194 protein-coding genes and 5 pseudogenes are annotated in these 227,131 nt (G+C 71.5%); 101 read left to right on the top strand and 98 right to left on the bottom strand.

What is annotated here, in order from left to right; translation table 11 throughout:
* Positions 1-261: 261 nt before the first annotated feature.
* Both ACFYZJ_RS09005 and ACFYZJ_RS09010 read left to right on the top strand, forming a co-directional pair.
* A complete protein-coding gene (locus ACFYZJ_RS09005) occupies positions 262-1,131 on the top strand; it encodes a universal stress protein (RefSeq protein ID WP_388564569.1) in 870 nt (289 codons plus the stop codon).
* A 124-nt stretch (positions 1,132-1,255) separates the two neighbouring features.
* Positions 1,256-2,731 (top strand): AAA family ATPase, encoded by a 1,476-nt coding sequence (locus ACFYZJ_RS09010; RefSeq protein ID WP_388565555.1) that lies wholly within the window; start codon positions 1,256-1,258, stop codon positions 2,729-2,731.
* Positions 2,732-2,795: 64 nt separating this feature from the next.
* Here ACFYZJ_RS09010 and ACFYZJ_RS09015 read toward each other — a convergent pair whose 3' ends face one another.
* Positions 2,796-3,107: a hypothetical protein gene (locus ACFYZJ_RS09015; protein ID WP_388564571.1), complete on the bottom strand. Its 312-nt coding sequence runs from the start codon at positions 3,105-3,107 to the stop codon at positions 2,796-2,798.
* Between the two features lie 140 nt (positions 3,108-3,247).
* A complete protein-coding gene (locus tag ACFYZJ_RS09020) occupies positions 3,248-5,617 on the bottom strand; it encodes a glycoside hydrolase family 65 protein (protein WP_388564574.1) in 2,370 nt (789 codons plus the stop codon).
* Positions 5,618-5,840: 223 nt separating this feature from the next.
* On the opposite strand from ACFYZJ_RS09020, the gene ACFYZJ_RS09025 reads away from it, so the two are divergent.
* Positions 5,841-6,809: a rubrerythrin family protein gene (locus ACFYZJ_RS09025; RefSeq protein WP_388564576.1), complete on the top strand. Its 969-nt coding sequence runs from the start codon at positions 5,841-5,843 to the stop codon at positions 6,807-6,809.
* A gap of 115 nt (positions 6,810-6,924) precedes the next feature.
* Here ACFYZJ_RS09025 and ACFYZJ_RS09030 read toward each other — a convergent pair whose 3' ends face one another.
* Genes ACFYZJ_RS09030 through ACFYZJ_RS09040 form a run of 3 tightly spaced genes read right to left on the bottom strand, consistent with a single transcriptional unit; the run spans position 6,925 to position 11,057 of the window.
* Positions 6,925-7,599 (bottom strand): helix-turn-helix domain-containing protein, encoded by a 675-nt coding sequence (locus tag ACFYZJ_RS09030; protein WP_388564579.1) that lies wholly within the window; start codon positions 7,597-7,599, stop codon positions 6,925-6,927.
* Positions 7,600-7,615: 16 nt separating this feature from the next.
* Positions 7,616-8,350, bottom strand: a complete 735-nt coding sequence (locus ACFYZJ_RS09035; protein ID WP_388564581.1) for a CBS domain-containing protein — start codon at positions 8,348-8,350, stop codon at positions 7,616-7,618.
* 13 nt (positions 8,351-8,363) lie between these two features.
* The gene (locus ACFYZJ_RS09040) at positions 8,364-11,057 is read right to left on the bottom strand and encodes a GNAT family N-acetyltransferase (RefSeq protein WP_388564583.1); all 2,694 of its coding nucleotides are present in this window, start codon (positions 11,055-11,057) and stop codon (positions 8,364-8,366) included.
* 363 nt (positions 11,058-11,420) lie between these two features.
* On the opposite strand from ACFYZJ_RS09040, the gene ACFYZJ_RS09045 reads away from it, so the two are divergent.
* A complete protein-coding gene (locus ACFYZJ_RS09045; RefSeq protein WP_388564586.1) occupies positions 11,421-12,809 on the top strand; it encodes a nicotinate phosphoribosyltransferase in 1,389 nt (462 codons plus the stop codon).
* Positions 12,810-13,228: 419 nt separating this feature from the next.
* Positions 13,229-13,459, top strand: coding sequence for a hypothetical protein (locus ACFYZJ_RS09050; RefSeq protein ID WP_388564589.1), 231 nt, complete (start codon positions 13,229-13,231; stop codon positions 13,457-13,459).
* A gap of 120 nt (positions 13,460-13,579) precedes the next feature.
* Here the strand turns inward: ACFYZJ_RS09050 and ACFYZJ_RS09055 are convergent, their stop codons facing one another.
* From ACFYZJ_RS09055 to ACFYZJ_RS09070, 4 genes are read right to left on the bottom strand one after another with little or no spacing between them, the layout of a single operon-like run.
* A complete protein-coding gene (locus ACFYZJ_RS09055) occupies positions 13,580-14,578 on the bottom strand; it encodes a Gfo/Idh/MocA family protein (protein ID WP_388564592.1) in 999 nt (332 codons plus the stop codon).
* Between the two features lie 3 nt (positions 14,579-14,581).
* Positions 14,582-15,601: a Gfo/Idh/MocA family oxidoreductase gene (locus tag ACFYZJ_RS09060; protein WP_388564595.1), complete on the bottom strand. Its 1,020-nt coding sequence runs from the start codon at positions 15,599-15,601 to the stop codon at positions 14,582-14,584.
* Between the two features lie 50 nt (positions 15,602-15,651).
* Positions 15,652-16,413: an SDR family oxidoreductase gene (locus tag ACFYZJ_RS09065; protein WP_388564598.1), complete on the bottom strand. Its 762-nt coding sequence runs from the start codon at positions 16,411-16,413 to the stop codon at positions 15,652-15,654.
* Between the two features lie 11 nt (positions 16,414-16,424).
* Positions 16,425-17,588 carry a phytanoyl-CoA dioxygenase family protein gene (locus tag ACFYZJ_RS09070; protein WP_388564600.1) on the bottom strand — a complete coding sequence of 388 codons (1,164 nt, stop codon included), beginning with the start codon at positions 17,586-17,588 and terminating at the stop codon, positions 16,425-16,427.
* A 135-nt stretch (positions 17,589-17,723) separates the two neighbouring features.
* On the opposite strand from ACFYZJ_RS09070, the gene ACFYZJ_RS09075 reads away from it, so the two are divergent.
* The 7 genes from ACFYZJ_RS09075 to ACFYZJ_RS09105 all read left to right on the top strand — a co-directional run bounded on the left by ACFYZJ_RS09075 (position 17,724) and on the right by ACFYZJ_RS09105 (position 26,407).
* Positions 17,724-18,761: a LacI family DNA-binding transcriptional regulator gene (locus ACFYZJ_RS09075; protein ID WP_388564603.1), complete on the top strand. Its 1,038-nt coding sequence runs from the start codon at positions 17,724-17,726 to the stop codon at positions 18,759-18,761.
* Positions 18,762-18,935: 174 nt separating this feature from the next.
* Complete coding sequence (locus ACFYZJ_RS09080) at positions 18,936-19,361, top strand: hypothetical protein (protein WP_388564605.1); 426 nt, start codon at positions 18,936-18,938, stop codon at positions 19,359-19,361.
* Between the two features lie 203 nt (positions 19,362-19,564).
* Entirely contained in the window at positions 19,565-20,452 is an 888-nt protein-coding gene (locus tag ACFYZJ_RS09085) for an oxygenase MpaB family protein (RefSeq protein ID WP_388565558.1), read from the top strand.
* Positions 20,453-20,510: 58 nt separating this feature from the next.
* Positions 20,511-22,121, top strand: a complete 1,611-nt coding sequence (locus ACFYZJ_RS09090; protein WP_388564609.1) for a phytoene desaturase family protein — start codon at positions 20,511-20,513, stop codon at positions 22,119-22,121.
* Positions 22,122-22,183: 62 nt separating this feature from the next.
* Positions 22,184-23,293: a nitronate monooxygenase gene (locus tag ACFYZJ_RS09095; protein WP_388564611.1), complete on the top strand. Its 1,110-nt coding sequence runs from the start codon at positions 22,184-22,186 to the stop codon at positions 23,291-23,293.
* Positions 23,290-24,840 (top strand): acyl-CoA synthetase, encoded by a 1,551-nt coding sequence (locus ACFYZJ_RS09100; protein ID WP_388564614.1) that lies wholly within the window; start codon positions 23,290-23,292, stop codon positions 24,838-24,840. Before ACFYZJ_RS09095 ends, ACFYZJ_RS09100 begins: the two co-directional genes overlap by 4 nt.
* Positions 24,841-24,910: 70 nt before the next feature.
* On the top strand, positions 24,911-26,407 hold the full coding sequence (locus tag ACFYZJ_RS09105; RefSeq protein ID WP_388564617.1) for an acyl-CoA synthetase: 1,497 nt from the start codon (positions 24,911-24,913) through the stop codon (positions 26,405-26,407).
* Between the two features lie 7 nt (positions 26,408-26,414).
* Here ACFYZJ_RS09105 and paaK read toward each other — a convergent pair whose 3' ends face one another.
* Entirely contained in the window at positions 26,415-27,710 is a 1,296-nt protein-coding gene (gene paaK, locus ACFYZJ_RS09110; RefSeq protein ID WP_388564620.1) for a phenylacetate--CoA ligase PaaK, read from the bottom strand.
* Between the two features lie 149 nt (positions 27,711-27,859).
* Between paaK and ACFYZJ_RS09115 the strand changes: the two genes are divergently transcribed.
* Positions 27,860-28,705: an alpha/beta fold hydrolase gene (locus ACFYZJ_RS09115; protein ID WP_388564623.1), complete on the top strand. Its 846-nt coding sequence runs from the start codon at positions 27,860-27,862 to the stop codon at positions 28,703-28,705.
* Positions 28,706-29,367: 662 nt separating this feature from the next.
* On the opposite strand, the gene ACFYZJ_RS09120 is transcribed toward ACFYZJ_RS09115, so the two are convergent.
* The gene (locus ACFYZJ_RS09120) at positions 29,368-30,993 is read right to left on the bottom strand and encodes an acyl-CoA synthetase (RefSeq protein WP_388564626.1); all 1,626 of its coding nucleotides are present in this window, start codon (positions 30,991-30,993) and stop codon (positions 29,368-29,370) included.
* Between the two features lie 184 nt (positions 30,994-31,177).
* Here ACFYZJ_RS09120 and ACFYZJ_RS09125 point away from each other — a divergent pair, with 184 nt between their 5' ends.
* From ACFYZJ_RS09125 to ACFYZJ_RS09160, 8 genes are all read left to right on the top strand, one after another.
* Positions 31,178-31,978 (top strand): crotonase/enoyl-CoA hydratase family protein, encoded by an 801-nt coding sequence (locus tag ACFYZJ_RS09125; protein ID WP_388565560.1) that lies wholly within the window; start codon positions 31,178-31,180, stop codon positions 31,976-31,978.
* A gap of 21 nt (positions 31,979-31,999) precedes the next feature.
* Complete coding sequence (locus ACFYZJ_RS09130) at positions 32,000-32,941, top strand: Zn-ribbon domain-containing OB-fold protein (RefSeq protein ID WP_388564628.1); 942 nt, start codon at positions 32,000-32,002, stop codon at positions 32,939-32,941.
* On the top strand, positions 32,938-33,987 hold the full coding sequence (locus ACFYZJ_RS09135) for a thiolase domain-containing protein (protein WP_388564631.1): 1,050 nt from the start codon (positions 32,938-32,940) through the stop codon (positions 33,985-33,987). The genes ACFYZJ_RS09130 and ACFYZJ_RS09135 overlap by 4 nt, the downstream gene beginning before the upstream one ends.
* Positions 33,984-35,150 (top strand): thiolase domain-containing protein, encoded by a 1,167-nt coding sequence (locus ACFYZJ_RS09140; protein WP_388564633.1) that lies wholly within the window; start codon positions 33,984-33,986, stop codon positions 35,148-35,150. The genes ACFYZJ_RS09135 and ACFYZJ_RS09140 overlap by 4 nt, the downstream gene beginning before the upstream one ends.
* Positions 35,151-35,233: 83 nt before the next feature.
* A complete protein-coding gene (locus ACFYZJ_RS09145) occupies positions 35,234-35,476 on the top strand; it encodes a DUF397 domain-containing protein (RefSeq protein ID WP_388564636.1) in 243 nt (80 codons plus the stop codon).
* Between the two features lie 123 nt (positions 35,477-35,599).
* Entirely contained in the window at positions 35,600-36,508 is a 909-nt protein-coding gene (locus ACFYZJ_RS09150; protein ID WP_388564638.1) for a universal stress protein, read from the top strand.
* The gene (locus ACFYZJ_RS09155) at positions 36,505-36,975 is read left to right on the top strand and encodes a nuclear transport factor 2 family protein (protein WP_388564641.1); all 471 of its coding nucleotides are present in this window, start codon (positions 36,505-36,507) and stop codon (positions 36,973-36,975) included. The genes ACFYZJ_RS09150 and ACFYZJ_RS09155 overlap by 4 nt, the downstream gene beginning before the upstream one ends.
* 102 nt (positions 36,976-37,077) lie before the next feature.
* Positions 37,078-37,575 carry a hypothetical protein gene (locus ACFYZJ_RS09160; RefSeq protein ID WP_200419591.1) on the top strand — a complete coding sequence of 166 codons (498 nt, stop codon included), beginning with the start codon at positions 37,078-37,080 and terminating at the stop codon, positions 37,573-37,575.
* 79 nt (positions 37,576-37,654) lie between these two features.
* Here ACFYZJ_RS09160 and ACFYZJ_RS09165 read toward each other — a convergent pair whose 3' ends face one another.
* Together ACFYZJ_RS09165 and ACFYZJ_RS09170 are read right to left on the bottom strand one after the other, a co-directional pair.
* Positions 37,655-39,628, bottom strand: a complete 1,974-nt coding sequence (locus ACFYZJ_RS09165) for an N-acetylmuramoyl-L-alanine amidase (protein WP_388564643.1) — start codon at positions 39,626-39,628, stop codon at positions 37,655-37,657.
* A 288-nt stretch (positions 39,629-39,916) separates the two neighbouring features.
* Positions 39,917-41,056, bottom strand: coding sequence for an aminoglycoside phosphotransferase family protein (locus ACFYZJ_RS09170; RefSeq protein WP_388564646.1), 1,140 nt, complete (start codon positions 41,054-41,056; stop codon positions 39,917-39,919).
* Positions 41,057-41,289: 233 nt separating this feature from the next.
* Between ACFYZJ_RS09170 and ACFYZJ_RS09175 the strand changes: the two genes are divergently transcribed.
* The gene (locus tag ACFYZJ_RS09175) at positions 41,290-42,789 is read left to right on the top strand and encodes a hypothetical protein (RefSeq protein ID WP_388564649.1); all 1,500 of its coding nucleotides are present in this window, start codon (positions 41,290-41,292) and stop codon (positions 42,787-42,789) included.
* 87 nt (positions 42,790-42,876) lie between these two features.
* Here ACFYZJ_RS09175 and ACFYZJ_RS09180 read toward each other — a convergent pair whose 3' ends face one another.
* The 3 genes from ACFYZJ_RS09180 to ACFYZJ_RS09190 all read right to left on the bottom strand — a co-directional run bounded on the left by ACFYZJ_RS09180 (position 42,877) and on the right by ACFYZJ_RS09190 (position 46,822).
* A complete protein-coding gene (locus tag ACFYZJ_RS09180; protein WP_388564651.1) occupies positions 42,877-44,262 on the bottom strand; it encodes a PP2C family protein-serine/threonine phosphatase in 1,386 nt (461 codons plus the stop codon).
* Positions 44,263-44,549: 287 nt separating this feature from the next.
* Entirely contained in the window at positions 44,550-45,575 is a 1,026-nt protein-coding gene (locus tag ACFYZJ_RS09185; protein ID WP_388564653.1) for a Gfo/Idh/MocA family protein, read from the bottom strand.
* Between the two features lie 149 nt (positions 45,576-45,724).
* Positions 45,725-46,822, bottom strand: coding sequence for a chemotaxis protein (locus tag ACFYZJ_RS09190; protein ID WP_388564656.1), 1,098 nt, complete (start codon positions 46,820-46,822; stop codon positions 45,725-45,727).
* Positions 46,823-47,074: 252 nt separating this feature from the next.
* Here ACFYZJ_RS09190 and asnB point away from each other — a divergent pair, with 252 nt between their 5' ends.
* Positions 47,075-48,916: an asparagine synthase (glutamine-hydrolyzing) gene (asnB, locus tag ACFYZJ_RS09195; RefSeq protein WP_388564658.1), complete on the top strand. Its 1,842-nt coding sequence runs from the start codon at positions 47,075-47,077 to the stop codon at positions 48,914-48,916.
* Here asnB and ACFYZJ_RS09200 read toward each other — a convergent pair.
* Positions 48,909-50,519: an alpha/beta hydrolase gene (locus ACFYZJ_RS09200; RefSeq protein ID WP_388564661.1), complete on the bottom strand. Its 1,611-nt coding sequence runs from the start codon at positions 50,517-50,519 to the stop codon at positions 48,909-48,911. The genes asnB and ACFYZJ_RS09200 overlap by 8 nt on opposite strands.
* A gap of 261 nt (positions 50,520-50,780) precedes the next feature.
* Here ACFYZJ_RS09200 and ACFYZJ_RS09205 point away from each other — a divergent pair, with 261 nt between their 5' ends.
* On the top strand, positions 50,781-51,422 hold the full coding sequence (locus tag ACFYZJ_RS09205) for a chaplin (protein ID WP_388564664.1): 642 nt from the start codon (positions 50,781-50,783) through the stop codon (positions 51,420-51,422).
* Between the two features lie 59 nt (positions 51,423-51,481).
* On the opposite strand, the gene ACFYZJ_RS09210 is transcribed toward ACFYZJ_RS09205, so the two are convergent.
* Together ACFYZJ_RS09210 and ACFYZJ_RS09215 are read right to left on the bottom strand one after the other, a co-directional pair.
* On the bottom strand, positions 51,482-52,015 hold the full coding sequence (locus ACFYZJ_RS09210; RefSeq protein WP_388564666.1) for a GNAT family N-acetyltransferase: 534 nt from the start codon (positions 52,013-52,015) through the stop codon (positions 51,482-51,484).
* A gap of 177 nt (positions 52,016-52,192) precedes the next feature.
* Positions 52,193-52,459 (bottom strand): GlsB/YeaQ/YmgE family stress response membrane protein, encoded by a 267-nt coding sequence (locus ACFYZJ_RS09215; RefSeq protein ID WP_388564669.1) that lies wholly within the window; start codon positions 52,457-52,459, stop codon positions 52,193-52,195.
* 281 nt (positions 52,460-52,740) lie between these two features.
* Here ACFYZJ_RS09215 and ACFYZJ_RS09220 point away from each other — a divergent pair, with 281 nt between their 5' ends.
* The gene (locus tag ACFYZJ_RS09220) at positions 52,741-54,213 is read left to right on the top strand and encodes a hydrolase (protein WP_388564672.1); all 1,473 of its coding nucleotides are present in this window, start codon (positions 52,741-52,743) and stop codon (positions 54,211-54,213) included.
* Positions 54,214-54,374: 161 nt separating this feature from the next.
* On the opposite strand, the gene ACFYZJ_RS09225 is transcribed toward ACFYZJ_RS09220, so the two are convergent.
* From ACFYZJ_RS09225 to ACFYZJ_RS09235, 3 genes are read right to left on the bottom strand one after another with little or no spacing between them, the layout of a single operon-like run.
* The gene (locus tag ACFYZJ_RS09225) at positions 54,375-54,842 is read right to left on the bottom strand and encodes a hypothetical protein (protein ID WP_388564674.1); all 468 of its coding nucleotides are present in this window, start codon (positions 54,840-54,842) and stop codon (positions 54,375-54,377) included.
* A 12-nt stretch (positions 54,843-54,854) separates the two neighbouring features.
* A complete protein-coding gene (locus ACFYZJ_RS09230) occupies positions 54,855-55,394 on the bottom strand; it encodes a hypothetical protein (protein WP_388564677.1) in 540 nt (179 codons plus the stop codon).
* Positions 55,395-55,396: 2 nt separating this feature from the next.
* Entirely contained in the window at positions 55,397-56,617 is a 1,221-nt protein-coding gene (locus ACFYZJ_RS09235; protein ID WP_388564680.1) for an aminoglycoside phosphotransferase family protein, read from the bottom strand.
* A 29-nt stretch (positions 56,618-56,646) separates the two neighbouring features.
* Between ACFYZJ_RS09235 and ACFYZJ_RS09240 the strand changes: the two are divergent.
* Positions 56,647-56,952 (top strand): annotated as a pseudogene (locus ACFYZJ_RS09240) (SRPBCC domain-containing protein); the annotation flags it as partial.
* A gap of 253 nt (positions 56,953-57,205) precedes the next feature.
* Here the strand turns inward: ACFYZJ_RS09240 and ACFYZJ_RS09245 are convergent.
* Both ACFYZJ_RS09245 and ACFYZJ_RS09250 read right to left on the bottom strand, forming a co-directional pair.
* The gene (locus ACFYZJ_RS09245; RefSeq protein ID WP_388564682.1) at positions 57,206-57,652 is read right to left on the bottom strand and encodes an SPW repeat protein; all 447 of its coding nucleotides are present in this window, start codon (positions 57,650-57,652) and stop codon (positions 57,206-57,208) included.
* 147 nt (positions 57,653-57,799) lie between these two features.
* Positions 57,800-58,744: a LysR family transcriptional regulator gene (locus ACFYZJ_RS09250; protein WP_388564684.1), complete on the bottom strand. Its 945-nt coding sequence runs from the start codon at positions 58,742-58,744 to the stop codon at positions 57,800-57,802.
* Positions 58,745-58,887: 143 nt separating this feature from the next.
* Between ACFYZJ_RS09250 and ACFYZJ_RS09255 the strand changes: the two genes are divergently transcribed.
* The 5 genes from ACFYZJ_RS09255 to ACFYZJ_RS09275 all read left to right on the top strand — a co-directional run bounded on the left by ACFYZJ_RS09255 (position 58,888) and on the right by ACFYZJ_RS09275 (position 63,218).
* Complete coding sequence (locus tag ACFYZJ_RS09255) at positions 58,888-58,965, top strand: putative leader peptide (protein ID WP_353962852.1); 78 nt, start codon at positions 58,888-58,890, stop codon at positions 58,963-58,965.
* Positions 58,966-59,137: 172 nt separating this feature from the next.
* Positions 59,138-60,265 carry a dimethylsulfone monooxygenase SfnG gene (sfnG, locus tag ACFYZJ_RS09260; RefSeq protein WP_388564687.1) on the top strand — a complete coding sequence of 376 codons (1,128 nt, stop codon included), beginning with the start codon at positions 59,138-59,140 and terminating at the stop codon, positions 60,263-60,265.
* Between the two features lie 39 nt (positions 60,266-60,304).
* Positions 60,305-60,859 carry an NADPH-dependent FMN reductase gene (gene ssuE / locus ACFYZJ_RS09265; RefSeq protein WP_388564690.1) on the top strand — a complete coding sequence of 185 codons (555 nt, stop codon included), beginning with the start codon at positions 60,305-60,307 and terminating at the stop codon, positions 60,857-60,859.
* Positions 60,856-62,043, top strand: a complete 1,188-nt coding sequence (locus ACFYZJ_RS09270; protein WP_388564693.1) for an SfnB family sulfur acquisition oxidoreductase — start codon at positions 60,856-60,858, stop codon at positions 62,041-62,043. The genes ssuE and ACFYZJ_RS09270 overlap by 4 nt, the downstream gene beginning before the upstream one ends.
* A gap of 32 nt (positions 62,044-62,075) precedes the next feature.
* Positions 62,076-63,218: an LLM class flavin-dependent oxidoreductase gene (locus ACFYZJ_RS09275; protein ID WP_388564696.1), complete on the top strand. Its 1,143-nt coding sequence runs from the start codon at positions 62,076-62,078 to the stop codon at positions 63,216-63,218.
* Here the strand turns inward: ACFYZJ_RS09275 and ACFYZJ_RS09280 are convergent.
* Positions 63,195-64,253 (bottom strand): acyl-CoA dehydrogenase family protein, encoded by a 1,059-nt coding sequence (locus ACFYZJ_RS09280; protein WP_388564698.1) that lies wholly within the window; start codon positions 64,251-64,253, stop codon positions 63,195-63,197. The two genes, ACFYZJ_RS09275 and ACFYZJ_RS09280, sit on opposite strands and share 24 nt — an antisense overlap.
* 179 nt (positions 64,254-64,432) lie before the next feature.
* Here ACFYZJ_RS09280 and ACFYZJ_RS09285 point away from each other — a divergent pair, with 179 nt between their 5' ends.
* Both ACFYZJ_RS09285 and ACFYZJ_RS09290 read left to right on the top strand, forming a co-directional pair.
* Positions 64,433-65,797: an RICIN domain-containing protein gene (locus tag ACFYZJ_RS09285; RefSeq protein WP_388564701.1), complete on the top strand. Its 1,365-nt coding sequence runs from the start codon at positions 64,433-64,435 to the stop codon at positions 65,795-65,797.
* 42 nt (positions 65,798-65,839) lie between these two features.
* A complete protein-coding gene (locus tag ACFYZJ_RS09290) occupies positions 65,840-66,748 on the top strand; it encodes an oxidoreductase (RefSeq protein ID WP_388564704.1) in 909 nt (302 codons plus the stop codon).
* 3 nt (positions 66,749-66,751) lie between these two features.
* Here ACFYZJ_RS09290 and ACFYZJ_RS09295 read toward each other — a convergent pair whose 3' ends face one another.
* Positions 66,752-67,432: a phosphatase PAP2 family protein gene (locus tag ACFYZJ_RS09295; RefSeq protein ID WP_388564706.1), complete on the bottom strand. Its 681-nt coding sequence runs from the start codon at positions 67,430-67,432 to the stop codon at positions 66,752-66,754.
* A 176-nt stretch (positions 67,433-67,608) separates the two neighbouring features.
* On the opposite strand from ACFYZJ_RS09295, the gene ACFYZJ_RS09300 reads away from it, so the two are divergent.
* The 4 genes from ACFYZJ_RS09300 to ACFYZJ_RS09315 all read left to right on the top strand — a co-directional run bounded on the left by ACFYZJ_RS09300 (position 67,609) and on the right by ACFYZJ_RS09315 (position 70,555).
* On the top strand, positions 67,609-67,980 hold the full coding sequence (locus ACFYZJ_RS09300; RefSeq protein WP_388564709.1) for a BlaI/MecI/CopY family transcriptional regulator: 372 nt from the start codon (positions 67,609-67,611) through the stop codon (positions 67,978-67,980).
* Positions 67,977-68,906, top strand: coding sequence for a M48 family metalloprotease (locus ACFYZJ_RS09305; RefSeq protein WP_388564712.1), 930 nt, complete (start codon positions 67,977-67,979; stop codon positions 68,904-68,906). Before ACFYZJ_RS09300 ends, ACFYZJ_RS09305 begins: the two co-directional genes overlap by 4 nt.
* A 138-nt stretch (positions 68,907-69,044) precedes the next feature.
* On the top strand, positions 69,045-69,437 hold the full coding sequence (locus ACFYZJ_RS09310) for a VOC family protein (RefSeq protein WP_388564715.1): 393 nt from the start codon (positions 69,045-69,047) through the stop codon (positions 69,435-69,437).
* A gap of 47 nt (positions 69,438-69,484) precedes the next feature.
* On the top strand, positions 69,485-70,555 hold the full coding sequence (locus ACFYZJ_RS09315; RefSeq protein ID WP_388564718.1) for an adenosine deaminase: 1,071 nt from the start codon (positions 69,485-69,487) through the stop codon (positions 70,553-70,555).
* On the opposite strand, the gene ACFYZJ_RS09320 is transcribed toward ACFYZJ_RS09315, so the two are convergent.
* Both ACFYZJ_RS09320 and ACFYZJ_RS09325 read right to left on the bottom strand, forming a co-directional pair.
* Positions 70,537-71,052 carry a DUF664 domain-containing protein gene (locus ACFYZJ_RS09320; RefSeq protein ID WP_388564720.1) on the bottom strand — a complete coding sequence of 172 codons (516 nt, stop codon included), beginning with the start codon at positions 71,050-71,052 and terminating at the stop codon, positions 70,537-70,539. The genes ACFYZJ_RS09315 and ACFYZJ_RS09320 overlap by 19 nt on opposite strands.
* 138 nt (positions 71,053-71,190) lie before the next feature.
* Positions 71,191-72,090: a LysR substrate-binding domain-containing protein gene (locus tag ACFYZJ_RS09325; RefSeq protein ID WP_388564722.1), complete on the bottom strand. Its 900-nt coding sequence runs from the start codon at positions 72,088-72,090 to the stop codon at positions 71,191-71,193.
* 125 nt (positions 72,091-72,215) lie between these two features.
* Between ACFYZJ_RS09325 and mgrA the strand changes: the two genes are divergently transcribed.
* Both mgrA and ACFYZJ_RS09335 read left to right on the top strand, forming a co-directional pair.
* Positions 72,216-73,205 carry an L-glyceraldehyde 3-phosphate reductase gene (mgrA, locus tag ACFYZJ_RS09330; RefSeq protein WP_388564725.1) on the top strand — a complete coding sequence of 330 codons (990 nt, stop codon included), beginning with the start codon at positions 72,216-72,218 and terminating at the stop codon, positions 73,203-73,205.
* 225 nt (positions 73,206-73,430) lie between these two features.
* Positions 73,431-75,962: an ATP-dependent Clp protease ATP-binding subunit gene (locus ACFYZJ_RS09335; RefSeq protein WP_388564728.1), complete on the top strand. Its 2,532-nt coding sequence runs from the start codon at positions 73,431-73,433 to the stop codon at positions 75,960-75,962.
* Here the strand turns inward: ACFYZJ_RS09335 and ACFYZJ_RS09340 are convergent.
* Positions 75,959-76,348, bottom strand: coding sequence for a nuclear transport factor 2 family protein (locus ACFYZJ_RS09340; RefSeq protein ID WP_388564730.1), 390 nt, complete (start codon positions 76,346-76,348; stop codon positions 75,959-75,961). The genes ACFYZJ_RS09335 and ACFYZJ_RS09340 overlap by 4 nt on opposite strands.
* A 296-nt stretch (positions 76,349-76,644) precedes the next feature.
* Between ACFYZJ_RS09340 and ACFYZJ_RS09345 the strand changes: the two genes are divergently transcribed.
* Positions 76,645-77,055 (top strand): hypothetical protein, encoded by a 411-nt coding sequence (locus ACFYZJ_RS09345; RefSeq protein ID WP_388564732.1) that lies wholly within the window; start codon positions 76,645-76,647, stop codon positions 77,053-77,055.
* Positions 77,056-77,072: 17 nt separating this feature from the next.
* Here the strand turns inward: ACFYZJ_RS09345 and ACFYZJ_RS09350 are convergent, their stop codons facing one another.
* Positions 77,073-78,356: a streptophobe family protein gene (locus tag ACFYZJ_RS09350; RefSeq protein ID WP_388564734.1), complete on the bottom strand. Its 1,284-nt coding sequence runs from the start codon at positions 78,354-78,356 to the stop codon at positions 77,073-77,075.
* Positions 78,357-78,487: 131 nt separating this feature from the next.
* Here ACFYZJ_RS09350 and ACFYZJ_RS09355 point away from each other — a divergent pair, with 131 nt between their 5' ends.
* Entirely contained in the window at positions 78,488-78,919 is a 432-nt protein-coding gene (locus ACFYZJ_RS09355; protein WP_388564737.1) for a helix-turn-helix domain-containing protein, read from the top strand.
* A gap of 102 nt (positions 78,920-79,021) precedes the next feature.
* Here ACFYZJ_RS09355 and ACFYZJ_RS09360 read toward each other — a convergent pair whose 3' ends face one another.
* The 3 genes from ACFYZJ_RS09360 to ACFYZJ_RS09370 form a co-directional block, all read right to left on the bottom strand.
* Positions 79,022-79,624, bottom strand: coding sequence for a ClpP family protease (locus ACFYZJ_RS09360; RefSeq protein WP_388564740.1), 603 nt, complete (start codon positions 79,622-79,624; stop codon positions 79,022-79,024).
* A gap of 1 nt (position 79,625) precedes the next feature.
* The gene (locus ACFYZJ_RS09365; RefSeq protein ID WP_388564742.1) at positions 79,626-80,264 is read right to left on the bottom strand and encodes a ClpP family protease; all 639 of its coding nucleotides are present in this window, start codon (positions 80,262-80,264) and stop codon (positions 79,626-79,628) included.
* Between the two features lie 111 nt (positions 80,265-80,375).
* On the bottom strand, positions 80,376-81,572 hold the full coding sequence (locus tag ACFYZJ_RS09370) for an epoxide hydrolase family protein (RefSeq protein WP_388564745.1): 1,197 nt from the start codon (positions 81,570-81,572) through the stop codon (positions 80,376-80,378).
* Positions 81,573-81,694: 122 nt separating this feature from the next.
* On the opposite strand from ACFYZJ_RS09370, the gene ACFYZJ_RS09375 reads away from it, so the two are divergent.
* From ACFYZJ_RS09375 to ACFYZJ_RS09385, 3 genes are read left to right on the top strand one after another with little or no spacing between them, the layout of a single operon-like run.
* Positions 81,695-82,177 carry a VOC family protein gene (locus ACFYZJ_RS09375; protein ID WP_388564748.1) on the top strand — a complete coding sequence of 161 codons (483 nt, stop codon included), beginning with the start codon at positions 81,695-81,697 and terminating at the stop codon, positions 82,175-82,177.
* A gap of 34 nt (positions 82,178-82,211) precedes the next feature.
* Positions 82,212-82,394 (top strand): hypothetical protein, encoded by a 183-nt coding sequence (locus ACFYZJ_RS09380; protein WP_388564750.1) that lies wholly within the window; start codon positions 82,212-82,214, stop codon positions 82,392-82,394.
* 26 nt (positions 82,395-82,420) lie between these two features.
* Positions 82,421-82,951 carry an SRPBCC family protein gene (locus ACFYZJ_RS09385; protein WP_388564753.1) on the top strand — a complete coding sequence of 177 codons (531 nt, stop codon included), beginning with the start codon at positions 82,421-82,423 and terminating at the stop codon, positions 82,949-82,951.
* A gap of 3 nt (positions 82,952-82,954) precedes the next feature.
* Here the strand turns inward: ACFYZJ_RS09385 and ACFYZJ_RS09390 are convergent, their stop codons facing one another.
* From ACFYZJ_RS09390 to ACFYZJ_RS09405, 4 genes are all read right to left on the bottom strand, one after another.
* Positions 82,955-85,771, bottom strand: coding sequence for an NHLP bacteriocin export ABC transporter permease/ATPase subunit (locus ACFYZJ_RS09390; protein ID WP_388564756.1), 2,817 nt, complete (start codon positions 85,769-85,771; stop codon positions 82,955-82,957).
* A gap of 2 nt (positions 85,772-85,773) precedes the next feature.
* Positions 85,774-88,008, bottom strand: coding sequence for an NHLP family bacteriocin export ABC transporter peptidase/permease/ATPase subunit (locus ACFYZJ_RS09395; protein WP_388564759.1), 2,235 nt, complete (start codon positions 88,006-88,008; stop codon positions 85,774-85,776).
* The gene (locus tag ACFYZJ_RS09400; RefSeq protein ID WP_388564761.1) at positions 88,005-88,811 is read right to left on the bottom strand and encodes an HlyD family efflux transporter periplasmic adaptor subunit; all 807 of its coding nucleotides are present in this window, start codon (positions 88,809-88,811) and stop codon (positions 88,005-88,007) included. The genes ACFYZJ_RS09395 and ACFYZJ_RS09400 overlap by 4 nt, the downstream gene beginning before the upstream one ends.
* Positions 88,812-88,903: 92 nt before the next feature.
* A complete protein-coding gene (locus ACFYZJ_RS09405) occupies positions 88,904-89,119 on the bottom strand; it encodes a type A2 lantipeptide (protein WP_388564764.1) in 216 nt (71 codons plus the stop codon).
* A gap of 661 nt (positions 89,120-89,780) precedes the next feature.
* On the opposite strand from ACFYZJ_RS09405, the gene ACFYZJ_RS09410 reads away from it, so the two are divergent.
* The 6 genes from ACFYZJ_RS09410 (at position 89,781) to ACFYZJ_RS09435 (ending at position 99,504) form a co-directional block, all read left to right on the top strand.
* On the top strand, positions 89,781-91,235 hold the full coding sequence (locus ACFYZJ_RS09410; protein WP_388564767.1) for a S1 family peptidase: 1,455 nt from the start codon (positions 89,781-89,783) through the stop codon (positions 91,233-91,235).
* A 264-nt stretch (positions 91,236-91,499) separates the two neighbouring features.
* Positions 91,500-93,923 (top strand): SpoIIE family protein phosphatase, encoded by a 2,424-nt coding sequence (locus tag ACFYZJ_RS09415; RefSeq protein ID WP_388564770.1) that lies wholly within the window; start codon positions 91,500-91,502, stop codon positions 93,921-93,923.
* 32 nt (positions 93,924-93,955) lie between these two features.
* Positions 93,956-94,477, top strand: a complete 522-nt coding sequence (locus ACFYZJ_RS09420; RefSeq protein ID WP_388564773.1) for a metallophosphoesterase family protein — start codon at positions 93,956-93,958, stop codon at positions 94,475-94,477.
* A gap of 25 nt (positions 94,478-94,502) precedes the next feature.
* A complete protein-coding gene (locus ACFYZJ_RS09425) occupies positions 94,503-95,417 on the top strand; it encodes an aminoglycoside phosphotransferase family protein (protein WP_388564776.1) in 915 nt (304 codons plus the stop codon).
* A 136-nt stretch (positions 95,418-95,553) separates the two neighbouring features.
* The gene (locus ACFYZJ_RS09430; protein ID WP_388564777.1) at positions 95,554-97,566 is read left to right on the top strand and encodes a GTP-binding protein; all 2,013 of its coding nucleotides are present in this window, start codon (positions 95,554-95,556) and stop codon (positions 97,564-97,566) included.
* A 69-nt stretch (positions 97,567-97,635) separates the two neighbouring features.
* A complete protein-coding gene (locus tag ACFYZJ_RS09435; protein WP_388564780.1) occupies positions 97,636-99,504 on the top strand; it encodes a cellulase family glycosylhydrolase in 1,869 nt (622 codons plus the stop codon).
* On the opposite strand, the gene ACFYZJ_RS09440 is transcribed toward ACFYZJ_RS09435, so the two are convergent.
* Positions 99,497-100,750: a YncE family protein gene (locus tag ACFYZJ_RS09440; protein ID WP_388564783.1), complete on the bottom strand. Its 1,254-nt coding sequence runs from the start codon at positions 100,748-100,750 to the stop codon at positions 99,497-99,499. The two genes, ACFYZJ_RS09435 and ACFYZJ_RS09440, sit on opposite strands and share 8 nt — an antisense overlap.
* Before the next feature lie 155 nt (positions 100,751-100,905).
* On the opposite strand from ACFYZJ_RS09440, the gene ACFYZJ_RS09445 reads away from it, so the two are divergent.
* Positions 100,906-101,565 (top strand): TetR/AcrR family transcriptional regulator, encoded by a 660-nt coding sequence (locus tag ACFYZJ_RS09445; protein ID WP_388564785.1) that lies wholly within the window; start codon positions 100,906-100,908, stop codon positions 101,563-101,565.
* A gap of 53 nt (positions 101,566-101,618) precedes the next feature.
* Here ACFYZJ_RS09445 and ACFYZJ_RS09450 read toward each other — a convergent pair whose 3' ends face one another.
* Positions 101,619-102,395 (bottom strand): hypothetical protein, encoded by a 777-nt coding sequence (locus ACFYZJ_RS09450; protein WP_388564788.1) that lies wholly within the window; start codon positions 102,393-102,395, stop codon positions 101,619-101,621.
* A gap of 127 nt (positions 102,396-102,522) precedes the next feature.
* Between ACFYZJ_RS09450 and ACFYZJ_RS09455 the strand changes: the two genes are divergently transcribed.
* Positions 102,523-103,041 (top strand): MarR family winged helix-turn-helix transcriptional regulator, encoded by a 519-nt coding sequence (locus tag ACFYZJ_RS09455; protein ID WP_388564791.1) that lies wholly within the window; start codon positions 102,523-102,525, stop codon positions 103,039-103,041.
* Between the two features lie 44 nt (positions 103,042-103,085).
* On the opposite strand, the gene ACFYZJ_RS09460 is transcribed toward ACFYZJ_RS09455, so the two are convergent.
* Positions 103,086-103,451, bottom strand: coding sequence for a nuclear transport factor 2 family protein (locus ACFYZJ_RS09460; RefSeq protein ID WP_388564793.1), 366 nt, complete (start codon positions 103,449-103,451; stop codon positions 103,086-103,088).
* A 183-nt stretch (positions 103,452-103,634) separates the two neighbouring features.
* On the opposite strand from ACFYZJ_RS09460, the gene ACFYZJ_RS09465 reads away from it, so the two are divergent.
* From ACFYZJ_RS09465 to ACFYZJ_RS09510, 10 genes and pseudogenes are all read left to right on the top strand, one after another.
* Complete coding sequence (locus ACFYZJ_RS09465; RefSeq protein WP_388564796.1) at positions 103,635-103,928, top strand: hypothetical protein; 294 nt, start codon at positions 103,635-103,637, stop codon at positions 103,926-103,928.
* 120 nt (positions 103,929-104,048) lie between these two features.
* Positions 104,049-105,506, top strand: a complete 1,458-nt coding sequence (locus tag ACFYZJ_RS09470; RefSeq protein ID WP_388564798.1) for an aldehyde dehydrogenase family protein — start codon at positions 104,049-104,051, stop codon at positions 105,504-105,506.
* Positions 105,507-105,632: 126 nt separating this feature from the next.
* Complete coding sequence (locus tag ACFYZJ_RS09475; protein WP_388564800.1) at positions 105,633-106,484, top strand: alpha/beta fold hydrolase; 852 nt, start codon at positions 105,633-105,635, stop codon at positions 106,482-106,484.
* A gap of 74 nt (positions 106,485-106,558) precedes the next feature.
* On the top strand, positions 106,559-106,792 hold the full coding sequence (locus ACFYZJ_RS09480; protein WP_388565602.1) for a hypothetical protein: 234 nt from the start codon (positions 106,559-106,561) through the stop codon (positions 106,790-106,792).
* Positions 106,780-107,234: pseudogene (locus ACFYZJ_RS09485) on the top strand (MarR family winged helix-turn-helix transcriptional regulator). The gene ACFYZJ_RS09480 and the pseudogene ACFYZJ_RS09485 overlap by 13 nt, the downstream one beginning before the upstream one ends.
* A 154-nt stretch (positions 107,235-107,388) precedes the next feature.
* Entirely contained in the window at positions 107,389-108,477 is a 1,089-nt protein-coding gene (locus ACFYZJ_RS09490; protein ID WP_388565562.1) for an S-(hydroxymethyl)mycothiol dehydrogenase, read from the top strand.
* Positions 108,477-109,106 (top strand): MBL fold metallo-hydrolase, encoded by a 630-nt coding sequence (locus tag ACFYZJ_RS09495; RefSeq protein WP_388564802.1) that lies wholly within the window; start codon positions 108,477-108,479, stop codon positions 109,104-109,106. The genes ACFYZJ_RS09490 and ACFYZJ_RS09495 overlap by 1 nt, the downstream gene beginning before the upstream one ends.
* A gap of 103 nt (positions 109,107-109,209) precedes the next feature.
* On the top strand, positions 109,210-110,124 hold the full coding sequence (locus tag ACFYZJ_RS09500; protein ID WP_388564804.1) for an SDR family oxidoreductase: 915 nt from the start codon (positions 109,210-109,212) through the stop codon (positions 110,122-110,124).
* A 156-nt stretch (positions 110,125-110,280) separates the two neighbouring features.
* Entirely contained in the window at positions 110,281-111,249 is a 969-nt protein-coding gene (locus ACFYZJ_RS09505; protein WP_388564806.1) for an aldo/keto reductase, read from the top strand.
* A 274-nt stretch (positions 111,250-111,523) separates the two neighbouring features.
* Positions 111,524-112,183: a DUF4232 domain-containing protein gene (locus ACFYZJ_RS09510; protein ID WP_388564809.1), complete on the top strand. Its 660-nt coding sequence runs from the start codon at positions 111,524-111,526 to the stop codon at positions 112,181-112,183.
* A 45-nt stretch (positions 112,184-112,228) separates the two neighbouring features.
* Here ACFYZJ_RS09510 and ACFYZJ_RS09515 read toward each other — a convergent pair whose 3' ends face one another.
* Positions 112,229-114,136, bottom strand: coding sequence for an ArnT family glycosyltransferase (locus tag ACFYZJ_RS09515; RefSeq protein ID WP_388564812.1), 1,908 nt, complete (start codon positions 114,134-114,136; stop codon positions 112,229-112,231).
* A 419-nt stretch (positions 114,137-114,555) separates the two neighbouring features.
* A complete protein-coding gene (locus ACFYZJ_RS09520) occupies positions 114,556-115,224 on the bottom strand; it encodes a 1,4-alpha-glucan branching protein (RefSeq protein ID WP_388564814.1) in 669 nt (222 codons plus the stop codon).
* Between the two features lie 139 nt (positions 115,225-115,363).
* Here ACFYZJ_RS09520 and ACFYZJ_RS09525 point away from each other — a divergent pair, with 139 nt between their 5' ends.
* The 3 genes from ACFYZJ_RS09525 (at position 115,364) to ACFYZJ_RS09535 (ending at position 121,271) form a co-directional block, all read left to right on the top strand.
* Positions 115,364-117,031 (top strand): NAD-dependent malic enzyme, encoded by a 1,668-nt coding sequence (locus ACFYZJ_RS09525; RefSeq protein WP_388564816.1) that lies wholly within the window; start codon positions 115,364-115,366, stop codon positions 117,029-117,031.
* A 221-nt stretch (positions 117,032-117,252) separates the two neighbouring features.
* A complete protein-coding gene (locus ACFYZJ_RS09530) occupies positions 117,253-120,141 on the top strand; it encodes a CDP-glycerol glycerophosphotransferase family protein (protein WP_388564819.1) in 2,889 nt (962 codons plus the stop codon).
* Positions 120,138-121,271 (top strand): glycosyltransferase family 4 protein, encoded by a 1,134-nt coding sequence (locus ACFYZJ_RS09535; RefSeq protein WP_388564821.1) that lies wholly within the window; start codon positions 120,138-120,140, stop codon positions 121,269-121,271. Before ACFYZJ_RS09530 ends, ACFYZJ_RS09535 begins: the two co-directional genes overlap by 4 nt.
* Positions 121,272-121,340: 69 nt before the next feature.
* On the opposite strand, the gene ACFYZJ_RS09540 is transcribed toward ACFYZJ_RS09535, so the two are convergent.
* A complete protein-coding gene (locus ACFYZJ_RS09540) occupies positions 121,341-121,637 on the bottom strand; it encodes a hypothetical protein (protein WP_388564824.1) in 297 nt (98 codons plus the stop codon).
* A 141-nt stretch (positions 121,638-121,778) separates the two neighbouring features.
* Between ACFYZJ_RS09540 and ACFYZJ_RS09545 the strand changes: the two genes are divergently transcribed.
* Both ACFYZJ_RS09545 and ACFYZJ_RS09550 read left to right on the top strand, forming a co-directional pair.
* Positions 121,779-122,456 carry a response regulator transcription factor gene (locus tag ACFYZJ_RS09545; RefSeq protein WP_388564826.1) on the top strand — a complete coding sequence of 226 codons (678 nt, stop codon included), beginning with the start codon at positions 121,779-121,781 and terminating at the stop codon, positions 122,454-122,456.
* A 2-nt stretch (positions 122,457-122,458) separates the two neighbouring features.
* Positions 122,459-123,826 (top strand): ATP-binding protein, encoded by a 1,368-nt coding sequence (locus ACFYZJ_RS09550; RefSeq protein WP_388564829.1) that lies wholly within the window; start codon positions 122,459-122,461, stop codon positions 123,824-123,826.
* A gap of 21 nt (positions 123,827-123,847) precedes the next feature.
* On the opposite strand, the gene ACFYZJ_RS09555 is transcribed toward ACFYZJ_RS09550, so the two are convergent.
* The gene (locus ACFYZJ_RS09555) at positions 123,848-124,180 is read right to left on the bottom strand and encodes a helix-turn-helix domain-containing protein (RefSeq protein ID WP_388564831.1); all 333 of its coding nucleotides are present in this window, start codon (positions 124,178-124,180) and stop codon (positions 123,848-123,850) included.
* Positions 124,181-124,288: 108 nt separating this feature from the next.
* Here ACFYZJ_RS09555 and ACFYZJ_RS09560 point away from each other — a divergent pair, with 108 nt between their 5' ends.
* The gene (locus tag ACFYZJ_RS09560; protein ID WP_388564834.1) at positions 124,289-124,984 is read left to right on the top strand and encodes a L,D-transpeptidase family protein; all 696 of its coding nucleotides are present in this window, start codon (positions 124,289-124,291) and stop codon (positions 124,982-124,984) included.
* 32 nt (positions 124,985-125,016) lie between these two features.
* Here ACFYZJ_RS09560 and ACFYZJ_RS09565 read toward each other — a convergent pair whose 3' ends face one another.
* Genes ACFYZJ_RS09565 through ACFYZJ_RS09580 form a run of 4 tightly spaced genes read right to left on the bottom strand, consistent with a single transcriptional unit; the run spans position 125,017 to position 129,490 of the window.
* On the bottom strand, positions 125,017-126,219 hold the full coding sequence (locus ACFYZJ_RS09565; RefSeq protein WP_388565565.1) for a Gfo/Idh/MocA family protein: 1,203 nt from the start codon (positions 126,217-126,219) through the stop codon (positions 125,017-125,019).
* A gap of 14 nt (positions 126,220-126,233) precedes the next feature.
* Positions 126,234-127,577 carry an ABC transporter substrate-binding protein gene (locus ACFYZJ_RS09570; RefSeq protein WP_388564837.1) on the bottom strand — a complete coding sequence of 448 codons (1,344 nt, stop codon included), beginning with the start codon at positions 127,575-127,577 and terminating at the stop codon, positions 126,234-126,236.
* Positions 127,578-127,587: 10 nt separating this feature from the next.
* Positions 127,588-128,505 carry a carbohydrate ABC transporter permease gene (locus tag ACFYZJ_RS09575; protein ID WP_388564840.1) on the bottom strand — a complete coding sequence of 306 codons (918 nt, stop codon included), beginning with the start codon at positions 128,503-128,505 and terminating at the stop codon, positions 127,588-127,590.
* 19 nt (positions 128,506-128,524) lie between these two features.
* Entirely contained in the window at positions 128,525-129,490 is a 966-nt protein-coding gene (locus ACFYZJ_RS09580; protein ID WP_388564843.1) for a carbohydrate ABC transporter permease, read from the bottom strand.
* 167 nt (positions 129,491-129,657) lie between these two features.
* Between ACFYZJ_RS09580 and ACFYZJ_RS09585 the strand changes: the two genes are divergently transcribed.
* Together ACFYZJ_RS09585 and ACFYZJ_RS09590 are read left to right on the top strand one after the other, a co-directional pair.
* Complete coding sequence (locus ACFYZJ_RS09585; protein ID WP_388564845.1) at positions 129,658-130,818, top strand: ROK family protein; 1,161 nt, start codon at positions 129,658-129,660, stop codon at positions 130,816-130,818.
* Between the two features lie 90 nt (positions 130,819-130,908).
* Positions 130,909-131,097, top strand: coding sequence for a hypothetical protein (locus ACFYZJ_RS09590; RefSeq protein WP_388564848.1), 189 nt, complete (start codon positions 130,909-130,911; stop codon positions 131,095-131,097).
* A gap of 135 nt (positions 131,098-131,232) precedes the next feature.
* Here ACFYZJ_RS09590 and ACFYZJ_RS09595 read toward each other — a convergent pair whose 3' ends face one another.
* Both ACFYZJ_RS09595 and ACFYZJ_RS09600 read right to left on the bottom strand, forming a co-directional pair.
* Complete coding sequence (locus ACFYZJ_RS09595) at positions 131,233-132,645, bottom strand: S1 family peptidase (protein WP_388564850.1); 1,413 nt, start codon at positions 132,643-132,645, stop codon at positions 131,233-131,235.
* 159 nt (positions 132,646-132,804) lie between these two features.
* The gene (locus tag ACFYZJ_RS09600; RefSeq protein ID WP_388564852.1) at positions 132,805-133,776 is read right to left on the bottom strand and encodes a DUF3800 domain-containing protein; all 972 of its coding nucleotides are present in this window, start codon (positions 133,774-133,776) and stop codon (positions 132,805-132,807) included.
* Positions 133,777-134,014: 238 nt separating this feature from the next.
* Here ACFYZJ_RS09600 and ACFYZJ_RS09605 point away from each other — a divergent pair, with 238 nt between their 5' ends.
* From ACFYZJ_RS09605 to ACFYZJ_RS09630, 6 genes and pseudogenes are all read left to right on the top strand, one after another.
* Positions 134,015-134,656 carry an HAD family acid phosphatase gene (locus ACFYZJ_RS09605; RefSeq protein ID WP_388564855.1) on the top strand — a complete coding sequence of 214 codons (642 nt, stop codon included), beginning with the start codon at positions 134,015-134,017 and terminating at the stop codon, positions 134,654-134,656.
* Between the two features lie 167 nt (positions 134,657-134,823).
* A complete protein-coding gene (locus ACFYZJ_RS09610; RefSeq protein WP_388564857.1) occupies positions 134,824-135,594 on the top strand; it encodes a sulfite exporter TauE/SafE family protein in 771 nt (256 codons plus the stop codon).
* A gap of 181 nt (positions 135,595-135,775) precedes the next feature.
* A pseudogene (locus tag ACFYZJ_RS09615) lies at positions 135,776-137,112 on the top strand (gluconate:H+ symporter).
* A 47-nt stretch (positions 137,113-137,159) separates the two neighbouring features.
* Positions 137,160-138,491: an enolase C-terminal domain-like protein gene (locus ACFYZJ_RS09620; protein WP_388564860.1), complete on the top strand. Its 1,332-nt coding sequence runs from the start codon at positions 137,160-137,162 to the stop codon at positions 138,489-138,491.
* An 88-nt stretch (positions 138,492-138,579) separates the two neighbouring features.
* Entirely contained in the window at positions 138,580-139,167 is a 588-nt protein-coding gene (locus ACFYZJ_RS09625) for a TetR/AcrR family transcriptional regulator (RefSeq protein ID WP_388564862.1), read from the top strand.
* Positions 139,168-139,183: 16 nt separating this feature from the next.
* On the top strand, positions 139,184-140,353 hold the full coding sequence (locus ACFYZJ_RS09630; RefSeq protein ID WP_388564865.1) for a GDSL-type esterase/lipase family protein: 1,170 nt from the start codon (positions 139,184-139,186) through the stop codon (positions 140,351-140,353).
* A 262-nt stretch (positions 140,354-140,615) separates the two neighbouring features.
* Here the strand turns inward: ACFYZJ_RS09630 and ACFYZJ_RS09635 are convergent, their stop codons facing one another.
* Positions 140,616-141,794, bottom strand: coding sequence for a permease (locus tag ACFYZJ_RS09635; protein ID WP_388564868.1), 1,179 nt, complete (start codon positions 141,792-141,794; stop codon positions 140,616-140,618).
* A gap of 201 nt (positions 141,795-141,995) precedes the next feature.
* Between ACFYZJ_RS09635 and ACFYZJ_RS09640 the strand changes: the two genes are divergently transcribed.
* Positions 141,996-142,661 carry a peptidoglycan-binding protein gene (locus tag ACFYZJ_RS09640; RefSeq protein ID WP_388564871.1) on the top strand — a complete coding sequence of 222 codons (666 nt, stop codon included), beginning with the start codon at positions 141,996-141,998 and terminating at the stop codon, positions 142,659-142,661.
* Positions 142,662-142,797: 136 nt separating this feature from the next.
* Here ACFYZJ_RS09640 and ACFYZJ_RS09645 read toward each other — a convergent pair whose 3' ends face one another.
* The 3 genes from ACFYZJ_RS09645 to ACFYZJ_RS09655 form a co-directional block, all read right to left on the bottom strand.
* The gene (locus ACFYZJ_RS09645) at positions 142,798-144,720 is read right to left on the bottom strand and encodes a phosphatase PAP2 family protein (RefSeq protein WP_388564873.1); all 1,923 of its coding nucleotides are present in this window, start codon (positions 144,718-144,720) and stop codon (positions 142,798-142,800) included.
* Between the two features lie 195 nt (positions 144,721-144,915).
* Entirely contained in the window at positions 144,916-146,025 is a 1,110-nt protein-coding gene (locus ACFYZJ_RS09650; protein ID WP_388564876.1) for a Gfo/Idh/MocA family protein, read from the bottom strand.
* Positions 146,026-146,129: 104 nt separating this feature from the next.
* Positions 146,130-147,308 carry an ROK family protein gene (locus tag ACFYZJ_RS09655; RefSeq protein ID WP_388564879.1) on the bottom strand — a complete coding sequence of 393 codons (1,179 nt, stop codon included), beginning with the start codon at positions 147,306-147,308 and terminating at the stop codon, positions 146,130-146,132.
* Positions 147,309-147,548: 240 nt separating this feature from the next.
* Here ACFYZJ_RS09655 and ACFYZJ_RS09660 point away from each other — a divergent pair, with 240 nt between their 5' ends.
* From ACFYZJ_RS09660 to ACFYZJ_RS09675, 4 genes are all read left to right on the top strand, one after another.
* On the top strand, positions 147,549-148,871 hold the full coding sequence (locus ACFYZJ_RS09660) for an extracellular solute-binding protein (protein ID WP_388564882.1): 1,323 nt from the start codon (positions 147,549-147,551) through the stop codon (positions 148,869-148,871).
* A gap of 124 nt (positions 148,872-148,995) precedes the next feature.
* Complete coding sequence (locus ACFYZJ_RS09665) at positions 148,996-149,907, top strand: carbohydrate ABC transporter permease (RefSeq protein ID WP_388564884.1); 912 nt, start codon at positions 148,996-148,998, stop codon at positions 149,905-149,907.
* Positions 149,904-150,806, top strand: a complete 903-nt coding sequence (locus ACFYZJ_RS09670; RefSeq protein WP_388564887.1) for a carbohydrate ABC transporter permease — start codon at positions 149,904-149,906, stop codon at positions 150,804-150,806. The genes ACFYZJ_RS09665 and ACFYZJ_RS09670 overlap by 4 nt, the downstream gene beginning before the upstream one ends.
* An 8-nt stretch (positions 150,807-150,814) precedes the next feature.
* A complete protein-coding gene (locus ACFYZJ_RS09675; RefSeq protein WP_388565567.1) occupies positions 150,815-152,515 on the top strand; it encodes a hypothetical protein in 1,701 nt (566 codons plus the stop codon).
* A gap of 87 nt (positions 152,516-152,602) precedes the next feature.
* Here the strand turns inward: ACFYZJ_RS09675 and ACFYZJ_RS09680 are convergent, their stop codons facing one another.
* Positions 152,603-153,295, bottom strand: a complete 693-nt coding sequence (locus tag ACFYZJ_RS09680) for a nucleoside/nucleotide kinase family protein (protein ID WP_388564890.1) — start codon at positions 153,293-153,295, stop codon at positions 152,603-152,605.
* Between the two features lie 178 nt (positions 153,296-153,473).
* Here ACFYZJ_RS09680 and ACFYZJ_RS09685 point away from each other — a divergent pair, with 178 nt between their 5' ends.
* The 3 genes from ACFYZJ_RS09685 to ACFYZJ_RS09695 all read left to right on the top strand — a co-directional run bounded on the left by ACFYZJ_RS09685 (position 153,474) and on the right by ACFYZJ_RS09695 (position 157,545).
* Entirely contained in the window at positions 153,474-154,331 is an 858-nt protein-coding gene (locus tag ACFYZJ_RS09685) for an ANTAR domain-containing protein (protein ID WP_388564893.1), read from the top strand.
* A gap of 119 nt (positions 154,332-154,450) precedes the next feature.
* Positions 154,451-155,191, top strand: a complete 741-nt coding sequence (locus ACFYZJ_RS09690) for a beta-phosphoglucomutase family hydrolase (RefSeq protein WP_388564896.1) — start codon at positions 154,451-154,453, stop codon at positions 155,189-155,191.
* Positions 155,188-157,545 carry a glycoside hydrolase family 65 protein gene (locus ACFYZJ_RS09695; protein ID WP_388564899.1) on the top strand — a complete coding sequence of 786 codons (2,358 nt, stop codon included), beginning with the start codon at positions 155,188-155,190 and terminating at the stop codon, positions 157,543-157,545. The genes ACFYZJ_RS09690 and ACFYZJ_RS09695 overlap by 4 nt, the downstream gene beginning before the upstream one ends.
* Before the next feature lie 62 nt (positions 157,546-157,607).
* Here ACFYZJ_RS09695 and ACFYZJ_RS09700 read toward each other — a convergent pair whose 3' ends face one another.
* From ACFYZJ_RS09700 to ACFYZJ_RS09720, 5 genes are read right to left on the bottom strand one after another with little or no spacing between them, the layout of a single operon-like run.
* Positions 157,608-159,350, bottom strand: a complete 1,743-nt coding sequence (locus ACFYZJ_RS09700) for an RICIN domain-containing protein (RefSeq protein WP_388564902.1) — start codon at positions 159,348-159,350, stop codon at positions 157,608-157,610.
* A gap of 60 nt (positions 159,351-159,410) precedes the next feature.
* Positions 159,411-160,244 carry a carbohydrate ABC transporter permease gene (locus ACFYZJ_RS09705; protein ID WP_388564905.1) on the bottom strand — a complete coding sequence of 278 codons (834 nt, stop codon included), beginning with the start codon at positions 160,242-160,244 and terminating at the stop codon, positions 159,411-159,413.
* A complete protein-coding gene (locus tag ACFYZJ_RS09710; protein ID WP_388564907.1) occupies positions 160,241-161,224 on the bottom strand; it encodes a carbohydrate ABC transporter permease in 984 nt (327 codons plus the stop codon). Before ACFYZJ_RS09710 ends, ACFYZJ_RS09705 begins: the two co-directional genes overlap by 4 nt.
* Before the next feature lie 49 nt (positions 161,225-161,273).
* Positions 161,274-162,527: an extracellular solute-binding protein gene (locus tag ACFYZJ_RS09715; protein ID WP_388564909.1), complete on the bottom strand. Its 1,254-nt coding sequence runs from the start codon at positions 162,525-162,527 to the stop codon at positions 161,274-161,276.
* A 59-nt stretch (positions 162,528-162,586) separates the two neighbouring features.
* Positions 162,587-164,536: a glycoside hydrolase family 127 protein gene (locus tag ACFYZJ_RS09720; protein WP_388564911.1), complete on the bottom strand. Its 1,950-nt coding sequence runs from the start codon at positions 164,534-164,536 to the stop codon at positions 162,587-162,589.
* Positions 164,537-164,787: 251 nt separating this feature from the next.
* On the opposite strand from ACFYZJ_RS09720, the gene ACFYZJ_RS09725 reads away from it, so the two are divergent.
* A complete protein-coding gene (locus ACFYZJ_RS09725) occupies positions 164,788-165,807 on the top strand; it encodes a LacI family DNA-binding transcriptional regulator (protein WP_388564914.1) in 1,020 nt (339 codons plus the stop codon).
* A gap of 98 nt (positions 165,808-165,905) precedes the next feature.
* On the opposite strand, the pseudogene ACFYZJ_RS09730 reads toward ACFYZJ_RS09725, so the two are convergent.
* The 4 genes and pseudogenes from ACFYZJ_RS09730 to ACFYZJ_RS09745 form a co-directional block, all read right to left on the bottom strand.
* A pseudogene (locus tag ACFYZJ_RS09730) lies at positions 165,906-166,274 on the bottom strand (peptidase M15); the annotation flags it as partial.
* A gap of 214 nt (positions 166,275-166,488) precedes the next feature.
* A complete protein-coding gene (locus tag ACFYZJ_RS09735) occupies positions 166,489-166,794 on the bottom strand; it encodes a YkvA family protein (RefSeq protein ID WP_388564917.1) in 306 nt (101 codons plus the stop codon).
* A gap of 125 nt (positions 166,795-166,919) precedes the next feature.
* Positions 166,920-167,306, bottom strand: coding sequence for a hypothetical protein (locus ACFYZJ_RS09740; protein ID WP_388564919.1), 387 nt, complete (start codon positions 167,304-167,306; stop codon positions 166,920-166,922).
* A gap of 308 nt (positions 167,307-167,614) precedes the next feature.
* Positions 167,615-168,535 (bottom strand): MurR/RpiR family transcriptional regulator, encoded by a 921-nt coding sequence (locus tag ACFYZJ_RS09745; RefSeq protein ID WP_388564922.1) that lies wholly within the window; start codon positions 168,533-168,535, stop codon positions 167,615-167,617.
* Positions 168,536-168,742: 207 nt separating this feature from the next.
* Here ACFYZJ_RS09745 and ACFYZJ_RS09750 point away from each other — a divergent pair, with 207 nt between their 5' ends.
* Positions 168,743-169,132: a hypothetical protein gene (locus ACFYZJ_RS09750; RefSeq protein WP_388564924.1), complete on the top strand. Its 390-nt coding sequence runs from the start codon at positions 168,743-168,745 to the stop codon at positions 169,130-169,132.
* A gap of 535 nt (positions 169,133-169,667) precedes the next feature.
* Positions 169,668-170,681 carry an alpha/beta hydrolase gene (locus ACFYZJ_RS09755; RefSeq protein ID WP_388564926.1) on the top strand — a complete coding sequence of 338 codons (1,014 nt, stop codon included), beginning with the start codon at positions 169,668-169,670 and terminating at the stop codon, positions 170,679-170,681.
* A gap of 167 nt (positions 170,682-170,848) precedes the next feature.
* On the opposite strand, the pseudogene ACFYZJ_RS09760 reads toward ACFYZJ_RS09755, so the two are convergent.
* Positions 170,849-171,082, bottom strand: a pseudogene (locus ACFYZJ_RS09760) (cholesterol oxidase substrate-binding domain-containing protein); the annotation flags it as partial.
* A gap of 22 nt (positions 171,083-171,104) precedes the next feature.
* Between ACFYZJ_RS09760 and ACFYZJ_RS09765 the strand changes: the two are divergent.
* Positions 171,105-172,088, top strand: a complete 984-nt coding sequence (locus ACFYZJ_RS09765) for an aldo/keto reductase (protein WP_388564928.1) — start codon at positions 171,105-171,107, stop codon at positions 172,086-172,088.
* Between the two features lie 165 nt (positions 172,089-172,253).
* On the opposite strand, the gene ACFYZJ_RS09770 is transcribed toward ACFYZJ_RS09765, so the two are convergent.
* The gene (locus ACFYZJ_RS09770; protein ID WP_388564931.1) at positions 172,254-172,541 is read right to left on the bottom strand and encodes a hypothetical protein; all 288 of its coding nucleotides are present in this window, start codon (positions 172,539-172,541) and stop codon (positions 172,254-172,256) included.
* Between the two features lie 252 nt (positions 172,542-172,793).
* On the opposite strand from ACFYZJ_RS09770, the gene tgmA reads away from it, so the two are divergent.
* Together tgmA and tgmB are read left to right on the top strand one after the other, a co-directional pair.
* Positions 172,794-172,985 (top strand): putative ATP-grasp-modified RiPP, encoded by a 192-nt coding sequence (gene tgmA, locus ACFYZJ_RS09775; protein ID WP_388564933.1) that lies wholly within the window; start codon positions 172,794-172,796, stop codon positions 172,983-172,985.
* Between the two features lie 13 nt (positions 172,986-172,998).
* The gene (tgmB, locus tag ACFYZJ_RS09780) at positions 172,999-173,955 is read left to right on the top strand and encodes an ATP-grasp ribosomal peptide maturase (protein ID WP_388564934.1); all 957 of its coding nucleotides are present in this window, start codon (positions 172,999-173,001) and stop codon (positions 173,953-173,955) included.
* 56 nt (positions 173,956-174,011) lie between these two features.
* Here the strand turns inward: tgmB and ACFYZJ_RS09785 are convergent, their stop codons facing one another.
* From ACFYZJ_RS09785 to ACFYZJ_RS09795, 3 genes are all read right to left on the bottom strand, one after another.
* Entirely contained in the window at positions 174,012-175,634 is a 1,623-nt protein-coding gene (locus ACFYZJ_RS09785) for a protein kinase (protein WP_388564935.1), read from the bottom strand.
* Positions 175,635-175,747: 113 nt separating this feature from the next.
* Complete coding sequence (locus ACFYZJ_RS09790; protein WP_388564937.1) at positions 175,748-177,028, bottom strand: 4-hydroxybenzoate 3-monooxygenase; 1,281 nt, start codon at positions 177,026-177,028, stop codon at positions 175,748-175,750.
* Between the two features lie 78 nt (positions 177,029-177,106).
* The gene (locus ACFYZJ_RS09795; RefSeq protein WP_388564939.1) at positions 177,107-178,078 is read right to left on the bottom strand and encodes an LLM class F420-dependent oxidoreductase; all 972 of its coding nucleotides are present in this window, start codon (positions 178,076-178,078) and stop codon (positions 177,107-177,109) included.
* A 187-nt stretch (positions 178,079-178,265) separates the two neighbouring features.
* Between ACFYZJ_RS09795 and ACFYZJ_RS09800 the strand changes: the two genes are divergently transcribed.
* Positions 178,266-179,693, top strand: coding sequence for a serine hydrolase domain-containing protein (locus ACFYZJ_RS09800; protein WP_388564941.1), 1,428 nt, complete (start codon positions 178,266-178,268; stop codon positions 179,691-179,693).
* Between the two features lie 8 nt (positions 179,694-179,701).
* Here the strand turns inward: ACFYZJ_RS09800 and ACFYZJ_RS09805 are convergent, their stop codons facing one another.
* The 3 genes from ACFYZJ_RS09805 to ACFYZJ_RS09815 are packed head-to-tail and all read right to left on the bottom strand — an operon-like array spanning position 179,702 to position 183,220.
* Positions 179,702-180,052 (bottom strand): UBP-type zinc finger domain-containing protein, encoded by a 351-nt coding sequence (locus ACFYZJ_RS09805; RefSeq protein ID WP_388564943.1) that lies wholly within the window; start codon positions 180,050-180,052, stop codon positions 179,702-179,704.
* On the bottom strand, positions 180,049-181,518 hold the full coding sequence (locus ACFYZJ_RS09810) for an ATP-binding protein (protein ID WP_388564945.1): 1,470 nt from the start codon (positions 181,516-181,518) through the stop codon (positions 180,049-180,051). The genes ACFYZJ_RS09805 and ACFYZJ_RS09810 overlap by 4 nt, the downstream gene beginning before the upstream one ends.
* Before the next feature lie 22 nt (positions 181,519-181,540).
* The gene (locus ACFYZJ_RS09815; RefSeq protein WP_388564947.1) at positions 181,541-183,220 is read right to left on the bottom strand and encodes an FAD-dependent oxidoreductase; all 1,680 of its coding nucleotides are present in this window, start codon (positions 183,218-183,220) and stop codon (positions 181,541-181,543) included.
* A 143-nt stretch (positions 183,221-183,363) separates the two neighbouring features.
* On the opposite strand from ACFYZJ_RS09815, the gene ACFYZJ_RS09820 reads away from it, so the two are divergent.
* Positions 183,364-184,233 carry a universal stress protein gene (locus tag ACFYZJ_RS09820; RefSeq protein WP_388564949.1) on the top strand — a complete coding sequence of 290 codons (870 nt, stop codon included), beginning with the start codon at positions 183,364-183,366 and terminating at the stop codon, positions 184,231-184,233.
* 64 nt (positions 184,234-184,297) lie between these two features.
* Here the strand turns inward: ACFYZJ_RS09820 and ACFYZJ_RS09825 are convergent, their stop codons facing one another.
* The 3 genes from ACFYZJ_RS09825 to ACFYZJ_RS09835 form a co-directional block, all read right to left on the bottom strand.
* Positions 184,298-185,053 (bottom strand): dienelactone hydrolase family protein, encoded by a 756-nt coding sequence (locus ACFYZJ_RS09825; RefSeq protein WP_388564951.1) that lies wholly within the window; start codon positions 185,051-185,053, stop codon positions 184,298-184,300.
* A gap of 88 nt (positions 185,054-185,141) precedes the next feature.
* Complete coding sequence (locus ACFYZJ_RS09830; protein ID WP_388564953.1) at positions 185,142-186,452, bottom strand: DUF4032 domain-containing protein; 1,311 nt, start codon at positions 186,450-186,452, stop codon at positions 185,142-185,144.
* A gap of 184 nt (positions 186,453-186,636) precedes the next feature.
* Positions 186,637-188,562, bottom strand: coding sequence for an AMP-dependent synthetase/ligase (locus ACFYZJ_RS09835; RefSeq protein WP_388565569.1), 1,926 nt, complete (start codon positions 188,560-188,562; stop codon positions 186,637-186,639).
* A 187-nt stretch (positions 188,563-188,749) separates the two neighbouring features.
* Here ACFYZJ_RS09835 and ACFYZJ_RS09840 point away from each other — a divergent pair, with 187 nt between their 5' ends.
* Positions 188,750-189,115, top strand: coding sequence for a cupin domain-containing protein (locus tag ACFYZJ_RS09840; protein WP_388564954.1), 366 nt, complete (start codon positions 188,750-188,752; stop codon positions 189,113-189,115).
* 59 nt (positions 189,116-189,174) lie between these two features.
* On the opposite strand, the gene ACFYZJ_RS09845 is transcribed toward ACFYZJ_RS09840, so the two are convergent.
* A complete protein-coding gene (locus ACFYZJ_RS09845; protein ID WP_388564956.1) occupies positions 189,175-190,125 on the bottom strand; it encodes a TauD/TfdA dioxygenase family protein in 951 nt (316 codons plus the stop codon).
* Positions 190,126-190,370: 245 nt separating this feature from the next.
* On the opposite strand from ACFYZJ_RS09845, the gene efeU reads away from it, so the two are divergent.
* A complete protein-coding gene (gene efeU, locus ACFYZJ_RS09850; RefSeq protein WP_388564958.1) occupies positions 190,371-192,533 on the top strand; it encodes an iron uptake transporter permease EfeU in 2,163 nt (720 codons plus the stop codon).
* Here the strand turns inward: efeU and ACFYZJ_RS09855 are convergent.
* Positions 192,457-192,750, bottom strand: a complete 294-nt coding sequence (locus ACFYZJ_RS09855) for a hypothetical protein (protein WP_388564961.1) — start codon at positions 192,748-192,750, stop codon at positions 192,457-192,459. The two genes, efeU and ACFYZJ_RS09855, sit on opposite strands and share 77 nt — an antisense overlap.
* Here ACFYZJ_RS09855 and efeB point away from each other — a divergent pair.
* Positions 192,749-194,029, top strand: coding sequence for an iron uptake transporter deferrochelatase/peroxidase subunit (efeB, locus tag ACFYZJ_RS09860; protein WP_388564964.1), 1,281 nt, complete (start codon positions 192,749-192,751; stop codon positions 194,027-194,029). The two genes, ACFYZJ_RS09855 and efeB, sit on opposite strands and share 2 nt — an antisense overlap.
* A gap of 21 nt (positions 194,030-194,050) precedes the next feature.
* On the opposite strand, the gene ACFYZJ_RS09865 is transcribed toward efeB, so the two are convergent.
* From ACFYZJ_RS09865 to ACFYZJ_RS09885, 5 genes are all read right to left on the bottom strand, one after another.
* Positions 194,051-195,070, bottom strand: a complete 1,020-nt coding sequence (locus ACFYZJ_RS09865; RefSeq protein ID WP_388564966.1) for an LLM class flavin-dependent oxidoreductase — start codon at positions 195,068-195,070, stop codon at positions 194,051-194,053.
* Positions 195,071-195,183: 113 nt separating this feature from the next.
* Positions 195,184-195,999, bottom strand: coding sequence for an ABC transporter permease (locus tag ACFYZJ_RS09870; RefSeq protein ID WP_388564968.1), 816 nt, complete (start codon positions 195,997-195,999; stop codon positions 195,184-195,186).
* Complete coding sequence (locus ACFYZJ_RS09875; RefSeq protein ID WP_388564971.1) at positions 195,996-196,934, bottom strand: ABC transporter ATP-binding protein; 939 nt, start codon at positions 196,932-196,934, stop codon at positions 195,996-195,998. Before ACFYZJ_RS09875 ends, ACFYZJ_RS09870 begins: the two co-directional genes overlap by 4 nt.
* 88 nt (positions 196,935-197,022) lie before the next feature.
* Positions 197,023-198,387 carry an FAD-dependent oxidoreductase gene (locus ACFYZJ_RS09880; protein WP_388564973.1) on the bottom strand — a complete coding sequence of 455 codons (1,365 nt, stop codon included), beginning with the start codon at positions 198,385-198,387 and terminating at the stop codon, positions 197,023-197,025.
* Positions 198,388-198,447: 60 nt separating this feature from the next.
* Positions 198,448-199,590: a PP2C family protein-serine/threonine phosphatase gene (locus ACFYZJ_RS09885; RefSeq protein ID WP_388564976.1), complete on the bottom strand. Its 1,143-nt coding sequence runs from the start codon at positions 199,588-199,590 to the stop codon at positions 198,448-198,450.
* Positions 199,591-199,730: 140 nt separating this feature from the next.
* On the opposite strand from ACFYZJ_RS09885, the gene ACFYZJ_RS09890 reads away from it, so the two are divergent.
* Entirely contained in the window at positions 199,731-200,771 is a 1,041-nt protein-coding gene (locus ACFYZJ_RS09890; protein WP_388565572.1) for an NAD-dependent epimerase/dehydratase family protein, read from the top strand.
* Positions 200,772-200,789: 18 nt separating this feature from the next.
* Here ACFYZJ_RS09890 and ACFYZJ_RS09895 read toward each other — a convergent pair whose 3' ends face one another.
* Complete coding sequence (locus tag ACFYZJ_RS09895; protein ID WP_388564978.1) at positions 200,790-202,271, bottom strand: C40 family peptidase; 1,482 nt, start codon at positions 202,269-202,271, stop codon at positions 200,790-200,792.
* Between the two features lie 333 nt (positions 202,272-202,604).
* Positions 202,605-207,008, bottom strand: coding sequence for an HAD-IC family P-type ATPase (locus tag ACFYZJ_RS09900; RefSeq protein WP_388564981.1), 4,404 nt, complete (start codon positions 207,006-207,008; stop codon positions 202,605-202,607).
* Positions 207,009-207,194: 186 nt separating this feature from the next.
* Between ACFYZJ_RS09900 and ACFYZJ_RS09905 the strand changes: the two genes are divergently transcribed.
* Positions 207,195-207,578, top strand: a complete 384-nt coding sequence (locus ACFYZJ_RS09905; RefSeq protein WP_388564983.1) for a hypothetical protein — start codon at positions 207,195-207,197, stop codon at positions 207,576-207,578.
* A 388-nt stretch (positions 207,579-207,966) separates the two neighbouring features.
* Here ACFYZJ_RS09905 and ACFYZJ_RS09910 read toward each other — a convergent pair whose 3' ends face one another.
* Together ACFYZJ_RS09910 and ACFYZJ_RS09915 are read right to left on the bottom strand one after the other, a co-directional pair.
* Positions 207,967-209,631, bottom strand: coding sequence for an alkaline phosphatase family protein (locus tag ACFYZJ_RS09910; protein WP_388564985.1), 1,665 nt, complete (start codon positions 209,629-209,631; stop codon positions 207,967-207,969).
* A gap of 176 nt (positions 209,632-209,807) precedes the next feature.
* Positions 209,808-210,992 carry a PP2C family protein-serine/threonine phosphatase gene (locus ACFYZJ_RS09915; protein WP_388564988.1) on the bottom strand — a complete coding sequence of 395 codons (1,185 nt, stop codon included), beginning with the start codon at positions 210,990-210,992 and terminating at the stop codon, positions 209,808-209,810.
* Positions 210,993-211,171: 179 nt separating this feature from the next.
* Between ACFYZJ_RS09915 and ACFYZJ_RS09920 the strand changes: the two genes are divergently transcribed.
* The gene (locus ACFYZJ_RS09920; RefSeq protein WP_388564991.1) at positions 211,172-211,651 is read left to right on the top strand and encodes an SRPBCC family protein; all 480 of its coding nucleotides are present in this window, start codon (positions 211,172-211,174) and stop codon (positions 211,649-211,651) included.
* A 62-nt stretch (positions 211,652-211,713) separates the two neighbouring features.
* Here the strand turns inward: ACFYZJ_RS09920 and ACFYZJ_RS09925 are convergent, their stop codons facing one another.
* From ACFYZJ_RS09925 to ACFYZJ_RS09960, 8 genes are all read right to left on the bottom strand, one after another.
* Positions 211,714-212,919 carry a hypothetical protein gene (locus ACFYZJ_RS09925; RefSeq protein WP_388564994.1) on the bottom strand — a complete coding sequence of 402 codons (1,206 nt, stop codon included), beginning with the start codon at positions 212,917-212,919 and terminating at the stop codon, positions 211,714-211,716.
* 210 nt (positions 212,920-213,129) lie between these two features.
* On the bottom strand, positions 213,130-214,215 hold the full coding sequence (locus ACFYZJ_RS09930) for a YihY/virulence factor BrkB family protein (RefSeq protein ID WP_388564996.1): 1,086 nt from the start codon (positions 214,213-214,215) through the stop codon (positions 213,130-213,132).
* 72 nt (positions 214,216-214,287) lie between these two features.
* Complete coding sequence (locus tag ACFYZJ_RS09935) at positions 214,288-215,529, bottom strand: cytochrome P450 (protein WP_388564998.1); 1,242 nt, start codon at positions 215,527-215,529, stop codon at positions 214,288-214,290.
* 56 nt (positions 215,530-215,585) lie between these two features.
* A complete protein-coding gene (locus tag ACFYZJ_RS09940) occupies positions 215,586-216,980 on the bottom strand; it encodes an NAD(P)/FAD-dependent oxidoreductase (RefSeq protein WP_388565001.1) in 1,395 nt (464 codons plus the stop codon).
* Positions 216,970-217,218 carry a ferredoxin gene (locus ACFYZJ_RS09945; protein ID WP_388565004.1) on the bottom strand — a complete coding sequence of 83 codons (249 nt, stop codon included), beginning with the start codon at positions 217,216-217,218 and terminating at the stop codon, positions 216,970-216,972. Before ACFYZJ_RS09945 ends, ACFYZJ_RS09940 begins: the two co-directional genes overlap by 11 nt.
* A gap of 155 nt (positions 217,219-217,373) precedes the next feature.
* The gene (locus ACFYZJ_RS09950; RefSeq protein ID WP_388565007.1) at positions 217,374-218,051 is read right to left on the bottom strand and encodes a hypothetical protein; all 678 of its coding nucleotides are present in this window, start codon (positions 218,049-218,051) and stop codon (positions 217,374-217,376) included.
* A gap of 101 nt (positions 218,052-218,152) precedes the next feature.
* A complete protein-coding gene (locus tag ACFYZJ_RS09955) occupies positions 218,153-218,626 on the bottom strand; it encodes a hypothetical protein (protein WP_388565010.1) in 474 nt (157 codons plus the stop codon).
* Between the two features lie 161 nt (positions 218,627-218,787).
* Positions 218,788-219,480 carry a hypothetical protein gene (locus ACFYZJ_RS09960; RefSeq protein ID WP_388565013.1) on the bottom strand — a complete coding sequence of 231 codons (693 nt, stop codon included), beginning with the start codon at positions 219,478-219,480 and terminating at the stop codon, positions 218,788-218,790.
* Positions 219,481-219,794: 314 nt separating this feature from the next.
* Here ACFYZJ_RS09960 and ACFYZJ_RS09965 point away from each other — a divergent pair, with 314 nt between their 5' ends.
* Positions 219,795-220,517, top strand: coding sequence for a hypothetical protein (locus ACFYZJ_RS09965; protein WP_388565016.1), 723 nt, complete (start codon positions 219,795-219,797; stop codon positions 220,515-220,517).
* 108 nt (positions 220,518-220,625) lie between these two features.
* Here the strand turns inward: ACFYZJ_RS09965 and ACFYZJ_RS09970 are convergent, their stop codons facing one another.
* Complete coding sequence (locus ACFYZJ_RS09970) at positions 220,626-221,114, bottom strand: universal stress protein (protein ID WP_388565019.1); 489 nt, start codon at positions 221,112-221,114, stop codon at positions 220,626-220,628.
* Positions 221,115-221,454: 340 nt separating this feature from the next.
* On the opposite strand from ACFYZJ_RS09970, the gene ACFYZJ_RS09975 reads away from it, so the two are divergent.
* Entirely contained in the window at positions 221,455-222,543 is a 1,089-nt protein-coding gene (locus ACFYZJ_RS09975) for a hypothetical protein (RefSeq protein ID WP_388565023.1), read from the top strand.
* Positions 222,544-222,555: 12 nt separating this feature from the next.
* On the opposite strand, the gene ACFYZJ_RS09980 is transcribed toward ACFYZJ_RS09975, so the two are convergent.
* Together ACFYZJ_RS09980 and ACFYZJ_RS09985 are read right to left on the bottom strand one after the other, a co-directional pair.
* A complete protein-coding gene (locus ACFYZJ_RS09980; RefSeq protein WP_388565025.1) occupies positions 222,556-223,566 on the bottom strand; it encodes an ABC transporter permease in 1,011 nt (336 codons plus the stop codon).
* A 51-nt stretch (positions 223,567-223,617) separates the two neighbouring features.
* Positions 223,618-224,652, bottom strand: coding sequence for a substrate-binding domain-containing protein (locus tag ACFYZJ_RS09985; protein ID WP_388565027.1), 1,035 nt, complete (start codon positions 224,650-224,652; stop codon positions 223,618-223,620).
* Between the two features lie 208 nt (positions 224,653-224,860).
* Between ACFYZJ_RS09985 and ACFYZJ_RS09990 the strand changes: the two genes are divergently transcribed.
* Positions 224,861-225,628, top strand: coding sequence for an ATP-binding cassette domain-containing protein (locus ACFYZJ_RS09990; RefSeq protein ID WP_388565029.1), 768 nt, complete (start codon positions 224,861-224,863; stop codon positions 225,626-225,628).
* Positions 225,629-225,653: 25 nt separating this feature from the next.
* Here ACFYZJ_RS09990 and ACFYZJ_RS09995 read toward each other — a convergent pair whose 3' ends face one another.
* Positions 225,654-226,844 carry a PP2C family protein-serine/threonine phosphatase gene (locus ACFYZJ_RS09995; protein WP_388565031.1) on the bottom strand — a complete coding sequence of 397 codons (1,191 nt, stop codon included), beginning with the start codon at positions 226,842-226,844 and terminating at the stop codon, positions 225,654-225,656.
* Positions 226,845-227,131: the final 287 nt, after the last annotated feature.

Raw genomic sequence — 227,131 nt, forward strand, 5'->3', positions numbered from 1 at the left:
GGATCAACGTGCTGTTCGCCATGCTCCGCGACGGAACCTTCTACGAACCCAGAACCCCACGCCTCGCTTGACGAAAGACATAGAGGCACCCCCCCGTGAGCGGGTCACCGGCGGGACACCGATACCTGGTCGGCATGCGCCGCACGGAGGTATGCGGTAGTCCTCGAAGGAGAAGAAGCCGAGCTCGGCGTACCGGCGCCGCCTGGACCGGCGGACTCGCTCACCGTCATTCCGGCTTCCCACGAGACGGAGGCAGTCGCCATGGACCCGGTCGTCACGGTGGGCCTCGACGGCTCGCCCGAGAGTCTCGCCGCTGCTCGCTGGGCCGCTGACGAAGCCGAACGGCGCAAACTCACATTGCGCCTGCTGCACGCGTGGCCGCTGCTGGTGCCGGAACCGACCCGCCTTCCCTGCGAGGTCGATCAGAACTACTGGGCGAAGCGGCTCGTGCACGACGCACGGGCAAAGCTCCAGGCGCGCCACCCAGGACTCACCGTCGTCGGCAGCCTGATCGCCGACGACGCCGAGCACGCACTGCTCCGAGCAGCAACCGAGTCCGAGATGACCGTGCTCGGTTCCCGCGGGCTGGAGCCCATCGAGAGCTACTTCATGGGTGACGTCAGCATGCCCGTCGTGGCCCGGGCCGAGCGGCCGGTGGTGCTGGTCCGCGCCGAAACAGGCGAAGAGGTGCCTACGCCCGCATCCCGCGGCGGCGTGGTGGTGGCGCTGAAACTGCACGGACCGTGCGACGACCTGCTCGCATTCGCCTTCGGTACCGCCGCGGCGAGGAACGTGGGCCTGCGGGCCGTCCACGGCCGCAGCGTGCCCATCCACGCGCAGTTGCCCTGGGGCATCGACCACGACATCACCGAAGAGATCAGGCAGGACGCGCGGAAACGACTGAACCAGGCGCTCCGCCCCTGGCGCGAGAAGTTTCCGCACGTCGACGTCGCCGACACCATCGCTCTCGACAGCCCAGCCAAGGCCGTCGTGCGGGCGGCCGAGGGCGCCGGAATGCTGGTCGTCGGCAGACGCAGGCACCACGCTGCCCTCGCTCCCCGCCTGGGCCCCGTGGCCCAGGCCGCCATCCATCACGCGCGCTGCCCTGTCGCCGTCGTACCCCATGACTGAACCGGGCCTGCGGAGGGAGCCGAACATGCGGGGGCATCACTCCGACGCGTCGGTGCTGAGGTCGGCCACGGGAGTCGACGCGCCGACCACGGCTCACGACGCTCCGGCGCTCCCTCGGGCAGAGGTGCGCGAGACCCACACCGCCGTGGTGTTCTTCGTCGGTGAGCGAGCCTACAAGATCAAGAAACCGGTCGATCTGGGCTTCCTGGACTACTCCACCGTGGCGGCTCGTCGGGACGCGTGTGAGCGGGAAGTCGCCCTCAACCGCCGCTTCTCACCCGACGTATACCTGGGACTCGGCGAAATCCGCAGCCCGGAGGCGAAGGCGCCCGAACCGCTCGTGGTGATGCGCCGCATGCCGACCGACCGGCGCCTGTCCCTGCTGGTACAGGAAGGCGTTGCGATCGACGACGATCTCCGGGCCATCGCCCGGCAGCTCGCGACCTGCCACGCGGGCGCGCCCCGCAGCCGCGAGGTCGACGAACAAGGCACCAGAGACGCACTGTCCTCGCGCTGGGAGGACAGCTTCGCGCAGGTCCGCGCACTGGCTGACAACGGACCCGTGCCCGACGGAGTGGAGGAGATCGAACGGCTGGTACGCCGCTACCTGGCCGGACGCAAGCAGTTGTTCGACACCCGCATCGAGCAAGGGCGGATCGTGGACGGGCACGGCGACCTGCGCGCCGAGGACGTCTTCTGCCTCGACGACGGGCCGCGCATCCTGGACTGCCTGGAGTTCGACGACCACCTTCGCTACGTCGACGGCCTCGATGACGCCGCGTTCCTCGCCATGGACCTGGAACAGCTCGGCGCACCGGAGGAGGCGGCGTTCTTCCTCACCCAGTACAGCGAGTACTCGGGTGATCCGGCACCTCCGTCCCTGTGGCACCACTACGTCGCCTACCGCGCGTTCGTCCGCGCCAAGGTATCCCTGATCCAGGCCCGACAGGGCGCGCCCGGCGCGGAGGCGGCATCGCGCCGGCTGGCCACGACGGCACTGCGCCACCTGCGCGCCTCCACCGTCGGCCTGACACTCGTGGGCGGGCTGCCGGGCAGCGGCAAGTCCACCCTCGCCGGAGCGCTGGCCGACCGCCTGGGTGTCACGCTGCTCAGCAGCGACCGCCTCCGCAAGGAACTGGCAGGCATCCCGGCGGAGCAGTCCGCGGCGGCCCGCTACGGGGAGGGCCTCTACACGGCCGAGTGGACCGCCAGGACCTACAAGGCCCTGCTCGACCGGGCATCCGCCCTGCTGTCCTGCGGAGAGTCCGTCGTCCTGGACGCGACCTGGTCCGACGCGGGACAGCGCGAAGCGGCCGTGCGCATGGCCGAACGCACCAGCGCCGACCTGGTGGCCCTGCATTGCAAGGTACCCGGCGACGTGTCGGCGGCCCGCCTGACCACCCGGGCCCCCGGAGCGTCGGACGCCGGCCTCGAGGTGGCCGCTGCCCTGGCGGCCAAGGAGCCACCGTGGGCGGAGGCCGTCACGATCGACACGAGCGGCCCCCTGGAGTCCGCAGTTGTCCAGGCATTGGCAGCCGTGCGCCCATGGGGCCCCGGCCGGGCCCAGGTCTTCCGCCGCCCCTACACGGAGCCGGACTGAGGAGGGAGCGCGCGACAGCGGGGGCGGGTGCTGTGCCGACGCCGCGGTGGTGCCGGCACAGACCTCACATGCGGCTGAGGGTGACGGGGAAGCCGTGGAGTACCACGGGCGCGCTGTTCGGGGCGGTTCCAGGCGGGCCCAGGGGCACCGGCGCTTGGAGGTTGCAGGTCAGGTTCTGCGGAGGGAACTGCAGGACGTGGGGTGCGAGCAGTTGGGCGGGCTCCAGGGTGGACACGACGAGCGATCCCCCGCCGCCGGGTGGGTTGCTGATGGTGAGCGTGAATTCCAGGTACACCAGCATCTGCGGCGAGTGCGGAGAGGCGGGGCTCACTGTCAGGAGGCTGCGCGGGGTCACCGTGGTGTCCGACTGCTCCATCAACGCGCTCCCTGCGCGCTCTGCAGGCCCAACGACGTGCCATGCATGCGGCAACGGTTGTCGGCGGTGGACGTAAGCCGGGTCTGACTCGCGGAAACTTCTTCCGGTCCCACCGGACCGGCCCAGGTGCGGTTCCGGCATCACTCCCCGACAACCAACCGGCCCGTCTCTCCCGGCTGGAGGCATACCGCGCGGTCCGGCAGCCGGATGTCGATGGGGGAACGGTCGGACGGCGGTACCGTGATCTCCAGCAGCCCGTGCTCCAGCCGCAGCCGCACGCCCCAGTGCCCCTGGTAGCGGATGGCGAACCCGTACGACGTCAGCTGGGGCAGGGGCACGGGATCGAGCCACAGCGCGCCGTGGCGGGTCTCCAGGCCGGTCAGTCCGCGCTGGACGAGGTCGAGGGTGCCTGCCATGGCGCCGAGGTGGATCCCCTCTCCGGTGGTGCCGCCCTGCACGTCGGCGATGTCGCTGCGCAGGGTCTCATGACAGAACGCCCACGCCTCGGCCCGCCGGGTCCGGGCCAGGACCCAGCCATGGACCAGGCCGCTGAGGGTGGAGCCGTGGCTGGTGCGGGCGAGGTAGTAGTCGACGGTGCGCCGCCAGGTGTCCTCGTCGAGCCGGTGGCCCAGGCGGCGGAAGACGCCGTGAAGCTCGGCTGGTGCGAAGAGGTAGCCCAGCATGAGTACGTCGGCCTGTTTGGATGCCCGGTAGCGGTTGACGGTGTCCCCCTCCGCTTCCAGGATCCGGTCGAGGCGCCGGATGTCGCCGTACCGCTTCCGGTAGCCGTCCCAGTCGAGTTCGGCGAGGTCGCCGTAGCCCTGGAACTGGCTGATGACGTCGTCGTGGAACGGCACGTGGAGCGTGCGGGAGACCTCCTCCCAACGCTCCAGTTCGCCGACGTCCAGCTCGGTGCGCTCGACGAGTTCCAGGCGCCGGGGCTCGGGCAGGGCGCGCAGCAGCTCCAGGGTGCGGGTGAGTACCCAGGCGGCGGTGACGTTGGTGTACGCGTTGTCGTCGAGGCCGGGCTCTTTCGCGCCGGGGTAGGCGTCGTGGTATTCGTCGGGGCCGACCACGCCGCGGATGCGGTGCCGCCCGAGGGTCTCGTCGTAGTCGGCCGAGTCCGCCCAGAAGCGGGCGATCTGCAGGAGCATCTCGGCGCCCTTGGTGTGCAGGAACTCGGCGTCGCCGCTGGCCTCGCAGTACTGCCACACGTTGTAGGCGACGGCGGAGCCGACGTGCCGCTGGAGCCGGCTGTGGTCGGGCAGCCAGCGTCCGGAGCGCGGATTGAGGTGGACCAGCTGGGACTCCTCGCGCCCGTCGCTGCCGCTCTGCCACGGGTACAGTGCCCCGCGCCGGCCGATCGAGCGCGCCGCGGCCCGGGCGCGGTCGAGGCGGCGGTGGCGGTAGTGGAGCAGGGCCCGGGAGACCTCCGGGAAGTGCAGGTTGAGGTAGGGCAGCACGAACAGCTCGTCCCAGAAGACGTGCCCCCGGTAGGCCTCCCCGGTCAGGCCCCGGGCGGGCACGCCGACGTCCAGGTCGGCGGTGTGCGGCGAGAGGGTCTGCAGGACGTGGAAGAGATGCAGCCGCAGCACGCGGCCGGCCTCCCCGGGGATTTCGAGGTCGGCCCGGCGCCACAGCAGGCGCCAGGCGGTGCGGTGGCCTGCCAACAGTGCGTCGAAGCCGGGGGCCTGGCGGACGCGGTCGATCGCGGCCTGCAGCGGGTCGCTGATGGCGGGGTCGCGGGAGGTGTGCAGGGCCACGGTCTTGTCGACGGTGACGGTCCGGTCGGGCGCCAGGTCGAGACGCAGGCTCTGGACGGCCCGGGGGAACGGGTGCTCGGTGACGACGGGTGCGTCGGCGGTCAGCCTGCCGGCCAGGCCGATGCGGATGTCGGAGGTGCGGGTGCGGCAGCGCAGCCAGACCGTGTCGGGGGCGTGGGTTCCGGTGTGCACATGGGTGAGGTGGTGGCCGTCCAGGTTCCGGTAGCGCGCCACGCCGCCATTCGTGACGCCGCCGTCCAGCGCGGCCTCGACCTCCAGCTCGACGGCGCCGCCCTCCGCGGTGAACTCGGTGCGCAAGGCGGCGAGATGGGGGTCGCCCATGTGCACCAGGCGCTGCTGGCGTACGGTCAGCGTACGCCCACCGTCGAGCCCGTACCGGGTGCGGCGCTCCAGCACGCCCGAGGACAGGTGCAGGACCTGACGGTGGGCGAGAACGCTGCCCGTGTCCGGGGTGAGCCACTGCTGACCGGCGAGGCGGAAGCGCAACGGCAGCCAGTTGGGAAGGTTCACCATGTCCTCGTTCTCGACCCGGCGGCTTGCCACGTGTGAGGTGAGCCTGTTGTAGCAGCCGGCCACATACGTTCCCGGGTAGTGGACATCGTCCGCCGCGCACTCGGACAGCGCCCCCCGGGTGGCGAAGTAACCGTTGCCCAGGGTGCACAGGGACTCCCGCAGGCGCTCCTCGGCGGGCTCGTAGCCCTCGTACTGCCAGGTCCAGACCGTCACTGCGGCGCTCCTCCCACAAGCGGTTCTCCGGTGCGCACGACGGGAGCCGGCACCGGCACCAGTTTGGCGCCGGGGCCAGGGCCCGGCGACGCGGTCACGCCGCAGGTTGCGTCACGGTGAGTAATCACTCGAGTGGGTTATGCGAGAAGGCAAGGATGTGCACCTCCCGCTCGTATGGGTGAGGGGTCCGCTTCTCTCCGAGAGGCCCCTGGAGGAGGACATCATGTGCCGCCACTCGATCCGTACGCTCCTGGTTGGCCTGTGCACCCTGGCCGCCGCCTCCCAGGCAGCCACAGCCGTGGCCCTGGCCGCGCCGACCGGGCCCCACCCGGCAACGCACGCCAACGCGCGGGCTCTGCGCTCGCAGACCCTCGCCGACCTCACCACCGCCATGAAGGGCGAGGCGTTCGCCTACGCGTCCTACAGCCTCTTCGGCTCTCAAGCCGACCGCGAGGCCCACCCAGCCGTGGGCAATCTCTTCCGCGCCACGGCACAGACCGAGCTGGGTGAGCATCTGCGCGAGGCGGCCACCATGGCCGGAGTGGTCGGCACGAACGCCGCCGACCTGCGCCAGGCCATCGACGGCGAGACGTACGAGCACCAGGTCATGTACCGCGGTTTCGCGGACCAGGCCCGCAAGGACGGGGACCTGGACGCCGCCAAGCTGTTCACCGAGATCGCCGGGGACGAGGGCCGCCACCGCGATGCCTTCCGCACCGCCCTCACGGTCGTGACCACCGGCCGCGGCACGATTCCGGCGCCGCCGAAGGCCGACATGGTCTCGGTGCCCGCGGGAATGCCGAAGGTGAAGGCCGCCCGTACGAAGGCCAATCTGGACACCGCGATGCACGGCGAGGCGCTCGCCCACGCCAAGTACATGCTGTTCGCCGCGCGCGCGAAGCAGACCGGCAACTCCGCGCTGGCCCGCCTGTTCGAGGGAACAGCCGCAGTGGAACTGCACGAACACTTCGCCGGCGAAGCGGTGCTGGCCGGGCTGGTGCGCAGCACCAAGGAGAACCTGCGCAAGGCCATCACCGGGGAGCACAACGAGGCCACCAACCTGTACCCGGGGTTTGCGGACCGGGCCACCACCGTCGGTGACACCGCCGCCGCCCGCTACTTCCGCGACACCGCCGCGGACGAGGCCCGACACGGCACCGCCTTCCAGCAGGCACTCGACCAGACGCGCTGACCGCCTCTGCGCACTCCAGGACCGGCCGGATACGCCGCTGCGGCACTCGGGCGGTCGCATAAGCCCAGCTCGTACCGGGCCGATGAGTACCGGGCCGCCGGGGCGGTCGCTGCCGTCACACGGTGATCCGGCGCCCGGTGATGCTGAGAGGCTCGATGCGGATCCACAGCTCACGTTGCCCGCCCGCCCAGGGTGCGCTGTACGCCTGTTCCTCCAGCCGTCGCAGGGAGTCGGGATCCGTCACGGCTCGGGCCTGTCCGCGCACCAGGACGCTCCACCCCTGGCTCAATGCTCCGTCGATGTGGTCGATCTCGAAGGCCACTTGAGAACCCGAGGCCTGCGCAGGTACCGAGTGAGGGTGCGTCCTGAAGACGAGCGCGTCCTCCACGACGGTGTAGTTCACAGGGACGACCACCGGTCCCGAGGCGGTGGTCACCGCGACTCTTCCCACGCCGTGCGTCGAGAGCAGCTCCCGGCACTCCTGCGTGGTCAGCTCCGTGAACTTCGGATGCCGGCCTGCCTGTCCGAGGCCGGGTGGCAGATCGACGTCGCCGCCGGCGAGGTCCCGGACGGTGGTCTCGAGTGCTCCGGCCAACCGTAGGAGGGAGGCCGCGCTCGGCGCGGCGGTGGACTGCTCCTCCAGGTACCGGAGGTAGCCGGCGGCCATACCGGCCCGAACGGCCGTTTCCTCGCGGGTCAGGCCGAGTTCCTCGCGCCTCAGGGCGATCCGGCGCCCGAGGTCACCGGTCGGGTGGCCCCCTGCCGCGTTCGACGATGCTTGTGCGGCCATGGGCCGTCACCTTCTCTCAGAGGTCGCGCTGCCTGTCGTGGGCGAGGCCGCGCGGTGACCACTCGCCGGGCGACAGGCGGGAGTCGTCGAAGCGGTAGGTGAGCTGGTCGATCACCGCGACCACTCCGTCGATCTGCTTGGTCATGGAGACGGCGATCTCCGTCTCGCTCCTGCGTGCCAACCGACCGGTGAGGGTGACCACCCCTTCGACCACGAAGACGTCGACGGCCGTGGGTGCCAGCCGCAGCGTGCCGACCAGGACTTCCTCGATCACTTCGCCGCGGATCTCCGCGTCGGGCCGCAGGAAGACCTGGAGCAGGTCCCGGCGGGTGACGATGCCGACGAGCCGGTCCTCCTCGTCCAGTACGGGCAGCCGCTCCACGTGGTGCTGCACCATCGTCCGGGCTGCTTCGGCGATGGTCTCCTCGGCGTGCACGGTCACCGGCGGTGCGGTCATGAGCTGACCGGCGGTGAAGGCCCGGGACCTGGCGGCCTGTCTGCGAGCCCCGGGCGTGCGCCCGGCGGCGAACCGGAAGCGACGCCTGGTTCCGTCCGTGTCGAGGGCTTCCGACTGCCTGGTCACCAGGTCGGTCTCGGAGACGACGCCGATGACCTTGTCGTCGTCGTCCACGACGGGCAGTCCGCTGATGCGGCGGTCCGCGAGGAGCCGCGCGACTTCCTTGAACGGAGTGCGGTACTCGGCGCTGACGACATCCGTGGTCATCACGGAGCCGACCTTGTTGTGCTTCATGTCCGTCATCTCCTCAGCGGAGCCGGCGCAGATAGGGATCCTGCGGCCTGCGGGGCAGCAGACACACGCGTGCGTCGAGCACGGTCACTCCGCCCGGTGCGGCAAGGACGGGGTTGAAGTCGGCCTCGGCGAGCTGCGGTAGATCGCTCGCCATGCGGGAGACGCGCAGGAGCAGCTGTTCCAGGGCCTCGAGGTCGACAGGCCCGGCACCATGCGCGCCGAACAGGAGCGGGGCGCAGCGCGGCGCCGTGATCAGGTCGTGGACGTCCTGGTCGGTGAGCGGGGCGAGGCGGGCGGCGTGATCGGCGAGCACCTCGGTCGCGGTGCCGCCCAGACCGAAGAGGACGAGAGGGCCGAAGACCTCGTCCTGGACCACACCGGCGAACAACTCGGTGCCGCGGTCGGCGAGCGGCTGGACGACCACACCGGTCATCAGACCGGAGAACCGCGTCTCGAAATCCCGGAAGGCGGCCCGCACCTGCGGCTCGCCCTGAAGGTCGAGGTGGACGGCGTGCTGCTCGCTCTTGTGCAGCAGGCCCGGCCAGTGGGCCTTCATGACGATCCGGCCGTCGGGTCCGCGCAGCCGCTCGGCAGCGATCACGGCGTCGTCCTCCGTCTCGGCCCAGGCCCACGGCAGCTGCGGGATGCCGTAGCAGGCCAGCAGGTCGGCGCAGGCGCGCGGGTCGAGCCAGCCTCCGTCCGGGTGCCGGGCTAGGTTCGCGTCGGCGATCTCGTGGGCATGCAGGGTGTCGATTCCGGAGAGGGTCGGGACGGTGCCCACTGGCCGGGAGAGCCAGGCCGCTCGGCGCGCGGCGTGGGCCAGCGCCCGCGCCGCCGCCTGAGGATCGGCGTATGAAGGGATGGTTCTGTCGGCGGTGACCGGCAGCAGTTTCACCGGCAGGTCCTGTTCGATGCGTACCGCCACGACCGGTCGTGTCCGGTGCGCAGGATCGCCGGTGAGGGCTCGGGTCAGGTCCTCACCGGTCGCTACGGCGACCGCCGTGGGGACGAGGGCCACCAGCACGGCGTCGAGGTCCGGGGATTCGAGCAGCCGGTCCAGGCAGTCCCGAAGCTGGTCTTCGGAGACGGCGGCGGTGGTGTCGACGGGGTTGCCGACCGCCGCTCCCTCGGGCAGCACGGCGAGCAGGTCGTCGATCAGGTCCGGGGTGAGCGGCGGCAGGACGAGCCCCGCTTCCATGCAGGCGTCCGCCGCCAGCACACCGACACCGCCGGCATTGGCGACGATCGCGACGCGCGCACCGACCGGGAGCGGCTGGGAGTGCATCAGGGCGGCCGTTTCGAGGAGCTCGCCGACCGAGCGGGTGGCGGTGATGCCGGCCTGGGTGAACAGCGCCTGCCGGGTCATGGTGGGCGTGGCGGCCGCCGCGGTGTGCGAGGCGGCGGCGCGGCGGCCGACCTCTGTGCGGCCGGCGTCCACGGTCAGGACGGGGATGCGGCGGGTGACGCGCCGCGCGGTGCGGGAGAACGCCCTCGGATTGCCGAAGGACTCCAGGTGCAACAGGGCGAGATCGGTGCGGCCGTCGCTCTCCCACCACTGGAGCATGTCGTTGCCGCTGACGTCGTACTTGTCACCGAGGGAAGCGAACGAGGACACGCCGATGCCGAGCCGGGACAGCCCGTCGAGCAGGGCGATCCCCACTCCGCCGGACTGCACGGCGACGCCCGCGGTTCCCGGCAGCGGGTGGTCGGCGGCGAACGTGGCATCCATGCGCAGCTCGGGGTCGGTGTTGGAGATGCCGAGGCAGTTCGGGCCGACCAGCCGCATCCCGTACGTACGGCATGCGGTCATCAGGCTCTGCGCCTGGGCACGGTCGAGGCCGGCGGTGACGACCACGAGCGCCCGTACCCCCGCCCTGCCGCACTCCTCGGCGGTGGCCGGGACGGCGGCCGCGGGCACGGCGACGACCGCCAGGTCCGGGACCCTGGGCAGGGCACTGACCGCGGGGTGACAGGGCACCCCCAGAACCGAGCTGACGTGTGGGTTCACTGCGAAGAGGCGTCGGGTGAAGCCGCCCGCGTGCAGGTGGTGCAGGATGGCCCGCCCCACCGATCCGGGCTTGCGCCCAGCGCCGATGACGGCGATCGTGTCCGGCCTCAGCAGCGGCTCGAGACTGGCCACGTCGGCGGCCCGGCCGCGCTCCTCCACAGCCGAGAGGTAGGCGTCGTCCTCGTCGAGCGCGATGGTGCACCGGACCTCGGGCCCCTCGAAGTGGCGCCTGGTGCGCAGGCCGAGGTCGGCGAAGAGCCGGAGTACCTGGAGGTTCTCGCTCAGCGCGTCGGCCTTGAACCTGGTGATGCCCTCCGCGCGGGCCGCCGAGACCAGATGCTCGACGAGGAGGGTGCCGACACCGCGGTGGTGCAGTCCCTCGGCCACCGCGACGGAGACCTCGGCCGCGTCCTTGTCACCCCCGGTGTCGTACTCGGCCAGGCCCACCACCCGGCCCTTGGCCTCCGCCAGCAGCGCCCGATGGCCGGGGCGCGCCGGGGCGCACGCGCGGTCGGCGGCCACGGCGGCCGAACTCCGGCTCACCGCGAAGAACCGCAGCCGGAGGTTCTCGGGGGACATCTCCTCGTACAGGCCCCGCAACCGCTCCTGATCATCCGGCTCCACGGGCCGGATGCAGACGGTGCTGCCGTCCGCGAGCAGGGCGTGGATCCGGGGGCGGCTGAGCGTGTCGTCCGTCATCGCGGTTTCCTCCGGCCTCTCGACATTTCGAGCATCGGCGGCTGTACCGGCGATCACATGGGCTGACCGGGGTGCAGCGAGGGCCGGTCGGCCCTGAAAGCGGATCGCGATCCCGCCGGTGTTCTCAGACGCCGGGCGCTCGCGCCCGCTCGACGAGCAGCCCTGGAGGAGGCGGAGCCCGAGGGGGCGGTACGACGACACTGGACCCCTTTTCTCGCGGGCTCGGTACATGCGATCGGTGAGTACAGGACACCGGTCGCAGGGCCGACCGGCCCATGTCCGTACGCGAGGATTCGCCGAGACTGGTGACTGAGGAGCGCCCTTGCCACGGAATCCCCACCAGCCCCTTCAGCGGCGGTCATCATGTCCGACGTCACCACGACCGACCTGTACGAAGTGACCATGGCCCTGTCCTATCTGCGGGAGGACATGCGCGCCCCGGCGACCTTCAGCCTCTTCGTCCGTGACCTGCCGCCCGGCCGGGGCTTCCTGGTCGCCGCCGGTCTGGAGCCCGCCCTGGACTTCCTCGCCCGCTACCGCGTGGAACGCGAGGACATCCAGACCTTCGCGGCAGCACTGCACCGGTCGCCCAAGGATCTGGAGCCGCTGCTCGGACTGACCTTCGACGGCGAGGTGCGCGCCGTCCCCGAGGGACATGTGGTCCTCGCCGGCGAGCCGCTGCTGGAGGTGACCGCCCCGCTGCCACAGGCCCAGCTCGTGGAGACGTACCTGCTCAACCAGCTGTGCCACCAGACGGCGGTGGCGTCCAAGGCGGTCCGCTGTGTTCTCGCGGCGGCCGGACGGCCCGTCGTGGACTTCTCGCTGCGCCGCACCCACGGGCCGTGGGCGGGTCTGCAGGCGGCCCGGCTGGGAGCCTTGGTGGGTTTCGCGGGCACCAGCAACGTGGCGGCGGCCGGTGCCCTGGGCATCCCGGCCTCGGGCACCATGGCCCACTCGTACATCGAGGCGTTCCCCGATGAGGAGGAGGCGTTCCATGCGTTCGCGCGTACCCACCCGGGGCCGGTGACGTTCCTCGTCGACACCTACGACACCGACGCTGGAGTGCGGACCGCGGCCCGCGTCCTGAACGAGATCGGGCGCGGCCCGGGATGTGCGATCCGACTCGACAGCGGTGACCTCGGAGAACTGGCGCGGCGGGCGCGCGCCACGCTGGACGCCGCCGGGCTGCCCGACGTGCGGATCACCGCCAGCGGCGGGCTGGACGAGTACGCCGTCGCGGACCTGGTGCGCAGCGGGGCCCCGATCGACGTGTACGCCGTGGGAACGAAGATCGGTGTCGCTGCGGACGCACCGTACCTGGACGCGGCGTACAAGCTCGTGGAGTACGACGGCCGCCCCGTCATGAAGCTGTCGTCCGCGAAGGTGACGGCCCCGGGCCGCAAGCAGGTCTTCCGCAACCTGACACATCCGGACGTCATCGGCCTCTGGGACGAGGAGCCGCCGGACGCCGCGCGACCCCTGCTCCGCACCGTCATGCGCGGCGGCCGACGCACGGGCGCACCCGACCGGTGGGAGTACGCGCAGGCACGCTGCGCCCACGACATCGCCGCCCTTCCGGCCCCGGCACGCAGCATCGAGAACCCCATGCCTCTGCGCGCAGTCAGGTCCAGGGCGCTGGAGGATCTGACAAAGCGGGTGCGGGAGGAGATCGAAACGCGCTTCCGCGCACGGCCCCCCGGCGTGGCCGCGAACGCCGGTCCTTCGATCACCAGGGGCCTCGGGCATCGTTGATGTCCGTCGATGCCGTGGGCCGTGGTCCCGGTGCCTCGGATGCGACGCCCGATGATCGCATCCACGATGAGGACATGGTGTCCGTCCCCCCTGCTGACCGCCCTCCGTTCACGTCCGGCCGCGTGGACACCGGCCCGTCCTGTCGCTATGACCAGGCAACAGCGGTCCTCGTCCGCGCTGCCTGACGGCGACCGGAAACCGCAGGTGCCGACCGGCTCCGACGGACCGGCTGGACCGTCCGCATGTCCTCCGTAAGCGTGACGATCCCTCGAACGGCTCGCACCAGGAAGTGGCGCGAGTAACTCCGAGCTCACTGGTCAAGGCAACGGGGACCATGGGCAATCCGTACATCAACGCACCGATTCGGGCCTGTATGTACGCCGGCACCCAGCCACCAGCTGGTCCGGGTCGCCGTAGTCGTGCTCTTCGTCGGCCTGCTGGCGCCGCCGCTGTTCTTCATCGCGGCGAAGAAACGCGTCATCAGCAGGGCGGTACCCGTCGTCTATGCGGCGATCATCTACGGCTCGGCCGTGCTGGGCTCGGTGCTCGGTAATCCGAAGAACTGGATGGTCGGCGTCCTCGCCATCACGATGATCGATGCTGCCGTGCACGCCGCCATACTGGACACGGAATGGAAGAGCGGGCATTAGGGCCCTTGCCTGCTTCTGGGCCGAACTCGCTGATTGTGGTTGGTATGACCGCGCGTCAGACGCGTTGCCAAGTACCAACCATGAAGCTTGGTCACAGGCTCGTGCCCGACCCGGGGCATGTCAGCTGCGCGGCCGGGCGGCGAACCCCGCCTTCTCATAGGCCGTGTCGATGAGCCGCATCGTCTCCAGCGCGTCCTGAGCGTCGAGGGGCAGCGGCTCGCCGCCCCGGACCCGGGCCGCGAACGCCTTGAGCTGATAGGTGTACGAGGACCTGCGGCCCAGCTCCTCCGTCCGCTCACCGCTGTCCGTGCGCACCACGACCCGGTCGTCCTGGTGCGGCAGCACGAAGTCGAGGGCCGTGGCCTCGCCCCGGGTGCCGACCAGCCGGCACGTCGCCTGCCAGGTGCCGTGCACCATGGAGCAGCGCGCGGTTCCGGTGGCGCCGCCGGGGAAGGCCAGCTCCGCGTCCAGCCAGGCGTCGACGCCCGGTGCCTGCGGCCGGTCATCGCCGCGCGCCGAGACCACCTCGGGGTCGCCGCCGGCCCACGGGGCGAGCATCCGCTGGGCGTGCAGGGCGTAGCAGCCCAGGTCCATCACGGCGCCACCCGCCAGCGTGAGCGACCAGCGCGCGTCGTCGTCCGGCGGCGGGGGCATGGCCACCACGGTCTCCACGTGCCGCAGTTCGCCGAGCTCCCCGGACGCCAGCACCTCGTGCAGCCGCCGGGTGACCGGGTGGAAGAGGTAGTGGAAGCCCTCCATGAACACCGTGCCCGCCGTGGACGCGGCGTCGCGTACCTCGGCCGCCTCCTCGGCGTTGCTCGCGGACGGCTTCTCGGTCAGCACATGCTTGCCCGCCTTCAGCGCCGCCAGGTTCCAGGGGCCGTGCAGACCGTTGGCGAGCGGGTTGTAGACGACGTCGACCTCGGGGTCGGCGACGAGGTCGGCGTACGACCCGACGACCCGCTCCACGCCGTGGGCGTCCGCGAACGCCTGCGCCCGGTCCCGGTCACGGGCGGCCACCGCGACCAGACGGTGTCCGCCCGCGCGGGCCGGGGCAACGAGCGCGGTCTCGGTGATGCGGGCCGCTCCCAGCAGCCCGATCCGCAGCGGTTCGCTCATGCCTCACTTCACCTCGTCCATGCCGTGGCGCACCTCGTCCATCCGCACCGGTCGGTGCTCGGCCAGCGACAGCGTGCAGGCCTCGGCGATCCAGCTCGCCTCGATGGCGTCGGCCACCGTACACGGTGAGGTCCTGGAGCCCGCCACCACCTCGGTGAACGCGGTGAGTTCGGCACGGTAGGCGTCCGCGAAACGGTCCATGAAGAAGTGGTGCGGGGCACCGGCCGGGAAGGTGGCGCCCGGTTCGACGGACCGCAGCGGCAGCTTGTCCTCCAGGCCCACGGCGATGCTGTCCTTCATGCCGTGCAGCTCCAGACGTACGTCGTAACCGCGCGCGTTGTGCCGGGAGCTGGAGGTCACGGCCAGGGTGCCGTCGTCGAGGGTGAGGAGCGCGGAAGCGGTGTCGACGTCGCCGGCGGCCGCGATGTACTCGGCGCCGCGGTTGCCGCCCGCCGCGTACACCTCGCTGACCTCCCGCCCGGTCACCCAGCGCACGATGTCGAAGTCGTGCACCGAGCAGTCGCGGAAGATGCCCCCGGAGACCGCGATGTAGGCCTCCGGCGGCGGCGCCGGGTCCAGGGTGGTGGAGCGAACGGTGTGCAGCGAGCCGAGTTCACCGGCGAGGACCGCCTCGCGTGCGGCGACACAGCCCGCGTCGAAGCGCCGGTTGTACCCGATGTGCACCTCGACACCGCTGTCCCGTACCGCGCGCAGCACGGTCAGGCTCTCCTCGACGGTCCTCGCCGCCGGCTTCTCGCAGAAGACGGGGATGCCCGCCTCGACGGCGGCGAGGATCAGCGCCGGGTGGGCGTCCGTGGCGGCGGCGATCACGACGCCGTCGACCCCCGCGGTGAACAACGCCTCAGGAGAGTGGACCGCTCTCGCCCCGAAGCGCTCCGCCGCCGACGCGGTGGCCGCGGGCACGGGGTCGGTGACCACCAGGGAGTCCACCGCGTCCAGTGCGGCGAGAGTGGCGGCGTGGAAGGCGCCGATCCGGCCGAGGCCGAGGATGCCGATACGCATGGGAAGTTGCTCCAATGAGGGACGTGAGGTGGGGAGCCGGCGGGTGAGGTTCAGTCGAGTCCGCCGAAGACGATCTGGTCCCAGTCGATCACCGAACCGGTCACCACGCCGCTGCGGTCGGAGAGCAGGAGGACGACGAAGTCGGCGATCTCGTCCACCTGCCCGAGCCTGCCCATCGGCACGGCCTCGGCCGCCTTCTCGCGCCAGTCGTCGCCGGCGCCGTGGAAGGCGCGCTGGATCGCGTCCTCGCCCTCGGTGTCCGTCCAGCCGATGTTCAGGCCGTTGATCCGGATCCGGTCCCAGCGGTGCGCGTGCGCGGCGTTGCGGGTGAGTCCCACCAGACCGGCCTTGGCGGCCACGTACGGGGCGAGGAACGGCTGTCCGCCGTGGGCCGAGGAGGTGATGATGTTGACGATGGTGCCGGGCGCTCCACGGTCCACCATGTTCCGCACGGCCGCCTGCATGGCGAAGAACGGCGCCCGCAGATTGATCGCGACGTGCGCGTCGAAGAGTTCCGGCGTGGTGTCCAGCAGCGAACCGCGCGAGGTCAGCCCGGCCGCGTTCACCAGGCAGTCGATCCTGCCGCACAACTCCACGGTCTGCTCCACGCCGCCGCGTGCCGCGGCCGGATCCGCGAGGTCCGCCCGTACGAAGACGGCGCCGGTGTTCTTCGCGAACTCCTCGCCGACGTCGGCCCTGCGCCCGGTGAAGACCACGCACGCGCCCTCGCGCAGGGCCGCCCGGACGACCCCGGCGCCGACACCCTGGCTTCCCCCGTTGACGAGGACGACCTTGTCCTCCAGCAGTGCCATCCGATGTCCTCTCAGAGCCGGCGCCGCTCGGCGCCCGCTCGCAGTTCCTGCCGCAGCCGGTCCGGGCTCCAGCCCTCGGCCACGGCCCGCCACACGGTGTCCGCCTGGGACGGCGGTGCCAGCCCGTCGACCGGCGGGTCCAGATCCAGATTGGTGGGGAAGGGGTAGCCCTCGGCGCAGGCGGCGACCACCCGGCGGAGCCAGACCTCCTCGGCACCCTCGGCCTTGCGCCTCAGCAGCACCGGATGGACCGCGTTCGACACCGCCTCGCGGTCGACGGTCTCCATGGCGCGGCCGAACGCGGAGGAGATCTGCAGCAGGTTCGCCATCCGCCGGATGTCCGCGGACCGGTTGTGCCCGGCGGCGTGGAAGAGCGCCGGGTTGAAGAAGACGGCATCGCCCTTGTGCAGGGGCAGCTGGACGTGGTGGTCGTCGAAGTACGCGATGAACTCGGGGCGCCGCCAGGCCAGATAGCCGGGCTCGTACTTCTGCGAGTGCGGCAGGTACAGCGTCGGGCCGGACTCCACGGGCATGTCGCAGTGCGCCACCGCGCCCTGCAGGGTGAGGACGGGGGAGAGGCGGTGGACGTGGGCCGGGTAGCGGGCCGCCTGCTCCTGGCGCAGGAACCCGAGGTGGTAGTCGCGGTGCACGCTCTGCGCCGCCCCGCCCGGGTTGACCTGGTTGACCTGCGAGGTGATCTGGTAGCCGGGGCCGAGCCAGGCCTCGGCGATCAGCGCCAGCATGTCGTTGCCGTAGTAGTCGGCGAACGTCTCCGGATCCTGCGCGGCCATCTTGTCGAGTGCGTTCCACACCCGGTCGTTGGCGCCGGGCTTGGCGAAGTGGTCCCCGCGGGCGGTGCCCGCCGCGCGCTCCCGCTCGATCAACGCGGTGAAGACGGCACTCGCACGGTCCACCACGTCGAGGTCGCAGAACGCCCGCGCGAGGACCACGATCCCGGGCCCGTCCAGCAGGGCACGCACCCACTCCGACCGCACCCGCTCCGGTTCGGCGGCCCGCAGCCGCTCGCTGTCGTACACGAGGACGTTCTGCTCGACCCCGGCGGCGAGCGGGTAGTCGGCCGGGTCGGTGCGCTCGTCGGCCAGGGAGCGGAAGGCGTCGAGGTCGCAGTCCTCCTCGCGCAGCCAGATCCCGGGTCCCGCGGTGGTGAGAGACATCGCGGAGTCCTTTCGTCGTGCCGTCGTCTCCGCCAGTCTTGTGAACCCGGGTCCGTCAATCAATGATCAGAAGCCCATCAAAAAACCATCATCGACAAGCCGCCCGACCGCCCTCCTCGACTCCCGGGAACAGCCATGGGACACCCGTACACGATCCGCGAGATCGCCCGTCAGGCCGGACTGAGCCAGGCCACCGTCGACCGCGTCCTCAACCACCGGGGAGGGGTACGGGAGAGCACGGCGCGCGAGGTGCACCAGGCGATCAGGGATCTGGACCGGCAGCGGACGCAGGTCCGCATCGGCGGCCGTACCTTCATGATCGACATCGTGATGCAGACCCCGGCCCGGTTCTCCACCGCGGTGCGCGAGGCCCTGGAGGCCGAACTGCCCTCCCTGCACCCGGCGGTCGTCCGCTCCCGCTTCCACTTCCGCGAGACCTGCCCGCCCGCGGAACTGGTCCGCGCCCTGGACCGGATCGCCCGGCGCGGCACCCAGGGCGTGATCCTCAAGGCCCCGGACCTGCCCGAGATCACCGACGCCGTGGGCAGGCTCGTCGCGACCGGGATCCCCGTCGTCACCCTGGTGACGGACCTGCCGGGCAGCGCCCGCCTCGCCTATGTCGGCATCGACAACCGCGCCGCGGGAGCCACCGCCGCGTACCTCCTCGACCAGTGGCTGGGCGACCGCCCCGGCCATGTGCTCGTCACCATCAGTCGGGGCTTCTTCCGCGGCGAGGAGGAACGCGAAATGGGCTTCCGCGGCGCACTCCGGATGACCTGCCCCGACCGCACCGTGGTCGAGGTCACCGACAGCGACGGCCTGGACGCCACCCAGCGCGACCTGGTCCTGGCCGCGCTGGAAAAGGACCCCGACATCAACGCCGTGTACTCCATCGGCGGCGGCAACGCGGCGACCCTGGAGGCCTTCGCGGCACTCGGCCGCGCCCCGGCCGTCTTCATCGCGCACGACCTCGACCGGGACAACACCCGCCTGCTGAGGGAACGCCGTATCTCCGCCGTACTCCACCACGACCTGCGCCAGGACATGCGCCGTGCCTGCCAGACGGTCATGCGGGCGCACGGGGCACTCCCTGAGGAAGGGTCCCGTCCTCCGTCGCCCATCCAGGTCGTCACACCGTTCAACCTGCCGCCTGGGGCGGTGACCGAGGGGTGATCAAGGGGTGATCGAGCCCGGCACACCCCCAGAACTGGCATCCGGCGCCATAACTCTCAAAGATCACGTAACATCCAGATCGGAAATCGATCAACTTCCGTGGTCACCCGCTCAGTTGGATGCTCCTCCAACGCCTCGACCAAGGGTGACCGCGCAAGGGGGAAGGAAACAACGATGCAGTCATCCAGTCTGCGGCGACGCCTCGCCGGGACAGCGGCCACCGCTCTCCTGGTCGGTGCGGGCGTCCTGGCGGGGGCACCCTCGGCGGCGGCGAAGGCCAACCTGCTGGCCATCGACAAGGTGTCGCTCCATGCTCCGGGCCTGCAGGTGAAGGTCACCTACTCCTGCGACCCCGGCATGGACCACCAGCTCGTGGCCAACGCGACGACGCTCCGGGGCAGCCACGACGAGTCGATCGCCGCGGGCACCATCAAGAAGGACAAGCTCGTGTGCGACTACGACAGCCACATCGCGCAGGTCGCGCTGCGCCCGGCCGTGGGGTCGCACTTCGAGAAGGGGGACAAGGTCAAGGTCACCGTCTTCTACTTCGACAACGACGGGTTCAGCTACGCCAACCAGGAGACCGTCGCCGTCCTGTAAGAGGCCCGCTCCAAGGCGGCCTTCGCCCCGGCAGGCGGCACACGGGTGCCCGGGACACCGACGCACCTGGCGTCCGCCGGGGCGCTGACCTGGCAGCGGGTTTGCACCTATGTGAGCCGTGGTGTCGCTGTCCGGTCGGGCGGCCGAACAAGTCGCCGCAGGTCCGGTCGCCGAGGGGGCGTACCGCGGTGGCCGGCGGGTTGATGGAGTCCGGCGGGCCAGGTAACACTGGCCGCGTGGACGCGGATCCGGGGTTCTACGGGCCCTCATCGGTGACCTGGCAGATGCACGGCGACCCCATGATGTGGGTCGCCGGCATCCGCGCGCTCTATCTCCAGGCCCTGCACCCGCCCACCGTGCGCGGCGTCCTGCAGAACTCCGACCTCCGCCGCGACGCCTGGGGCCGGCTGATGCGCACCGCCAACTTCGTCGGTACGACGACGTACGGCACCACCGAGGCCGCCGAGCGCATGGCGGCGAGGGTGCGGAAGATCCACGGCATGCTCGGCGCCACGGACCCCGACACGGGGGAGCGGTACGCAGTCGACGAACCCGAGTTGCTGCTGTGGGTGCACTGCGCCGAGATCGATTCCTACCTGCACGTCCTGCGCCGCTCGGGCTTCCGGCTCACCGAGGCGCAGGCCGACCGGTACGTCCGGGAGAACCGGGCCGCCGCCGCCCTCGTCGGACTCGACCCCGAGCAGGTCCCTGCGGACCAGGCCGAGTTGGCCGCATACTTCGAGAAAGTGCGGCCCGAACTCGCCGCCGGGCCCGAAGCCCGCGAGGTGGACGACTTCCTGCGGCGCCCGCCGATCCACCCGCTGCTGGTCCCGGCGCGCGCCCTGCTGTGGCGGCGCGTGGCGAACCTGGCGTACGCCGCCCTGCCCCCGTACGCCCACGAACTCTACGGCCGCCCGTCCCCGAGCCCCGCGACGGTCACCCGGCGGCTGCGCCTGACCGGCACCCTGCTGCGCCGCATCCCCGCACGCGTGCGCTGGCAACTGCCGCCGAAGCATGTTCTGCGCGCCATGGCCCGGCTCGGCCCCGGCGCCCGGCCCGCGCCGTACAAGGTGGGCGGGCGCATCGGCTGAGTGGGCGCCGCCCGGCCCGTCTCTGGCCGATCCGGATCATCGCGTGCTACGAAGAAGCATGCCTGCACGCGAAGGACACGAGGGTAAACAGAGACACGAGGGGTACGACGCCGTGATCGTCGGCGGCGGCCACAACGGCCTCGTGGCCGCCGCCTATCTGGCCCGGGCCGGGCGATCCGTGCTCGTCCTGGAGCGGCTGGACCACACCGGCGGCGCCGCCGTGTCCACGCGCCCCTTCGCCGGGGTCGACGCACGGCTGTCGCGCTACTCCTACCTGGTCAGTCTGCTGCCCCGGAAGATCGTGCGGGACCTGGGGCTGGACTTCCGCGTGCGGGCGCGCACCGTCTCCTCGTACACGCCGGCCGAACGCGACGGGCGCCCCACCGGGCTGCTCGTCGGCGGTGGCGAGCGGCGCACCCGGGAGGCGTTCGCCCGGCTCACCGGCTCCGACCGCGAGTTCGAGGCCTGGCAGCGCTTCTACGGGATGACCGGACGCGTGGCCCAGCGGGTGTTCCCGACACTCACCGAGCCGCTGCCCACCCGTGACGACCTGCGCCGCCGCATCGACGACGAGGAGGCGTGGCGGGCCCTGTTCGAGGAGCCGATCGGCGCCGCGATCGAGGCCCGCTTCACCGACGACCTGGTCCGCGGAGTCGTCCTCACCGACGCGCTCATCGGCACCTTCGCGGACGCCCACGACACCTCCCTGAAGCAGAACCGCTGCTTTCTCTACCACGTCATCGGCGGCGGCACCGGCGCCTGGGACGTCCCCGTCGGCGGCATGGGCGCCCTCACCGACGCGCTCGCGACCGCCGCGCGCGCCGCAGGGGCGGTCATCGCCACCGGGCGTGAGGCGGTACGGATCGACACCGACGGGCGCGCCGCCGAGGTCACCTACCGGAGCGCGGAGGGGGAGCGCACCGTCTGCGCACGGCATGTCCTGGTGAACGCCTCCCCGCAGGAGCTGGCCCGGCTCACCGGCGACAGTCCGCCGGCCCCGGCCGAGGGCGCCCAGCTGAAGGTGAACATGCTGCTCACCCGGCTGCCCGCGCTGCGCGACACCACGGTCGATCCGCGCGAGGCGTTCTCCGGCACCTTCCACATCGCCGAGGGGTACGAGCAACTGGCCACCGCCCACGCCCAGGCCGCCGCCGGTGCACTGCCCGCCGCGCCGCCGTCGGAGATCTACTGTCACTCGCTCACCGACCCCTCCATCCTCGGCCCCGACCTCGTCGAGCGCGGCTACCAGACCCTCACCCTCTTCGGCCTGCACACCCCCGCGCGGCTCTTCGCGGACGACAACGACGCCGTACGGGAGGAGCTGCTGAAGTCGACGCTGGCGCAGCTGGACGCCCACCTCGCCGAGCCGGTCGAGAGCTGCCTGGCGACGGACGCGGGCGGGCGCCCCTGCATCGAGGCCAGGTCCCCGCTCGACCTGGAACGCGACCTGCGTCTGCCCGGCGGCAACATCTTCCACCGCGACCTGGCCTGGCCGTACGCCCAGGAGGGCACCGGCCGCTGGGGCGTGGAGACCCGGCACGCGAACGTCCTGCTGTGTGGCGCGGGAGCGGTGCGCGGCGGCGGGGTGAGCGGCGTGCCCGGGCACAACGCGGCGATGGCGGTGCTCGAGGACCTCGGGGAGCCGCTGCCGAAAACCGGAGCCCCTTAAGAAACTGACGGAGCATCAGAAAAACTCTTCCGTCCTCTCGACCGCTGCGGCATCCTGCGCCCATGCAGACGGAGCTGAGCAAGCGACTCGGGGTCGAGCACGCCCTCTTCGGGTTCACGCCGTTTCCCGCCGTCGCCGCGGCCATCAGCCGGGCCGGCGGTTTCGGCGTGCTCGGCGCGGTCCGCTACACCGCCCCCGACGACCTCAAGCGCGACCTCGACTGGGTCGACGCACACATCGACGGCCGCCCCTACGGACTGGACGTCGTGATGCCCGCCAAGAAGGTGGAGGGCGTGACGGAGGCCGATGTGGAGGCGATGATCCCGGAGGGACACCGGCAGTTCGTCAAGGACACCCTGGCCGCCCACGGGGTGCCCGAACTCGCCGAGGGCGACGCGTCGGGATGGCGGATCACCGGCTGGATGGAACAGGTCGCCCGCAGCCAGCTCGACGTCGCCTTCGACCACCCGATCAGGCTGCTCGCCAACGCTCTCGGCTCCCCGCCCGCCGATGTCGTCGAACGCGCCCACTCCCAGGGCGTCCTGGTCGCCGCGCTCGCCGGGAGCGCCCGGCACGCCCGCAAGCACCAGGAGGCGGGCATCGACATCGTGGTCGCGCAAGGGTACGAAGCCGGTGGTCACACCGGGGAGATCGCCACCATGGTGCTCACGCCCGAAGTGGTCGACGCCGTCGACCCGTTGCCCGTGCTGGCCGCCGGCGGCATCGGCAGCGGACAGCAGGTCGCCGCCGCCCTCGCGCTCGGCGCGCAGGGGGTCTGGCTCGGCTCCATCTGGCTGACCACCACCGAGGCCGAACTCCCCTCGCCGGCCCTCGTCCGCAAGCTGCTGGCCGCCGGCTCGGGCGACACCGTCCGCTCCCGGGCGCTGACCGGCAAACCCGCGCGGCAGTTGCGTACCGCGTGGACCGACGCCTGGGACGACCCCGACGGCCCGGGCGCGCTCCCCATGCCGCTGCAGGGCCTGCTGGTCGCCGAGGCGATCACCCGCATCCAGAAGTACGAGGTGGAGCCGCTGCTCGGCACGCCCGTCGGCCAGATCGTCGGCCGGATGACCGGCGAACGCAGCGTCCAGGCCGTCGTCGACGACCTCACCCGCGGCTTCGAGAGGGCCGTCGACCGCATCAACCGGATCGCCGGAAGGAGCCAGCAGTGAGCCAGGCCGCCAACGGTTTCTGGGCCCAGGCAGCGGCGGACCCCGACCGCACCGTCCTCATCGCCCCCGACGGGGAGGAGTGGACCGCCGGACGGCTGCTCGCCGCCGCCAACCGGCTGGTGCACGGGCTGCGCGCCGCGGGGCTGCGGACCGGTGACTCCTTCGCCGTCGTGCTGCCCAACGGGGCCGAGTTCCTCACCGCGTACCTGGCCGCCACTCAGGCCGGTCTCTACCTCGTCCCCGTCAACCACCACCTCGTCGGCCCCGAGATCGCCTGGATCGTCTCCGACTCCGGCGCCAAGGTGATCGTCGCGCACCAGCGGTTCGCGGGCGCGGCACGCGTTGCCGCCGACGAGGCCCGGCTGCCGGCCACCCACCGGTACTGCGTCGGCGAGGCCGAGGGCTTCCGGCCGTACGCCGAACTCCTCGCCGGACAGCCCGAGTCGGCGCCCGGTGACCGTACCCTCGGCTGGGTCATGAACTACACCTCGGGCACCACGGGCCGCCCCCGCGGCATCCGCCGCCCACTGCCCGGAAAACCCCCCGAGGAGACCTACCTCGGCGGCTTCCTCGGCATCTTCGGCATCAGGCCCCACGACGACAACGTCCACCTCGTCTGCTCACCGCTCTACCACACGGCCGTGCTCCAGTTCGCGGGCGCGTCCCTGCACCTCGGGCACCCGCTGGTCGTGATGGACAAGTGGACGCCCGAGGAGATGCTCCGCCTCATCGACGCCCACCGGTGCACCCACACGCACATGGTGCCGACCCAGTTCCACCGCCTGCTCGCCCTGCCCGACGAGGTGAGGGCCCGCTACGACGTCTCGTCCATGCGGCACGCCATCCACGGCGCCGCCCCCTGTCCCGACCATGTGAAGCGGGCGATGATCGAATGGTGGGGCATGTGCGTGGAGGAGTACTACGCGGCCAGCGAGGGCGGTGGTGCCTTCGCGAGTGCCGAGGACTGGCTGAAGAAACCCGGCACGGTCGGCAAGGCCTGGCCCATCAGCGAACTCGCGATCTTCGACGACGACGGCAACCGCCTCCCGCCCGGCGAACTCGGCACCGTCTACATGAAGATGAGCACCGGTGGCTTCACGTACCACAAGGACGAGGCCAAGACCCGCAAGAACCGCATCGGCGACTTCTTCACCGTCGGCGACCTCGGCCACCTCGACGAGGACGGCTATCTGTTCCTGCGCGACCGCAAGATCGACCTGATCATCTCCGGTGGCGTCAACATCTACCCCGCCGAGATCGAGGCCGCCCTGCTCACCCACCCCGCCGTCGCCGACGCGGCCGCCTTCGGCATCCCGCACGACGACTGGGGAGAGGAGGTCAAGGCCGTCGTCGAACCCGCCCCCGGCCACGAGCCCGGCCCGGCGCTCGCCAAGGACATCCTCGACCACTGCGCACACCGACTCGCCGGGTACAAGAGGCCCAAGAGCGTCGACTTCATCGCCACGATGCCCCGCGACCCCAACGGCAAGCTGTACAAGCGGCGGCTGCGCGAACCGTACTGGGAGGGCCGTACCCGGCCCGTGTGACCGCTGCTTGACCTGCCCCGCGTGCCCGGCGAGGATCGCGCCAGGGCCTGGGGACAGTGAGGAGCGGGACATGACGGCGGGACGTAGCGTCACGGTCGACGGCACGCTGCGGCGCAGCGCCCGGCGTACCCCGGCGCGGACGGCGATCCACTACGGCGACCGGTCGTGGACCTACGCGGAACTCGACGACGCCGTCTCGCGCGCCGCCCGCGTGCTGCGGGAGGCCGGGCTCGCCCCCGGCGACCGGGTCGGCGCCCTGGGCCACAACTCCGACGCCTATCTGATCGCCTTCCTGGCCTGCGCCCGCGCCGGACTGGTGCACGTACCGGTGAACCAGAACCTGACCGGCGACGACCTGGCGTACATCGTCGACCAGTCCGGCTGCTCAGTCGTCCTCGCGGACCCGGACCTCTCCGGGAATCTCCCGGACGGCGTACGGCGCCTGCCCCTGCGCGACGCGGACGACTCGCTGCTCGCGCGCCTGGCCGCGACCGAGCCGTACGACGGTGCGGAACCGCGCGCCGAGGACCTGGTGCAACTGCTGTACACGTCCGGCACGACCGCGCTGCCCAAGGGCGCGATGATGACGCACCGTGCCCTGGTGCACGAGTACCTGAGCGCGATCACCGCCCTCGACCTGAGCGCGGGCGACCGGCCCGTGCACGCGCTGCCGCTCTACCACTCGGCGCAGATGCACGTCTTCCTGCTGCCCTACCTCGCCGTCGGCGCGGAGAACGTCATCCTGGACGCGCCCGACGGCGACCGGCTCTTCGACCTCATCGAGGCGGGCCGCGCCGACAGCCTGTTCGCGCCGCCCACCGTGTGGATCGGCCTCGCCAACCGTCCCGACTTCGCCACCCGCGACCTGAACGGGCTGCGCAAGGCGTACTACGGCGCCTCGATCATGCCCGTGCCGGTCCTGGAACGCCTGAAGGAGCGGCTGCCGAAACTCGCGTTCTACAACTGCTTCGGACAGAGCGAGATCGGCCCGCTCGCCATGGTCCTCGGGCCCTACGAGCACAAGGGACGCATGGACTCGTGCGGACGCCCGGTGCTGTTCGTCGAGGCGAGGCTCGTCGACGAGTCGGGCAAGGACGTGCCGGACGGTGAGCGAGGTGAAATCGTCTACCGCTCACCGCAGTTGTGCGAGGGCTACTGGGACAAGCCGGAGGAGACCGCCGAGGCGTTCCGCGACGGCTGGTTCCACTCCGGGGACCTCGCCGTGCGGGACGTCGACGGGTACTTCACCATCGTCGACCGGGTCAAGGACGTCATCAACTCCGGTGGTGTACTGGTCGCTTCCCGGCAGGTCGAGGACGCCCTCTATACCCACGAGCGGGTCGCGGAGGCCGCGGTGATCGGGCTGCCCGACGAGCGGTGGGTCGAGGCGGTGACGGCGGTCGTCGTCCCGCGCGGCGAGGTCACCGAGGCCGAACTGATCGCCCACGTACGTGACAGGCTGCCGCACTTCAAGGCGCCGAAGAGGGTGCTGTTCGTGGACGAGCTGCCGCGCAACGCGAGCGGGAAGATCCTCAAGCGGGAGCTGCGGAGCCGGTTCGGGGGCTGAGGGCGGGTCAGCGCGGCCGCAGGTCCACGATCCGCCTGATCTTGCCCACGGACCGCTCCAGGGACTCCGGTTCGACGATCTCGACCCCCACCGAGACACCGATCCCGTCCTTGACGGCCGCGGCGATGGCGAGCGCCGCCGCCGCACGCTGCTCCGGGGTGGCGCCGGGCCGCGCCTCCGCCCGCACCGTCAGCGCATCGAGCCGGCCCTCGCGGGTGAGCCGGAGCTGGAAGTGCGGCGCCACGCCCGGGGTGCGCAGCACGATCTCCTCGAACTGCGTGGGGAAGAGGTTGACCCCGCGCAGGATGACCATGTCGTCGCTGCGCCCGGTGATCTTCTCGATGCGCCGGAAGACGCGTGCGGTGCCGGGCAGCAGCCGGGTCAGGTCCCGCGTCCGGTAGCGGATCACGGGCATGGCCTCCTTGGTGAGGGAGGTGAAGACCAGCTCTCCCTCCTCCCCGTCCGGCAGCACCTCGCCGGTGATCGGGTCGACGACCTCGGGGTAGAAGTGGTCCTCCCACACATGGAGCCCGTCCTTGGTCTCGACGCACTCCTGCGCCACACCCGGACCGACCACCTCCGACAGGCCGTAGATGTCGACCGCGTCGATCGCGAACCGCTCCTCGATCTCGCGCCGCATCTCCTCGGTCCACGGCTCGGCGCCGAAGATGCCGACGCGCAGGGAGGTGCTGCGCGGATCGACGCCCCGGCGCTCGAACTCGTCGAGGAGGGTCAGCATGTAGGAGGGGGTGACCATGATGACACCGGGCCTGAGGTCCTGGATCAGCTGCACCTGGCGGGCCGTCATGCCACCCGAGGCGGGGATCACCGTACAGCCGAGGCGCTCGGCGCCGTAGTGGGCGCCGAGGCCACCGGTGAACAGGCCATAGCCGTACGCCACATGCACCGTGTCACCGGGCCGGCCGCCGGCCGCGCGGATCGACCGGGCCACCATGTCCGCCCACATCGACAGGTCGCCCTCGGTGTAGCCCACGACCGTGGGCCGTCCGGTGGTGCCGCTGGAGGCGTGGATGCGGCGAATCCGCTCCCTGGGGACGGCGAACATGCCGTACGGGTAGTGCTCCCTGAGGTCCGCCTTCACGGTGAACGGGAACCGGGCGAGATCCGCGAGCGTACGGCAGTCCTCCGGCCGCACCCCCGCTTTGTCGAAGGCCTCCCGGTAGAAGGGCACGTGCTCGTAGGCATGCCGCAGCGAGGCCCGCAACCGCTCCAGCTGCAGGGCGCGCAGCGCCCGGGCGTCGAGCCGTTCTCCCGCGTCCAGCAGGCCCTGGTCGTACGCCATGGGGACGCCTCCCTAACAAATGCGGCAAACCAGTCAACCGATCATTCGGTAGATGTCGAGGATCAGTAATCCAGCCCACCAGGCCGGAAGCAAGAGGCCGACCAAAACTTTCTTGCGGCGGAGCCCGCCCCGCTGCGAAGATCACGTGCATGCCCACCTTCGACGCGTACGACGGGACCCGACTCGCCTACCACCTGCGCGGAGAGGGGGAACCGATCATCGTGTTGCCCGGTGGACCCATGCGGGCCTCCGCGTACCTCGGGGACCTCGGCGGGCTCGACCGCCGGCGGCGGCTCGTGCTGCTCGATCTGCGCGGGACCGGGGACTCGGCGGTGCCGGCGGATCCGGAGACCTACCGCTGTGACCGGCTGGTCGACGACGTGGAGGCGCTGCGCGAGCACCTCGGCCTGGAGCGGATGGACATCCTCGCGCACTCCGCGGGCGGCAGCCTCGCCCTGCTCTACGCGGCCCGGTTCCCGGAGCGCGTCGCCCGGCTGGCCCTGATCACCGTCACACCGTGGGGGCTCGGGATGCCCGCCACGGTCGAGGACCGGCTCGAGGCGGCACGGCTTCGCGAGGGCGAGCCCTGGTTCGAGGAAGCCTTCCCGGCGTACGAGGCCTGGCTGAAGGGAGACGGCGAGTTCGACCCGGTCGTCATCCCCTTCTTCTACGGGCGCTGGGACGCCGCGGCGCAGGAGCACGTGGCGGACCGGGCGGGACAGGCCAACGACGCGGCGGCCGAGGTCTTCCTCTCCGAGGCGGCGTTCGACCCGCCCGCGACGCTGGCCGCGCTCGCCCGGCTGGCCGCGCCGGTCCTCATGTACGCGGGCGGACTCGACGGCGGCCCGCGCCCCGAACTGGCCCGCCGCGTCACCGAGTTGTTCCCGCGCGCCGAGTTGGCGGTCCAGCCGGGCGCCGGACACTACCCGTGGCTGGACGACCCCGGGCACTTCGCCGCCCGGGTGGGTGCCTTCCTCGCGGGCCGAGCAGGCTGACCTCGACCCCCAGCGGCCGGCCGTGGAGGTCAGTCGGGCCGCAACCTGCCGGTGGCGGCCCTCTCGGCGGTCCTGACGGTGCGCCGCGTCCCGCAGGAGCCGCCGAGCGCCCTGCGCCACCGGGCCCGGGCCTCCCGGTCCGGGCCTCCCGGTCCGGACCTCCGGGATGGTCGGCCTGGCGGGCCTGATCGCCGCCCTCATCGAGGCCGGCGAACGCGGCTGGAGCGACGGCACGTTCCTCGCCGCCTGGGTGGCGTGCGCCCTCGGGCTCGGCACGTTCCTGGTGCTGGAGGCGCGCTCCCGGGCCCCCATGGTGCCGCTCTCGCTCTTCCGGCGCCCTGAACTGTCCGCCTCCGTCGGCGTGGGCGGCCTGTTCAACATTGGGCTACTACGGGCTGCTGTTCCTCGCCCGCTGTACTTCGCGCGGGTGCGACACTACAGCGCGCTGTGGACCGGGGTCGCGCTGCTGCCCCTCCCGCCAGACCGGCAGCGCGGTCGGGATCGCCCTGTTCGGCACCCTGGTCGCCGGACATCCGGTGGCGGGACTGCACCTGTCGGCCGTGGTCGCCGCGGCGGGGTTCCCCACGGCGGCGACCCTCTCGGCACGCTTCGTCCGGACACCGGTCGCCGCGTCCCGGCAAGGACCCCGGTGAGGACAGGTCCTATGCGGAGCGGTCCGCCGTCACCGCCACCTCCCTGGCCCAGCGGTAATCCGCCTTGCCGCTGGGCGAGCGCCGGATGACCTCCGTGACCACCAGCCGGCGCGGGATCTTGTAGCCCGCGAGCCGTGTCCGGCAGTGGGCCTGGATGTCCTCCAGGGAGGGGCGCGCCGCGCCCGGGCACACCTGCACCACCGCCGCCACCTGGTTGCCCCATGTCGCGTCCGGCACCCCCACCACCAGCGCGTCGTACACGTCCGTATGCGACTTGAGCGCCTGTTCGACCTCCTCGGGGTACACCTTCTCGCCGCCGGTGTTGATGCACTGCGAACCACGGCCCAGAACGGTGACGACGCCGTCCTCGTCCACCGTCGCCATGTCGCCGAGCAGCACCCAGCGCTCGCCGTCCTTCTCGAAGAACGTCTCCGCCGTTTTCCCCGGGTCGTTGTAGTACCCGAGCGGCACGTGCCCGCGCTGCGCGATGCGGCCCGGCTCACCGGCCTTCACCGGCTCGTGGGTGACCGGGTCCACGACCCGCGTACGGGAGTTGACCCGGATGCGGAAACCCCGGTCAGGGCCGGAGTCGGGGGTCGCCGTGCCGTTGAAGCCGGACTCCGAGGAGCCGAAGTTGTTCAGCAGCACGGCGTTCGGGACGAGGGCCTGGAACCGCGCGCGCACGGTCTCCGACATGATCGCGCCGGATGACGACACGCTGAACAGGGACGAGCAGTCGGTGCCCTTCATCGGCCCGCCCAGCGCGTCGATCAACGGCCGCAGCATCGCGTCGCCCACCAGGGACACGCTGGTGACCTTCTCCTTCTCGATCGTCCGCAGGACTTCCTCCGGCACGAACTTGCGGTGCAGCACGACTCGCTGGCCGAAGTTGAACCCGATGAACGCCGTGAGCGTCGAGGTGCCGTGCATCAGCGGCGGAGTGGGGAAGAAGGTGATGCCGTCGCCACCGGCCGCGACCCGCTCGGCCAGCTCCTCGGGCTTGCCGACCGGCTCGCCGGTCGGGGCGCCGCCGCCCAGGCCGGAGAAGAAGAGGTCCTCCTGCCGCCACATCACGCCCTTCGGCATGCCGGTCGTGCCGCCGGTGTAGATGATGAACTGGTCGTCGCCCGAGCGCGCCGGGAAACCCCGCTCCGGCGACCCGGCGGCCTCGGCGCCGGCGAAGTCCACCGCGGGCAGCGCGATAGCGTCCGGTGCGGGTGTCCCGACCCGCACCAGGTGCCGCAGCCTCTCCGCGCGCGGCAGCGCCGCCGCGACCCGGTCGGTGAACTCCGCGTCGAAGACCAGCGCGACCAGGTCCGCGTCCCGGTAGAGGTAGAGCAACTCCTCCTCCAGGTACCGGTAGTTGACGTTGACCGGCACGATCCGGGCCTTGAGGCAGCCCAGTACCGTCTGCAGGTACTCCACACCGTTGTACAGATGCAGCCCGAGGTGCTCCCCAGGGCGTATCCCGGCGTCCAGCAGATGGTGCCCGATGCGGTTGGCCGCCCGGTCCAGATCCGCGTAGGTGAGACGCCGCTCCGCACCTGTGCCGGGCCGGTCGACGTACACGAGCGCCTCACGGTCCGGGACCACGTCGACGACCGACTCGAACAGGTCGGCAAGGTTGTACTCCACCGCTCCTCCTGACGGCCGGCACAGCGAAGGAAGGACGCATCCGACGGTTCGCCGGTCATCAGAGCAAAGCCCGGCGCAACTGTGAAGGGTGCTCGGCGAAGAAATCTGACTAGCTGTCAGAAAACTCTTGTCCTTGTTCCACCCCTCCTGCAACCTGTTCTCGTTCAGCGGACGGGAGGAAGCGATGGGCGGGACGGAACACCTCACCGTGCAGCGAGAAGGCGCCACACTGGTACTCACGCTCAACAGGCCCGAGGCCAGGAACGCGCTCTCGTTGCCGATGCTGGTGGGGCTCTACGACGGATGGGTCCAGGCCGACGAGGACGACGCCGTCCGCTCGATCGTGCTCACCGGCGCCGGCGGCTCCTTCTGCGCCGGGATGGATCTCAAGGCCCTGGCCGGAAAGGGGATGGAGGGCCGGCGGTACCGCGAACGGCTCGACGCCGACCCGGATCTGCACTGGAAGGCGATGCTGCGCCACCACCGCCCCCGCAAACCGGTGATCGCCGCCGTCGAGGGGCCCTGCGTGGCGGGCGGCACCGAGATCCTCCAGGGCACCGACATCCGGGTGGCGGCCGAGTCCGCGACCTTCGGCCTCTTCGAGGTCCGGCGTGGACTGTTCCCGATCGGCGGCTCCACGGTCCGCCTCCAGCGGCAGATCCCACGCACCCATGCCCTGGAGATGCTGCTCACCGGGCGCCCCTACTCCGCGCACGAGGCCGCCGCCATCGGACTCGTCGGCCATGTCGTGCCCGACGGCACCGCCCTCACCAAGGCTCTTCAGATCGCCGAACAGATCAACGACTGCGGGCCGCTGGCCGTCGAGGCCGTCAAGGCGTCCGTGTACGAGAGCGCCGAGATGACGGAGACCGACGGGCTCGCCGCCGAACTCGAACGCGGTTGGCCCGTCTTCGACACCGCCGACGCCAGGGAAGGCGCCCGCGCCTTCGCGGAGAAACGCCCGCCCGTCTACAAGCGCGCCTGACCCTCCGAAGGAGTCCGCAAGATGCCCGGAGTCCTCAAAGCCCCTCTTGTCGTCGAGTTCCCCTTCACCCGCTCGGTCGGCCCCGTCCAGAGCGCCTTCCTCACCGGCCTGCGCGAACGCGTCGTCCTCGGGGTGAGGACCCGCGACGGCCGTACCCTCGTCCCGCCCGTCGAGTACGACCCCGTCACCGCCGAGGAGATCCGCGACCTCGTCGAGGTGGCCCCCACCGGCACGGTCACCACCTGGGCCTGGAACCACGAGCCCCGCCGCGGCCAGCCGTTCTCCACCCCCTTCGCGTGGGTGCTGGTGAGACTCGACGGCGCCGACACCGCCCTGCTGCACGCCCTCGACGCCTCCGGCCCCGACGCCGTCCGCACCGGCCTGCGGGTCCGCATCCGCTGGGCCGAGGAGCGTTGCGGTGCCATCACGGACATCGCCTGCTTCGAGCCGTACGACGGCGAACCGGTCCGAGCGCGCGGCCACGACGGCCAGTTCGAGGACGCGATCACCGGCATCGTCGCCCCCGCCCGTCTCGACTACACCTACTCGCCGGGCCGCGCCCAGTCCGCCTACATAGCGGCCCTCGCCGAACAACGCACCGTCGGCGAGCGCTGCCCGAAGTGCCGCAAGGTCTACGCGCCGCCGCGCGGAGCCTGCCCCACCTGTGGCGTCGCCACACACGAACAGGTCGAAGTGGGTCCCCGCGGCACGGTCACCACGTTCTGCATCGTCAACATCAAGGCCAGGAACCTCGACATCGAAGTGCCGTACGTCTACGCGCACATCGCCCTCGACGGCGCCGACCTCGCGCTGCACGGCCGTATCGGCGGCATCCCCTACGACCAGGTGCGCATGGGCCTGCGCGTCGAACCGGTGTGGACCGAAGGGGCGCGCCACCCCGACCACTACCGGCCCACCGGCGAACCCGACGCCGACTACGACGCGTACAAGGAGCTGTTGTGACCCGCGAGATCGCCGTCGTCGCCTTCGCGCAGACCGACCACCGGCGCGCCAGCGACGAGCTCTCCGAGGTGGAGATGCTCATGCCGGTCCTGCACCAGGTGCTGGAGCGGACCGGACTGAAGACCGCCGACATCGGCTTCACCTGCTCCGGCTCCAGCGACTACCTGGCCGGCCGAGCCTTCTCCTTCACCCTCGCCCTGGACGGAGTGGGTGCCTGGCCGCCGATCTCCGAGTCGCACGTCGAGATGGACGGCGCCTGGGCGCTGTACGAGGCGTGGACGAAGCTGCTCACCGGCGACGCCGACACCGCGCTCGTCTACTCCTACGGCAAGTCCTCACCCGGCTCCCTACGGGACGTGCTGACCCGCCAACTCGACCCCTACTACGTCGCCCCTCTGTGGCCCGACTCCGTGGCCCTGGCCGCTCTCCAGGCACAGGCGCTCATCGACGCCGGCGAGACCGACGAGCCGGCACTGGCTGCCGTCGCCGCCCGCAACCGCGCGGCGGCGAGCGCCAACTCCCATGCGCAGCTCCGGAGTCCGGTACCCCAGGGGGACTACCTCGTACGGCCGTTGCGCACCGGGGACTGCCCGCCCATCGGTGACGGAGCCGCCGCCGTGGTCCTCGCGGCGGGGGAGCGGGCCCGGGAGCTGTGCGCACGGCCCGCCTGGATCCGGGGCATCGACCACCGGATCGAGGCGCACGGGCTCGGCGTGCGCGACCTGACGGACTCGCCGTCCACGCGACTCGCCGCCGAGAAGGCGGGTGCCTTCGAACGGCCGGTCGACACGGCCGAGTTGCACACGCCGTTCACCCCCCAGGAGGTGGTCCTGCGCAAGGCGCTCGCCCTCGACGACAGCGTCACCGTCAATCCTTCCGGGGGAGCCCTCGCCGCCCACCCGATCATGGCCGCCGGGCTCATCCGCATCGGCGAGGCCGCCGCCCGCATCCACCGGGGGGAGTCCGACCGCGCCCTGGCCCACGCCACCTCCGGACCGTGTCTGCAACAGAACCTGGTCGCCGTACTCGAAGGGGATCCGCGATGAGCAAGGAACCCGTGGCCGTCGTGGGGATCGGCCAGACCCGGCACGTGGCGGCGCGCCGGGACGTGTCGATCGCGGGCCTGGTGCGGGAGGCCGCCGGACGGGCCCTGGAGGACGCCGGGTTGACATGGGCGGACATCGAGGCCGTCGTCATCGGCAAGGCGCCCGACTTCTTCGAGGGCGTGATGATGCCGGAGCTGTACCTCGCCGACGCCCTCGGTGCCGTCGGCAAGCCCATGCTGCGGGTGCACACGGCCGGTTCGGTCGGCGGCTCCACCGCGCTCGTCGCCGCGAACCTCGTGGCGGCCGGTGTCCACCGCACCGTCCTGACCCTGGCCTTCGAGAAACAGTCCGAGTCCAACGCCATGTGGGGCCTTTCGCTCCCGATCCCCTTCCAGCAGCCGCTCCTGGCCGGCGCCGGCGGCTTCTTCGCGCCGCACGTACGGGCGTACATGCGGCGCAGCGGCGCCCCCGACACCATCGGCTCGCTGGTGGCGTACAAGGACCGGCGCAACGCGCTCAAGAACCCGTACGCGCATCTGCACGAACACGACATCACGCTGGAGAAGGTGCAGTCCTCACCCATGCTGTGGGACCCGATCCGCTACTCCGAGACCTGCCCCTCCTCGGACGGCGCCTGCGCGATGGTGCTCACCGACCGTGCGGGGGCGGCCCGTTCACCCCGGCCGCCCGCCTGGATGCTCGGCGGCGCCATGCGCAGCGAGCCGACCCTCTTCGCGGGCAAGGACTTCGTGTCGCCCCGGGCCGGAAGGGACTGCGCCGCCGATGTCTACCGGCAGGCCGGTGTCACCGACCCGCGCCGGGACATCGACGCGGCCGAGATCTACGTGCCGTTCTCCTGGTACGAACCGATGTGGCTGGAGAACCTCGGCTTCGCCGAGGAGGGCGAGGGCTGGAAGCTCACCGAGTCCGGGGTGACCGAACTCGACGGAGACCTCCCCGTCAACATGTCGGGCGGGGTGCTGTCCACCAACCCCATCGGAGCCTCCGGCATGATCCGCTTCGCGGAGGCGGCGCTCCAGGTGCGCGGGCAGGCCGGGGAACACCAGGTCGACGGGGCCCGCCGGGTGCTCGGGCACGCCTATGGCGGCGGGTCGCAGTTCTTCTCCATGTGGCTGGTCGGCGACCGGCCGCCGAGCTCATGAACGCATCCCCCTCACGTGCCCTGTCGGCCGTGCGGCGCGATCGCTAGGCTGGCCGCGGACGACGAACCGGGAGGAGCACGGACGTGGCCGAGAGCACCATCCAGCAGCACCCGTTCGCGGGCTGGGACAAGCCGGAACTGGACCTCAGCAACGCCGAGTGGCAGTCCAGCAGCCGAGGGCTCGGGGATGTCCAGATCGCCTTCGTGGAGGGCTTCATCGCGATGCGCAACAGCGGCCGCCCCGAGAGCCCTTCCCTGATCTTCACCCCCGCGGAGTGGGGGGCGTTCGTGTCGGGGGCGCGGGAGGGGGAGTTCGACCTCACCTGACGCCTCGCCCACCGATTCCTCGCCGCCGCCGAATCTCCGGACACGCGGCCGGTGAACCCGCCCCGGGGCCGCCCTCTGCGTCAGGCTTGGGGAACACAGCCGCGTCCCGGAGGCGAGGATTCCATGAGCACCGAGCCGGTCATCGCGGCCGTCGACGGATCGGACGACAGCCTGCGCGCCCTGGACTGGGCACTGACCGCCGCACGGCTGCGCGAGGCGCCGCTGCGGGTGGTCCATGTGCGGCAGTACGGGCCCTGGGCACAACCCGGCGCCCTGGTCGCCGGACCTCCGGCGTCCCCCGAGGACCCGGTGCTCGAGGACGTCAGGGCACGCCTGCACGACAGGACCGACCGCCCGGTCACCGATTACCTGGCGGTGGACGGCTTCCCGGCCGCGGTCCTGCCCGAACTCGGAGCCGGTGCCCAGCTGATGGTGCTCGGCTCACGGGGCCGCGGTGGCTTCGCGAGCCTGCTGCTCGGCTCCACGAGCCTGGCCGCCGCACGTGACACCGCCTGCCCGGTGGTCGTGGTGCCGCGCCCGGGTCGCGAGGTGCACGAAGGGCCGCCCGTCGCCCCCGGCCAACGGGTGGTCGTCGGTCTGCACGTCGACAGCCCCGCCGACGCCACCCTGGCCTTCGCCTTCGCGGAGGCGGCCCGCCGCCACGCCCGGCTGTATGTGATCGCCACCCACCCCTGGCCCCCGTTGGGGATCTGGCCGGCACCCGGCGAACTCATGCCCCCGGCGGTCGACGAGGACGCCGTGGAGGAGGAGATCCGTACCCTGGCCGCGACCCTCCTGGCCCCCCACCACGCGCAGCACCCGGACGTGCCGACAGACCTCGTCACGCCCCCCGGCGACGCGGCGGGCCACCTGGTCGCGGCGTCCCTGGGTGCCGAACTGGTCGTGGTGGGCCGCCACCGCCGCCGTCTGCTCGCCCCCGCCCGCATGCTCGGCTCGGTGACCCAGGCGGTGCTGCTGCACGCGGCGAGCCCCGTCGCGGTGATCCCACCCACCGTGGAGCCCGCCGGATGACCGGGCGAACACATCCCGCCCAGGCCCGGCTGGATGGCATGATCATGCCGGAGGTGGAAGCCATGGCACTGAACGCCGACGACCGGACGGCCATCACCGAGCTGCTGTCCCTGCACGGCCATCTCTTCGACGCCGGCGAGCTGGACCGGCTCGACGAGCTGTTCACCGCCGACGTCGTCTACGACGTCACCGACTTCGGCCAGGAGCCGCTGACCGGCATCACCGCCGTCCGGGAGGCGTCCGTGGTCCTCGGCTCCGCGAACCCGGTCGCCCACCACATCACCAACGTCGTCCTCACCGAGATCACCCCCGGGCAGGTGCGCGCCCTGTCCAAGGGCCTCGGGGTGTACACGGACGGCACCTGCGGCAGCGTGACCTACGACGACACGGTCGTACGCGGCCGGGACGGCTGGCGGATCAGCCGGCGGCGGGTGGTCGCGCGGCGTGTCCCGCTCGGCGGAACGTGACCGGTTCACGTTCAGCGCGTGGTCGCCCCACGCCCCGCGAAGCGTGATCGGCTTCGCCAGGGGGCGGCCCTGGTTTCGCGGTCGGGCACGTACCATTGCGGCATGTCCTTCCTCCGCCGCCGCAGTGCCACCCCCGCCGGGCCCGACTTCGACGTACTGGCCATGGACCCGGGTGACTGGCCGGGCAATCTCGGTGCCGGTCTGCTGCCCGCGCCCGACGGCAGCTGCCAGGGCGTCTTCCTGCGCTACGACCTCTTCGGCGGTCGCGGGCCCGCGATGATCATCGGTAATCTGCCGGAGGGCTCCCCAGCCCGCGACGTCGCCGAGGGCGAGGTCCCCTTCGAGGTGGCCCAGCTCCTGCTCGCGCTGGAGAACGACGAGGAGGTCACCGTCGTCGGGAGCGAGGACATCCCGGTGATGCAGGGCGACAACCTCCTCATCGTGCGCCGCCTCAAGCTCTCCGAGAGCCGGATCTCCTGCGTCCAGTTCGACCGCAGCGACGGCGTCCTGGTGACCATCGCCGCCTGGGACCGTCCCATCACGGACGACCTGTACGCGCTGCTGAAGCCCCTGCCCGCGGAGCTGTTCCAGCAGGGCTGACCCCAGAACGCGGGGAGGGCCGGGACCACGGGTCGGTGGTCCCGGCCCTCCCCGCGTGTCACGATCTGACGCTTTCGTGCTACGACGCCGAAGGCACCCCCCGAACGTCCGCCGCCCGGACGAACGCCACCCGGTGGCCGAACTGGATCTCGTAGTACAGGTCCTTGCCGACCACCACCCGGTGCGAGTCCGTGGTGAAGGTGGTCGAGTAGAAGTACTCACCCGGCACGACGTCGCCGATCACATACCGCTGACCCGCCGGGAGCCGGTACGGCAGCGGCGAGACCGACTGCACGGGCACCCCCTGCGGGTACGCCTCCCTCTCGGGGTAGGCGCGGCCGTACACCGGGATGTCGGTGAGACCGTCCCTGGGCGTCACCACGAACCCGGACGCGTACACCGCCACCGGCTGCCTCGGCGGGTTCCTGAACCAGGCCTTCTGGCCCAGGTACCAGACCGCCGTCCAGTCCCCGTCCCGGTCCGCGACCGCGTACCGCTGGCCCGTGGCCGCCCGCGAGCCGACATCGTTCACGTCGATCGTCGAGTCGCCCCCGGCGGGGTGCAGCCCGATGTCCTTGATGAGGGTCGCGGATTCGTCCGGCGCGCTGTACAGCCGGACCTCGCTGGAGCCGTGCGCCGGGCACGGCTCGCCCGCGGTGGTGCAGCCCGTGTACCGCGGCTGGTTCGCCGCGTAGTCCGGGAGGATCGTCACCAGCCCGCCCCTCGGCCCGGCCGTGGCGTGGAACGGCCTGCCCAGCAGCTCGAAGTAGTGCCGCCAGTCCCAGTACGGGCCCGGGTCCGTGTGCATCCCCGGGATGTACGACGCCGTCGGTCCCGGAACGTTGTCGTGGCCGAGGATGTGCTGACGGTCCAGCGGGATGCCGTACTTCCCGGCGAGGTACCTCACCAGCCGCGCCGACGCGCGGTACATCGCCTCCGTGTACCAGGCGTCCGGCGAGGCGAGGAACCCCTCGTGCTCGATGCCCACCGACGTGGCGTTGACGTACCAGTTGCCCGCGTGCCAGGCCACGTCCTTCGCCTTCACGTGCTGGGCGATCAGTCCGTCCGTGGAGCGGACCGTGTAGTTCCACGACACATAGGTCGGGTCCTGGACCAGCTTCAGGACGCCGTCCCACCGGCCTTCCGTGTCGTGGACGACGATGTACCTGATGCGCTGCGAGACCGGGCGGTCACCCAGGTCGTGGTTGCCGTAGTCGTTGTCGCCGAACTGCGCGTACGGCGCGGGGACCCACTCGCAGGACACGCTCCTGGGGCACTCGGTCCCGTCCGCGTCGGCGGTGCGCAGCCCGGCGCGCCCCAGCTGGGAGGTGTCGGGCGCGAGGTCCGGCTCCGCGGGGAGCCGCACGTCCTCACCGGTGTCCGTGGTGCGCTGCTCACCCTCGCGCAGCACCGCGAAGACATCGTTCGCGTACGAGGCGGCCGTGGCGCTGTCGTCCGCACCGGAGAACTCGGCCACTGCCCCGTACCAGTCGGCCGGGTCGGCGCTCAGCGGCTCGCCCAGGTGCCGCTGCGCGGCGGCGAGCAGGGCGGCCCCGCCCGCGATGTTCGCCGCCGGGTCGGTGCGCAGCCGCTCGGCCGGAAGACCGGTCAGCGCGGCCGCCCTGGGCAGCGTCTTCAGCCGGGCCGGCAGCTGCGCGTCGACCGGCACCTCGGTGGTGGTCACCAGCGCGGGACGCGCCTGGTCGCCGCGCGCGTCGTCCGCTCCCTCGCTGCGGTGCGCCGCCTCGGTGGCCATCGCGGTGCGGGCGTCCGTCAGGTGCATCGGGCCGTAACCGCCCGCGACGCTCGGCGCGCCGCCGTGCGTGTCCCAGCGGGATTGGAGGTAGGAGACGCCGAGCAGCACGCTCTGCGGAACGTGGTAGCGGGCGGACGCGGCGACGAACGCGTTCTGCAGGCCGACGGGGGTGTCCTGCCGGGGTGCCGGTGCGGCGCCCAGCAGCGGCAGCAACAGCGCCGCGGAGGCGACGGCGCCCGCGGTCCTGAGGGTACGTCTGTGCCCCGGGGTGTGGGGGGCGATGGCGGATCCTCGCAATGCAGCCTCCTGGGACGGTCGGGCGCTCTGGGGCGTGCGGGGGCCGAACGTCCGTCAGTGGTACCTGGTGACCGACGATCCGTCAATCAGGCGCGCACCCAGGGGAGTTCCCACGTCAGCAGGGGTTGCCGGGAGTTTCACGCGCGGCGGTGACAGGGCCTGCGGGGCGTCACCGGCATGGACCGATGAACCGAACGGAGGGCCGTCGAAAGCTTCCTCGGGCGGCCGGACACGACGAAGGTCCGCGGTGCGCCGCTGTCGCGAGCGCACCGCGGACCCAGGTCCCCGTCAGCGAGTGCCGACCGCCGCTCGTACGGCCCGCCGGGCCATCTGGCAGTCGTCGTGCAGCCGCCGCAGCAGCAGTCGCTGCTCCTCGCCGGACGGGACGGCGCCAGGGTGGGCCACTCCCGGTGCCGCCGGGGCCGTGTCGTGCATCGAACGCTGCACGGCCGTCTCGTACGTGCGGATCTCGCGGGTCAGGACCAGCATCAGGTTCACCAGGAACGCGTCGCGCGCCGCCGGTCCGGCCGACTGCGCGATCTGGCTGATCTGACGCCGTGCCACGGGCGCGTCGCCGAGAACGGCCCACAGCGTCGCCAGGTCGTACCCGGGCAGGTACCAGCCCGCGTGCTCCCAGTCCAGCAGCACCGGGCCCGCCGGCGAGAGCAGGATGTTCGACAGCAGCGCGTCGCCGTGGCAGAACTGGCCCATGCCCTGCCGGCCCGCCGACTGGGCGATGCCGTGCAGCAGCTTCTGCAGATCGCCCAGGTCCCGGTCCGTGAGCAAGCCCAGATCGTGGAAGCGCGAGATCCGCTCCGCGTAGTCCAGCGGGGCGTCGAACGTGCCCGCCGGGGGCCGCCAGGCGTTGAGCCGGCAGATCGCGCCCAGTGCCGCCCGGATGTCCGCGCGCGGTGGCGCCTCCGCCGGGTGCCGCTGCAGTGCGGCCACCCGGCCCGGCATCCGCTCGATCACCAGGGTGCAGTTGTCCGGGTCCGCCGCGATCAACCGGGGCACCCGCACCGGGGGGCGGTGCCGGACGAACGACCGGTACGCCGCTATTTCATGCCGCAGCCGGTCGGACCAGATCGGGGACTGGTCCAGTAAACACTTGGCCACGGCCGTACTGCGCCCCGTGGTGCCGACGAGGAGCACGGAGCGCCCGCTGCGGCGCAGGACCTGCACCGGTGTGAACTCCGGACAGATGCGGTGCACCGAGGCGATCGCCGTGCGCAGCTGCGCGCCCTGGGGGCCGGACAAGTCGATTCTCCCGCTGAGCGGCTGGGTGCCGACGCCCGGAACGCGCCGCGTCCTGCCGGCACCGAGCACGGGGGCCGCCGGTCGCACGGGCTCGAGATAGGGGCCGCCGGCGCCCGGACGGGGGCGCAGCGACCGGGGCGGGGCGGACACGGAGGACGATGCTGCGTACATGGGTGAGACAGATCCCTTCGTGTGCCTGCGAGTTCCGCGCCCGCCCGGCCCGGCCGCCGCAGGCGCACCTGGGGAATGCCCCTGCGGCGACCGGGTCGGGGTGGCGCGTTCCTACCTGACACCCGATGGGCCGTGGCACACCATCTGGCGGACCCTGGCGAACCCTGGCGAATAGTCCCGCTGCAACTGACAGCGGGCTACTGTCAAGTCAGCCGAGAACCTGGGGGCTTGATGTGAGCGGACAACCCAACACCCGCCTCGCGGACCTGTTCGGCCTGGCCGGCTGGTCCAAGGGCGAACTCGCGAGGATGGTCAACCGGAAGGCGGCGGCCATGGGCCACCCCCAGCTGGCGACCGACACCTCCCGGGTGCGGCGTTGGATCGACGTGGGTGAGATCCCGCGCGATCCGGTGCCGCGGGTGCTGGCGGCGCTGTTCACCGAGCGACTCGGCCGTGTCGTGACCATCGAGGACCTCGGTCTGGTCCGGCACGGGCGCGCGGGGAGACGGCGTGACGAACGGAGTGCTCAGCACCCCGACGGAGTCCCTTGGGCGCCCGAGCGGACGGCTGCGGTCCTCACCGAATTCACGGGAATGGACCTCATGCTCAACCGACGCGGCTTGGTGGGCGCGGGTGCCGCGCTCGCCGCAGGATCCGCACTCAGCAGCGCCATGCACGACTGGCTGCGCACCGATCCGGCCCTGGCGGCCGACGCCCCCCGCTACGACGACCCCCTGCACGCCGACCCCGCCGGGTTCGACCGCTACGAGGCCGCCCCCATCGGGTCGCAGGAAGTCGAGGAACTGGAGCGCTCGGTCGAGGTGTTCCGGGCCTGGGACGCGGCCCGCGGCGGCGGCCTGCAGCGCAAGGCGGTCGTGGGACAGCTCAACGAGGTGGGAGGCATGCTCGCCTACCGCCACCCCGACCATCTGCAGCGCCGCCTGTGGGGCGTCGCCGCCAACCTCGCCGTTCTCGCGGGCTGGATGTCCCACGACATCGGCCTGGAGCCCACGGCGCAGAAGTACTTCGTCATCGCCGCGCACGCGGCCCGTGAGGGTGGCGACCGGCCCCGCGCCGGGGAGGCGCTCTCCCGCGCCGCCCGGCAGATGGTCCACCTCGGCCGTCCCGACGACGCCCTGGACCTGATGCAGCTCGCCAGGTCGGGCTCCGGCGACGAGGTGCTGCCGCGCACCAAGGCCATGCTCTGCACCATCGAGGCCTGGGCGCAGGCATCGATGGGCAAGGGGCAGGCCATGCGGCGCACCCTCGGCGAGGCGGAGGACCTGTTCGTCTCCGACAAGGGCGACGTGCCCCCGCCGAGCTGGATGCAGATGTTCGACGAGGCGGACCTGCACGGCATGCAGGCCCTGGCCTACCGCACCCTCGCCGAACACGAGCCCGGCGCGGCTCTCGTCGCGCAGCGCCACGCCAAGGAGGCGCTGGAGTTGCGTGGAGCCGGCCGGGACCGGTCGAAGATCTTCGACCACATCTCCATGGCGTCCGCCTGCTTCATCGCCGACGACCCCGAACAGGCCGACCGCTACGCCCGCCTGGCCCTGACGTCGATGGGTGCGAACTCGTCCCAGCGCACCTGGGACCGGCTGCGTGAGATGTACCGGCTCACCGCGCAGTACTCGAGCTATCCGAAGATCCAGGACCTGCGTGAGGAGATCGAACAGGCGCTCCCCAAGGGCCTGTCGAAGCCGAAGGGCGGCAACTGGGCGCAGGCGTAAGGGGCCTGCGCGTCCGAGCCGAGAACAGGGCGACAACAGGCGGAGCAATCCTGCCCGCTCCTGACCCGTTCCGACCCGTCCTGAGCGTCAGGAGACCACCCTGGCGACGAGCACGCACGCGTCGTCCTCGCGCCCGCTCTCGGCGAACTCCTCCACGACCGTCCGTACGCAGTCCTGGGCCGTGCCGTCCGCGCCGAGGCGCGGAGCCAGGTCGAGCAGCCTTTGGACGGCCTCCATGCCCGTGTGCCGCGGGACCAGCCCGTCGGTGTGCAGGAGCAATAGGTCGCCCTTCTGAAGGGTCTCCTCGTCCTGCCCGTAGGCGGCTTGGGGCCTGACCCCGAGCAGGACGCCCTCGGGTGCGGCCAGCACGCGCCCCGTCCCGTCGCGGAACAGCAGTGGGGCGGGGTGCCCTGCCTGCGCCCAGCTCAGGGTGCGCGTGGCGGGCCGGTAGCGGCAGCACACCGCGCTGCCCAGGGCCGGCTGCTCCGAGGCGTCCAGGAGTTGGTTGAGCCAGCCCAGCAGCCGGCCGGGCGCGGTGCCGGCCATGGCCATGCCGCGCATGGCACCGATCAGGGTCGCCATGCCGGACGCCACGGTCATGCCGTGTCCGGTGAGGTCGCCGACGCCGAGCAGCGTGTCCCCGTCGGGCAGGTCGAAGGCGTCGTACCAGTGGCCGCCGATCGGCGCGCTCTCGGACGCGGGAAGATGGCGGGCGGCCAGCTCCAGGGCGCCGGGGCCCTGGAGCGGGAGCCGCAGCGAGCCGCGCCGCGCCGGCAGCACGGCCTCCTGGAGCTCGGCCGCGAGCCGGTGCTCGGTCCGGGCCCGGTGGCGTTGCATCGCGTCGCCGGCCTCACGCACCGTCCGTCGGCTGCGGCGCAGTTCGCTCACGTCCCGCAGCACGGCCCACATCGAGGCGGTACTGCCATCGGCGTCGAGCACGGGTTCGCCCATCATGTGCACCGTGCGGACCTCGCCGTCGGGGCGCCGGATGCGGAATTCCCCGTCGATGGGCTTGCCGTCGACCAGGCAGTCCGTCACCATCGCCGTCAGCAGCGGCCGGTCCTCGTCGTGCACCAGCGAGGGCAGTTCGTCGAGGGTGAGCGCGGGGGACGAGGGATCGCGGCCGAGGATCTGGTACAGCTCGCCCGACCAACTCGCCTCGTCGGTCAGCAGGTTCCACTCCGCGCTGCCGACCCGGCTGAGCAGGGAGCCGACGGACGGCGCGGCGGACGCCGGCGGCGGGCCGTCACGCAACTGCGCCAAGTGGGTGTCGAGGTCGTTGAGCTGGTGCAGCGCGAGGTCGCACAGCGCCCGCTGCCACCGGCCCTCGGGGTCCGTGCCGTCCTCGGGCGCCTCGCGCCGTACGGCGTTCACCTCGCCGCGCAGCCGCCGGGTCTGCGAGATGAGCGCGTCGACCGAGCCACGGTCGGGCGGCGGGGCGGCGGGGCGGTCCGCGGAGAGATGGGGTGGCATGACGCGCTCCGATGCGGGGACGGTACGACCAGGTCCGGCGGAAGGGCCGTTACGACTGTGGCACAGCCGACGACGGGGCGTAAGGGATTTGGCAACACCCGATACGGTGGTGCTTCTGGCATATGCCAAAGGCTTGCGGAAGGGGTGCTCGGAGCCGGTGAAGGGCCCGGCCCGCCGGGCAAGTCGTAGGCCGCGTACGCCACTTGGCGTTCGCGGCACAGACGCTTCATCGTGCATGTGTACGAATGATGAATGTGTGTACGACTCCGTACGACTCCCCCAGGTTGTCAGTGGCCATCGCCCCTGTACAGCTCGGGGCGCGGTGCGAGGCCGACCGTCTCGCGGGCGCCGCTCCGCTGAGCCCGCACCCCCGCCTCGGCGGCCACGGAGGCCGCGTAGCCGTCCCACGCGGACGGCCCGGTGACCCGCCCCTGCCGGGTGGCGTCGACCCAGGCCTGTACCTCGCGGTCGTAGGCGTCGGCGAACCGTACGAGATAGTCCTGCGCGACCTCCTCACGCGCGCCGTCCGCGGTCGTGACGACCATGGAGTGTTCGTCCCCGATGCGGGCGCTGCCGCCCTCGCAGACGGCCTCGCAGCGCACCTGGTAGCCGAAACCGGTGTTGACGAAGATCTCCACGTCGACGAGGGCGCCCCCCGAGGTCTCCAGGAGCACGAACTGCGGGTCGAGCAGGCCGTCCGGAGCGTTCGAGGACGGCCCCGGGCGCAGCACGGTCACCGCGGTCGGCTCCTGTCCCAGCAGCCAGCGGGCCGCGTCGATCTCGTGCGAGACGGAGCTGTCGATCAGCATGGCGCTGGTGAAGCCGGGAGGTGAGGAGACGTTGCGGTGCGTGCAGTGCAGCATCAGCGCCCGGCCCAGCCGGCCGCTGTCCAGGAGCGATTTGAGCCGCACGTACTCCGCGTCGTACCGGCGCATGAACCCCACCTGTGTGAGGCGCCGGCCGAGCCGGGACTCCGCCTCCACCACGCGCAGCGCGCCGGCGGGGTCCGGCACCAGCGGCTTCTCGCACAGCACCGGCAGTCCGCGCGCGAAGGCCGCGAGCAGCGCCTCCTCATGGGCCGGCCCCGGCGAGGCGATCAGCACGGCCTGGACGCCGGGAGCGTCGAGCGCGGCTTCCGGTTCGGCGTGCACCAGAACGCCGTCGATACCGGCTGTGGCCTCCTCGGCGCGGTCCGTCTCGGGATCCGCCACGGCCACCACCCTCGCTCCGCTCACCACACGGTCCAGGCGGTGTATGTGGTCGGCTCCCATGTGCCCCGCACCTACTACCGCCACGCCCAGCAGATCGCCCATGTGCCGCTGCCCTCCCTCTCCGCGGATTGTCCCCGGCAGGGTAGACCGCGGAGATCGTGGCCTCGGCAGGACCTCGGCGCAGCAGGACTTCAGCAGGAGCCTCGGCAGGAGATCAGCCGCAGATCAGCAGGAGAGCGGCTCCGGACGGCTCAGTAGCGGAGCACCCCGGCGATCCCCTGCGCGTCGCCCAGGGTGCCGTCCGGGACGAAGCGGACGTCGGCGCCGGTGTCCAGGCAGCGCTCCACGATCTCGTCCACGATGTCCTCGCGGGCGTCCAGGTCGCCGCTCTCGGCCGGCACCAGATGGTCGCCGCTGTCGGCGCGGACCGTGACGCGGTAGTTCTCCTCCACCGCGAGGAGGCGGACACGTCCGTCGGAGGCGTTCTGCCAGACCTCGTCGACACCGGCCGCGAACGCCTTGCGGCCGCGCGCCGACTCCAGCTCACGGCTGACCATGTCGACGTTCTTGCGTTCCTCGGCGATGATCACCGGCCGTATCGCCTGCCAGACGGCGTCGGGAGTGCCGTGGGCGAGGCCGCCGCGCGGTACCCGGGCCGCCTCCTTGGTGACGGTGCCGATCTCGTCGAGGGCGGACAGCGCGGCCTGCTCGCCGGCGACGTAGAGGGGGCGCGGATACCGGCGCAAAATCCTGCTCATCGCGGTATCGGCCTCGCGCAGGAAGTGACGGGTCCCCTCGTCGCGGAACGTGCTCGGCATGTCGCCGATCTGCATCTGGCGCTCGGCGTCGAAGTTCTCGCGGCCCCGGGTCAACGGGAAGCCGCCGATGCGCTCCTCGACGACGTGGCCTGCACCGCCGTTCCACAGCGTCACCCGGTCGGCCGAGACCGCGAGCACCCAGAACGGCCGCTCGGCGACCTGCGCGGCCACCAGGTTGCGGGTCAGGAAGGTGTCCGAGAGCACCACTCGCTCGGGCACCGTGCGGGCCAGCGACCACACCTGGTGCTCGCCCGGCGCCGCGAAGATGACCAGGCCGTCCTCGGCGTGTCCGAGGTCGACCTCGGCGAGCGCCCGGTCGAGCTGGTCCGCGACGTCGATACGGCGTTCCCTGGGGACCGCCGGATCGGCCTCGAGTTGTTTCTTGGCGTCGGCCAGCGCGTTGCGCAGCCGTACCCGGTCCTCCGCGTGCTCGGGCGCGCGGCGGTGCGTCGGCGTCAGGACCGACACCGCGGGGTAGGGCCGTGGCCGGCGCAGTTCCGCGAGAGTCGTGGGACTGAGGGCGTGCTCCATATGAGCACCTTAGGACCGATTCGCTTGTCGGGCATTCGGGGCAACTATGTGCAAAGTGATTACTGTGACGGTCGGCTGGATGTCGGTGGCGTCCCGTGGGGCGACGTGACGGCTCACGGGAGGGACCGGGATGTCGGGGTACACACTCGAGATATAGCTGCTCAATGCAAATGGTTTGTCGGGGCGGGCTCGATCCTGGCGAAGCGGCAGGTGAACGCGGTGTACCCGGCGATCGGACGTGGGAGGCGACATATGTGCGGCATCACCGGGTGGGTTTCCTACGACCGTGATCTGCGGACCGAGACCGCGACATTGGATGCGATGACGCAGACCATGGCCTGCCGGGGCCCGGACGACAGCGGCACCTGGATCGACGGACCCGCGGCCCTCGGCCACCGCAGGCTCGCGATCATCGACCTGCCCGGCGGATGCCAGCCGATGACCGCCGACACCCCGGGCGGCACCGTCGCGCTCGTCTACTCGGGGGAGACCTACAACTTCACCGAGCTGCGCCGTGAACTGACCGCCCTGGGCCACCGCTTCACCACCGACTCCGACACCGAGGTCGTTCTGCGCGCCTACCTGGAATGGGGCGACGCGCTCGCCGAGCGCCTCAACGGCATGTACGCCTTCGCCCTCTGGGACGGCCGCCGCGACACACTCGTGATGATCCGCGACCGCATGGGCATCAAGCCCCTCTACTACCGCCCGACCCCCGACGGCGTCCTCTTCGGCTCCGAACCCAAGGCGATCCTCGCCAACCCGCTCGCCCCCGCCCGGGTCCGCCTCGACGGGCTGCGGGAGCTGCTCGCCCTGGTCAAAACCCCCGGGAACGCCGTCTGGGACGGCATGCGCGAGGTGGAGCCCGGCACCGTCGTCACCGTCGACCGGCAGGGCGTCCGGCGGCGCGTCCACTGGCAGTTGGAGACCCGGCCGCACACCGACGACCGCGACACCACCATCGCCACCGTACGCACGCTGCTCGAGGACATCGTGCGCCGCCAGCTCGTCGCCGACGTGCCGCGCTGCACCCTGCTGTCGGGCGGCCTCGACTCCTCCGCCATGACAGCGCTCGCCGCGCGGCAACTGGCCCTGCACGGCGAGAAGGTGCGCAGCTTCGCGGTGGACTTCGTCGGACAGACCGACCACTTCGTCGCCGACGAACTGCGTGCCACCCCCGACGCGCCGTTCGTGCACGACGTGGCGCGCGCCTGCGCCACCGACCACCAGGACATCGTGCTCGACGCCCAGGCCCTCGCCGACCCCGACGTACGCGCCAAGGTCATCCGCGCCCGCGACCTGCCGATGGGCTTCGGCGACATGGACACCTCCCTCTACCTGCTGTTCCGGGCGATCCGCGAGCACTCCACCGTCGCGCTGTCCGGGGAGTCCGCCGACGAGGTCTTCGGCGGCTACCAGCAGTTCTTCGACGAGGAAGCCCGCCGCGCCGACACCTTCCCCTGGCTCGTTCGCCGCGGCCGGGACTGGGGGCAGGACGCCGACGTCCTGCGCCCCGACCTCACCGAGGCCCTCGATCTTCCGGCGTACATCGCCGACGGCTACCGCACAGCCGTCAGCGACATCGCGCGCCTGGAGGGCGAGAGCGACTTCGAGTACCGGATGCGGCAGATCTGCCACCTGCACCTGACCCGTTTCGTACGGGTCCTGCTCGACCGCAAGGACCGTACGAGCATGGCGGTCGGCCTGGAGGTGCGCGTGCCGTTCTGCGACCACCGGCTCGTCGAGTACGTCTACAACACGCCCTGGGCGCTGAAGTCCTTCGACGGACGCGAGAAGAGCCTGCTGCGGGAGGCGACCGCGGACCTGATCCCGCCGTCCGTGTACGACAGGGTCAAGAGCCCCTATCCCTCCACCCAGGACCCCGAGTACGCCGTCGCACTGCAGGAGCACGCCAAGGACCTCCTCGCGCGCCCCTCCCACCCCGTCTTCGACCTGGTCGACCGCGAACGGCTGCGCCGCGCCGCCCACCGCGACACCCCGCAGATCACCCAGGCCTCGCGCCGCGGCCTGGAGCGGGCCCTGGACCTCGCCCTCTGGTTGGACCTCTACTCCCCGGAGGTCTCACTCACCTGAACCCGGTTCGGGACGGACGGTACCTGAGTCCGTATCGTGGGGAGGGCTCCGGGCCGCAGGAGCTGCCGTTCGGCGGCAGTTCGCCGTACAGCAGGAACGAGTCGACCTTCTCGCGCACGCACCGGGAGTTCCCGTAACCCGTGTGTCCCTCGCCCCTGTTGTCGAGGACCACCGCCGAGGAGCCGAGGCGCCGTGCGGTCTCCACGGTCCAGCGGTACGGCGTCGCCGGGTCCCCCCGGGTGCCGACGAGCAGCATCTTCGCGCTGTGGACGCTTCTGACCTCGTCGCGGATGAAGTCGGTTCCCCTGGGCCGCCCGTAGCACATCATCACCTGGGTGAGCCGGTGCCGCCCGAAGACGGGGGAGGCCTCCTCGTACGGGCCGCGCAGCCGGGCGATGTCCTCGGTGATCCGGTCGGCGCCCGGCCGGTCCGGGTCGTCGGCGCAGTCGATCGCCGTCAGCGCGGCGGCGAGGTTGTCGGGGGGCACGTCCTCGGGCTCGACGAGTCCGCCGCCCGACCGGGCGCCACCGGGCGCGCCCGTGCCGCCGGCGGCGAACCGCATGACCCCGCTGGGATCGTCCTCCATTACGAGCCGGGACAGCGCCTGCTCCAGCGACGGCCACTGCCGCTCGCTGAACAGGGCCTGCCCGATCGCGCCGGCCAGGTCCTGCCCCGTGAACGGCAGGCCCAGTTCGGTGGGCACCGGGTCCTTGTCCAGCGCGTCGACGAGCTGGACCACCTGCTGCCGGGCCGAGCGGGCGTCCTGCCCGAACGGGCACGCCACGTCCCTGACGCACCAGTCGAGGAAGTCCTCCAGCGCCCTCTGCTGCCCGCGCGCCGCCGCCAGCCCCTGCTCGGTCAGCGGCTCGGTGAGCGTGTCCACTCCGTCGAGCACCAGCCGGCCCACCCTCTGCGGGAACTGTGCCGCGTACACGGCGCCCAGCCGGGTGCCGTAGGAGAAGCCGAGGTAGTTCAGCCTGGTGTCGCCGAGGGCCTGGCGCATCACGTCCAGGTCGCGGGAGGCGTTGACGGTGCCTATGTGCGCAAGCACCGGCCCGGAGTGCCGGGCGCACCGCTCGGCCGTCCTGCGCACCTGCTCCAGGGCGGCCCGCGGGGCGCTCGCGTCGGCGGGGCGGTCCGTGGCGTCCGGGTCGACGTCCGTCCCCGCTCCGCAGCTGACGGGCGAGGACCGGCCGACGCCGCGGGGATCGAACGTCACGACGTCGTAGCCGTTCGTCAGGGGCATGAATTCCCGGCGCGCAACGGCGAGTTGGGGGATTCCGGCCCCGCCGGGCCCACCGAAGTTCAGCAGCACGGAACCCCGGGACCTGCCGGTGGCCCGGTAGCGGGCCATCGCCAGGTCGAGTGTCCCGGCGTCCGGGTGCGCGTAGTCGAGCGGCACCGTCACCTTTCCGCACTGCAGGTCCCTGGGCACGCCGTCGCCCTCGCAGGCGGACCAGATGATCCTCTGGCGGTAGAAGCGGGAGAGGTCGGGACCGTGTGCGGCCGTCGCCGCCCCCGGCAGCGCCGCACCCAGCAGGGCCAGCACCGCGGTCGTGGCCGCCGCCGCGGGGCGCGCGTGGCGTCGTCGCGTGCACAGCATGGTGCCTCCCGGGACGCCCCGGCTGCGGATCAGGCGGCGACCCTGTGATCACCATAGGCGGGCCCTGCGGAGCGCGCCTCCCGACAGGCGGAACGGACGGACGTGCCGTACCCTTCGCCGCCCCCGGCGGCCTTCGCGCGGATTCGACAAACCTGCCACTCGATGGGGTGAAAGGCAGATAAGCCATAACTCGGATGGTTCGTCTGCGTTTTATGGGGTGCGGGCGAGTGCTCGCGACCATGTCTGGAAGGCAGGGAACCGATGAATCGGGTTACCCGGAATGGTTTGATCGCCGTGGCCGCCGCCTCGGGGGCGATGGCCGTGGCGCTGCCGGCGCACGCGGACTCAGCGGCGGACGGCACCGCGGCGGGTTCGCCCGGGCTGATCTCCGGCAGCACCCTCCAGGTCCCGGTGCACGTGCCGGTCAATGTGTGCGGCAACACCGTGGACGTCCTGGGGCTGCTGAACCCGGCGGCGGGAAACGCCTGCGGCAACCGGGGCGCGGGCCTGCCCGGCGCCGGGCAGGGAGGGGTGTCCGGGGGCGGTGCGTCCGCGCACACCGGCGGAAAGGATTCCTCGGGCGTGCTCGCGGGCAACGGCCTGCAACTCCCGGTCGACCTCCCCGTGAACGTCACCGGCAACTCGGTCGGCGTGGCCGGGGCCGGCAACGCGTCGGTGGGCAACAGCTCCACGAACACCTCGAGCACGGCCCGCCCCGCCGCCCCGCCGAAGGCGCACACCCGCGTACGGACTCCGCGCCCCGTTCCGTATGCGGCGGTCACCCTCGCCCACACGGGCGCGGACGCGACCCTGCCCGCGCTCGCGGGAAGCGGGGCCCTGCTGCTCGGCGGGACGTTGCTGTACCGGCGCTTTCGGTCGTCTGCGACCCGCCGGCGGACCTGAGCGTACCGAGGAGCGCCCCGCCGTGCAGGCCGGCGGCGGGGCCTTCGGCACCGTCGGTGTCAGCGCGGGCCGGCTTCGGACGTGTCACTCCGCAGAATGGAGTACCGCACGCCGTCACGCCACCGTCCGTCCCGGAACACAACGCTGCGGAGGACGCCCTCGCGGGTGAATCCCGCCTTCTCCAGGGCCCGTTGCTCCGCAGTGTTCCCGCTCTCGGTGTCCGCCTCGACGCGCTCGGCGACGGTGTGCGCGAAGAGATAGCGCGTCAGTTGCCGCTGGGCCTCGGTGCCCACTCCCTTTCCGCGGGCCTCCGGCACCAGAAGGACGCCCATGTTCCAGTAGAAGGTGGTGCGGGTCGGCCAGACCTTCCGGAAGCCGACGAGGCCCAGGCGCTCGTCGTCCCGCACCACCATGAGGGTGCCCCGCTCGTCACCGAGCAGACCGTTCTCCGCCCACTCACGCCGCCACCGTCCGGGGTCCCACCACCCGAACCACTGGAACGATGAAGCCGCCTCCGGGTCCGTCAGGAAACGCTCCATGACGGGCAGGTCGTCCTCTGCCACGGGGCGCAACGTCACATGCTCGATGGTCATGCTTCGCCACCCTACGGTCTCCAGGACCGCCTCCACGCAGCCCTGTTCAGCCACCGCCGATCACACGCGAGCGGGGCCGGCCGGGCGTGACGTACGGCCCGGTCGGCCCCCTCGGGCCGCATCGGACGGCGTCCACGGGGCGCGCGCGCCCGCAACGGACCGTTCGGCGACGGTCGTTCAGTGATGGGCCGTCCTGGCCCGGTCCAGCGCGGCGACGCCCACCGCGGCGAGGCCGATCTGGATGAGCCACTCGATCCAGTCGACACCGTTGGTCTCGGAGACGCCGAACGCCTTGGCGATCGCCGCGCCGACCAGCGCGGCCACGATGCCGACAACGATCGTCCACAGGATGCCGATGTGCTGGCGCCCGGGGACGACGAGCCGCCCCAGGACACCGATGATGAGCCCGATGACGATGGCACTGATGATGCCCGAGATCTCCATCTCCGCCCCTTTTTGTGAAGCTTCTGTCGTACGACATGTGCCCGCTTTGCGCGGCAACAGTCCTTTCCTCTTCAACCCGTGGTCAATGGAGGGTCAATCCTCGGCCCGCGCGAAGGGCGTTCCGATGGTCAGCCCCCGTTCTGCCATGTACCGTTCAACAGTCCGTCGCGCGGGCGGCGTATGAAGGAACTCTACGCGCGCAGACCCGCGGCGGAATCTCTACGCGCGCAGACTGGCACCCGCACCGCTCCTCTCCCCGACTCCCCATGGAGGTCAGCCGGATGCTCGGACTCACCAGGCCCCGCCACAGACTCGCCACGGTCATCGCCGTGTGCGGCCTGCTCGCCACGGGCACCGCCGTCCAGGCCACCACGGCCGCGACCGAGGCCCACGCGGCCACCCCCCACCGCGTCCTGTTCGACAACGCGCACGCGGAGACCGCCGGCAACGCCGACTGGATCATCTCCACCAGCCAGCCGGACCCGCTCGGCCAGGACTCCTCGCCCTCCGTGGAGACGGACTGGACGGGAGCCCTGTCCTCCTGGGGCGTCGCCCTGCAGAAGACGGGCAACTACAGTCTCAAGACGCTTCCCTCGGGTTCCAGCCTCAGCTACGGCGGATCCTCCTCGCTGGACCTGTCGAACTTCGACACCCTGGTCCTACCCGAACCGAACACCCTGTTCACCACCGCCGAGAAGACGGCGATCATGAACTTCGTCAAGAACGGTGGCGGCCTGTTCATGATCTCCGACCACACCGGCGCCGACCGCAACAACGACGGCTACGACGCGGTCCAGATCCTCAACGACCTGATGACCAACAACAGCGTCGACTCCACCGACCCGTTCGGCTTCTCCATCGACTCGCTGAACATCACCTCCGGCTACCCGGCCGCCATCAGCGACAGCACCGACCCGGTCCTGCACGGCTCCTTCGGCACCGTCACCAAGAGCCTCATCGCCAACGGCACCACCGCCACGCTCAAGCCCTCCGACAACTCCTCCGTCAAGGGCCTGCTGTACCGCAGCGGCTACTCGGGCAACACGGGCGCGTTCTTCCTGACCAGCACCTTCGGCAGCGGGCGCGTGGCCTTCTGGGGTGACAGCTCACCCATCGACGACGGCACCGGGCAGTCCGGCAACACCCTGTACGACGGCTGGAACGACACCGGCGCCACCAACGCCGCCCTGGCCCTCAACGCAACCGAGTGGCTCTCCGGAGCGAGCGGCAGCAGCGGCGGCGGAACCGGCGGCGGAACCGGCGGCGGGGGCTCCACCTCCTGCACCGCCGCCCAGCTCCTCGGCAACAACGGCTTCGAGTCCGGCAGCACCACCTGGAGCGCCAGCAGCGGCGTCATCACCAACTCCAGCAGTGAGTCACCCCGTACGGGCTCCTACTACGCCTGGCTCGACGGCTACGGCTCCGCGCACACCGACACCCTTTCCCAGTCGGTGACCATCCCCTCCGCCTGCACCTCGGCCACCCTGACCTTCTACCTTCACGTCGACACGGCGGAGACCACCACCAGCACGGCGTACGACACGCTCAAGGTCCAGCTGCTCAACAGTTCCGGGACCGTCCTGAGCACCCTGGCGACCTACTCCAACCTCAACGCCGCCAGTGGCTACACCCAGCGCAGCTTCAACCTCGCGAGCTACGCCGGGCAGACCGTCACCCTCAAGTTCACCGGCACCGAGGGCTCCAGCCTCCAGACGTCGTTCGTCCTCGACGACACGGCGCTCAACGTGAGCTGACACCCTGCGGGTGGGCCCGGTGCCCCCGGGCCCACCCGTGAGCACGAGTTGTCAGGACGTGGCCGACAGTTCTGGCCGTTCGGACCGAAGGAGATCGCGGAGGAGCACATCATGCCGACGGCGGTGGAACCGGCCGGGACGTGAGCCCGGTCGGCCGGTGGTCAGCGAACCAGCACCGAAGCGCGGGAGACGAACTCCTCGATGGCCTGCTTCGCCTGGGTGTCCCGTGCGTCGCGATCCCCCCGGTCCCGCGCGTTCGAGAGCTCCCGCGTGCAGTGGTACGCGTGCTCGGCCGCGAGGACCACTGCCCGCTCGTCGGTGAGCAGTTTGACCCGGTAGAGCGCCTGCCGGGCCGCGGTCCGCAGGCGGTGTGCCTGATCCCGTGCGGCGCGGAACGCCTCTCCGTCCGGGTCCTCCCGCTTGCGGTACCAGCGGTCCGCCTGGCCGCGGCGGTAGTCCTCCACCGCCGCGGCGAAGCCGCTGTAGGTGGCTATGCGTTCCTGTCGGAGCGCCTCGGAGCGTGTGAACTGCTCCGTGCGCCTGGCCGCGAGGCGCTGGAAGACGTGCGTGATCACGGAGCCCAGCAGCGTGCCCGCGACCGCCACGACACTTGTCCAGATGGCTTCCACGGCACCAGTCGATCACACGTCGGCCACCCACCCGGTGGCGGCCAGTACATCCCGCGCGATGTCGACCACGTCGCGTCCGTCGGTCGCCACCCGCACGCAGTCGACGGGTGCTCGGGCGGCCAGCAACCGTGCCTTGCGGACGCTGTTGCGCAGCTCCCGCTCCAGCTCCGAACCCAGTTCGCGTCCCTTCAACCGCTGTGCGACCGTGTCGTCGTGCGCGGTCAGCAGCACGCGTACGAGTCGGACGTCCGTGCCCAGGGCCCGCCGGAACATGCCCGCCTCCTCGGCGAGCACGCTGATGGTGTTCGTGTACACGAGCCGCCGGTATCCGAGTGCGGCATAGTTCCCCCACACCGCGGAGAGGTTGCGTTCGGTGATTCCCGAGCGGTGCGGATCGCCGTCCGGCGCCGGATGCACCTGTCCCATGAAGTCGCCGTCGATCACCGCGTGCCGGACCTCGGCGGCCCGCAGCCGCGCCGAGACCTCCCAGCCCACCGTGGACTTGCCGACGCCGGCACGTCCACCGATGAGCAGCGCTTCCGCGCGATCCATGCTCACACCTCCAGGTCGGTGAGGAAAGCGCCGGGACGCTCCGCGCACCGCAGCGCGCTGCGGATCACCGCCGCCGGATCCCCGTCGTGGTACGGGCGTTCCGATGCCTCGATGCCGTCGAGGAACTCCTGATAGCGCACGGCGTACAGGAGATGGGCGAGCGGCTCGGCGAGCGCGAGCGCGCGGACCGGGTCGCTCCCCGGTGCCTGGGCCGCCCATGCCTCGGCCCAGGCGCGGGCGGCAGTCGCCCGAAGCGGCCCGGGCAGGAAGTCGATCGCGCGCAGCCCGTCCACCACCAGGTTGCCCCAGTGCGCGTCTGCGAAGTCCATGACGACCGGGGCGCCGCCGTCGGTGCGCCAGTTGCCCGGATGGAAGTCGCCGTGCACCACCGTGTCGGGCAGACCGCACTCCGCGAGCAGCCGCCAGCGGTCCGTCAACCCGCGCACGGCCTGCCGCTCCTCCCGGTCCAGTTCCGCCCCGACCGGCCCGTCGAGCAGTGCGTTCACCCGGTCCGCGAGGACCGCCGTGCGCCAGTCCCGAAGCTCGGGGAGGCGGTGGTGCGCGAGGGCGGTCTGGGCCGCCACGAAGCGTCCGGTCACCGCCGTCACCGTCTCGGGCGACGCGTCCCAGCAGTCCTCGCCGGGGACGTGCGCCATGAGCATCCGGTGCTCACCCCGGCCGATCACTGTCGGCACCAGACCGGCGTCCACCCGCGCGAACGCGCCCACGGCGGCCGCCTCGTCGGTGGCGAAGCGCGGCGTGGCCTTGAGCCAGACGGGACCGCGCGCGGTGGGCAGCCGGAACAGCCCGGCGAGGTTCCAGGTCCGGCGCTGCACCACGCGGCCGGTGACGGGACGCCCGGCCGCCTCCAGGGTGCGGACACCCCAGTCGAGCAGTTCCCGCAGGCCCTCGGCGCGCGCCCACGGCATGCGCAGTACGTCGTCACCCCACGACAGCCCTTCGGGAACGCTCCGTCGGCCGAGCAGTTCGGGGGCCGGGCGCTGCAACGCCTCGACGTGGTAGGTCACATGGCCGTCGCGTCCGCCTTCCCCTCCCTCCACGGTCAGCAGACGCAGCACCAGCACCGGCACCCGCAGCAGACCCTCCAGCCGTCCGACGACCGGCTCGACCTCCGACCACCACGGAACGTCCACGGAAAACGGCCCCACGACACCGAGGAGGTCCTCGCCCGACGTGACCCACGCACTGACGGTTCGACTCACCGCGCCAGTGTGCGGCCCGTGGCACTCCGGTGCGAACGAAATATCGCGCCGACGGTCCCAGGGCGGGGCACGGTGAGCGGCCCTCCGGCGAGCGCGGTGTTCATGCCCGAGTCACGGCAGCCACGGGAGTCCGTCCTGCGCGGCGGGTTCCTCACGAGTGGAAGCCCGGCTCCCGCTGGGAACATGTCCGCACCGACGGCTCCGGCGTCGTCGATGTCGTCGGCACCGTCGTGGAGAGCGAGCGGCCCACCCGCCTCGTCACCACCTGGACGTCACCGGAGAACGAGGGCCGGGAGGAGACGTACTCCGGGGTCACCTTCGACATCCGGCAGCACGCCGGCATCGTCAAGCTCACCGTCACCCGCGAGGACCTGCCGGACGACACCGCGCGCGGAGGTGGCCGGGGGATGGCCGGCGGTGCTGTCCAACCTCGAGTCCCTCCTGGAGACCGGCAGCCCGCTGCCGCAGGAGCCCTGGCTGGTGCCCGGCCCCTGACGCGCCACGAGGCCGGTCCGCGCTCGCGGACCGGCCGACACGTTCCCTTCCGTGCTCGCCGTGCTCGGTGATGGCCGGCCGGCTGTATCACGGCTAAGGCCTGTTGCGAGGTGTGCTCTTCGCCGCGGCGCCCGCGCACAGGACACCCAGCACCACGGCGAGTGCGCCGATGACGATGTTGTTGACCACGACTCCTGTGTCCGGGCTGGTACCGACGATCCACGGCGAGATGATCATCCACGTGCCCATCGCGCACATGGCCCAGCTCAGGCCGTACATCCTCTCCGGCATGATGGTGAATCCCAGGGCCAGCAGGCCGAGCGCGATCCCCATGATGAGGTTGTGCGTCACAAGCGGCGGCTGGCTCGTCGTGTAGTGGAGTATCCACGGGGATGCGGCGCAGTACAGACCGAGCAGGAACACCGGTCCGTCCACGAGCGCCACATCGCGTCCACCGAGCATACGGGCGTAGCGGGCCCGCATTTCGGATACATCAGGGTGAGCGGTGATGTCCCCTCTGCTGTGTGAGACGTCAGCCATGACTGGTCTCTCCTTCGACTGGGCCCGCCCGACCGCAACCGGGGCGGTATGCGGTGAGCGTGGCGCAAGCACATTCTGCGCTTATTTCTTCTTTATGTGTAGAGGTGTGCGCAGATGTCCGACCGGGGGCGGTGCGGCGGAGAGGTGCTACGCCCCGTGGTCGGCCGCCCCTGGCGTCACGGGCGCCAGTCGTCCGCCCAGCTCCGCGGCCCGGCGTACGAACGCCGCGTGCAGATCGCGCGCTGCCCGCGCCACCGACTCCGCCTTCCGGCGGCGCAGCATCAGCAGCACCCGGGTCGTGTCGTCGATGATCGTGCGGTAGGTGATCGAGCCCCGCCGCTCCAGCGGGTCCCCGATGACGCTGAAGTCGGGCAGTACGGTGGCGCCCAGTCCCTCCGCGACCATCAGCTTGCCCATCTCGGCACCGTCCGTGGAGTACGAGAAGGACGGGTCGCGGCCCGCCAGGAGCCGATGGACGTAACGGTGCATCACGTACCCGGACCGCATCGCGATCAGTGGCTCGGTGAGCAGGTCGTCCGCCGACACCGCCGGCCTGGACGCGAGCGGACTGTCCGGGCGTACGCACACCACCGGCCGCCCCCTCAGCAGTTCCGTGCTCTCGAAGTGGGCCGGCATGTCGTCGCCGTCGAGGTGGTTGACCAGCCCGAGATCGAAGCCGCCCTCCTTCAGGGCCCGGTGGATGTCGGTCTGCTGGGCGCCGACCACCTCCACCTGCGTGAGCGGATGCGTCGCGCGGAACTCCCGCATGACGGGGATGACGAGTGGCACGGTCGCCGCGTTCACCGTGCCGAGCCGCACCATCCGGCTGATGCGGTGCTGTTCGCCCGCGGCGGTCCGCAGCCGGTCCACCGCGTCCAGGACGTCGATGATGTGCGGCAGCAGCTCCTGTCCCTCGGCGCTCATCGTGGCCCCGGACCGCTTGCGCTCCAGGAGGTCGACGCCGAGTTCCCGTTCCAGGTTCCGCACCGTCTCGCTCAACGCGGGCTGCGACAGGTGCAGTTCCTCGGCCGCCCGTCGCAGTGAGCCGAACCGGGTCACGGCCGCGATGTATTCCAGCTGTTCCGTTCGCATCGCCGCAGAATGCGGTCCGGTCCGGAAGCCGTTCAAGGGTTTCCCTGTCACGCCTTCGTGAAATTCAATGGTCCGCGATGCGAGAACGGTCGGGTTTTCCTTGACTGCCGTCTCCGGCGGCTGCCACGATCGACGGCATGAAGATGCGACTGGACCTCACGCGGCGACGCCATGTCGACCTCGCGCGCGTCTCCAGCGCCTCCTGTTGCCCCGCGGCCTGATCACCTGATCCCTTTCACGATCCGCCGCCCTCTTTTCCCGCACCCGCACCTGTCCAACAGGCAGACGTGCGCCGTGCTTTCACCTCAGCGCCTGAATTCAGGGCTTTGCCGTGCCCGCGATTTCGGTGTTCCCGCGCTGTGCGCAGCACACCATCCGCAACAGGAGTTCCGCATGTCCGCAACACCCGTCAAATTCGCCTACTGGGTTCCCAACGTCAGCGGGGGACTGGTCACCAGCACGATCGAGCAGCGCACCGACTGGGGGTACGACTACAACCGCGAACTCGCCGTCCTCGCCGAGAACAACGGCTTCGAGTACGCGCTCAGCCAGGTCCGCTACATGGCCAGCTACGGAGCCGAGTACCAGCACGAGTCGACCAGCTTCAGCCTCGCCCTGCTGCTCGCCACCCAGCGCCTGAAGGTCATCGCCGCCGTCCATCCGGGGCTGTGGCACCCGGGCGTCCTGGCCAAACTCGGTGCCACGGCCGACCACCTGTCGCACGGACGCTTCGCCGTGAACGTCGTCTCCGGCTGGTTCAAGGGGGAGTTCACCGCCCTCGGCGAGCCCTGGCTCGAGCACGACGAGCGCTACCGCCGCTCCGAGGAGTTCATCCGCGCCCTGCGCGCCATCTGGACCGAGGACCACGTCGAACTCGCCGGCGACTTCTACCGGCTGCGCGACTTCTCCCTCAAGCCCAAGCCCCTCGCAAGCCCCGGGCGCCCGCACCCGGAGATCTTCCAGGGCGGCAACTCGACGGCCGCCCGCCGCATGGCCGGCCGGGTCTCCGACTGGTACTTCTCCAACGGCAAGGACTTCGACGGGGTCGTCGAGCAGATCGCGGACGTCCGCGCATCCGCCGCGGAAGCCGGGCGCACACCGCCGAAGTTCGGCCTCAACGGCTTCCTCATCGCCCGTGACACCGAGGCCGAGGCCCGGGAGACCCTCCGGGAGATCGTCGCCAAGGCCGACACCGAGGCCGTCGAGGGCTTCGGAGCCGCCGTGAAGCAGGCGGGCAAGTCCACGGCGGACGGAAAGGGCATGTGGCAGGACTCCACCTTCGAGGACCTCGTCCAGTACAACGACGGCTTCCGTACAGGACTGATCGGCACCCCTGAGCAGATCGCGGAGCGCATCGTCGCCTACAAGAGGCTGGGCGTCGACCTCTTCCTGCTCGGCTTCCTGCACTACCAGGAGGAGGTCGAGTACTTCGGCAAGCGCGTGCTGCCGCTCGTCCGGGAGCTGGAGGCCCAACTCGCGGACACCGAACCGGACTCCGCCTCCGTGGCCGTCCACGCCTGACCGTCCCCGACCGACCGCCCCGCCCCGAAAGAGGACCCCATGGCCACCGTCCTGTCCGTCTCCGGCAGTCCCTCCGTCTCCTCCCGCACCAACCGGCTGCTGCGCCATCTGGACCAGCGGCTGACCGCGCAGGGCCACGAGGTGATCCCGCTCGACGTCCGCACCATCCCTGCCGAGGCCCTGCTCGGCGCGGACTTCCGCCACCCCGCCATCGTCGAGGCGACCGAGCTGTTCACCCGCGCCGACGGAGTCGTCGTCGGTACCCCCGTCTACAAGGCCTCCTACTCCGGTGTCCTCAAGGCGCTGCTCGACCTGCTCCCGCAGTACGCGCTCACCGGCAAGACCGTGCTGCCCCTGGCCACCGGCGGCACCACCGCCCATGTCCTGGCCATCGACTACGCCCTCCGCCCCGTCCTCAACTCCATGGGAGCGGCCCACATAGTTCAGGGCTGGTTCACCCTCGACAAGGACATCACCCTCCAGGAGGACGGCTCCCTGGCCATCGCGCCGGCCGCCACCGAGGCCCTCCTGCAGGTGGTCGACCAGTTCTCGGCGGCCCTCGGGCACACCCCCGTCCTGGCAGCGGCGGGATGACCACCGCCCATGTGATCGCCGACGACGCCGAAGCCCTCGCCGTCGCCGCCGCCCTCGCCGACGAGTTCCGGCCCGGAGCCTGTCGGCGCGACGCCGAACGCGGGCTTCCGCGCGAGGAGCTGGACCGGCTCTCCGCCTCCGGACTGCTCGCCGTCACTGTGCCCGCCGGGCACGGCGGCGCGGACGTCACCGCGCGGACCCTGGCGGAGATCTTCCGGCTGCTCGCCTCGGCCGACGGCAGCCTCGCCCAGATCCCGCAGAGCCACTTCGCGTACGTCAACGTGATCCGTCGCCAGGGGACACCGCAGCAACAGGAGTTCTTCTTCGCCGAGTTGCTCGCCGGCCGCCGCTTCGGCAACGCCCAGTCGGAGGCCGGCACGAAGCACGTCCAGGACATCCGCACCCGCCTGGAGCCCCGGCCCGACGGCTCGTACGTCCTGAACGGGGTCAAGCACTACTCCACCGGAGCCCTGTTCGCCGACTGGATCCCGGTGCTCGCCCGCGCCGAGGACGACCGCCTCCACGTCGCCTTCGTACCGAGCGACGCCCCCGGGCTGACCGTCATCGACGACTGGGACGGCATGGGCCAGCGCACGACCGCCAGCGGCACCGTCCGCCTGGAGGGCGTGCCGGTGCCCGCCGACCGGGTCTTCTCCCACCACCTCACCTTCGAAGGTCCCCAGCTCCACGGCGCCGCAGCACAGTTGCTGCACGCGGCCATCGACGCGGGGATCGCGGCCGGGGCTCTGGCGGAGGCCGCCGAGTTCGTACGGACCAGGAGCCGCCCCTGGTTCGAGAGCGGGGTCCAGTCCGCGACCGAGGATCCGCTGCTGATCCAGCGGTTCGGTGAACTCGTCCTCCAGGTACGGGCCGCGGAGGCGCTGCTGCGTGAGGCCGCCGACACGGTGGACGCGGCCCGCGCCGACCTCACCGACGACTCGGCGGCCGAGGCGTCCATCGCGGTGGCCGCCGCCAAGGTGCAGGCCGCCCAGGCCGCGGTGGAGGTGGCCGGCGCCCTGTTCGAGGTGGCGGGCACCCGCTCGGCACTCAACTCCCTCAACCTGCATCGCCACTGGCGCGACGCCCGCACCCACACGCTGCACGACCCGGCCCGCTGGAAGATCCAGCACATCGGCCGGTACGTGCTGAACGGCACCCGGCCGCCCCGCCACGGCCTGCTCTGACGCCCCACGGACACTCGCGATCGGAGACCCACGTGTCCCTCACCTTCCACTGGTTCCTGCCCACGAACGGCGACAGCCGCCACGTCGTCGGCGGAGGCCACGGCACCCCGGCGACCGCCTCCGGGCGGGACCGGCCGCCGACGGTCGCCTACCTCACCCAGATCGCCCGCGCCGCCGAGGACCTCGGCTTCGTCGCCGCGCTCACCCCGACGGGCGCCTGGTGCGAGGACGCGTGGCTGACCACCGCCATGGTCAGCCAGAACACCGAACGCCTGAAGTTCCTGGTCGCCTTCCGCCCCGGCTTCGTCTCGCCCACGCTCGCCGCGCAGATGGCCTCCACCTTCCAGCGGCAGACGGGCGGACGGCTCCTCCTCAACGTCGTCACCGGGGGCGAGAGCCACGAGCAGCGCGCCTACGGCGACTTTCTGGACAAGGACGCGCGTTACCGCCGTACCGGCGAGTTCCTGCAGATCGTCCGGGACCTGTGGGAGGGCAAGACCGTCGACCTGCACGGCGAGCACCTCCAGGTCGAGGACGCGAGACTGGCCCGGTTGCCCGACCCGGTCCCCGAGGTGTACTTCGGCGGGTCGTCGCCCGTCGCGGGCGAGGTCGCGGCCCGACACGTCGACGTATACCTCACCTGGGGCGAGCCGCCGGCGCAGGTCGCCGAGAAGATCGCCTGGATCAGGGGGCTCGCCGCGAAGGAGGGGCGGACCCTGCGGTTCGGCATCCGGCTGCACGTCATCACCCGTGACACCTCCGAGCAGGCATGGGCGGAGGCGAACCGGCTGCTCGACGGCTTCGACCCGGAGACCGTGAGGTCCGTCCAGGCCGGGCTCGCCCGCAGCGAGTCCGAGGGCCAGCAGCGGATGCTCGCCCTGCACGGCGGCGACAGGGACGGCCTGGAGATCCACCCCAACCTGTGGGCCGGGATCGGCCTGGTACGCGGCGGCGCGGGCACGGCCCTGGTCGGCAGCCACGACGAGGTCGCCGAGCGGATCAAGGAGTACGCGGCGCTGGGGATCGAGGAGTTCGTGCTCTCCGGTTACCCGCATCTGGAGGAGGCGTACTGGTTCGGGGAGGGGGTGCTGCCGCGACTGGCCGCGCAGGGCCTGTGGCGGCATCCGTCCGGCGAGCAGGACGCCCTCGCGTCACAGGTGCCGTTCGCGAGCTGAGTCCCGCCCCGCCAGACGGTCCAGGTGCGCGCTGCGCGACTCGGCCGTCTGGCCCTGCACCAGCAGGAACATCCCCTCACGGGCGAACCGTTGGGCCTTGCTCGTCAGCATCATCGCCCGGCCGCCGCCGGCCACCACCGCCGCCGTGGTGGCCGCGCGCATCACCTCGTACGCCTGCGTCCTGAGCGCCAGCCGCTCCTGCAGGTGCTCGTGCGGGGCCGCCTGGTCGGCCAGCGCGTAGGCCCGGCGCCGTACCTCGACGAGCCGGGCCCGCAGCGGTGCGGCGGTGTCGTCGTCGAGCAGACCGAGCGCCGCCTGGGCCACACCGAACACCGCGGGTGACGTGTTCACCGTCTTCGGCCGGTCGGTGGCCGCCCACCGCTCGTACGGTGTCCGCAGCGCCACCGCCTCCTCCGGCAGCCACAGCCCGTCCAGCTCCAGCGAGACCGTACGCGAGGCGGTGAGCGCCGCGAGCCGCATCGGCTCCGAGGCCCGCAGCCCCCGCTGCTCCCGCGCCTGCGTGAACGCGAACAGCGCCTCGTCGTCATCGGTCACCCCGGCGAGCAGCATCACGTCGTTGAGGCCCCACCCGGTGTACCAGGGCACGGTCCCGTCGAACCGCCACCCGCCCCGCTCCCGCCCGACCCGCACCGGGACGCGCGGATACGACCGCAGATGGGCGTACGCGACCCCGGACAGCAGCTCACCGCGCGCCAGCGGGCCGAGCAGCCGCTCCCGCACCGGCAGCTCGCTCTTCGCCAGCAGCATCACCGGAGTGTGATGCTGCGTCTGCACGAACCACGTCGAGCAGCACGCCCCCGCCAGGACCTCGGCGCTCTCCCGGGCCACCGCGGCGGGCGCGCCCGATCCGCCGTACTCCACCGGGGCGCTCACCCCGAGCAGCCCCGACCGCTTGACGGCCTCGATGTGGCTCACGGGCACGCCCTCCTGGTCGACACGCTCCGCCTGCGGTGCGAGGACGTCGGCGGCGAGCTGTCGGGCACGGGTGACAAGAGGGTGCGCTGTGGCGGTCATGAGAAGGATTCTCCGCTGCCCGCGGGCCGGGTTCGCGTATGACGCCGCATCGCGCCGCCGAGTCGGGCGGGCACAGGTCCTCGGATTTCACCGGGCGGACGTCTCCCCTCCTGACGTACGACCACCCGACGTGGTGTCATGCACCTGACCATCCTGATCCTCGACCGAAGGGTCATCCCATGCGAACCCCCCACGCCCTGCTCGCCGCGGCCACCGCGCTGGCCGCCGCGACCGTGGTTTCCCCCTCCGACGCGGCCACCGCGGTTCCCGCAGCGGGTGCCTACTACGTCCAGAGCGTCACCACCGGGCTCGACGCGGCCGACCACGGGGGAGCCGTCGAACAGCACAACCCCAAGGGCAACGAGGACCACCAGCAGTGGAACCTCAGAGCGAACGGATCGTCGTACGTCCTGGAAAGCGCCGACACCGCGGGCAGCTGTCTCGGCCGCTCGGGCGACCAGGCCCGCACCGTCGCCTGCGCGAGCGCCGACGCGGCCTGGGACATCACACCGGCCGGAGGCGACCGTTACACCCTCCAGGTGCCCGGAACCGACCTTTACCTGACCGTGGCCGCCAAGGCCGCCGGTGCCAACTACCCCGCCCAACTCGCCATCGGCTCCGCGAGCGACCTCGCCGCCTGGTACCTCACCCCGGTCACCTCGCCCACCGGTCCCATGCCGCCCACCGACCAGCGCACCCTCGACCAGGTCACCTTCCTCACCGCGCACAACGCCTACGCCAACGGCGTCGACGGCGGCTTCGCCCCGCCCTTCGTGAACCTCGTGCCCAACCAGGTGCGCGGGATCGACCAGCAACTCGCCGACGGCATCCGCGGTTTCATGCTGGACATCCACCAGACCCCCGACGGCGCGATCCTCTGCCACGACAGCTGCACCCTGGTCAGCCGCCCGGTCGCCCTGTGGGTGGACATCCAGCGGATCGTGGACTTCCTCAAGGCCCACCCCGATCAGTTCACCACCGTCTTCCTCGAGGACTACGTCGATCCGGGCGTCCTGCGCGGCGAACTGGCCCGGGTGAGCGGCCTGTCCGACGTCCTCTACCGGCCCGACCGGACGGGGGTGAAGCAGAACGGCTGGCCGAAGATGGCCGATCTGATCGCCGCCAATCACCGACTGCTGATCTTCACCGACCACAGCCGCGCCGCCGACGAGGCCGCCGGGCTCACCCGGGACAGCTTCGGCGTGATGTACCAGAAGGACTGGACCGTCGAGAACTACTGGTCCATGGGCTCGGGCATCGGCTCCTCCGACTGGTCCTGCTACAGCCGCTGGTACGACGCGAACACGAACATCCCGCTGACCCGCACGGAACCCGGCTTCCGTCCGCTGTTCGTCATGAACCACTTCCGTGACGCGACGATCACGTCCACGGCACGCACGGACAACACCAAACTCGCCGACCGCGCCCAGCGGTTCTGCCAGCCGGCCGCCCGCAAGAAGCCCAACTACCTGGCCGTGGACCGCTACGACCTCGGCGACCCCGCCTCAGCCGTCACCACCCTGAACACGTACACGTATCCGTAAAGCGAGTGCGTCCGTGCCCCGGGGTGTGCGCATGATCCACCCATGACCTCACAGACGATCACCGCGGACGCCGCGGGCACCTGGAAACTCGGCGACCTGCCCGTCCACCGCATCGGCTTCGGCGCGATGCGGCTGACGGGCAGCGCCGCCTTCCACCTCGGGACACCGAGCGACCGTGAACGGTCGATCGCCGTGCTGCGCGGGGCGGTCGAACTCGGTGTCAACCACATCGACACGGCCGCCTTCTACTTCTCCTCGCTGCGCTCCGCGAACGAGCTCATCAACAGCGCGCTGGCGCCGTATGCGGACGACCTGGTCATCGTCACGAAGGTGGGCCCGTACCGCGACTACTCGGGGGAGTGGGGCACCTCCGCCCGGCCCGACCAACTGCGCGGCCATGTCGAGGAGAACCTGCGGCAGCTCGGCCGTGACCACCTGGACGTGGTGAACCTGCGCCGGATGCCGAAGTACGACTCGATCGCCGAACACTTCGGCGCGCTCGCAGAACTGCGCGACGCCGGGCTGATCCGCCACCTCGGCATCTCCAACGTGGGCGCCCGCCACCTCGCGGAGGCGCAGGCGATCGCGCCCGTGGTGTGCGTACAGAACCAGTACGGGCTCCACCGGCCCGATCCGGAAGCGGACGAACTCCTGCGGATCTGCGGCGAACAGGGCATCGCGTTCGTGCCGTTCTTCGCGATCGCGGGCAACGGTGCCGAGCGCGGGCCGGCCGGCGACGAGGCGGAGGTGGTCGACGCCGTCGCGCGGGCCCACGGCGCCACACCCGCCCAGGTCCGCCTGTCGTGGACGCTCCAGCAGGGTCCGCACGTCCTGGCCATCCCGGGCACCGGCAACCCGGACCACCTGGCGGAGAACGTGGCGGCGGGCGCGTTGCGGCTGACCGCCGAGGAGATGGCGCGTCTCGACGCGCTGCACCGCCAGGGGGAGTGAACTTCAGGGCGCCGGGGACCGCACGGGCCGCGCGGCGTCGGCGAGCGCCCGCGGAGCCAGGCGGGTGGCGGCGTACGTGCACAGGCTCAGCCAGCACAGGGCGAGCAGCCAGCCGCCCAGGACGTCGGAGAACCAGTGCACCCCCAGATACACACGGGTCAGGCCGACCGAGACGCCCCAGGTGAGGACGATGGTCAGGAGGCCGGCTCTGCCGCGCGGGGCACGGACGAGGATCGCCAGCGCCAGCAGCCCGGCGGTGAGCGCGGCCGTCGTCGTATGGCCTGAGGGGAAGGACCAGCCCGAGGCGTGCGTGACCCAGTCCGCGCGCTCCGGGCGCGGGCGTGCCGCCAGCGACATCACCCCGTACCGCACGGCCTGACCCACGGCCAGACACGCGACACAGGCCACGGCGGCGAGGGCGCCGCGGCGCGCCGTGCGGCCCATCACGACACCCGCCACGGCCGCCAGGAGGTAGGGGACGAGGCCGGTCCCCGTGTACGTCACCGCGCGCGCCGCGGCGACCGCGACGGGCGGGCGGTGGGCGACCGACCAGTGCAGCAGGTCCGCGTCGCCGAACAGCGGGGTGCCGCCGCGTCCCGTCACGGTCAGCGCCAGCAGCACGAACGCCGCGAGCGCGCCGAGCGCCGTCGAACCGGCGAGGTCGGAGGTGTCCGCCCGCCTCACGACCGCGTCCCGGGTGCGGGGGCCGGGTAGGGCGGTGCGGTGCGCGGTACGGCGCCCATGCGCGGGAGCCCCTTTCATAATGGACGTGCGGGTCCGGCCGGGCCGGACCCGCGAAGACTACACTTCTGTAGACGGTCTACAGGAATGTAGACGACTAACGGGGTGAGGAAGGTTCCATGGCCGAAGCGAAGGACGAGCGCCGCCCGGCGGGCGAGCTGGAAGCGAGCGTCATGGCCGCCCTGTGGGCCGCGGACGCGCCCCGGACTCCGGGCCAGGTGCAGCAGAGCCTCGGCGCCGGTCTCGCCCGTACGACGGTCACGACGATCCTGTCCCGGCTGCACGAGAAGGGTGTCGTCGGCCGCCGCCGCCAGGGCCGCGGCTACGCCTACTTCCCCGTCCAGGACGCCCACGGGCTCACCGCGCGGCGCATGCACACCGAACTGGACCGGGACAGCGACCGGCACACCGTGCTGGCCCGCTTCGTCGCCCAGCTCAGCGAAGACGACGAGCGCGTCCTTCGGGACCTGCTGGAATCCGGTGAGCAGTGACCTTCCTGCTACTGCTCCCCCTCACGCTGCCGTTCGCGATGCCCCCGCTCGCGCGGCGCGCCCTCGACCGTCTCGCGCCCCGGGCCGCGCTGTGGGTGGTGACCTGCTGCACGGTCGTCCTCGCCTGCTGCTCCCTCACCGCGCTCGGCGCCTTCGTGCTCACCGGGTTGCTCCAGCTGCCGCTGTTCGCCGCGCTCGGTGACCTGGTACGCCCGCTGCGCGCCGGATCCGACCTGTTCGTCGTGCCGGCGGCGGCGTTCTCCGTCGGTGCGCTCGCCGTGTGCCTGTGGACCCTGTGCCGGACCGTGCTGCGGCAGGCCAGGGCCTTCCGCGTCGCCACCAGCGAGGCGGACCGTCGCTCCACCGCGGGCGACCTGTGCGTGATCGACTCCCCGCGCCCGGACGCGTACGCGCTGCCCGGGCGGCCGCACCGCATCGTCGTCACCACCGGGATGCTGCGCAGCCTCGGCCCCGACGAGCGCGAGGCCCTCTTCGCCCACGAGCGGGCCCACAACGCGGCCGGGCACCACTACTTCCTCGCGGTCGCCGAACTCGTCGCGCTCTGCCACCCCGGGCTGCGGTCCGTGGCCCCGGTCATCCGGCTCGCGGTCGAGCGCGCCGCCGACGAGGCCGCCGCCGCCGTGGTCGGCGACCGGCGGCTGACCGCCCGGGCGATCGGCCGCGCCGCCCTCGCCACCGGCACCGCCCCCGGCGAACGACCGGCCTTCGTGCCCGCCGCGACCGCCGGCCCCGTGCCCCAGCGGGTCGCCGCCCTCCTGGCCGCCCCGCGCGCCCCGCACCGGGCCGCCCGCTGGATCGCCGCCCTCCTCGTCGCCTGCGCCACCGTGTCCGCCTGCGCCTCGGCGACCGGGGTCATCGGCTTCCACCACGAGGTGGAGATCGCCCAGGGCGAAGAGACGCGCTGAAACCGCACCACCCCTGACCGCACAAGGCGTGGCGCAGCCCACACCGGGGCGCCCGACGGCATGGCGTACGCTACGTGTTACGTATAACCCCTGTGAACGCCCAGTGCTCCCGTGCCGCACCCACCCCCGGAAGGCCTCATGAGACGCATCGCCCTGGTCACCCTCGTCGTCGACGACCACGAGACCGCGATCCGCTTCTACACCGAGGCTCTGGGGTTCCGGCTCGTGGCCGACGAGCCGCGGGCCGACGGGTCCCGGTGGGTCGTGGTCGAGCCCGGTGACGGCGGCCACGGCACGGGGCTGCTGCTGGCCCGGGCCAAGGACGAGGCACAGCGCGGCCGGGTCGGCGACCAGACCGGCGGACGCGTGGGCTTCTTCCTGCACACCGACGACTTCGCCCGCGACCACACCCGGATGACCGCCGCCGGCGTCACCTTCCTGGAGGAGCCGCGGCACGAGCCGTACGGCACGGTCGCCGTCTTCCAGGACCTGTACGGCAACCGCTGGGACCTGCTCCAGCCCGCCGAGTAGTCCCCAGGCAACCCCCTGACGAACAACCCGCCGAGGAACCACCGCACATGACCGCCCCGCGCATCGACACCGACACCCTCCGCCGCCTGCCCAAGGCCGTGCTGCACGACCACCTCGACGGCGGCCTGCGCCCCGCGACCGTCGTCGAGCTCGCGCAGGAGGTCGGCCACACCCTGCCCACCACCGACCCGGACGAGCTCGCCGCCTGGTACTACGACGCCGCCAACTCCGGCGACCTGGTGCGCTACATAGCCACCTTCGAGCACACCCTCGCCGTGATGCAGAACCGCGAGGGCCTGCTGCGCACCGCCGAGGAGTACGTCCTGGACCTCGCCGAGGACGGCGTCGTCTACGGCGAGGTGCGCTACGCCCCCGAGCTGATGGTCAACGGCGGGCTGACCCTGAACGAGGTCGTGGAGACCGTGCAGGAGGGGCTCGCCGCCGGCATGGCGAAGGCGGCCGCCGCCGGTACCCCGGTGCGGGTCGGCACCCTGCTGTGCGGGATGCGCATGTTCGACCGGACCCGTGAGATCGCGGACCTCGCCGTCGCCTACCGCGACGCCGGTGTCGTCGGCTTCGACATCGCCGGCGCCGAGGACGGCTTCCCGCCCGCCGACCACCTGGCCGCCTTCGAGCACCTGCGCCGCGAGAGCGTCCCGTTCACGATCCACGCCGGGGAGGCGCACGGCCTGCCCAGCATCCACCAGGCCCTCCAGGTGTGCGGCGCCCAGCGGATCGGCCACGGCGTCCGCATCACCGAGGACATCGTGGACGGCAAGCTGGGCCGCCTCGCCGGCTGGGTGCGCGACCGCCGGATCGCCCTGGAGATGTGCCCGACCTCCAACCTCCAGACCGGCGCCGCCGGCTCGATCGCCGAGCACCCCATCACCGCCCTGAAGGACCTCGGCTTCCGGGTCACGCTCAACACCGACAACCGTCTGGTGTCCGGCACGACGATGACCCGGGAGATGTCCCTGCTGGTCGAGGAGGCGGGCTGGACCCTCGAGGACCTGCGCACCGTCACGGTGAACGCGGTCAAGAGCGCGTTCATCCCGTTCGACGAGCGGAACGCCCTCATCCGGGACGTGGTGCTGCCCGGCTACGCGGCCGCGCTCTGAAGCAGCCCCCGTACGTAGGCGGCCTGTCCGGCGTGCTGCAGGTCGTCGGACAGGACGCTCACCAGCCGTACCCCGAGGCTGACCGGCGGGTCCCAGCGCTCGTCCACGATCCGCTCGAGGTCCTTGGCGGCCAGCCCCCGCAGCGCCTGCAGGGTCTGCTCGTGCACGGCGTCGTAGTACCCGGTCAGCAGCTCACCGGAGTCGACCCGGACCTTGGCGACCTTCGCGGGGCTGTGCCCGTACCCCGTGTCGTGGCGCGGCAGGTCGAGACCGAAACGCTTCTCCCAGCCCTGTGACAGCCACACCTGGTCGAGGTCGAAGGCGTCGGCGACGTGGTCGTCCTGGACGCGGGTGAGGTGCCAGACCAGCCAGGCGACGGAGTTGGTGTCGGCGGTCGGCCGGGCGTTGAGTTCGTCCGATTCCAGGCCGTCGACGGCGGCGTGGACTTCTTCCTGGATGCGGCCGTAGCCGTCGATGAGGATGTCCTTGGCATGCATGCATCCACCATCGCGCATCGCCGCCCGTCGTGCGTCCGGAATACGGCTCGCACGGGGTCCGGAGCGCGGCTCGGAGGGGGCCCGGAACGCGTGGCTCGGATGGGCCCGCATGGGCCCCGGAACGCGGCTCCCGCCCCGTCACCGAGGACGTGACTCCAGACCCTCGGCGTCGAGCAGGCTGATCAGAGCCCGGGCCGCCGGGCCGGTGGCCCGCTCGGGCGGCAGCAGGGCGGCGGTCTCGTACTCCGTCCCGGCCGCGGTCTTGAGGGGGAGTGCGGTCAGCGACGGACGCTTGTGCCGGAAGTGCCGGGGTACGACCGCGATGCCCAGGTTCTCGTCGACCAGGTCCAGCAGGCTGTGCACGTCGTTGACCTCCAGCGCCACCGTGCGCCGCACGCCCGCCGCGGAGAACGCCGTGTCGGTGGTGCGGCGCGGGCCCCAGTCCGGGTGGAAGTCCACGAAGACCTCCCCGCCCAGGTCCTCGGGCGTGAGCACGGCTCCGGGCGACGCCAGGTGGTGGTCCGGATGGCACAACACGGTCATCGGCTCGCTGGTCAGCGGTACGGACCTCAGTTGGTCGGTGTCCGCCCGGGTGCGGTAGGCGAACGCCAGGTCCAGCCGCCCGGCGGCGACCTCCTCGGCCAGCGCGCCCGACCCCGCCTGCCGCAGCCGGATCTCCACGTCCGGGTGGCGCCGCCGGAACGCCGCGAGCAGTCCCGCCACATGCACTCCCGGGATGCACTGCTCGGCGCCGAGCGCCAGCGTGCCGCGCAGTACGCCCTGCACCGCGGCCACCGCCTCGTGCGCCGCCCGGACCTGGGCCAGGATCCGCTCCGCCTCGCCGAGCAGGGCACGCCCGGCCTCCGTGAGGGTCACCCGGCGGGTGGTGCGCACGAACAGCGGGGCCCGCAGTTCCCGCTCCAGCGCCCGGATCGACGCGGACAGGCCCGACTGGGACACCATCAGGCGTTCCGCCGCCCGGGTGAAGTGCTGGTCCTCGGCTACCGCGACGAAGTGCTGAAGGTGGCGCAGTTCCATGATTGAGAAGCGTATCCGCAGAATCTCATCGGATTCTTCTGTTGGACCACTGCCCGCAGCCGGCGCGAGAGTGGTGACCGGTTCCCCGGAACCGCTCACCGTGCGCCAACCCCTCTGGAGTCGCGTTGTACACCGCCCATCCCGACCGCTACGAGGCCATGCCCTACCGCCGCACCGGACGCAGCGGCCTGCAGCTGCCCGCGCTGTCGCTCGGCCTGTGGCACAACTTCGGCCCCGACCGCCCGGTCGACACCCAGCGGGCCATCCTGCGCCGCGCCTTCGACCTCGGCGTCACACACTTCGACCTGGCCAACAACTACGGCCCGCCGCCCGGCGCCGCCGAGTCCGCCCTCGGTGAGGCGCTGAAGGCGGACTTCGCGCCGTACCGCGACGAGCTGGTCATCTCCACCAAGGCCGGCTATCTGATGTGGCCCGGCCCGTACGGCGAGTGGGGCTCGCGCAAGTACCTGCTGTCGTCGCTCGACCAGAGCCTGAAGCGGATGGGCCTGGACCACGTCGACATCTTCTACTCGCACCGCCCGGACCCGGACACCCCGCTGGAGGAGACGATGGGTGCCCTGCACTCGGCGGTCCAGCAGGGCAAGGCGCTGTACGTGGGTGTCTCCAACTACTCCCCGGAGCAGACCCGTGAGGCCGCCCGCATCCTCGGCGAGCTGGGCACCCCGCTGCTGATCCACCAGCCGCGCTACTCGATGCTGGACCGCCGCCCCGAGGAGGGGCTGCTGGACGCCCTGGACGAACTCCAGGTCGGTTCCATCGCCTACTCGCCGCTGGAGCAGGGCCTGCTCACCGCCCGCTACCTCGACGGCATCCCGGAGGACTCGCGCGCGGCGAGCGACAGCCCGTTCCTCAGCTCGGACGCGGTGACCGAGGAACTGGTGGGCAGGCTGCGCGCCCTCGACGACATCGCCAAGTCCCGCGGCCAGTCCCTGGCCCAGATGGCCCTGGCCTGGGTGCTGCGCGGCGGCCGGGTCACCTCCGCCCTGGTCGGCGCGAGCAGCCCGCAGCAGCTTGAGGACAGCGTCGCGGCGATCGGCAACCTGGACTTCGACGCGGAGGAGCTGGCGCGGATCGACGCGATCGTCCAGCAGTGAGGTTCCCCCCGGCGGCAGGTACCACCCTGCCGCCGGGGGGCTGACCGGGCCGCACAGCTCTGCGAGTGTTGGCGCCGAGTACCCCCGCACCCCGTTCCCAATCGTCTCGGTGCCGTCGGCGGACCTGCGGTTGAGGGGCCGTTCCGGGTGTCCAAGACTGGGCAGGTACGGGCATTCGACTACGGCGGGCGACGCGGCCGTGTCGGCCGCGGACGGGTGGTCATCGTGACGATCTCACCCTTCGGGTCAGGCGACCCGTTCTCCGAACTCTTCAACCGCTTCTTCGGCATGAGCCCGGCGACCTCACCGCCGGCCGTGCAACGTGTTCCGATCGGACGTCTCCTCAGCGACTCCGCGCACGAGTTGCTCGCCGGCGCCGGCACACGGGCGGCCGAGGACGGGTCCGATCTGGACACCGTCCACCTGCTGTGGGCCGCCACCCAGGTGCCGGCCGCACGCCAGGTGCTGGAGCAGGCGGGCGTGGACCCCGACAGGCTCGCCGGCGACCTGCGGGAATCCCTGCCCTCCGGGACCGGCACCGGTGAGCCCGCGCTGACCCCGGCGGCCAAACGCGCCCTGCTGGCGGCGCACGCCCGCTCCCAGGCGGCCGGCGCCTCCTACATCGGTCCCGAGCACATCCTCGGAGCGCTCCTGGACGATCCGCGCTCCCCGCTGGCGCGGACCCTGAGGGCCGAGGGAGCCAGGCCGGGGGCGCTCGGCGGCGCACCCCGGCAGGGGCGGGAGCCGGGCGGGCACCCCGACACGCCGACGCTCGACGAGTACGGGCGCGACCTCACCGACGAGGCGCGCGCCGGAAACCTCGACCCGGTGGTCGGCCGGGCGGCCGAGATCGAGCAGACCGTCGAGGTCCTCTCCCGGCGCACGAAGAACAACCCGGTGCTGATCGGCGACCCCGGCGTCGGCAAGACCGCGATCGTCGAGGGTCTGGCCCAGCGCATCGTCGCCGGGGAGGTCCCCAAGGCGCTCAAGGACCGCCGTGTGGTCGCCCTCGACCTCGCCGGGCTCGTCGCCGGGTCCCAGTACCGGGGCCAGTTCGAGGAGCGACTCAAGAAGGTCATCGACGAGGTCACCGGGGCCGACAAGAGCGTCGTCCTCTTCATCGACGAACTGCACACGGTCGTCGGCGCCGGCGGCACCGGCGAGGGGTCCATGGACGCGGGCAACATCCTCAAGCCGGCCCTCGCCCGCGGCGACCTCAGCGTGGTGGGCGCCACCACCATCGACGAGTACCGCAAGCGCATCGAGAAGGACGCCGCGCTGGAGCGCCGCTTCCAGCCCGTCATGGTGCCCGAACCCACCGTCGAGGAGACGGTCGAGATCCTGCGCGGACTACGCGACGCCTACGAGGCCCACCACCAGGTCCGCTACACCGACGAGGCGCTCGACGCCGCGGCCGCCCTGTCCGACCGCTACATCAGCGACCGCTTCCTGCCCGACAAGGCGATCGACCTCATGGACCAGGCCGGAGCCCGGGTCGGGCTGCGCAGCGTGGGGGAGTCCGCGGAGGCCGCGGACCTCGAGGACCGGCTGACCCGGCTGCGCCGCGAGAAGGACGAGGCCGTCAGCACCGAGGACTTCGAGCGCGCGAGCCAACTCAAGTGGGAGATCACGGACTTGGAGGGCCGGCTGGCCTCGGTCGGCGAGGGCGGAGCACCCACGCCCAGCGTCACCCCCGACGACATCGCCGAAGTCCTCTCCGCCCGCACCGGCATTCCGGTCTCCCAGCTCACCGAGACCGAACGCGACCGGCTGATGAAGCTGGAGGAGGTCCTGCACGAGCGGGTCGTCGGACAGGACGACGCGGTCACCGCCGTGGCCCAGGCCGTGCGCCGCGGCCGGGCCGGCATGGGCGACCCCAACCGGCCCACCGGCAGTTTTCTCTTCCTCGGCCCCACCGGCGTCGGCAAGACGGAACTCGCCAAGGCGCTCGCGGAACTGCTCTTCGGCGATCCGGACCGCATGATCCGCTTCGACATGAGCGAGTTCCAGGAGAAGCACACCGTCTCCCGGCTCATCGGCTCCCCGCCCGGCTACGTCGGCTACGAGGAGGCCGGCCAGCTCACCGAGGCGGTGCGCCGCAAGCCGTACAGCGTGGTGCTGTTCGACGAGGTGGAGAAGGCCCACCGCGACGTGTTCAACCTGCTGCTGCAGGTCCTGGACGACGGACGGCTGACCGACGCGCAGGGACGCACGGTCGACTTCCGCAACACCGTGGTCATCATGACCAGCAACATCGCCTCCAAGCACATCCTGGACCACCACGGAGACATCGACGAGATCAGGGACGACCTGACGGCGGAACTCCAGGCGCACTTCCGCCCGGAGTTCCTCAACCGGATCGACGAGGTCATCGTCTTCCACGCCCTGGGCCGCCGGGACCTGGTGCGGATCGTCGACCTGCTCCTGGAGGGCAGCCGGCGCCGGCTGCACGCTCAGCAGATCGGCCTGGAGGTCACCGAGACGGCCAAGGAGTGGCTGGCGAACCGCGGCTACCAGCCGGAGTACGGCGCCCGGCCGCTGCGCCGCACCATCCAGACCGAACTCGACAACCGGCTCTCGAACATGCTGCTCAGCGGCACGCTCAACCCGGGCGACACGGTCGTCGTCGACGTGACGGACGGTGAACTGGGCCTCACCCTCAAGGCGAAGGGGGAGCCACAGCGACAGGGAGCGCCGGGCGCCGGCCCGGAGGACACCGAGGAGGAGCCTCCGAGCTGGCCCGGACCCATCTCCTAGCCCGCCACCTCCCCGGGCACGCGGTCCAGGAACCCGTGCACGGTGCGGATACGCCCCTCGGCGTCCAGGGTGATCACGTCCGAGCCGGCGACGGGCGCCGAACCGTCCGCGTCGCTCACCAACTCCCAGGAGAACCGGGCGAGGTCGTGGTGTCCGTCGACCGCGCCCGTGAGCCGGAAGGAGAACCCGGGGAACTGTGCGTGTGCTCCCGCGATCACGGCCGCGATCTGCTCGTGGCCGCCGACGTCGGCCAGGGGGTCGGTGTAGGTTCCGTCCGCGGTCCAGGCGGCGGCGACAGCCTTCGCCAGGGCCTGGGCGTCACGGGTGTTCCACGCCTCGAAGTAGCGGGCGACGGCGGACTCGTAGCGGTTGGTCTCTGCGGACATGGCGATCAGCCTCCAACGAGGTCACATGTGCTGGTCAGGAGCCGGATCCCGGGGTGTGGTGCCGGGCGGGAGCCGACACCGCAACGATGCCCGGACAGGCCTGGTGGCGTCGATTACCTCCCGGGTAAGCGGAGGTACGCCGGGCTGAGGCGGCTCGTTTCGGCCAGAGGGCGGCCGTGAATATGCCAAGAGACTGGCTGAAACCGCATGGTGACAGAGTGTCAGGAGTGGCGATACTCGAAGGAGCGGGTGACCCAGGTCACGATAGAAAGCGCTACCGCACGGGGGGAGCGATCGTGCACGACGAGTTCCTGTGCCATGTCACGGCATACGGTATCTGCGGAGGGCAACGGGTCGGCGTCCCCCTCGGCACCTACCGTGCTCCCACGCTCGCGCTCGCCCTGTGGTGGATGCGCGACCGTGCCTCCTGGATCGCCGAACGGCTCGACCCGCACCCGGACAACCCGCTCTTCCCCCCGAACTCCATCGCCCCCGTCGCCGACACGGTCCCCGACGTGCCGGCCGTCCTGCGTGCCTGGTGCAAGGACGTCGGGCAGCAGGAGAGGGTGGCCGAGGAACTGGCGGCCGGACGGCTGGTCCGCGTCGCCGTCAGCGACGACACCACCGAGTACGAACTGCTCGCCGAGTCCGTGGACGCGCTGCGCATGCAACGGTTCGTGCCCGCGCTGTCCACCCCGGTGGCCTGATCGAATGGCCCCGAACGTCACCGAACCCCACCCCGTCGCCGCACCCGCCTCGCGAGCAGCCCGCCCGCGAACCCGGTGACAAGTCCCCACAACACGGCGAGCCCCAGCGCCGTCCCGACCCGGGGTCTGAGGAACAGGACGCCGGAGAGCCCTCCGCCGAGGTCGCCGACCCCGAGGAGCGAGAGGCCGTAGTGCGCCGAGACCCGGCAGAGCAGGCAGATGGCGAGGACCGCCGCGACCAGCGCGACCGCCATGTGCACGGCGTGCCACCACGGCCGCGTCCACGTCGGTGAGCGCACCCCGAGCACGAACCCGGCGGCGATCAGCAGCACGGCGTCCACGGCCACGAGCCACCACACCCGTCCGTCGTACCGGGCGAGCGCACTCAGGTTCAGCGTCGAGATGTCCGGGGTGCGCAGCACCTCGTCGAGCAGATGCGGCATGGGCAGCCCGAACGGCCCCGCCACCCGGCCGTGCCAGGTGGCACCCATGCCGAGGGTGAGCACCGGCCACACCAGGTTGGGGAGCCCGAGCAGGATCAGCGCGAACGTCTCGGCGGGGTGCCCGCGGGTCGCCGCCACCACCAGCGCGACGACGGCGCCCAGGGCGACCTGGGCGAGCAGCAGGGCCACCATGGCGCAGGCGGCGGGTCGCACCGACTCCTTCAGGTGCAGCAGCCGGGCCGGCAGCGGCGCACCCCGCGCCACCAGCAGGGCGAGGACGAGCACGCCCGCCAGCCAGAGCAGACCGAACAGCACCGTAGGCCACAGGTCCGCGGCGAAGCCGATCCTCGGGGAGATCCCGAACAGGCTGCCGATGTCGCCGATCGTTCCGGTGCCGAGCGGGACCGTGAAGGTGTGGCGGGCCGCCAGGGCGAGGCCGACGAGTGCCACCAGCCACAGCACGGCGATCCGCCCGGCCCAGCCCGCCAGTTCACGCCCGCCGGTGACGGACCGGTGCCGCAGCGGGCGCAGGAACCCCGCGGCGACCACCAGCGCCCCGGCCAGCGTCACCGACAGCGGCATCACGGTCAGCCCCGCCCGTGTGCCGGCCAGCGCACCCGCGTCGCCCGCCAGCCTCACACTGCCGCCGACCGCGGCGACGACCACGGCCACGACCACGCGGGGGAACCCGTCCTCCGGGATGTCGCTGCCGCCCGCCGCCCACAGCCCGAGCGCGGCGAGCGCACCCATGACCACCAGCCCGGCCAGCACCGTGCCGCCGGCCCACACCCAGCCGTGCGGTGCGCGGGCCGGACCGCCGGTACGGGGAGCCCGGTCGTGGGAGGTCGGGACGCTCACACCGCCACGCTAGGGCCTGTCGCGACCGGAAGGGTTCACCGGCTCCCGGCGCCCCGGCCGGGCCGCACGGCTTCACTCAGGGCAGAACGCCGCTGACTTCCCGTGACGCCCCGGATCCCTAGGCTGAAGGGGTGAGCACTCATGCGCCGAACGAAGCCCGCGTCATTCCCCTGCGCCCGCAGACCGCCCCGCCCGGTTCCGCAGGGGCGACCCGCACCCCGCAGCGACCGACGGGGGCCCCACAGCCACCCGCGCCCAAGGAGCCCCTGTGGCGCGACCTCGTCGGTGATGTGCTGCGGCGCGAGCGGCTCGCCCAGGAGCGCACGCTGAAGGACGTCGCGGAAGCGGCCCGGATCTCGATGCCGTACCTGTCCGAGCTGGAGCGCGGCCGCAAGGAGGCCTCCTCCGAAGTCCTCGCGGCCGCCGCCCAGGCCCTCGGGCTCGGCCTCGCCGACCTGCTCTCGCTCGCCCAGGACGAGCTGGCCCGGAACGCCCGGAGCCGGGCGGGCCGGGGTCACAGGTCGCCCACGGCGCGGTACGACGGCCTCTGCCTCGCCGCCTGACCGCACCGACGGCGGCTACTCGGCCGCCGGCCGGTACGACGGGTGCGCACCATTGCCGTACCGGCCGGGTCGCCGGCCTCCGGCCCCGACCGCGCCGGTGGGTCAGACGAACGCGAGCCGCCGGCTCAGCACCTCGTCGGCGAGCCCGTAGGCGACGGCCTCCTCGGCGGTGAACACCTTGTCCCGGTCCATGTCGGCGCGCAGTGTCGCCACGTCGTGGTGCGTGTGCCGGGACAGGACCTCCTCCACCTGGGAGCGGATGCGGACCATCTCCTTGGCCGCCAGGCTGAGGTCGGCTACCGTGCCCTGCCGTCCGCCGCTGGCCGGTTGGCCGAGCAGCACCCGCGCGTGTCGGAGCACGAACCGCCGCCCGGGGTCACCTCCGGCCAGCAGTACCGCAGCCGTCGACGCCGCCTGCCCGACGCAGAACGTGGAGATCGGGGACTGCACGAACGTCATCGTGTCGTAGATCGCCATCAGGGAAGTGAACGACCCACCGGGCGAGTTGAGGTAGATCGAGATCTCGTGCTCCGGGTTCGACGACTCCAGATGCAGCAGTTGCGCGATGACCACATTGGCGACCCCGTCGTCGATCTCGGTGCCGAGGAAGATGATCCGCTCGTTGAGGAGCCGGCTGAAGACGTCGTAGGACCGCTCGCCCTGCGCGGTCCGCTCGATGACGTACGGAACCGTGTACGACCCCATGTCACAACCCCATCCGTCGGCGCGACGCGGCCGGGCGGACGTCGGCGAGCGACTCCACGACCCGGTCCACCATTCCGTACTCGCGGGCCTGCTCGGCCGTGAACCAGCGGTCCCGGTCGCCGTCCCGCGCGATCGTCTCCTCGCTCTGCCCGGTGTGTTCGGCGGTGATCCGCTCGATGGCCTTCTTGGTGAACTGAAGGTTCTCCGCCTGGATCTCGATGTCCGCGGTGGTGCCGCCGATGCCCGCCGACGGCTGGTGCATCATGATCCGCGCGTTCGGCAGCGCGAACCGCTTGCCCCGCGCCCCTACGGTGAGCAGGAACTGCCCCATGCTCGCGGCGAACCCCATCACCAGCGTCGAGACGTCGTTCGGGATGAGACGCATGGTGTCGTAGATCGCCAGCCCCGCGGTGACCGACCCGCCGGGGCTGTTGATGTACAGGCTGATGTCGGTTCGCGGGTCCTCCGCCGACAGCAGGAGCAGCTGTGCGCACACCCGGTTGGCCGACACCTCGTCGACCTGCGTGCCCAGGAACACGATCCGCTGGGCGAGCAACTGCGCGGCGAGGTGGTCGTCGAAGCGGCTGGGCGGGGTGTCGCCCTCCTCCGCCCGGGGTGAGAGGGTGGTGAGTGGAGTCATCGGGTCTCCTTTCCATGGCACGGGTGCCGTCGACTCCACTGTCGGCTTCGGGAGATGCCCTGATGCGGTTTCTCTGCCCGCCGCGAATTCGCCACGGGCCGAACTCCGGTCTCAGCCCCTCTCGCGCAGCTGCCTGAAGAACGCCCGCACGTCCTCCACCAGCAGATCCGGCTCCTCCATGGCCGCGAAGTGCCCGCCCCGGCCGAACTCCGTCCAGCGCACGATGTTCTCCGTGCGCTCCGCCCTGTGCCGCAGCGGGACCTGGATCTCGGCGGGGAACACCGCCAGTGCGGTCGGGGCCCTGGACGGTTCGGCGGGCGCGGCGGCCCGGCCGGTGGCGTGTGCCCGCTCGTAGTAGATCCGGGCCGACGAACCGGCGGTCCCCGTCAGCCAGTACAGCATCACGTTGGTCAGCAGCAGGTCCCGGTCGACGGCCTCCTCGGGCAGCTCCTCGGAGTCCGTCCACTCCTGGAACTTCTCCACGATCCAGGCGAGTTGACCGACGGGTGAGTCGGTGAGCGCGTACGCCGACGTCTGCGGCCGGGTGGCGTGCAGCATCGCGTAGCCCGCGCCCTCACGCATCCACACCTCCCACCGGCGCCACGAGGTCAGCGTGCGCTCGCGCTCCTCGGGGCTCAGCGCGGCCAGCTCCGCGGCGGTGGGCTCGGTGGTCTGCTGGGCACCCGGCAGCAGGTTCAGATGGACACCGATCACCCGCTCCGGGTGGGCGCGGCCCAGCTCGCGGGAGATGCCGGCGCCCCAGTCACCGCCCTGCGCGCCGAACCGCCGATAGCCGAGCCGGTCCATCAGCTCCACCCACGCGTCGGCGACCCGGCCCGCCTCCCAGCCGGTGTCCCGGGTCGGCCCGGACAGCCCGAACCCCGGAATGCTCGGCACCACCACGTGGAAGGCGTCGGCGGGATCACCACCGTGTGCGGCCGGGTCGGTGAGCGGCCCGACCACGTCGAGGAATTCCACGATCGACCCCGGCCAGCCGTGCGTGAGGACCAGCGGGGTGGCGTCCGGCTCGGGGGAGCGCACATGGGCGAAGTGGACGTGCGCGCCGTCGATCTCCGTCGTGAACTGCGGCCACGCGTTCAGCCGCGCCTCGGCGGCCCGCCAGTCGTAGTCGTGGCGCCAGTACCGCACGAGCTCCTTCAGATAGTCGCGGGGCACCCCGTACGCCCACCCCACACCGGGCAGCTCGTCGGGCCAGCGGGTGCGGTCGAGCCGGTCGTGCAGATCGTCGAGGTCGCTCTGCGGGATCACGAGACGGAAGGGCCGGATGCTCTCGGCGGGTGACGTCATGACCGCGATGCTAATTCCGGGCACCGAGCCCGCCACACGGATTAATCCGCGGTCCGGCCGATGAGTTTCGGGGCGAGGATCGGTCTGTACAGGTGACCGCTTCCACACTCCAGGAGGTAGACATGGCCACCGAGGGTTTCACCACCTGTCTCTGGTTCGACGGCCAGGCCGAGGAGGCCGCGCACCACTACGTGTCGATCTTCAAGAACTCCAGCATCGGACGGATCGGCCGCTACACGGAGGCCGGGCCCGGGCCCGCCGGTTCCGTGATCGCCGTGGACTTCACGGCCAACGGACACAAGTTCGTCGCTCTGAACGGCGGACCCCAGTTCACGTTCAACGAGGCGATCTCCTTCCAGATCTACTGCGAGAACCAGGAGGAGATCGACTACTACTGGAACAAGCTCACCGAGGGCGGCGGTGAGCCGGGCCCGTGCGGCTGGCTCAAGGACAAGTACGGCGTGTCCTGGCAGGTCATCCCGGACGGGCTCATCGACATGATCGGCGACCCGGACCAGGAGAAGGCGGCCCGCACCACCCGCGCGATGCTCGCGATGGGCAAGCTCGACATCGCCGCGCTGGAGAAGGCGTACGCGGACGAGTAGCCACCGCGGAGCAACGGCGGGCCACCGTGACGGGGTGAGCCGGCTGCCCCGGCCATGCCGGGCGAGGGCGACATGGCCGTCCGCGCCGCCCGGCGCGACCGCGCCGCCGATGCGGCCGGGCGGCGACCAGCTCACCGCCCGCCCGGCGGAGGCCGACGAGCAGGCCGTTGCCGATCGGGCGGAGGTACGGTGGCGGCACGCCGAGAACTCCCGGTGATCCCCCCCGCGAAGGACTGATCCGCCATGGCCGCCGAACTGACCGGTTCCTACCTCACCCTCGACGACGGCCGCCCCGCCGTCCGTTTCAGCCGTGTCTACGACGACCCGATCGACCACGTCTGGCGCTTCGTCACCGATCCCGACGAACTCGCCCAGTGGTTCCCGTCCCGCGCCGAGTTCGATCTGCGCCCCGGTGGTGACGTCCGGTTCAGCGGGGACCCGAACATGCCCGAGTCCACCGGCACCGTCCGAGCCGTGGACGCGCCCCGGCACCTGTCCTTCGCGTGGGGCGGTGACGAACTCCGCTTCGACCTGGAGGCGCTGGACGACAAGCGGACCCGTTTTACGCTCACCAACGTCCTGGGTGAGCAGAACACCGCCGCCCGCAACGGCGCCGGCTGGGAGGTGTGCCTCGCCGCCCTGGACGCGAAGGCCCGCGGTGAGCGCTCCGAGGAGCCGCACGCCGGGCCGAGCGCGCCCTGGAAGGCGTACTACGAGGCCTATGTCGAAGCCGGGATCCCCTCGGGCGCGCCCGTTCCGGGCGCCGACGCATGACCGTCACGCCAGCTGCCGCCGCACCAGCTCGTGCAGCCGGCCGGTCGTGTCGGCCAGGAGCAGGCCGGGCGGGCCCTGCTGGATGATCCTGCCGTCCTCCATCACGATGACCCGGTCCGCGTCCAGCACCGTGGACAGGCGGTGGGCGATCACGATCCGGGTGGCGTTCAGGGCGCGGGTGGACTCGATGACCTTGCGCTGGGTCTCGTTGTCCAGCGCGCTCGTCGCCTCGTCGAAGAACAGGATGCGCGGCCGACGGATCAGCGCCTGAGCGATCATCAGCCGCTGCCGCTGGCCACCGGAGATCGCGCCGCTGCCCTGGACGATGGTGTGCAGCCCCATCGGCATCCGCTGGATGTCCTCGGCGAGGCCCGCCATCTCGGCCGCCGCCATCGCCTCCTCGGGGGTGTACGGCTCGGTGCCGCAGATGACGTCCAGGATGGACCCGTTCATCGGCTGCGCGTGCTGGAGCACCACCCCGCACTGGCGGCGCACCGCCGACTGGTCGAGTGCCGCGAGGTCCTGGCCGTCGTAGAGCACACTGCCGGACACCGGCTTGTCGAAGCCGATCAGCAGCCGCAGCAGCGTCGACTTGCCGCAGCCGCTCGGACCCACGATGGCCACGAACTCACCCGGCTTGACCTCGAAGGACACGTCGTCGAGGACCAGGGGACCGTCGTCGGCGTACCGGAACGAGAGCCTGCGCGCCTCGATCGCCCCGGACAGGACCCCCGGCCGGGTGCTCGCCGTGCGCACCTCGGGGGTGGCGTCCAGCACCGGCCGGATCTCCTCGAACAGCGGCAGCGCCGCCACCGCCGACACGAACGCGCCGGTCAGCTGGGTGACCGAGGTCAGCAGCATGGTCATGGAGGTGTTGAAGGTGAGGAAGTCGGCGGCCGACAGCGCGCCCCTCGCGGGGCCGGCCAGCAGCATGAACAGCAGCAGCGAGCACACCGGCAGATACACCGCGCCCAGTACCGTCGTCAGGTTCTTGATCCGGCCCACCTTCTGCTGCAGCTCACGGCTGCGCGCGAACTCCCGCGCCCAGGCGGCGTAGGCGTAGTTCTCGGCCGCCGCGACCCGCAGCTTGGGCAGACCGCGCAGGGTCTGGAACGCCTGGTTGTTCAGCTTGTTGGAGAGCTGAACCAGCCGCCGCTGCCAGCGCACCTGCCACAGTCCGAGCCCGAGGAAGACGGCGGCGATGACCACGAGCATGCCGATCGCGGCCATGGCCATGGGCACGCTGTACCACAGCAGCAGCCCCAGGTTCATCGCCCCGACCGTCACCGACTGGGCCACCGTCGGACCGACTCCGGCGAGCAGCCGGCGGATGGCGCTGACCCCCATCGCGGCACTCGCCAGCTCACCGGTGGACCGCTGGGTGAAGAACTTCGTCGGCAGCCTCAGCAGCCGGTCCCACACCGCGGGCTGGAGGGTCGCCTCGATCCGCCCCTCCAGGCGCAGGATGGTCAGGTTCTCCAGCAGCATGAAGGCGGCAGCCACCACGCCGGTGACCATGAGGGCGAGGCAGACCTGGACGATCAGCCCTTCCTGCGCCTTCGGCACGTACTCGCCGAGCACCTTGCCGGTGGCGATCGGCACCAGCGCGCCGATCGCGACGGTCACCAGCCCACTGAGCAGCAGGTTGACAAGGTCGCCGCTCGTCCCGCGCATGCTGAACCGCAGCAGCCCGAGGGGACCGAGCCGCTGGTCGGGCAGCGGGCGGTAGAACATCACCGCCCGCGGCGCGAACTCGGCCGCGTTCGCCTTCTCGATCGGTGTCTCGCGCCCCGACGACGGGTGGACGGCGACATAGCCGCCACGCCGCCACAGCAGCGCCACCGGCGCCCCCGACAGGGCCCGGTGACCCACCAGCGGACCGACGTTCTCGTGCCACCAGCGCCCGTCGAGCCGCACCGCCCGGGTGCGGATCCGGGAGGCGACGGCGATGCGCTCCACCGGGTCGAGGCGGTCGCTCTCGGCGCCGCTCCGCGTGGGTTCGGCGAGGGTGATGCCGGCCGCGCGGGCCACCAGCTTGCACGCCGCGTACGTGGCGTCGGCGTCGGCGGCCGTGGTGCGTCGCTCCGAGGACTTGCCGATGGACGCCAGCAGCGTCCGGTCGGCCTGGGCGCGGACCGCCTCACCCGCCTTGATACCGGCCGCGGTACGGGTCTCGTGGGTGCGCTCCAGCTGCTCGATCCACCGGTCCAGGGTGGCGAGGAGGCGGTACTGCTGGTCGACCATGCCCTGCCAGACGGCGGGGTCCATCAGCAGGTCGGCCGCGGCCTCCGTCCCGTACAGGGAGCCGTACTGGACGCTGCCCGGCGGGACCTGCATCCAGAACACGTCGTCGTCGGTGATGTCGGCGGCCCGTTCGGTGGCCATGGGCGCCTGGAACAGGATCGACAGGCTCCTGCCGACGCCCAGGGCGAGGGCGTACTCCAGGGGGCTCGTCGTCGGCGGTACGTACTGCGGGTTGCCGTACTCGTCGTACGACCAGGTCTGGGTGTCGGCCTGCTGGTACAGCTCGCGCAGCTGGATGCGGCGCACCACGCAGTCGCGCACCGGCCGGGCGACCAGGGTGTGCTGGGGACCCGCGACCGGGCCGAGCAGCAGGGAACCCGGCTCCAGACGCCCCAGGTGGTGCCAGTGGCCCTGTACCGCCGCGTCCACGGCGAACAGGTCCAGCGCGCCGGACGCGACGAGCCACAGCACCTGCGGCCCCTCCAGGTCGAGCCGGCTCAGGCCCGAGCAGTCGATGGGGGCGCCCATCGCGCCCAGAGCGCCCAGGACGACGTCGCCCTCGTGCACCGCCGTCATCCTCACCGCTCCCTGACCAGCTCGGCGTACGCCCCGCCGGCCGCCACCAGGGCGTCGTGCCGCCCGCGTTCCACGATCGTGCCGTGCTGGAGCACCACGATCTCGTCACTGTCGCGCACCGTGCTCAGCCGGTGCGCGATCACCACGCAGGCGCAGCCGCGCTTGCGCAGGTTGTCGATCACGGTCTGCTCGGTCTCCGCGTCCAGCGCGCTGGTCACCTCGTCGAGCACCAGGATGCTGGGGTCGCGCACCAACGCCCGTGCTATCTCCAGGCGTTGACGCTGCCCGCCGGAGAAGTTCCGTCCGTCCTGCTCCACCCGGCTGTGGATACCGCCCGGGCGGCGCATCACCACGTCGTACAGGGCCGCGTCGCGCAGGGCGGCGACCACCGCGTCGTCCGGAATCGACGGATCCCACAGCGCCACGTTGTCGCGCACCGTGCCCTCGAAGAGGAAGACCTCCTGGTCCACGAAGGAGACCGAGGCGGCGAGCGCGCCGCGCGGGATGTCCTCCAGGCGCTGCCCGTCGATACGGATCTCGCCCTCCCAGGGCGCGTACAGGCCCGCGATCAGCCGGGACACCGTGGACTTGCCGCTGCCCGAACCGCCCACCAGCGCCACCTGCTGGCCCGGGCCGACGGTCAGACTGAAGCCGCTCAGCAGCGGCTTGTCGAGCGGGCTGTAGCCGAACGTGATGTTCTCCAGCTCCACATGCCCGTGCAGCCGCCGGGTCGACGCGCCGCCGCCGGAGCGGCCGTAGAGCGGGTCGGCCTGGAAGTTCTCCACGTCCTTCAGACGGGCCACGTCCGCCGCGAAGTCCTGGATGCGGCCCGCCACCCCGTTCAGGCGCGTCAGCGGCGCGGTGAACCGGGTCACCAGAGCCTGGAAGGCGACCAGCAGACCCACCGAGATATGGCCCTCGACCGCCCGCATCCCGCCGATCCACAGGATCAGCGCGCTGTTGAGCGTGGCGAGCGTCGGCGCGACCACGCCCAGCCAGGCGCTCGGCACACCGAGCCGCTGCTGCTCCTCCAGCGTGGTGGCGTGCTGGCCCGCCCACTTGCGGAAGTAGCCGTCCTCGCCGCCGGTCGCCTTCATCGTCTCGATCAACTGCAGGCCGGTGTAGGCCGTGTTGGTCAGGCGTGCGGTGTCCGCGCGCAGCTTCGCCGTGCGGGTCGCCCGCAGCCGTACGACGACCCGCATCGCCACCACGTTCAGCAGCGCCACGCCGATGCCGACGAACGTCAGCTGCGGGTCGTAGGTGTACAGCAGCACCGCGTACAGCACCACCACGATCGCGTCCACGCCCGCCGCCGCGAGGTCGCGGGCCAGGGTCTCGGCGACCGCGTCGTTGGACTGCAGCCGCTGCACCAGGTCGGCGGGGCTGCGCTGGGCGAAGAAGGTCACCGGCAGCCGCAGCAGATGCCGCAGGAAGCGGGCGCTGGAGAGGGTGGAGGAGATGATCCGGCCGCGCAACAGGTTCGCCTGCTGCAGCCAGGTCAGCACCACCGTCAGCAGCACGCAGGCGGCCATCGACGCGAACAGCACGCCCAGCAGGGAGGTCTGCCCACCGATCAGGAACATGTCGATGTACGTGCGGCTCAGCGCGGGCAGCGCGGCACCGACGACGACCAGGAGCAGGCTCGCGAGGACGGCGGCGGGCAGGGTACCCGCGGTGCCGCGCAGCCGGGCCGGCATCGCGCCCAGGATGCCCGGCCTGCGGCCGCCCGGGGTGAAACCCTCGCCGGGTTCCATCACCAGGACGACCCCGGTGAAGCTGGTGTCGAAGTCCTCCATCGGCACGAAACGGCGGCCCTTGCCGGGGTCGTTGACGTACACGCCCCGGCGGCCGAAGCGGCGCCCCATGCCGTCGAAGACGACGTAGTGGTTGAACTCCCAGAACAGGATCGCCGGTGCGTTCACCTCGGCGAGCGCGGCCGTGTCCATCTGCATGCCCTTGGCCGTCAGACCGTAACTGCGGGCCGCCTTGAGCAGGTTGCTGGCGCGCGAGCCGTCGCGGGAGACACCGCAGGCGATGCGCAGTTCCTCCAGCGGGACGTGCCGGCCGTAGTGGCCGAGCACCATCGCCAGGGAGGCGGCGCCGCACTCGACGGCCTCCATCTGCAGCACGGTGGGGGTGCGGACGGCCTTCCGACGGGACGTGGGCACGGCGCGCTTCGGGGGCGCGGCGCGGCGCCTGCCCCGGACCGGAGGCAGGGTGTCCTGGGGAGCGGTCACGGCAGGAGCCAATCGACGGGACGCTGATCGGCCATGCGGATCGAACCCGTGGCCAGGGTCATGGAGGAGAGGGGGAACGGCGGGCCGTCCGCGGACGACCACTGGTAGCCGCTCTTCGTACCGGACGACGGGTCGAGACTTACCAGCACGGCCACCGGGCGGCCCTTCCTGGTGAACTGCTCGCCCAGCTGGCTGTCCCCGAGGAACGCGGCGATCTGCTGGGCCGACTGGGCCGTGCGGTCCACGGACCGCACATGGCCGCGCAGCACGCCGTACTGCTGGGCCGGCACCGACTGGACGGTGAGGTCGACGGCGGCGTTCGCGGGGATCGACGCGGCGTTCTCGGCGGGCACGTACACCGTCGCGTACAGCGGGTCGGAGGCGTGCTCCACCTTCTCCACCGCGGCGATGTCCGCCCCGGTGCGGATGATCTGGCCGATCGTGGCGGCGAGTTCGGTGATGCGGCCCGCGGCGACCGTGCGGACCACCGACTCACCCTGCTCCGTACGGACCCTCAGGACGGGCGCGTTCGCGGGCAGCCGCTCGCCCTGCTCGGCGAGGACGGCGGTGACCTGTCCGGCTACCGGGCTCTGCAGGAGGTAACTGCCCTCCGCGTGGGTGAGGATGGCCGGCGCGCTGACCGTGGAGGCCACCGAGCCGGTGACGGCCCACACCGACGCGGCGGCCATGGCGACCACCGTCACGGTCAGGACCAGCCAGCCCTGGGGGCGGGCGAAGCGCACCGGGAGGTCGAGCTCCTCGGGGGACTGCAGCTTGGCGAGGGCCTGCTGGCGGAACTGCACGGAACTTCCCTCACCTACTCCAGAAGAATCACGGCATCCGAGAGTCCCGGAACCGGGAAGCGGTTCCGGGACTCAGCGGCACAAAGGTGCGATCAGAGACCGGCGACCAGGTTCGTGACCGGGGCGGTGTTCAGGCCGGTGACACCCTCGACGGTGCCGACGGCCGTGCCGACCAGGCCGGAAACCGGGGCGACGTTGTCCACCAGGCCGGTCGCGGTGCTCACGGCGTTGATCGACAGGCCACCGGACACGGCGTCGAGGTCGGCGTCCGAGATCTCGGCGGTCTCAACCTGGGGGGTGGAGTTCATGATGGAACTTCCCTTCGTATGGATATTCACAAGGGGGAGCGGCCCCTCTGGGGACAGACGGTCGGCCGCGATCCGCGAGCGCCGGGCACCCGTCGCCGGGGCCCTTGGGGTGGCCCCCGCAGTGCAACGGATCAAAGCACGGCGGAGCGCGGCGATTCCAATCAACCACCGCTCTCACCTGGGCAATTGACGTTCCGGAGCGCTGTTCCGTGCAGGCCCGCGCACGTCTTGGTGCCGACTTCTTCACATGCTGCGCGGCATCGTCGCGCACGGCCTCTTGCCGCCCCGACATGGAATGGGACAGTCCGGGTTCAATGGCGCGGCGCCTGGTGGACGCCTGTGGAGATCCGTCGCGCACGGTGACTCGCTTGCGCATTCGATGTGCAGATTCCCTGAAGCCGGGATTCGGCCCGGTGTGGCGAACGCAGGGTTACCGACTGGTAGCGCAGTGTGGTGGCCCCCCTCGGGTGAGTCGATTCTTCCGCTCGGCCATGCCCGGCGGGCGCCTTTGCCACCTATTTCACGCTTTCGCATACGCCAACTCAGCCAGTTGCAAAGTCGGTTGAACGCCCCACCGGACACGCGCGTATCAACGGGCATCCAGGCGCCCCAGTCAGCTGCCGGACGGCGGCAACGGACCCCGTCCCCAGGAGGTCGAGAGTTGAGTCACAAACGCATACCCAAGCGCAAGGCCGCGATCGCGGTTGGAAGCGTGGCGGCGCTCGGAGCTGCGGCCCTTCTGCTGCCCAACGCCAACGCGTCCCAGACGGACTCGGCGTCGGGCGACACGCCGAAGACGTTCAAGGCGACCGAGGTCTCCCTCGTCGCCAAGCAGCTCGCATCGCAGTTGGGTGACGCCTTCGCGGGCTCCTACTACAACGCCGACAAGCAGCAGGTCGTCGTCAACGTGGTCGGTGGCGACAGCAAGGTCGCCGACACCGTCAGAAAGGCGGGGGCGGTCCCCAACCAGGTGCACAACAGCACCGCCACGCTCCAGGCCGCCGCCAAGACGCTGCGCACCAAGGCGACGATCCCCGGCACCGCGTGGTCCGTCGACCCCAGGACCAACGAGATCCGGGTCACCGCCGACCGCACCGTCACCGGCTCCAGGTGGAACACGCTCCAGTCGACGGTCAAGAGCCTCGGCTCGGGTGTGGCGACCGTCAAGAAGTCTGCGGGCACCTTCAAGACCTTCGTGTCGGGCGGCGACGCCATCTTCGCGCAGGCGAACGGCGGCGGCGTCCGCTGCTCCCTCGGCTTCAACGTCACCGCACGTGACGGCAGCCCCGCGTTCCTGACGGCCGGTCACTGCGGAGTCGCGGCGAAGCAGTGGTCCGACTCCCAGAACGGCCAGCCGATCGCCACCGTCGACCAGGCCACCTTCCCGGGCAACGGTGACTTCTCCCTCGTCAAGTACGACGACCCGAAGACCCAGGCGCCGAGCGAGGTCAACGTCGGCAACGGGCAGACGGTCCAGATCACCCAGGCCGCCGATGCGGTGGTGGGACAGCAGGTCTTCCGGATGGGCAGCACCACCGGGCTGCACGACGGACAGGTCACCGGGCTCGACGCCACCGTCAACTTCCAGAGCGAGACGAACCCGGGCGGCGTGGACACCGTCACCGGGCTGATCCAGACGAACGTCTGCGCCGAGGCCGGTGACAGCGGCGGCTCGCTGTTCACCAAGGACGGCAGCGCGATCGGCCTGACCTCGGGCGGCAGCGGCGACTGCACCTCCGGCGGCGAGACCTTCTTCCAGCCGGTGACCGCGGCGCTCCAGGCGACCGGCGCGACGCTCGGCGCCGGCGGCGCGGGAGCGGGTGCGGGGGCCGGCGCGGGTAACCAGTCGGCGAGCCCGGGTGGCCAGGCGGGCGCCGGCGACCAGTCGGCGAGCCCGGGTGACCAGAGCGGTGCCGGTGCCGGTGACCAGAGCGGTGCCGGTGCCGGTGACCAGAGCGGTGCCGGTCAGCAGTCGGCGAGCCCCGGCGACCAGTCGGCCGGGGCCGCCGATCAGTCCGGGCAGTCCGGCCAGTCCGGGCAGTCCGGCCAGACCGGCAACGCCGGCAATCAGTCGGGCAGCGGCGTCGGCGACGGCTCCGGACTGTCGAGCCACTGACCGGGAAGCGCCGACGGTTCCCCCCGGTCGGTGGAACGGTCCGGCCCTCCGGCGGGAGGGCCGGACCGCTCCGTGCACGGGGCCGCCCGAGGGGCTGCGCGCCCCGTGGGCGGCCCGTCACCCTCCGCAGCGGGCGCGCCGCTCCCCGCGCCCGCTCCGCCGCGCACCCGCGAGCCGTCGGCTGACGCGCTCATAGGGGCTGCGCGAGCGTCCGGGACGCGCTCTAATTGCAGAGTGGGCAGTGAGGGCACTGCGGGACGCAGAATGAGAACGCTGCGCGCGGAACTTGCCCTCAAGACGCTCGCGGCGGACCTCGACCCGCGCGAGCGCCTGCGGCGCGTGCTCGAACAGGCACTGGTCTTCACCGGAGCCACCCTCGCCGCCGTCTACAGCCCGGAAGAGGGCGGCGACCAGCTGACCCTCACCGAGTCGGTCGGCGTGCCGCGGGCGCTGTACGGGTTGCGCGAGTCCTACCCGCTCTCCGGCACGGGCCCCGCCGCCCAGGTGCACCGCTCCGGGCAGGCCCGGTGGCTCACCCCCGAGGCCATCGGGCGCTGTGCGGACGCCCGCCGGATGCCCGCCGGAGACTTCTCCGTGGCCGTCCTGCCGCTGCACGGCGGAGGATGCCTGGCCGCCGTCAGTGACGGCCCGGACGGCTTCGACGCCGACGACCGCACGTGTCTGCAGCTCTTCGCCGAGGCCGTCACCTGCCCGCCCCCGGGCGCGGCCGACACCGGTGGGCTGCCCGGCAGCGCCTTCACGCTCGACATGGACAGCGGCCGGGTCGAGGTCGACGACGAGATGCTGCGGCTGTTCGGCATCGACACCGGCGAGTTCGACGGTCGTGTCGAGACCCTGCTCGCCCGGACCGTTCCGGAGGACCTGCCCTCCGTGATGTCCGTCGTCGAGGCCGACCACATGTCCATCGGCGACCGCGAACTGGAGTTCCGCATCCTCCAACCCTCCGGCGAGCCGAGGTGGCTGCGGCTGCGCGGGCGCCTGCTGCCCGCCGGGGAGGGGCGCCCGGTCCGGCTCGTCGGCACGGTCACCGACGCGTCCGAGCTGCGCCCCGGCGTCAGTGACGTCACCCGCATCCAGCGGCTCGCCGCCGCCCTCGCCACCGCCGGCACCGTCCGCGACGTCAGCAGGGCCGTGGTCGCCGCGCTGCGCGGGCCCCTGCGGGCGGACCGTATCGCGCTGGCCGAGCTGGAGTCCGATCGCCTCGTCGTCACCGTCCTGGAGCCGCCCGAACCGGAGGCCTGGCCCGAGCTGTGGCGCACCGAGTGGCGCTCGGAGTGGCCGGACGCCCCCGTCCGCGCCATGCCGACCCTCGCCACGGCGCTCAGGGAAGGCCGCGCCGCGATCTGGCCCGCCGGTACCCCGCTGGAACCCGCGCTCGCCGAGGTCGGCCCCGGCGGTCTCGCCGTGCTGCCACTCCCCGCCGGCGGGCGCATGGCGGGCGCCTGCCTGGTCGGCTGGGACAGCCCGCACGACTTCGGCCCCGACGAACGCGCCCTGCTCACCGCCGTCGCCGGTCTCGCCGGGCAGGCGCTGATGCGCGCCCACGCCTTCGACGCCGAGCACGAGCTGATCGGCACGCTCCAGCGCGCCCTCCTGCCGCGTCGCCTGCCCGCGCTGCCCGGAGCCGTCGCCGTCGCCCGCTACCTGCCCACCACGGCCGGCCTGGAGCTCGGCGGCGACTGGTACGACGTGATCCCGCTGCCCGACAACCACGTCGCCCTCGTCATCGGCGACGTCCAGGGCCACAGCGCCGGCGCCGCCACCCTGATGGGCCAGATGCGCACGGCGCTGCGCGCGTACGCGGCCGAGGGCCACCCCCCGGACGTCGTCGTCTCGCACGCCAACCGGCTCCTCGTCGACATGGAGTCCGACCTCTTCGCCACCTGTTGCTACGTCGACGTCGACATGGAGCAGGGCACCGCCTGGTACGTCCGCGCCGGGCACCTCCCGCCCCTGCTGCGCCACCCCGACGGCCGGACCGAGATCACCGAGTCGGAGGGCGGACCGCCTCTCGGGGTCATCACCCAGGCCGACTACCCCATGAGCCCGCTCAGGCTGCAGCCCGGCACGGTCGTCGCCCTCACCACGGACGGCCTGGTCGAGTCCGCCGACATCGACATCGAGGACGGCCTCGCGCGGATCGCCGGCGAGCTGTCCGCCGCCGACCCCGCGCACCTCGGGCTCGTCGCGGACGCCCTGCTCGCCGAGGCCAACCGCAGCGACGACGTGGCGCTGCTCCTCGTGCGCTACGACGGCATGGCGATGCTTCCGCTGCGTGAGAGCTGGACCGTGTGGCGCGTTCCCGAAGCGGTCCGGCACGCCCGCCGCTTCACCCGGCGCACCCTGCGCTCCTGGGACGTGCCGGAGGAGACCGACACGGTGCTCCTCGTCGTCTCCGAACTCGTCACCAACGCCCTCGTCCACACCGACGGCCAGGTCAGGCTCGACCTCACCCTGTCCAACCACCGGGTGCGCGTCGCGGTCGCCGACTCCTCACCGCGCACGCCCGTCAAGCCGACCAGCATCGGCTGGGAGGCGACGGGCGGCCGTGGCATCCTGCTCGTCGAGGCCATGTCCGACGCCTGGGGGACACTGCCGGTCAGCGGCGGCAAACAGGTGTGGGCGGACATCCTCCTCGAGCACTCGCCGGCCGACGCGCAGACCTGAGAGTCCGCGTCCAGGGGTGACACTCTGGTGTCGTGCGCCTGCTCCTGATGTCCGACACCCACCTCCCCAAGCGTGCGAGGGAACTGCCCGCGCCGCTGCTCGCCGAACTCCCGCACGCCGACGTCGTGATCCACGCCGGCGACTGGGTGGACGTCGCCACGCTCGACCTGCTCGAGAGCCGGTCCGCCCGGATGATCGGTGTGTACGGCAACAACGACGGCCCCGCCCTGCGTGCCCGGCTCCCCGAAGTGGCCCGCGCCGACCTCGCCGGCCTGCGCCTCGGCGTCGTCCACGAGACGGGACCCGCCCAGGGCAGGGAACGCCGCTGCGCCGAGCGGTTCCCCGACCTCGACGTGCTGGTGTTCGGCCACAGCCACATCCCCTGGGACACCACCACGGACACCGGCCTGCGTCTGCTCAACCCCGGCTCCCCGACCGACCGCCGCCGCCAGCCCCACTGCACCTACATGACGGCCACCGTGGCCGGCGGCGCACTGACGGACGTCCGGCTGCACCGACTGCCCCCGCGCACCGGAAAACCGCTGGACGCCTGACGAACCGTCCGGGTGAGATGGCCGGGTGCTGATCGATGCCGACCTCGTACGCCGCCTGCTGGCGGCCCAGTTCCCGCAGTGGGCCCACCTCCCGATCGCCCCGGTGGCTTCCTCCGGTCTGGACAACGCGACCTTCCGGCTCGGCGAGGAACTGTCCGTACGTCTCCCGCGTTACCCGCACTGGGCGGGTCAGGTGGAGCGGGAGCAGACCTGGCTGCCCCGGCTCGCGCCCCATCTGCCGCTGCCCGTCAGCGAACCCGTCGCCAAGGGGGAACCCGGCGAGGGCTACCCGTACCCGTGGTCCGTCTACCGCTGGCTGGAAGGCGAGACGGCCACCCCCGAAGGTCTCGCCGACCCCCGCCGCACCGCCCTGGAACTGGCCGGGTTCCTGACCGCACTGCAGTCGATCGACCCCACGGGCGGCCCCCCTCCCGAGCAGAGCAACGCCTTCCGGGGCGTGCCGATGGGCGACGACCGGGACTCGCTTGCCTCCGAGGCACGGGTACGGCCCAAGATCGAGGCGTTGAAGCGGTCCGGCCTGATCGACGCCGACGCGGTGACGGAGGTCTGGGAGGCGGCCCTCGCCGCGCCCGCCTGGGACCGGCCACCCGTCTGGGTCCACGGAGACCTCGCGGTCGGCAACCTGCTCGCCGTCGACGGCCGGCTGAGCGCCGTCATCGACTTCGGCACCCTCGCCGTCGGCGACCCCGCGGTCGACCTGCTCGCCGCCTGGAAGTTCCTGCCGGACGAGGGACGCGGCGACTTCCGGGCCGCGCTCGGCGTCGACGACGCCACCTGGGCCCGCGGCCGGGGCTGGGCCCTCGCGGGCTCCCTGCCGGTGCCCGACGACCCGTACTACCGGCAGGACCCGGCCAGAGTGCACGCGGCCCTCCACCAACTGGAGCAGCTCATCGCCGACCATCGGAGCGAGCGCGCCTGAAAATCCGTTGCCGTCGCCGCCGCGGTCCTGCTGGACTGCGCGGGACGGAGTTGTCGAAACCGAGGAGCCCCCATGCGCACAGCGTTCATGTCCACCCAGCAGAGAACCAGCACCCTCCCCAAGGACATGACGCTCTGTGCCCACACTGAACCTGGGAATCCTCGCGCACGTAGACGCGGGTAAGACAAGCCTCACCGAGCGGCTGCTGCACGCGGCCGGAGTGATCGACGAGATCGGCAGTGTCGACGACGGCAGCACGCGGACCGACACCCTCGCGCTGGAGCGGCAGCGCGGCATCACGATCAAGTCCGCGGTCGTCTCGTTCACGCTCGACGACGTCACCGTCAATCTGATCGACACCCCCGGACACCCCGACTTCATCGCCGAGGTGGAGCGGGTGCTCGGCGTACTCGACGGCGCCGTGCTGGTCGTCTCCGCCGTGGAGGGCGTCCAGGCCCAGACGCGCATCCTGATGCGCACCCTGCGACGGCTGCGAATCCCCACCCTCGTCTTCGTCAACAAGATCGACCGCGGCGGCGCCGACGACGGCCGCACCCTCACCGCGCTGGCCGAGCGCCTCACCCCGTCGGTGGTCCCGATGGGACGCCCCTACGGACTCGGCACGCGCGACGCGCACGTGGCGCCATACGACGCCCACGACACCGCGTTCACCACCCGGCTGCTCGACGTCCTCGCCGAGCACGACGAGGAACTGCTGGCCGCGTACGTCGAGGACGCGGTCTCCCACGACCGGCTGCGCTCCGCCCTGGTCGAGCAGACCCGGCGCGCCCGGGTGCACCCCGTGTTCTTCGGCTCGGCGATCACGGGAGCGGGAGTGAAGGAGCTGATCGGGGGACTCACCGAACTGCTGCCGGCCGTCGAGGGCGACACCGGGGGGCCGGCCTCCGGCACCGTCTTCAAGGTCGAGCGGGGGCCGGCGGGCGAGAAGATCGCGTATGCGCGGGTGTTCTCCGGGACCCTGCGGACCCGTGACCGGCTGGTGTTCGGCGACGGACGGGAGGGCAAGGTCACCGCCATCAGCGTCTTCGACCGCGGCGGAGCGGACCGCGAGGCTTCGGTGACGGCGGGCCGCATCGGCAAGCTGTGGGGCCTGACCGACGTCCGCATCGGCGACACCTTCGGTGAGACGCCGCGCCTGGAGCAGCCGGGGCACCACTTCTCCCCGCCCACCCTGGAGACCGTCGTCGTCCCCGCCCGCCCGCGCGACCGGGGAGCGCTGCACGTCGCACTCACCCAACTCGCCGAGCAGGACCCGCTCATCGCGCTGCGGCAGGACGAGATCCGCCAGGAGATCTCCGTCTCGCTCTACGGCGAGGTCCAGAAGGAGGTCATCCAGGCGACCCTGGCCGAGGAGTACGGACTCGCCGTCACCTTCCGCGAGACGACACCGCTGTGCGTCGAACGGCCCGTCGGCACAGGGGCGGCGGTCGAGTTCAACAAGAAGGACCCCAACCCCTTCCTGGCCACCGTGGGACTGCGCATCGACCCGGCCCCGGTCGGCTCGGGCGTCGCGTTCCGCCTGGAGGTGGAGCTCGGCTCGATGCCGTACGCCTTCTTCAAGGCCGTGGAGGACACGGTGAACGAAACCCTGACACAGGGGCTGCACGGCTGGCAGGTGACCGACTGCACGGTCACCATGACCCACTCGGGCTACTCTGCGCGGCAGAGCCACGCCCACCAGGGCTTCGACAAGAGCATGTCGAGCACGGGCGCGGACTTCCGGGGCCTGACCCCGCTGGTCGTGATGACCGCGCTCAGGCGGGCGGGCACCCGGGTGTACGAACCGATGCACCGCTTCCGGATCGAGGCCCCGGCGGACACGCTCGGCGCGCTGCTGCCGGTCCTCACCCGGCTGCGCGCGGTCCCGGGGACCACCTCACTGCGCGGGCGCAGCTGTGTTCTCGAGGGCCGGGTGCCGGCCGCCCAGGTGCACGAGTTGGAGCAGACGTTGCCGGGGCTGACCAGCGGCGAGGGCGAGCTGGAGTCCGCGTTCGACCACTACGCGCCGGTGACCGGCGGCGCGGTACCGAGCCGCCCGCGCACCGACCACAACCCGCTCGACCGGGAGGAGTACCTGCTGCGGGTGATGCGGAGGGTGCCGGGGCGAGGGGCAGGGGTGCCGTCCTGAGCGCGGCGAACGGACCGGAGGGTGCACGGGTGTTGACATAGGCGGTAAATCACTCTGAGTGTAATGTACATGGCAAAGTTACGCGTGCGTCTGTGCGGCGTTCTCGTGGCTCTCACCGGCCTCCTGGCGGCCACGGGTGCCCCACCCGTGGCCGCCGACTCCCCTTCCGACTCCCTCTGGTTCGACGCCCAGGCGTCCACGACTCTCACCGTCCAGGGCGGCCGCTTCACCGACGGCCTCGGTCGCGAGGTCGTGCTGCGCGGTTACAACGTCTCCGGCGAGACCAAGCTGGAGGAGAACAGCGGACTGCCGTTCGCCTCCGTCGCCGACGCCCGGAAGTCGGCGACCGCCCTGCGCACCCTCGGCGGCGGCAACACGGTCCGCTTCCTGTTGTCCTGGGCGCATGCCGAGCCGGTGCGCGGCCAGGCCGACACGGCCTACCTCACGGCCGTGACCGACCAGATGCGCGCGTTCCTCGACGCCGGGATCCGCGTCTACCCCGACTTCCACCAGGACCTCTACTCCCGCCACCTCTTCAACCAGGGCAGCTGGTACACCGGCGACGGCGCCCCCAAGTGGGCGGTGGACGCCGGGAACTACCCCGCCGAGTCCTGCGGGATCTGCCTCTTCTGGGGCCAGAACATCACCCAGAACCAGGCGGTGACGAAGGCGTCGTACGACTTCTGGCACAACGCGTACGGGGTGCAGGACGCCTTCCTCGCCACCGCGCAGAAGACGATGGCCTACATCCGACAGCACCTGACCGGCGACGAGTTCTCGGGGGTCGTCGGCTTCGACCCGTTCAACGAGCCCTACGCGGGCAGCTACGACTCCGGACAGACCAGCCGCACCTGGGAACGGGATCTGCTCTGGCCGTTCTACGCCAGGTTCCGCGCGCGGATGGACGCGGCCGGTTGGCAGGACAAGCCCGCCTTCGTGGAGCCGAACCTCTTCTGGAACGCCAACATCTCCACCCAGAAGCAGGAGGGCGGACTCCTCGACGCCGGCACGACCGGCCCGCGGTACGTCTTCAACACCCACTTCTACGACCAGAAGGCCATCTCCGGCGTCCTCATGTGGGGTAAGGCGGGCGACGGTCAGTACGCCACGGACTTCGGCGCGGTGCGCGACCGGGCCGGTGCGCTCGACACGGCCGCGATCGTCAGCGAGTTCGGCCATCCGCTCTCCGGCTCCGTCTCCGACAAGGCGCCGACCGTGCTGAAAGCGATGTACCAGGCGCTCGACTCGCGGGTGAAGGGCGCGAGTTGGTGGTCGCACCCGGCGGACTCCGGCCCGGTGCTCTCCGGGACGCAGTGGCAGTGGGACCTCTACAACGGCCGCCACCACGAGCTGATGAACGGCAACCCCGACAAGGTCCTCACTTCCGGGGACGCCTGGAACGACGAGGATCTCTCGGCGGTCGGGCTCGACGACTCGGGCACCCCGGTGCTGCGCCAGGACGCCCGCCTGCTGGACCGGCTCTACCCGAGCGCCACCGCCGGTACGACGGTCGCCTTCACCTATGAGGACCGCTCCCGGGACGGCTCGACGACACTGACCTGGAACCCGGTGCCGAGCTCGCTGCCGAACGTGGCGCAGCTGGTGGGCTCGGGGCAGTACGGCGTGCTGGTGTGGCGGTCGAACGGATCGGCGGCGCCCACGGAACTGCATCTGCCGGCCTCCTTCCCGGCCGCGTCCACCACCGTGGTCTCCGACCTCGGCACTGCGGCGGGCCTGCCCGCCTACACCAGGTCGACTCCGGTCGCCGTGGCCGACGAGACCGGCGGCACAGGCAGCAAACGGCTGCTGCTGACCGCCTCCGACACCGACGCCGTGCACTACGCGCTGGTCACGAACGGGACGACGGCCCCGTCCGCGTCCCTGCTGAGCGCGGCGCGGACGGAGCTTTCGGCGTGGGCGGCCAAGGAGTTCAGCTAGCGGACGGGCCCGTCCAGTCGGCGGGGACGTGGCCCAGGCGGACCCGCTGCGGGTGGTCGCCGACGTCCACGCTGGTGACCTTCTGGCCGGTGGCGAAGTCGATCGCGGTGATCTTGTCGGCGCCGGCCTCGGAGATGATGCAGTCCCTGCCGTCGCCGCTCACGGTCGCCCAGTACGGCGTGGACGCGGTGACCAACGGCCCCTCCTGGAAGGAGGCCCGGTCGACGACGGTCGCGTAGTTGTCCATCGTCCCGGCGACACACAGCTTGGTGCCCTCGGGGTTCATCGAGATGCCGTGGTGACGGGAGTCGAGGAGCCACGTGGTGCGGTCCGGATTGGTCGCCGGGTTGGCGGGCAGCGTCTTCACCCGCGTGATCTTGTCGGCGGCCACGTCGTACTCCAGGAAGCCGTTGAAGAACGACACCTGGAAGTACAGCTTGGACCAGTCGGGGGTGAACGCGGCGGGCCGCACCGCGTCGGAGAAGTCCTTCAGGCCGATCGCGTCCAGCCGGCTGCGCATGTCGATCGTCCTGAGCTGCTTGAAGGTGGTGGCGTCCACGATCGTGATGTGACGGTCGCCCTTCGTCCAGTCCGCGGACGGGTCGTCGAGCGAGGTGGTGACCTCGCCGATGGACATGTTCCAGATGTACTTGCCGCCGTTGGTGAAGAAGTTCTCGTGCGGTTTGTCGCCCGTGGCGAACTCGCCCAGCTCCTTGCCGGTGCCGATGTCCAGCACCTGCACCTTGTTCGCCGTCGAGGCGGAGACCGCGACCTTGGTGCCGTCGGGGGAGACCGCCATGTGGTCGGCACGGTAACCTGCCACTGGGAAACGCCAGTTGATCCTGCCGGTGGCCAGGTCGATCGACACGACGTCGGCGAAGCTCGGCCGGGAGACCACCACCGACCTGCCGTCCGGCGTCGAGTACATGTCGTCCACGTACTGGTCGTGGCCCTCACCGACCTGGTTGCGGACGGTCATGTAGGCGATCCACTTGATGGGATCGGCGTTGATCTCCTTCAGCCGTGCCTCCTTGTCGGGGATCACGTTGATGCGGCCGATCCGCGCGAAGTCGCCGCTGGACTTGATGACATCGGCGGTGCCGTCCCAGTTGTTGCCCACGAACATCACCTCGCGCAGCGCGGCGGCGGAGGAGTCCTGTACGGCGGCGGCCGTCGCGGTGGCGCCCGTGGTCAGGGCGAGCGCGGCGGCGAGGGAGAAGAGGTGCCGGGATCTGAGAACAGGCATGGTGGGGTCCCTGTCTTGGGTCAGGAATCTGAACACGCTTGGGTTCAAAGTGACTTACTGGAAAGTAAGGAGGGGGCGAGGGTCTCCACAAGACTCCGTGCGGGACAAAATTGAGCGAGAGGCGAACGGATCGTCGAACGGCGAAGGGGGCGCGGGTGGCGGGCAGGCTCAAGCAGCCGACGGGCCGGTACGGCGGCAGGACGGCCGAGGAGCGGCAGGCAGAGCGACGCCGGCGGTTCCTGGAGGCCGGACTCCAGCTCTTCGGCGCGAGCCCCGGCTACCGGTCCACCACGGTGGCCGCACTGAGCGAGGCGGCGGGGCTGTCGACACGGCAGTTCTACGAGGAGTTCCACACCCTGGAGGACGTGCTGGCCGCGCTGCACCTCCAGGTCAACGACTGGGCGGAACAGGCCGCAGCCGCCGCCCTCGCCGACGCCCGCGACCTGCCGCTCGCCGAGCGCGCCGCCGCGGTCTTCCGGGCGTACGCGGCGAACGTCACCTCCGATCCGCGCCGCATCCGCATCGCCTTCGTCGAGATCATCGGCGTCAGCCCACGCCTTGAGGAGCAGCGGCTCGAACGCCGGTCCCGATGGGTGGACTTCATCTGCGCGGAGGCCGCTCGGGCCGCCGCACGCGGTGAGGCGGCGCCGCGCGACTACCGGCTCTCGGCCACCGCGTTCATCGGCAGTGTCAACGGCCTGCTGCACGACTGGCGGGCCGGCTGGGTGGACGCCACCCTGGACGAGATCGTGGACGAACTGGCCCGCCAACTCCTGGCCATCCTGCGACCGCCGGGCCGGTTGCCGGACGCCTGAGCTTGCTCACGGGCGGAGCCGCCGTTCGGCGGAGGGACCGCCCCCGCGGTGGCTCACTGCTCCGGCGGCGCCGTGGGGTCGACTCCCGCCAGGAAGTTCCGGGCCTGCGTCTCGAGGTGCCCGGCGCCGAGCGCGCCCGCCCAGCGGGCGATCTCCGTGGCGAGGGACGTGGCGCCGGCTTCGTCGCCCCGGTCGCGGGCCAGTACGGCGAGCAGCATCTGCTGGGAGAGCGTGCCGCACACCGCCCCGGCGCGGGCGCCGAGTGCGGTCGCCCGCTGCCAGCGCTCCAGCGCTCGTGCGTGGTCGCCGGCGTCGTGGTCGTGGTCGCCCAGGTGGCGCAGGGCCTCCCGGGCGAGCAGGTCGTCACCGCGCTCACCGGCGCTCAGCGCGCGTTCGTAATGGGTGGGGGCCGTGGCGCGCTCGGCGAAGAGGTTGTCCTGGATCAGGCCGAGGTACATCTCCGCCCAGCCGGCGCGGAGGGCGCCCGGCGCCCGGTCGCGCAGCTCCTCGACGCGACGGCGGAGCGCGGCGAGGGCCTCCGGGTCCTTGCCACGAGGGCTGAGGCTCAGCCCCTGGCCGTCGACGCGGAGCCGGGCGAGGTAGTCATGGCGCAGCCACAGGAAGTCCAGATCCCAGCGGTCCCCGGCCCCGCTCTCCGCCCACGCCTTCTCCGCGGTGCGCAGCCGCTCGCCCGCCGTGCTCGTACCGGTGAACCAGTCCTGGTCCAGCGCCACTTCCACGGCCGCGAGGGCGATCCGCGCGCGGCCCGCCGCGTCGGTCGCCTCCGCCGCCCCCAGCAGGGCAGCCGCGTTCCTCCAACGACCCCCCATGGACAACTCCCTTGCTGCGTGTACGAGTTGTGCAACATCGACGGTGGTGCTCGGCGTGTTCGTCATGCCGTGACCGTAGTAATCCGAAAAACTATCCACAAGAAAACTGTTGTGGGGGGAACTGGTCATGGCTGATCCTGCCGACCGGCACGTCGCGCTGTGGGAGCGAGAGCTGGCGTGGATGGACCCGGTGAAGGAGGCGATCTTCGTCCGGCTCGCGATCCTGGCGCGTCACACCGCTCAGGCCCGGCGGGACACCCTGGACGCGGGCGGGCTCGCCCACGGGGAGTTCAAGGTGCTGCTGACGCTGCGCAGGCAGGGACCGCCGTACACCGCGAGTCCGTCACGACTCGCGGACCTGCTCGGTCTCACCCGCGGCGCGCTGTCGGCCCGGCTCGGACCGCTGGAGGAGGCCGGCCTGATCACCCGTACCCATGAGAAGGGCGACCGGCGGCGGGTGAGGGTGCGGCTCACCGAGGCCGGATACGAGGCCTTCGAGCGGCACGCGGTGTCGGAGGACAGGGGCGAGCAGGCGCTTCTCGCGATCCTGACCGAGGAAGAGAGACGCACGCTCGCGGACCTGCTGCGGAAGCTGGTGGAGGCGGCCGAGCCGGGTGGCGCCGGACCGATGCCGCCGCACCGGTAAGGCCGGGCAGGGGCGCCGGCGCCCGGGGCCACGGCTGTGATCGCCTATTCGTCCCACGCCTGGACCAGCACCTGCTCGGTGATCTTGCCGTTCCGCAGCGAGGCCATCGAACTGGCCAGCACCCGCATGCCGTCCGGGTACTCGCAGGACTCGGTGAAAGCGACATGATCACCCTGGACGACACACTGGTCGAGGTGATGGGTCATGTCACGGCTGTAGACGTCGCTGAGCATCCCGCTGATCTGGTCCCGGCCGTGCAGGACCTTGGGGTGGCTGGGCTGGGTGTTGCGGTCTACGACGCGTATCTCCGCGTCGTCCGCGTACAGCGACAGCAGAGCCGCCGTGTCGTCTCCTTCGATGCCCCGGCGCAGGGCCTCCGTGTCGAAGCCGGCGCGTGCCGCGGTGCCCATGGTGACCTCCTCCGACGCCCTTGGAAGGCCGCGCCCGACGGTCGGCGGGCCGCTTGAGGGCCTCTGCTTCGAGCCTCCCCCCGGCGCGCGGCACCGGCAAACGCGCCGGGGGCCGGTGCGCCTCTCGGGTGAGCGGCGCCAGGGACCCGTGACCGGGCGCCGCGAGCTGCCGTTGCTGAAGGCATGATCCCCACACGACGCATCGTCGCCGCGGTCGGTCTCGCCGTCGGCGTGGCCGGCCTCGGCGCGCCGACGGCCACCGCGGCAAACGCAGGGACCCCGGACGCCGGCAGGCTCAACCCGGTCACCCTGCTCGACTCACTGTCCCGCACCGGCGTCCCCGAGGAGCACCGGAACGAGATCCCGCGGCCGTCCGGCCGGCTGGCGGACCTGAACCACCTGCGCGACCTCGACCAGCTGCACCAGGCCACCGATCTGGCCGCGCCCGTCACAGGGCTGCTTCCGGCCGTCCGGTAACGCGGCGACGCCGCAGGGCCCCCGGTCGCCGGCCGGGGGCCTTGACATTCCCGGGAGCCCGCCGGAGCCTCGTGGTGATCAGTGAATCGGATTTCACTATGCGAACAAGAGGAAGCCGTCGTGCCCGTCTCCCGCGAACTGTTCATCGGCGGCAAGGACGTGCCCGCCGCGTCCGGCCGGACAGCCGTCGACGTCAACCCGTACACCGGTGATGTGTACGCCACGGTGGCGGCCGCCGGGCCGGAGGACGTCCGGCGCGCGGTGGACGCCGCGGACGCGGCCTTCCCCGCCTGGGCGGCCCTGACCCCCTTCGCCCGCCGCGCGATCTTCCTCAAGGCGGCCGACATACTGGACGCCCGCGGCGAGCAGGTGGCCGAGATCATGGCCCACGAGGCGGGCGGCACCCGGCCCTGGGCCTACTTCAACGTGGCCCTCGCCGCGAACATCCTGCGCGAGGCCGCGGCCGCGATCACCGCCCCGCGCGGTGAGGTCCTCAGCGCCCAGGAGCCAGGGGCGCTCGGACTCGCGGTGCGCGAACCGCTCGGCGTGGTGGCGGCGTTCGCCCCGTGGAACGCACCGGTCATCCTCGGCGTACGGGCCGTGGCGGCGCCGCTCGCCGCGGGCAACACCGTGGTCGTCAAACCCAGCGAGGACGCGCCGATCGCCTGCGGACTGCTCGTCGCGGACGTGCTGCGCGAGGCCGGGCTGCCGGACGGCGTGCTGAACGTGGTCACCAACGCCCGCGAGGACGCGGCAGGGATCGCGGAGACGCTGATCGGCGACGCACGGGTGCGCGGGGTGAACTTCACCGGCTCCACGGGCGTCGGCCGGATCATCGGCGAGCTCGCCGCACGCCATCTCAAGCCCGCCGTCCTGGAGTTGGGCGGCAAGAACGCGGTGATCGTGCTGGACGACGCCGACGTGGACTACGCCGTCGACGCCGTCACGTTCAGCGTGTTCATGAACGCGGGGCAGATCTGCATGTCCGGCGACCGGATCCTCGTGCACGAGTCGCTCGCCGAGGAGTTCACGCGGAAGTTCACCGCCAAGGCGGCCTCGCTGCGGGCGGGTGACCCCGCGCACCCGCAGACCGTGATCGGGCCGCTGGTCAGCCCGTCGGCCGCACAGCGGGTGGCCGGCCTGGTGCGGGACGCCGTGGCCAAGGGGGCCGAGGTCCTCGTCGGAGGGGAACCCGAGGGCGCGGTGCATCCGGCGACCGTGCTCACCGGCGTGCCGAAGGACGCGGACCTGTACCACGCCGAGTCGTTCGGCCCGGTCTGCGTGCTGCAGACGTTCGCCGACGACGACACCGCGGCCGCTTTCGCCAACGACACCGAGAACGGGCTGACCTGCGGGATCATCACCGAGAACGCCACCCACGGCCTGGCCGTCGCGCGCCGGGTCCGCACCGGCATCGTGCACATCAACGACCAGTCGGTGGCCGACGAACCGCACGCGCCGTTCGGCGGGGTGAAGGCCTCCGGCTACGGCCGTTTCGGCGGACGCTGGGGCATCGAGGCATTCTCCAGCACCCGCTGGGTCACCATCGCCACCCAGCACGCCCATTACCCCTTCTGACCTCGCCTTCCGACCTCGTCGTGATCGTCCCGGGTATGACCCCGGAGGTAATCGACCCCGGAGTGCGCCTCAGGAACCATCAAGGGCGTACCGCACGCCCAGCGACCGGATTCCGGGAGGTCTCCCATGCCGTACTTCACCAGCCCCGTCGACGGAACCCGGCTCCACCACACGGACTACGGACCGGCCGACGGTCCGGTGGCCGTCTTCGTCTCCAGCGCTTATCTCGCATCCGAGATGTGGGAGTACCAGATGCTGCCGCTCGCCACGGAAGGCCACCGCTGCATCGCCCTGGACCGGCGTGGGCACGGGCGCTCCGACGACGTGTGGGGCGGCTACGACCTCGACTCGCTCGCCGACGACCTTCACGGCCTGCTCGACCATCTGGACCTGCGCGCGGTGACTCTGGTCGGGCACTCGGTCGGCAGCGCCGAGATCGTGCGCTGCCTGACGCGGCACGGCACCGACCGGGTGGCCCGTGTGGCGCTCGTCGCCGGCATCGCTCCAGGCGTCGCCCGCTCGGCGAGCAACCCGGACGGTTGGGACCCGGCTGTCATGCGGGCCGGCAACGCGGCCTACCTGCGGGACCGGGCGGCGTTCTTCAACGACCCCGATGCGCTGCGCGACTTCTTCGGCCTCCACCTGCCCGGCAACGAGGTGTCTCCCGCCTACGTCCGCTACCTGTCCGACCGCTGCCTCGCCTCCACCGCCCGCGCCTCCAGCGCCCTCCAGGAGACGGTCGTCACCGTGGACGTCGCCCCGGAACTGGCCAAGCTCGACCTGCCGGTTCTCGTCGTGCACGGCACCCATGACGTCTCGGCACCCTTGGACACGACCGGCCGCCGCGCCGCGGCCCTCGCCCCCCACGCCACCCTGAAGGTCTATGAGAACGCCGGCCACGGGCTGTTCGTCACCCACGCCGACCAACTCACGGCCGACCTGCGGGAGTTCATGGCAAGCGAGCTCATCGTCGAGTGAAACCTTCCTGAGGGGGAGCAGGCGGGCGGTGGTCGTCGTGATCGGCGGCCACCGCCTCGTGTCGTCTGCCGCCGGTGGCCACCCGCAACCGATGCCCTCGCGTCGTCCTGTTCAACCTCGGCGGAGTCGTCGGCATGCTGGTCGCGGGCCGCGCCTCCGACCGGTTCGGCGCACCGCGCACCTCCGCGATCTGGTTCGCGCGCGTGGCGGCGCTGCGCTCCGCACGCCGGCCGGTGCGGGCCGGTGCGGGCCGGCGCGGCACAACAGCCGGCGACCTCGGCGCACGCTCAACCGCATCACCTGTCTGAGCACGCGCGCCCGGCAGCACGACCGTCTGATGGCCCTGGCCGGTGTGCCCCTGACCGCGCCGCCGTGGCGCTGCTGCGGCAGATCGCCGACTCGGAGCCACTGCGCCCGGGGGAGCCGGCCAACCGGCTCGGAGTCGAGGCCTCCCATGTGACCCGCCAGGTGCAGCACCTGGAGAAGACGGGCTACGTCCGGCGCGTACCCGCCCCGGACGACCGCCGCGCCCAGCGCATCGAGCTCACCGGCCACGGCCAGGAGGCCATCGATCGTATCCGTGCCGCGGGCGTCCGAGGCATGCGGGCGGCCCGTGCCGCATGGTCGCCCGACGACCTGAGGCAACTGGCCACGCTGTTCCACCGTATGGTCGACGACTTCCTGGCCGCCGCCGTCGACGACGAGGCCGTCCAGGACATCCTCGAGACCTCGCGCCCCTCGTCCTCCTGACTCGGCCCTCGGCCGCGGTGGCGTCGATCGCACTTCCATGGCGCGGAATACGTGCACAAGGCGTGCCCGCCGCGCAAGGATCATGTGTGTGGGCCGCAGTGGCCCGCACCGGGCGCGCACGGCGCCCGCACCACCGACGGAAGGCAGCAGCACCATGGCCCAGGAAGTACGCGGCGTGATCGCCCCTGGCAAGGACGAGCCGGTGCGGGTCGAGACGATCGTCGTACCGGACCCGGGTCCTGGTGAGGCGGTGGTGAAGGTCCAGGCGTGCGGGGTGTGCCACACCGACCTGCACTACAAGCAGGGCGGCATCAGCGACGACTTCCCGTTCCTGCTCGGCCACGAGGCCGCCGGAATCGTCGAGTCGGTCGGCGACGGCGTCACCGACGTCGCCCCGGGTGACTTCGTCGTCCTCAACTGGCGGGCGGTGTGCGGGAAGTGCCGCGCGTGTCGGCGCGGCCGCCCCTGGTACTGCTTCGACACCCACAACGCCGAGCAGAAGATGACCCTCGCCTCGACCGGGCAGGAGCTCTCCCCGGCTCTCGGTATCGGTGCCTTCGCGGAGAAGACGCTGGTCGCGGCCGGACAGTGCACCAAAGTCGACCCGTCCGTCTCCCCGGCCGTGGCGGGACTCCTCGGCTGCGGTGTGATGGCCGGCATCGGTGCCGCCATCAACACCGGCGGCGTCGGCCGGGGGGACTCGGTCGCGGTCATCGGCTGCGGCGGAGTCGGTGACGCGGCGATCGCCGGATCGTACCTGGCGGGAGCCGCGAAGATCATCGCGGTGGACATCGACGACCGCAAACTCACCACCGCGAGGGAACTGGGCGCGACCCACACCGTCAACTCCAGGGAGAGCGACCCGGTGACGGCGATCCGCGAGCTGACCGGCGGCTTCGGCGTCGATGTCGCCATCGAGGCGGTCGGTCGCCCGGAGACCTACCAGCAGGCCTTCTACGCCCGCGACCTCGCCGGAACGGTCGTCCTCGTCGGCGTCCCCACCCCCGAGATGAAGCTCGAACTGCCGCTGCTCGACGTCTTCGGACGCGGCGGCGCCCTGAAATCCTCCTGGTACGGCGACTGCCTGCCCTCCCGTGACTTCCCGATGCTGATCGACCTGCACCTGCAGGGGCGCCTGCCGCTGGAGAAGTTCGTGACCGAGACGATCGCCCTCGACGAGATCGAGAAGGCCTTCGAACGGATGCACCACGGCGACGTGCTGCGCTCGGTGGTGATGCTGTGATGACCGCCCGCATCGACCGCCTCGTCACCTCCGGCACCTTCTCCCTGGACGGCGGCACCTGGGACGTCGACAACAACGTGTGGATCGTGGGCGACGACCACGAGGCGGTCGTCATCGACGCCGCCCACGACGCCGACGCGATCGCCGAGGCCGTCGGTGACCGGCGGCTCACCGCCATCGTGTGCACCCACGCCCACAACGACCACATCGACGCCGCCCCTGCCCTGGCCGAATGGACCGGCGCGCAGATCTGGCTGCACCCCGACGACCTGCCGCTGTGGAAGCTCACCCACCCCGACCGCCTGCCGGACCACTGGCTGGCCGACGGCCAGGTCATCGAGACGGCCGGCACGGACCTGACCGTCCTGCACACCCCCGGCCACGCGCCCGGCGCGGTCTGCCTCCACGACCCGGGCCTCGGCACGGTCTTCACCGGCGACACCCTCTTCCAGGGCGGCCCCGGGGCGACCGGACGCTCCTGGTCCCACTTCCCGACGATCATCGACTCGATCCGCGACCGGCTGCTGACCCTCCCGCCCGACACCGTGGTCCGCACCGGACACGGCGAGACGACGACCATCGGCGACGAGGCACCCCACCTCGAGGAGTGGATCGCCCGCGGCCACTGAGCCGACGACCCCTGGCAGCACCCCGTAGGAAAAGGCGACAGAAGATGTCCGGCTTCCGCGAGAGCGTCGACCCGCAACGGTCCAACGAACGCGGAGGTCGGACATGCCGGGACCACTCGAGGGCAAGGTCGCACTCGTCGCCGGGGCGACGCGTGGCGCGGGGCGGGGCATCGCCGTGGAACTCGGCGCGGCCGGGGCCACCGTCTACGCCACCGGGCGCAGCACACGTGAGCGGCGCTCCGAGTACGACCGGCCCGAGACCATCGAGGACACCGCCGACCTGGTGACCGCGGCCGGTGGGCACGGCATCGCCGTACCCACCGACCACCTCGTCCCCGACCAGGTGCGCGCCCTCGTGGACCGCATCGACCGCGAACAAGGGCGCCTCGACATCCTGGTGAACGACATCTGGGGCGCCGAGAAGCTGTTCGAGTGGGACACCCCGGTTTGGGAACACGACCTCGACAAGGGACTGCGCCTGCTGCGGCTCGCCCTCGACACCCACGCCATCACCAGCCACCACGCGCTGCCCCTGCTGCTGCGCACCCCCGGCGGCCTGGTCGTGGAGATGACCGACGGAACCGCCGAGTACAACAGCGACACCTACCGGGTCTCCTTCTTCTACGACATCGCCAAGACGGCGGTGCTGCGCATGGCGTTCGCCCTCGGCCATGAACTCGGGCCACGCGGCGCCACCGCGGTCGCCCTGACCCCCGGCTGGCTGCGCTCGGAACTGATGCTCGAGCTGTACGGGGTGACGGAGGAGAACTGGCACGACGCCCTGGCTCACGAACCCCATTTCTGCATCTCCGAAAGCCCGTACTACGTCGGCCGCGCCGTCGCCGCCCTGTCCGCCGACCCGGACGTCTCCCGCTGGAACGGCGCGTCGCTCTCCAGCGGGCGGCTCGCCCAGGTCTACGGCTTCACCGACCGGGACGGCAGCCGCCCCGACGCCTGGCGCTACCTCGTCGAGGTACAGAACGCCGGCAGGCCGGCGGACGCCACGGGGTACCGCTGACCCCGGCAGCCGCCGTGCGGCGGGGCTGAACGGCGCCCAGGATGGGCAGGGAACACGTCGTCCTGGGGGAGGGCGCCACCCTCGGGGGCGACAACGGTCGGCTCCGGGGGCTCGCGGCGCCCGGCCCCGCCCCGCTCCGACGAAAGCAGGAGTCGCATGCAGTACGTGAAGCTCGGTTCGACGGGCCTGGAGGTGTCCCGGATCTGCCTGGGCTGTATGAGTTTCGGCCTCCCCGACCGCGGCACCCATACCTGGACCCTCGACGAGGAGGCCTCCCGGCCTCTGATCCGACGGGCCCTCGACGTCGGCATCACCTTCTTCGACACCGCCAACGTCTACTCGGACGGCACCAGCGAGGAGATCGTCGGCCGGGCGCTCGCCGAGTACGCCCGACGCGACGAGATCGTGCTGGCGACGAAGGTGCACGGCCGGATGCGGCCCGGGCCCAACGGCGGCGGGCTCTCCCGCAAGGCGATCCTGACGGAGATCGACCACAGCCTGCGCCGCCTCGGCACCGACTACGTCGACCTCTACCAGATCCACCGCTTCGACCCCACCACCCCCGTCGAGGAGACCATGGAGGCCCTGCACGACGTGGTCAAGGCGGGCAAGGCCCGCTACATCGGCGCCAGTTCGATGTATGCCTGGCAGTTCTCCAAGGCGCAGTACACGGCGCGGCAGAACGGCTTGACACGGTTCGTCTCCATGCAGAACCACTACAACCTCCTCTACCGTGAGGAGGAGCGCGAGATGCTGCCCCTCTGCGCGGACCAGGGCGTCGGCACCCTGCCCTGGAGCCCACTGGCCCGCGGACGCCTGACCCGGGACTGGGACGAGAGCACCGAGCGCAGCCGCACGGACGAGTTCGGCAAGAAGCTCTACCAGGAGGGCGACCGGGAGATCGTCGAAGCGGTGTCCTCCGTCGCCGCCGAACGGGGCATCCCGCGAGCCCAGGTCGCCCTCGCCTGGTTGCTGCACCAGGACACCGTCGCCGCACCCATCGTCGGCGTCACCAAGCCCCGGCACATCGACGACGCCGTCGCGGCGGTCGACGTCCAGCTCACCGACAAGGAGATCCGGGCGCTCCAGGAGCCGTACACGCCGCGTGCGATCAGCGGCCACTGACGCCTGAGGGCCGGACGGAAGGGGCGGTGGGCGGCGCGCGTACCGCCCCCTGTCCCACGCCCGGCCCGCGCAACGTCTTACGCCCCAGCCCGCGGGAGGCGCCACCCGGCCCCCTGACGAACGCGCCGTCCGTGCACCCGTACGCATCGCACCGAGCCGCACGCCGCGAACCTTTCCGCGCGAACGGGCATCGGACAGGAAGACGGAGCATCCCGGCACCGTCGACGACGCGCGCGCCCGGCGCGGGCGGCCAGAGTTTCAAGGAGCGATGGACATGGTGACCTTCCGACGCGGCACAGCGGGCCCGGACCCCGACGGCACGGCCCCCTTCCTGACGGCGCGACGCGTGCCGTCCGCGCTGGGCGCGGTCGCCGCCCTGGCCCTGCTCACCGCCTGCGGAAACGGCCACGGCACCGCCAGTGCTCCGCCCAAGCTGCCCGGCACGGCCCGGTCCGCCTCCGGCGACCAGACGACCGGCGCCGGCACCGCGGCGAGCACGGGCGGCACCACCAACAGCACCCGCTGCCACGCGTCCGAACTGCGCGCGTCCGTCGGGGCGAACAACCCGGGAGCCGGGCAGGAGAACTTCCCCCTGGTCCTGACCAACCGCTCCGGGCGCACCTGCACCATCGACGGCTACCCGGGTGCCGCCTTCGTGGACGCCTCCGGCAGGCAACTGGGCCCGGACCCCAGGCGCAGTCCGGGCAGCCGCACGAAGGTCACGCTGGCGCCGGGCAGGAGCGCCTGGGCCGGACTGACCTTCTCCAACCCGGAGGTCAGCGGCGCCCGCACGGCCACACCCGCGGCCGTCCTGATCACCCCGCCCGATGAGAAGGCGTCCCTGAAGGTGCCCTGGTCGGGCGGCCGGGTACCCGTGTCGGGCAACTCCTCCTCGGTGTTCCTGACGGTCTTCCAGGCCGGCACCGGCGCCTGACCCGCCCTGCTCCCCACCAGCCGCGGCGACCGCGAACCGACCTCGTCAGCCCCCGGTACCCGGGTCGCACCGGTAGAGCCGGAGCCGGACGGAGCCGGTGCCGCCGTACGCCGCGGGCGGCACCGCCGCGCAGTGCGCGGTGACCCAACGGGTGATCGCACTCCGCTGCCGCCCCGTCGCGTGCGTGCCCCGGAGGGCGACGTAGTGCAGTTCGCCGGAGGCGACGAGCCGGCCGAGTCCGTCGACGGTGGGGTAGGGGACCTGACCGGTGAAGCCGCCCATGGGAAGCACGGACGCGTTGGCTCCGATGATGTAGGGCGCGGCATCGGCCCAGTCCGGCATGGCCGCGAGGTACTTCGCCCCGTCCCGATGTGCCGTCAGATAGGCCAGGAGCCGTGCGCGCGGCGGCGTGAGCCGGGTCGGTCCGCCGCTCCCGGGGCGGCTGGTGGGCCCGACCCTGCCCATGCCGCCGGGCTGGTTGTAGCGCGGGGACAGCGCCGAGGCCGACCATGCGGCGGGTATCAGGAGCACCGCTGCGAGTCCGGCCGCCAGGCCGGCCATGGCCGTTCGCGGCCGGCGGGTCACCGGAGCGCGGCCCGCGCCCATGAGTATCAGGGACAGGACGCACAGGCCGATGGCGGCGGGAGCCAGCCACCCGAAGAAGTGGCGGTAGTGCAGCGTCAGGGCCGCGGCCCACAGCACGTTCGTGGCGGTCACCGCCGGAAGCACCCAGGCGTGGCGGCCGCCGGCCCGGTACGCCCCCCAGGCCCGCACCAGTCCGGCACCGCTCAGCGCCGCGAGGGCCACCGCGACCACGCCCATGTAGTAGGTGTGGCCGGTGACGCTGCCGAAGCTGAACGCGGCGAAGAAGGTGGCCAGCCACACACCCCACATCAGATACCCGGCGAGCGCCGGATCGGTGCGGGGGACCCGGCGGCGCCGCGCGGCGGCGAGACCCCACAGCAGGCCGCACCCGGCCGTCGGATACAGCCAGCCCGTCTGGGTGGCCAGTCCGGGGCTGAACATCTTCAGCACGCTGTTGCCCATACCCGGGTCCTTGTGGCGGGTTCCCCGGGCGGTGTGTCCGGTGCCGCCGGCCTCTCTCGCCGAAGTGTGGTTGCCCGGGCCGCTGCCGCCGGCCGCGTGGTTCGGGCCCGTCTCGCCGGTGACGACGCTGCCCGTGTCCGCCGCGTCCACGCCCAGCGAGGTGAACCGGGTCAGGAAGTTGTAGCCGACGACCATGCCCACGGCCGAGTTGTTGGTGGTGCCGTCTATGTAGGGGCGCGACTGAGCGGGAACGACGGTCGCCACGGCCACCCAGGACGCCGACACCGCCACCGCGACCGCGCCGGCCACCGCGACATGGCCGATCCTGCGCCGCAGGGTGGTGGGGGCGGCCACCAGATAGGTGACGGCCAGTGCCGGCAGCACCGCCCAGGCCTCCAGCATCTTGCACTGGAACGCCACCCCGACCCAGACGCCGGCCGTCACCAGGGTGCGCAGCCGGGCCCGCGCGACGGCCCGCCAGGTGGCCTCGGCGGCCAGGAGCAGCAGCAGGACGAACGGCGCGTCCTCCACGATCGACCGGCCCAGCCCCACGGCCACCGGGGTGAGCGTCAGGAACACCGCGGCCAGCAGTCCCGCCGGGACCCCGGCCCAGCGGCGCACCAGCAGGTGCAGGAGGAGGACGCAGGCCACGCCCTCGATCGCCTGGGGCAGCACCAGTGCCCAGGGGTGGAAGCCGAAGACCATCGCCGACAGCGCCTGCGGCCACAGGAAGCCGGGCTCCTTGTCGAGGGTGATGGAATTGCCCGGGTCGAACGAACCGAAGAAGAACGCCACCGGGTTGTCCGTCATGCTGCGCACGGCGGCTGCGTAGAACGTGTGGTAGACGCTGTGGTCGATGCCCCACGTGTACAGAACCGCCGCGAGCACCGCTGTGGCCCCCAGCACCGGGAGCTCGTAGCGCGGCCGTGGCGGCCGCGGGCTCCGGGGAGGCAGCCCTCCGCCGTGCGTGCCGGCAGCGGCGGGCGCGGTCGCCGTACCCCTCGTCGGCGTCGTGTCGCGCGCTGCGGTCTGCTCCGAATGAGCGCTGAGCATAGGTGGCCTTCCAGGACTGCCGCTGTCTTCTCTCACCGTCGCGTCGGCGCGTTGCGTGGCACGTGCGACCTGATGATCCGACTACGAAGAAGTAGGCATTCCGCGGCCGTGTTGCATGAGAAGTACAGGACCTCGGTAAGAAGCCGCTCCTTTCGGACGGGCGCTCGACGCGGAGATGAAGCGCGGGTGACCGGAGCGTTGCGGAAGGGGAGACACGGGTCCGGCCCGTCCGATGGACGGGCCGGAGGCCGAACGCGAGTCGGCGGAGCCGGTCAGGACCTGGCGCCGTGAAGGGCGGCGAACACCCCGCGGTGCTCACCGCCGTCCGGCGAGCGCCAGCCCGCGGTGACGTGGCCCGTGGCGTCGGCCGGTGCGGAACCGGGTTCGAGGAGGCGCGTCACGCGGAGGGTCGGCGATGACGGGGACCGGGAGCCGGTCGCCTCCACAGCGATACGGGTGGCGTGGGACCCGTCGGTCACGGTCGGTGCCACGACCCCGGTCTCGACCGGTGTTCCCGTGAACCGGACGGTGACGGACGGGTCGGGAGTGTTGGACCGGCTCTGCGCCTGGGGTTCCGCGCGGCCCTGGAGCAGCGCCAGCAACTGGGCGACGAGTACCGGGTCGTGCGTACCGTCGTAGATCCATCGCCGTCCCAGCACGCCGTGCTCGGAGGTGCCGACGAGCGCGTGTTCGGCTCCTTCGAGGGGTGCGCCGCGGTAAGTGAGCGGTACGTGGTACGAGACCGGGGCCGGCCCGGACCCGTCGGTGGCCACCAGGAACTCGATCCCGACCTCGCCCTCCGGATCGTCCAGCCGGAACCCGCCGGTCCTGGACAGTTCCGGCTCGCGGCCCGTGCCGACGTACCAGGGCCGGGTGGGGAGCCAGTCGGTGAGGAGTTCGAGCTTGGTGGGGCTCATGGTCGTTCGGTGGATGATCGCCATGTCGGCGAACCTATCCGATCCCTCCCGCCGACACCCCTGCGGTGAACGAGTGAAGCAATACCTCCTGTCGGCCGGGTGGACGGTACGGAAGCGGGGCAGTGGGAAGGGAATGCTCGATCCCTTCAGGTTGGACCGCACGATGACGCACCTCACCGGACAGACGACCGCTCGCGGCACCGCCCTGCTCGCCGACCCGCTGCTCAACAAGGGCACGGCCTTCACCCGCGAGGAACGGGCGCAACTCGGGCTGGACGGACTGCTGCCGCCCGCCGTGGAGACCCTGGACGAGCAGGTCGCCCGCGCCCACCGGGCGTTCCTCGCCTACGACAAGCCGCTCAACCGGCACATCTACCTCAGGCAGCTGCAGGACACCAACGAAGTGGTCTTCTACCGCCTGATCACCGAGCACCTCGAGGAACTGCTGCCGATCGTCTACACCCCGACCGTCGGGGAGGCGTGCCGCCGCTTCAGCGAGATCTACCGGCGGCCCCGTGGCCTGTTCCTGTCCTGGGAGGACCGCGACCGCTTTCGGGAGATCCTGCGCAACCGACCGCACAAGGGCGACGTCGACGTCATCGTCGTCACCGACGGCCAGCGCATTCTCGGCCTCGGCGACCAGGGCGTCGGAGGCATGGGCATCCCGATCGGCAAGCTGAGCCTCTACACCGCCATCGGCGGCGTCCACCCGGCGCGCACCCTGCCGATCCTGCTCGACGTCGGCACCGACAACGAGCAGCTGCTGTCCGACCCGCGCTATCTGGGCCGGCGGGAGCACCGGCTCACCGGCGAGCAGTACGACGAGATGATCGAGGCGTTCGTCTCGGCGGTGGAGGCGGAGCTGCCGGGCACGCTGTTGCAGTGGGAGGACTTCGCCACCGTCCACGCCCGGCCGATCCTCACCCGCTACCGCGATCGGCTGCTCACCTTCAACGACGACATCCAGGGCACCGCGGCGGTGGTGCTCGGCGCCCTGTCCACGGCCTGCCAGGTGGCCGGCACACCGCTGACCGAGCAGCGGCTGGTCGTGCTGGGAGCGGGCTCCGCCGCCGTGGGCGTCGCCGACATGATCCGCGCCGCCCTCGTGGACGAGGGACTCTCCGAGAAGGAGGCGGCGGGCCGCTTCTGGTTCGTCGACGTCGACGGACTGCTGGTGGACTCGCGCGGAGAGCTGACCGACGAGCAGCGGGTGTACGCGCGTCCGGACGACGAGGTGGCCGACTGGGACGACACCGGGTTCGCCGAGGTCGTGCGCCGCATCGAGCCGACGGTGCTCATCGGGCTGTCCACGGCGCACGGCGCGTTCTCCGAGGAGGTCGTGCGGCAGATGGCGTCCACCTGTCGGCGGCCGGTGATCTTCCCGCTGTCCAACCCGACCTCGCACGCCGAGGCCGAGCCCGCCGACCTCGCCCGCTGGACGGACGGCAGGGCACTGATCGCGACCGGCTCGCCGTTCCCGCCGCTGGAGGTGGACGGCCACGAGGTTCCGGTGGCGCAGGCCAACAACGTGTACGTCTTCCCGGCGATGGGGCTCGCGGTGGCGGCCGGCGGGGCCACCCGGGTCACCGACCGGATGCTGGTCGCCGCCGCACGCGCGGTCGCCCGGCGGGCCGGCGAGGCAGCCGCCCGAGTCCCGGGCCCGGCCCCGCTGCTGCCGCCGCTCGGCGGTATGCGGGAGGCGGCCCGGGAGATCGCGGTGGCCGCCGCGCTCGCCGCCGTAGAGGACGGGGTGGCCCCGAAGGCGACCGAGGCGGAGGTGCGCCGGGCGGTCGAGAAGACACAGTGGATACCGCACTACCCGGCCTACTGACGCCGAGCACATTCACCGACCAGAGCCCTGCCGGTCCGTCCCCTCGTGGGGGAGAGCGCAGGGCGCCGCCCCCGGAGCCGCGGTCGTGCAGTCTGCTGCGGCGGGGCTGAACCCCGGCGCACCCCCGTCCGCGGGACGCGTTCGCGGACACCGCCGAGCCGCCGCGGTGACGGGGCCGCCGTCCGGAGTGCCGTCGATCCGAGACGAGAGGTGCCGTGCCGATGGATACCCCTGGCTCAGGCCGGCCGGAACCGGACATCAGCGTCGTCGTCATCGTCTACAACGACGCCCCGCGCCTGATGACAGCCGTGCGTTCCGTGCTCGACCAGACACTGCGCAACGTGGAGGTCGTCATCGCCGACGACTGTTCGACCGACGGGTCGTACGACGTCGCGTGCTCCCTCGCCGCCGCCCACCCCGGCCGGGTGCGAGCGATCCGGCTGCCCGAGAACAGCGGCGGCTGCGGCGAGCCGCGCAACCATGGCCTGGCCGTGGCCCGCGGCCGCTACGTGATGTTCCTGGACAGCGACGACACCCTCGAGGCCAACGCCTGCCGCAATCTGTTGGAAGCGGCCGACCGCACCGGCGCCGACCTGGTCTCTGGACTGTGCGTGCGGGTGCACACCGACAGCAGACACGACAAGCGGATTCCCTGGTACCCCTGGCTGTACCGGTCCACGCGCACCGTCGAGTCCATCGCCGAACTGCCGGACCTCTTCGTCTTCGACACCCTGTCGACGAACAAGTGCTACCGGCGCGCGTTCCTCCTGGACAACGGGCTCGCCTTCCCGCGCGGGATCCACTACGAGGACCTGCTCTTCTCCGCCCGGGCCTACCTCGCCGCCGGACGCATCACCGTGATCCCCCACACCGTCTACTTCTGGCACGTCGTCGAGAAGACCACCGCCAAGTCGATCAGCAACCGGCGGCACGAGATCAACAACTTCGCCGACCGGCTCGAGATCCACCGCCGTATCGACGAGGTGCTGCAGCGGCACGGCCTGGACGAGCTCAAACTGCGCAAGGACACCAAGTTCCTCAAGCACGACCTTGCGCTCTACCTCTGCGACCTGCCCTTCCTCGACGACGGCTACCGCCACCGGTTCGCCCGGCTGGCCCGCGGCTACATCCAGGATTTCCCCGAGGCGGCGTACGCCGAGCTGGACCGGGTGCACGCCATCTGCGCCTACCTGCTGGTGCGGGAGGACTGGGACAACCTGATGCCGGCCGTCGACACGCTGATCAACCGGTCCAAGATCTCCACGCCGCTCGTCGAGCGGGACGGCCGTATCTACTGGTGCGACCGGTACCTCGACGACCCCGAGGCACGTGACGTCATGGACGTCACCGCCCTCGGCCACCACGGCAGAGAGCTGGACGGGATGTTCCTGCGCAACGTGCTCACCGGATACGCCGTGCGCGGCGACCTGGTGGTGCTCGAGGGCGCCGTGGTCAATCCCCTGCACACCGTCTCCCCCCACGCCCGTCTCACCGCCGAGCTGGAGTTCCGCGCCCGCCGCCGCAGTCTGCGAACCTTCCGGTTCCCGGTGACGAGAGTGCGTCACGCCGGTGACACCCTCAGCTGGCGCGCGGCCGTACCACTGACCGGCCGCTTCCGGCCGGTCGGCGTCGTCGACGAGGTGTGGGACGTCCGGCTGCACCTGACCGCGGACGGCCGGCGTACCACGACCCGCATCACCGCCGGCAACGTCGACCTGGAGGACTGCCCGTCCGTACCCGTACGCCCCCGGCTCGGCCGGTTCGTCGCCGACCGGCTCGAACCGCAGGTCTCCGCCAAGGGTCACCTGGCTTTCCGGCTCACCCAGCACGGCCCGGCCGCCCGGCGCGGCCGCGCGCTCGTGGACCGCAACCTGCACGGCCCCGCCGCCCGGACCGTCAAGGGCACCTACCGTGCCCTGCGGGCCGTGCGCAGGGACCTGTCCTCCCAGCCGCGCAAGGCGCAGGCCTACCACCACATGCTGCGGATCCTGCCGGTCCGCAAGGGCACCGTGGTCTTCGAGAGCCACCTCGGCAAGCAGTACAGCGACAACCCACGCGCCATCCACGAGGAACTGCGCCGCCGCCGGGTGCCCGTCACCGCCATCTGGTCCTACGCGGGCGAGCGGCCCGAGGGCTTCCCCGAGGACGCCGAGCTCGTCCGCCGCTGGTCCTGGCGGTACATCACGGCGCTCGCCCGGGCCGAGTTCTGGATCGACAACCAGGGTTTCCCGCTCGTCCTCCGCAAACGCCCGGAGACCACCTACATCCAGACCTGGCACGGCTCGGCGCTGAAGCGGATGGGCTTCGACGAGCCCTCCCACCGGGTGATGTCCGAGCCCGAGCAGCTGGCCTTCCAGCAGGCACTGGACCGTTTCGACCACTTCCTGGTGCGCAGCGAGCACGACGTGCGCACCCTCGCCCGCGCCTACCGCATTCCCGAAGGGAAACTGCTGCGCACCGGCTATCCGCGCAACGACGCCCTCGTCCGGGCGGCCCGCGACCCACAGGCGGCCGAGCCGGCGGTACGCCGGCTCGCCGAACGCCTCGGCATCCGTCCGGACAGCCGCGTGGTGCTGTACGCGCCCACGTTCCGGGCCCGCCCCGACGGGGGCGTACGGGACTTCCAACTGCCGTTCGACGTGGGACGTTTCGCCGACCGCTTCGGGGACCGGTACACGCTCCTGGTCCGCTGCCACTACCTGAACCGGATCGCCCTGCCGCCATCGGTGGCCGGCCGGGTGATCGACGTGACGCGGGAGCCGGACATCACCCCGCTCCTGCTCCTCTCCGACGCCCTGATCACCGACTACTCGTCGGTGATGTTCGACTATGCGCTGCTGCACCGGCCGCTCGTCTTCCTCGCCCACGACTGGGAGGAGTACTCCCAGGACGTGCGCGGCACCTACTTCGACCTGTTCGAACAGGCCCCGGGGCCGGTCGTGCGCACCGAGGACGCGCTCTTCTCGGCGCTGTCCGACCTGCCCGCCCTGAGGACCCGGTACGAGGCGCGGCTGAAGGAGTTCGTGGACAGGTACGGCGAGTACGACCGCGGGGACGCCGCGGCCCGCGTCGTGGACCGCTTCTTCGCACCTGGGGGAGTGGAACGGTGACGCACCGTCAGATCTTCTTCGTCGCCAACGAGGTCAACGAGCTGGGGGGCGTGGGCCGTTGGCAGACCCAGATGGCCCGGCTGTTCGCGGAGCGCGGCCACCGGGTCACGATCATCGGTGTCGCCCCGCCCGAGGTACCGATGAGCCTCGGCGAGAACCCGCCCTTCGAGACCCGCACCCTGTACGAGCGGCGCCCCCCGGCCCGCCGCCGGCCGCGTCCGCCGCTGGGCCGGTTCGACCCGGCGCTCCGACGGCAGGAGGCGGACAAGCGCCTTGCCGCCGAGCGGCTGTCGCGCGTCTTCCGCGCCGCCCGGCCCGGCGCCGTGATCATCGTGACGCAGGTGTGGGCGATGGAGTGGGTGGCGCTCGCGGACACCGCCGGGCACCCGGTGATCGGCATAAGCCACGAGTCCTTCGAGGCCTCCCGCACGTCCTCGCGCTTCGAGCGGGTGCTGACGTACTACCGGAACGTGGACCGGCTGCTGGTCCTCACCCAGGAGGACGCCGATCTGTGGGTGGGCGAGGGCCTGAACAACGTCGGCTTCATGCCGAACCCGCTGCCGCCGGCACCCGGCACCCCCTCACCGCGCACGGAGAAGGCGGTGGCCTTCATCGGCCGGCTCAGTCATGACAAGGGTGTCGACCTGCTGCTGGACGTGTGGGCTGAGGCGGCGCTCGGGCAACCCGGCTGGGTCCTGCGCATCCACGGCGCGGGCGAGAAGGAGACCGGGCTCCGGCGGCAGTGTGCGGAGCTGGGCCTGGACGACTCGGTGGAGTGGGCGGGGCAGACCGACGACGTGGCCGGGGCGCTGCGGCGGTCCTCGGTGTGCGTGCAGTCGTCCCGCAGGGAGGGCTTTCCGCTCGTGCTGCTGGAGGCCATGGCGTGCGGGGTGCCGTGCGTGGCGTTCGACTGCTCACCCGGCGTGCGGGAGATCGTCCGGGACGGGGAGGACGGGCTCTTGGCCCGGCACGGCAACACGTCCGAACTGGCGCGCCACCTCATGCGGTTGATGTCCGACGAGAAACTGCGCGACACGATGGGGAACCGAGCGCGCCACAGCGTCCGGCGTTTCGCCCCGGATGTGATCACCCGCCGGTGGGAGGAGCTCTTCGACTTCCTGGAACGATGAACGGGAGGGACGCCGGTGCCGGTCCGCGGGGGCGAACCGGCACGTCGTCGTGGGGGTGGTCAGAAGCCGTCAGTACCCGCCGTGGTCTCCGTGGTCACCACCGTGGTCTCCGTGGTCGCCGTGGTCACCGCCGCCACCGCCGAAGTGGTAGCTGTCGTAGCCCCAGTCGCCGTGGTCGCCATGGTCTCCGTGATCGCCATGGTCATAGCCCCAGTCGCCGCAGCCCCAGTCGTCGTCGCAGTAGTTCGTCTGGACCGAGGGGTGCACCACCGGCGGGGTGCTCGCCATCGCGACCCCGCTGCCTGCCGCACCGGCCAGCAGCATCGTGCCGGCGATCAGTGCGACCCTGCGTCGGACCATCGTCATCGTGTCTCTCCTTGGTCGCGGGCGCCAAGTCCCTTTTGCCCTGTTCATTCCCAGGTTGCGGCAGCCTCCCTGAGAGGAAGCTGAGAGCGGCTCGACGCGCGGCCACGACCACGCCTTCGTAAGGTGGAGGAGAGGTCGGCCATGCGAGTTCTGGTGATCGAGGACGAACGGGGACTCGCCGCGGCGATCGCTCACGGGCTCGCCGAGGAGGGCTTCGTCACCCGTGCCGTCCACGACGGCATCGACGGCCTGTGGCGGGCCGTCCACGAGCCGTACGACGTGATCGTGCTGGACCTGATGCTGCCCGGCATCTCCGGATACGAGGTACTCAAGCGGCTGCGGGCCGCCAGCGTGTGGACGCCCGTCCTGGTCCTGACCGCGAAGGACGGCGAGTACGACGAGGCGGACGCCCTCGACCTGGGCGCCGACGACTACCTCAGCAAGCCGTTCTCATACGTGGTGCTGGTCGCCCGGCTGCGGGCCCTGCTGCGGCGCGGGGCACCCGCCCGGCCCGCCGTTCTCGCGGCCGGCGACCTCGCCCTGGACCCGGCGCGCCGCCGCTGCCGCCGCGCGGGACGGGAGATCACCCTGACCGCCCGCGAGTTCACGCTGCTGGAGTTCCTGCTCCGCCACCCCGACGAAGTGATCAGCAAGACGGACATCCTCGACCACGTCTGGGAGGAGAACTTCGACGGCGACACCAACATCGTCGAGGTCTACATCGGCTATCTGCGACGCAAGATCGACGCCCCCTTCGGCCGTCGGACCATCGAGACGGTCCGGGGGGCCGGCTACCGGCTGCACGCCGCCGGGAGGTGACCGTGCGCGTCCCCGTCCCCACCTGGTGGGCCCGGCGCTCCCTGCGCCTCAGACTGACCGCGGCGGCTGCCTTGATGATCGGGGCGGCCCTGGTGGGCGCGGCCTGTCTGCTGGTCGTCTGGCTGCGCATGAGCCTCATCAGCGGCCTCGACCAGACCGCGCTCCAGCGGGCCCAGGTCATCGCCGCGAGCATCGACACCAACAGCCTCGCCCGCGTCCTGCCTGCCTCCGGCAGCGGCGACACCGCCGTCCAGGTCGTCGACGCGCGTCACGTGGTGCGTTCCAGCTCCGCGAACCTGGAGGGCCGGCCCGCGTTGTTCGCCTTCCGCCCGTCCTCCTCCGGCACGGCCCACACGGTGCACGGGCTGCCGCTGAGCGGAGACGGAACCTGGCGGGCGGTCGCCCTCGAGGCCGGGGGTGACGAACCGATGACCGTGTACGTCGCGGTGCCCACCGCGGCCGTCGACCACAACCTGGCCCAGCTCACCGTGGGCCTCGCCATCGCCGTGCCACCGGCCGTCGCCCTGCTCACCGGCGTCTGCTGGCTGCTCACCGGCCGGGCGCTGCGCCCCGTGGAGGCCCTGCGCGCCCAGACCGCCGAGATCACGGCCTGCGACCTGGGCCGCCGCCTCGACGTGCCCCCGGCCGACGACGCGCTCAGCCGGCTCGCGCGGACCCTCAACGACCTGCTGGCCCGGCTGGACGTCGCAACCCGGCGGCAGCGCCAGTTCATCGCGGACGCCGCGCACGAACTGCGCTCCCCGCTGAGCAGCCTGCACACCCAACTGGAGGTGGCCGTCCGGCATCCCGGCTCGGCCGACTGGGCCGCCCGCGGACCCGCCCTCGTCGAGGAGAGCGAGCGGCTGTCCCGGCTCGTCGACGACCTGGTACGGCTGGCCCGCCTCGACGCCCGGCCCCGGCTGCGGATGGGCCCTGTGGACCTGGACGAGATCGTCTTCCACGAGGTCCGCCACGCCCGCCGGCACACCTCCCTGGTCATCGACCAGCACGCCGTCGGCGCGGCCCGGGTGTACGGCGACGGGGACGCCCTGGCTCGCGTCGTGCGGAATCTGCTGGACAACGCCATCCGGTACGCCGTCCGACGGATCGAGGTGAGCCTGGGCGTCCGGGACCGCACCGCGCAGCTGGTGGTCGCCGACGACGGCCCCGGCATTCCGGTCGCCGACCGCCGCCGCGTCTTCGACCGCTTCACCCGCCTGGACGGGGCCCGCGCCCGGGACACCGGGGGAAGCGGGATCGGCCTCGCGATCGTCCGCGACGTCGTCGTCGCCCACCACGGCCGCATCGGCATCGAGGACAACACCCCCGGAGCCCGGATCGTGGTCCGCCTCCCGGCGACCGACCTGTGACCGGCGGGCCGGGGCATCGGCTCAGGCTCCGGCGGCTCCGGTGGCCCGGGTCGCCCGGCCCAGCGACCGCGCCCGGAACACACCCGGCGTGGTGCCCGGGCGGAGCCGGAAGAACTTGGTGAAGTCGCCCGGATCCGCGAACCCCAGCCGCTCGGCGACGACCTTCGCCGGCAGCCCGCCATGCTGGGGGAGCCGCTCGACCTCCAGCAGGACGCGTGGACGGCCGGGCTCCAGCGGCCCGCACGCCGCACCTGCCGTGACGCCTACCCGGAGCGGTTCCGGATGACCGCGGCCGACATCGGGAACGCCATCGAGGTCCCCGCCCCACCGCCGCCGCGCTCCTGGATACTTCACCGTTTCGTCACAGTGCGAGTATCGCCACAACCGACTGGCCCCCATGCCGGTCTAGCGTGCAGAAGACCGCAAAACACCCGGCAGAACACGCGGAAGGGAAGGCCCGGCATGGGGGACATACGCAGACGGGGGGCCGTCGCGCTCGGTATCACGGGGCTGGTGGCGCCGCTCACCCTTGCGCTCACCAGCGCTCCCGCGGAGGCGGCGAGCTGCACCACGCAGACCGGTCCGTACCAGAAGCAGGTGGAGAAGTTCCTCGGCCGCCCGGTCGACGGCAGGCAGTCGCCCGCCGACTGCAAGGCCATCCAGGCCTTCCAGAACAAGCACGGCATCACACCCGCCGCCGGCTACGCGGGGCCCGTCACCTGGGGCGTGATGGACCTGATGAACAAGCAGCGGGCCGTCGGGAACAACCCCGACAAGGACGGCAAGTGCCCCGTCAACAAGGGCCGCATCGCCTGCGTCGACCTCACGCTGCAGCTCAGCTGGATCCAGGACGGCAGCCGCCTGGTCTACGGGCCGGTGCCGGTCCGCACGGGACGCAAGGGGTACGTGACCCGGACCGGCCTGAAGAAGATCTACTGGCGGGACCTGCACCACGTCTCCACCGTCTACGACGTCCCGATGCCCTACAGCCAGTTCTTCGACGGCGGCCAGGCCTTCCACTCGGTCAACCTCAGCATGTGGAACCCGCCGGGCTCCCACGGCTGCGTCAACATGACCACGGCCGACGCCAAGAAGTACTGGTCGCTGCTGAAGGTCGGCGACGACGTGTTCGTGTACGGCCGCAAGCCGGGCACCTGAGGAAGGCGCCCGGCTCGACACGCGATGGAACGTCACACGGCCGGCGCGTCCCCGAAGTCCGGGATCTCCAGGCGGACACCGCCCTTCAGCGCGGACTGGTGCGCGATGATCCCGGGCAGGGTGTAGCGGGCCGCGACCCAGGCGTTCACGGACGGCAAGGTGCGGGTGTTGACGGCGGTCACGAAGTCGTCCACCAGGAAGTGGTGGCTGCCTTCGTGGCCGTTGTGCAGGTTGTCGAACTCCCGCGGCAGCCGTGAGCGGTCGTGCACCGGTGCCGACCCGGAGGTGAAGGCGGCCCGCCGCTCCGGCGCGATGTGCTGCAGCGAGGGGTCGTCGGGGGACATGGTCGGCTTGGGCTCGAGGAGCTCCGTGATGTCCTTGACCCCCTTCTTGTCCTGCCACAGGGCCACCGTGGCGAGCTGCTCCATGCTCGCCTCGGTGCCGAAGAAGCGGAAACGCGACTCCCGGATGTGCGAGGGGTAGCCGACCCGCCGGAACTCGTTCGTACGGAACGAGCCGCCGCCGGCCACTTCGAACAGCGCGGTGGCGTTGGAGAAGTCGTTGTCGAACTGGCTGATCTCCTTGTCGAAGACCCCGTCGCCGCGCTCGTCGCGCACCCCGATCGCGGACACGCTCACCGCGTGTGTCTGCCAGGCGCCGAGCACACCGCCCACCGAGTGGGTCGGGTAGAGCAGCGGGGGATAGCTGGCGGTCGCCTTCCAGTTCTCGCCGCCGCTGTACTGGTAGGCCTCGTAGAAGCCGAGGTCCATGTCGTGCACGTAGTCGCCCTCGGCGTAGAAGAGCCGCCCGAAGGCGCCCTCGGCGATCTGGTTGCGGGCGTGCACGGTCGCCGGGTTGTACTGACTGGTCTCACCCATCATGTAGGTCAGTCCGGTGGCCTTGACCGCGTCGATGATCGCCGCGATCTCCTGCGTGGTGACCGCCATCGGGACGGCGGAGTACACGTGCTTGCCGGCGTTCAGCCCCTGGACCACCAGGGGGCCGTGCGTCCAGCGCTGGGTGAAGACGGCGACCGCGTCGACCTCCTTGGACTCCAGCATGGCCTCGTAGGAGGGGAAGGTGCCGGCGAGGCCCTGCGCGGCGGCGAGCTGCTCGGCCCGTTCGGGCAGCAGGTCGGTGACGTGGACGTCGCTGACGCCGGGGTGGGCCTGGAACAGCGTGGCGAACTGGCCGGAGAACTGGCCGGCGCCGACGATGCCGAGCGAGAACGTCATGAAATGCGTGCCCTTCACTGGGAGAGGATGAGATTGATCTGACGGTTGGTCTTGTTCAGGCCGCTCACCGGCGCGCCATTGCCGTATATGTCCTGCATGGCCGGGTGCATCAGCGCGTACACGTCCGCCGCGTAGTCGGTGATCGGGTAGGTGAAGGTGGTGAAGTCCCGCTTGTCGGCGGCCGGCTTGGTGAACGCCGTGACGTCGATGCCCTTCTTCCTGTAGGCGGTGACGGCGGACCGGGTCCCGTCGGGGGTGGCGGGGAAGACGATGCCGTAGCTGCCCACCGTCCTCTGGCAGGCGTCGGAGGACAGGTACTTCACCCACTTCAGGGCGCCCTGCTTGTTGTGGGCGTTCCTGGTGACGGAGTCGGCGAGGCCGTTCATCATCGTGGCCCGCCTGCCGGTGGGGCCGATGGGGGTGAAGGCGGTGCCGACCTGAAGGTTCTTGTAGCCGTAGTACGTGGAGATCATCCAGGCGCCGTCGAAGGCCATCGCGGCCTTGCCGGAGGCGAGTTGCGCGTTGGGCGGGTTGGCGCTCTCGCCGTAGTCCGTCAGCGGGGCGAGGTAACCCTTCTTCGCCAGACCGAAGTACCACTTGATCACCGACTGGAACGTCCTGCTGTCGTACCGGTACTTGGTGCCCCACCGCTTCTTGTCGGTGTAGTTCCAGCCCGCCGAGCCGGTGAAGGGGCTCCACTGCGTCTGCCCGTCGCCGTCGCCCGCCCCGGCGGTGGCCAGGCCGTACACCTTGACGTGGTGCTTGTCGAAGCCCGGCTCGTCGCCGCGCCTGCCGTTGCGGTCGATGGTGAGGTGGGCGACGGCCTTCTCGAAGGTGCCGCCGTCCTTCGGGTTCCAGGACAGACTGTTGACCTGCTCGGGCGTCAGTCCCGCCGCCTCGGCCATCTTCCGGTTGTAGAAGAGGGCGACGGTGTCCCAGTCCTTCGGAGCTCCGTAGCGATGGCCGTCCTGGGCGATCCAGTTGTCCGCCAGCCCCTTCTGGTAGTCGGCGGGGTTGATGCCGAGGTCGTCGAGCGGTTCCAGCACCTTCAGATCGGCGAACTGGCCGAACTTCTGTATGTGGTCGGTGAACACGTCCGGCTGGGTGCCCGCGATGAAGCTCGCGGTCAGCTTGGTCCAGTAGTCGCCCCAGCCCATCTGAGTGATCCGGACCCTCAGGCCCGGGTTCTCCTTCTCGAAGTCCTTGGCGCAGGCCTGGTAGGCGGGCAGCTGGTTGGCGTCCCACAGCCAGTACGTCACCGTGTTCCCGGACGCCGCGGTCCCATCGCCCTTGGCGCATCCGCTCACCAGGGACAGGGCCAGCGCACCGGCCAACGCCACGACCGTACGAATTCGCATCTCTGTCCCCTCACTTGATCCCGGTGAAGCCGATGGAGCCGACGATGCGGCGTGCGAAGCAGGCGAAGAGCACGAGCATCGGCAGGGCGGCGATGAGGGTCGCAGCCATCAGCCCCGACCAGTCGTAGCCCGTCTGCGGGGTCTGCGCCCGGAAGATCGCCAGTGCCACGGTGAGCACCCGTGAGCTGTCGCTGTAGGACACCATCAGGGGCCAGAAGTAGTCGTTCCAGGAGGTGATGTAGGTCAGCACGCCGAGGGTGAGGATCGGGGTGGCCGCCATCGGCAGCATCACCCGGAAGAAGATCCTGACCTTGCTCGCGCCGTCCAGCAGTGCGGCCTCCTCCACCTCGCGGGCGACGTTCATGAAGAACTGCCGCAGGAAGAACACCGCGAACGGCGTCATGAACATCGTCGGCAGCGCGATGCCCAACAGCGTGTCCACCAGGTGGAGTTGCTTGATGAGCACGAAGTTCGGCAGCAGCGTGAAGATGGCAGGCACCATCAGCCCCGCCAGGAACAGCCCGAACACCTTGTCCCGGCCGCGCCACCTCAGCCGGGCGAAGGCGTACGCGGCCATCGAGGAGAAGAAGACCTGGCAGACGGTGATCAGAGTGGAGACGATCACCGAGTTGAGCAGATAGCGCCAGAATTTCAGCCCGCCGCCGGCACCGCCCTGGGCGATGGCCTCCTTGGTGGACTGCATACCCAGGGCCCGCGCGAAGCCGCCGGTCGTCAGGCCGGTGGGGAGGGGGTCGCCGGGGTGCGCGGCGAGCGAGGCGTTGGTGGACAGGGCCGTTCTGAGGATCCAGTAGAACGGCAGCAGCGTCACGAGCACGATCACGCCCATGACCGCCCAGGCGGCGATCCGGCCGGCGGAAAACCGACGCCTTACGGGTATCGCGGTCGTCGTGGTGGCCACGGCAGCCATGTCGGTCACTCCCTTGACGTCAGCCGAGATCGGTCTGGCCGGCCCGGGTGAGCCGGTACTGGAGGAAGGTGATCGCGGTCAGCACGACCAGCAGGGCCACCGACATCGCGGACGCGTAGCCGAACTGGAAGCGGCCGAAGGCGGCGCCGTAGATGTAGTACTGGAGCACGTTGGTCGCGTTCGCCGGCCCGCCCTGCGTGGTGACGGCGACCGTGTCGAAGACCTGGAACGACCCGATCACCGTCATGATCAGGACGACCGCCAGCACCGGTCGCAGCAGCGGCAGCGTGATCCGCCAGAACATCCGCCACTCGCCCGCGCCGTCCACCCTCGCCGCCTCGTACATGTCGCCCGGGATCGCCTGGAGGCCCGCGAACAGCAGGAGGGCCGTGTAGCCCACGTGCCGCCACACGTTGATCAGCGCGATCGTGGGGATGGCCCACGCCTTGTCGGCGAGGAACGGGATGTGGTCGAAGCCGAGCGCCCCGATGACCTGGTTGCCGATGCCGAGTTGGGTGTCGAGGACCCACAGCCAGACGACGCCCGCGACGACGTTGGACATGAGATACGGCGTCAGCACGATCCCGCGCAGCAGTGCCGACTGCGACAGCCGTTGCAGGAGCACGGCGATGGCGAGCGCGGAGACGGTCTGCACCCCGATGTTGATCACCACGTACTCGACGGTGACCTTCAGCGAGTCCCAGAAGATCGGGTCGTGCACCATGCGGACGTAGTTGTCCAGGCCGACCCACGTGGCGGGGGTGAGCAGGTTGAAGCGGGTGAAGCTCAGATAGACGCCCCGCAGCGTCGGCCACAGCAGGAAGACCAGGAAGCCCAGCATGGCCGGGGCGAGGAAGAGGGCGGCGAGCGCCCCGTCGCCGCTGCCCTCGCGTGCTCGGGCGGTACGGGTTCCTGTGGCGGTCCCCCGCCTCGCGGCGCCGCGCAGCGGCAGACGCGAGGGAGGGCTGCTGGAGGCGACGGTCATCGGTGACCCTCCTCGTCGGCGGCTCGTCCTCGGTGGCCATTTACTTTTGATTCGGAAGAATCACCGCGTCAAGAGCCCCGCCGACTCTTTCTCGTTCGGGCTTCACCGTCATAGAGTGGTCATCATTAGTTCCGCCACAAAAGAAATTGTGTGGGAGTCTGGTCTGCATGACCGCACGTGCCGCCAGTTGGCTGCCGCTGAGTCCCGGCGAGCGTGCCGTGGCGATCGAGGTGCTCATCCACGGGCCGCTCTCGCGCTCCGACCTGGCGCGACGGCTCGCCCTGTCGGCCGGCAGCCTCACCCGGCTGACCAAGCCCCTCATCGAGTCGGGCCTGCTGATCGAGGTCGCCGACGGGGGCGGACCGGCCGAGGGCCGCCAGGGGCGCCCCTCGCAACCCCTCGACGTCGTCGCCGAGTCCCGGACGTTCCTCGGGTTCAAGATCACCGAAGAGATGGTCTACGGCGTCGTCACCACGCTCAGAAGTGACATCGTCGCCCGCCTGGACCGCCCGCTCACCAGCCACGACCCCGTCCATGTCGCGGCGCTGCTGGCGGAGATGACCGGTGCGCTCACCGCGGAGTTCCCGACGGCGGCAGGCATCGGCGTCGGCGTCGGCGGACTCGTCCAGGACCGCGCCGTGGTCGGTGAGTCCGCCTTCCTGCACTGGCGCGACGTACCGCTGGCCCGGCTGGTGGAGGAGCGCACCGGGCTTCCGGTGGTCGTCGAGAACGACGTCGCCGCACTCGTCGAGGCCGAGGCCTGGTTCGGGGCCGGCCGCGGGCTGGAACGCTTCGTCGTCCTCACCATCGGGGCCGGCATCGGCTACGGCCTCGTCCTGGGCGGCAAGCGGGTGCCCTACGCCGAGGAGGACCGGGGCTTCGGCCGGCATTGGATCATCAACCCCAACGGGCCGCTCACCCCGTCCGGCGAGCGCGGCAGCGCGGTCTCGCTGCTGACCATCCCCAGCATCCGCTACCAGATCCGGGCCGCGACCGGCTGCGACAAGACGTACGAGGAGATCCTCGGGCTCGCCGCCGCAGGTGAGCCGATGTGCTCCCGCGTCGTCGACGAGGCCGCACGGGCCCTCGGCACGCTGGTCGCCCAGATCGCCAACTTCGCGATGCCGCAGAAGATCCTGCTGGCCGGGGAGGGGGTCGGGCTGATGGACGTGGCCGGGAAGACGGTGGAGGAGACCATCCGCGCGCATCGTCACCCGCTGGCCGCCCCGGTGGTCCTGGAGACCAAGGTCTCCGACTTCCACGACTGGGCGCGCGGCGCGGCGGTGCTGGCGATCCAGGTGCTCGTGCTGGGGGTCGTGGACGGATGACCTGTTCGGGCGCCCGGACGTGATCAGCTTCACGGTCCGGAATGCCGGAAGATGCCTGATTACTCACAGCGCCTTCACGCCGGGCCCCGTATGCTTCACGGCATGTCCACTACTCCTGAACCCGTGGCGGAGCGTTCCGCCGACGAGGTCAACGAGGAGATCCGGGCACTGTGGTTCCGCAGCGGCGGGATCCTGAGCATCGAGGAGCGGCGGGAGTACCAGCGGCTCGTCCTGGAATGGGCGGCGGCCTCCTCCCCGCGCCCGACAAGGGCGGCGTGACCGCCCGCCCGGCCACCTCCTGAGTCGTGACCATCGCCACGAGGCCGGCTCGGCACACCCACGACAGGCCGGGCCCGCTCGGGCACCCGTACACCCCCGCGGTATGCCGAGGGGATCGCGGCCCGCGCGGACCGGTCAGCCCCAGGTCCCCGAATACGCCCGACGATAGGCGTTCCGTTCCTGTTCCGACCGGATGTAGCGGGTGGCCACCAGGGCGACCAGGCTGCCCGCGATGACCAGCAGACCCGGCCCGACGTTGCGCGGGTCGGTGAGCCGCGACAGGAGTCCGTCCGCCGTCCCCGTGGTGCCGACCTCCTGGACCGCACCCGGAGCCGCGGCGCCCGGTGCCGCCGACCCGGGCGCGATCGCCGCACCCTGGGACGCCGAGACGGAGGGCGCGGGAGCGGCGGAGGCCCCGGTGGCCGCACCGCCCGACGCCTGCCCCGGCCCCGTCAGCTGGACCCCGAGAGCGGCCATCGCCTTCGTCACCGGCTGGAAGAACGTCGTACCGCCCGCCTGGCAGTCCCCGCTGCCGCCAGAGGTCACCCCGAGCGCGATCCCCTCGGAGAACAACGGGCCGCCGCTGTCGCCCGGTTCGGCGCACACCGTCGTCTGGATGAGACCGGTGACCGAGCCCTCCGGGTAGTTGACCGTCGCGTTCAGCGCGGTGACCTCGCCGTCGTGCAGACCGCTGGTGCTGCCGCTGCGGAACACCTTCTCACCCACCACCGGGTCCCCGGCCGCCGTGATGCGCACCCCGCGCCCGCCCCCGATGGCCACGACGTTCTCCCCGGGCGTCGCCTGCCCGTTCTCGTACCGGATGAGGGAGAAGTCGCCGTCCCCGGGGAACTGAGAGGTGACGGTCCGGCCCAGCTGGGTGCGGCCGGTGTTGTCGGAGAACCAGAGCGTGCCGCCCGGCCCGCAGTGTCCGGCGGTGAGGATGAACTCGCCCTGTCCGTTCGTCACGTTGAAGCCCGCGGAGCAGCGGCCGGTGGTCGAGAAGATCGGCAGGGCGCCGTTCACGCGCGTGGTGAACCGCCCCTGGGTGCGCTCCATGCGGACGAAGTCCCCGATGCCGTCGGCGAGTTTCGTCATACGGGACCAGTCGGACGCGGAGACCGTGCGGTCGGCCTGCACCACGACCTGATTGGTCCTGTAGTCCACGGACCAGGCGGTGCCCGCCACCCTGGGGGCGGAACTCAGCGTCTCCGTAGCCGACTTGAGCTGGTCCATACTGTGCCGCACCATCCTGGCCCGGGCCCCGGCCGCCGTCACCGCGTCCGCCGCGGCCCTGTCCGTCACGGCGACGACGGGCTTGCCGTCGGAGGCGACCCAGCTGCCCGCCGTCCGCGAGCTGCCGAGCCGGGACACCAGTTGAGAGCCCGTCTGTGCGGCGGTCACGGCGGACGTGCCGGTGCTGTAGGGGGTCTGCGCGCCGGACGGTTCGCTCGCCAGGGCCTGGGTGACCATCAGACCACCCAGGAGCAGTCCGCCGACGGCCGCGATGCGCGCCCGCCGTCGGACGATCCGTCGTCGTGCATGCCTCATCCATGGCTCCCGAACCCGAACAGCACGGCGTCACCCACCGCGGGGCACTTCCGGTCGTCGAGCGCCCTCACTCCATACGTGCGCGCCTGCCCGGGTGTTCACCAACGAGCCGGGGAAGTCACGCCGTTGGCCGGGCCCACAACCTGCCGTCTCGGGGCACTAGGTGCGCCGCAGCGAGGCACCGCTGCGTTCGTCGCCCCACAAGGAGTCCCCGTCCAGGTACGGGCGCAGCAGCGCGGTCAGCGCCGGGTCGCCGTGTCCGTTCAGCTCGTCGGAGGCGATCTTGCGGGCGATGCCGGCGAGGAAGTCGGCGAGCTGCACCCGCGGATCGAGCCGGGAGTCGACGAGCCGGAACCCGAAGAGCCCGGTGGTCTCCTTCAGCCAGGCGATGCGCTGAGCGGTGAGCACGTTCTGCTCGTCGTGCACGAGCGAGACGCGGTGCCCGCCCGCTCCCCAGTACGCCGCGGTGCGCACGAGAGCCGGCAGCAGGGGGTTGAGCGCCGGGACGACGGCGGGCCCGTCGGCGATCCGCGCCCGGTAGGCACGCGCCCGGTCCCGCGCCCCGGCCAGCAACGGAAGGGTCTCGCCCGCGTCGCCCCGCGGACGGGTCCGCAACAGGTCCTCGACGGCGCGGAAGAAGGAGTCGACGGGACCCTCCGGGTGACCGTCGCTCCGGGCCCGCATCAGATCGTTGGACGCCTCCAGAAAGCGCCGCCACCGCTCGTGCCCGAAACACCCTCGGCCTCGGAAGAGGGGGAGGGCGGGCGCCGGATCACCGAGCAGCAGGTCCACCACGCGGTCGACCACGAAGAACGACTTCTCCACCAGCAGCACATGGGCGTGCCCGTGCAGCGGTCCGGAGGCGCCGAGAAACCATTCCAGCACCGCGCGGTGCTTCTCCCGGAGCAGATGGGTCGCCTTGTACTCCTCCGCGGGCGAGCGGATACGGTCGCGGATCTCCCGGACGTGCGCGGCCGCCCACGGCAGGGGCAGATGCACGCTGGCGTGCGCGAACACGTCGGTGTTCCCACTGGTGAGGTTCTCGCCGTCCGATCCGGACTCGTCACAGGCCACCTCCAGCAGTCGTCCCTCGGTCCGCGCGCGGACCGTGCTCTCACGATGCCGGCTCACCGTCTCGCCCCCTGCCCTCGTACCGCATGAGGATCATCCCGCACACCGCGCATGGCGAACCCTCCACGCGGCCGGTGAACCCCCGTGAACCACCTGACCACACGGGCGTAACCGTCTACCGGTCAGTAACTCTTTCGTGGTCTGATGTCCATCATTGGACGTGAACATGTCGGGTGCGGCCGTGGGTGAGACGCCATCGCCGCATGGACGCGACGCGGACGCGAGGGAAGGGACGAGCATGACAAGACGTGGTGCGGTGCGCCGGATCGGCGCGATGTCGGCGGTCGTGGCGTTGGGCATCGGCGGCACGGTGACCGCGGCGGGCACCGCCTCGGCGGCTCCCGCGGCAACCACCGTGCGCGTGGCGGCGACGCAGGACTCCGGTGTCGACTACGCCACCTGGCAGGCGGACGTGAAGGCGGTCATCGACCAGGCGCTGCCGTACGTCCGGCAGCGCACCGCGAACGCGGCCGGGCAGAAGCTCGCGATCGTCTTCGACATCGACAACACCACGCTGGAGACGTACTTCCACCCCTGGTACCAGCTGCCCACCCCGGCGGTCCAGCCGTCCCTGGAGCTGGCGAAGTACGCCAAGTCCCGGGGGGTCTCCCTCTTCTTCGTCACCGCGCGCCCCGGCATCATCGAGGCCGAGACCAAGTGGAACCTGACGACGGTGGGTTACCCGGTCGACGGCCTCTTCGTGCGGGACCTGCCGGACCTGTTCGACGAGGTCAGCGCCTACAAGACGAGCAAGCGAGCGGAGATCGAGGCGCAGGGCTACACGATCATCGCCAACGTCGGCAACAACGACTCCGACCTGGTCGGCGGCCACGCCGAACGCACGTTCAAACTGCCCGACTACGACGGTCGGTTGTCCTGACCGCTCCCGCGTGCACAGGGGCGCCGGTACGGGGGTACCGGCGCCCTTTCGCGCGTCGGGCGTAGAACGGCCCCGGCAGCCCCACTGTCTCCCTATGTAGACATCGTCTTGGATATGAGACGGGGTCAGGGGAGTATGGCTCACCTCGACAGGGACAGGGAGGCCGTTTGGACGTCGGCGCAGTCGTGCTGCTCACCGGGGCGGGCGTCGCCTCCGGGCTCGCCGGTTCGATCGCCGGTCTGGCCTCCCTGTTCAGCTATCCCGCGCTGCTCGCCGCCGGGCTTCCGCCGGTGGCCGCCAATGTGACCAACACCGTGGCGCTGTTCTCCAACACGGTGGGCACCGCCGTCGGCTCCCGTGAGGAACTGCGCGGCCAGCGCCACCGTCTCATGCGGCTGGCCCCGCTCGCGGCCGTGGGCGGCTCGGCCGGTGCGGCCCTGCTTCTGGGCACCCCGTCCTCGACATTCGAGCGTGTCGTGCCGTGGTTGATCGCCCTGGGCTCCGTACTCATCCTGGCGCGCGAGCCGTTGCGCCGGCTGACGGCGAAACGTCCGCCGAGGGGCGACGGCCCGCGCACCAAGCTGCCGCTGGCCGGTGCGGTCCTGGCGGTGGGGCTCTACGGCGGCTACTTCGGCGCCGCGGCGGGCGTGTTGATGCTGGCCGTGCTGTCGCTGTCGGCGAGCGAGCCGCTGCCGGTGACGAATGCCGTGAAGAACATCGCCACGGGCGCGGCCAACGTCACCGCGGCGGTCGCCTACGCCTTCCTGGCCCCGGTCGACTGGACGGCCGCCACCGCGCTCGGTCTCGGATGCCTGGTCGGCAGCAGGATCGGCCCGGTGATCGTACGGCGCCTGCCCGAGACCCCGTTGCGGATCGCCATCGCCCTGGCCGGACTCGGACTGGCCTTCTCCCTCTGGCGTCGGGCGAGCGGACGGTGAGTCGGACGTAACGGTGGGCAGGCGGGAGCCGGTTTCCGTCGTCCCGTCAGATTCCATCCGTGCACGACCCATTGACCAGCGAGGTCCACAACCCTAGCCTCCATCCTCATGTGTAGACGGCGTCCTCATATGAGGATGTCGTTCAGGTAGGCGACTGCGCGGTTCAAAGGGGAACTGACCCATGCCACTTGTTGTCGTAGCGATCAGCGTGCTGATCCTGCTCCTGTTGATGACGAAGCTCAGACTCAACGGCTTCGCCGCCCTGTTGCTGGTGGCCGTGGGTGTCGCCCTCGTCCGGGGCATTCCCCTGGAGAAGATCCCCGGCGTCCTGTCCGACGGCATCGGAGGGCAGATCGGCGACACCATGCTCACCATCGGGCTCGGTGCCATGGTCGGCCGGGTGATGGGGGACTCCGGCGCCGCCCAGCGGATCGCCGGAAAGCTGCTCGACGTCTGCGGGCCGCGCTGGGTCCAGCTCGCCATGGTGCTGACCGCCATGCTGATCGGCGTCACCATGTTCTACGAGGTCGCGTTCGTCATCATCGTGCCCATCGCCTTCACCCTGGTACGGGTCACCCGGGCCAACCTGCTCTGGGTCGGCCTGCCGATGTCGATCGCCCTGTCCACCATGCACAGCTTCCTGCCGCCGCACCCCGGCCCCACCGCGGTCGCCGCGACCTTCCACGCCTCGGTCGGACTGACCCTGTTCTACGGCCTGTTCGTCGCCGTCCCGGCCGGTGCCCTGATCGCCCTGGTGTGGCCCGCCTTCCGTTCGTCCGGAGGATGAACCCCTCCATACCCACCGGCCTGGTCAGTGACCGAGTCTTCACCGAGGAGGAGATGCCCGGCATGGGCTGGTCGCTGTCGGTCGCCCTGCTGCCCGTGGTGCTGATCGCCGGCGCGGCGGTGACCGACCTGGCCACCTCGACCTCCGGCCCCGTCCTGCACTTCGTCGCCTTCATCGGCTCCGCGCCCATCGCCCTGCTGCTCACCCTGTGCATCGCGATCTGGGCCTTCGGCCCGCGGATCGGCCGCAGCCTGGAGGAGGTCAGTGCCTCGTGCCGGTCGGCCGCCCAGGCGATGGCGATGATCCTGCTGGTGATCGGCGCGGGTGGCGCCTTCAAGCAGGTCCTCGTCGACGGCGGGATCTCCGACTACATCAAGAACGCCACCGACGGCTGGTCGCTCTCGCCGATCATCCTCGCCTGGCTCATCGCGGCCATCCTCCGCGTGGCCCTCGGCTCGGCGACCGTCGCCGTCGTCACCGCGTCGGGCGTGGCCCTCCCGCTGCTGGCGGGCAGCGGCGTGCACCCGGAGATCATGGTGCTCGCCGTCTCCTGCGGTTCGATCGCGTTCTCCCATGTGAACGACCCGGGCTTCTGGATGTTCAAGGAGTACTTCAACCTCTCCGTCATCGACGCGATCAAGGCACGCACCACCTACACGACGGTCCTCGCGATCCTCGGCCTCGGCGGCGTCCTGGCCATGGAGTCGATCCTGGACGCCGTCGGCGTGTGACCCGCGCCCCGCCTCGCCCCACCACCCCCGTCCCGAGGAGTCCCGTCATGGGCCAGCCCACCGTCATCTCCTACTCCGTGTACCCGGTAGCCGGCCGGGACTCCATGGCGCTCAACCTCTCCGGCGCGCACGGCCCCTACTTCACGCGCAATGTGGTCGTCATCGAGGACTCCGAGGGACGCACCGGGCTCGGTGAGGTGCCCGGCGGGGAGCGGATCACCCGCACCCTGCGCGAGGCCGAGCCGCTCGTCCTCGGCGCACGCGTCGGCGACTGCAAGCGCGTCCTGCGCGCCATGGGCGAGAGGTTCGCGGACCGGGACGCGGGCGGGCGCGGCGAGCAGACCTTCGACCTGCGCACCACCGTGCACGCGGTCACCGCCGTCGAGTCGGCGCTCCTCGACCTGCTCGGGCAGCATCTGGAGGTGCCCGTCGCCGCTCTGCTGGGCGACGGCAAACAGCGCGACTCCGTCCGGTTCCTCGGCTACCTCTTCTACGTCGGCGACCCCGACAGGACCGACCTGGACTACGTCCGCGAACCGGGCGCGAGGTCCGACTGGTACCGCATCCGCCACGAGGAGGCCCTCACCCCCGACGCGATCGTCCGGCAGGCAGAGGCCGCACACGAGCTCTACGGCTTCCGCGACTTCAAGCTCAAGGGCGGTGTCCTGCCGGGCCACGAGGAGGTCGCGGCGGTGCGCGCCCTCAAGAACCGTTTCCCGGACGCCCGCATCACGCTCGACCCGAACGGCTGCTGGTCACTGCGCGAAGCCGTCGAACTGTGCCGGCCCCTCGTCGGCACCCTCGCCTACGCCGAGGACCCCTGCGGAGCCGAGGGCGGCTACTCCGGCCGGGAGGTCCTCGCCGAGTTCCGCCGGGCCACCGGGCTGCCCACCGCCACCAACATGATCGCGACGGACTGGCGCCAGCTCACCCACGCCCTCGCGCTGCAGTCCGTCTCGATCCCGCTCGCCGACCCGCACTTCTGGACCATGCAGGGGTCGGTCCGCGTGGCCCAGTTGTGCCACGCCATGGGGCTGACCTGGGGCTGCCACTCCAACAACCACTTCGACATCTCCCTGGCCATGATGGCCCACTGCGGAGCCGCCGCCCCCGGCGAGTACAACGCGCTGGACACCCACTGGATCTGGCAGGAGGGACTGGAGCGCCTGACCGCCGAGCCGCCGCGGATCACCGGCGGGGAGGTCGCCGTACCGGACACGCCCGGCCTCGGCATCCGGCTCGACCGTGACCGGCTCCTCGCCGCACACGAGCTCTACCTGAGCAAGGCCCCCTCCGACCGCGATGACGCCTCAGGCATGCGGTACCTCATCGAGGACTGGACGTTCGACGGCAAGCGGCCCTGCATGGTGCGGGACTGACGGGCCCGGCCGCCGCCGGGGCGTAGGCGTTTGCCTAAATCATTTAGGTAAACGCATAATGGATTCAGGCGTATCTGAGGAGAAGGCGATGGCACGCGCAGGACTGACCACGCAGCGGCTGGTCCGGGCGGGGGCGGAACTGGCCGACGAGGTCGGCTTCGACCAGGTCACCGTCTCCGCGCTCGCCAGGCGGTTCGACGTCAAGGTCGCGAGTCTCTACTCGCATCTGAAGAGCTCCCAGGACCTCAGGACCCGGATCGCCCTGCTGGCCCTGGAGGAACTCGCCGACCGGGCCGCCGAGGCCTTGGCCGGGCGGGCCGGCAGGGACGCCCTGACCGCCTTCGCCAACGTCTACCGCGACTACGCCCGCGAGCACCCCGGCCGCTACGCGGCCGCGCGGTTCCGGCTCGACCCGGAGACCGCGGCCGTCAGCGCCGGGGGCAGGCACGCACAGATGACCCGTGCGATCCTGCGCGGCTACGACCTGAGGGAACCGGACCAGACGCACGCCGTCCGGCTGCTGGGCAGTGTCTTCCACGGCTACGTCAGCCTGGAGGCGGCCGGAGGCTTCAGCCACAGCGCTCCCGACTCCGAGGAGTCCTGGGAGTGGATCCTGGACCGCCTCGACGCCCTGCTGCGCAACTGGCCCGCGCACGCGGACCCTCGGATCTCTTGATCAACAGGTTGAGGCGATGAACACCCACTGGATCACCACACCCCTCACCGCAGACCTCCTGCGCGGCGCCCTCGACCTGGAACGCACCACGCGAGGCGTCCTGCCGCACCGGCTGCCCGCCCGGGCCCGCGCGCAGTGCGCCGATCCGCAACTCGCCCTGGCCGAGGCCCAGCCCTCAGGCGTCCGGCTGGCCTTCCGCACCCGGGCCACCGTCATCGAGTTGGACACGCTGCCCACCAAGCGGGTCTACGTGGGCGCTCCGCCTCGCCCGGACGGCGTCTACGACCTGCTCGTCGACGGCCGCCCGGCGGGGCAGGCCAGTGTGCCGGGCGGCCACACCCTCACCATCGACATGACCACCGGCACCGCCGAGCACCGGGCCGGTGCGGTCGGCACCCTTCGCTTCACCGACCTGCCCGACCGGCTCAAGGACGTGGAGATCTGGCTTCCGCACAACGAGACCACCGAACTTGTCGCCCTGCGCACCGACGCGCCCGTGGAGCCCGCATCGGACCGGGGCCGCAAGGTGTGGCTGCACCACGGCAGTTCGATCAGCCACGGCTCCGACGCCGCGAGCCCGACCACCACCTGGCCCGCGCTCGCCGCCGCCCTCGCCGGTGTTGAACTGATCAACCTGGGGTTGGGCGGCGGCGCCCTGCTCGACCCGTTCACCGCCCGCACCCTGCGCGACACCCCCGCCGACCTGATCAGCGTCAAGATCGGCATCAACCTGGTCAACACCGACCTGATGCGGCTGCGCGCCTTCATCCCCGCCGTGCACGGTTTCCTCGACACCGTCCGTGAAGGCCACCCCACCACACCGCTGCTGGTCGTCTCGCCCCTGCTGTGCCCCATCCACGAGGACACCCCAGGCCCCAGTGCCCCGGACTTCACCGCCCTGGCCGCCGGGCGACTCCGCTTCCGGGCCGACGGGGATCCGGCGGAGGTCGCGCAGGGCAAACTGACCCTCACCGTCATCCGCGAGGAGCTGGCCGAGATCGTGCGGCGGCGGGCGGCCCAGGACCCGAACCTGCACTATCTGGACGGCCGGGACCTCTACGGCGAGGCCGACGCCGCCGAGCTGCCGCTGCCCGACGAGCTCCACCCGGACGCCGCCACCCACCGCCGCATCGGCGAACGCTTCGCCAAGCTGGCCTTCACGGCCGAGGGCCCCTTCCGGGTCTAGTAACCGCGGCACGGCCGCGGCCATACCGAGGAACAGCCGGCGCGACGGTGGCGAAAGGGGACGGGGGTGGACGCTCATGCGCTCTCCAGAAGGCGTGCGGGTGCCGGGATTTCGAACGTGGTTCGATGAATCGATCAGAAGGTAGAGGTGAGCTGAGCGAGCGTCAATGGGCCTGGCGACGCTTGCCGATTCCTGTGAGGGCGGCGAGTCCCGGCCGTGGCGGCGCGAGTCCGCCTGCGGCGGCGCGCACCGCCGGCGGCGCTCAGTGAGAGTGATGACCCTCGTGCGCCGCGGCGTGCTGCCCGTGCTCGGGCGCCCCGCCCATCATTCGCAGCATGGCCGGGCCGCCGGTGCGCAGGAAGCGTACGAGCAGGATCGCGGCCAGCAGCAGGAAGGCGATGTTGAGCCAGGTCGTGTGGTTCCAGCTGACGCCCTCCTCCGGCATCCGTGCCCGGGCCTGGTCGGGGACCAGGCCGAGGCCGCCGAAGAGGAACTCGACGACGTATCCGGCGACCACCATCGCCGCGTAGAAGGTGGCCAGGAGGAACGCGGCGGTGCGTGCGCCGTAGTACTTCCGGTAGATGTTCAGGATCGGCAGGATCAACAGGTCCGCGTAGATGAAGGCGATCACGCCGCCGAAGCTGATGCCGCCCTTCCACAGCACCACCGCGAGCGGCACGTTCCCGATCGAGCACACGAACGTCGCGATCGCCACCAGCGGTCCGACCAGCGGCCCGATCACCTTGGCCGCCCCCGGATGGCCGGACAGGAAGAACGTGCGCCAGAACTCGTCCGGCACCCACGCGGCGATCGCCCCGGCGATCAGCAGCCCGGCCACCAGGTCGCGCAGGATCGCCGCCCACTCCATGACGAAGATGTGCGACACGGACGTGAAACCCGCCCGCGACAGCAGTCGGCGCAGAAAGCCGCCCTCGCCGCCCACCGGCATGTCCATCGCCGCGTGCCCCTCCATGGACCCCGCGAGCCCCCGCTCGGCCTGCTCACGGGCCGAGCGCAGCAGCCGATCGCGCAGCAGGAGGCGGAACAGCACGGCGAGCACCACGATCATCACCGGACCGCCCACGAACTCCGCGACGGTGAACTGCCAGCCCATCAACAGCGCCAGGATCACGCCCAGTTCGATGACGAGGTTGGTCGAGGCGATCTCGAACGCCATCGCCGCTGTGAAGTCGGCGCCCTTGCGGAACAGCGAGCGGGCGAGCGCGACGGCGGCGTACGAGCACGAGGAGGAGGCGGCGCCGAGCCCGGAGGCCAGGGCGAGTGTGCGCGGCCGGTCGTCACCCAGTAGCCGTACGACCGTCGACCGGCGCACCACCGCCTGCACCACGGCGGACAGGGCGAAGCCGAGAATGAGCGCCCAGGTGATCTCCCAGGTCATCGACCCGGTGAGGGCCAGCGCGCGGACGATCGCGTCCCACATGCGGAGTCCTCCTCCCAGATGGACCGACACCGGGACTGTACCCCCAGGGGGTATGTTCCGCGAGGTGTTGGCTCGACGTCGGCCGTCGGGCGGACGACCCGTCGCCGCGGTGACGGTGGGTTCCCGCTGAACCGGTCGGCATGCCCGCCCGTATCTCTTCCCGGGGACGGCGAAAGACCGCGGGCACGGAAGGAGAGCGGTGTGTCGACACCGACCGGGCAGGGTCAGCCGCTGCGGCGCCGGGTGCTGGAACCCACCTACGTCATGCGCCGCCGGCGCACCGAGGCGCTGGCCGAACTGGTCAGAGAACTGCAGGAAGGGGCAGGCCGCCCGGTGCAGCCCGTTCACGAGCCGATCGTGGTCCACGTGGCGCCGACGACCGCCGAGGACGCGACGGAGGAGCTGCCTCCCGTACCGTCCGCCCGGGTCCGGCGGGAGCGGCCCGTCGACGACGGACTCACCCTGCGCCGCGCGGCGATCACGGTCGGAGTGACCGCCGCAGCCCTCATCGGCTTCGGCGTCGCACTCCTCGTGCCCGGCGCGCACGGCGACGGCACCGGGCAGCACTCGGCGGTCCCGCCGCCCCGGTCACCCGCCACCAGCGCCCCCGCCCAGCGGACCGGTACCGATCCCGACGGCCCCGGCACCCTGCGCGAGGGCGACAGCGGCCCGCAAGTGACCGAACTGCAACAACGCCTGCTGCGCATCCCCGACGTCTACCAGCACGGCTCCACCGACGGCCGCTACGACGCCACACTCGCCGCCGCCGTCGCCCGCTTCCAGCTCTGGTACGGCATCCGCGGCGACGAGACCGGCGTCTACGGCAACGACACCCGCCGCGACCTCGAGTCCCGCACCACGCTCTAGCGGGGTGCGGCAGCGGGCACGGCTCCGCGTACGGCGGCCGCTCACCCTCGATCCGTACGCTCCCGTGCCCGCCCAGCGGTACGGGCGTGTCGCGCGCTCCCCTCGCGCGACACGCCCGTCACCGTCCGGCGACCGGCTACCCCTGCAGGAGCCGTACCGCCAGCCCGTCCGCCGTGTACAGCGGGAGGGCCCGGTAGGCGTCCGAGTCCACGGTGACGCGCCCGAACTGTCCGCACAGCGACCGTGTCGCGAGCACCGGGACGGTGGCGCCCACCGCCGGCGGCCGGTCGTCGTCCAGGCGCAGCGTCAACACGCTGTCGCGGTCGAGCACCACGCGCCGCTCGACCGTCAGCGCCGCCCTGTGGCCCGCCCGCAGCGTGACGTCCAGGACCGCACCGGCCGCCTGAGTGTAGGAGCCGCGCACCCTCAGGGCGCCGGGCACCTCCAGCGTTCCGCCCGTCACCCGCACGTCACCATGGCCCAGCGCGCTCCGCGCGGCGGCGACCAGGGTGCCGTCCTCGACCACCGTTCCGCCCGTGTACCGGTTGTTCCCGGTCAGGATCAGGGTCCCGGTGCCACTCTTGGTCAGCCCGCCGTGGCCGTCGACGTCGTTGCGCCAGCTGTCGTGCGCGGCGAAACCGCCGTCGGCCGTGTTCATCGTCACGCGCACGTCCGAGTCGAATGAGCCGTAACCGTCCGCCGCCGCGAACAGGTTCAGCCGCCCCCACTGCTCGAAGCCGTCCAGCAGCACATAGCCGGAGGGCAGCGCGGTCGTGCGCAGCACCTCACGGCGCTGTGCCGCGTCCAGGTACGGCAGCCGCGTCTCCAGCAGCACCTCGGCGCCCTTGGGAACGGTCAGGTCGGTGCGGCGCCCGTGGCGGGTCAGCACATAGGTCAACCGGGGACCGACCGCACGGGCGTTGGCGTCCCGGTCGGCGTACGGGTCGGTGTCCGTGTCCGCCGCGTGCGCGTAGGCGTAGAGCGTGTCGGCCGTCGTGCCGGTCTTCTCCTGGAAGTAGGCGAGGGCCTGGGCGCGTGCCGCCGCCTTGAGGGCGGCGTTGGCGGGGTCGGCGAGCGTGGCGGCGGCCAGCGCGGTGGCCATGATGCGCCCGCCGATCACGTCGACGGTGGAGTGCATGCCCGCCACGATCCGGGTGTGGCTCAGCTCGAAGGCCCGGGTCACCAGCTCCTGGAAGCGCTCCGGGACCGCGTACGCGTAGGCCAGCCCCGCCAGGTGGAAGGCGTTGGTGTGGCCGCTGGGGAACCCGCCGTCGTCGGTCGGGGACGTGCTGCGCTGGCGCAGCAGTTGTGGGGCGACGACGACGTCGGACTCGTAGACCGGGTAGCCGAGCGCGTCGGTCTTTCCGGTGTCGACGACCTCGCTGTCCTCGTTCATGCGCCACGGACGCGGGTACCGGTAGGCATACTTGGCCGGGTTGCCGGACGCGTACGGGCCGCGCAGGGTGTCGACCAGCTCGGCCACCTTCCCGAGCGCGGAGTCGTGGGAGCCGGCGCCGAGCGCGGAGCCTGCCGGGGCGTCGGCGGGGACGGCGTCGTCGATCTTGGTCGGCGGCGTGTCGTCCGGCGCGGTCGTGATCGACGTGACCGCCTTGGCGCCGGCCTTGTACAGGTCGGCCAGCGGGCCCAGACCGGCGATCATCGCGTAGCTCTGGTGCTGCCGGTCGTAGAGGAAAGCCTCCTTGGCCTGCTCGTCGGTGCGGGCGGCCGTGATGCGGGCGCAGTAGCGCATGTTGGCCCGCAGCACCTCGGGCATCAGGGGAGTGCCGGTGTTCCAGGCGCCGCCCGTCTTCCACACCGTGCTCATGCCGCCGAGAACGCGGACGACCGCGTTGGTCTCGGGGGTGAGGTTCGTCGGGACGTTCGTCCGGTAGTCGTCGACGAACGCGGCGGGGCTCGTGGCGGCCTTGGCGTCCGCCGCGGCGAGCCAGCCGGCGAAGGTGGGCGCGGCCAGCAGCCCCGCCGAGGCACCCAGCGACGTCTTGAGGAAGCCTCGACGGTTGACGGACGAGGTGGTGTGGTGCCCGGCGGGTGACGACATGCGTGAGCCTCTCTTCAGTTCTTCGGCCGTGCGGCCGAGGTGGGAAGTGGCGTGCGATCGCGTGCGACTCGTGGACGGCTCGTGAAGGCACCGAGTCAACCGATGTGTACGAGCGAAGATCTACGGCCGAGCCGTGTCCCGTCGGCGAGAGTTCGTCGACCGGGACGTGTCCCGTACGTGAACGGGGCCGATCCGTCAGTCCGAGGCGACACGGCTGCCGCCCATGCTGTCGTAGAAGGGCGCACCGGGAGAGACGTCCGAGGGTTTCACCGGGCAGTCGGTCGCGGCGGACGCGTAGATACCGGCCACCAGCGCGAGAGTTCGCCTGGACTCTTCGAGCGGCACGGGCGGTGGGGTGCCGTCGCGCAGGGAGGACAGCACCTTCGCGAACTGGGCCCAGTGCCCGCTACGGGAGTTCTGCGCGGCCGCCCCGTCCCCGGCGCCGGTCAGGCCGGCCTGCCAGGCGGCGAGCACGTCGTCATGCCCGGGTGCCGGCGTCACGCGCCAGTCCTCGTCCCGGTACCCGTACAGGTGCGTCACCTCCACGGTGGCGTGCTCGAAGTCGTAACGCAGGTACGACTCCTGCCGCGGCGAGAGGGCGCTGTTCACCACGGAGGCCACGGCGCCGTTGGCGAACGTCACATGCGCCAGCGAGACGTCCTCGGTCTCCGTACGGCGCGCCTGCGTCCTGGTGACGGCCCGCACCTCGGTCCAGTCGCCGAGCAGGTCCAGCATCATGTCCATCTGGTGGATGCCGAGCCCCATGGTCGGTCCGCCCCCCTCGGTGTCCCACCGGCCGCGCCACGGCACGTCGAAGTACGCCTGGTCGCGGAACCAGGTGGTGTGGCAGACCGCCAGCAGCGGGCGGCCCAGCAGTCCCGAGTCCACCAAGGCCTTGAGCCGGGCCTGGCCCCGGCCGAAACGGTGCTGGAACACGGTCGCGAACCACGGCGGCTCGCCCACGGCGGCGGCGATCTCGTCGAGTTCCCGCAACGACAGCGCGGGTGGCTTCTCCACCAGCACGCTGGCCCCGGAGCGCAGGCAGGCCAGTGCCTGGTCGCGGTGGAGCCCGGGCGGTGTGCACAGATACACCAGGTCGGGGCGGGACCGGGCGAGCAACTCGTCGATGTCGTCGTAGCCGGCCGGTGCCCCGTGCTTGGCCAGGAAGGCGTCCAGCCGGGTCCGGTCGGTGTCCGCCGCAGCCACGATCTTCGCGGCGACCGGACCGGGGGACGTGAGCGCGGCAGCGTGGTCCATGGCGACGTCGCCGGTACCCACCACCGCAATCCGTATCATTTCGTCCATCACTCACGCTCCATCCTGGTTCGGCTGGTGGTAGGAAGCAGGGCTGTCCCGCTGCCGGTGGCGCGCCCGCCCGGTGACGTCCGGGCGCCGCACGGCCGACGGCATCATGCGAGGTACGTCGCGGAACGGGCGTGTTCGATCGTCAGCGCGCTCACGCCGGTGATCGCCGCGTCGAAGCCGAGCTCGCTCACCGCTATCCGCGGCACCCAGGGGATCCGGCCGACGAGGCGCTTGGTCAGCTGCTCCGCGGACTCCTCGCTGTACTGCGCGAACGCGCCGGCGAGCACGATGACCTGGGGCGAGAGCACGACCGAGGTGGCGACGAGGGCGAGGGCGATCGAGTCGAAGAACTCGTCGCGGGCCCGCGCGGCCTCGCTGTCGCCCTCCCGGCAGCAGGCCATCATCGCGCGGAACGCGGGACCGATGCGCTTGCCGTGCAGGCCCTCCCGGGCGGCGAACGGAAGCACCTGCGCCGCCAGGGTCGACTCGACGTCACCCTGTTCCGTGAAGTAACGGGCGAACGATGCGCTGGAGGTCAGCAGGAAGCCGATCTCACCCGCCGCCGACCGGTGCCCACGGTAGAGATGCCCCTCGTTGATTATCCCGGCGCTCAGTCTGGCGCCCAGCACGAGCGCGACGGCACTCTGTGCGTTCGCGAGGGCTCCGCCGGTCCACTCGCCGTAGGCCGTCGCGTTGGCGTCGTTCTCGATGTGGATCGGCAGACCGCACCGTGCCGAGACGATGTCGGCGAGCGGCACTTCCTGCCAGTCGAGTTCGACCGCCTTCGACACGACCCCCGCGTGCACGATGCCGGGAACCGTGATGCCGATGGCGATGATCGGCGCCGTCACCCCCGTCTGCGGGGAGGTCAGCCGGTCGACGAGGTGGAGCAGCCCATCGATGCGGGCGGCGCCGGCGTCGTGGCCGTCGAGGTCGAAGGTGTGGCTCTCCTCGTACAGCGTGGTTCCGCCCAGGTTCACCAGGCGCCCTCGTGCCGTGTACTCGGTGACGTCGACCGCCATGATGACGCGAGCAGACGACGCGAAGCGCAGCAGCGTCGAGGGTCGGCCGACCGAGGAGCGCACCTGGCCGGCGAGCTCGACCGCGCCTTCTTCTATGAGCGCCGAGCACAGCCGTTCGATGGTGGCCGAGCCGAGCCCGGTGCGCTCTTGGATGTCACGTCGAGACAGTGGTCCGTGCTCGCGGAGAACGTCTAGGATCGCGGTCCGGTTGATCTCGGTGACGTGCCGAGTTGTCGCGGTGCGTGGCGCCCGTCGTTTCACAACCCTCCCTAATAGCCATCGGACTGAGGATAAGTCTCGTCCGGTCGTTTCCTGGCTGACCTGGAGAGTACCAGCCCTCTGCTGCGTGCCAAGAGCCTTAGGTGCGCCAACAAGGGCCTCAGGTGCGGAAAAGAGATGTCGCGAACCCTTGTAGGTAATCAATCACAGTGATAGGAAACGGGGACCTGCTACTAGCGGCCGGCGCCGTGCTCCGTCCGCTACGACGGAAAGGGATCCAAGATGACCAGTGTGGGTGTGCGGCGCTCCCGCAGACTCGGCCGCGGTGGCATACGCCGCGTGATTGCCCTCGCTGCCGTGGCCACGGCCGGTGCCCTACTGCTCTCCGCCTGCGGGTCCGGGTCCGGCTCGGGCGGGAACTCCAAGTCGCTGACGTTCTGGATCTCCACGGTCCCGGGGCAGGACGCGGGCTGGAAGAAGCTGGTGGCGCAGTACAAGAAGGAAGCCGGCGTCTCCGTCCAGCTCGTCAACATCCCCTACGACGGCTACACGACGAAGCTGCACAACGCCGCGCAGGCGAACTCCCTGCCCGACGTGGCGGCCGTGCCGTCACTCGACCCGATCTGGTCGAACAAGCTGATCGACCTCAGCTCCATCGCCAACAACAAGAGCTACGACATCAACGCCAACTTCCTCGCCAAGGACTCGTCCGGGAAGGTGCTGTCCATCCCCTCGGACGTCACCGCGTCCGGACTGTTCATCAACGAGACGCTGTTCAAGAAGGCCGGCGTCTCCTTCCCGACCTCCCCCCAGAAGACCTGGACCTGGACCGACTTCATCGCGGCGGCGGACAAGGTCCGGGAGAAGACCGGCGCCAAGTACTCCCTGGCGTTCGACCAGTCGCCGTCCCGGCTCCGCGCCATGGTGTACGAGACGGGCGGGAAGTACGTCCACGCGGACTCCTCCGGCAAGTTCTCGGTGGACGACGCGACCAGGAAGGCCGTGAAGACCTTCGTCGGATGGAACGACGACAAGACCATGCCGAAGTCGGTGTGGACCAGCGGCGCCGACCCGTCGGCCATGTTCCAGAGCGGTGACGTGGTCGCCTACTGGTCCGGCGTGTGGCAGGTTCCCGCCTTCGCGGAGAGCATCAAGAAGTTCGACTGGGCGAGCGTCCCGACCCCTGCCCAGCCGGTGCAGGCCAGTGACGTCAACAGCGGCGGCATGATGGTGGGCTTCAACAACAACGGCGCCGCGGCCACCGCCGCGCAGAAGTTCCTGTCGTGGGTCTACGAGCCGGACCACTACCGCGAGCTGTGTGAGGCCTCCGGGTTCCTGCCGGTCGAGAACGGTCTGAACCCGAAGTACCCCTTCACCTCCGAGGCGGCGCAGGCGGCGTTCAAGCTGTACAACGAGGAGATCCCGCTCTACGCCCCGATCTCGGGTTACTTCAACAACGCGCAGACGAACTGGGTGCTCAAGGGCAAGAGCCTCACCACCGACCCGACCAAGACGGAACTCGGCAAGGCGATCAACGGCCAGCAGTCGGCCGACAAGGCCCTGGACAACATCGTGGCCGGCTACAACCAGCAGGTCGGCGGCTGATCGTAGGCCAGCAGGCCCGGGCGGCGGGGTCGAGACACCGCCGCCCGGCCTCCGGCGCCCACGCGATGCCGGGCTCATGGCGTAAGGCCACAGGAATCCATTCCACCAGCACGGAGTCAGGAAGATGACAAAACGCGCCTCGGACGTGTCCGCGAGCCCGCCCAGGAGACGCAGTAGCTACATCATCGCGCCGCTCGTCCTCATCGCGGCCAATGTCGTGCTCTTCGCGCTGTTCTTCGTCTGGCCGGCGGTGATCGGGCTCCTCTACTCCTTCACGAACTACACGGGCGTGGGAGCGTTCCAGTTCATCGGACTGGACAACTACCACAACCTGTTCGGGGACTCCTCCTTCTACGACGCGCTGATCCGGACGCTGCTGTACACCGTGCTCTTCGTCCCGCTGAACTTCGCGCTCTCGCTGCTCATCGCCAACGTGCTGGTGAGCAAGCACGCCAAGGGTACGTCGGTCGCCCGGATCATCTTCTTCATCCCCTGGCTTCTGTCGCCCATCGTCGTGGGTGTCCTGTGGCGGTGGCTGTTCGGTGAGAACTTCGGACTGGTCAACTACGTCATCGAGAAGCTCGGCGGGCACGCCGTTCCGTGGCAGTCGAACGCGGACCTGTCGCTGATCGTGGTGGTGATGGCGGCATCCTGGGCCTGGACGGGTTTCTCGATGCTGCTGTTCATCGCGGCGATCAAGAACGTACCGGTGTCGTACTACGAGGCGGCCTCGCTCGACGGCGCCGGCCCGTGGCGCCAGTTCATCAGCATCACGCTGCCGAGCATCGCGCCCACCTCGTTCATCGTCATCCTGCTCAACACGATCAACGGGATGAAGGAATACCCGCTGTTCGTCTCCCTCAACAACGGCGGACCCGGAACGTCGAACAATCTGCTCGTCCAGTACATCTACCAGACCGGCTTCCAACGCGGCCAGATCGGCTACGCGAGCGCCGCGTCATTCGTGCTGATGCTCATCCTGATGGCCGTCGCGATCACCCAGCTGATCGTCAACCGGCGGGTGGAGAACCGATGACAACCACAGACATGCCACACCCGGTCGACGCCGGTGCCGGACGGCCCGTAGCCGAAAAGCAGCCCCGCGGCGCGGTCAGCGGCGGGCTCCGGCGGGCGGTGTCCGCGACGACACTGCTGTGGATCCTGGCGTGCCTCTACGGGCTGCCGGTGCTGTGGTTCATCCTCAGCTCCCTCAAACCGGCCGGGGACCTGTTCTCCTATCCGCTGACGCTGGTTCCGCACCACCCCACCCTGTCGGGTTACCTGACGGCGTGGCGCAGTGCCAACTTCTCCCAGTACTTCATCAACACGACCATCGTGTGCGTGATCACGACGATCCTCACGGTGGGAGCCAGCTGCTGCACCGGGTACGCGCTGGCCAAGTACGACAACAAGTGGCTCAAGGTGTTCTTCATCTGCATCCTGGCCACCACGATGCTGCCGTCAGAGGTCATGCTCGCCCCGGAGTTCCTGGTCGTCCGCGACCTCGGCCTCTACAACTCGTTCGGCGGCGTCATCCTCCCGGCCGTGCTCACCGCGACCGGATGCTTCATGTTCCGCCAGTTCTTCATGACGGTCCCCGACGACCTGGTCGAGGCCGCCCGCATCGACGGCGCGCGTGAGCTGTCGATCTTCCTGAGGATCATGGTGCCGCTCTCCCGGCCCATCATGCTGACGCTCGCCATCCTGTCGTTCCAGTGGCGGTGGAACGACTACATCTGGCCGCTCCTCATGCTCAACGACCCCAACAAGTTCACCGTGCAGATCGGCATCCAGAGCATCGTCGGGGCGCAGAACATCAACTGGTCGGTGCTGCTCGGCGCATCGGTCATCTCCATGATCCCGCTGATCGCCATCTTCCTGGTGTTCCAGCGTTACGTCATGAACGCCGACATCAACGCCGGACTGAAGGACTGACCGTGCAGATGACGCTCGACCGCGAGTTCGTCCGCGCGGTGGCCGGGGCCGCCGACCGGCTGGCCGGCCCGCTGGCGGCCCACGCGGACGAAGAACCGGCCGGTGTGCCCCATCGCGGTCTGGCGCACCGGGTGAAGACACTGCTCGCGGCGTACCGGTCACAGGACTCGGCGCTGCACGGCAGCGAGCGGGCGGTCGCCGCCGCGATGACCCACCTCGCCGCTCTCCGGGCCGTGCAGACCCCCTCCGGCCTCTTCGCCGGCGGCGACAACGTGCAGTCACCGCCGGACTCCGCGTTCACCATCAACGACGTGTGCGACGCGCACATCCTTGCCACGGGCGCGGGGCCGGAACTGCGCGAGGTCGCCGCCGCCCTCGCCGAGATCGCCGGCGCGGCTTCCGAAAGCCTCCGTACAGGCGGGGTGCACACGCCGAACCACCGATGGGAACTGTGCGCGGCGCTGGCCCGGCTGCACCGGTCGTTCCGGGACAGCCGGCTGCTCGACCGTGTCGACGCATGGCTCGCCGAGGGCGTCGACATCGATGCGGAGGGCCTGTACTCCGAGCGGAGCGCCAACTACGCGGCCCACGTGTCCAACCCGTCGCTGCTGTTGCTGGCCGACGTCCTCGGCCGCACCGACCTGCGGGACGCCGTCGAACGCAACCTGACCGCGACCCTGGACCTCATCAGACCGGACGGCACGGTGGAAACCGTCCACTCGCGGCGACAGGACCAGAACCAATCGTTCCCGCTGGCTCCCTACCTGCCGCAGTACCGGCTGCTCGCGATCCGTACCGGCCGGGGCGACTTCAGCCGAGCGGCGCGCCTGGCGGCAGCCTGCGGCATCGACGACCCCAACCTGCTCGCCGAGAGCATCCTGACCCCCGACCTGTGCCGCGAACTGCCGGTACCGACGCCGGAAACCCTTCCCCGCGAGCGGTACCTCACCACGGCGGGCCTTGCCTCACGCGCCTCCGCGGCTGCGCACACCGTCGTGTACGGCGGCTCGGACGTGCCCGAGTACCGGCGCATCCGCTCGGGCCTCGCCAACAATCCCACCTTCCTGCGGCTGTTCGCGGGTGACGCGATCCTCGACGGCGTCCGGCTCTCGCGGGGATTCTTCGACATGGGTCCGTTCCGTGCCACGGGCATGCAACGCCTCGCCGACGGCCGGTACCGGCTCAGCGAAACCCTGACGGCCGCCTACTACCAGCCGCTTCCCCCGGCCGACCGGCGATCCGACGGCGCCTACCGGATGGCGGACGAGGGACGTTTCTCGGCCGCGATGGCTTTCCCGGACCGGCCGCGCGACGAGGTCGCGCTGACCACCGGCATCGACGTGGACCTGCGGGAAGACGGTGCCGACGTACGGATCGACATGAGCGGGCCACGGGTGCCGTGGGCACTGGAACTGACCTTCCGGCCGGGAGGCGTACTGCACGGTGCCGTACCGATCGGCGACGGACACTGGTGTCTCGGGACCGGGCCGATGACCTACCGGGTGGGCGACAGTGAGATCCGCGTCGAGGTCGGCGTCCACGCCGGAGAGCCGCTCGCCGAGCCGGACCGGAACGACGTCCTGCGGTACGACCCCGGTCAGGACTACACCTTGCTGGGCGGAACCGATGCGATGTCCGGGGAACGTGTCTACGTAGGTGGATTCGCCCCGCACACAGTGAGCGTCGCACTGCGTGCTCGCCGACCCTGACCTGTCGTACAACCTCCGGGCCGGTCCGCGCGGGGGTCGGCCCGGCACGGCTGACCCACCCGGAGGGCCGCCCACTTCACGCCTGCGTCACGGGCGGGTCAACGGCTCCCGGCCCGGCATGGACGGCGGAGGCCCGTACGGTGCCGGGAGGGCCGTCGCCGGCACGATCAGGTCGGCGCGGTCCCGGGTCGCCGCGATCAGGTCCGCGTTGCGCTGGTCGGTGCCCAGCACCCAGGCCACCGCCGCGTCGTGCTCCTTGCCGAACTCCTCGTGGCGGGTCACCAGCCGCCGGATGCGCTCCTGCTCGTCGATCTCGCAGAACCACACCTCGTCGAGGTACTCCCGGACGCGCGCCCACGCCCCCGTACCCAGCAGCAGGTAGTTGCCCTCGGTCACGACCAGCCTGGCCGACGGCGGCACGGGGATCGCCCCCGCGATGGGCTGCTCCAGGACACGCTCGAAGCCGGGCGCGTACACGATGTCGCCCTCCCGCTCCTCGTGCAGCCGCCGCAGCAGCGCCGCGTACCCGGCCGCGTCGAACGTGTCGGGCGCGCCCTTGCGGTCGCGGCGGCCCAGCCGGTCCAGTTCCACGTCGGCCAGGTGGAAGCCGTCCATGGGGACGTGCGCCACCCACGGCGGCCCGTCCCCGTTGAGCTCGCGGACCAGGTGCTCGGCGAGCGTCGTCTTGCCCGCCCCCGGACTGCCGGCGATGCCGAGGACAGCTCGGTGGCCGGGACGGGTCAGGGCCGCGGCGCGCTTCAGGAGGTCGTCGAAGGTCATCGTGCGGCCATTGCACCAGAGGTTGCGCAGGAGCGCGAGACCGGCGTACCGATCGCGTGGACCGACCCTCTCGTCGAGCCACCGGTGTACGGCAGTGCAGTGCGGGGAAGGCGCGCACACGGCGCCGCCCCCAGGGCCGTGCCGCACGAGGACCATCGGAGAGAGGCCACCGCGTCGTATGAACGACTCACGACCACACGGGCACGGTGACGCCGCGGAGCTGGAGCGGCTGCGCGAACAGGTCCGCCATCTGCGGGCCCGGCTGACCGCCCATCCGCTGATCTCGGAGGCCCAGGGCATGTTGCGGGAGCGGTACGCCCTGCGGGACGCCGAGAGCGCGTTCGCCCTGCTCCAGCGCGCCTCACAGCAGTACAACGTCAAGCTGCGGGCCCTGGCGGGAGCCGTGATCTCCGCCCCGCGACCGGACGCGCGCGGGTCCCTGTGGTTCCCCCGGCGGGCGCGCCGCTCCGAGCCCCGGCTGACCTTCGACCGCACCGGCCGGATCGAGCGGGGCAACCGGGGCGCGGTGCTGAGCGCGGTGCTCAGCCAGATGCTCGCCGTCGTCGACGCGGGCATGGGCAACGTGCAGACGGCCGACCGCACCCGCGGCGGTCTGCTGATGGAGAAGCACACCGGACTCACCGCCGACTTCGTCGACTTCTTCCACCACGTCGGGGATCGCGGCACCTCCTGCGCACTGGCCGCGCGCAACGCCGCCCAGGTCACCGTCCAGGACGTGGAGTCCGACCCGGTGTTCACCGAACCCGCCCGCGAGGCCATCCTCCGGGCCGGCAGCCGTGCCTGCCACAGCGTGCCGCTGACGACCTCCTCCGGAGTGTGCGTCGGCATGGTCTCGGCCCACCTCGACCGCAGACTCACGGGGCTGACGTCCGCGCAGACCAGGGCGCTGGAGGCCGTCGGCAACGAGGCGGGCCAGTGGCTGGCCTGGTACGACCGCACGGTGGTCGTGGACGCCCTGGAGTACCTGCACGGGCTCGGCCGCGCCCACACCGGCGGGCGGTTCAGGCGGTCCTGACGCCCGGTCCGTACGTCCGCCATCGGGCGCCCGCGCGGCGCCCGCCGACGGAGTGTCGAGGAGGCGCAATGTGGCACTCGCCACCCTCTGCCCGGCTCTCTTGAGGGAAGGTGGCTCCTATGACGAAGCTCGGTCTTCCGGACGGTATCCAGGCCTGCCTTTTCGACCTCGACGGGGTCATCACCAAGACCGCCGTCGTCCACGCGGCCGCGTGGAAACAGACGTTCGACGACTTTCTGCGTGCGCGGGACGGGGCGGACTTCCGCCCCTTCGACGACACCACCGACTACGACGAGTACGTTGACGGCCGCCCCCGCGCCGACGGCGTCCGCACCTTCCTCGCCTCCCGCGGCATCCACCTGCCGGAGGGCGCCCCCGACGACCCACCCGACCGGCAGACCGTGCACGGCCTCGGCAACCGCAAGAACGAGCTGCTCCTGGAGCTGATCCGCACCCGTGGTGTGGAGGCCTACGACGGCACGGTCCGGTACGTCAAGGCCGTACGCGCCGACGGTCTGCGCACGGCCGTGGTCTCCTCCAGCGCCAACTGCCGTGAGGTGCTGCGGTCGATCCACGCCGAGGACCTCTTCGACGTACGCATCGACGGGATCGTGGCCGCCGAACGGCACCTGCCCGGCAAACCGCACCCGGACACCTTCCTCGCCGCCGCGCACGACCTCGGTGTGGAACCCAAGGCCGCCGCCGTCTTCGAGGACGCGCTCGCCGGCATGGACGCCGGACGTTCCGGCCACTTCGGATACGTCGTCGGCCTGGACCGCGTCGGCCAGGCCGACGCGCTGCGCGCCCACGGCGCCGACGTCGTCGTACCCGACCTGGTCAACCTGGGGGAGTGGTCGTGATCACGCACAACTCGTACAGCGTCGAGCCCTGGGCACTGCGCGAACGCGGCCTGAACCTGGACGTCCTGCCGCAGAGCGAATCGGTGTTCGCGCTGTCCAACGGGCACATCGGCTGGCGCGGCAACCTCGACGAGGGCGAACCGCACGGACTGCCGGGCACCTATCTCAACGGCGTCCACGAGACCCACCCGCTGCCCTACGCCGAGGCGGGATACGGCTATCCCGAGTCCGGGCAGACCGTCATCAACGTCACCAACGGCAAAATCATCCGGCTGCTCGTCGACGACGAGCCCTTCGACCTTCGCTACGGTCGGCTGCGCTCCCACGAACGCGTCCTCGATCTGCGCACCGGACTGCTCACCCGGACCTGCGAGTGGACCTCACCGGCCGGCTCCACGGTCCGCGTACGCTCCACCCGCCTCGTCTCCTTCACCCAGCGCGCCATCGCCGCCGTCGCCTACGAGGTGGAACCCGTCGGCAAACCCGCCCGGATCGTCGTCCAGTCCGAGCTGGTCGCCAACGAGCAACTGCCCGACCGCGACCGCGACCCACGGGCCGCCATCGTGCTGGAGTCGCCGCTGGAGGCCGAGGAGAACTTCGCCAAGAGCACCCGGCTGCGGCTGGTGCACCGCACCCGCAGCAGCGGCCTCAGGGTCGGCGCCGCCGCCGACCACGTGGTCACCGGTCCCGACCCCACCACGACCGAGAGCGAGGCCACCGACGACCTTGCCCGTCTCACCATCGCCTCCGCGCTCGCGCCGGGCCAGAAGCTGCGGGTGGAGAAGTTCGTCTCCTACGGCTGGTCCGGCACCCGCTCCCTGCCGGCCATCAGCGACCAGGTGGACGCGGCGCTCGCCGCCGCCACCGGCGTCGGCTGGTCGGGTCTCGTCGCCGAACAGCGGGAGTACCTGGACGGGTTCTGGGCGCGCTCGGACGTCGAGGTGGACGGCGACGAGCAGATCCAGCAGGCCGTTCGCTTCGCCCTCTTCCACGTCCTGCAGGCCGGGGCCCGCGCCGAGCAGCGCGCCATCCCCGCCAAGGGACTGACCGGCTCCGGCTACGACGGGCACGCCTTCTGGGACACCGAGATGTTCGTGCTGCCCCCGCTCACCTACACCTCGCCCGACGCGGTCGCCGAGGCGCTGCGCTGGCGGCAGAGCACCCTGCCGGCTGCCCGCGAGCGCGCCACCCAACTGGGCCTGCGGGGCGCCGCGTTCCCCTGGCGGACCATAGACGGCTCGGAGGGATCGGCCTACTGGCCGGCCGGCACCGCCGCGTTCCACGTCAACGCGGACATCGCGGACGCCGTCGTCCGCTACGTCGCCGCCACCGGCGACGAGCGGTTCGAACGCGACACGGGGGTCGAACTGCTCGTGGAGACGGCCCGGCTGTGGCGCTCGCTCGGCCACCACGACCACCACGGCACCTTCCACATCGACGGGGTGACCGGCCCCGACGAGTACAGCGCGATCGCCGACGACAACACGTACACCAACCTGATGGCCCGCGCCAACCTGCTGGCCGCCGCCGACGTGGTCGAGCGCCATCCGCGCCGCGCCGGGGAACTCGGCGTCGACGACGAGGAGGCCGCCGCCTGGCGGGACGCCGCCGAGGCCATGCACATCCCGTACAACCAGGAACTCGGCGTGCACGAACAGCACGCCGGGTTCACCCGCCACCAGCGCTGGGACTTCGCCTCCACCCGCGCCGACCAGTACCCGCTGATGCTGCACTTCCCGTACTTCGACCTGTACCGCAAGCAGGTCATCAAGCAGGCGGACCTGGTGCTGGCGATGTACACCTGCAGCTCCTTCTTCGACGCGGAGCACAAGGCGCGCAACTTCGCCTACTACGAACCCCTCACCGTCCGCGACTCGTCACTGTCCGCGTGCTGCCAGGCGGTCATGGCGGCCGAGACGGGCCATATGCGGCTCGCCTACGACTATCTGCACGAGGCCGCGCTGATGGACCTGCACGACCTGGAGCACAACACGCGCGACGGTCTGCACATCGCCTCCCTCGCCGGTACCTGGATGGCGCTCGTCGCGGGCTTCGGCGGTATGCGGCACCACGGGCAGCGGATCGAGTTCGCCCCGCGCCTGCCGGAGAGGTTCGGCCGTCTCGCCTTCACGCTGCAACTGCGGAGCCGCCGGCTGCGGGTGGAGATCGGCCGCACCACGGCCACCTACACGCTGCAGAACGGCGACCCGCTGGCCATCCACCACCACGGTGAGCCGCTCACCATCGACGCGGACAAGCCGCAGACCCTGGACATTCCGCCGCTCAAGCCCCGCCCGGCACCGGACCAGCCACCGCATCGGCACCCGAACAGCCCTGAACCGAAGGAGGATTGAGGCCGGACGCGGCGCTGCTCACCGTACCGGACCGGCACGGTGAGCAGCGGCTCGACCCGATCTCAGCGCGAGGTCAGCTTCCACAGGTGGTCGGCGGTTCCGTTGTCCTCCCACTGGAGGACCTGGGCTCCCGAGGTGGTCTTCATCTGGTCCACGCCCAGCAGCAGACCGCTGTTGTAGTTGGCGATCTTGTAATAGCCGTCGCCCGACGGGATGAGCTGCCACAGGTGGTCGTCGGTGCCGTTGTCGCCCCAGATGAGGGCCGTACCACCGTCAGCCGTGCTCATGTTCTGGATGCCGAGCAGCAGACCGCTGGACTGCTGGACGATCCTGTACAGGCCCCGGCCCGCGGACACCAGGGTCCAGTTCTGGTCGGTGCCGGTGGTGGAGGTCGCCTGGACGACGGGCGTGCCCTGCGCGGTGCCGGCGCTCCGGGTGTCCAGGGCGAGGCCGCTGTTCTTGTTGGTGATCTGGTAGCGGCCGGCCAGTGAGGTGGAGGTGCCGGTGGGGGTGACGACGATGTGGTAGCCGTCGGAGGCGTTCATCGTCACCGGCACCGTGATCGAGCCTTTCGTGACGGTGTAGTCGGTGTCGGAGATGGTGATCGGGCCGGACACCGCGGTCGTGCGGCCCTTTGAGGGCGTGTACTCCAGCTTCACGTGGACCGTGCTGCCGAAGGCCGACAGGGAGTTCAGGCCGTTGATCGTCACGGCGCAGGAACCGGTGCAGCCGCCCGCGATGACGCTGATCTGGTTGCCGGAGCCGTTGAGGGAGGCGATTCCGTCGATGCCCGTCTGAGTCGGAGGCGTGGTGACGAGCATGTTCCCGGACATGTCGCCGTACCACTTGTACGCCCAGTACGCCCCGTTGGGGGAACCGCCGGTGTCGGTGAGGGTGTCGCCGAGGGTGCCGTAGTGGTTCCAGAAGGCCAGCTCGGCGTCGTGCACACCGGCCCGCTCGAACTTGGCGACGTACCCGATCAGCGGCCCGGGCACACCGACCTCGCTCGTGGTGCCGTACTCCTCGATGGCGATCGGGCGCGGGCTGATGCCGAGGCCGGCCTCCAGGGAGCGGTACGCCGAGACGTGCGCGGCGATGTTGCCCGACCCCTGCAACTCGTGCCAGGAGATGATGTCGGGCACGGTGCCGGAGGCCTTGGCGTCGGTGAGGAACTGGCTCATCCGGCTCTGGTTCCAGGCCGAGTAACTCGGGCCTTGGACCGGGGTCCTGGTGTCCTTGCCACGGACCTCCTTGTACGTGCGCGCCCAGCCGGCGTCGAACGCGCCCGCGTTGGTGGTGTCCCAGGTCCAGTCGGGCTCGTTCCACAACTCGTACGCGGCGATGTTGGTGGCGCCGGACGACTGCACGGACGCGACCTGCTTGTCCACGGCCGACAGCCAGTCGCTCCAACTGACCCATTTGTAGGGAAAGTTCGGGTACCAGTCCGGCATCCGTACGACCACCTTGGCTCCGGCACGAGCCGCCTTCGGGGCCACGACCAGCGCGTCCCCGCCGGGCTTGGGCTCCCCGTTGGGCAACTGGGAGCCGCCCGGGGCCATCTGCACGAAGGTGTTCGGCTTCAGCGGGGCGACCAGGCTGTCGGCCGGGATGCTGTCGTCGGCGAGGCCGTAGAGGCTGCCGGTCGCGACGTGGGTGACCGGGCGGAGGGTCTGGCCGGCGCTCACCACCAGGGTGGTCGAGGAGGTCGGGGACGCCTGGACGGGGCCGGCGGTGGCGAGGCCGGCGACGAGGACGGCGGTGCCGACGGTGGCGGTCAGGCCGATGCGTCTGCGAGTGCGGCTCACGAAGGTCTCCTGAGGAGAGGGAATCGGGGGAATGTCCGTCCTGGTCCGTGCCGGACGGACTCAGTCCTTCACCGCGCCCGCGGTCACACCGGCGGCCACGTAGCGCTGGGCGAGGACCAGCAGGACGGCTGCGGGGATCGACGCGACGACGGCGGTGGCCATGATCGCGTTCCATTCCTGGTTGTTGTTGCCGATGTAGTGGTAGATGCCGAGGGTGATCGGGCGCATGTCGCCGCCGCCGTCCAGGGTGTTGGCGAAGACGAAGTCGGACCAGGCCCACAGGAAGCTGAAGAGCGAGACGGTGACCACGGCGTTGCGGCTCACCGGGAGCACGACCGACAGGAAGGTGCGCCAGGTGCCCGCGCCATCGATGCGGGCCGCGGCGATGAGCTCACCGGGGATGCCCGACATGAACGCCGTGAAGATCATGACCCCGAAGGGCACCGCGATGGTGGAGTCCGCGACGATCAGCCCCCACCAGGAGTTGAGCAGCCCGAGGTCGAGGAAGATCCCGTAGAAGCCCATCGCCATGACGATGCCCGGGATCATCTGGGCGATCAGCAGGGCGAGGCCGAGGAGTCCGCCGCCGCTCGGCCGCAGCCTGGCCAGCGCGAAGCCGGCCGGGGCGGCGAGGAGGAGGGTGAGGACGACCGTGCCCAGGCCGATCAGGAGGCTGGTGCCCAGGTACGGCATCTGGTCGTCGAGGACGGCGCGGTAGCCCTCGAAGGTGGGGTGCAGCGGGAGGAGGTCGGGCGGGCTCTTGCGCATGTCCCGCTGCGGGGTGAGGGACACGTTCAGCATCCAGTACACCGGGAACAGCATCACGGCGGTGAGCAGAACGCCGATGACGGTGTGGAGGCGCGAGCGCCGGGTCGAGCCGCGGACGGCGGTCATGCTTCCTGCCTCCTCTGGACGCGGATGTACAGCAGCCCGAAGACGAGGGCGATGAGGATGAGGATGTTTCCGACGGCGGCCCCGGGGCCGAACTTCGGCAGCAGCGTGCCGAAACCGAGCTGGTAGGACCAGGTCGCCAGGGTGGAGGAGGCGTCGCCGGGACCGCCCTTGGTCATGATCCAGATCAGGTCGAACACCTTCAGGGTGTAGACCAGGCCGAGCAGCAGCGTGATCGCCGAGACCGGGCGCAGCAGCGGGAAGGTGACACGCCGGAACTGCTGCCAGGCGCTCGCCCCGTCCAGGGAGGCCGCCTCGTACAGCTCCGCGGGGATGTTCTGCAGGCCGCTGTAGAGGATGACCAGGTTGAACGGGATGCCGATCCAGATGTTGGCGATGATGACCGAGGTCAACGCCCAGTCGGGGGAGTTGAGCCAGTCGACCGGTGACACCCCGACCAGGTGGAGGGCGTAGTTGATGACGCCGGACTCGCTGTTGAACATCCACGACCAGGTCGACGCAGACACGATCAGCGGCAGCAGCCAGGGGATCAGGAACAGCGCCCGGAGCGTGCCGGCCAGCCGGAAGTGCCGGTTGAAGAAGACCGCGAGGGCGAGCCCGGCCGCGTACTGGAAGGCGATCGACACGAAGGTGAAGATCATGGTGTGGCGCATCGCCGGGCCGAACGTGGGATCGTCGAGGACGGTCCTGAAGTTGTCGAGCCCGGAGAACGGCGCGTCGCCCGCCACGAACGACCGGACGGTGTAGTTGCGCAGGCTCAGGTCGAGGTTGCGGTAGAGCGGGTACAGGTAGAAGGCGGCGAGGTAGACGATCAGTGGAGCGAGGAAGGCCAGCGCGGTGAGCCGGCTCCTGCGGCGCTGACGGCGCCGCAGTGCCGACGAGTCCTCGCCGTGGGTGGCGCCGGTCGCCCCGGACCTGGCCGGGGACCGCTGGGAGCGGCGGTCGACGCGGGCGATGGTCATGCGAACTCCTGGATGCGGGTGGCGTGTCCGGGGCGGTGGTGTGGTGGCGTCAGCTCTTGCCCTTGGCGGCGGCCGTCTGCGCGGTGTCGAGGGCGTCCTGCGGGCTCCTGCTGCCCGACAGCGCGGACTGCACGGCGGTCCACATCGGCTGGGAGATCGTCGGGTACTTGGTGCCCAGACCGCCGCTGGTGCGGCCGCGCGCCGCGGCGACCGCGGCCACCCACGGCTTCAGCTCCGGGTTCCCCTTCACCTGCTCGGCCTGCACCTCCTGGGTGGGCGCGACGTACATCAGGGTGTTGTCCGTCGACAGCAGGTTGGCGGAGCTGGTCAGACACGTGACGATCTTCTTGCTGACGTCGTAGCGGGAGTTGTCCTTCTGCACCGGGACGGTGACGAACTCGCCACCGGTCGGCACGGGCGCCGAGCCGCCGTTCTGTCCCGGGATGCCGATGACCCCGTACGGGAACCCGGCCTTCGCCGCGTTGCCGAGCTGCCAGGTGCCGTTCTCGCCGAACGCGTAGTCACCCGTGGCGAACTCCTGCCAGCTGGTGGTCTGGGTGTTCTGCAGGACGTCCTTGGGCGCGTAGCCCTCGTCGACCCACTGCTTCCACAGCGTCAGGGCGGCCACGCCCTTCGGCGAGTCGAGCTTGGTGAGGTCACCGCCGGCGCCCCAGAACCACGGCAGGAACTGGAAGCTGCCCTCCTCCGTGTTGATCGCGGAGAAGGTGATGCCCTTCTGGCCGGCCGCCTTGACCTTCTTCAAGGCCTCCGTCAAGGACGCCCAGTCCTTGACGGAGGCGGGGTCGACGTGGGCGGCGGACAGGACCTTCTTGTTGTAGTAGAGGGCGAGCGTGTTCGCACCGATGGGGACGCCGTAGGCGGAGCCGTCGATGACGCCCGCGCCGATGATGTTCTTCTGGATCGACGACGTGTCCAGGCCGAGGTCGCTGGTCTTGTTGAGGATGCCGGCCTCCACCAGCGTGGAGACGACCGGGTTGTCCACGAGCATCACATCGGGGGCGTTGCCCTGCTGTGCGGCCAGCAGCGCCTTGTTGCCCAGGTCCGTGGTGTCCATCCCGGTGCGCTTGACCTTGACCCCCGCGTCGGTACCGCACTTGGCGACGAGCTTGCCCCACGCCGAGGACGCGTCGAACTGCGGGTACGGGTCCCAGAAGGTGTACGTCGCGCCCGACTTGCCGGACGACGACGAGGAGGAGCCCGAACCGCCGCCGCAGGCGGTGGCGGAGGCAAGGGTGCCGATGACGGCGACGGCGGCGAGCAGGGTGCGGCGGGTGTGTCTCACGGGTGACCTCGTTGTCTCTGTCTCGGGGTGTGGCGGGGCTGGGGGGCGGAGGAACGCGCTCAGGAGGTGGGCAGCCAGACGCGCATGCTGCCGTCCTGGCGGTTGGCCCAGGCGTAGTAGGGGATCGCGGTCAGCTCGAGAGGCTCCCCGGCCGAGGGGTCCTCGGGGGACTCCGCGGTCCGGTACGGCCACCAGCCGGCGTCGGGGATGTGCCGGCGGAGCCCGGCGGCCACGACGGTGGTGACACCGCCGAGCAGGTCCGGGCGGTGCTTGACGGCGAGCGGACGGGTGGTGTCGATGACGACGTCGTCCAGACCGCCGCCGGGGTGGTCGACCTGCTCCAGGCAGTACACGAGCGGCCCGCGCTCGATCGCCACACAGCCGCGCACGGCGTCCACGCGTGGGTCGGCCGCGGTGAGGCGGGGCTCCAGGGCGAGTTCGAGGACGACCTGGTCGCCGGGTGCCCAGGCGCGCTCCAGCCGCAGCCAGCCGTCGTCGACGGGTGCGTCGGTGTGGTCGTACGTCGTGTCCCCGACCCGGACCCGGTACTCGCGGCACCACTGCGGCACGCGCAGGGACAGCGTCCACGGCCGCCCCTCGGGCGCCTCCTCGACGGTGAGGGCGATCGCGCCGTGCCAGGGGTAGTCCGTCACTGCGCTCATGGCGACCGGGGCGCCGTCGATGTCGCCCTCGTAGCGCCCGGTGACGTACTGGTGGATCTGCAGGCCGCCCGCGTCCGTCGAGGCGAGGTAGTGCTCCAGGGAGGCCAGCAGCCGCATGACGTTCGGCGGGCAGCAGGCGCAGCGGAACCAGCGGGTGCGGCGCGCCGACTGGTCGCCGCCGGTGTCGGTGTGGCCGTCGCGCACCTGCAACGGGTTGACGTACAGCCAACGTTCGCCGTCCAGGGAGACACCGGCGAGGAAGCCGTTGTACAGGGTGCGCTCGATCAGGTCGGAGTAGCGGGCCTCGCCGGTGAGCAGGGCCATGCGCCAGCTCCACTGGACGGAGGCGATGGCGGCGCAGGTCTCGCAGTAGGCGCGCTCGTTGGGCAGCTCGTACGGGTCGCCGAAGTCCTCCTCGTCGTGGTGGGCGCCGAGACCGCCGGTCAGATAAGTCTTGGTGGCGGTCATCGCCCGCCACAACCGCTCGGTGGCGGCTCGCAGTTCGGCCTCACCCGTCTCGGTCGCCAGGTCGGCCGCGGCGGCCAGCAGATAGAGCTGGCGTACGGCGTGCCCCTCGACGTTGGTGGCCTCGCGCAGCGGTACGCGGTCCTGGCAGTACGCCTCGTTGCCGAGCAGGCCGTGGCCGTGGCGGTCGACGAAGTAGGCGGCGAGGTCCAGGTAGCGGTGTTCGCCGGTCTCCCGGTACAGCTCGACCAGGGCGCTCTCCACTTCGGGGTGGCCGTCGATGCCGTCGATGGGCTTGCCGCTGCCGGGCGGACCGAACACCGAGTCGATGTGGTCGGCGAAACGGCGGGCCACATCGAGCAGTTCGGCACCGCCGGTCGCCCGGTGGTGGGCCACCGCGGCCTGGATCAGATGGCCGGCGCAGTACAGCTCGTGTCCCCAGCGCAGGTCCTCGTAGCGCTTACCGCCCTCGCGGAGCTGGAACCAGGTGTTGAGGTAGCCGTCGGGCTGCTGGGCGTCGGCGACGAGCGCGACGATCCGGTCCACCGCGTCGGCGAGCTGACCGTCGTCCTCCAGCTCCGTTTGATGGGCGAGCTGCCAGGAGGCGGCCTCCAGCCACTTGTAGACGTCGGAGTCCTGGAACGGGTAGGTGCCCTGGAACTGGCCCTCGGCGGTGCCCGCCACCACCTGCAGGTTGTGCAGGTTTCCCGCCGACTCCAGCAGGTGCGGGCCCTGCGGGATGGAGGTGCGTGCGTTGACCTCGCGCCGGGCGTGCCAGAAGCCCTCGCCGATGCCGACGGCGGCGGGCCGCAGCGCGGTGTAGGCCCCCGGACTGGGGCGGACCGGGCCGGGGGAGGGCGGGGTTGTGCGTGTGCGGGGCATGGTTCTCCGGGGTGCGTCGCAGGACGGGAGCAGCCGACGAGGTCGCCTCGGCTGCGAGGAGACAAGGAGGCGAAGAAGCGAAGCGGTGCATGTTTGAGCAACCGTTTTTCTGTGGTGAAAGTAGTGGACGGAAGCAGGCGGCGGTCAAGAGGAATGACACGATATTTTTCCGCTTGCTCACGGGCTGGCGCTCAGGCCGCTGCCACTGCCAGGATGGTGCGCACTGTTACCCTCAAGGAAAAGGTTTGCCCGTGACCTCTGCTGCAGGCATCCCCTCCGCCGGCCGGGCCAAGCTCGCCGATGTCGCCGCCCTGGCCGGCGTCAGCGTCGGCACGGCGTCGAAGGCGCTGAGCGGCGGCGGCAGGATGCGTCCCGAGACCCGGCAGCGGGTGCTGGACGCGGTGGAAGCACTGGGGTTCCGGCCCAACCAGCACGCCCAGAGCCTGCACACCGGCCGCAGCTGGACGGTCGGGCTGATGACGACGGACGGCATCGGCCGGTTCAGCACCCCGGTCCTGCTCGGCGCCGAGGACGCCCTGGGCGCCGGGAAGATCTCCGTGCTGCTGTGCGACACGCGCGGCGACGCCATCCGGGAACAGCACCATCTGCGCAACCTGATGGACCGGCGGGTCGACGGCATCATCGTCACCGGCCGCCGCACGGACCCACGCCCTCCGCTCACCGGCATCGAGTCGGTCCCCATCGTCTACGCGCTCTCGCCCTCGACCGACCCCGCCGACACCTCGGTGGTCTCCGACGACCGGGGCGGGGCGCACCTCGCCGTCGACCATCTGCTGGCCATCGGGCGCACCCGGATCGCGCACATCACCGGCCCGGAGCACCACGCGGCGGCCCGCGACCGCGCGCGCCACACCATCGAGCACCTGGAGCGCTCCTCCCTGGAACTCGCCACCGGACGGGTCCACTTCGGCGAGTGGAGCGAGGCATGGGGCCGCCGTGCCGCCGACGCCGTCCTGCGCACGGCACCGGACACGGACGCCTTCTTCTGCGGCAACGACCAGATCGCCCGGGGCGTCACCGACACGCTGCGCGAACGCGGCGTGAACGTTCCCGGCGACATCGCGGTCGTGGGCTACGACAACTGGGACACCATGGCCCTGGCCAGCCGCCCGCCCCTGACCACCATCGACATGAACCTCGCCGAGATCGGCAGGATCGCCGCCCTGCGCCTGCTGGAGGCCATCGACGTCGAACCGGCACCCGGCCTGCACACCGTGCCGTGCCGGCTGGTGGTGCGGGAGTCCAGCTGAGGGTTCGCGACGGCTGTCACGGCGACGCAGCCGACGTCCGGCCCGGCCACGTGGCTGCCGGTGCGGCCGGGGACGACCGGCCGCACCGGCACACATCGTCAGTCGCGGGTCAGGGCGGGCGCGACGTCCTCATGGCGTTCGGCCGGAGCGGCGCTGCGCCTGGCCGTCGTCGACCGGGCGCCGCAGAAGGCGGATTCCAGCGTACGGGCCATCGTGGTGAGCACCGCCGCGTTGTTGGAGGTGTTGGCGAGCGCGGTCACGCTGCGCCGGCCGTCCTGGGAGGTGAACGCAGAGGTGTAGTACCCCTGGACGGTGCCCGTGTGACCGACCACCGAGATACCGCACGACAGGTCACGGCGGCGCAGACCGAGCCCGTAGCCCTGGGTGCTGTTCACCGGCGTCCACCGCTCCATCTCGGCCGGCCGAGGGGCCGAGATCAGCCTTCCGCTCACCAGCGCCGAGAAGAATCTCCTTCTCCCGGTGCCGGGTTCGGCACGGACCGCGCCACGGACGCGGGCGACGGCCCCATCTGTACGCGCCGGACCGGCGGGTGGGTTGCATCGGCGCGGGGAAGTCGCCGGGGAGTGTGAAGGGGGCCGGGAGGATGAGTCGAGATGCCCCTGGCGGACGGCTCGCGCTGCGGCGCGACCGTGTTCACTGCGGCCGCGCCCCGGTGGCCCGTCAGTCGGACAAGGTGCCGCCGTCGCGCCACGGTTCCCGCGCCGGTACCGCGGCCCGCATCGAGCGCAGCGCCAGCAGCAGGACGCCGATGTCGTCCAGGTACACGGGATCCGGCACAAGGTCGGTCGGCAGCACCAGGTACAGGACCGCGCCCCAGAACAGCCAACGGGGGCCGGTGGGCAGCCCGGCACGGCGCAGGTCGCGGCGCGTGCGGACCAGCCGCCGCAGCAGGGCGAGGGCCACGCCGAGCAGAACCGCCGCGAGGACGGCGGCGACGGCGAGCACGGCCCAGGTCGTGGAATCCATGCGCAGCTCCGGGCATCCGTAGGAGTCGTCCTCTCCTACGGATGCCCGGCTTCACGGTGGACCGTGCCCGTGCGGGGCCGAACGCCCCGCACGGCCGGGGAAGAAGCGGTGCTGCGGGGGTCCCGTCAGTGGCCGGGGCGCGCCTGATTGCTCTCCACCAGGGCCTGGGTGACGGCCCGTACGCTGCGCGCTATGTGCTGCAACTGCATGACCTCGGCGGCGTACATCCTGATCGTGTGCTCGATCACCGACTCCGGCAGGCCGAGCCCGGGCAGCTCCGCGCGGGCCGTCTGCAGCGCCGTGCGGGCCACCCGCACCTCGTTCTGCACCTGGATCTGGGCGTGCCGGGCGAGCAGGACCGGGTGGCGGATCAGGGCCGGGTAGCTGGCGTAGCGCGCGGGCACGAGTTCGCGCAGCCACTTGGCCGCCGACCGCTCCCAGTCGTAGCTGCCGGGGGTTTTGACCTGGCACGGCCAGTCCGAGCTGATCGGCGAGTACGTCGTCAAGGCCATGATGTTCGCTTCCGGGTCACGTCGGCTCAGGGTGCTGCGACGACTTCGGGGGCGGCTCCGGTCTAGGGGAGGGCCGGAGCCGCCGCCGAGGATGCCCGCGCAGCGGGGCCCGGCCGGACACCCGGAACCCGGTGGGTAGGAGCGGACGGCCCCGGTTGTCCGTACGGCGCGCCCCGGCTGTCCCGGGCCGCGATCCGCGAGAAGTATTTATATATACGGACCGGATACGCAAGGACATGAAAAAATTCACGTTCGGTTTGGCGCGACAGATCCCGTTTGACGGGAACGCCGGTCCGGTGCCCGGCCGGTCAGTCCTTGAGGAAGAACTGGTGCTGATCGGCGATCTGCTCGTACTCCTCCAGGCGGGCCTGTGTCCGCTCCGGATCGGCGTCGGTCATCGCCTGCAGCAACGCCGCGGCCATCAGCCCGGGGGCGGCGTAGGAGTCGAACACCAGGCGGGAGCCGGTGCCGGTGGCGAACACGACATCGGCCTCGTCGGCGAGCGGACCCAGCCCCAGATCCGTGATCAGGGCGACCTTCAGCCCGGCGCTGCGTGCCACCCGCACCGCGGTCAGGCTCTCCTGGGCGTGCCGGGGCATCCCGAAGGCCAGTACCCAGGTTCCGCCGGCCTCCCGCGACTGCAACAACGCGTCATAGGCGACCGTCCCGCCGCGCGTCACCAGCCGTACGTCGGGGTGGATGCGCCGGGCCCCGTAGGCGAAGTACTCGGCGAGGGAGGCGGAGATCCGCAGACCCATCACCGTCAGGGGCGTCGACTCCGACAGCGCCCGCCCGATCGTGATCACCTGGTCCGGATCGGCGAAGTCCCGGCGCAGGTTCTCCAGGTTCTCGATCTCGGCGTCCACGGCCGCCTGCAGCTCATTGGCCCGCTGCTCCGCCGGAGTGCCCGGGCTGCCCAGGGTGCTCAGGGCGATGGACTGCAACTTCTCCCGCAGCGCGGGGTAGCCACTGAAGCCGACGGCGGCGGCGAAACGGGTCACCGAAGGCTGGCTCACCCCCACCCGCTCGGCCAGATCCGTGATCGACAGGAACGCGGCCTCGGTGATGTGCTCGATCAGGTACTGGGCGATCCGGCGATGCCCCGGAGACAGCCTGGGACCGTCGAACAACTCCCTGAGCTGGGACGTCGGGCTGGCACCCGCTTCCGGGGCCGTCTTGCCCGCAGTGATCGCAGATGCCTGCGCGCGTGCCTGCTGCGGCGATGGCACCGGACCTCCTCCGTTGTGTCCCAAGACCTTCAACATAGCTCACGGACAGCGCTGACCAGGGGGCTTACCGCCCATATCGCGGACAGCTCCCCGACAGGCGGGCCGCGGGCACCCGCCGTACCGTCGTGCATGGGGCCCTTGGGGCGGGGTACCCGCGTCGGCCGTCCGGTCGGCCATCGGTCTGCCATCGCGAGGAGAGGAGCGGCCGTGAACGCGTCCGAAACGCACGTACCCCAGGTCGAAGTAGTGGTCAGCGACTGCTCGGCGACGGACGCCGGGAACCTGTTCGCCGAACTGTGCCGCCACTTCGGCTCGGACCGCGCCGCCGGGGAGGCGCCCCACGAGGCGCACACCTCCCGGCCCACGATGTGGACCGGGACGTTCGACACGTCGGCCACGCGCGGCACACCTGAGCGCACGTCGCCGCCACCGCCGCTGTCCGGCCCGGTCAAGGCCGAGCTGCAGGGCGAGCCCAGGGCGGTGGAGCGACTGCGCCGCGCCCTGGACGAGCTGTACGCCGTCCACCAGCTCGGCGTCGTCGCCGGGGACCAGGAGGTCGATGTCGAGCTTCGGCTGGAGAGCCGGACGCGGCCCTGAGCGTCCCATCCGGGTGCCACGCCGGCGCCGCTGCGGGGCACCGGCGTGGCAGGCGCGGGCGGAGGAGAACCGTCCGCGGTCGCGCGCCCCGGTGAGCGGCGTCGCCTCCGTGTCCGGCACCGCCGCGTCGTTCCGGGCGCCGCGCGGGTCCGGGAGTTGCCCGCCGGAGAGGGGGACGGAGGCTGTGGCGGCTCCGGGGGCGACGGTGTGTCCGCCGGGACCGTCCGCCGGGACCATGGGCCCGGCCGTGAGCGTGGTCGCCACCGGCATCGTCGTGACCGCCGGCGGCCTTGCTGCCCGAGGTGTCCGTCCTCCTCGGGGCGGCGGACGGCAGCCTCGAGCGCGGCGCCCGGAGTTCGCGCCCACCCTCCCGCGGGCCTCGACCCCGAGGGCGCGGAAGGCCGCCGGGACCCGAGACGGTCCGCCCGCCGTTCGACGGGGGATTCCCGCCGAACGGCGCGTGCCCGGCGGCGGGGCGGTGCGCACCATGAAACGCACTGGCCACGAGGGCGTGGCCACGACGCGAGGAGCAGCCATGACCGCCGAACCGACGACCTCCCCGGCAGCCGCAGACGCCGAGCCCGTCTTTCCGCCCCCGCCCTTCGATCCGGAGCTGGCGGCGGCGCTGGAATCGATCGGCGAGCAGTTGCCCCCGGGCTTCCCGCCCGAGGCCATCCCGGAGGTGCGCGCCGGCATGCTGTTCCCGCCGCCCTCCGACGTCGAACTGCGGCGCGGCGGCGCCTTCGAGGTGGAGGAGCGGGCGGTGCCGGGACCGGCCGGTGCGCCCGATGTCTCCCTGCTCATCTGCCGGCCCACGGGTACGACCGGCCCGCTGCCGGCGATCTACCACGTGCACGGCGGGGGGATGATCCTGGGCACCAACCGGTTCGGCGTGGACGAGGCGCTCGACTGGGCCGAGGAGCTGGGCCTGGTCGTGGTCTCCGTCGAGTACCGGCTGGCTCCCGAGCACCCGCACCCGGCCCCGGTCGAGGACTGTTGGGCGGGCCTCAAGTGGACCGCCGAGAACGCCGAGGAACTCGGCGTCGACCCCGAGCGCATCATCGTCGCGGGCGGCAGCGCGGGCGGTGGCCTCACCGCGGCGCTGGCGCTGCTCGCCCGGGACCGCGGCGGCCCCGGGCTGCTGGGACAGCTGCTGATGTGCCCCATGCTGGACGACCGCAACGACTCGGTCTCCGCCCGCCAGATGGCCGGGCACGGCGTATGGGACCACACCGCCAACGCCACCGCCTGGGGCGCGCTCCTGGGCGACGCGCGCGGCGGCCCGGACGTCTCCCCGTACGCCGCCCCGGCCCGCGCCACCGACCTGTCCGGTCTGCCGCCCGCCTTCATCGACGTCGGTTCCGCGGAGACCTTCCGCGACGAGGACGTCACCTACGCCTCCCGTATCTGGCAGGCGGGTGGGCGCGCGGAACTCCATGTGTGGCCCGGCGGGTTCCACGGCTTCGACGGCTTCGCCCCGCAGGCCCCGTTGTCCCAGGAGGCCCGTGCGGCCCGGTTGCGCTGGCTGCGGCGGCTGCTGAGCGCCTGACCGGGGCCACGGGGGCCTGGCGGATCACAGGCGGATCCACAAGGACCCCCGCGCCTCTCCCCGGCGTGGCGAGCGGTCCGCCGCGCCGGGGAGGTGGCTGCGGATCCGGCCCGGCAGACGGGTGCGAAGGCTGCGGCGCTCCGCGCCCGGGGCCGCCGGCTGACCGCCTAGGGGAACAGCCGGTCCAGAAAGGCGTTGCCGAACACGCGGTGCGGGTCGAGCCGGTCGAGGACCGCGGACGCCTGGGCCCAGGACGGCCCGTCGCCGAACGAGTCGGGCACGGGGCCGTGCAGCACGTCCGGGTCCGACCACGCCGCCCGGTCCGTGTACGCCCACCCCTTGGACCACTCCACGCGGACGAGGGCCGCCCCACCGTCGTACGTGTCGAGCAGGAACTGCTCGTGCGGATGACACACTGGCCGCATGGAAGAGCGAGAATTCCGCAGGTCCGGGCAGCACGCGTCGGTGATCGGCCTCGGCACCTGGCAGTTGGGCGCCGACTGGGGCGACGTGGACGACAAGGACGCCCACGAGGTGCTGGAAGCGGCGGTCGAGTCGGGGGTGACGTTCCTCGACACAGCCGATGTGTACGGCGACGGGCGCAGCGAGCAGACCATCGCGGCCTTCCTGCTCGGCAGGCCCGACCTGCACGTGCTGGTGGCGACCAAGATGGGCCGCCGTGTGGACCAGATCCCGCAGAACTACGTCCTCGACAACTTCCGCTTCTGGAACGACCGCTCCCGCCGCAACCTCGGCGTCGACCGCATCGACCTGGTGCAGCTGCACTGTCCGCCCACGCCGGTCTACTCCTCCGACGAGGTGTACGACGCCCTGGACACCCTGGTGGAGGAGGGCCGTGTCGCCGCCTACGGGGTGAGCGTGGAGACGTGCGCGGAAGCGCTCACCGCGATCGCCCGCCCGAATGTGGCGAGCGTGCAGATCATCCTCAACCCGTTCCGCATGAAGCCGCTGCGCGAGGTCCTCCCGGCTGCGCGGGAGGCCGGCGTGGGCATCATCGCCCGGGTACCGCTCGCCTCCGGCCTGCTGTCGGGCAAGTACACCAAGGACACGGTCTTCGCCGCGAACGACCACCGCTCCTTCAACCGGCACGGTGAGGCCTTCGACCAGGGCGAGACCTTCTCCGGTGTCGACTTCGCCTCCGGCGTCGAGGCGGCGGCCGAGTTCGCCGCGCTCGCCCCGGAGGGCTACACCCCGGCCCAGCTGGCGCTCGCCTGGATCATCCAGCAGCCCGGCGTGACCACGGTGATCCCCGGCGCCCGCTCGGCGGACCAGGCCCGCGCCAACGCGGCGGCGGCGAAGCTGCCCCCGCTGTCGCGGGAGACGCTCGACGCCATCCGGGACCTGTACGACCGGCGGATCAAGGAGCAGGTCGAGGACCGCTGGTAGGGCCTGCCGCGACGGTCCCGTTGTCCGCCCGCGGAGGAGGGCGGGACTTTCGACCCGGGCCCGCTGGGCTGATCCGTTCGCACCCTCGCACCCTCACGCGCTCGCACCCTCACGCGCTCGCACCCTCACGCGCTCGCACCCTCACGCGCTCGCACCCTCACGCGCTCACGCCGTCAGGGCGGAACGGGGCGCGCGGGACGTGCCGCGCGCGGTGGCCCGGACGCGGTAGACGGTCTTCGACCGGTCGACCACCGGGTCGCCGAGCACGATCCGCCCGGCCGCGTACAACGCGTCGCACTCCTCGGTCGGCAGGGCCACGGGACGGCCGTCGGTCTGCCAGTAGCCGTACCGGCGGCGCCCGTTCGCATGCACCGTCAGAAAGACCGCCAGGCGCTGGTCCATGATCAGGCGCAGCACTTCGGCAGCACGGGAACTGAGCCGAGGGCGCGTCATGGTCGGTCAGCCTTTCCGGGGGCGGGGCGGATGATCCTCCCGCTCGGAGGGCGAGATGATCTTTACCCCGCATTGTTGCCGAGGGTACTGACAGCGCGCATCCGGCGTGCCGGGGACGCCCCGTGACGTCAAGGGGTTGCGTCTCGGGTATGTGATGACCTTCACCCCCATGTGTCGGAAAGTGATGAATTCCTTACGAGGGGAAGGCGTAAAGATTTGGGAAGTGGCAACCCAAGACCGTGGAGGTTTCACGTGCGACCGTTCACCCTCAACTACGCCGTCCCCAAAGGGGTTCAGGCCATGGTGACGCCGTACCGTTTCGATCCCTCGCGGCAGTTGAACGTGCTCCCGGACGGGCGTCCCGCCGTCAGTGACCGTGCTCTGCTGCTGTCGGTCGGCACGACGACGTCGACGGCCGGTTCGCAGACCCACTTCGACGACTGACGGCACGGACCGGATGACGGTTCTCATCCTCACGTCGGAGGAGGACGTGACGGCCGACATGGTGGTGGCCGAGCTGCATGAGCGGGCCGTGCCCGTGATGCGCCTGGACCCCGCCGACGTCCCCGGCAGGGCGGTGCTGTCGGCCGACTACGCCCACGGCGACTTCGACGGCCATCTGTCGGTGGGCGGGCACGTCCTGAGCACGGGGGGCCTGCGCTCGGTATGGGTACGCCGGCCCGGGGAACCGGCCGCCCACGCCGCGGAACCCTCGGCCTGGCTTACCGCGGAGACCCGGCAGGCCCTGTACGGCATGCTCTACTCGGCGTCCACGCGGTGGATGAACCATCCCCGCAACGCCGAACAGGCCCGCTACAAGCCGTGGCAGCTGCGGATCGCCCACCTCAGCGGCTTCGCGGTCCCGCCAACCGTCGTCACCACCGCGCCGCGCGTGGCGCAGCAGTTCGCGGAGGAGTACCGGGACGTGGTGGTGAAGTCCGCGTCGGGGCCGCCGCAGGACGAGCCCGAGCTGGCCCTGCCGACGACCCTGATCGGGCCGGACGCCGACTTCTCCGCCGTCGCGGCCGGCCCCGCCCTGCTGCAGCGCTACGTCCCCAAGCGCGCCGACATCCGGTTGACCTGCGTCGGCGCGTGCCTGTTCGGTGCCCGCAAGCAGGCGGTGCCCGGACAGGTGGACGGCCGGTTCGGCGACACCGGGTACTCCTGGGAGCCCACCGCGGTGCCCGACCGCATCGTGAAGTCGGTCCACGAGTATCTGAGGCTGTCCGGCCTCGCGTACGCCGCCTTCGACTTCGCGGAGGACGAGGAGGGGGTGTGGTGGTTCCTCGAGTGCAACCAGGGCGGCCAGTTCGGCTTCGTCGAGCTGGAAACCGGCCAGCCCATAGCGGAGTCGATCGCCCACTGGCTGGCCCGGCGCGCACCCGACCGCCGGCCCTCGGAAGGCCGCTGGTAGCCGTGGGGTCGGGCGGCGCAGCGGATCCGTACGGATCGTCCGCACCGCCCCGTCGCTCATGCCGCCGGCGGCCGGAACGTTCTCAGGAACACGTCCAGCGCCTGCTGGTTGGCGGTGCTCTGCGCGTCCGCCGCCGGGGTCGTCCAGCGCAGGGAGCAGCCGCGGTCGTCGCCGAGGAGGAAGCCCCGGCCGAAGGTGCGCACCCGGACGCCGTCCACCGTGGAAAGCCACACCATGTCGGCACCCTTGTGGCCCTGGTAGGTCACGGCGCGGATGTCGCCCACCCGTGCGTAGTCGGCGTACGTGCTTTTCAAGGACGGCTCCAGCTTCCGCCACACGGCGACCGGGTCCGTACCGAGCCGCACGCTGTAGGTGACCGCAAGCGTGCGCGGGTCGCCGCTCGCGCCGAACGTGACCCGGTAGGTGCCCTCGGCGGCGTTGTAGGTGCCGACGGGACTCCATCCCTGCGGCAGATCGATGGAGAAGCCTTCCGGCGCGTCGTAGCGGTGGAAGGTCGTTGCCGGGTTCTCGGTGGCGGGCGACGACGGGCGCGCGGACGGTGTCGGTGCCGTACTCGTCGCGGAGGGGGGTGTTCCGCCGCCGGCGCTGTTCCCGGACGGCGCGGGCGAACGCGAGGGCGCGACGGAGCGCGACGGCTCCGTCCCGGTCGCCGACGCGCCGCTCCCGTCCGAGCCACCCGTCGCGACGAGGACGGCAACCGAGGAGGCCACGACCACCAACCCGGCCCCCACCAGCGCCGACCGGCGCACGGCCGGTCTGCTCCAGGCCCGTCCCGCCCGGTGGGCGACCAGCCACGCACCCCTCAGGCGCGGCATCAGCGTCTCCTGCGTGGGCTCGCCGAGGTCGTCACTCACGATGCGCACAAGGGAGACCCGCACCGCGGACTCCGGGACCCGCTCCAGGGCGTCCCGGCGCAGCAGCCCCGTGATGGCCGGGGCCAACGGCCCGGCGCTCAGCGGGGGACGCAGCGGCAGCCGGTCCACGGCGCGCAGCGTCGCCTCGGCCGGGCCCCGGTCCCGGAACGGTGGACGGCCCTCCACCATCGCGTACAGCAGCGCTCCGAGGGCCCATTGGTCCGCCGCCGGGCCGGCGCTCGATCCGCGGGCCTGTTCGGGGGAGGCGTACGACGGCGCGGTGACCCGCTGGGTGACGGAGGATCCGATCAACCCGAATCCGGCCACCACGACCTGGCCCCCCTCCTGCACGAACACCTGCCCGGGGCTCAGGTCTCCGTGGGTGACGCCCCGCCGGTGGGCGGCCTCCAGGACGTCGAGGATCCCAAGGCCGATACGGGCGGCACGCACGTAGTTCAGGGGCCCGCGGTCCAGGATCTCCCCCAGGGGGGTGCCCTCGATCCGTTCCGTCACGGTCCACAGGACACCGTTGTCGTCGACCGCGTCGAGGACCGTGGCGATCCGGCCGGGGCACAGCAGTTCCATGGCCTCCGACTCGCGCAGGATCCGGGCGATCGTGCGGCGTGAGCTGACCTCGGGCCGCAGCGGCGCGAGCCGCGACTGGGTGAGGGTGACCGGCCGCCCGAGCTCCATGTCCTCGCCGAGCCAGACGGTGCGCCCCTCCTCACGGTGGAGGACTTCGAGCGTCCGGTACCGTCCGGCAACCAACTCCTGTGTGGAGACCTGCCCGTGGTCCATCGTCATCCCTCGCAGCGCACCGGACTCTCCCTTTCCCGGATGTACGGCGGACGTGACGGTGGGTGTTCAAAGAAAGGCGATTTTCTACGAGCCGGATTTCCCGACCCGCCCTGCACCGCTCACACGTGCGAAAACGTCGCTCCTTCGCTACTGGCCAGTAGTTTACCGTCGGTTACCGTGGCGGTCCCACCGATGTACGACTCGGCGAACGCGGCCGCCGCCGCGGGGGAGTCGAAAAGCCGCCGCAGCCGGGCGACGGCGTTGCCCGCGCGGAACGGATCGCCCGACGACGGCCCGTGCAGCAGCTCCGCGAACCACTCGGAGAACTCCTGGTACTGCCACACGCGCCGCAGGCAGGCCGCCGAGTAGTCGCGCAGGCCACCGGTGTCGCCGGTGCCCTGGTGGGCGATGAGCGCGTCCCCGAGCAGCAGCGCGTCGTGCAGGGCCAGGTTCATGCCCTTCGCGGCGATCGGGGCGACCAGGTGCGCCGCATCGCCCGCGAGGAACAGCCGCCCGTACGCCATCGGCTGGACCACGTAGTTGTGCATGTCCAGCACACGCTTCTCGATCAGCCGCCCCTCGGTCAGCGGCGGCGCCCCCGCCACGGACAGCCGTGCGCGCAGCTCGGACCAGACACGGTCGTGCGGCCAGTTCTCCGGGTCGTCACCGGGCGGAACCTCCAGGTAGTAGCGGGTGACCTGCGGGCTGCGCGCCATATGGGCGGCGAAACCGCGCGGATGCACCCCGAACACCACGCAGTCCGACGACGGTGGCGCCTCGGCGAGCAGCGCCAGCCACCCGACCCCGTAGTCGAGCCGCGCCAGGTGCGCACGCTCCGGCGGCAGAGCGGCCCGGGTGACACCGCGGGCGCCGTCGCAGCCGGCGATCACTTCGCACGCGATGCGCCGACGCTCACCGGAGACCGGATCGGTGTACGACACGGACGGATTCTCGGTGTCGATGCCGTGCACCTGCACGTCCCGCACATGGAATCGTATGTCGCCCCCCTTGACGTCCGCGTACTCGTGTACGAGGTCGGTGACGAGCAGCGGCTGGGGATAGACGAAATGGTGGTGGCCGGAGATCTCCGTGTACGGGAACCGGAGCCGCTCCCCGTCGACACGGAACTCGCACACGCTGTGGGTCTGCGCCGTCCGAAGCAGCCGCCCGGCCAGCCCGTGCCGCTCGAGCGCCCGTACGACCCACTCCTCGAGGAACCCCGCCCGGGGCCGCTGTTCGATGAACTCCCTGCTCTCCGCCTCCAGGACGACACAGTCGACCGAGGCGTCCCGCAGGACGTTGGCGAGCGTCAGCCCGGCGGGACCGGCGCCCACGATGACGACGGGAACGCGCGGCTCGGGCGGGGAAACGGGGGCGGGGGAGACGGAGGAGTCGATCATCCGGTCATTATGGCGGCGTACCGTCAACCCCTCACAGGCCAGGCGCCGTTACACGTGCCCGCCCCCGTTGTCGCGGCCTCAGCGGAGGGTCTCCCGCAGGGCCGGCAGCAGCTCCTTGCTCGACCAGTCGATGTACTCCGGCTGCGACTCGCCGCCGATCTGCACCAGCGCGATCTCTGTGAACCCGGCCTCGGCGTAGGGCCGCACGGCCTCCACGAAGTCCCCCGGATCGTCGCCGCACGGAATGGCGGCGGCCACATCGTCGGGCGTGACGAACTGGGTGGCCGACGCGAACGAATCCGGATGCGGCAGCTCGGAGTTGACCTTCCAGCCCGAGCCGAACCAGCGGAACTGCTCGTGCGCCCGCCGGATCGCCGCGTCCCGGTCCCGGTCGTAGCAGACCGGCAACTGCCCGACCCGCGGCTTTCCCTCGCCGCCGTGCCGGTCGAACGCGGCCAGCAGCTCCTGCTTCGGCTCCGTGGAGATGACCAGATCGGCGAGCCGGCCCGCGAGCGCGCACGACCGCTCACCGGAGACGGCGACACCGATCTGCGGCGGCTCGTCCGGCAGGTCCCACAGCCGTGCCGAGTCCACGCCGAAGTGCTTGCCCCGACGGCTGACATGGCCTCCGCCGAACAGGTCGCGGATGATGCCGATCGCCTCTTCCAGCATCTCGTGCCGCACCTCCACCGAGGGCCAACCCCGGCCCACCACGTGTTCGTTGAGGTTCTCCCCGGCGCCTAGCCCCAGCCGGAAGCGGCCCTGCGACAGCAGTTGCGTCGTCGCCGCCTTCTGGGCCACCACCGCCGGGTGGTAGCGGACGGTCGGACAGGTCACGTACGTCATCAGCGGGATGCGCGAGGTGGCCTGGGCGGCGGCGCCCAGCACGCTCCACGCGTACGGGGCGTGCCCCTGCTCCCGCAGCCACGGGAAATAGTGGTCGGAGGTCACGGAGAACTCGAACCCGGCCTCCTCGGCCCGCACCACATGGTCGACGAGCTCGCGCGGCCCCGCCTGTTCGGTCATCATCGTGTATCCGATTCGCACCATAAAGCGCGGGTTCCCGGTTGGAAGGGAAGAAAACTGGCCATCGCGTCCGTCCGACGGCACCGTGGACACCTGCCGGGCGGAGGCGGAAGGATGGCGCGTACAGCGATCAGCCGTCCGGTCGGCAGTCGTCACCGGAAGCCGTGCCGGCGGTCCGATCACCCGCCGAGACCGTGCAGGAGGCCGCCCGATGAGTGCCCGCCCGTTGCCCGTCAGCACACCCGCGGAGCAAGGGGTCGACGCCCACGGGATCCAGGCGTTTGTCGACGCGGTGGAGGCGGCGCCGGAGATCGAGCCGCACAGCCTGATGATCCTGCGCCACGGCCGTCTGGTGGCCTCCGGCTGGTGGGCGCCGTACACCGCCGACCGCCCCCACCTGCTGTACTCGCTCAGCAAGAGCTTCACCTCGACCGCGGCCGGGCTCGCCGTCGCCGAGGGCCTTGTCGACCTCGACGCGCCCGTGATCTCGTACTTCCCCGAGTTCGAGGCGGAGATCACCGACCCGCGCAGCCGCGCCATGCTGGTCCGGCACGTCGCGTCCATGGCGAGCGGACACCTCGACGAGACCTGGACCGAGGCGCTGGCACTCGACCGCGCGGAGCCCGTGCGCGGCTTCCTGCTGATCCCGCCGGACCGGGACCCCGGCACGGTCTTCGCCTACAACCAGCCCGCGACGTACACGCTCGCCGCGATCGTGCAGCGGCAGTCCGGACAGTCATTGACCGAGTACCTGCGCCCGAGGCTCCTCGACCCGCTCGGTATCGGGGAGGCCGCCTGGGTGCAGCATCCGCGAGGCCGTGACATGGGATTCACCGGACTGCACGCCGCCACGGACGCGGTCGCCCGCCTCGGCCTGCTGTACCTCCAGGACGGCGTCTGGGAGGGCAGGCGCCTGCTGCCCTCGTCCTGGGTCGCGGAGGCGACACGCACGCACATCGCCACCGCCGGCCGCACCCCCGAGGGGGCCGGCTCGGACTGGCAGCAGGGTTACGGCTTCCAGTTCTGGATGGCACGGCACGGATACCGGGGCGACGGGGCGTACGGCCAGTTCTGCGTCGTCCTGCCCGAGCACGACGCGGTGATCGCGACGACCGCGGCGACCGAGCGGATGCAGCAGCTGCTGGACGCCGTGTGGAACCATCTGCTGCCCGCGTTCGGCCCGGCCCCGCTCACCGACCGCGACGACGAGGACAAGGCACTCCAGCACCGCCTCGACCGCCTCGCGCTGCCCCCGGTCACGGCGGACCGCGAACCCGCACTCCGGTCGGGGATCCGCCTGACACCCGAGGGCGGCCACTGTCCGGCACAGCCGACGTTGACGGCGGTCGAGGTCACCCGGGAGGACGGCACCTGGAGGCTGACCCTGGTCGAGGGGGATGACCGCCTGGTCCTCCCCCTTCCCGGCTCCACCTGGGCGGTCGAGGAGGACCCGCTGCCCACCGCGACCAGCGGCGGCTGGACGACCCAGGACACGCTGAGCGCCGACGTCCTGTTCCTTGAGACCCCGCACCGCCTGACGATCACAGGCACGCCCGCCACGGGCACGTTCACGGCCCACTGGCACACCACACCGCTGCACGCGGGGCCACTGAGCCGCCAACGGGCGCCCCGCGCCTGACGACTCGGCTAGCCGAGCGTCTCCATCCAGTTGGCCGGGACCCTGCCGCGCGGCCCCGGCGCGGGCTGATCCTCGGGATGACTGACCGGAGGAGCCAACTCGGGCCCGGCCTCGTACAGCTCGGACGTCTCGTAGTTCCAGAACCAGCCCTCACCCGGCTCGAAACTGCGGATCACGGGATGCCCGGTGGCATGGAAGTGCGCGGTCGCGTGCTTCGCGGGCGAGTCGTCACAACACCCGATGTGCCCGCACTGCGCGCACCGTCGCAGATGGAACCACCATCCCCCTGCCGCGTCGCACTCCACGCACCCGGTGCCGCTCGGCGGGACGCTCGGGTCGATCCCCTGCACTGTGCTCACGACGACGCCTCCGCAGCTGTCTCGGAATCCACGGCATCCACGGCGGTGAGCGGCAGTCGCACCTGGAACCGCGTGTCACCCGGTTCCGACCGCACGCTCAGGCTGCCGTGGTGCTTGTTGACGACGATGCGCCAGGAGATGTCCAGGCCGAGCCCGGTTCCCTGGCCGACCGGCTTGGTGGTGAAGAACGGATCGAAGATGCGGTCGCGGATCTCCTCCGGCACGCCCGGCCCCGTGTCGCGGAACTCCACGAGCAGTTGGTCACGGTCGAGCGCCGTCCGCACGGTCAGCGTACCCTCCCCGCCCGCGTCGTTCATGGCCGACACCGCGTTGTCGATGAGGTTGGTCCACACCTGGTTCAACTCGGCGGGGTAGGCGGGGACGTTGGGCAGGGACCGGTCGTAGTCCTTGACGACGGTGATCCGCTTGCCGATCTTCCCGGACAGCATCATCAGGGTGCTGTCCAGGAGTTCGTGGACATCGGCCGTCCGGTACGGTGCCCGGTCGAGCTGGGAGTACTGCCGGGCCGCGTTGACGAGCGTGGACACCCGGGTCGTGGAGTCCTCGATCTCGTTCATCAGCAGTTCGGTCTCGACCGTGTAGTTGAGCCAGCGGACCGCGCCCTCCAGCGTCCGCTCGTCGACGGCCGCCGCGACCTGGTCCAGCCAGTCGGTGTCGAGACCGGCCTGCACGAACGTCGGCGCCAGTTGCCAGCCGCCGTCGATACCGTGGTCGTCGAGCCAGTCGCTGATCTCGTCCTCACGGTCGGACGCCTCCAGCGGGCTGACCGGCACGGCCTTGGCGACCTGTTCCGCCGTCCGCTCCTGGATGTCGACCAGTGTGAGCAGCGTGTCCGGCTCGTAGCGTCCGGCGGCGATCGCGCCCAGCTTGTGCCGCATCCCGGCGACCCGCTCGCGCAGCGCCGAGGTGGCGCGCACGGCCGCCGCGGCCGGGTTGTTCAGCTCATGGGTGAGACCCGCGGACAGCGAGCCGAGCGCCAGCAGCCGCTCCCGCTGGTTGATGACCTGCTGGGTGTTCTTGGTGCCGAAGAACAGCCCCTCCAGCAGGTGCACCGCCATCGGGAACCAGTCCCGCATGATCGAGGCGAACGTGTCCGCGGGCAGGATGAAGAACCGCGAGGGTTCGGTGACCCGCATCGACCCGCTGTACGACGCCGCGGCCCGGTCACCCAGATACGCCTGGAAGGCGCCCGCGTACACACCGCGCTGGGACGTCCGGTTGACCTCCACGTCGTCGGAGCCGACCCGCCGGGACAGCACCACCGTGCCTTCGAGGAGGACGAAGAAGCAGGTGGCGGGCTCACCCTCGGTGTAGACCGGGCCGGGGTCGAACTCCTCCACCCGGCCTTCCCGGCACAGCCGTGCCAGCTGCTCGTCGTCCAGCTTCTCGAACAGGAAGAGTGTCTTCAGCTCCGCCCGGTCACATGCCATCGGCCGGCCGCTCATCGCCGCTCCCCGCGTCGTGGGTTCATGACTGCTCCAGATACCGGTGGACGAGCATCACGGCCATGGCCCCCTCGCCCACCGCGGAAGCGACCCGCTTCGCCGACTCCGCGCGCGCGTCGCCCGCCACGAACACACCCGGGACGTTGGTCTCCAGGTGGTACGGGGGCCGGTCCAGCTCCCAGCCCTTCGGCGGCTGCCCGTCACTCGTCATGTCGGGGCCGGTCGGGATGAACCCCCTGTCGTCCCGCAGCACCGTCCCCTCCAGCCAGTCGGTCAGCGGCGCCGCTCCGATGAACACGAACAACCACTGCGCGTCGACGAGTTCGGTCTCCCCCGTCGCCACGTTCCGCAGCGTCAGCTTCTCCAGATGGCCCGAGCCGTGCGCCGCGTCCACCACGGTGCGGGTGCGGACGTGGATGTTCGGGGCCTCGTCGATCTGCTGGATCAGATAGTGCGACATCGACGCCGACAGCGACTCGCCGCGTACCAGCAGGGTGACCGACTTGCAGCCCCGGGACAGGTACATCGCCGCCTGGCCCGCCGAGTTGGCGCCGCCCACGATGTACACGTCGAACCCCGAACAGGCCGGCGCCTCCGTCAGCGCCGAACCGTAGAACACCCCGCACCCCGTCAACTCGGCCAGCCCCGGCGCCTGGAGCTGTCGGTACGACACGCCGGTCGCCAGGATCACGCTGTGCGCGCCGATCGCGGACCCGTCCGAGAACCGCACGATCCGCGCGGCCCCATTGACCTCCAGAGCGGACACCTCCCGCGCGGTGAGGATCTCCGCGCCGAACTTCTTCGCCTGCCGGCGCGCCCGGTCCGTCAGCTGCGCACCCGACACACCGTCCGGGAAACCGAGGTAGTTCTCGATCCGGGAACTCTGCCCGGCCTGACCGCCGGTCGCGGACCGCTCCACGAGCAGCGTCCGCAGCCCCTCCGACGCCCCGTACACCGCCGCCCCGAGGCCGGCGGGCCCGCCGCCTATCACGACCAGGTCGTAGAAGTCCGAGGTCGGCGTCGTGGCCAGGCCCACGTGCGCGGCCAGTTCCGCGTCCTCCGGCACGAGCAACGGCGTGCCGTCGGGGGTGACGACGAGCGGCAGCCGCTCCCCGTCCTGCCCGGCCGCCCCCAACAGCCGCTGCCCCTCGGGGGTTTCGACCGAGTACCAGCGGTAGGGCACCTGGTTGCGGGCGAGGAACTCCCGTACGTCCGACGAGCGCGCCGACCAGCGGTGCCCGACCACCTTGGTGACAGGGACCGGCCGGTAGTCGGACGTCCGCCACGCCTCCAGCAGATCGTCCAGGACCGGATAGAGCTTCTCCTCCGGCGGATCCCACGGCTTGAGCAGATAGTGGTCCAGGTCGATCACGTTGATGGCGTCGATGGCCGCGTTGGTGTCCGCGTACGCCGTCAGCAGCACCCGCCGGGCGCCCGGGTAGACGTCCAGGGCCTGTTCCAGGAACTCGATGCCGTTCATCTGCGGCATCCGGTAGTCGGCCAGGATCACTGCCACCAGGTCGCCGCGCAGCTTCAGCTCACGCAGCGCCTCGAGCCCGCTCTCACCGGACTCGGCGCGCACGATGCGGTACGACTCGCCGTACCGGCGGCGCAGGTCGCGCGCCACGGCACGCGACACTCCGGGGTCGTCGTCCACGGTAAGGATGACGGTCCGTGCAGCTGCCCCCGCAGCCTGTGCCATGAGCTCTCCCACCCCGAGTCGTCCAGGTCTCGCCATCGTATGTTCGATCGTCCGGTTTCGCTCCTGAACCCGGTGAGCACCCGGCCGGTGGCATGATCATCCTCACGGGAGCAGCGACCGAGCAGCGACAGGAAGGCAGCAGCATGACCCGCCCGATCACCGTGGGAGTGGACGGATCGCCGGAGAGCGCCGCCGCGGCTGCCTGGGCGGGCCGGGAGGCCGTGCGCCGGGCCCTGCCGCTGAGGATCGTGCACGCCTGGCAGTGGCAGGCCCTGGACATCGCCCTCGCGGCCGACGAGGACGCCCAGGCCCGATGGGCCCAGGAGACCGTGGACGCGGTCCGGGCCACGCTCACCGAGCGGCACCCGGGGCTGACCGTGACCGCCGAGGCGCTCCAGGACGCGCCCGTCGAGGCACTGCTCGCCGAGGCGGCCACGGCCGAACTGCTGGTGCTGGGCTCCCGCGGGCACGGTGCCGTCGTCGGATTCCTGATCGGCTCCGTCGGCCAGCAGGTGATCGCCGAGTCCACCCGGCCCGTGGTGCTGGTGCGCGCCGCCGACCGGCCCGCGGCCGAGGCGGCGGGCCGCGACATCGTCGTGGGACAGCACGGAGGGCCGGACGACAGCGCGCCCGCACTCGCCTTCGCGTTCGCCACGGCCGCCGCCCGGGGCGCGGCCGTTCGCGTCGTACGGGCCTGGAGCCTGCCACCCGTGTTCGCCTACAGCCCCGGCTCGCTCAGACTGCTCGACGAGGCCGGTGGACTGGAACCGCTCGAGAGGAAGGCGCTCGACGAGGCGCTGCGCCCCTGGCGGGACCGCTACCCGGACGTGCCGGTGACCGAGCACGTGGAGATGGGCGGCGCGGCCCAGGTACTGCTCTCCGCGGCCGGCGATGCCCAGCTCGTGGTGGCGGGACGCCGTGCCGCCCGGGCGGTGGGGCCCCGCATCGGCTCGGTGGCGCACGCGCTGCTGCACCACGCACCCTGCCCGGTCGCGGTCGTACCGCCCGCCTGAGCGCCTGTGGCACATCCCCGGCCGGACGCCGTCGCCCGGCCGGGGACGTGACACAGGCTCCGGCTCACAGGGCGCGGTCGAACAGGGCCAGCAGCTCCCGCCAGTGCCGTTCCGCCGCCTCGGCGTGGTAGCTGGAGGTGTCCTCCTGGGTGTAGCCGTGCGGGGCGCCCTCGTAGACCTCGCAGCGGTGACGCACGCCCGCGTCCGTGAGCGCCTTCTCCAGCCGATCGATCTGCTCGGGCGGCAGCGAGTGGTCCTGGTCGGCGTGTCCGAAGTACGCCTCCGCGGTGATGCGGTCGGCCACCAGGTGGGGGCTGTCCGGCTTGTCCGTCGCCAGCTGCCCGCCATGGAAGCCCGCCACGGCGGCGACCCGCTTCGGATGCGTGCCGGCCGTGCGCAGGGCCAGCCGGGCGCCCATGCAGTAGCCGGTGACACCGACCGGGCCGTCGGCGGCCCGCGGGCAGTCGGCGAGCCGGCGCAGGTAGGCGCCGGCGTCACGCTCCACACGCTCGGGCGTCAGCGCCCGCATCATCGGCATGATCTGCTGGAAGATCTCCGGACGCGCCGACGGGTCGATGAAGTCGGGCAGCTCGACCACGGGCGCCCGCCCGTGGCGGTAGAAGACGTTCGGCACCAGGACCGTGTAGTCGTGCCCGGCGAGGCGGTCGGCCATCTTCTTCAGGTTGGGGCGCAGTCCGAAGGCGTCCATGTAGAGCAGGACCGCCGGGTGGGGGCTGTCGTCGTCCGGGTGGACCAGGTACGCGTCTGCCGTTCCGTCCTCGGTGGTGATGTCCACGGACGTTCCACGGATGGCGGTCATGTGTGGTTCTCCTGCCTGTCGACGTCGGCCGGCGACGGCCGGCCGGCCTTGCCGATCATCATCATCGCAACGCCGGCCGGCGGGCTGCTCACGAGGGTCGAACAGGACCGTCCACGTCGTGGACCTGCGGATCGGTCGGCGTTTCGTCCCGCGGATCGGCCGACGCTGCGTCCTGCGGATCGGCCAGTGTCTCGCGGACCTTGGGCAGGATGTTCTCCACGTAGTCCTTCACGGCGGTGTCCAGACCTATGTCGTGCTGGGCCCGCTCCGACAGATACCACCGGTGCTCCAGCAGCTCGTGGTACAGCTCCGCCGGATCCATCGACCCCCGCAGCTCCGGCGGCACCGCCCGCACGGTGGGCCGGAACACGTCCCGCACCCAGCGGTGGGCGAGCACTTCGGGCCGGGCGGCGAGGGGGTCGCCGGGTGCGTAGTCGTCCTGGGTGGCCATCCAGCTCTCCAGGTCGTTCAGCAACCGCCGCGCCTGGTTCTCCTCGGTGTCGAGACCCGTCAGCCGGAGCAGCTGCCGCTGATGGTGCCCCGCGTCGACGACCTTCGGCACGAAAGTGACGGTGTCGCCGTTGGAGGAGTGCGAGATCTGCATCTCGGCCACGTCGAACCCGAGGTCGTTCAGGCGGCGGACACGGCGGTCGATGTAGTGGTACTTGCCCGCCGGGTACACGGAGGTGCGGGTCAGCTCGTCCCACAGACCCGAGTACCGCGCGCAGATCTCCATGCCGAACTCGATCGGATCGACGGACGGGTGCAGTGCCCCGGAAGCCTCCAGGTCGAGCAGCTCACCGCTGATGTTGACGCGCGCCAGATCGAGGTCGTACTCCCGCTGCCCGGGGCTCAGTCGGGGGTGCAGCTCGCCGGTCTCGGCGTCCACCAGGTACGCGGCGTAGGCGCCCGCGTCGCGCCGGAACAGGGTGTTGGACAGCGAGCAGTCCCCCCACGCGAATCCCGCCAGATGCAGTCGGACCAGCAGCACGGCCAGCGCGTCCATCAGCCGGTGCATGGTGGCGGGCCGCATGGTCGTCTCGAACATCGAGCGGTACGGCATGGAGCCCCGCAGATGCCGGGTGATCAGCACCGGCTCCAGGGGCTCACCGTCCTTGCCGGTACGGCCGGTGACCACGGCGAGCGGGTCCACCGCCGGGATGCCGAGCCGGTCGAGGTCCCGAAGCAGCTCGAACTCGCGCACCGCTGGCCGCTCGGCGAGCTCCTTGACGGCCACGACCTCGGTCCCGGCGCGCGCGTAGCGCACCACGTGCCGGGAGATTCCGCGGGGAAGCGGCACGAGGTGATGCTCCGGCCACTCCTCCAGGGGCAGCTGCCAGGGCAGTTCGAGCAGGAGCGCGGGGTGCTCCGGATTGGTCGCGCTGATCTGCAGAGCCATCGATGAACTGTCCTTGCCTCACGGGTTGCCGACGTACCAAGGAGCATCACCGCACCGGCACGGCACCGGAGTCAACAGCCGGCCCGGATCTTGGACGGGTATGTGCGGTGCCCCGACCAGCCCGTCAGCACGCGCCGCCCCGCCGTGCGCGCGCATCCCGACGGACCGGTGGCGCGGGAAACGGTTACCGCACGCGACGGAACACGTCGTCGGAGTCGTCCCAGGTGGGCAGCTCCTCCGTCCGCCGCTGCCGTGGAACGCGCGACGCCGACTGGTACATGGCGTCGATCTCGACGGCGTACCGGCGGGCGATGGCGTCCCGGCGCAGCTTCATCGACGGCGTCAGCAGCCCGTTCGCGACGTCGAACGGCTCCGGCAGGACGCGGAAGACCCGGATCGACTCCGACCGCGACACCGTGCTGTTGGCGGCGGCCACGGCCCGCGCGATCTCCTGCCGCAGCGCGTTCTCCTCCCGGGCGTCCCGGCCCGGGGCGTCCCCGCGGGCGAACAGGACCCCACGCCAGTGCGCGACGAACTCCGGGTCCAGCGTGATCAGGGCGCCGACGCAGGGCCGGTTGTCGCCCACGACGACCGCCTGGTGGATGAGCGGATGCACCCGCAGCCGCTCCTCCAGCGCCGCCGGGGCCACGCTCTTGCCGCCGCTCGTGACGATGATGTCCTTCTTGCGGCCCGTGATGGACAGATACCCCTCGGAGTCCAGGTGCCCGATGTCACCCGTGGCCAGCCAGCCGTCGCGCAGTGCCGCGCGGGTGGCGTGGTCGTCGCCCACATACCCCTGGAACACCGACGGGCCGCGCACCAGGATCTCCCCGTCCTCGGCCACCCGAACGTCCACACCCGGAAGCGGGCGCCCCACGGTGCCGGTCTTCTCCCGGCCGATCGGCTGTGCGGTGATGCCGCCGCTCGTCTCGGTGAGCCCGTACCCGTCGTGGACGAAGATGCCGACGCCCGCGTAGAAGAGGGCGAGTTCGCGGTTCAACGGGGACCCTCCGGACACCGCCCCGCACACCCGGCCGCCCAGCGCGGCGCGCACCTTGCGGTATACGGCCTTGTCGTACAGGGCGTGCTGCAGTCTCAGGTCGAAGCCGGGTCCGGGCCCGGTGCCCAGCCGCTGCCGCTCGGCCGCCAGCGCGTAGTCCTGCGCGGTGCGAACGGCCCGCTCGAACAGGGCGCCCCGGCCCGCCTGCTGGGCGGTACGGAGGAAAGTCTTGTACAGCTTCTCGAAGACGTACGGCACCGCGTACAGGTACGTGGGCCGGAACGTCAGCAACGACGAGGCCAGGACCTCCGCGTCCAGCTCGGGCTGATGACCCATGAGCAGTCCGCCGCGCAGGCACAGCCCCTGCAGCATCAGCCCGTACACGTGCGAGAAGGGCAGGAAGACGAGGATGGAGGGCTGCTCACCGGGCGGTGCCGCGGTGTGCCCCCAGCCGGCCAGCATGGTGTCGCAGGGGCTCGCCAGGTTGCGGTGGCTGAGCGCGCACCCGCGCGGGTGTCCGCCGGTGCCGGAGGTGTAGGCGACGACCGCGGTCGAGTCGGGCAGCACGATCCGGCGCAGCGAGTCGACGGTCGTGGCCGGGACCGGGCGGCCACGCGCCACGAGGTCGTCCAGCACGCCGGTGTCCAGTTGCCACACGTGGCGCAGCCGGGGCAGCGAGCCGCACACCGACCCGACGGTCATCACGCCCTGCTCGTCCTCGACGACCACCGCGACACAGCCGGCGTCCCTCAGGATCCACTCGACCTGTTCGTGCGAGGACGTCGGGTAGATCGGCACCAGCTCCGCGCCGATCGCCCACAGCGCGCAGCTGAGCAGAGTCCACTCGTAGCGGGTGCGCGCCATGATGGCCACGCGGTTGCCGGGGCGGATGCCGGAGGCGACGAGTCCCCTCGCCAGATCGACCACTTCGTCGCGTAGCTCGGCCGCCGTCATGGGGATCCAGGATCCGTCGTCGCTGCGGCGCGCCACCAGGGGCAGCCCCGGGTTCCGGTTCGCCGTGTCGAAGACGCTGTCGGCGAGCCCGCCCGTCATGACGGTCCCTGACACCGCGTCCGGGGCGGCCGGACGGGCGTTGCCGAAGTCGCGCATGCGCCGTCCCCCGAGTCTTTCGTGCTGCGTCGCCGATGGGTGCGGCATCGGCGGTGCTCGAATGTAGCCCAGGCTGCCGCCCGACGTGACGGAAACGGCGATGAACCCGTCAGTACCGCTGTGGCGGTCCCGGGTGGACGGGCGGACGATGAGGTCGTAGGAGCCGTTCACTGCGGAAGGAGCTGTCATGCTTGAGGTGAAGGCAGCGGACAAGCCGGACGAGCGGCGTGATTTCCCCCGAGGCCACCTGGAGGCCGTCCATCTGACCGGACTCGACTTCGCGGTCGGGACCTTCGAGCCCGGCTGGCGCTGGTCGGAGTCCGTCGCCCCGATCGCCGGCACGCAGAGCTGCCAGTTCCGGCACAACGGCTATGTCGTCCGCGGACGGATGCACATCCGCATGGACGACGGGGCCGAGGAGGAGCTCGGGCCCGGCGACGTCTTCGTGTGCTCGGCCGGGCACGATGCGTGGGTCGAGGGCGATGAGCCCGTCGTGGTCCTGGACTTCGCGGGGCCCATGGCACAGGAGTACGCGAGGGCGCAACGCGGATAGCGAAGGGCCACGGGGCCGCCGCGGCGGTTGCCGGGCGGGCCCCCGTCGGGCCCCTCGCATCACCAGCGGCCGGGTTCCGTACCCGTGATCGGGACCGAGGGCCGCCCGTCCGGGCCGACCGGGACGTCCCCGGCGAGCATCACCCGGTGCATGATCCGGGGATGCTCGGGGGTGACGAGGTCGCTGGGGGCGAGATGGACGGTGGCCCGGTTGTCCCAGAAGGCCACGCTGCCGGCCTCCCAGCGGAAACGGACCGTGTACTCCGGGCGCGTGGCCTGCTCCAGGAGCATCTGCAGGATGTGCGCGCTCTCCGCCCGTGACAGGCCGAGGATCTGCTCGACGTAGTAGCCGTTGACGAACAGCAGCCGTTCGCCCGTCTCCGGGTGTACCCGCACCAGCGGATGCTCGGTGGCCACCTGGTGGTCCAGCAGGTGGCGCAGGTAGGCGTCGTCACCGGGCCGCGGCTGGTATCCGACGCCGAGCCGGTGCTCGACCCGCAGGCCGTCGACGAAACGCCGGACGGGCTCCGACAGACCCGCATGAGCGGCGGCGAGATTGGACCAGTGGGTGTCCCCGCCGTACGGGGGCACGCTCTCGGCGCGCAGGATGGTCGCGGCGGGCGGATCGACGCGGGCGCCGTGGTCGCAGTGCCAGCCCCGCAACAGCGAGTGGCGCCTGCGCCGCAGCCACTCGTCGTGGTCCATGCCGTACCGCCCGCCCAGCTCCAGCCGGTCGGCCGTGGTCTCCACCTCCGGGAAGTCCGGCGGGGAGGCGCTGCCGCGCCTGGCCGGGACGACGGGCTCGCCGAACCGCCGGGCCAGTGCGATGTGCGCCGCGTGGTCCAGTTTCTGGTCCCGGAAGAACACCACCTTCCAGCGCAGTACGGCCGACCTGATCGCGGACACCGCCGCGTCCGGCAGGTCGCCGGCCAGGTCGACCCCGGTGATCTCGGCGCCGATGTGGCCCGCGACGGGCCTCACCTCGACCTCGGTACCGCTGTCCGTCGTCATACGGGCTCCGTCCGTGGGGGTCAGGACCTCACGCGGCAAGCATCCCCCGCCCCGGCCCGTGCGAAAGATCACACAGGCTGCGGACGAGTGACCCATGGACCTCCGTGACGTCGGTCCTTTTGCCGTCCCATTGTCATCCCATGGGCAATCGACGACACGGCGGTCGTCATGATGGTTCGGCACTAGTAAGGTATGCCTACGCTAACCTGCACGACCGAGGCGGGGGGCATGCCGGGGAGGGCCGCATGTGGGATGACGCGTTTCCGAGCTTTCTCATCGGACTGAGGGAAGGGCTCGAAGGCGGACTCATCGTCTCCATCCTCGTCGCGACCCTTGTCAGAGCAGGTGCGAAGTCCCGGCTGCCGCAGGTGTGGACCGGCGTCCTCGCCGCGATCGCGCTCGCCATGAGCTTCGGCGCGGTCCTGACCTTCACCGCGGCGTCCCTGTCCGCGACCGCCCAGGAGGCGTTCGGCGGCACCCTCAGCGTGATCGCGGTCGCGTTCGTCACCGCGATGGTGTTCTGGATGCGCCGCTCGGCTCGCAGTCTCTCCGGCGAGATCAAGGAGAAGGTCACCGGCGCGCTCACGATGGGCGCGGGCATGCTGATCCTCACCTCCTTCCTCGCGGTGGGCCGTGAGGGCCTGGAGACCGCCCTGTTCCTGTGGACCACGGCGCGTGCGGCCGGCGAGTCGGCGGGCCCGATGGCGGGCGCCGGCATCGGGCTCGTCCTCGCGGCCGGCCTGTGCTGGGGGCTGTACCGGCGCGTCCTGAAGATCAACCTGACCAGGTTCTTCACCGCGACCGGCGCCGTGCTCATCGTGATCGCCGCCGGTGTGCTCGGCTACGGCCTGCGCGACCTCCAGGAGGGCGGGGTCCTGCCCGGCGGCACCGCCTACGCCGTCGACCTCGGCGGCAGCGTCGACGCCGGTTCCTGGTACAGCACCCTGATCCAGGGTGTGTTCAACCTGACGCCGACGATGACGTGGCTGCAGGTCGCCGCCTACGTCGGATACCTCGCCGTGGTGATGACGCTGTTCGTGCGCGGCGTGCGGGGGGTCGGATCCCCGGCTGCCCAGGCGAAGCCCGCGGCGAAGGTGAAGCAGGGCGTCAAGGCGGGGGAGGACGTCAAGGCGAGGGAGGGCGTCAAGGCGAGGGAGGGCGTCAAGGCTGACGAGGATGTGAAGGCGGACGAGGGCCGGCCGAGGCCCGCCGCCGAGGCACCGCAAACCCCGTCCGCCACCCCGCCCCGCCGCCGCCTCGGCTGGGCCGTTCCCGTCGCCGTCGTCGCCGTGCCCTCCGTCGTGGCCGGGCTGGTCGTCGCCGTCAGCGGGTCCAAGCCCGTCGGCACCCAGACCGTCGCCGTCTCCGAGACCGAGTGCGGCAAGGGCTTCACCGCGCCCAAGCCCGGTCGGCAGACGTTCCAGATGCACAACACCGGCGACAAGACCTCCGAGGTGTACCTGGTCGACCCGGCCAGCAACGCGGTCTACGGCGAGATCGAGGGCCTGGCCCCCGGCACCACCCGCGACCTCGTCGCCACCGTCGCGGGCGGCAGCTACGCCTGGCGCTGTGTGCCCACCGGCGGCAAGGCCGTCACCTCCAAGGCCGTCAGCGTGAGCGGCAGCGCGGGCGCCAGGGCCGTCGTGCCCGTGTCCGAGAAGGACCTCGCCGCGCCGCTGACCGCGTACAAGACGTACGTGAACCAGGGCCTGGCCACCCTCGTCACCCGGACCCGCAAGCTCAGCGACGACATCGCCGGCGGGCACCTCGACGCCGCCCGCACCGACTGGCTCACCGCCCACCGCACCTACTCCTCGCTCGGCGCCGCCTACGGCACCTTCGAGGACTTCGACCAGAAGATCAACGGCCGCCCCGACGGCCTGCCCGGCGGGGTGGACGACAAGGACTTCACCGGCTTCCACCGCCTGGAGTACGGGCTGTGGCACGGACAGTCCGCTGACCGGCTCAAGGCCCCCGCCCAGCAGCTCGCCGACGACGCCGCGGGGCTCCGGAAGGCATTCCCCACCCAGACCTTCGACCCGGGCGACCTGCCCCTGCGTGCTCACGAGATCCTTGAGAACACCCTCCAGTTCGAGCTGACCGGTCACGCCGACCAGGGCAGCGGCACCGAACTGGCCACCGCGGACGCCAACCTCGCCGGCACCCGCGAACTCCTCACCGTGCTCCGGCCGCTGCTGACCGGCCGCGCCCCGCACCTTCTGCCCACCGTGGACGCGGACATCGCCCGAGTGCAGACGCTGCTCGACGCCGCCCACCACGGCGACTCCTGGACCCCCGTGGACCGGCTCGACGAGATCACCCGCGACCGTCTCAACGGGGCCACCGGACAGCTGCTCGAGGACCTCGCCCCCATTCCGGACCTGTTGGAGATCCGGAAGTCCGCCTGATGACCGCGCAGCCCGCCGCGACCGCACGCGCCGAAGCCGAGACCGTACGCGCCGAAGCCGAGACCGTACGCGCCGAAGCCGAGACCGTACGCGCCGAAGCCGAGACCGTACGCGCCGAAGCCGAGACCGTACGCGCCGAACCCGAGACCGTACGCGCCGAACCCGCCACCGTACGCATCGAAGCCGAGACCGCACACACCGAAGGGAACCGCTCCATGTCGTCCGCCGAAACGCCCGCCCCCCAGGGCGGCTGCCCCGCCGGTCACGGGCGCCGCTCCTTCGTGAAGACGGCCCTGGGCGCCGGGGCCGCGGGCGCGGTGCTGGCCGGCGGCGGCCTCGCCCTCAGCCAGGCCGGCACCGGCGAGGCACACGCGGCGGACGACGCGAACGCCACGAAGGTCCCCTTCCACGGCGCCCACCAGGCGGGCATCATCACCCCCGCCCCGGCCGCCGCCACCTTCGTCTCCTTCAACGTCATAGCCGAGGACCGCAGGGGCCTCACCGACCTGCTCCGGACGATCACCGAACGCGCCCGTTTCCTCACCTCCGGCGGCACCCCCGAGGACCTCGGCGTCGGCGCGCCGCCCTCCGACAACGGCATCCTCGGCCCCGAGGTCCCCGCCGACGCGCTCACCGTCACTGTCGGTGTCGGCGCCTCCCTGTTCGACGACCGCTACGGCCTCGCCAAGGCCAAACCGCGCCGGCTGACCCCCATGCGCACGTTCCCCAACGACAACCTGCAGCCGGCCGAGTGCCACGGCGACCTGTCCCTGCAGATCTGCGCCAACCGGCAGGACACCGTCCTGCACGCGCTGCGCGACATCGCCCGGCACACCCGTGGCGCCATGCAGATCAAGTGGCGCATCGACGGCTTCCAGAACACCCCCCGCCCGAGCGGGGCCCAGCGCAACCTGCTCGGTTTCAAGGACGGCATAGCCAACCCGGACGTCACCTCCTCCCGGGAGATGAACCGTCTCGTCTGGGTCGACAAGGGACAGGGCGAGCCCGACTGGGCGACCGGCGGCAGCTACCAGGTCATCCGGATCATCCGCATGCTCGTGGAGTTCTGGGACCGGGTCTCGCTCACCGAGCAGGAGAAGATGTTCGGCCGCCGCAAGGACACCGGTGCCCCGCTGGACGGCGCCAAGGAGACCGACGTCCCCAACTACGCCAAGGACCCGCAGGGCACGGCCATCCCGCTGGACGCCCACATACGGCTCGCCAACCCGCGCACCGAGAAGACCGACAACTCCCGCATCCTGCGCCGCGGTTACAACTACGACCGGGGCGTCGACAACGTCGGCAACCTCGACATGGGGCTCGTCTTCTGCTGCTACCAGCAGGACGTCCAGCGCCAGTTCGAGGCCACTCAGACCCGGCTGATCGACGAGCCCCTCGTGGACTACATCTCCCCGACCGGCGGCGGCTACTTCTTCGCCCTGCCCGGCGTCAGGGATTCCTCGGACTGGCTCGGGCGGGGGCTCATGTCCGCCTGACGGTCCCCGCCGCCGGGACGTTCAGCCGGCCGGCCGCCAGCCCAGCGCGGGCCCGAGCCGCGTCGCCATGTCGGTGAGGATCTGCACGTAGTCCTCGTGCTCGAAGGTGAACGGCAGCGCGAACGCCACCTCGTCCACCTCCCGGAACGCGGCATGCGCGTAAAGCTGTTCGGCTATCCGGTCGGACGGTCCCACGAGGTCCGGCGCGAACATCATCCGCGCCGGGCCCTGCGGCGTCGCCGTGCGCGGCAGCCGCTTCGCCGCGTACGCCTCGTACTTGGCGCGCTGCTCGTCCGTGGCACTGTCGGTGGGGATGACCACCAGCCCCTGTGAGACCCGGGCACCCTCACCGTCGGGGTGGTGGGCGCGGAAGGTGCGGATGTGGGAGAGCTGGACCTCGGCGAAGTCCTCCGACTCCTCCGCCTTGACGACGCTGGAGGTGAGCAGGTTCATCCCGTGCTCGCCCGCCCACCGGGCCGAGCGCAGGCTCCCGCCGCCGTACCACAGGCGCTTGCCGAGGCCGGGGGAGTGCGGCTGGACACGGTTGGAGAACACTTCGAAACCCTGCACACCGCTGAAGTCGGTGGCGGGCTTGCCGCGCACCAAGTCCAGCAGCCGCCGCACGCGCTCGTAGCTGAAGTCCTCGACCTCGGCGGTGTCCGGGTAGAGGGCCTGCTTGACCTGCTCGTAGTGCATCGGTGGGCCGACGCTCACACCGGGGTTCAGCCGGCCCCCGGAGAGGATGTCCACGGTCGCCAGGTCCTCGGCCAGGCGCAGCGGGTTCTCCCAGCCCAGCGGGATGACGGCGGTGCCCAGCTCGATGCGGCTCGTGCGCTGGGAGGCGGCAGCCAGCACGGCGACGGGCGAGGAGATCCCGTACTGCAGGTGTCGGTGCCGCACCCACGCGCTGTCGAAGCCCAGCCGCTCACCCAGTTCGATGATCCCGAGCGTCGACTCGTGCCCGCGGCGCGGATCCGCCTCGTCGAACAGGCCGATGGTCAGGAAGCCCAGCTTCCGCAGCGGTTGCGAGGTCGGCGGCACAGAACTTCCTCCAGGGTCCGCGGCATGTCTGCCGTACGCCGGTGCTGGGTCCGATTCTCGCAGTTGATCGTTGCGCGCGCGTGAACGAGCCGGTGAGGGGGCCGGGTACGGCGTCAGGCGTCGCGGCGCCGGAGCGTCACCGCGGCCCCGGCGAGCGTCGCCAGCGCGTACAGGCAGAACACCGCGAACCCGGTCCACGGCGCCAGGGTGTGCGGCTGCTGCTGGACGTGGACCAGGCCCTGGCCCGCCGTGCTCGGCAGATACGGGTTGATCGCGTCGAGCCAGGACGACGGCAGCGCCTGGGCGAGCACCGGGAGCACCAGCAGGACGCCGAAGAGGGTGGCGATCCCGCCGGCCGTGTTGCGGAGCAGTGCACCGAGGGCCACCCCGATCAGGCCCACGACCGTCAGATACAGCCCGGCGCCGAGGACCGCACGCAGCACTCCGGGAGCGCTCAGCGAGGTTCCCAGATGACGGCCGGACAGCACGGCCTGACCCAGCAGGAACGCGGCCAGCGCGGCGCTCGTCATCAGCACCCACGCCACCACGGCGTACACCAGGGCCTTCGCCCACAGCACCGGAAGGCGACGCGGCACCGCGGCCAGCGAGGCCCGGATCATGCCCGTCGCGTACTCGCCGCTGATCACCAGGACCCCCAGCACGCCGACGGCCAGCTGGGCCAGGAAGAAGCCGCGCAGACTGACCAGCGTCGGATCGAAGGCGAGCCGCTCCTGAGGCGGCAGATCGTCCCAGCGGTGAGCGGTGAAGTAGCTGAACACACACCCCAGTCCGACCATCGCGACGACGGCTGCGAGGAGCGTGCACAGGGTGGACCGCAGCGACCGCAGTTTGATCCACTCCGATCGGATCACCCGCAGCTGGGTGACCTCCCCCCGCTCCGCCGCGGGAATCACCGAGGCCGTCGTCATGCCACACGCCCTTCCGCGCCGACCAGGTGCGCCGCCGGTGTCCGGTACTCCACGGCGTCCCCGGTGAGTTGCATGAACGCCTCCTCCAAGGAGGCCTGCTGCGGCGTGAGTTCGGCCAGCGCGATGCCGTGCTCGGCCGCGATCCGCCCGATCCGCTCACTGCCGAGCCCGGTCACCGTCAGCACGCCCGGTTCCTCGGCGGTGACGGACACGTCCGGACCGGCCAGCAGACCGCTGAGCCTCTCCGCCTCCTCGGTGCGGACCCGCACCACCTCACCGGCGGCCCGCGCGACGAACTCCGCGACCGAGGTGTCCGCGATCAGCCGGCCCCGCCCGATCACGATGAGATGCTCGGCCGTGAGCGCCATCTCCGACATCAGATGCGAGGAGACGAGGACCGTACGCCCCTCGGCGGCCAGCCCCTTGAGCAGATCGCGGATCCACCGGATCCCCTCCGGATCGAGGCCGTTGGCCGGCTCGTCGAGGATCACCGTCGCCGGGTCGCCGAGCAGCGCCCCGGCGATGCCCAGCCGCTGCCCCATGCCGAGGGAGAAGCCGCCGACCCGTTTGCGCGCCACCGCCCGCAGCCCCACGAGGTCGATCACTTCCTCGACCCGGCGCCGGGAGATCCCGTGGGTCGCGGCGAGCGCCAGCAGATGGTGGTACGCGCTGCGCCCGGTGTGCACCGAGCGCGCCTCCAGCATGGCCCCGACCTCGTGCAGGGGCGCCCGGTGATCGGCGTAGTTCCTGCCGTTGACCACGGCCCGGCCGGAGGTGGGCGCGTCCAGCCCCAGCAGCATCCGCATGGTGGTGGACTTGCCGGCGCCGTTCGGCCCGAGGAACCCGGTCACGATGCCGGGCCGCACGGTGAAGCTCAGGTCGTCGACGGCGGTGCGCTCGCCGAAGCGCTTGGTGAGGGAATGGGCCTCGATCATGCCCTCCACCCTCGTACGAGCGCGCCCGCCTGTCGCGCGGGACTGCTCCGGCCGGATGCCGGGCCGCTTCCGCCGTCGACGTGTCCCGCTACGCGCCGCTCTCGCGGAGCATGTCCTCCCGCTCGACGATCTTGACGCGTTCCCGGCCCTGAGGTGCGCCGAGCGCCTTCTCCGCGGCATCCAGGCGGTACCAGCCCTGCCAGGTGGTGAAACGGACGTTCCGCTCGGCGAGGAACGCGTCCACGGCCTCGGGTGCGGGCGAAACCGGCGTGTGGAGACGCCCGTTCACATGGTCGTCCAGCAGGTGGGCCACCGTCTCGTTGGCGTCACCCTTGGTGTGGCCGATGAGGCCCACGGGCCCGCGGCGGATCCAGCCGGTCACGTACGTGGACTGCAGATGGGTGCCGCCGTCCTCGATGACCCGTCCGCCCTCGTCCGGCACCGTGCCGGACTCGACGTCCCACGGCAGCTTGGGCAGGGGGTCGGACAGGTACCCCACGGCGCGGTAGACGGCGGTGACGTCCCAGTCCCGGAACGTGCCCGTGCCCTTCACGTTCCCGGTGCCGTCCAGGGCGGTGCGCTCGGTGCGCAGGCCGGCCACCCTGCTGTCCTCGCCGAGGATCTCGACCGGGGACTCGAAGAAGTGCAGGAACAGCTTGTGCGGCCGGTCGCCGACGTCGCGGATGGCCCAGTTCTCCAGCGTCTTGGCGACCATGTCGGCCTGCTTGTTGCCGCGCCGGGTCGCGATCGAGCCCTCGTCGTAGTCGATGTCCTCGGGGTCGACGATGACCTCGATGGAGGGGGAGTGGTCCAGTTCCCGCAGCTCCATGGGGCTGAACTTGGCCTGGGCCGGGCCACGGCGGCCGAAGACGTGGATCTCCCGGGCCGGGTTGGCCTTCAGTCCGTCGTACACGTTCGGCGGGATCTCGGTGGGCAGCAGCTCGTCCGCCGTCTTGGCCAGGACCCGGGCCACGTCCAGTGCGACGTTGCCGACTCCGAGCACGGCGACCTTCTGTGCCGTCAGCGGCCAGGTCCGCGGCACGTCCGGGTGCCCGTCGTACCAGGAGACGAAGTCAGCTGCTCCGTAGGAGCCGTCGAGGTCGATGCCGGGTATGTCCAGGGGCCGGTCGGCCATGGCGCCGGTGGAGAAGATCACGGCGTCGTAGAAGGCGCGCAGGTCGTCCAGGCTGATGTCGGACGGGTACGCGACATTGCCGAACAGGCGGATCTGCGGCTTGTCGAGCACCTGGTGCAGAGCCGTGACGATGCCCTTGATGCGCGGGTGGTCGGGGGCGACGCCGTACCGGATGAGACCGAACGGGGCCGGCATCCGCTCGAAGAGGTCGATGGACACACCGGGTTCGGCGGCCACCTCGGACTTCAGCAGGGCATCGGCGGCGTAGATGCCGGCGGGACCGGCTCCGACGATGGCTGCCCGCAGGGGGCGGGGCATGATCAGGTTCCCTTCGAGCGGGGACGAACGGCTCGTCGGGAACCCTAAACTAAGGCAATCCTAACCTGGTACGCGGGTCTGCTCTATGACGTCATAAGGCGCTTTTATGGGGTCGGGGGTCAGCAGGAGCATCGTCACATCGTCGCGAACACTGCCGCAGTGGGCCACGAGATCGGCCCACACCCGCTCGGTCGTGACCACCGGATCGTCGTCGGCGAGGCGGGGCAGCCGGTCCGTCAGCGGATAGAACGCGCCGGCGGAGTCCCTGGCCTCCCAGATGCCGTCAGAGGCCAGGAACAGCCGGTCCCCGCGCTGGAGCGGACAGGTGATCTCGTCGTACCCGCCGCCCTGGGGCAGGCCGAGCCCGAGCGGGGTTCCCGGGGTGACCCGCACCTCCGTGGCCTTGCCGTCCTGCAGCAGAAGGGGCGCCGGACTGCCGCAGACGATGATCCGCACCGTACGGGCGTCGGGGGTGAACTCCAGCAGCACCACGGTCGCGAACAGCTCCCCGAGCCGCACGTCCCCCGAGTCCACCAGGAGCCTGCGGTCCAGGCACGCGGCGACCGACGGCAGGTCGGGCTGGTCCAGCACGGCCTCCCGGAACGCGCCGAGCAGTGCGGCGACCGTGGCGACGGCCGACAGCCCGTGGCCCTGCACGTCGCCCATCACCGCCCGTACCCCCGCGCGGCCCGGTCGCACGTCGTAGAAGTCGCCGCCGACGATCGTCCCGCGCTGCGCCGCCCGGTACAGCCCGGTGCAGCGGACCGGCCCGACCCGCGGCGGCAGCGGGGGCGCGACCGCGCGCTGGGCGGCCTCGGCGACCGTGCGTTCGAGGTCGAGCTGGGCGTCCCGGCGGCTGCGCACGTACGACACGAACACGCTCAGCAGTGCCACGAAGCTGATGGTGAGCAGGTCGGTGTTGCCGGGGTGGTCCAGGTGGAAGACCCGGATGTGCTGCAGGGCGATGACCAGGAAGCCGAGCACCGCGGTCGTGAGCGGCCCGTAGGACAGCACGGCGAGCGGCGGAATGGCGCCGAGCAGGAAGCCGATGTCCAGGGGGCGGGGGTAGGCGAGCGTGGCGACGCACACGAACACCAGCAGCACCGGCGGCAGCACCCGCACCCACCGCGGGGGCGGCGCCCCGCGCAGCCAGCTCCGCCCGTCCGCCTCCCGGCGCCCCGGCCCGGCCCGCACGCTTCGCACACCCCTAACGCTCCTACGGCGAGCGGCCCCCCGCACGTCGGCGCAGGGTCTCGTGGATGTGCCGGGCCGCGCGTATCGTTCCGCCGTCCGATGCGTCAGGGCAGGCGTCGAGAGGTGACAGCGTGAGCGCGGACGGGGCGATGACCGCCGTGGTGACCGGCGGCAGCGGATTCGTCGGAAGCCATCTGGTACGACGGCTGCTGGAGCGGGACCACCAGGTGCACGCCACGGTACGCAGCGCCGCGCACTCGGCCAAGGTGCTGCCGCTGCGCAGGCTCCAGCAGGAGTTCCCCGGCCGGCTGACCCTGTTCGAGGCGGATCTGCTTCGCCAGGGCTCCTTCGACGAGGCGATGAGCGGCTGCCGTGTGGTCTTCCACGTCGCCTCGCCGTTCCGCATGCCGGAGAAGATCAGGGACGGCCGCAGGGACATGGTCGAACCGGCCGTGCAGGGCACCCGCAAACTGCTGGCGAGCGTGGAGCGGACACCGACCGTCGAGCGGCTGGTCCTCACGTCCACCGTGGGTGCGATCTTCGGCGACTACATCGACGTACTGGCCATGGACGACCGGACACTGTCCGAGAAGTACGTCAACACGACCAGCACCGTGGAGAACAACCCGTACCACTACGCGAAGACGCTCGCCGAACGCGAGGCCTGGGCGGCGGAGGCGGCCCAGAGCCGCTGGCGCATGGTGTCCGTCCACCCCGGCCTGATCCTCGGCCCGTCCCTGACCCCCGCCTCGGAATCCGGCAGCCTGTTCCTGCTCGACGAACTCTTCAAGGGCTACTTCTTCTACGGCGCCCCCGACTTCAGCTTCACCACGGCCGACGTCCGCGACGTGGCCGACGCGCACATCGCCGCAGCGGAGCACCCCGCGGCGAAGGGCCGGTACATCGTCGCCGCAGAGACGATGACGTCCTTCCACCAGATGTCCCGCATCATCCGCACCCGGTACCCCCGCGACCCGCGCCTGCCCCGCACCGCGCTCCCGCACTGGCCGGTGCGCGTCCTGGGGCCGGCCTTCGGCCTGACCCAGGACTACATCCGCAAGCACCTCGGCATCCGCTTCCGCGTGGACAACAGCAGGAGCGTGCGCGAACTGGGCATCACCTACCGCCCGATCGAGGAGACGCTGCTGGACCACTACGAGACCTGGCGACGGCAACGCCGGGCACGCTGAGGTGGCGGCGCCCTGACGTCAGGCGGGCCGTACCGCCCCGTGGATCGCCGCCGGGCCGGCGTAGTGGATGGACTCCTCGCGGATGTACGCTCCCGCGCCCGGTGCGTGGATCATCATGCCGTTGCCGGTGCAGATGCCCACATGGCCGGCGCCCTCCTGGAAGAAGACGAGGTCCCCCGGCTGGAGGCCGACGAGGGAGACCGGTGTGCCCATGGCCGCCTGATCGGGCGCCGAGCGGGGCAGCACGACCCCGGCGGCCTTCCACGCGGCCTGGGTCAGGCCGGAGGCGTCGTAGGAGTCGGGCCCGCTCGCCCCCCACACGCAGGGCTTGCCGATCTGCGCCCGGGCGAAGGCGAGCGCCTTCGTGGCCTTGGTGCCGTATCCCGTGCCCGGCACGCCGACGAAGGCGTCGGTGACCGCAGGAGCGGGGACGACGGGCGCCGGGGTGTCGAGGGGGGCGGTGGCGGGGAGCGGGGCGGGAGCGGCGAGCGGCACCGAGGCGTTCGGGACGGGCGCAGTGGCCGGGGGCGCTGCCGTGACGAACGGGCCGGCTGCCGTGAGGGCGGCCGGTGCGGCGTACGTGGTCGAGGTGCTCGGGACGGGCGCGGTGGCCGGCGGTGCCGACATGGCGAATGCCGCTGGGGCGGATGCGCCGAGCTCGATCGCCGGGGGCGCCGGCATGGCCAACGTGGTGGAGGCGGCCGGGTCGGGCGCGGTGGCGGCCGGCGCCGATGTGGCCAACCCGGTCCAGGCGTCCGGGGCAGGCGCGAGGGATGCCGCGGCCACGGCAGAAGGGACGGCGGCGAGGGCGGGATCCGTGGCCGGTGACATGCCCGGCAGGGCCGCGGCGATGCCGCCCGCCGGGCCCTGCCGCGCCGCATGCCGGTCCAGCATCTCGCGGGCCGCGGCGAGCTTGCGCCGGTTCCGCTCCTTGGCGGTGGTCGGCGTGGACCGCCCCGGCTCGGCGGGAGTCCCCGGCAGCGCCCGCGGCGCCTCCTGCGGCGCGGCCGGCGCGGCAGGAGGCATGGCCAGGGGACCAGGGGCCGTCAGCTCCGCCACGGGTCCGGCGGCCCGCCCGGCGGTCAGCTCCCGGACCGCCCGGTCCGACCCGGAATCCGGTCCGGCGGTCAGCTCCCGGACCGTCCGGTCCCGGATCGCCCGCTCGAGTTCGGGCAGTTCGTTCCCCGGCCGCCTCGCCGGGATCACGGACCGGTCCCCGGTCGCCCGCTCCGGCATTCTGTCCGCGGGCAGCACCGCCGGAACGGTCGGGCCCAGCTTGGCGCGCGCCGCGTCGAACCACTCCCGGGCGACGTCGTCGAGCGCGGGATCGCTGCGCCTGCGCTGCCTGCCGAGGACGGGGTCGGTGCGCCTGCGGCTCCCCGTGGACATCGCGCGGGTCGCGTTGAAGTTCCCGGTGGCGGTCTCGGCCCGGTCGTACAGGCTCCGGATCCGCTGCTGGACCTCGTCGCGGCTCGGCCCCTCGGAGTCGCGCTGCGCCATGGGGACGTACTCCTTCCGTGCTCCGCCTGCCGGGTCGGCCATGGGGCGCCCGCCGGCCGTTCGGGCTCTGCGGGAGGGTTCGGGCTGGAGGCTCCGGAAGGCGTGCCCTGCGGCCCGTGCCCTCGGCGGAGGCCGTGCGACCCGGCGAGGTTCGCCGGAGGGAGTCGTGCGGCCTGTCGGACAACCTAGCCAACTTGTGTGCCTCGCGTGAAGATTGAGCCGCGAAATGCCCGATACGTCGGTGTGATTTTCATCTTGTCGTTGAACAAGGTGTTTTGACGCTCCGGAAGGTGTTCGGTCGGCTACCGTCTACGCCCTGTCCTCGGCTGCCGTTCACGTCCCGGCGACGGCCCGCTGCGGCAGGGGAACCACGGCCCGGATCCGGCCGATCAGCGGCGGCAGGAACGGCGAACTCACCGTCGCCGCCGCCGCGGTGGACAGCGCGATGCCCCAGGCGAGCGGGCCGAGGGGCGTGCAGCCGAAGAACTGGCTGAGCACCGGCGTCTGCACCACCGCCGCCAGCGCCGCCAGCGAGCCGAGGGAGGAGCCGACGATCGCCCGGCTCCGGCCGCCGGCCAGCAGCGTCTGCCCGAGCTGGGTGCCCACCAGTGCGACCAGGGCGACCGTACGGGCGCGCGCGGCGCGGCCGGTGTACCGGGCGACGATCCAGGCGGCCGTGGCGCCGAGAGCCGTGGCGACGGCCCGGCACACGGTCTCCTCGGTCAGGGCCGTGCCCAGGGAGACCTCCGGTCCCTCGTGCAGCATCCGCTCGGCGGCCTCGGGGCGCGGCGGGCGCAGGGCGACCGCCATGGCCGGGGCGAGGTCGGTGAACAGGTTCACCAGCAGCAGTTGACGGGCCGTCAGGGGCGAGGTGCCGGTGGCGGCGGCACCGAGGAGGGTGAAGGCGATCTCGCCCAGGTTGCCGCCGACCAGGATCGCCAGCGCCTGCCGCACGGACGCCCACATGGCGCGGCCCTCCACCAGCGCGGCGAGCACCGTCTCCAGCCGGTCGTCCGTGACCACCAGGTCGGCCGCCGCACGCGCCGCCGGCGTGGCGCGCGTCCCGAACGCGATGCCGACGTCCGCGAGCCGGATCGCGGGCGCGTCGTTCGCGCCGTCCCCCGTCATCGCGACGGTGCGTCCCAGCCGCTGGAACGCCTGCACCACGCGCACCTTGTGCACGGGGGTACCCCGCGCGACGACCCCGACGTCCGGCAGCAGCGCGTCGAGCGCCCGGTCGTCCAGGTCGTCGAGTTCCGTGCCGGTCACCACCCGCCTGCCGTCCAGGACGCCCAGTTCGGCGGCCATGGCGCCGGCCGTGCCCGGGTGATCCCCGGTGATCATCACAATGTGCACCCCGGCGTCCACCAGGTGACGTACCGCCTCGGCGGCGGTGCCGCGCACCCGGTCGGCGAAGGCGAGGAACCCGACGAAATCCAGCCCCCGCACCGTCTCGTCCGTGAGCTCCTCGTCGGCCGCCTCCCGCACCTCGGCGACCGCGAGGATGCGATGGCCCTCGGCCGCCAGCTTCTCGCCGGTGGCGAGCACATCCACACGGCCGCCCTCGGCCAGCGGCCGGCCGCCACGGGTGGCGCAGCGCTCGACGACCTCCTCCGGCGCGCCCTTCACGGACAGGATCCGGTGTTCGCCCGATCGGCCCACCGTGGCGTGGAAGCCACGGCTCGGCTCGAACGGCAGGCTGGACAGCCGCCGCCAGCCCGGGGCGTCCGTCGTCCGGCGCACCCCCACATCCTCCGCGCCGGCCGTGACGGCCCCGTCGGTGGCGTGCTCGAACCCCGCGCCGCCGTGCGGGTGTGGAGTGGCCCGCAACGCCGCGGCGAGGACGGCCCGTTGCTCGTCGCCGAGCGATTCCAGGGGCCGGCTCTCGCCGTCCGCCGCGACGGCGACGAGTGAGATCCGTCCGTAGGTGAGGGTTCCGGTCTTGTCGAAGCACAGGACGTCGGTGCGGCCCGCCGCCTCGATCGTACGGGGATCCCTCACCAGGGCGCCCCGCGTGGAAAGCCTGCGGGCGGAGGCGAGTTGGGCCGCGGACACCAGGAACGGCAACCCCTCCGGGACACTGGCCACGGCCAGCCCCACGCCCGCGCCCACCGTCTCCCGCGTCGAGCGCCCGCGCAGGGTCCCGGCCACCATCACCGCGGCGGCCGAGCCGAGGGCCACGGGCAGCGTGCCGCGGGTGATCCGGGCCAGCCGGCGTTCCACCCCGACGGCGGGCGCGGCCGCGCCCCGGCCCAACACCGCGGCCCGGCTCGCCTCGGTCGCCGTGCCCGTCGCGACCACGACCGCGCGGCACCGGCCGGCCGCGACGGTGGTGCCCTCGTAGACCATGGACGAACGCTCCGCGATGGCCGAAGCCAGCACGGGCGCGACGGTCTTGGCCACCGGAAGCGACTCACCGGTGAGTGCCGACTCGTCGGTCTCCAGATGGTGCGCCTCCAACAGACGCGCGTCCGCGGGGACGACATCGCCGGCGCTGAGCACGACCACATCGCCCACGACCAGCTGCTGGGCGGGCACGGTGGTCTCCCGCCCGTCCCGCAGCACCCGGGCCATCACGCCCGACTCGCGGCGCAGCCGGGCCACCGCCCGGTCGGTCCGGTAGCGCTGGAACCCCCCGACGAGCCCCGACACGGCGGTGACCGCCACGATGACGACGGCGTCGAGGACGGCGCCCACCGACGCCGACATGGCCGCCCCGGCACCGAGGACGGGCGTGAGCGGGTTGGCCATCTCGGTCAGGTACGCCCGCGCCGGCGACGACGTGGGCACCCGCTCGCCGGGTGCCGTGCCGCGCGCCTGCGCCTCCTCGTCCGTCAGACCGGCCTCCGCGCTCCCGGTCCGGGCGAGCACGGTTGCCGGGTCCATCGCGTGCCACGGGCCGCGGGAGGCGGCGGTCACCGGCAGGGGACGCCGCAGCAGCCGTACGGCCGACCAGACCCCGGTACCGGTGGCGAGGGCACCCGCCGCGTTGAACGCCGTCACTCCGCGCGCCGCCGGCCGCCCCGACCGGCCGGCCAGCGCCGCCGTTGCGCCCACCGCGGCCGCCGCCTCGGCGATCCGGACCCCGCGGCGCGCACTGTCGCGGGCACCCCGGCAGGCCCGCACGATGACGACGGCCGCCGCCGGATCGGCGTCCACGTACAGATGCGCGCCCCAGGGCGGCGCCCCGTCCGCGCCGGCGACACCGACCCCGACATCCGCCGCGCTCAACGCCGCCCGGTCCCGGGAGATCAGCAGCACCCCCGCGCCGTCCCGCTGGAGGTCCCGCACACAGTCCACCAGGCGTTCGTCCGCCTCGCGCACCGCGTCGGCCTCCCGCACGGCCGGGTCGGCGGTGTGTGCCCCGGCGGCCACGACGCGCAGCCTCGCGGCGTGCGCGGCGGGGACGAAGGCGCCGGCGGCGTCGTGCATCCGGGGCACCGCGCTGATCACGGCGAGCAGCCGCCGCCCGCGCGCCAGCCCCAGCACGAGCCGCGCCCCCTCGCGGTGCAGCCGCTCCCGCTCCCGCGTCCCGGCGCGCCCGTGCAGGGACAGCTGCTCGACCGGGCCCAGGGCCCATTCGCCGTCCTGGGACAGCTTCTCGGGCGCGGAGCCGTCGAAGAGCCGGTGGGCCCGCGCGGCGAGGTCGCCCACGGGCGCCTCGACGTCCAGGGGCACCAGGTCGGCCAGTACATGGGACCCGGTGGCCAGGACGCCGGTGTCGAGGAGCACGGTGCCGACACGGTCCATCCGGCGCAGGGCGCCGGGGTCCGCCACCAGGACGCCCCTGCGGGCCAGGCCCCGGCCGAGGGCGCAGGCGAAGCCTTCGCGGGCCAGCAGCGGTGCCTTGGGGATCGCCGCCAGCGCACCGCCGGCGGCCCTGGCCGGGCGCCGGGTGACCAGGAGCGACCCGGCGAACGACGCCGCCGCCACCAGGGCGGCCTGGTCGGCGTAGCGCTCGACCGGCCCCGGCCCCAGCGGCGTCCTTCGGGGCGGCGGGTCGGGCACCGGGCCATGTGACCCGGCGTCGGGAGTGCCCGCCAGCCTGGGCTCGGCCGCGACCCAGGCGGCGGCTTCGGCGTTCGCCTCCAGCAACCGCAGAGTGTGCCGCACGGTGTCCACGACGACTCCGACCACGCCTCCGGAGCCGGCATGGCCGACCGCCGCCAGCAGGGCCAGCAGCAGATTGGCGTTGTCGGTGCCGATCGCCCGGTCGACCATCGCCCGAAGTCTCGGCTGTACGTCGACGAGCGGGACGAGCGCCGTGACCGACGAGGGGATCGGCGCCCGGCGGGCCAGGCCCGTGGCGGCGGCCAGCGGGGCGGCCGCCACCTGCACGGCCACGGCCAGCGCCGCTCGGCGGGTCGTCCGGCCGGAGGCCGGATGGTCGGGCAGCGGCTGCTCGAGTCCGTGGGCCTCCTCGACCTCCTCGACCGCCTCGATGAGGGCCGACACCAGTTCCTCGGTGTCGAAGGAGTCGTCGGTGCCGACCACGGCGTGCCCCAGCACGGTGTTGGCCACGGCCCAGGTCACCCCCGGCAGCCCGGTGAGCCGCCGCTCCACCGCCTCGGCCAGCCCGGCCGCCGAGGCATGCGGCAGCTCACCGTGGCTCAGGCCGCGTACGGCGATGTGGAGACGCCCTTCGAACCGGCGTACCCGTTTGCGTGTGCCGTCCCACAGCGCAGCGGTGGCGGAGGACACGGCGGACCGCAGCAGTCGCCGTCCCGGCAGTGCCACAGCGCATCACCCGCTCCCTGCGGCCTGACAGCCACTCCGAATAGCGCGAGTAGCCACAAATCGCTAATTTCAACCGAAATGGAGATGAATCTAAGTTTTCCATGAGGTCGCAGAGCGCACGCGGGGAAGACCGCGCGAGAATTGAAGTGGCACACCACACCGACTCCGTGAGAGGAGGGCAGGGGGATGGCCAGAACAGCGGCAGCGACACCGCGTGAAGCGACCCGGAAGCAGCCGGCGGAAACCCATGCGCACGAGGGCGGCGGCCTGCACCTTCACACGCGTACGGTGCACCCCTCGCTGAGGATTCCGTACATCACGAGGGACGACCTGACCAGCACCGCCAGGGAGGCGACGTCTCGGATGCCCGGGGTGCCGTCCGGCAAGGACCTCGTGTTCTACGGCGGGCTGACCGCGATGGCGGTCGCGGGGGCTCTGGAATGGCCGGTGGCACTGGCCGTCGGCGGAGCCACCTGGCTGGTACGCAGCAGCAGGACGCGGGAACGGGGCGCCGAGACGGCGGCCGGGCACAACGGCGGGAGCGGCGCCTCGGCGAGGAGGACGGCCTGAGACGACCCGGCCCACGGAGCCCGGCGGCGGGACCGCTGCCGGGCGTCGGCGTGTGCGGCGGCGGGCCGTGGCGGCCGTGGTGTGTCAGGCGGCGGCCGGTGCGGCGGCCGTGCGCTGGTGTCGTGCGTACGCGGTCCACAGCTGCCACACAAGGCGCAGGATGAGCGCCTCGGCGAGCGCGGCGCCGATCTTCGTCGCCACGGCTACAAGAATCTGGCCCATGTCGGTCGACTTTCTGTGCTCGGATGCGGGGTGTCCGATATCCGACAATGCAGGCCTTTCCCGGGCGACGGGTGCCGTACGGGCGCACTTCTGATGGCGTTTGGGTGAACAGGAGGAAAACGCCCCCGGGTGGGGTCGCGGAGACCGCGACCCCACCCGGCCCAGGTCAGAGCGTCGGCAGTACCCGGGTGCGTTCGGCACGCACCGCGTCCAGGGCCTCGGGGTCCAGCCCGAGCAGCCGCAGGATCGTCGGCGCGATCTGCGTGGTCTCCACCGAGCCGCCGACCCGCACACCGCGCGGGGCGCCGGCGCCGGAGACGACGAGCGGGACGTCCAGGTCGTCGGCGTGGACGCCCCCATGCTCGGCGATCTTGCCCTTGCCGCCGGTGTACACGACGCCGTACCGCGTGATGCCGAACAGGTCCGGAACGCGCGCGTCGCCCGGCCGGACGTGGAAGTAGCGGGCGGCCGCCGCGCCGGCGTACAGCGTCTTCAGCCCGCTCGCGGTGAAGGGCCTGGCCTTTCCGTCGATCCCGTTGCCGGTCCCGGACTGGGCGAGCAGGTACGCCTTGGCGAAGTCGGTCGCGGCCTCGGACCGGTCGGTGAGCCACAGGAGCATCGCGTCGTCGTCCACGGCGTGCGCGACCAGGTCGCCGGCGCCCGGATGCGCGGCCTTCCACGCGGCGTTCAGGCCGTCGAGGAGCGGGCCGTCGTCGATCCGGGTCAGCGCCTTCGGGTCGGTCGGCGACTGCCCGTGCTTGGCCGACAGGACGACTGTCGTACTGCCGTCCAGATGCCGCTTGCCCAGTTCCGCGAGGAACGCCCCGACCTCCTTGTCGACGAAGGCGAGATTCTTCTCCAGGAGCGGTCCGGGCACCCCCTTCGCCAGATAACCACCCGTCAGGCCGTCGGAGCTGGGGAGCTTCTGCGCGGTGGACACGGACTGGAAGTTCATGCCGAAGACCGCCGGGGTGCCCACCTTGTGCCTGCGGCTGTGGTCGTAGCCGTCGATCTCGTTGAGGACGGCCCGCACCTTGTAGCCGTCGTACTGCTCGGTCGCGGCATTGTCCTTCGTCCAGTCGTCGCCCGCCGGATAGCCGGTCGCCGTGCTGTTGATCTCGGGGGCGAACAGGTCCTGGACGCCGGTGCCGGAGGGCCCGTTCAGGATCTCGTACGCCACGTGCTTGTCGGACCAGGCGGTCCGCAGCCCCGCCTTGCGGGCCACCTCGAAAACCGTGTTCACCTTCAGGTAGCTGTGCGGCTCGACGGGCTTGCACGTCTTCGGGTCGACCGGCAGCTTCGAGGGGCCGATCAGGGAGCGGGCGTCACCGGTCATGGTCAGGATGCTGCCGGGCAGCCCGGCGAGCCCCTGTCCGGCATCCAAGGAGTCCTTGTTCCGGTCCAGGTCCTCGGTGAGGTCGACCTCGGCGCCGGGTTTGACGCCCGTGCAGCTGGTGGTCCCGGCCGGAAGCAGGGCGTTGCTGTAGGTGTCGTCGTAGTAGACGCCGGTGGTGCCCGGATTCCCGCCCGTGACCTGGCCGATCATGCCGGGGAAGGAGTCGGAGGGGATGGTGGTCCTCGCGTGGGTGTACTCCACACCGCCCGTGGCGAGCCGTGCGAGCGCCGAGTCGGGGTGGTGGGCGACGTACCAGGCCAGGTCGGACTGGTGCAGGCCGTCGACCGACAGCAGCAGGACATGCCGGGCCGCGGCGCCCCCACGGGCGGCGGGGGCGTGCGCCGAGGCGGGCGCGGTGGCCGTGGCGGTGAGCGCGCCGACGGCGGCGAGCGCGGCGGCGACCGCGGTGACGGGACGGGCAGGACGTCTGAACAAGGGTTCTCCTCGAGCCGTACGGAGCACGGGGAAGGCTGCGAACCGTGCACCGATATCGGAGGGGGAGAACATGTACGGCAAGGGACTTCCGTACCGCGTCCTGCCCAAGAAACGCATCGCTGCGCGCAAAGCGGCGAAGGGCGGCTGCCGGGCGGGGCCCGCGACGCGCGATCCCCTCACCCGTCGGTGCGCTCTCCCGGGCGGTGACGGAAGCCGTCGGCATGCAAGATCCGCCCCTGCCGGTGGCCCCGATGGGCAACCGGGGCACGCTGCAGGGCGATGAGAGCGGCGTCGTCGTCGAGGCGTCCGCCGGCATGGGCGAGGAGGTCGCGCCGGACGTGGTGCAGCAGCGTCTCGGGGCTGGTCTGCGTCCACTGGGCGACGCGTTCCGCCAGCGGATAGAACCGCTTCTGGGCGTCCCGCGCCTCGATCACGCCGTCGGTGTACAGCAGGAGGGTGTCGCCGGGCTCGAAGGAGAAGACGTCCAGCGTGTAGTCCGCGGGCTCCCATCCGTCGGTCCCCATCGGGGGCGCGGGGTGCAGGCTCGGCACGGTGACGACATGCCCGGGGCTGAGCAGCAGCGGCGGAGGGTGCCCGCAGCTGGTCATCCGCGTCATCGGATCCGTGTCGGGGATCTCCACCAGCAGGGCGGTGGCGAACCGTTCCCCGGCCTCCTCGGGCGGTTCGAAGTCCGCGAGGTACCGCGTCACGCTCTGTTCGAGGGAGGCGGCCAGCTCCGGCAGTGAAGGCTGCCGGTGCGCGGCCTCCCGGAAGGCGCCGAGCAACAGGGCGGCCTCGCCGATCGCGGACAGGCCCTTGCCGCGCACATCGCCGATCAGGACGCGCACCGAGGCGTCGGTGCGGGTCGCCGCGTACAGGTCGCCGCCGATCTGTGCCTCGTCCTCGGCGGCCAGGTACAGGCAGGCGACCCTAAGGGGGCCGATCCGCTCCGGCAGCGGCCACAGCAGGACGTGCTGCGCCGCCTCGGCCACGGATCTGACCTGGGCCAGCTGGGCGCGCCGCCGCTCCCGGAACGCGCCGTAGACGACGGTCAGCGCGGACAGCACGGCCAGGGTGACCAGCTGCACGATGTGGTTGGCGGTGGTCAGCCCGCCGTGGAGAACGGCGATGAGGAACTGACCCATCACCGCCAGCGCCCCGACGAGGCCGGTCAGCCGGGGGCCGGCGAACGACAGGGTGAGCGCGGGGGCGATGACCAGTGCGGGGCCCAGGTGGATGTTCGTGGGGGAGCGGATGTCCACCACCGTGATCACCACGATGAGCGCGATCGGCAGCGACAGCAGTGCGTGGCTCGAGTGCCACCGCTGCCGCAGGCCGGCGAGGCCCGGGCGGGGACCCATGCCTTCCACCCTGCCTCGCCGCCGGTCGGGCGGCCACCGTGTGCCGCTCATCTCGCCCGGCGTCCCGATGTCCTCCCACAGCTCTAAACGGACGGACCTTGGGTACCCGCCGCATTGTGCCGAGATCCATGCGGCGGGACGACGCCCCGCCGCGGTCGATCAGCGAGAAGGAGGCGCAGATGAGCACGGTCAAGGAAACGGTGGAAGTCGACGTTCCGGTTCGCACGGCCTACAACCAGTGGACGCAGTTCGAGGAGTTCCCGAACTTCATGGAGGGCGTCGAGGAGGTCACGCAGCTCGACGACCGCCACAACCACTGGACCACCAAGATCGGGGGAGTGCGGCGGGAGTTCGACACCGAGATCGTCGACCAGCTCCCCGACGAGCGGATCACCTGGCGTACCACCAGTGGCGAAACCCAGCAGAAGGGCTCGGTCCGCTTCCAGCGCCTGGACGACACCCATACCCGGGTGGAACTCGTGATGGACGTCGAGCCCGGTGGAGCCGCGGAGAAGACGGCGGACATGCTGGGAGTGATCGACCGGCGCGTCAAGGGAGACATGCGCCGCTTCAAGGAGTTCATCGAGCAGCGTGGCGGCGAGTCCGGCGCCTGGCGCGGGCGCATCCAGCCCGGTGACGTCGGTGGCCCGTCCAGCTGACACCGTCCAACCGCACAGCGCCCCGGCCGCCTTCCGGGCGGCCGGGGCGCTGCACGTGCCGGTCAGCCGAGTGTCGCCTCAGGCTCGCCGCGGGTCGCGTCCCGCCTCCGCTGCGCCGGGGGCGTGGCCGACCGTCGCGCCCGGCTCCGGCCGCCCCGGCCGCGGGAGCGCCGGTCGCCGCGGTCGCGTACCGGCCAGAACAGGACGTACGCGGTGGAGACGGCCACGAAGCCCAGACGGATCAGACCGCGGGCCGAGTCGTCGGGCACCACGAACACACTGCCGTAGAGCGTGAGCAGCGCGATCCAACTCCACCACGGGACGAGGCGCCGCTGGCCGATCACGTCCCACAGCAGCGTGCCCAGCAGCACGGACGCCGTGTAGTACGTGTAGACGCTGGGATCCAGCACGATCCGCGCGTTGGCACCGAGCAGGACGACCGCGGCCCAGCGGCCGCGCCAGACGGCGATGCAGCCGAGTGTCAGACCCACCACGGCCTGCGCCGGGCGGTCCCAGGGTGGTGTCTGGGGATCGCCGACGCCGAGCCAGCGCAACGCGGACGCCGGCTGGTTGGGGATGGTGAAGTGCGCCGCCGCCATCGTGTGCGGGGAGCCGATGAAGAACGGCAGCCAGACGACCGCGACCAGGCCCGCGCACCACAGACCGGCCCGCAGCCACTGGTGTCTCGGCAGCGCGAGCAGCAGCGGCAGGAAGGCCAGCGCCGTCGGTTTGGAGTCCATGGCCAGCGCCATGAAGACGCCGGTCCCTGCCGCGTTGCCGAGGGTGACCGAGCGTACGGCCAGGGCGGTGAAGAACAGCGCCAGGACGTCGTCGAGGTGTCCGAAGCGGACGGCCACCTCGATCCACATGGGGGTGAAGGCCAGGCCCGCGATCAGCACACGCTGCCGCAGCCGCTGGTGGTTGGTCCCGGTGCCCAGGAAGTACCAGGCGGCGCTGCGTCCGGCCAGGACCAGGATCACCAGGCCGAGCACGGACATCAGGGCGGCGGCCAGGAACTGTCCGACGTCGTCGGGGAACGGGTTGAACAGACCCGCCACCAGGAAGCTGAGCGGACCCATCTGGAGTTCGGGGTGGTGCGCGTACAGGTTGAGACCGCCGTCGTCGCGGCCGGCGCCCTGATACAGGAGCTTCCCGCCCTCCTGCACATAGTGCCAGGAGAATCCGCCGTGCCGCTCCACGACGGCGAACCAGAGGATTGTCCAGGCGGCGAGCAGCACCAAGTGCACCCGCTGACTGATGACCGGCACGCGCCTTCCTTTCGGCTCCTGTCCCCCGCAAACGACCGCGACCCCCCATGGTCCCCCAAGGAAGATGATCGAACCGGTCCGGGGGTTCGCTCCGTCCCGATATCCGCTCGCGACCGTACGACAGCCAGGCTGACCACATGCCCACCGCAGCGGTGGCGCGGGACGCCTGGAAGGGTAGCGGTGGGCGTCGGTCGTTCGTCCATCCGCCCGTCAGACCGTGCGGCGCCGGTCCTCGTCGTCCCACGCCCGGGTGTCACGTGGCTCGGTGTACGGCTCCTGGTCGGGGGGAAGACCGCCGGCGATCGCCCGCTGCCGCGCGGTCTCCGCGTCGAACTCCAGGCCCAGCAGGATCGCCAGATTGCCCATCCACAACCACACCAGGAAGACGATGACGCCCGCCATGGTGCCGTAGGTCTTGTTGTACGAGGAGAAGGCGGAGACGTAGAACGCGAACGCACCGGACGCGCCCATCCACAGCACGAGCGCGAGGACGCTGCCCGGTGTGATCCACCGGAAGCCGTGGACCTTCGCGTTCGGCGTGGCCCAGTACAGGATCGCCAGCATGATCGTCACCAGGGCGACGAGGACGGGCCACTTGGCGATCGACCACACCGTGAGCGCGGTGTGCCCGATCCCCAGTGCCGTGCCCACCTGGTGCGCGAGCCCGCCGGTGAACACCACGATCAGCGCGCTCGCCAGGGCCAGCACCATGAGCGCGACGGTGACCACCAGCCGCAGCGGCAGGACCTTCCACAGCGGCCGGCCCTCGGGGATGTCATAGACGGCGTTGGCGGTGCGGATGAAGGCGCCGATGTAACCCGACGCCGACCACACCGCCAGCGCCAGGCCCGCGAACGCCATCACGGACCCGGTGCCGCTGTGCCCCTGCAACTGCGCCACAGCCCTGGTGATGATGTCCCGGGCCGCGCCCGGAGCGAACTGCCTGAGGTTGGCCAGCACCCTGCCGGTCGCCGACCGCCCCGCGACGTCCAGCAGGGACACCAGCACCAGCAGGGCCGGGAACAGCGACAGCACCCCGTAGTAGGTCAGGGCCGCGGCCCGGTCGGTCAGTTCGTCGTTCCCGAACTCGCGCAGCGTGCCCCTGAAGACCGCCCACCACGAGCGCCGGGGCAACTCGGTCGGCGCGTCCGGGGCCCTGCGCTCCACCTCGTGGTCCGGCCCGGGCCGCGCGGCCGTGGAGTCCGCGCCGGGCTCCCCGCGACGGTCCGCCGCCTCCGGCCGGTCGCCATGGCGCGCCCGGTGATCCTTGCCTTCCCGTTTCAGCAACCGAGTCATGGGTCGGCGGGTAACCCGGCCGCGCCGGGCCACTCCACCGGCGTGGTCGGCTGGACGTTGCCTGCCGCGGCACTAGGTACGCAGAGCGTCGAAGCCGACGGTCAGATGGCGCGGCCCGCGCAGCACCGCGTTCCGCCGGTACGGAGGCGGGTCCTCGAGCAGACGGGGACCGTCGAGCCTGCGGGCGAGTTCGGACAGCGCGATCTGCGCCTCAAGCCGGGCCAGCGGGGCACCGAAACAGGAGTGGATGCCGCTGCCGAAGCCGAGGTGCTGGATGTCACCCCGGTACGGATCGAACCGGTCGGGGTCCTTGAACCGCTCCGGATCCCGGTTGCCCGCGGCGAGGACGAGCCAGATCCTCGAACCCTTCGGAATCGTGACCCCGCGCACCTCGATGTCCGCGATACAGGTCCGCTGCGGCACGAGCTGCACCGGAGGTTCGTAACGCAGCAGTTCCTCCACGACGTTGACGGCCACGCCGGGATCGTCGCGCAGTTTGCCCAGGAACTCCGGATACCGCAGCAGGGTGAGCATACCGTTGGTGATCAGGTTGACCGTCGTCTCATGGCCCGCGATCAGCAGCAGCACCGACGTGCTGAGCACCTCCATCGTCGTCATCGGGCCGTCCGGGCCGTGGCTCGTCACCAGCTCGGACAGCATGTCGTTCCGGGGTTCCCTCCTCCGCCGCTCGACCAGTTCGGCCAGATACAGGCCCAGTTGCACCCGCGCCTCCCGGGTGGACTGCAGGCGTTCGGCCTCGTTCTCACCCGTCTGCGTCTGCGGATCCAGACTGGCGACGATCGGTTCGACCCAGGCGCGGAAGCGCGGTTCGTCCTCGCGCGGCACCCCGAGCAGCCTGCAGATGACGGTCACCGGGAAGGGGTACGCGAACTGGTCCACCAGGTCGATCTGCCGCGCGTCCCCGAAGCCGTCGATCAACTCGGTGACGATCTGCGCGAGTTCACCGCGCATCGCGTCGATCCGGCGGGGGCAGTGCGGCGGTCCGAAGGACCGGTTGGCGATCCGGCGCAGCCGGTCGTGCTCCGGAGGGTCGAGGCGGATGAAGCTCGGCGGCAGTCCCGTCTCCTCCGCCCCGACCGCTTCGTCGGCTCCCGCGGCGGCGAGGTTGCCCGCGTCGGAGCTGATCCGCGGATCATGCAGCAGACTCAGGATGTCCCAGTACGAACCGACGAGGTACGGACCGCCGTCCTCCTCGTGCAGCACCGGAGTCCTCCGGAGCTCCTCGTACAGCGGGTAGGGGTTCGCGCGGTTGGCGTAATCGGTGATCCGGTGCAGGAGCGAGGCGTGCGTCATGAGTGGTCCTAGGGCGTGAAGTCCGTCAAGGCGGGGAGGCGCGGGGACCGGGGCGGTCAGTGGCGGGCCGGGGTGAACACCAGACGGCGGTCGCTCGGCGAGTAACCGCTGAGCGTCACGGTCGGGCCGTGCGTCGGCAGGGACGGGTCGGGGAAGTCGGCGGGCACCGGCTGGCGGCCCTCGGGACGGCGGTCGACCGTCGGGAACTCCAGCGGGAACGGCGTGGCCGTCTCGATCAGCCGCTCGTAGAACTGGAGCCACCGCGTGTTGTCGAAGCTCACCGCGGCGACGACCCGGCCCTGGTAGCCGTACACCCCGACGAACCGGCGCTCGGCCAGCGACCCTTGAGCGATCATGATCTGCTCGCCCATGGACGGGACACCAACCGACTTGATGTTCACACCGAACTGCGACGACCAGAAGGCCGGCACCCACAGGTGTGGACGCCGGTCGGCACCGTGGCAGATCATGTTGTGGGCGGCCACCTCGGCCTGCGCGACGGCGTTGCCCCAGTGCTCCAGCGACAGGAACTGATAGCCGAACAGCGGATGCGGAGAGCGGGCCACATCGCCGGCGACGTAGACGTCGTCGGTCACGATGCCCCTGAAGTCGAAGGCCCGGCAGCCCGCGTCGCAGGCGATGCCCCGGGGTCCCGCACCGAGCCCGGAGCCCTCCAGCCACTCGGTGTTGCGGGTCGCGCCGAGGCAGACGACCACGACGTCCGTCTCGACGACGCTGCCGTCGGACAGATGGGCGGCCCGCACCCGACCCATCGAATCGCCCTCCAGCGCGGTCACCATGACGCCGGTCCGCAGGTCCACACCGTTCTCCCGCTGCAGCTCCGCGGCCACCGCGCCGATCACCCCGCCGAGGGCACCCACCAGCGGTGCGCCCCCGCGCTCCGCGAGGGTCACCGCGACGCCCTGGGCCCGGCAGGCGGAGGCGATCTCCGAACCGGTGAATCCGGCGCCGATGACGAACACCCGGCGCGGGGAGGCCTGCAGCCTCCGCAGCAGGGCGGCCGCGTCGTCACGCGTGCGCAGCACGAAGACACCGTCCAGCTGGGCCTCCGACTCCTTCGGCCAGGGCCGGGCGCGCACACCGGTGGCGATCAGCAGCCGGTCGTACTCCACCTCGTCCCCGTCGGCCAGCCGTACTCGTTTGGCCGTCATGTCGAGGCCGGTCGCCGCGACACCCAGGCGCCACTTGGCGTCGATCTCCAGGCGCCGGGGCAGGTCGGTCCGGTGCGGTGACGCCTTGCCGAGCAGGACCGCCTTGGACAGCGGCGGCCGGTCGTACGGCTCGTACGGCTCGTCACCGATCATGGTGAGCGAACCGGCGAAACCCTCCGCGCGCAGCGTCTCGGCGGCCCGCAGCCCCGCCAGCGAGGCGCCCACGATGACGATCCGGCCCTCGCGCCTGAGCCATTGGAGGAAGTCCTCAGCGGGCATGGGACGTCTCCTGTCCGGAGGCCTCGGCGGGCTCCTCGCCCACATCGTCCAGCCCGTCGGCCAGGATGGCCTGCACCGGGCAGGCCGCCACGGCGCGCGCCAACTGCTCCCGCTGCCCCTCCTCGGCCTGGGGATTGTAGACCAGCGACTCCTCGCCGTGCAGGGCGAAGACATCGGGTGCGAGGAACGCGCACTGCGCGTATCCCTGGCACCTGTTGAGATCGACGACAAGCCTCATGAGCCCTCCGCCCCTTCGGCGGCCAGGTCCGCGGGGTGCCGCTGCTGCGCGGCGGAACCGTCGGACGGCGGTCAGCTCCCCCACGCCAGCATCGCCGGACCGGGCGGTGCCGCGCCCGCCGGGGCGCGCCGAAGGAGTGACCGGCCGGCGCCCCGCTACGACGCCGCGGCGGTGCCTGGCCGGGGAGTGCCGCCCGCAGCGAAGACGAAGGCGCCGACGAGGAGCGACCACCCCGGGAACACCAGCTCCACCCAGGGCACATCGGCCGAGACGAACAGCAGTGTCAGGAAGGTGAGGAAACCCAGCAGGCTGAGCCACCGCGGCAGGAGTCTCAGGCGATGGCAGATGACCGACGTGGAGCAGGTGAAGACCGCCGCCATCCGCGTCGCGTACTCGGTCAGCAGCGTGTACGCGAAGTGGCGGCCGAAATTCCAGGCGGGCAGGCCCGGAGTGCCACCGGGTGCTTCCGTGGTGGCCAGCACGCCCGCGGCTGCCGCGGCCACCCCGAACAGCGTCGCCACGAAGACCAGCCCGCTGCCGAGGAACACGGTGGCGAGGAACTGGTCCTCGGCCTCACCCATACGGGCCCGCAGCGCCCCCATGAACCACAGGAAGCAGATACCGGCCAACGGCACCAGCGCGAGCGCCGCCTTCACTGCGCTGCGTCGCGTGGGGTCCGTGAGCCCCCGTACGCCGACCGACTCCGCGCCCTGGGGGATCGACAGCCGGATCAGCACCATGGCCGCCGCGAGCAGCAGCGCGAACACGACTCCGGCCAGCCCGGCGGCCCGTGGGGTCTGCAACGCCTGCTGTGCCGTCCGGGTCTCGGTCATACGCGGCTCACTCCTTCCGGTGCCCCTGACACCAGCAAGCCGCCGTGCGGGAAGGCTCGCCACCAGGACGCGCCCGAACGGCATATCGTCCTGGGCGAGGCTCACCTCCTGTCCCGCACGCCGACGGCGTCGAGCACGGCGTCGGCCACCTCGCCGACCGGCCGGCCCCCTCCCACGTCGAGGCGGGTCAGCCCGAGCCTGTCGACGGCGTCGAGGACGATGCTCTGGAAGCGTTCGGAACGGGCCACGAACTTGTCCATCACAAGCCGCTCCGACGGCGTGGCCGCGTCGTACTGCCCGGCCGCGTACACCCGCGCCCGTACGACGGACACGTCCGCGGTGAGCCACACCGCGACCGTGCCCGAACCCGTGCCCGAACCCGGCAACCGCGCCACGTGATCGGGCAGGAGCGCCGACCCCTCGAGGACCAGCCCGGGCCCGGTACCGTCCTCATCGGCATGGGCCGCGATCAACTCCGCGACGCGCGGCCGGAGTCGCTCGTAGTGACCGAGCACGGACTCGGTCAACTCCTCGACCGTCAGGGCCGCGTAGTGTTCGGTGACATGTGCCGGCACCTCCCACTCCGGAGTCCGCCACGGCCTCCCCGGGTGCCGCGCCAGCCCGTCCGTCGATCGGTACGCGAACCCGAGTCTGTCCGCCAACTCCCGGGCGACGGTGGACTTCCCGACATTCGACGTCCCGCCGACCAGCAGCACACGCATCACACTGGGCGGCCTTACCGGCCCTGCTCCGGCCCGTCCTCGGCCTCGCTCGCCGTGGTCGGCTCGGCGGCGTCCGACGCGGTGTAGAAGACAGCGGTTCCCTGCTTGGTGCGCTGGGCGTGCTTCTTGGCCACGAGCCCTTCGAGCGTGGACCGTACGACGGTGGTCTTGATGCCACGCTCGGGGTGGGCCTTGCCGAGCGCGTCGGCGACCTCCGCGGCGGAACGCGGCTCACTCTGCTCGCCGAGGTGGGCCCGCACGAGTTCGACCAGCGTGGGCTGGCCCGCCTCCGTCTTGGCGGTCGCCGTCTTGGCGGTCTCAGCCTTCGTGGCCTCCGTCTTCTTGGCCGCGGCCTTCTTGCCGACGGTCTTCCGGCCCGTCGCACGCGTCTGCCCGGCGGCGGCCTTCTTCTTCGCCTGAGGCTGCCTGCCCGTGCCGGATCCGGCAGGGGACTTCTTCCGCGGAGCGGGCACCGTGGCGCTGTCGGGCGCGGCGACGGGCTCCACGGGGGCGGTCGGAATACCGAGTGCGTTCTGCATGGTCACCAGCACCGCGTTGTCATGCTGCAGCGTCGCCAACTGCTCCTGCAGCGCGGTGATTTCGGCACTGATGCGTTCCTGTTCCTTCACATTGCGCTCGAGATCGCCGGCCACTTGGGCGGCGTACTGCGATGTCAGTTCGGAAGTCGCGGTCGTGGTCTCGGACATGGCGTGACTCACCTTTCTCGCCTACGGCGATGTTGCTGCACAGTGTCCCCCCGGCGCACAGATGGTACGGGCGAGGGGAGGTACTTGTTCCTCGGTTCCTAGTCAGTCGTACGTCTCGGCGCTGTGCTGACGCCTCATCAGTGCGTGAGCCGGGGCTCCAGCCTTGTTGCCCCGAAGGCCGCGAGACGGGCCGTTACTCCGACAGGGTAGTTCGTCATATGGTCGGTATGTCGGATGCAGTCAGCTTCGCGGCGATATGTAACTTCAGTCTCGCATCGGTTCACAGCCGACGTGTCTGAGACAGGAGAAGTGACATGGCAACGCGTTCCACTGCAGTAACCGCCGCGATCGCGGCCGGCGCGGCCCTGGTGGCCACTGGCATCACCTACGCTTCGGCCGCATCCGAGCCCGCCCACTCGGCCTCGGTCGTCCAGCAGGCCGCCGCCCCGGCCGCCGCCCTCGAAGGCAACGGCAACAACAACGGCAACAACAACAACAACAACGAGAACAACAACAACGCCAAGGGCAACGAGGGCGAGCACCACCACCGCCACCACCACCGCCACCTGCGTCTGCGCCACATCGGCCGGATCCACATCAACGAGCGGGACTTCCCGGCCATCCCGGACGGCTGCGTGCCGATCCTCAGTGGCCTCGGCTCCAACAGCATCAACATCGTCAACGACAGCAGGCACACCGTTGAGGTGTTCAGAGGGGTCACCTGCGACAACGGCGCTCCCATCGCCGTCGTCGGCCCGTGGAGCCAGAGCGACGGCGTGCATCCGCACCCCGTCCACGGTGGTGTGAAGGTCAAGCACGGCGTGGTGGGCAGCTTCCGCGTGATCTGCGACCGCCGCGGCGGTCGTGGCTTCGGCGAGGGCTTCGGAGAGGATGACGACTTCGGTGGCGGCGAGGGCTTCCGCGGCGACCGCTGCAGCGCCTTCGAACGCGACGGCTACAGCCGCGACCGCGACCACGACCACGACCACGACAACGACCACGACCACGACCACGACAACGACCACGACTGGGACTGACCGAGTCACCACCTGTCATGGAGAACGAGAACCCCGGCCCGCCGGAATCGGGCCGGGGTTCCGGTCTGTCCGGGCCTCGGTGACACGGTGACACGGTGACACGTCGAGTCAGCGATGAGGCGGGGGAGGCGGCGGCAACTCCGTCGACGGGGCCTCTCCCGGCCACACCAGCAGCACCGGACAGGGCGCGTGGTCGACCACGAAGCGAGTGGCGGGGCCGAGACTGCGTGGGCCGAGCCGGGAACGGTCGCCGTCCCGTGCGCAGATCAGCAGATCCGCACCGATGGCCGCCTCGACGACCTTGTGCTCCGTACGGCCATGGGTGAGGATCTGGCGGGCCGGGCGACCCAGACGTCGCGCCGCGGCATCCAGCAGGTGCCGTGCGGCCGCCTCCGACAGCCCCTCGATCCGGTTCCCGGGATCCCGCTCGGGACGACCACGGCCGAGGAGCCCGGCGAACGCGCCGTGCGCCGTCTCGGCGACCGTGTCGTCGCGCACGTACAGCAGCACGATCTCCTCGCCCGGGGCGGCGCGGCCGAGCGCGGCGTCCACACAGGCGGGCCAGGTGCCTTCGGTGATCCAGACGACGACGCTCATGGGCGGCTCCGGTGCGGGGGCGGCGGACGGGGTATCGATCGTGTGCAGAATCCCCACAACGCCGAGGGGTGGCAAGGAGCCAAGCCGGAACGGCCACCGGACCGAACCGGCCACCGCGACACGGAGTCCCCGAACCTGGCATCAGCGGGACGAGCCGCTAGATTTCAGACCCGTACAATTGTGCGTTCTGGGGGCGTTGGGGGGGAAGTCCTTGCGTCAAGGGGTGGAAAGGCCTCACGACAGTGCCGCGGACCACGGCACGCGGGGCAGCGGACCACACGGCGGCACGGCTCCGTCCGCCGCGGGCGTCGGCGCTCGGGGCGGAGCGGCCGCCACACCGGTGCGCGCCACACCGGTGCGCGCCGCGCTGCTGCGTGCCGCGCTGTTCGTCGGGCGCACAGTGCGGGGTGAGTGGTACGGCATCGTCGTCGATCCCGTACGGCAACTGCTGCGGCGCGGGCTGTCCGGGCTCGTGCTTGCCTTCGTCGCCGCCTTAGGTGTGATCTTCTTCCACGCGATCGCGCAGCATCCGACCGGTGCTGTGGCGGTACGGCTCCTCGGCGGCGTCTACGCCGACCTACCGCTGTGGCTCGCCCTGTTGCGCACCCCCGTGTCGCTGTACGTCCCGGCCCTGGACCTGCCCGTCTGGGCCGGCATCACCCAGCTGTTCCTCGCCTTCGCGCTGGCGGAACTGGCGTTGGGCCGTGCCCGCACACTGGTCGTCGCGTACGCGACCACACTCGCCGGCACTCTCACCGTGCGGGTGATGATCGCGCTCGGGCCGGGCTGGTGGGGGCTGGGGCTGCCGCCCGAGATCGGGCGGGTGCTCGACACGGGACCGTCCGCCGCGGTCGTGGGCCTGTTCACCTATCTCTCCGTCGTCCGGCGCGCGCCCGTCGTGTTCACCCTCACCGGCGGGTCGATGGTGTGGGAGTCCATCGCCATACCGAACCTGGCCGGTCGGGAGCACCTGATCGCGGTGGCCGCGGCGATCGTCCTGGGCCTGCTCCACGGGCGCGGCCGCAGCCTGCGACGACGGGTGTGGGCCGTACTGCGCATCGGGAGGAGACCGGCCGCCGCGGCTGTGCACCCCGACGGCGAACGTACCGAGACGATCCGGCTCACGCTGAATGACGAGCCGTCATCTGCGAGGCTGCCCCAGCAGCGAACACTCACCGGCCCGCCGGACTCGATGGACACGCCGGTCCTGGACACGCCGGTCCTGGACACGCCGGTCCTGGACACGCCGGTCCTGGACACGCCGGTCCTGGACACGCTGGTCCTGGACACGCCGGTCCTGGACACGCTGGTCCTGGACACGCCGGGCCCGGACAAGCCGGGCCCGGACAAGCCGGGCCCGGACAAGCCGATTCCGGGAACACCGACAACACCGACTCCGGAACGCCTTGACGTCCCCAACCGGCCGTGACGCGCCCCGGCGTCAGCGCGGACCGCTCCTGCGCAGGATCTGGTCCACACCGACCGCCACGACGACGAGGGTTCCGGTCGCCACGTCCTGGTAGAGGCTGTCGATACCCGCCTGGGTGAGCCCGGAACGCAGCACATTGACGATGAGCGCCCCGATGAGCGTGCCGATGACGCTTCCCCGGCCGCCGAAGAGGCTCGTGCCGCCGAGAACGACCGCGGTGATGCTCTCCAGGTTCGCCGTCTGGTACGAGTTGGGGTCGGCGTTCGGGATACGGCCGAGGGACTGCCAGGCGGCGACGCCGTACAGCAATCCGGCCGTGACGTAGACCGAGAGAACCGTGCGCCGCACGTCGATGCCGGTCAGGCGGGCGGACTCCGGTGCGTTGCCGACGGCGTAGATGTGCCGGCCCCACGCGGTCTGGGTGAGGACGTACCAGAAGAAGACGTAGAGGCCCACGAGCAGAAACGTCCCCCAGGTGACGTACCCACCACCGATGCCGACACCGTTGCCCCAGAAGAGGAGCAGGCCGGAGGTCACCGGATAGCTGCGGGACTGCGAGTAGAGTCTGGCGGCGGCGTAGACGACGGTCAGCGCCCCCAGGGTCACGATGAAGGGCGGCAGGCGCAGTCGGGACACGAGCAGTCCGTTCACCAGCCCGACGAGGGTCGCCACGACCAGGCCGAGCACCAGGGCGGTCACGGAGTTGCCGCCGTCGGCGACCAGCTTGGCCATGACGATCGTGCCGAGCACCGCGATCGCTCCGTTCGCGAGGTCGATGCCCGCGGTCAGGATGATCAGGGACTGCCCCAGCGCCAGTGTGCCGACCACGATGGACTGCTGCAGCACCAGCGACAGGTTCTGCGGTGTCAGGAACGTCTCGGTGGTGACCGCGAACGCCACCACGGCGATGACCAGAGCCGCCAGTGGGCCGACGGCCGGAGTGCGAAAGGCGTACCGGAACATGTCCCGCAGCCGGGTGCGCGCATCACCGTCGGCGGCGCGGGTGGTGACGGGTGACCTCATGAGCTGTTCCGATCCCTTCGACCCGCTCGGCGACCCGATGACGGGAGTACGTCATCCCCAGCAGTGCTGCAGCCCCCAGGCGGTGCTCTGCGACGGCACACCGCGCACCCGCTTGTCCGTGATGAGCACCGTGCCCGTGTCGGTGAAACCGGACGGCCTCTTTCCGGTCCTGGCGAACGCGATCACCGCGTCCACGCCGTCGGTCGCCATCCTGATCGGGAACTGCATGACGGTCGCCGCGAGCGTGCCCGCCCTGACGTCACGGACCCCGTCGCACGAGCCGTCGATGGAGCCGATGGTCACCTGCCGGGTCAGCCCCCGGGCCGCGATGGCTCCGTACGCACCGGCCGCCACCGGCTCGTTGATGGTGTAGACCGTGTTGACGTCGCTCGAGCGCAGCAGCAGGTTCTCCGTCGCGGCCTGCGCCGTGTTCCGGTCCCCGTTGGCGTCCGCCCGGCCGACGATCGCCGGTGAGCCGTCCTTCAGCCCGAAGCCGTCGAGGAACCCGTTGTGGCGGTCCTGGTTGACCTCCGAGCCCGGCGTACCGTCCAGCACGAACACCTTGGGGGCCCGGCCGGCGAGCACCGCCTTGAGATACTCGCCCTGCAGGCGACCGGCCTTGAAGTTGTCCGTCGCGTATGTGCCGTCGACCGCGTTCTCCGGCTGTGTCGCGGTGTCCAGCGCGATCACCAGAATGCCCTGTCGGCGGGCCTCCCTGACGGCGCCCAGGATCCCCGTCGTGTTGGACGGCGTGATCAGAATGCCCTTCACGCCGCGCGCGATGAGGCTCTCCACCGCGTTCACCTGGCCCTCGTTGTCCCCGTCGAACTTGCCGGCGAGGGCGACCAGCCGGGCGTGGTTCCTGTGCGCCGCGGCCGTGGCGGCATGGCGCAGCGCCACGAAGAACGGATTGGCCTCGGTCTTGGTCACCAGACCGATGGTGATCTGGTGCGCTCCCTCGCCACCGGTGCCGTTGCCCTCGCCGCAGGCGGCGGCGCCACAGGCCAGCGCCCCCACGACGAGCAGCGTCACCCCTCGCCGCCGGCGCCGCCGGGTACGTTCGCGGCCCGCACGGTCGTGTGTCATGGGTCAGCCCTCCTCCGGCCGGGGCCGGCGTCACACGAGCCTCTGTGACCTCCATCATGAGCCGAGACTATTCGCAAATGCCCAGGTAAAGACGACACAATCTAGAGTTGTTGGCATATACCTGATGTATCCCCGAAAGGGCTCATTGCTCGGATATTCTGGTGATCAGTCCGGCTGTACGGCGTCCCCGCCGTACGCGGAAGGTGAGGTGCACGTGACTGAGCCGCCTCTGGTTGCGCTGCGCGGCATCTCCAAGCGGTTCGGCGCGGTCCAGGCACTCGAGGACGTCGAGCTGGAGGTCCACAAGGGCGAGGTCGTCGCCCTCATGGGGGACAACGGGGCGGGCAAGTCCACCCTCGTCCGGATCATCGCGGGCGTTGTCCCCGCCGACAAGGGCGTCATCGAGTGGGAGGGACAGGCCGTGCAGATCAGGACGCCCCGGGCCGCCCGGCACCTCGGTATCGCGACGGTGTACCAGAACCTGGCCCTGTGCGACGGCCTGGACGTCGCCGAGAACCTCTACCTGGGACGCGAACAGAGACACCGCGGCGCCCGGGGCCGCCTGCTGCGGCTCATGGACAAGGGCGGCATGCGCAAGGAGGCACGTCGGCAACTGGACGCCATGGGGATACGCGTCCCCGACATGCGCACCCCGGTGGCCTCCCTGTCGGCGGGGCAACGACAGACCGTCGCGATCTCCCGCGCACTGCTCGGCGAACCGAAGGCCGTCCTTCTGGACGAGCCGACCGCGTCACTCGGCGTCCAGCAGGCCGGCCACGTCCTGGACCTGGTCGACGAACTGCGCGAGCGGGGGGTGGGTGTCATCCTGATCAGTCACAACATGGGAGACGTCAAGGCCGTCGCGGACCGCGCCGCGGTGCTGCGGCTCGGTCGCAACAACGGCTTCTTCCATGTGCCGACCACACCCCAGGACCGGATCATCTCCTCGATCATCGGCGTCACCAGCAGCCTCTGACACCCACCGAGCCGGGCGCCACCGGTCACCGCCGGTGCGGCCCGGCCTCCTCGTGGGTGTCACCGGGAAGCCGGTAGGCGGCGAGCGCGGCGGTGTCGTCGTCGAGGTTCGCGTCGCTGTAGGCCAGCAGATCCTTGTGCAGACGTTCGAGAAGTTCACCGGGAGGGAATGCGGCCCACGACCGGACCCGCTCGGCCAGCGGGTAGAACGCCCCCGTGCGGTCGCGCGTCTCCGTGACGCCATCGGTGTACAGCAGCAGCTGTTCGCCGGGGTGGAAGGGGCTGACGTCCACGTGGTAGTCGTCCCCGACCAGGACGCCGAGGTTGATGGGCGGTGAGGGATCGGCCGAGTTCAGCTCGGTGACCCCGTTCGGGCCGATGAGCAGCGGAGGGGGGTGGCCGCAGTTGACGATGCGGACCACGGGCTCGTGGTCGGGGACCTCGGCGAACACCGCGGTGACGAAGCGTTCCGCCACCTCGCTGCCCGCGAGTTCGGTGGCCCTGCGGGTCATGCTCCTCTCGACCCGGCGCGCCACCGCGGCCAGGTCGGGCTCGTCATGGGCGGCCTCACGGAAGGCGCCGAGCATCGTGGCAGCCGTCTCCACCGCCACCAGGCCCTTGCCCCGGACGTCACCGATGAGCAGGCGGACCCCGTACGCGGTGGGCACCGCCTCGTACAGATCACCACCGATCCGCGCCTCCGCGGCGGCGGACAGGTACAGCGTCTCGATCGACACCTGACCCAGGCGGTGGGGCACGGGGCGCAACAGCACCCGCTGTGCGGTCTCGGCCACGGACCGTACGGTGGCGAGCGTGCGCTCCCGGCGCATCCGGCTGGCCGCCAGAATCGTGCCCAGGACGCCTACCAGCATGGTGGAGATGTAGGCGGCCACGTAGTGGCGCTCCCACAGATACCCCACCATGCGGCCGGCACAGCACGGGGTGCCGGCCAGCACACCCTCGAACCCGACGGCGAACACCGTGATGGCGGCGACGGTGGCGGGACCGTGGGCGTAGGCGGCGACGACGGGGAGGGCGATCAGCAGGAAGCTCACCGGCCACTGCACGGGAGTGACCGGCTCGAGCACCAGGACGCCCGCGACGTAGAGCGCCGGCAGCCACCGCAGCCATACGGGCGGACGCGGCACCTGCAGACCCGTGCTGCTGAGCCGCGGCGCCCGGCGGCTTTCGGCCTCCCGGTGCCCCGACCACCTCACGGCGCGCTCCCGTCGGCACGGAACGGGGACGGCGCGCATCCCGGGCGCCCGGCTTCCGCCCCGGTGACGGCGACCGCCGGTGACGGCGGCACGAGGGTGCGCCCCGGGACCGGACGGCAGCCCGGGCGGATCCCTTCACACGGCCTGTTCACGAGAACTCCTGGCAGAGCCTGATCAAGACCACGGGCTTGGTGCGGCTCGACAGCGCGATCCGACGACTGCTCGGGCAAGGGGCATACCCGGATCTTCAGTGCAATCCTAGACGTTGTGGTCCGCGCGAGGGATGC

Source organism: Streptomyces sp. NPDC001848 (assembly GCF_042891915.1).
Taxonomy (GTDB): domain Bacteria; phylum Actinomycetota; class Actinomycetes; order Streptomycetales; family Streptomycetaceae; genus Streptomyces.

Excerpts from the sequence above, each read along its gene's own strand:
- ACFYZJ_RS09115 (WP_388564623.1), top strand. The coding sequence starts at position 27,860 with ATGCCCACCTTCGACGCGTACGACGGGACCCGACTCGCCTACCACCTG.
- ACFYZJ_RS09710 (WP_388564907.1), bottom strand. The coding sequence starts at position 161,224 with ATGACCATCGCCCGCGTCGACCGCCGCTCCCAGCGGTCCCCGGCCAGG.
- ACFYZJ_RS09795 (WP_388564939.1), bottom strand. The coding sequence starts at position 178,078 with ATGGTGCGAATCGGATACACGATGATGACCGAACAGGCGGGGCCGCGC.
- ACFYZJ_RS09405 (WP_388564764.1), bottom strand. The coding sequence starts at position 89,119 with ATGAACTCCACCCCCCAGGTTGAGACCGCCGAGATCTCGGACGCCGAC.
- ACFYZJ_RS09290 (WP_388564704.1), top strand. The coding sequence starts at position 65,840 with ATGACCTCACAGACGATCACCGCGGACGCCGCGGGCACCTGGAAACTC.
- ACFYZJ_RS09035 (WP_388564581.1), bottom strand. The coding sequence starts at position 8,350 with ATGAAGCACAACAAGGTCGGCTCCGTGATGACCACGGATGTCGTCAGC.
- ACFYZJ_RS09855 (WP_388564961.1), bottom strand. The coding sequence starts at position 192,750 with ATGGAGCGGTTCCCTTCGGTGTGTGCGGTCTCGGCTTCGATGCGTACG.
- ACFYZJ_RS09580 (WP_388564843.1), bottom strand. The coding sequence starts at position 129,490 with ATGACCGTCGCCTCCAGCAGCCCTCCCTCGCGTCTGCCGCTGCGCGGC.
- ACFYZJ_RS09620 (WP_388564860.1), top strand. The coding sequence starts at position 137,160 with ATGGGCCAGCCCACCGTCATCTCCTACTCCGTGTACCCGGTAGCCGGC.
- ACFYZJ_RS09840 (WP_388564954.1), top strand. The coding sequence starts at position 188,750 with ATGCTTGAGGTGAAGGCAGCGGACAAGCCGGACGAGCGGCGTGATTTC.
- ACFYZJ_RS09830 (WP_388564953.1), bottom strand. The coding sequence starts at position 186,452 with ATGGCTCTGCAGATCAGCGCGACCAATCCGGAGCACCCCGCGCTCCTG.
- ACFYZJ_RS09130 (WP_388564628.1), top strand. The coding sequence starts at position 32,000 with ATGCCCGGAGTCCTCAAAGCCCCTCTTGTCGTCGAGTTCCCCTTCACC.
- ACFYZJ_RS09530 (WP_388564819.1), top strand. The coding sequence starts at position 117,253 with ATGGATACCCCTGGCTCAGGCCGGCCGGAACCGGACATCAGCGTCGTC.
- ACFYZJ_RS09970 (WP_388565019.1), bottom strand. The coding sequence starts at position 221,114 with ATGAGCGTCGTCGTCTGGATCACCGAAGGCACCTGGCCCGCCTGTGTG.
- ACFYZJ_RS09870 (WP_388564968.1), bottom strand. The coding sequence starts at position 195,999 with ATGACGACGGCCTCGGTGATTCCCGCGGCGGAGCGGGGGGAGGTCACC.
- ACFYZJ_RS09155 (WP_388564641.1), top strand. The coding sequence starts at position 36,505 with ATGACCGGGCGAACACATCCCGCCCAGGCCCGGCTGGATGGCATGATC.
- ACFYZJ_RS09085 (WP_388565558.1), top strand. The coding sequence starts at position 19,565 with ATGGAGTCCGGCGGGCCAGGTAACACTGGCCGCGTGGACGCGGATCCG.
- ACFYZJ_RS09670 (WP_388564887.1), top strand. The coding sequence starts at position 149,904 with ATGACAACCACAGACATGCCACACCCGGTCGACGCCGGTGCCGGACGG.
- tgmB (WP_388564934.1), top strand. The coding sequence starts at position 172,999 with ATGACGGTTCTCATCCTCACGTCGGAGGAGGACGTGACGGCCGACATG.
- ACFYZJ_RS09475 (WP_388564800.1), top strand. The coding sequence starts at position 105,633 with ATGCCGTACTTCACCAGCCCCGTCGACGGAACCCGGCTCCACCACACG.
- ACFYZJ_RS09255 (WP_353962852.1), top strand. The coding sequence starts at position 58,888 with ATGCGACTGGACCTCACGCGGCGACGCCATGTCGACCTCGCGCGCGTC.
- ACFYZJ_RS09905 (WP_388564983.1), top strand. The coding sequence starts at position 207,195 with ATGGCCAGAACAGCGGCAGCGACACCGCGTGAAGCGACCCGGAAGCAG.
- ACFYZJ_RS09635 (WP_388564868.1), bottom strand. The coding sequence starts at position 141,794 with ATGTGGGACGCGATCGTCCGCGCGCTGGCCCTCACCGGGTCGATGACC.
- ACFYZJ_RS09825 (WP_388564951.1), bottom strand. The coding sequence starts at position 185,053 with ATGACCGCCATCCGTGGAACGTCCGTGGACATCACCACCGAGGACGGA.
- ACFYZJ_RS09315 (WP_388564718.1), top strand. The coding sequence starts at position 69,485 with ATGACCGCCCCGCGCATCGACACCGACACCCTCCGCCGCCTGCCCAAG.
- ACFYZJ_RS09190 (WP_388564656.1), bottom strand. The coding sequence starts at position 46,822 with ATGGAGCACGCCCTCAGTCCCACGACTCTCGCGGAACTGCGCCGGCCA.
- ACFYZJ_RS09575 (WP_388564840.1), bottom strand. The coding sequence starts at position 128,505 with ATGGCTGCCGTGGCCACCACGACGACCGCGATACCCGTAAGGCGTCGG.
- ACFYZJ_RS09890 (WP_388565572.1), top strand. The coding sequence starts at position 199,731 with ATGACCGCCGTGGTGACCGGCGGCAGCGGATTCGTCGGAAGCCATCTG.
- ACFYZJ_RS09755 (WP_388564926.1), top strand. The coding sequence starts at position 169,668 with ATGACCGCCGAACCGACGACCTCCCCGGCAGCCGCAGACGCCGAGCCC.
- ACFYZJ_RS09140 (WP_388564633.1), top strand. The coding sequence starts at position 33,984 with ATGAGCAAGGAACCCGTGGCCGTCGTGGGGATCGGCCAGACCCGGCAC.
- ACFYZJ_RS09835 (WP_388565569.1), bottom strand. The coding sequence starts at position 188,562 with ATGCGCGACTTCGGCAACGCCCGTCCGGCCGCCCCGGACGCGGTGTCA.
- ACFYZJ_RS09360 (WP_388564740.1), bottom strand. The coding sequence starts at position 79,624 with ATGGGGTCGTACACGGTTCCGTACGTCATCGAGCGGACCGCGCAGGGC.
- ACFYZJ_RS09935 (WP_388564998.1), bottom strand. The coding sequence starts at position 215,529 with ATGACGCACGCCTCGCTCCTGCACCGGATCACCGATTACGCCAACCGC.
- ACFYZJ_RS09945 (WP_388565004.1), bottom strand. The coding sequence starts at position 217,218 with ATGAGGCTTGTCGTCGATCTCAACAGGTGCCAGGGATACGCGCAGTGC.
- ACFYZJ_RS09365 (WP_388564742.1), bottom strand. The coding sequence starts at position 80,264 with ATGACTCCACTCACCACCCTCTCACCCCGGGCGGAGGAGGGCGACACC.
- ACFYZJ_RS09505 (WP_388564806.1), top strand. The coding sequence starts at position 110,281 with ATGCAGTACGTGAAGCTCGGTTCGACGGGCCTGGAGGTGTCCCGGATC.
- ACFYZJ_RS09785 (WP_388564935.1), bottom strand. The coding sequence starts at position 175,634 with ATGACGATGGACCACGGGCAGGTCTCCACACAGGAGTTGGTTGCCGGA.
- ACFYZJ_RS09510 (WP_388564809.1), top strand. The coding sequence starts at position 111,524 with ATGGTGACCTTCCGACGCGGCACAGCGGGCCCGGACCCCGACGGCACG.
- ACFYZJ_RS09560 (WP_388564834.1), top strand. The coding sequence starts at position 124,289 with ATGGGGGACATACGCAGACGGGGGGCCGTCGCGCTCGGTATCACGGGG.
- ACFYZJ_RS09880 (WP_388564973.1), bottom strand. The coding sequence starts at position 198,387 with ATGCCCCGCCCCCTGCGGGCAGCCATCGTCGGAGCCGGTCCCGCCGGC.
- ACFYZJ_RS09460 (WP_388564793.1), bottom strand. The coding sequence starts at position 103,451 with ATGGGCACCGCGGCACGCGCCGGCTTCGACACGGAGGCCCTGCGCCGG.
- ACFYZJ_RS09625 (WP_388564862.1), top strand. The coding sequence starts at position 138,580 with ATGGCACGCGCAGGACTGACCACGCAGCGGCTGGTCCGGGCGGGGGCG.
- ACFYZJ_RS09720 (WP_388564911.1), bottom strand. The coding sequence starts at position 164,536 with ATGCCCCGCACACGCACAACCCCGCCCTCCCCCGGCCCGGTCCGCCCC.
- ACFYZJ_RS09790 (WP_388564937.1), bottom strand. The coding sequence starts at position 177,028 with ATGATCGACTCCTCCGTCTCCCCCGCCCCCGTTTCCCCGCCCGAGCCG.
- ACFYZJ_RS09645 (WP_388564873.1), bottom strand. The coding sequence starts at position 144,720 with ATGTCGTCACCCGCCGGGCACCACACCACCTCGTCCGTCAACCGTCGA.
- ACFYZJ_RS09675 (WP_388565567.1), top strand. The coding sequence starts at position 150,815 with ATGACGCTCGACCGCGAGTTCGTCCGCGCGGTGGCCGGGGCCGCCGAC.
- ACFYZJ_RS09495 (WP_388564802.1), top strand. The coding sequence starts at position 108,477 with ATGACCGCCCGCATCGACCGCCTCGTCACCTCCGGCACCTTCTCCCTG.
- ACFYZJ_RS09160 (WP_200419591.1), top strand. The coding sequence starts at position 37,078 with ATGTCCTTCCTCCGCCGCCGCAGTGCCACCCCCGCCGGGCCCGACTTC.
- ACFYZJ_RS09435 (WP_388564780.1), top strand. The coding sequence starts at position 97,636 with ATGGCAAAGTTACGCGTGCGTCTGTGCGGCGTTCTCGTGGCTCTCACC.
- ACFYZJ_RS09245 (WP_388564682.1), bottom strand. The coding sequence starts at position 57,652 with ATGGCTGACGTCTCACACAGCAGAGGGGACATCACCGCTCACCCTGAT.
- ACFYZJ_RS09525 (WP_388564816.1), top strand. The coding sequence starts at position 115,364 with ATGACGCACCTCACCGGACAGACGACCGCTCGCGGCACCGCCCTGCTC.
- ACFYZJ_RS09660 (WP_388564882.1), top strand. The coding sequence starts at position 147,549 with ATGACCAGTGTGGGTGTGCGGCGCTCCCGCAGACTCGGCCGCGGTGGC.
- ACFYZJ_RS09270 (WP_388564693.1), top strand. The coding sequence starts at position 60,856 with ATGACCACCGCCCATGTGATCGCCGACGACGCCGAAGCCCTCGCCGTC.
- ACFYZJ_RS09930 (WP_388564996.1), bottom strand. The coding sequence starts at position 214,215 with ATGACTCGGTTGCTGAAACGGGAAGGCAAGGATCACCGGGCGCGCCAT.
- asnB (WP_388564658.1), top strand. The coding sequence starts at position 47,075 with ATGTGCGGCATCACCGGGTGGGTTTCCTACGACCGTGATCTGCGGACC.
- ACFYZJ_RS09005 (WP_388564569.1), top strand. The coding sequence starts at position 262 with ATGGACCCGGTCGTCACGGTGGGCCTCGACGGCTCGCCCGAGAGTCTC.
- ACFYZJ_RS09250 (WP_388564684.1), bottom strand. The coding sequence starts at position 58,744 with ATGCGAACGGAACAGCTGGAATACATCGCGGCCGTGACCCGGTTCGGC.
- ACFYZJ_RS09220 (WP_388564672.1), top strand. The coding sequence starts at position 52,741 with ATGCTCGGACTCACCAGGCCCCGCCACAGACTCGCCACGGTCATCGCC.
- ACFYZJ_RS09585 (WP_388564845.1), top strand. The coding sequence starts at position 129,658 with ATGACCGCACGTGCCGCCAGTTGGCTGCCGCTGAGTCCCGGCGAGCGT.
- ACFYZJ_RS09105 (WP_388564617.1), top strand. The coding sequence starts at position 24,911 with ATGACGGCGGGACGTAGCGTCACGGTCGACGGCACGCTGCGGCGCAGC.
- ACFYZJ_RS09090 (WP_388564609.1), top strand. The coding sequence starts at position 20,511 with ATGCCTGCACGCGAAGGACACGAGGGTAAACAGAGACACGAGGGGTAC.
- ACFYZJ_RS09200 (WP_388564661.1), bottom strand. The coding sequence starts at position 50,519 with ATGCTGTGCACGCGACGACGCCACGCGCGCCCCGCGGCGGCGGCCACG.
- ACFYZJ_RS09415 (WP_388564770.1), top strand. The coding sequence starts at position 91,500 with ATGAGAACGCTGCGCGCGGAACTTGCCCTCAAGACGCTCGCGGCGGAC.
- ACFYZJ_RS09095 (WP_388564611.1), top strand. The coding sequence starts at position 22,184 with ATGCAGACGGAGCTGAGCAAGCGACTCGGGGTCGAGCACGCCCTCTTC.
- ACFYZJ_RS09285 (WP_388564701.1), top strand. The coding sequence starts at position 64,433 with ATGCGAACCCCCCACGCCCTGCTCGCCGCGGCCACCGCGCTGGCCGCC.
- ACFYZJ_RS09300 (WP_388564709.1), top strand. The coding sequence starts at position 67,609 with ATGGCCGAAGCGAAGGACGAGCGCCGCCCGGCGGGCGAGCTGGAAGCG.
- ACFYZJ_RS09815 (WP_388564947.1), bottom strand. The coding sequence starts at position 183,220 with ATGGCACAGGCTGCGGGGGCAGCTGCACGGACCGTCATCCTTACCGTG.
- ACFYZJ_RS09230 (WP_388564677.1), bottom strand. The coding sequence starts at position 55,394 with ATGGATCGCGCGGAAGCGCTGCTCATCGGTGGACGTGCCGGCGTCGGC.
- ACFYZJ_RS09320 (WP_388564720.1), bottom strand. The coding sequence starts at position 71,052 with ATGCATGCCAAGGACATCCTCATCGACGGCTACGGCCGCATCCAGGAA.
- efeU (WP_388564958.1), top strand. The coding sequence starts at position 190,371 with ATGTGGGATGACGCGTTTCCGAGCTTTCTCATCGGACTGAGGGAAGGG.
- ACFYZJ_RS09375 (WP_388564748.1), top strand. The coding sequence starts at position 81,695 with ATGGCCACCGAGGGTTTCACCACCTGTCTCTGGTTCGACGGCCAGGCC.
- ACFYZJ_RS09520 (WP_388564814.1), bottom strand. The coding sequence starts at position 115,224 with ATGGCGATCATCCACCGAACGACCATGAGCCCCACCAAGCTCGAACTC.
- ACFYZJ_RS09370 (WP_388564745.1), bottom strand. The coding sequence starts at position 81,572 with ATGACGTCACCCGCCGAGAGCATCCGGCCCTTCCGTCTCGTGATCCCG.
- ACFYZJ_RS09125 (WP_388565560.1), top strand. The coding sequence starts at position 31,178 with ATGGGCGGGACGGAACACCTCACCGTGCAGCGAGAAGGCGCCACACTG.
- ACFYZJ_RS09215 (WP_388564669.1), bottom strand. The coding sequence starts at position 52,459 with ATGGAGATCTCGGGCATCATCAGTGCCATCGTCATCGGGCTCATCATC.
- ACFYZJ_RS09045 (WP_388564586.1), top strand. The coding sequence starts at position 11,421 with ATGTCCGACGTCACCACGACCGACCTGTACGAAGTGACCATGGCCCTG.
- ACFYZJ_RS09455 (WP_388564791.1), top strand. The coding sequence starts at position 102,523 with ATGGCTGATCCTGCCGACCGGCACGTCGCGCTGTGGGAGCGAGAGCTG.
- ACFYZJ_RS09820 (WP_388564949.1), top strand. The coding sequence starts at position 183,364 with ATGACCCGCCCGATCACCGTGGGAGTGGACGGATCGCCGGAGAGCGCC.
- ACFYZJ_RS09385 (WP_388564753.1), top strand. The coding sequence starts at position 82,421 with ATGGCCGCCGAACTGACCGGTTCCTACCTCACCCTCGACGACGGCCGC.
- ACFYZJ_RS09980 (WP_388565025.1), bottom strand. The coding sequence starts at position 223,566 with ATGAGGTCACCCGTCACCACCCGCGCCGCCGACGGTGATGCGCGCACC.
- paaK (WP_388564620.1), bottom strand. The coding sequence starts at position 27,710 with ATGGCGTACGACCAGGGCCTGCTGGACGCGGGAGAACGGCTCGACGCC.
- ACFYZJ_RS09845 (WP_388564956.1), bottom strand. The coding sequence starts at position 190,125 with ATGACGACGGACAGCGGTACCGAGGTCGAGGTGAGGCCCGTCGCGGGC.
- ACFYZJ_RS09800 (WP_388564941.1), top strand. The coding sequence starts at position 178,266 with ATGAGTGCCCGCCCGTTGCCCGTCAGCACACCCGCGGAGCAAGGGGTC.
- ACFYZJ_RS09015 (WP_388564571.1), bottom strand. The coding sequence starts at position 3,107 with ATGGAGCAGTCGGACACCACGGTGACCCCGCGCAGCCTCCTGACAGTG.
- ACFYZJ_RS09915 (WP_388564988.1), bottom strand. The coding sequence starts at position 210,992 with ATGGGTCCCCGCCCGGGCCTCGCCGGCCTGCGGCAGCGGTGGCACTCG.
- ACFYZJ_RS09960 (WP_388565013.1), bottom strand. The coding sequence starts at position 219,480 with ATGTCCGAGACCACGACCGCGACTTCCGAACTGACATCGCAGTACGCC.
- ACFYZJ_RS09210 (WP_388564666.1), bottom strand. The coding sequence starts at position 52,015 with ATGACCATCGAGCATGTGACGTTGCGCCCCGTGGCAGAGGACGACCTG.
- ACFYZJ_RS09170 (WP_388564646.1), bottom strand. The coding sequence starts at position 41,056 with ATGTACGCAGCATCGTCCTCCGTGTCCGCCCCGCCCCGGTCGCTGCGC.
- ssuE (WP_388564690.1), top strand. The coding sequence starts at position 60,305 with ATGGCCACCGTCCTGTCCGTCTCCGGCAGTCCCTCCGTCTCCTCCCGC.
- ACFYZJ_RS09150 (WP_388564638.1), top strand. The coding sequence starts at position 35,600 with ATGAGCACCGAGCCGGTCATCGCGGCCGTCGACGGATCGGACGACAGC.
- ACFYZJ_RS09205 (WP_388564664.1), top strand. The coding sequence starts at position 50,781 with ATGAATCGGGTTACCCGGAATGGTTTGATCGCCGTGGCCGCCGCCTCG.
- ACFYZJ_RS09685 (WP_388564893.1), top strand. The coding sequence starts at position 153,474 with ATGAACGACTCACGACCACACGGGCACGGTGACGCCGCGGAGCTGGAG.
- ACFYZJ_RS09450 (WP_388564788.1), bottom strand. The coding sequence starts at position 102,395 with ATGGGGGGTCGTTGGAGGAACGCGGCTGCCCTGCTGGGGGCGGCGGAG.
- ACFYZJ_RS09465 (WP_388564796.1), top strand. The coding sequence starts at position 103,635 with ATGATCCCCACACGACGCATCGTCGCCGCGGTCGGTCTCGCCGTCGGC.
- ACFYZJ_RS09500 (WP_388564804.1), top strand. The coding sequence starts at position 109,210 with ATGCCGGGACCACTCGAGGGCAAGGTCGCACTCGTCGCCGGGGCGACG.
- ACFYZJ_RS09630 (WP_388564865.1), top strand. The coding sequence starts at position 139,184 with ATGAACACCCACTGGATCACCACACCCCTCACCGCAGACCTCCTGCGC.
- ACFYZJ_RS09965 (WP_388565016.1), top strand. The coding sequence starts at position 219,795 with ATGGCAACGCGTTCCACTGCAGTAACCGCCGCGATCGCGGCCGGCGCG.
- ACFYZJ_RS09920 (WP_388564991.1), top strand. The coding sequence starts at position 211,172 with ATGAGCACGGTCAAGGAAACGGTGGAAGTCGACGTTCCGGTTCGCACG.
- ACFYZJ_RS09590 (WP_388564848.1), top strand. The coding sequence starts at position 130,909 with ATGCTTCACGGCATGTCCACTACTCCTGAACCCGTGGCGGAGCGTTCC.
- ACFYZJ_RS09060 (WP_388564595.1), bottom strand. The coding sequence starts at position 15,601 with ATGCGTATCGGCATCCTCGGCCTCGGCCGGATCGGCGCCTTCCACGCC.
- ACFYZJ_RS09545 (WP_388564826.1), top strand. The coding sequence starts at position 121,779 with ATGCGAGTTCTGGTGATCGAGGACGAACGGGGACTCGCCGCGGCGATC.
- ACFYZJ_RS09595 (WP_388564850.1), bottom strand. The coding sequence starts at position 132,645 with ATGAGGCATGCACGACGACGGATCGTCCGACGGCGGGCGCGCATCGCG.
- ACFYZJ_RS09280 (WP_388564698.1), bottom strand. The coding sequence starts at position 64,253 with ATGACCGCCACAGCGCACCCTCTTGTCACCCGTGCCCGACAGCTCGCC.
- sfnG (WP_388564687.1), top strand. The coding sequence starts at position 59,138 with ATGTCCGCAACACCCGTCAAATTCGCCTACTGGGTTCCCAACGTCAGC.
- ACFYZJ_RS09180 (WP_388564651.1), bottom strand. The coding sequence starts at position 44,262 with ATGCCACCCCATCTCTCCGCGGACCGCCCCGCCGCCCCGCCGCCCGAC.
- ACFYZJ_RS09665 (WP_388564884.1), top strand. The coding sequence starts at position 148,996 with ATGACAAAACGCGCCTCGGACGTGTCCGCGAGCCCGCCCAGGAGACGC.
- ACFYZJ_RS09740 (WP_388564919.1), bottom strand. The coding sequence starts at position 167,306 with ATGGCCTTGACGACGTACTCGCCGATCAGCTCGGACTGGCCGTGCCAG.
- ACFYZJ_RS09875 (WP_388564971.1), bottom strand. The coding sequence starts at position 196,934 with ATGATCGAGGCCCATTCCCTCACCAAGCGCTTCGGCGAGCGCACCGCC.
- ACFYZJ_RS09065 (WP_388564598.1), bottom strand. The coding sequence starts at position 16,413 with ATGGCACTGCTGGAGGACAAGGTCGTCCTCGTCAACGGGGGAAGCCAG.
- ACFYZJ_RS09895 (WP_388564978.1), bottom strand. The coding sequence starts at position 202,271 with ATGGCGCAGCGCGACTCCGAGGGGCCGAGCCGCGACGAGGTCCAGCAG.
- ACFYZJ_RS09810 (WP_388564945.1), bottom strand. The coding sequence starts at position 181,518 with ATGAGCGGCCGGCCGATGGCATGTGACCGGGCGGAGCTGAAGACACTC.
- ACFYZJ_RS09070 (WP_388564600.1), bottom strand. The coding sequence starts at position 17,588 with ATGTCTCTCACCACCGCGGGACCCGGGATCTGGCTGCGCGAGGAGGAC.
- ACFYZJ_RS09340 (WP_388564730.1), bottom strand. The coding sequence starts at position 76,348 with ATGTCCGCAGAGACCAACCGCTACGAGTCCGCCGTCGCCCGCTACTTC.
- ACFYZJ_RS09650 (WP_388564876.1), bottom strand. The coding sequence starts at position 146,025 with ATGGACGAAATGATACGGATTGCGGTGGTGGGTACCGGCGACGTCGCC.
- ACFYZJ_RS09565 (WP_388565565.1), bottom strand. The coding sequence starts at position 126,219 with ATGACGTTCTCGCTCGGCATCGTCGGCGCCGGCCAGTTCTCCGGCCAG.
- ACFYZJ_RS09570 (WP_388564837.1), bottom strand. The coding sequence starts at position 127,577 with ATGCGAATTCGTACGGTCGTGGCGTTGGCCGGTGCGCTGGCCCTGTCC.
- ACFYZJ_RS09490 (WP_388565562.1), top strand. The coding sequence starts at position 107,389 with ATGGCCCAGGAAGTACGCGGCGTGATCGCCCCTGGCAAGGACGAGCCG.
- ACFYZJ_RS09680 (WP_388564890.1), bottom strand. The coding sequence starts at position 153,295 with ATGACCTTCGACGACCTCCTGAAGCGCGCCGCGGCCCTGACCCGTCCC.
- ACFYZJ_RS09605 (WP_388564855.1), top strand. The coding sequence starts at position 134,015 with ATGACAAGACGTGGTGCGGTGCGCCGGATCGGCGCGATGTCGGCGGTC.
- efeB (WP_388564964.1), top strand. The coding sequence starts at position 192,749 with ATGTCGTCCGCCGAAACGCCCGCCCCCCAGGGCGGCTGCCCCGCCGGT.
- ACFYZJ_RS09770 (WP_388564931.1), bottom strand. The coding sequence starts at position 172,541 with ATGACGCGCCCTCGGCTCAGTTCCCGTGCTGCCGAAGTGCTGCGCCTG.
- ACFYZJ_RS09075 (WP_388564603.1), top strand. The coding sequence starts at position 17,724 with ATGGGACACCCGTACACGATCCGCGAGATCGCCCGTCAGGCCGGACTG.
- ACFYZJ_RS09390 (WP_388564756.1), bottom strand. The coding sequence starts at position 85,771 with ATGACGGCGGTGCACGAGGGCGACGTCGTCCTGGGCGCTCTGGGCGCG.
- ACFYZJ_RS09040 (WP_388564583.1), bottom strand. The coding sequence starts at position 11,057 with ATGACGGACGACACGCTCAGCCGCCCCCGGATCCACGCCCTGCTCGCG.
- ACFYZJ_RS09765 (WP_388564928.1), top strand. The coding sequence starts at position 171,105 with ATGGAAGAGCGAGAATTCCGCAGGTCCGGGCAGCACGCGTCGGTGATC.
- ACFYZJ_RS09030 (WP_388564579.1), bottom strand. The coding sequence starts at position 7,599 with ATGGCCGCACAAGCATCGTCGAACGCGGCAGGGGGCCACCCGACCGGT.
- ACFYZJ_RS09310 (WP_388564715.1), top strand. The coding sequence starts at position 69,045 with ATGAGACGCATCGCCCTGGTCACCCTCGTCGTCGACGACCACGAGACC.
- ACFYZJ_RS09025 (WP_388564576.1), top strand. The coding sequence starts at position 5,841 with ATGTGCCGCCACTCGATCCGTACGCTCCTGGTTGGCCTGTGCACCCTG.
- ACFYZJ_RS09735 (WP_388564917.1), bottom strand. The coding sequence starts at position 166,794 with ATGGATTCCACGACCTGGGCCGTGCTCGCCGTCGCCGCCGTCCTCGCG.
- ACFYZJ_RS09540 (WP_388564824.1), bottom strand. The coding sequence starts at position 121,637 with ATGACGATGGTCCGACGCAGGGTCGCACTGATCGCCGGCACGATGCTG.
- ACFYZJ_RS09185 (WP_388564653.1), bottom strand. The coding sequence starts at position 45,575 with ATGGGCGATCTGCTGGGCGTGGCGGTAGTAGGTGCGGGGCACATGGGA.
- ACFYZJ_RS09705 (WP_388564905.1), bottom strand. The coding sequence starts at position 160,244 with ATGACCGCCGTCCGCGGCTCGACCCGGCGCTCGCGCCTCCACACCGTC.
- ACFYZJ_RS09080 (WP_388564605.1), top strand. The coding sequence starts at position 18,936 with ATGCAGTCATCCAGTCTGCGGCGACGCCTCGCCGGGACAGCGGCCACC.
- ACFYZJ_RS09940 (WP_388565001.1), bottom strand. The coding sequence starts at position 216,980 with ATGCCCGCTGAGGACTTCCTCCAATGGCTCAGGCGCGAGGGCCGGATC.
- ACFYZJ_RS09985 (WP_388565027.1), bottom strand. The coding sequence starts at position 224,652 with ATGACACACGACCGTGCGGGCCGCGAACGTACCCGGCGGCGCCGGCGG.
- ACFYZJ_RS09950 (WP_388565007.1), bottom strand. The coding sequence starts at position 218,051 with ATGACCGAGACCCGGACGGCACAGCAGGCGTTGCAGACCCCACGGGCC.
- ACFYZJ_RS09055 (WP_388564592.1), bottom strand. The coding sequence starts at position 14,578 with ATGAGCGAACCGCTGCGGATCGGGCTGCTGGGAGCGGCCCGCATCACC.
- ACFYZJ_RS09440 (WP_388564783.1), bottom strand. The coding sequence starts at position 100,750 with ATGCCTGTTCTCAGATCCCGGCACCTCTTCTCCCTCGCCGCCGCGCTC.
- ACFYZJ_RS09690 (WP_388564896.1), top strand. The coding sequence starts at position 154,451 with ATGACGAAGCTCGGTCTTCCGGACGGTATCCAGGCCTGCCTTTTCGAC.
- ACFYZJ_RS09325 (WP_388564722.1), bottom strand. The coding sequence starts at position 72,090 with ATGGAACTGCGCCACCTTCAGCACTTCGTCGCGGTAGCCGAGGACCAG.